Source organism: Citrobacter sp. wls711 (assembly GCF_005281055.1).
In the GTDB taxonomy this organism is placed as follows: domain Bacteria; phylum Pseudomonadota; class Gammaproteobacteria; order Enterobacterales; family Enterobacteriaceae; genus Citrobacter; species Citrobacter gillenii.
In genome coordinates, this window is sequence record NZ_SZXC01000007.1 from 114,904 (window position 1) to 345,589 (window position 230,686).

Here is a 230,686-nt window from a genome sequence, read left to right on the forward strand (position 1 = left end):
TCCCAGTACAACAACGACATGCGCTACTGGCTGGAGACCCCAACGCTCCCCACCCCACCGATTGAACTGGTGGAAATTGAGCGGCTGTGCTTCCAGGAGATGCCGATTTCCGCCTCCTGGGTACGCAAGCTGCTGGTTAAAAAAGATCTCACGGCTATCGCCCCTCTGGTTCCTGAAGCCACGTTGCACTACTTGCAAAACATGCTTGAGAGAACCTCGCCAGGCGCGGTAGTCCGCCAAAATACCCCCGCATTAGCAACAGGTGAAAAATGAAAATAAAGCAGGCAGCCGTCGCAGGCACTCTCGAGTCTGGTGATGTGATGATTCGCATCGCCCCGCTCGATACGCAGGATATCGACCTGCAGGTTAACAGTAGCGTTGAAAAACAATTTGGTGATGCCATTCGCACCACCATCCTCGACGTTCTGTCCCGCTACAACGTACGCGGCGTGCAATTAAATGTTGATGATAAAGGCGCACTGGACTGCATTTTACGTGCGCGACTGGAAGCATTACTGGCCCGCGCCAGCGGCATTCCGGCACTGCCTTGGGAGGATTGCCAGTGATTTCTGAATCTTTGCAACAACGTAAATCCCGCACACGCCGTAGCATGTTGTTCGTACCGGGCGCCAATGCCGCAATGATCAGCAACTCGTTTATCTACCCGGCAGATGCGCTGATGTTCGACCTGGAAGACTCCGTCGCACTGCGCGAGAAAGATACCGCGCGTCGTCTGGTGTACCACGCGCTGCAGCACCCGCTGTATCACGACGTTGAAACCATTGTTCGCGTAAATGCCCTCGATTCTGAATGGGGTATCAATGACCTCGAAGCGGTCGTTCGCGGTGGCGCTGACATCGTGCGTTTACCTAAAACCGATACTGCGCAGGATGTTATCGACATCGAAAGCGAAATTCTGCGTATCGAAAACGCCTGCGGTCGCGAACCCGGCAGCACCGGTCTGCTCGCGGCTATTGAATCACCGCTGGGCATCACCCGCGCCGTTGAAATCGCTCACGCCTCTGAACGTCTAATCGGTATTGCACTGGGTGCAGAAGATTACGTGCGTAATCTGCGCACCGAACGTTCGCCGGAAGGCACCGAACTGCTGTTTGCCCGCTGCTCTATTTTGCAGGCGGCACGCTCTGCGGGCATTCAGGCATTTGACACCGTGTATTCCGATGCCAATAACGAAGCCGGTTTCCTGCATGAAGCCGCACACATCAAGCAGTTGGGTTTTGACGGTAAATCGCTCATCAACCCGCGCCAGATCGAACTCCTGCACAACCTGTATGCGCCAACGCGCAAAGAACTGGCGCACGCCCGTCTGGTTGTAGAAGCCGCTGAAGCCGCCGCTCGCGAAGGCCGTGGCGTTGTCTCCCTGAACGGCAAGATGGTCGACAGCCCGGTTATCGAGCGCGCCCTTCTGGTTATCTCCCGTGCAGAACTTTCCGGCATTCGCGAAGAATAAGGCAAAAAAATGACGCAGAAAATCGAACAGTCTCAACGACAGGATCGCGTGGCGACCTGGAGCCGTCATGCTGAAAGCGACCTTTCCGCTTTCCACAGCAGCGCAAAAGTCGCGTTACAGGCGCAAAAACCCCGCGACAAAAAACTGTGCGCTAACCTGGAAGACGCTATTCGCCGTTCAGGTTTACAGGATGGAATGACCATCTCTTTCCACCACGCTTTCCGCGGTGGCGACCTGACCATTAACCTGGTGATGGATACCATTGCCGCCATGGGCTTTAAAAACCTGACGCTGGCGTCCAGCTCCCTGAGCGACTGTCACGCTCCGCTGGTGGAACACATTCGTCAGGGCGTCGTCAGCCGCATTTATACTTCCGGTCTGCGTGGTCCGCTGGCGGAAGAGATCTCCCGCGGTTTACTGGCTGAACCTGTGCAGGTCCACTCTCACGGCGGTCGCGTACACCTGGTACAAAGCGGTGAGTTAAGCATTGACGTAGCCTTCCTCGGCGTACCGTCCTGCGACCAATTTGGTAATGCTAACGGCTACACCGGTAAAGCCTGCTGTGGCTCACTCGGCTACGCCCGCGTTGATGCTGAAAACGCTAAACAAGTGGTCCTGCTGACTGAACAACTGCTGAGCTACCCGCATAATCCGGCCAGTATCACCCAGGATCAGGTGGATCTGATCGTGCAGATCGAGCAGGTCGGTGATGCGGACAAAATTGGCGCCGATGCAACCCGCATGACGACCAACCCGCGTGAGCTGCTGATCGCCCGCAGCGCGGCAGAGGTGATTGCCAACTCCGGCTACTTCAATGAGGGCTTCTCTTTGCAGACCGGTACCGGTGGCGCCTCGCTGGCCGTAACCCGCTTCCTGGAAGACAAAATGCGCAGCCGCGACATCCGCGCCGACTTCGCACTGGGCGGCATCACTGCCACCATCGTTGACCTGCATGAAAAAGGGTTAATCCGCAAACTGCTGGATGTACAGAGCTTCGACAGTGCCGCCGCAAAATCCCTGGCCCGCAATCCAAACCATATTGAGATCAGCGCTAACCAGTACGCTAACTGGGGTTCGAAAGGCGCATCGGTTGACCGTCTGGATGTCGTAGTGCTGAGCGCACTGGAAGTGGATACAAACTTCAACGTCAACGTGCTGACCGGCTCCGACGGTGTGCTGCGCGGCGCATCCGGTGGCCACTGCGATACCGCTGTCGGTGCTGCGCTGTCGATTATCGTCGCCCCATTGGTTCGCGGTCGCATCCCGACGCTGGTTGATAACGTGCTGACCTGCGTCACCCCTGGCTCCAGCATTGACATCCTGGTCACTGACCACGGTATCGCCGTCAACCCTGCACGTCCTGAACTGGCTGAACGTTTGCAGGAAGCGGGGATGAAAGTGGTCTCCATCGACTGGCTGCGCGAGCGTGCACAGCAGCTTACCGGTCAGCCACGCGCCATCGAATTCACCGACCGGGTAATTGCCGTTGTGCGTTACCGCGACGGTTCAGTGATTGACGTTGTGCATCAGGTGAAGGAATAAGCCATGCACCTGCTCCCTGAACATGCCACCTGCCACGCGGTTTCTATTCCCGAGCTGCTCGCCAGCCGCGATGAGAGACAAGCACGGCAGCATGCCTGGCTCACCCGCCACTGCGCGCCACTGGTCTCTTTTACCGTGGTCGCGCCGGGTCCGATTAAAGACAGCGAACTCACTCGTCGCATTTTTAATCACGGTATCACTGCCTTGCTCACGCTGGCGGAAAAATCGGGCTGGATAGTCAGGGAGCAATCTGCACGGGTTTCTGCCAGCGGGCCGGAAGGTCTGTTGTCTATAGAGGCCCCGGCACACGACCTCAAGCTCACCACCATAGAGCTTGAGCATTCACACCCGCTGGGACGGTTATGGGACCTCGATGTCCTGACTCCGGAAGGGGAAATCCTGTCTCGCCGTCATTTCGCGCTCCCTGCCCGCCGCTGTCTGCTGTGCGAGCAAAGCGCTGCCGACTGCGCGCGGGGTAAAACCCACACGCTTTCCGAGTTACTTATTCGCATGGAGGAACTGCTGCATGATGCCGATTCCCGCAACATCGACTAAATCCGCCGTTCTTCCTCAGGATTTACCAGAAGCGTACGCGACGCTCGCGTGGCGTGCCATGCTGACGGAAGTCAACCTGTCTCCCAAACCCGGTCTGGTAGATCGCATTAACAACGGCGCGCACAAAGACATGGCGCTGGATGACTTTCACCGCAGCGCCGAGGCGATTCACGCCTGGCTGCCGCGTTTCGTCGAATACGGGGCCTTCAGCGCGCAACTGGTGCCTGAAGATGTGCTGATAGGACTGCGTCCGGTGGGAATGGCCTGCGAGGCCGGGATGTTTCACGCCACCGCCGGGGTGAACACCCATAAAGGCAGTATCTTTTCGCTGGGGTTGTTGTGTGCCGCCATTGGTCGCCTGCACCAGCTCCGCCAGACCGTTACACCTGAAACCATTTGCTCTACGGCGGCAACCTTTTGCCGCGGCCTGACCGAGCGCGAACTGCGCCAGAACAATCAACAACTCACGGCTGGCCAACGTCTGTATCAACAACTGGGATTAACCGGGGCTCGCGGTGAAGCTGAAGCGGGCTATCCATTAGTGATCCACCACGCTTTACCGCACTACCGCGCGTTGCTGTCTCAGGGTCGCGATCCTGAACTGGCGTTACTCGACACATTATTGCTGCTGATGTCTATCAATGGCGACACCAACGTAGCTTCCCGCGGTGGCGCTGAGGGTCTGCGCTGGTTACAGCAGCAATCTGCCACATTATTGCAGCAAGGGGGAATTCGCACCCCCGCCGATCTCCATTACCTGCACCAGTTCGACCAACAGTGCATTGAACGCAACCTCAGTCCTGGGGGCTGTGCCGATCTGCTGATTGTCACCTGGTTCTTAGCTCAGATTTCACAAGTTCATCATTATCACCATTAAAGATCCTTTCCGGAGAATCATTCATGTCTTTATCAAAAGATAGTATATGGAAGTTACTGGCCCCGCTGGTCGTCATGGGTGTCATGTTTCTCATCCCCGTCCCTGATGGAATGCCCCCGCAGGCCTGGCACTACTTTGCCGTGTTTGTGGCCATGATTGTCGGTATGATCCTCGAGCCTATCCCGGCAACAGCGATCAGCTTTATCGCCGTGACAATTTGCGTTATCGGCAGTAACTACCTGCTGTTTGATGCCACAGAACTGGCAGACCCCACCTTTCACGCCGGTAAACAGGCGCTGAAGTGGGGTCTGGCAGGCTTCTCCAGCACCACCGTGTGGTTAGTGTTCGGTGCGTTTATTTTCGCGCTGGGTTATGAAGTTACCGGTCTGGGTCGTCGTATCGCGCTGTTCCTGGTGAAGTTCATGGGGAAACGTACTCTGACGCTGGGCTATGCGATTGTTATTATCGACATCCTGCTGGCGCCATTTACGCCGTCGAACACCGCGCGTACCGGTGGTACCGTTTTCCCGGTTATCAAGAACCTGCCGCCGCTGTTTAAATCATTCCCGAACGATCCGTCAGCTCGCCGTATCGGCGGTTATCTGATGTGGATGATGGTGATCAGTACCAGCCTGAGCTCCTCCATGTTCGTTACCGGCGCTGCGCCTAACGTGCTGGGTCTGGAATTCGTTAACAAAATTGCCGGCATTCAAATCAGCTGGTTGCAGTGGTTCCTCAGCTTCCTGCCGGTCGGTATTATTTTGCTGATCGTTGCGCCGTGGCTGTCTTACGTGCTGTACAAACCGGAAGTCACCCACAGTGCTGAAGTTGCCGCATGGGCCGGCGATGAACTGAAAACTATGGGTAAACTGACCCGTAAAGAGATGACGCTGATCGGTCTGGTACTGCTCAGCCTGGGCCTGTGGGTATTTGGCGGCAAGCTGATTGACGCTACCGCAGTGGGTCTGCTGGCGGTTTCTCTGATGTTGGCTCTGCACGTAGTACCGTGGAAAGACATTACCCGCTATAACAGCGCATGGAACACCCTGGTCAACCTGGCCACCCTGGTGGTGATGGCCAACGGCTTAACCCGTTCCGGCTTTATCGACTGGTTCGCTAACACCATGAGCTCACACCTGGAAGGCTTCTCGCCTAACGCGACCGTGATCGTGCTGGTGCTGGTGTTCTACTTTGCTCACTACCTGTTTGCCAGCCTGTCTGCGCACACCGCGACCATGCTGCCGGTGATTCTGGCGGTCGGTAAAGGCATACCGGGCGTGCCAATGGAGCATCTGTGTATTCTGCTGGTGCTGTCCATCGGTATCATGGGCTGTCTGACTCCGTATGCCACCGGCCCTGGCGTGATCATCTACGGCTGTGGTTATGTGAAATCCAAAGACTACTGGCGTTTGGGTGCTATCTTCGGTGTCATCTACATCTCAATGCTTCTGCTGGTCGGCTGGCCGATTCTGGCAATGTGGAGCTAATCCGCGCGCTTTACGCATAGTCAAAACGCATAGCTAAAATGATGCCGCTCAGCTAAACCTGAGCGGCATTTTTTATGATTTAATAGATGACATTCAGAAATTATATAAGTATCCGAATTCATCATGACATCGACATGGCGTTATTGCTCTTTGCTGGTGGCACTTCTGCTGCCGGTTTCTGCCGCCCAGGCCGAACAACTTCAGGCAAAACAGTACGGCGACTTTGATCGCTATGTGCTGGCGCTCTCCTGGCAAACCGGTTTTTGTCAGAGCCAACACGAACGTAATCGTCAGGAACCCGACGAATGCCGCCTGCAAAAAGAAACCGCAAATAAAGCGGATTTCCTGACCGTCCACGGTCTGTGGCCTGGCCTGCCAAAATCGATTGCTGCCCGCGGCGTAGATAATCGTCGGTGGATGCGCTTTGGCTGCGCCACACGCCCTATACCAAACCTGCCGGAGGCTCGTGCCAGTCGCAAATGCGCCGCGCCAGAAACAGGGCTTTCGCTGGAAAGCGCCGCAAAACTGAGCGCTGTGATGCCCGGCGCTGGCGGAACATCGTGTCTCGAACGTTACGAATATGCCAAGCACGGCGCCTGTTTTGGTTTCGATCCTGACGCGTACTTTGGCACTATGGTGCGAATGAATAGCGAGATAAAAAATACCGAACTCGGCAAATTTATTGCCGACAATTATGGAAAAACCGTCAGCCGCAACGCATTTGACGCCGCCGTCGCGAAAACCTGGGGTAAAGAAAGCGTGAAGGCAGTGAAGTTAAGCTGTCACGGTAATCCGGCCTACCTGACTGAAATCCAGTTTACGCTCAAGGCAGCCACCATTAATGCCCCGCTTTCTGCAGCATCGTTCCTACCGCAAGCGCATCCTGGAAACTGCGGCAAGCAGTTTATCCTCGACAAAGTCGGTTATTGATCGCCTGAATGTGAACTAAATCACTTCAAACCTGGGGTAAGTCTCAGTATCATCGTAAAAGCTAAACCCTTGCCGCCTGACGGTGAGGGTTTTCTTTTGGGATTATTTACCTGCGCACCCGCAGTATCGACGACATGGAGTAATAAATGTCCAGACCAACTATCATCATTAACGACCTCGATGCTGAGCGCATTGACCGCCTGTTGGAGCAACCTGCGTTTGCGGGTTTACCGATTGCTGACGCCTTAAACGCCGAGCTGGATCGCGCCCAAATGTGTTCTCCAGAAACCATGCCGCACGATGTCGTCACCATGAACAGCCGCGTGAAATTCCGCAATCTGAGCGATGGTGAAGTCCGAGTGCGTACCCTGGTGTATCCAGCCACGATGACCGACAGCAGTACTCAACTGTCGGTGATGGCCCCGGTAGGTGCTGCCCTTCTGGGTCTGCGCGTTGGCGACACGATCCACTGGGAACTGCCAGGTGGTACCTCAACCCATCTCGAAGTCATCGAACTTGAGTACCAGCCTGAAGCTGCGGGCGACTACCTGCGCTAACTCTGTTATAGCAAAGCCACTCGCTTTATCTTACAGGGGATGCTTACGCATCCTCTTTCCGATGATATCCCCGCCCCTCATTGACATTATTGCTGCTTTCCCTTTCCTGCTCGCAAAACATAAATCTGTGTCGTGACTGACAGAATCATTTTTAATACTATGCTGTTATGTGTTCATGTAATGACAAGGAGAATGTTTATGTACAACACAATCATAATGCCTGTTGATGTATTCGAAATGGAACTGAGCGACAAGGCTGTTCGCCATGCAGAATTTCTGGCACAGGAAAATGGGATTATCCATCTTCTGCATGTGCTTCCTGGCTCCGCCAGCCTGAGCCTGCATCGTTTTGCTGCTGACGTTCGCCGTTTTGAGGAACATCTGCAGCACGAAGCGGAAACCCGCCTGCAAACGATGGTCGGTCACTTCAGTATTGATCCTTCTCGCATCAAACAGCACGTTCGCTTTGGTAGCGTACGTGATGTAGTCAACGAGTTGGGCGAGGAACTGAACGCCGATGTGGTGGTCATTGGATCGCGCAACCCATCAATCAGCACCCATCTGCTGGGTTCTAACGCCTCCAGCGTAGTCCGCCACGCCACCCTGCCGGTGCTGGTCGTTCGTTAAAAAAAGGGGCTACCTTTCGGTAGCCCCTTTTTATTCCGCATCGATGTTATTTCATCGAATCGGTAAGCCTGAAACGCGTTTGCGACCTCAGGCATTTTCCTTCTTTTGCAGGTGAGTCTTACTTTCTTATTGTACGGTAGAGCGAATCAGGTAATCAAAGGCGCTCAGTGAGGCTTTTGCACCTTCGCCGGTAGCTATGATTATCTGTTTGTACGGCACGGTGGTGCAGTCACCCGCAGCGAAAACCCCTTTCACGCTGGTTTCACATTTGGCATCAATAATGATTTCGCCCATGCGATTACGCTCAACGGCACCTTCCAGCCAGTTGGTGTTTGGCAGCAGGCCAATCTGCACAAAAATACCCGCCAGTTCCACATTGTGGACGTCGCCGCTGACGCGATCGCGGTATTCCAGACCGGTCACCTTGCTACCGTCACCCTTCACTTCAGTAGTTTGCGCATTCAGAATAATGTCGACGTTTTTCAGGCTACGCACTTTATTTTGCAGAACCTGATCAGCCTTCATTTCCGGCGCAAACTCAAGCAACGTCACATGTTCAACGATACCGGCCAGATCGATAGCCGCTTCAACGCCCGAGTTACCGCCGCCAATCACCGCCACGCGTTTGCCTTTAAACAGTGGGCCATCACAGTGCGGGCAATAGGTTACGCCTTTGGTCCGATACTTATCTTCGCCCGGTACGTTCATGTTGCGCCATTTGGCACCGGTGGCAATAATAATGCTGCGTGCCTTTAGCAACGCGCCGGAGGCCGTTTCAATCTGGTGCAAGCCGCCTTCCTGCGCAGCAGGAACCAGCTTGCTGGCGCTCTGGCTATCAATCACATCAACATCATAGTCATCAACGTGTGCTTTCAGTGCGCCTGCCAGTTTTTGACCTTCGGTTTTCGGCACCGAAATATAGTTTTCGATATCAACGGTATCCAGCACCTGACCGCCAAAGCGTTCACCCATCAGGCCGGTACGAATACCTTTACGCGCGGAATACACTGCCGCCGCCGCCCCTGCAGGCCCCGAACCGACGATCAGCACATCATAGGCATCACGTTTATTCAGCTCTTCTGCCGCGCGCTTCTCAGCGCCGGTATCGACTTTAGCGACGATTTCCGTCAGCGTCATTCGCCCCTGACCAAACTCTTTGCCGTTCATATACACGGCCGGAACACCCATCACGTTGCGATCGGTAATCTCATTTTGGAAAGTACCGCCATCAATCGCCGTATGCTTGATACGCGGATTCAGCACCGACATCAGGTTCAGCGCCTGTACCACGTCCGGACAGTTGTGGCAGGACAGTGAATAATAGGTTTCAAACTCAAAATCGCCATCGAGATCGCGGATCTGTTCCAGCAGAGACTGCGCTTCTTTTGACGGATGACCGCCGGTCCACAGCAGCGCCAGAACCAGAGACGTAAACTCGTGGCCCAGCGGGGACCCGGCAAAACGCGGCCCCTGATGAGAACCTGGATTGGTGATCAAAAACGATGGTTTACGTACCGCCAGCGTGTTGTCCTCTTTAAAGGTCACTTTCTCTGACAGTTCAGCAATTTCAGCCAGCAGTTCCTTGATTTCTGCCGATTTCGCGCTGTCATCCAGCGTAGCAATCAGCTCAACAGGTTTGGTCAGTTTCTCAAGGTAAGCCCTGAGCTGGGTTTTCATATTTGTGTCGAGCATTGTTCTTCCCTCTCTGAAAACATCATCATGCAAGCCGATTTCACGGGACTGCATCAATGCAACTTGCGTCATGATGCTGGAATAAAATGGGCGCGCCTGCGCCCATGACTGACGTCATTTCCTAAGTATTTCGCGTCAGAGCAAGGCGGCTAGCCTGATAATCCCCGGGAGCTTACAGAAGTAAGTGACCGGGGTAAGCAGGTGACGCCAACACGGCTATGACGTGAAAGACGACGGAAATTTAGATTTTACCGACCAGGTCCAGGGATGGCGCTAATGTAGCTTCACCCTCTTTCCACTTCGCCGGGCACACTTCGCCAGGGTGAGAAGCGACATACTGCGCGGCTTTAATTTTACGCAGCAGGTCAGACGCATCGCGGCCGATACCTTCAGCGGTAACTTCGATCGCCTGGATGATACCCTGCGGGTCAACAACGAACGTTGCGCGGTCAGCCAGACCTTCATCTTCACGCATGTTGTCGAAGTTACGGGTCAGGGAGCCAGTCGGGTCACCGATCATCGCGTATTTGATTTTGGCGATGGTGTCAGAGCTGCTGTGCCAGGCTTTATGCGTAAAGTGGGTATCGGTAGAGACAGAGTAAACGTCTACGCCCAGCTTCTGCAGTTCTTCGTAATGGTCTGCCACGTCGCCGAGTTCAGTCGGGCATACGAACGTAAAATCAGCCGGGTAGAAGAAGAAAACACTCCAACGACCTTCGATATCTTTCTCGGTAACTTCGATGAACTCACCGTTTTTGAACGCCTGGTTTTTGAAAGGTTTAATTTTGGTATTAATCAAAGACATCTGTACTTCCTCCGTGTTTTCGTTGAGGGATAAGTTAACGAAAATCTTTCATCAGGGCTAATGCGTTTCCTTTATCAAATCAATAAGCGTTAACTAACAACCGACTCAACAAAATGTTGTGAAACCGTAGCAAAAAGTAAAAAGGCCCCCTTTGCAGGGAGCCCATTACCCGAGTTACCCGCAGATAACTTCAGTGCCAGCGGACTGGCTAAGTGTTGCGCTCTACATTACCTTAACAAAGGTTGTAACAGCGATTGGGATTACATCACCCCACTCAAGAAAGGGCAATCGACAGACCGTCGGTCTTACCTATGGCTGTGATAGGTTTTGCAATTCAGCCCCCTTTCCTTTTGATTTTATAAGGAAAATCAATGTTTAAACGTACATTACTCTTCGCTTTGCTCCCTGCCGTCGTGCACGCCGAAGAACTCCCTGCCCCGGTAAAAGCCATCGAAAAACAGGGCATTACCATCCTCAAGCCGTTTGACGCGCCAGCGGGAATGAAAGGTTACCTGGGAAAATACCAGGATATGGGAGTGACTATCTATGTCACGCCTGACGGGAAACACGCCATTTCCGGCTACATGTATAATGAAAAAGGCGAAAACCTCAGTAATACATTGATAGAAAAAGAAATCTATGCACCTGCAGGCCGTGAAATGTGGCAGCGCATGGAAAAAGCGTCGTGGATTCTGGACGGAAAAAAAGACGCGCCGATAATTGTCTATGTTTTCGCCGATCCCTTCTGCCCGTATTGCAAACAATTTTGGCAACAGGCACGTCCATGGGTTGATTCAGGAAAAGTACAACTCCGGACATTGTTGGTCGGCGTAATCAAGCCCGAGAGTCCGGCAACCGCCGCAGCAATTCTGGCCAGCAAAGATCCGGCTAAAACATGGCATGACTATGAGGCCTCTGGCGGTAAACTCACGCTGAAAATGCCAGAGACGCCCCCTTCCGAGCAGCTGAAGGTATTGAATATCAACCAAAAATTGATGGATGACTTGGGCGCTAACGTCACGCCGGCAATCTACTACATGAACAAAGACAACACATTACAACAGGCCGTCGGGCTGCCAGATAAGGAAAAACTGGACATGATAATGGGTAATAACTAAAACTAATATTATGAGTGATTGTTATCGTTCTCATTTCAATCACTCATGATGCATTTTCTACTCGTCAAATTAATACTGACTGTGATACTTTAGTTTAAGTTAACTATTCATTAAGCGTATAAAAGATTCTTAAAAGAAATAATTTGCAATTCAAATATATAAAAATGAAATATTTCCACATAAAATAACAATGAGAATATACATATGGCTAACCTCTATGACCTTAAAAAATTCGATCTCAACCTATTGGTTATTTTTGAGTGCATTTATCAACATTTGAGTATCAGTAAGGCTGCCGAAACACTGTATATCACTCCCTCAGCCGTAAGTCAGTCATTGCAGCGATTACGCACCCAGTTTAATGACCCTCTTTTTATTCGTTCTGGTAAGGGGATCACCCCAACCGTAACCGGGGTTAATCTGCACCATCATCTTGAGCAGAATTTAAATAATCTGGAACAAACGATAAACATCATGCATAGTTCCAGCCTGAAAAAGAAGTTTGTTATTTATAGTCCACAACTTGCAACCAGCTTAAATATAAAAGAACTGATTCATCTCCTCAGAGAAGACTCTGATATCGAAATTGAACATCATGATATATTAATGACTGCAGAAACGGCTGAAAGTATATTAGCCTATCGGAAAGCCGATTTGGTCGCCACGATCGCACCTGTGCATAATCGTTCCATAATCTGTACTCCGTTCAAAACCATTGAAAATATATTGGTTTGCAGTGGTGATCACCCTAGAGTAAATAATTCAAGCACACTTAAGCAAATACTGGAAGAACAGTTTACGCTTTTTATATCTGAAGAACAGGGTATAAAAGAACATCGGTCAAAAATCAGCGAGATCTTGGTCAACCGCAATATAGGTTTTAGTAGCAACTCTCTGGTATCAATCATCAACGTCATTGCCAGTACAGATATTATTGGCGCCATCCCCAAGGTAATTTTTGAGTCCTATGCTCATATTTTCAACCTAAAAGAGATCGACATTGGTATTAAACTGCCATCTGCTGAACTCTTTTTAATGTATAATCGAGCTTCTCTTAACAACAGCAGCTTTGCCGAATATATAAAAAGGATAACATCAGATAACGTATGACTTGATATTATTTAATGGCAACAAAACACATTCACAATATGAATGAAAAACAATAAATAAGCACGTGCGTAAATAATTAAAGATCACTTACATGTAAACTGGTATATCTTATTACAACCATCTATTATGCATATAAATAATAAAAATCTGGCCTAACCTAAATATGTCTATTTATAAAATACCGCTAAGTCAAGATGTGCTTGAAGCCGCTCAGCAACGCATCGCGTGGACGCTGGAAACGCTACCGCGCATTTGTGTTTCATTATCAGGTGGCAAGGATTCAGGGGTGATGTTGCATCTGACGGCCACACTGGCTCGTCAGATGAATAAAAAAATTCACGTATTATTTATCGACTGGGAGGCCCAGTTTTCCTGCACTATCGACTATGTGCAGGCATTGCGCGAACATTACTCCGACGTTATTGAACGGTTTTATTGGGTCGCCTTGCCGTTAACCACGCAAAATTCACTCTCTCAATTTCAGCCGGAATGGCAGTGCTGGGAGCCGAATACGCAATGGGTTCGCCAACCGCCAGCAGATGCCATTACCGATCCCGAGTTCTTCCATTTCTATCGGACCGGAATGACCTTTGAACAATTCGTTCGCGAGTTCGCTGACTGGTTTTCAGAAAAGCGGCCGGCCGCAATGCTGGTCGGGATCCGTGCCGACGAGTCCTATAACCGTTTTGTCGCGATTGCCAATTCGCATAAACAGCGATTTGGCGATGATAAACCCTGGACCACCGCCGCGCCTGGGGGACATACCTGGTACATTTATCCCATCTATGATTGGAAAACGGCCGATATCTGGACCTGGTTTGCTAAAACCAATATGGCATGCAACCCCTTGTATAACCTGATGTACCAGGCCGGTGTCCCGACGCGATACATGCGCATTTGCGAGCCCTTTGGCCCGGAACAACGCCAGGGCCTTTGGCTCTATCACGTTATTGAACCGCAGCGATGGGCAGCCATGTGCGCCCGCGTGAGCGGCGTTAAAAGTGGGGGTATTTATGCCGGTCATGACAACCATTTTTACGGACACCGGAAAATATTAAAACCGGAACATTTAAGCTGGCAAGAATACGCCATGCTGCTACTAAACAGCATGCCAGAACAGACAGCTGAGCACTATCGCAACAAAATCGCCGTCTATATTCAGTGGTATAAGAAAAAAGGTATGACCGATATCCCGCAAAATCAAGACGCTGATATTGGGTCCAAAGATATCCCCTCATGGCGACGAATCTGCAAAGTCCTGCTGAATAATGATTACTGGTGTCGGGCGCTTTCTTTTAGTCCAACAAAGTCAAAAAGCTACCAACGCTATAGCGAACGCATGAAAACAAAACGTCAGGAATGGGGGATTTTATGCAACAACGATTAACACAAGAGCTCCTCGGTTTTCTTTCTGAACTCCCCGAAAAAGAGCGAATTGAGGCCATAAATGAATTCAGAATAGCCATCCACAGCGTCAGTCCTTTTCGCGAAGAGCCGGTAGATTGTGTGTTATGGGTCGAAGGCAATCATATTACGCCTAACGACTACAACCCTAATAACGTGGCACCGCCGGAGAAAAGACTGCTGCTGAAATCCATCGAGGCAGATGGATTTACCCAACCCATCGTTGTGGTTCACTCAACGGAAGAAGAATATGAAATCATTGATGGTTTTCATCGACATGAATTAGGCAAAAGCAAACCCTCGCTGAGATCCCGACTAAAAGGTTATTTACCCATCACCTGCTTGCAGCGTGAACGCCATGAACGCATGGCGGCAACGATTCGTCACAACCGTGCTCGCGGACGGCATCAAATCCATGCCATGTCTGAAATTGTCCGTGAATTATCACTCCTCGGCTGGAGTGAAGAAAAAATCGGTAAAGACCTCGGGATGGACAGTGATGAGGTATTACGTCTCAAGCAAATCAACGGTCTGCAAGAATTGTTCGCCGACCGCCGATTCTCCAAAGCCTGGACGGTGAAGTAATTACAGCGCGGCCAGGCGTTCTGCTGCCGCCAACAGCGTCGATTCCTGCTTGGCAAAACACAGGCGAATCAACTTGTGTGGGAAAGGATCGGCGCAAAAAACTGACAGAGGGATCGCTGCTACCCCCACCTCTTTGGTCAGCCACTGGCAAAACGCCACATCATCGAGATCCGAGACAGCACTGTAATCGATCAGCAAAAAATACGTCCCTTCGCAGGGCAAAATGTCCAAACGACTGTCACGGAGCGCGTTCACCAGCACATCACGTTTTCGCTGATAAAACGCGGGCAGGTCGCGGTAATGCGTTGGGTCGGCCCGCAGCATATCCGCCAGTGCCAACTGCGCTGGCGTATTTACCGAGAAGGTCAAATACTGGTGTACTTTACGTAATTCGACGCTGATGTTTTTTGGCGCCACACAATACCCAACCTTCCATCCGGTCATATGGTAGGTTTTGCCGAATGATGAGACCGCAACCGCACGCTCGCGCAGCTGCGGATGTGCCAGCACGCTGGCATGCCCTTGCGCGGCAAAGCAGATGTGTTCATAGACTTCATCGCTTACCACAAAAATATCGCGTGCTTTAATGGCCTGCCACAGCGCATCAAAGTCTGCTTTTTGCCAGACGGTGGCAGAGGGGTTATGCGGTGTGTTGAGGATCACCAGTCGGGTCCTGTCGCTCAACAACGCGGTAAATGCCTGCCAGTCCACGCGAAAAGATGGCGGCTGCAGCGCGATACGTTTAACCACGCCGCCAGATAGCGCCACCGCGGGCGCATAGCTGTCATAGCTCGGGTCAAAACAAATCACCTCATCGCCGGGTCGCACTAAGGCCGTAATCGCCGAGTACAGTGCTTCCGTCGCTCCCGCCGTCACCGTAACCTCACTGCCAGCATCCGGTTTGTAGCCATATAACTCGGCGGTTTTATCGGCGATAGCTTCACGCAGCGGCTGCACACCCGTCATGGGGGCATATTGGTTCGCCCCTTGCGCTACATGGTACGCCAGGCGTTCTTGCAGATAGTGCGGGCCGTCAAAATCCGGGAATCCCTGCGACAGGTTAATCGCCTGATGTTCCTGTGCCAGGGCGCTCATTTGCGAGAATATGGTAGTGCCTAAATTGGGGAGTTTGCTTTGCACAATCAGCGAGTTATTACTCATTATTGTTATCCTGACGTGTGATGTTGTGGTTGAAGCCACTATAACACGATGTTAGTATTTGGCAATCAAGACGTTTAGACGTCTATATAAAAATAACCTGCGTGGACAGGACAGCCAAAAGGACAACACAACATGAGTCAGAGCGAAATTCGCGTCGTCGTCGGCCCGGCCAATTACTTTTCCCATACTGGCAGCCTGTCCAGACTGCATGATTTCTTCACCGCCGACATACTGTCGCGCGCCGTCTGGGTGTATGGCGAGCGTGCTATCGCCGCTGCCCGTCCCTATCTGCCTGGCGCATTTAATTGTGACGGGGCAAAGCACCTGCTGTTTACCGGTCATTGCAGCGAAACAGACGTTCAGCAACTGGCAGAAGATGCCGGTGATCACCGCAGCGTGGTGATTGGTGTGGGCGGCGGCACATTACTCGACACCGCCAAAGCGCTGGCCCGTCGTCTCGGTTTGCCTTTCGTGGCGATCCCAACCATTGCCGCGACCTGTGCGGCCTGGACGCCGCTCTCCGTGTGGTACAACGATGCCGGTCAGGCGCTGCACTTCGACATTTTCGATGACGCCAACTTTCTGGTGCTGGTGGAGCCGCAGATAATCCTCAATGCACCAGAGGAATACTTACTGGCGGGCATCGGCGACACGCTGGCGAAGTGGTACGAAGCAGTCGTGCTGGCACCGCAGCCCGAAACGTTGCCGCTGACCGTGCGCCTGGGGATTAACGGCGCGCTGGCTATTCGCGACGTGCTGCTGCAATACAGCGAGCAGGCGCTGGCTGATAAAAAGCAGGGGAAACTGAGTCAGGCGTTTTGTGATGTGGTGGATGCCATCATTGCCGGCGGCGGCATGGTGGGCGGTCTGGGCGAGCGTTACACCCGCGTGGCGGCGGCACATTCAGTGCATAACGGTCTGACGGTGCTCCCGCAGACGGAGGCGTTTTTACACGGTACCAAAGTGGCCTACGGCATCCTGGTACAGAGTGCGCTGCTGGGGCAAGACGATGTACTGGCTCAACTCACTTCAGCCTACCAGCGTTTCAATTTACCCACCCGGTTGGCCCAGTTAGACGTGGATATCAATAACCGTGCTGAGATCGATAAGGTGATTGCGCACACGCTGCGCCCGGTGGAATCCATTCACGCACTGCCGGTCACGTTAACGCCAGAAACCCTGCGCGCGGCGTTTGAGAAGGTGGAGTCGTTTACGGTGTGAGTGCGATGTGGGTTACCTGATAGTGGGTTGCCTGATGGCGGCTTCGCCTTATCAGGCCTACGCAATGCGGTGTTGTAGGCCGGATAAGCGCCAGCGCCATCCGGCAAAAAATCAACAGCACTTCGCCCCGCCTTTGCCCCCATAGCGCGCATCCTGACGCTCACGGAAGAATTCTTCGTAGGTCATCGGCGCCTGCTCTGGATGCGTGACGCGCATATGCTCAACATAGTTGTCATAATCCGGCACGCCAATCATCAGGCGGGCGGTTTGACCTAAATATTTCCCGGCTTTTGCGAGTGTTTCAAACATAGTCATTCCCTGTCATACAAACGCCCTCCCCGCTGCGGAGAGGGCTTGTGGGTTATGAGAATATTAGTGCGCGCCTTTCGCCTGCGCCACGATCTCTTCGACATTCTCTGGCATCGGTTCGTACGGCGTTTCTTTTGACGTCGGTTTGTCCTCTTTCAGCGCGGCCCTCGCCGTTTTAATGGCGAACAGACCCAGAACCACCACCACCACCATGAAGAAGATGGTCAGTCCAGCATCCAGACGGTTGTTAAACACCAATTGTGAAAGCTGCGACTGGGTGTATTGCGCCGGAATGTTACCGCTGTCGATCATCGCCTGGAACTTGTTGGCGATCGCCAGGAAGCCAATTTTGGTATCCGGGCTAAACGCTTTCTGCCAGCCGGCGGTCAGAGTACAAATCAGCAGCCAGGCGGTTGGCACCAGCGCCACCCATGCGTAGCGCTGACGTTTCATCTTGAACAGTACCACCGCACACAGCATCAGCGCCATGCCAGCCAGCATCTGGTTGGCGATACCAAACAGCGGCCACAGGGTGTTGATACCGCCTAATGGATCCACCACGCCCTGGTGCAGGAAGTAACCCCAGGCCAGCACGCACAGCGCCGTTGCCAACAGGTTCGCAGGCAGTGAATCAGTACGCTTCAGGCCTGGTGACACCACGCCCAACAGGTCCTGCAACATAAAGCGTGCAGCACGCGTACCGGCATCGACCGCGGTCAGAATAAACAGGGCTTCGAACAGAATAGCGAAGTGATACCAGAACGACACATCCATCATGCCACCCAGCGCACCGTGCAGAATGTACGCCATCCCTACCGCCAGCGTAGGCGCACCGCCCGCACGAGAAATAATGGATTGCTCGCCCACTTCGTTAGCGATTTGATGCAGGGTATCCGGGGTAATGGCAAAGCCCCAGCTACTGACCACCTGCGCCGCAGAAGCGACCACATCCACCGTGCCTGCAGGTGCCAGCACCGCCATCGGGCTGTTCATCGCAAAGTACACGCCCGGATCGATGATACACGCAGAGACCAGCGCCATGATGGCGACAAAGGACTCCATCAGCATCCCGCCGTAGCCGATAAAACAAGCCTGCCCTTCATTTGCCAGCATCTTCGGCGTGGTGCCGGACGCAATCAGCGCATGGAAGCCAGAAACTGCCCCGCAGGCAATGGTAATAAACAGGAATGGGAACAGGTTGCCCGTCCACACCGGACCGGTACCGTCAACGAATTTGGTCAGCGCAGGCATGGTCAGCGTTGGACGCATGATCAGAATGCCCACCGCCAGGCCGACAATGGTACCAATTTTCAGGAAGGTAGACAGGTAGTCACGCGGTGCCAGCAGCAGCCACACCGGCAGCACGGCGGCCACGAAGCCGTAACCCACCAGCATCCAGGTCAGCTGTACACCGGTAAAGTCAAAGTACGGTGCCCAGGTTGGGCTTTCAGCCACCCAGCCGCCGGAAATAATGGCAAACACCAGGAATACCAGGCCGATAATCGACACCTCACCAATGCGACCCGGACGCAGATAGCGCAGGTAAATGCCCATAAAGATCGCCAGCGGGATGGTAAACGCTACGGTGTAGGTTCCCCACGGGCTGTGGGTCAGCGCTTTCACGACGATCATCGCCAACACCGCGAGTATAATCACCATGATCATAAAACAGGCCACCAGCGCAATCACGCCCGCCGTTGGGCCCATCTCTTCTTTCACCAGTTCGCCCAGGGAACGGCCATCGCGACGGGTGGAGACAAACAGCACCATAAAGTCCTGCACCGCGCCCGCCAGCACCACCCCGGCCAAAAGCCAGATCATGCCCGGCAGATAGCCCATTTGCGCTGCCAGCACCGGTCCGACTAACGGACCCGCTCCGGCAATCGCCGCAAAATGGTGGCCAAACAACACTTTTTTATCGGTAGGAACGTAATCCAGACCGTCGTTATGCCGCACGGCTGGCGTCATACGCGTCGGGTCCAGTGCCAGCACATTTTTCGCAATGTACAGGCCATAAAAACGGTAGGCAATAAGATAAACACAGACCGACGCCACCACAATCCACAGCGCGTTGATCTGTTCACCACGGTTTAACGCAATATATCCCAGGGCAAATGCTCCGATAACGGAGAGCAATGTCCAGAGAAGGTATTTCCCTGATTTATTCATGGTTGTTGTCCGTTTGCGTGATCCAGAAAGATGTTACATTTTGTTTCTATAACACCTTTCCTGAATTTAACAACCTGACAACCACATAAACCCGAGACTCTACTGACTATTTACATTGCATTGTTAACTAGATCACTCCATTTACCTGTTAAGCCTGCAATTTCATTTTACGTTGTCGGCAATGTCACCCCATCACCGCCGTGCCTAAACGACAGGTACAGCAGCGCCGTCCCTGCTCATCAAAAATCACAATTTCCCAGCTTTGGCTCTGTCGCCCAAGATGCAGCGGTTGGCAGACACCGCGTACTTTTCCCTGCGATACCGCACGATGGTGGGTAGCATTGAGTTCCGTACCGACCACGCACTGTCCGTCACGGGTCATCAGGTAACCCGCCATCGATCCCAGCGTTTCCGCCAGTGCCGCCGACGCGCCGCCGTGCAGCAAACCAAACGGCTGATGGGTACGATGGTCCACCGGCATTTCAGCTTCCAACGCGTCATCGCCCAGCCGGGTATAGACCACGCCTAAATGCGCCACCAACGTGTTCTGGCTGGTGGCATTGAGTTCATCGAGCGTGAGGTGTCGTTTCCAGATCATCATTACGCTCCCAGCGTCGAGCCGCCGTCCACCACGATATCCTGCAAGGTGATATGGCTGGCCAGATCGGAGGCGAGAAATAAGACAGTGTTGGCGATTTCCTGCGGACGAGCAATCTTACCCAACGGAATGCCAAGCTTAAACTGCTCGCCAAACCCGCGAATACGCTGCTGTTCGGCGTCGTCACTGACCCACAACGTACGTTGCATATCGGTGTCGGTAGACCCCGGCGAAACCACATTACAGCGCACGCCACTCGTAGCCAGTTCCAGACCGACGGTCAATGCCAGGCTTTTCAGCGCGGCTTTTGACGCGCCGTAAGCGCTCATACCGATGCGTGGCGTATGTGCCGCATCCGATGCAACGGTGACTATCGCCCCGCCCTGCTGGCGGCGAAACTGCGCCATGGTGTGCTGAAACAGATTGAACGCGCCGCCCACATTGACGGCGAAAGTCTGCTGCCAGTCCTCAACGCTCAGCGCGTCGGTTGGCCCCATACGTAAAATCCCGGCGGCGTTGACCAGCACGTCCAGCCGCTCGGTATTCGCCAGCAAGCGCTCGCACACCTGCGCCACCTGCCGGGCATCCGCCACGTTCATCACCTCGGTGGCAAACGGATAGGCTTCACCATCAAACGCCAGATCAAAGCCGGTCACCCGCGCGCCCGCGTCGACAAACGCCAGCGCCGTGGTGTAACCAATGCCTTTTCCTGCACCAGTGATCCAGACGGTTTTGCCTGTGAAATCAAACCCAACCATTACTTCACCTCGCGGGAAAGCAGTTTCCACCAGGCGTTAATGGTCGGATTTTTTGCCAGCATCACGAAGTCGATATCGCCATGCACTTTACGCCAGCGGGCGGCCAGCGCCATCATACGTACCGAATCCAGACCGTAGTCGATCAGATTTTCGTCATCCTGCGGCTCATCGGATTCATCCAGCAATGGCAAAATTACGCTGCGTAGCGCCTCTTTACTGGCAGGCACCGGCGTTGGCAAGAGTTCCTGCGTCATCACCACCCGACCTGAGCGTCCGGCAACATATTTCAGCGACATCAGGTGTTCGTCGCGGCTAAAGTCAGCCAACGCATCGGCCACCATAAACGGCTTAATGTCGCGCATGAACGCGTCGGTTGCGGTGGTCATACAGCCAATATGCGCGTAGACACCGGTAATAATCAGCTGATTACGCCCGGTTTCTTTCAACATCTGTTCCAGCGGGGAGCGATGAAACGCGCTGTAGCGCCATTTCACCAGGAGGGTATCCGCTTCGTCCGGGGCCAGCGCGTCGACAATCTTCTGCTGTTCCGGCGAGCGCGTCAGCCCCGGTCCCCACATATCGTTCAACAGGGCACGGTCTTCATCGCTTTGATCTTTCGGCTGGGCGGTGTAATAGACCGGAATGTTATGCGCTTTGCAGTACTGGCGCAGCGCGGCGATATTGGCCACTACCTGCTCCATCATCGGGCAGTTATCGCCCCAAAAACCGATAAAATAGTCCTGCATGTCGTGGATCAGCAGCGCAGCACGCTCGGGTTCAAACGCCCAGTCAACTTTATTGGCGGGAACATCAAGCGCGGTGGGCAGCGCATAAGCCTGCAGTTTAGGAATTGCCATCTCTTTTCTCCTTCAGGCCAGTGAACGTGATGCCAGCCACTGACGTAATTGTTTTTTATCCACTTTCCCGACCGGGGTCAGCGGCAGCGACGCCACGCACTCGACGCGGTCCGGTAATTTGAACTCCGCCACGCCCTGCTCACGCAGGAAACGACGCACCTGAACTGCGCGCAGCGGTTCTTTCACCACCAGACAGGCACAGCTTTTCTCGCCCATCAACTCATCGTCCACGCTGACCAGCGCCGCATGAACCACCGCAGGGTGGCGCAGTAACAGGTTTTCTATCTCTTCGGCGGCGATCTTCTCCCCGCCCCGGTTGATCTGATCCTTCTCGCGCCCTTGTACGGTGATGTAACCATCATGATCGATGGCGATCAGGTCGCCTGAGCAGTAGAACCCGTTGGCATCAAAGGCGCTGGCGTTGTGTTCAGGGCTGTTGAAATAGCCGCGGAAGGTATACGGCCCGCGTGTCATCAGGCGTCCGGTCTCACCCTGCGGCAAAGGATTACCATCTGCATCGGCCACCCAGACCTCGTCATCCGGGCACATCGGGCGTCCCTGGGTATTGATGATTCGCTCAGGACTGTCGTCCAGACGGGTGTAGTTCACCAGCCCTTCCGCCATGCCGAAGACCTGCTGTAACTGACAGCCGATCTCTGCCGGAATACGGGCGGCAAGCGAAGCAGAAAGCCTCGCCCCACCGACCTGCAACAGTTTCAGCGATGCCAGTTGCGCATAACTGCCCCATTCTGCAATCGCCTGCAGCCACAGGCTTACCGCCGGGGGAACCAGCGCCGTGACGTTAACCTGATGCTTCTCAATCAGCGGGAAGCACAGTGTGGCGCTCGGGTCCGTCGCCAGCACCACGGTTCCACCGGCGAGGAACACGCCCAGCGCGCCCGGTGAGCTCATGGCGTAGTTATGCGCGGCCGGGATCGCACACAGATAGCGCGTTTCTTCGGTAAAATGGCAAATTTCGTTGCTGCGCCGCACGCTGTAGTAATAATCGTTATGGGTACGCGGGATCAGCTTCGGCGTCCCGGTGGTGCCACCGGAAAGTTGGAAATACGCTACTTCATCGGCAGGCGATGGCGTGGCGGTAAAATCGTGAGCAGGCTGGCTTATCGCATTTTGCAGGTTGTGTTCACCCTCGTCATTGAGCAGCAGCACCACGCGTAGCGAGCTGTGATCACTCACAAATGCGTTCAGGAAATCATCCGCAGCAAACAGCGCATGTGCGCGGTCAGCAATCAGCAACACCGGTTTGATTTGCGTCGCGTAGGCGTTGAGCTCAGTGCGTTGATGGCTGTACAACCCAAAAACCGGAGCCACGCCCAGCTTGAGCAGCGCAAAGAAGGTGATATACAGCTCCGCCACATTGCCCAACTGCACCAGCGCGGTTTCACCGGGTTTAATGCCCTGACGACGCAGGCTGCTGGCAAGATTGTCCGCTGCCTGGTTAAGCTGGCGGTAGCTCAGATGCCGCGCTCCATCAATCACCGCCGTATGGTCACTGTCGGCATGACGGGTCAGAATGTCGGTCAGCGGCAGATCCTGCCAGTAGCCTTTTTCACGGTAACGGCGGGCAAATTCTTCCGGCCAACGGGTGAAAGGAATACTCATTATCGCTCCTTAGAGGTCTGGTCAATAAGGCTCTTAATGCAGTCCAAAAACATTCAACATGGTCGAAAGCTTGGCACCCGTTTCACGCCATTCGGCAACCGGGGAAGAGGCAGGCACAATGCCGGCACCGGCGAAGAAACGCACCTGATTACGCAACAGCTTCGCGCAGCGGATCGTCACCACCCACTCGCCGTTGCCCTGTGCGTCACACCAGCCGACAATGCCGCCAAACAGTTCGCGATCGAACGGCTCCAGCTCGGCAATCAGTTTCTGCGCAACGTGATGTGGAAAACCGCTCAGCGCTGGCGTCGGATGCAGCAGGCAGGCCAGCGTCAGGGCGTTTTCCTGCGCGTTAGCTTGACCTTCAAATGGCGTACCGAGATGCCAGAGCGTGGGCGTGGTGACCAGTTGAGGAGAAGACGGCAGTTGCAGTTCACGGCTGCGATCGCGCAGTACCGTTTTCATAGCCTGCGTCACGAGATCGTGTTCATGGCGGTCTTTCTCAGAGGCCAGCAGGCGGATCCCGGCTTCTCTGTCCAACACGTCATCCGGCTGACGCCGCGCCGAACCCGCCAGTGGCAATGAACTGAAATGGTCACCGTCTTTACGTAACAGCAACTCCGGACTGGCGCCGATCAATACGCCGCCATCTTCGATCGGCACATGGAAGTTGTAACTTGCCGGATTTTGCGCCACCAGACGCTCCAGCAGCGCACCGCTGTCAATGTTGGCGTCGGCAGTGATATCGATCAGCCGCGACAGCACCACTTTGTCCACTTCCGGGGTGGCGGTCCGGGCCGCCGCCTGGGCGACCATGTGTTCAAATACGTCCTGTTCGGGAATCGCTTTACGTTCCACGACGCTCAGCGACTGATGCGCGGTAAAGTAGCGCGACGATTGTTGCTTCGCCGTGCGGGAGAAGCTCTGCCAGGACCGGGGGATAAACAGCGACGATGGCTGGCGGGTATCAAAGGGGATGGCCCCAACCATGATGGGATTAGCGATACCCTGCGATTTGGCATCGGCAAACAAGGCGTGCATTTTTTGCTGGAACGGGCTGTCCAGTGAATCCCCATCAACTGCCGGTTCCGCATAGCGGGCAAAGCATCCTGACGTCGTAAAGCTACGGTACGGCGACATAAAGAAAAAACTGTCGGGAGCAAGTGTTGCCATAGTCTGCGGTATTTCCTCGGCCAGTGACGTATCCATATCATCCTCCAAAAATGATAAAGGCTTTAATAATGATTATCATTTATATTTTCGGTCGCTAACCTAAAAGCAAAGCGCCGGTATGTCAACTCTTGCCGTCACACAATGTGCGACTTAGGCTTGCATCCCTGCCCACTAACAATGAAAATGAGAAGCATTAACCACATTGATAACAGGAAACTTATTCGTGCGACTCCCCGCGTTTTACCGAACGGCGCTCTTATTGGTTGGGCTGTCTCTTTCAGGAATTTCTTTAAGCCATGCGGCTGACTGGCCGCGTCAGGTCACCGACAGCCGTGGGACTCATACGCTGGAACAGAAGCCACAGCGCATTGTCTCCACCAGCGTGACGCTGACCGGATCGCTGCTGGCCATTGATGCGCCGATTATCGCCAGCGGGGCCACCACGCCGAATAACCGTATCGGCGACGCACAGGGTTTTTTACGCCAGTGGAGCGAGGTGGCAAAAGCCCGCAAGCTGAGCCGTCTGTATATTGGCGAACCGAGCGCCGAGGCCGTTGCCGCACAAATGCCGGACCTGATTCTGATCAGCGCCACCGGCGGTGATTCTGCCCTCGCCCTGTACGATCAGCTGTCCACCATTGCCCCCACGCTTATTATTAATTACGACGACAAAAGCTGGCAGTCGCTGCTGACGCAGTTAGGTGAGATCACCGGGCATGAACAACAGGCGGCGGCGCGCATTGCCGAGTTTGATAAGCAGTTGCAGGCGGTTAAGCAGCGCATTACCCTGCCGCCACAGCCGGTCAGCGCGCTGGTGTACACCGCCGCCGCGCACAGCGCCAACCTGTGGACGCCAGAGTCTGCACAGGGCCAACTGATGGAGCAGCTCGGTTTCACGCTGGCACCGCTGCCTGCCGGACTGCATACCAGCCAGAGTCAGGGTAAACGTCACGACATTGTGCAACTTGGCGGTGAGAATCTGGCAACCGGACTGAACGGCGAGGCGCTGTTCCTGTTTGCGGGCGACAGCAAAGATGCCGACGCCATTTACGCTAACCCGCTGCTGGCACACCTGCCTGCCGTGCAGAATAAACGCATCTACGCGCTGGGCACTGAAACCTTCCGTCTGGATTACTACAGCGCCACGCTGCTGCTGCAACGCCTCTCCGCACTGTTTTAATCTTTAGTGCCGGTGAGGTTTACGCCTTATCCGGCATTCACCGGCATCTGCCGAAAACGACGGACCTCACTCAACAGCAACAGCAGCAACAGTCCAACGATTGCCAGGCCGAATCCACTGACGCTTGCCGACGCGACAGGCGTCATCATCGCCCCCAAACCGCCTAACAGCGCAGCGCCGATGGCATCACCGGTGACGTTCTGTGCGGTCCACAAACCGTTAATGCGCCCGAGCATCGCTTCCGGCGTCTGCGTCTGTAACAGGGTGTACTGCAACAGAGAACTCACCGCGCTCAGCCAGCCGAACAGCGCCAGGCAGACCACGCCCAATTGCCAGACCGGCATCAGTCCAAACAGACCAATTGCGAGGAAGGACGCCACGGTCGACGTCAGCATAATCAAACCAGGACGCACGCTGTGCGCCAGTTGCCCACTGGTCAATGCGCCGATGGCGGCACCCAGCGGGATCGCCGCATACAGCAGACCAATCTGGGCGCTCGACATCTGCCAGCTCATCGCCAGCGCCGGGTAAAGTACGCGCACAGCGCTGGCCATGGTCAGCAGGCCGCCCAACAGCGCAATGCCGCCAATCAGCGGACTGGCAAGCAGGAAACGAAATGCTGCCAGCAGGGATTTCAATGGGTGTTCACGTGGCTGGGGCGGCGGCGGTAATGCAGGAAGGCTCAACAACGGCAGTAAGGTAATAAAAGTGCCTGCCGCCGCCAGACCATAGTTCCAGGCCACGCCGCCGGTGGCGAGCAGTACCCCACCGACCATCGGCGATATCACCGATCCCAGGCGCACCGTCAGCATGGTGATGGCCCCCGCCTGCATCAGGTTTTCACGCCCAACCAGCGCCGGTGTTGCCGCCAGCAGCGCCGTAACGCCCAATGAAGCAAAAAAGCCGTCCCATAAACCGAGGATATAAATTGCCAGCAGCGAGGGTTCCGGGAGCAGCGCGTTCAGACACAGACCAATAAAGCCAATGCCGCAGGTGCCACGCGCCAGCAGGATCACTTTTTTACGCTCATAGCGGTCGGCCAGCACGCCGCCGATCATCAAGCCAATAAACATCGCGCTGCCGGTGAGCGTTACCGACAAACCAACCTGCCAGGTCGACTGGGTCATCATCTGGATCTGTACCGGCACCGCCACGCCGAGTAGTCCCAGAGAGACGATGGAAATAAAACGGGCAAGGAAAACGGCGCGAAATGCAGGGTGGGTCTTTAGCAGGCTGAGATTGAGCAGCCAGGATTGTCGATTCATTACAGAGCCTTACCAGGTACTTTTTCAATATCCATTCAATGGCTGCACATGCTAACATACCTAAATAAGATCGATAACGATAATTACTATCATTATCAAGGATAGTTGATATGTCATGCTCTGTTTCCGCGACACGCGCCTTTGCCGTGCCCGGACTGTTGTTATTACTTGTTGTCACCACGGTATTAAGTCTGGTTATTGGCGCCAGGTCGCTCCCTGCCTCCGTGGTGCTGGATGCGCTCACCGGCAGTTGTCATAGCGCTGATTGCACCATTGTGCTGGACGCGCGACTCCCGCGTACGCTGGCAGGATTGCTCGCAGGCGGCGCGCTGGGACTGGCGGGTGCCTTGATGCAAACGCTGACCCGGAATCCGCTGGCCGACCCCGGTATTCTTGGCGTCAATTCTGGTGCCAGCTTCGCCATTGTGCTGGGGGCCTCGCTGTTCGGTTTCTCCTCCCCGCAAGAGCAACTGCTGATGGCCTTTTCCGGGGCGCTAGCCGCGTCGCTGATTGTCGCCTTTACCGGCAGCCAGGGGGGGGGTCAGCTCAGCCCGGTTCGCCTGACGCTGGCTGGCGTGGCGCTGGGGGCAGTACTGGAGGGATTATCCAGCGGCATCGCCCTGCTCAACCCTGACGTCTACGATCAACTGCGTTTCTGGCAGGCCGGTTCGCTGGACATTCGCAGTCTGCAAACCCTGAAAGTGGTCCTGATCCCGGTACTGATCGCCGGAGCCGTAGCCCTGTTCCTCAGCCGTGGTCTGAACAGTCTGAGCCTGGGCACGGATACCGCCACCGCGCTGGGCAGTAAAGTCGCCCGTACGCAGTTTATCGGTCTGCTGGTAATCACCGTCCTGTGCGGAAGCGCGACCGCGATTGTCGGCCCTATCGCCTTTATCGGCCTGATGATGCCGCATATGGCGCGCTGGCTGGTGGGAGCCGATCACCGCTGGTCGCTGCCTGTCACCTTACTGGCAACGCCTTCCCTGCTGTTAATTGCCGATATTATCGGTCGCCTGATTGTGCCCGGTGAGCTGCGCGTATCGGTGGTCAGTGCGTTTATCGGCGCGCCGGTGCTTATTTTTCTGGTCCGCCGTAAACAGCGTGGAGGTGGCGCATGATGCACCTTTCTCGTCGACTGATGATCAGTTGCCTGCTGCTGGTTGTGGGCTGTATCGCCGTCGGATTATGGAGCCTGCGTAGCGGCGTTGTGACGCTGGAAACGCAGCAGATCATTGCCGCCCTGCTGGGCGATGCACCGCGCAACATTACGCTGGTGGTGACGGAATGGCGTTTACCGCGCGTGCTGATGGCGCTGCTGATTGGCGCGGCGCTGGGCGTCAGTGGCGCAATATTCCAGTCACTGATGCGTAACCCGCTGGGTAGCCCGGACGTGATGGGCTTCAATACCGGCGCCTGGAGCGGCGTGCTGGTGGCGATGGTGCTGTTTGGCCAGCATCTTACCGCCATTGCGCTGGCGGCCATGCTCGGCGGGGTCCTGACCTCGCTGGTCGTCTGGGCGCTGGCCTGGCGCAACGGTATAGAAACGTTCCGCCTGATTATCATCGGCATCGGCATTCGCGCCATGCTGGTGGCGTTTAACACCTGGCTGCTGCTGAAAGCCTCCTTAGAAACCGCGCTGACGGCCGGACTGTGGAACGCCGGATCGCTCAACGGTCTGACCTGGGCGAAAACCTGGCCATCCGCGCCGCTGATTATTCTGATGCTGGTGTGCGCCACGCTGCTGGTGCGCCGCCTGCGCTTGCTGGAAATGGGTGATGACAGCGCCTGTGCGCTGGGCGTCAGCGTCGAACGATCGCGTTTAATGATGATGCTGGTGGCGGTAGTACTGACCGCCGCCGCCACCGCGCTGGCGGGGCCTATCTCGTTTATTGCCCTTGTCGCACCGCATATTGCCCGTCGCCTTAGCGGCACTGCACGCTGGGGATTAACCCAGTCAGCGCTGTGCGGCGCACTGTTACTGCTGATGGCCGATTTATGCGCCCAGCAGCTATTTTTGCCTTATCAGCTTCCGGTCGGCGTTGTCACCGTAAGCCTCGGCGGTATTTATCTTATCGTCTTGTTAATTCAGGAGTCCCGCAAAAAATGACCGAATCAGTAGCCCGTTTGCGTGGCGACCAGTTAACGCTGGGGTATGGCAAATTTACCGTGGCAGAAAACCTCGACGTGTCGATCCCCGACGGCCACTTCACCGCCATTATTGGCCCCAACGGCTGCGGGAAATCAACGCTGCTGCGCACATTGAGCCGTCTGATGACGCCGGCGCACGGCAAGGTGTGGCTGGATGGCGAACATATTCAACATTACGCCAGTAAAGAGGTGGCGCGCCGCATTGGCCTGCTGGCGCAAAACGCCACTACGCCAGGCGATATTACCGTGCAAGAGCTTGTCGCCAGAGGCCGTTATCCGCATCAGCCGCTGTTCACCCGCTGGCGTAAAGAAGATGAAGACGCGGTGATGAACGCCATGAAAGCTACCGGGATCACCCACCTGGCAGCACAAAGCGTAGATACGCTTTCCGGCGGACAGCGCCAGCGAGCGTGGATCGCCATGGTGCTGGCGCAGGAAACGTCGATCATGCTGCTTGACGAGCCGACTACCTGGCTGGATATCAGTCATCAAATTGATCTGCTGGAACTGCTCAGCGAGTTAAACCGCGAGAAGGGCTATACGCTGGCCGCCGTGCTGCACGATCTGAACCAGGCCTGCCGTTATGCCACGCATTTAATCGCGCTTCGTGAAGGGAAGATTATTGCCGAGGGTGCACCGAAGGAAATTGTTACGCCGCAGCTTATCGAAAAGATCTACGGACTGCGCTGCATGATTATTGACGATCCGGTGGCCGGAACACCACTGGTGGTGCCTCTCGGGCGTACAAAGTAAAATGCAGGGTAAGCCACCCATGGCGGCGTGGCTTACCCGATTAAGGTTTAACGTCCTTGCTTGCTAATATCTAGCGAATATTGTTAAGCAATTCACACATGATCGGCCCAATCTTCTCAAACGCCGACGGCGAAATAATATCAACGTGCGCGCAGTCCTGACGGTAGATATCCAGACGGGCTATCCACGGCGACCAGCTATGTTCAGGGCTGACACCCGGCGGTAGGGTACGTTCAGCGACAAACAGCGTGGCGTGACCGTCAAATGGCACGCTGTGCGCGGTGGTTAACAGACGCACCGCATCGGCATAGTTACCTTCAATGGTGCTAAACAGCGTGTCGGACGCATTGCCCTGCTGGGCCGCCAGAAACGCCTCGCGTTCGCGATCGATTTCCGCCAATACGGCAGGATCCAACCCATTGGCCTCTTTTTCCTGCCAGTTTTGCGTTTCCGGCGGCCAGGTATCCAGCAACCCCAGGAATGCAACCTTCTCTCCCCTGGCCTGCAAGCGTGCCGCAATACCCTGCGCCAGCGTGCCGCCCAGCGAATACCCCAGTAAATAGTAGGGGCCGTGAGGCTGCTGCTCCAGCAACGTTTTGAGATGGTATTCACAGACCTCATCGAGATTTGCTGCCGTCTGCATCGGCCCACCGGGCCGTGGCGACTGAATGCCAGTAATTGACCACTCAGGGTTCAAATAGCGCGATAACACGCTAAACTGCCAGGCAAAGCCGGACGCTGGATGGAAACAGAACAGCGTTGGGCCGTGGCTGGTGCGCAGCGGTAGCAGCGCTTCAAACCCCAATTGCTGTGACTGTGCGTCATCGTTGCTGTCCAACAGCGTACTGAGTTGTTCAACGGTGGAAGCAACCATCACCTGCCCTGGCGTCACCTGACGTTCAAATATGCGACTCAACTGCGCCGCCAGCTTCATCGCCAGCAACGAATGACCGCCGAGCGCGAAGAAGTCTGCTGCTACATCATTAACTTCACAGCCCAGCAGCGCGGAAAAGGCCTTGGCAATGGTGGTCTCCGTGCCCGGGCATGGCGCGCGTCCTGCCGTGCGCGGCGTCAACTGCGGCATCGGTAAGGCTTTACGATCCAGCTTACCGTTGGCGCTGAGCGGTAACTCCGCCAGTTGCAATAACACGGTCGGCACCATATGCGCAGGCAGCGTTTCACGCAGTCTCGCCTGCAGTGCGGGAATATCCAGCGGTAACCCCGAATGCGACACCAGATACCCTACCAGCTGGCGCGCATCGCCGCCGGTAGCTACCGCCTGATTGAATACGCAGGCATGGGCCACGGCATGCTCGACATCCGGTAGCGTCTGCATTACCCGATCAATCTCACCCAGTTCAATGCGCTGCCCGCGGATTTTTAGCTGGTCATCGCTGCGCCCGAGATATTCCACCGCACCACTGTCCAGCCAGCGCGCCACGTCCCCGGTACGGTACATGCGTTCACCGGGCGCAAACGGATCGGCAATAAAACGGCTTGCCGTCAGGTCCGGGCGACCCAGATACCCCTGCGCCAGTTGGATCCCTGTCAGGTACAGATCGCCCGCCACGCCGACGGGCACCGGGCGCATCATGGCATCAAGGATCCGCAGGCCGGTATTCCAGACCGGATAGCCAATCGGCACGCTGTTACCGGTCACGGCGGCAAGCGCATCTCCGCATGCCGGATACCAGCTGACATCCACCGCCGCTTCGGTCGGGCCGTACAAATTGTGCAGCGGTGCGTGGGTCAGCTGTTCCCACTCGCGGCACAGTTCTGCTGGCAGGGCTTCGCCGCTGCAAAACACCTGCTTCAGCGTAGTGCAGCTTTCCCGCGCCGTCTCCGGCGTCAGCGAGGCAACAAACGCCGCCAGCATCGACGGCACAAAGTGTGTGGTGGTCACGCCATATTGTGCAAAGAACTGCTGCATCGCCAGCGGGTCACGATGCGCCTCAGGCTCCGCCATCACCAGCTTTGCGCCCGCAATAAACGGCCAGAAAAACTCCCACACCGAGACATCAAAACTGCACGGTGTTTTTTGCGCCACCACATCATCGGCGGTCAGCGGATAGTGATTTTGCATCCACAACAGGCGGTTAACGATGGCGGTTTGCCCCACCATCACCCCCTTTGGTCTGCCGGTCGAACCCGAGGTAAAGATGATGTAGGCAGTATGCTCCGGACGCGATAACGCCAGCGGGACGCTATTTTCCGTTGGCAGCGGCGTGTTATAGCACAGACTGTCCAGCCCAGGAATATCGCGAAAGCGGGACAGCTGCTCTTCGGTAGTGATCAACAACGTAGGACGTGCATCTTCCAGCATCATCCGCAGACGATCGTCCGGGTAGCCGGTATCCAGCGGCAGCCAGGCGGCACCCGCTTCCACAATGCCGTGCAATGCGAGCGTCAGGAACACAGAGCGCGGTAAGGCCACAGCAACGCTGTCGCCTGGTCGCACGCCGCGTTCACGCAGCACCTGCGCCAGTGCAACAACCTGCTCACGCATTTCGCGGTAGCTGAACTGATAGCGAGCGTCGGCCAGCGCCGGCGCACCCGGTGTTTTCGCAGCCTGTTCCGCCACCAGCGCGCTGAGCGTGGTGAACGGAATATCAATTGCCGTCTCGTTTATTTGCGCCAGCTGTTCTTGCTCTGACGGCAATAGCATATCGGCATCGCCGCAGCGCAGCGCCGGGTTTTCGGCGAACTGGTCCATCAGCGCAGTTAAACGCGACGCATGTTGCGCCAGCGTCGCCTCATCATAACGCTGTTTATTGGCGAGAATCTCAATGCTCAGACCGCCGTTTTCATCCGGGAACAGCGCCAGTTCCAGATCGTTAACCGGCCCGGTCGCCAGCGTATGGGTTTGCGCCTGGATGCCGGGAAGATCCAGCTGGTAGTCAAAGATTTTCACGTTCAGTACCGGACCAAACAGCGCCTCTTCACCGGCCGCCCGGCCGCCGTCGCGCACAATTTGCTCCGCATCATAACGCTGATGACGACGCATCTTCTTGAGCTGCCCGGCCAGTCGTTTCGCCAATTCAGGTAGGCTTTCCGCGGCATCAAGATGCACACCGAATGGCAGCACATTCAACACCGGCCCGGTTGCCGTTAGCGCCGCCGATCCCATGCGGCGCATGAAAATAAACCCGGCGGCATAATCCATCCGGCTGCATAAACGCCCCAACCATAGTGCCACCAGCGCCAGCGCTAAATCCGCACGCTGAATGTCAGGCATGCGCGCGGCAAGTTGGCGGAATACGCCGTCGGGGGCGGTCAACTGCATGCGAATAATATCCGCGCTGGTCGCCCGGCCCGGCAGGGGTTTGCCCGACAGCGAAGCCGGTGGCGGCAACTGCTCTCGCTGTCCGGCCCAGAATGCGCCGTCACGTTGATACGCCTCGCTTTGGCGATACTGCTGATACTCTTCCACCACCTCGGCAAAGGGGGTAAAAGGTGATTCCGGCGTCGGTTCGCCGCGCTGCCATGCGCGGTAAATGGCGGCTATCTGGCGGGTGATGGCAGGAAAACTGAAGCCATCCACCAGCAAATGATGATAGCGCTGATACCAGTACCAACGGTTATCTGCCACTTGAATAAGTTGATGGCAGACCAGGGGTTTTGCGCCATCGGCACGAATGTCTTGTTGCAAGTCAGCCTGCATCAACGCCCGTGCGGCGTCGTGCGGACTGGTCATGTCACGGACATCGATAATCTCGGGTTGCGTAAAAGTGAACGTTGGATCAACCCACTGCCAAACCTCGCCATTGTCTTCGCAAAACCGCATACGCAGGGTATCAGCATGCCCCAGACCGACGACAACCGCTTTCGCCAGCAGCGGTGCGTTCAGTTCCCCGGTTAATTCCACGTAGTGCGCGACGCTCCATGCTGAAGGCAACGTGGAGAGTTTTTCCGCCATCCAGATCCCCGGCTGGGCCGCGACTAACGGTAAGCGCTGAGTCATTCTGCCTCCTGTACATCGGCATAATTTGCAGGTGTTAGCGTGGTCCAGTTTTCCGCTAGCCATTGCTGGCAGGCTTCCTGGGATTGCGGTTCGCATGCGATGGCCCAGCCAGCAGGAAGCGAGCACTGCTGCGGCCAAAGGCTAAACTGACGTTGGGGATTTTGCAGAATGTAAAACTGCCCCTGCGGGTTATCGAAAGGGTTACTGAATTCCATACTCAACTCCTGTCGTGGAACATCGTCCGGTTAAATCGTGTCGGTGAGCGGCTGCCAGAGCGTCATCAGCCCGTGCATTAAGCCGCCGCGCCAGCAAAGCGCGTCGTGTCCACCTTCAACCTGACGCCAGAAAATAGAACGTGGTGCATACGGTAACTGTGCGAAGAGCGCCTGATTGGCGCGAAAAATAATCGGTTCACGAATTCCGGCTTCCAGAACAATACGCAGCCCCTGCGCGCTCAACGTTCCTGCCCTCAGTTGTTCAATCACCACCCCATCCTGATGCCCTGCGCGATGCGGCCACCAGTAAGATCCGGACTGACTGAGCACGCAGCCAAAACGTTCCGGCCAGTTCAGACCGGCATACAGCGAGGACAAGCCCCCAAAGCTTTGCCCGGCGACGACCGTGCGCTGCGGATCGTCACTGAACGCGGCAGTCGCGTTCACCAGCGGCAATAACTCCTGCTGTACCGCCAGCCAGAAATCGGCATTGCACGGCAGCTCGCGACTGCGATGAGGCGTATCGATGGCATCAATCAGGAGATAAACGGCAGGAGGGAGCAGATGTTGTCGCGTCAGTGAGGTCAGCGCGGGCCAGACCGGCATGCTGTGCGCCCAAAACTGTCCGTCCAGCAGGACTGCCAGCGGACGTTCCCCGGGATTTGCCTCGCCGGTGGTAAACACCCACACGCGGCGCGTATTGCCCAACCTCTCGCTGTGCCATTGCAAGCAAAGCGCTGGTGAATCCGGAGGTTGGGGACTGTCCCAGCCAGGCTGAACAGGGGCGTCGGGCATTTCCAGCGCTGAGACCGCATGCCCGCGCCCGCCTTGCCAGCTTTGAGGATTGAGGGGATCTGCGATGGCCTGCGGCAGCAACTGTCGCCAGCCTTCGCGTAATAACGTTCTGTCCGGGGGGTCGCCAGCGTTCAACGTGGCAAAAATGTCGTCTCGTGTCGAAGGGATGAAACAGTAACTGCCGCGCCAGCGGGCGTTCAGGCTAATGCTCCAGCACCAAACATCTGTACCGTCAATACGTTGCATCGACTGGGGAACGGCGTTTTGATGGTGATCGGTCACGCCGGTAATGTAGACCCACACGCGACGAATTGTGGAGTGTTTTTCCGTTCCCTGCGGGTCACGCCACCAAAACGTGACGCGGTAATCGCCGCTGTCCTCACGCACCCATTCCGGGCCATTTTTTGACTGCCACCACGCCTCGCTTCCCATCATTAACGCCGCCACCGTCATAACCCCATGTTTATTGTGCAATTTTAAATCTAACTATGAAATATATTGATAATATTATTGATAACTATTTGCATTTGCAATAGCGTATTGTCGCGCTGTGGGAAGCGCGTACAGTTTTTCACCACTCATAAACCGACCTGACGCTGCGAACTTTTTCTGGAACGGATGGTTTTCGCAGGAGCGGGCGACATCAGGCCAAATGCCCCACAACGGCACATTGGTTCACGTGGCTAAAAGAAAGCAGGACATACAATGAACAACAAGATTCATTCACTGGCCTTATTGGTCAATTTAGGGATTTACGGGATAGCGCTGCCAGCGATGGCAGAAGATAAAACCGATAGCACCGCCGTCTCGCATGAAGATACCATCGTCGTTACCGCCGCCCAGCAGAACCTGCAGGCGCCTGGTGTTTCCACCATCACCGCTGATGAAATCCGTAAGAATCCTCCTGCGCGCGATGTGGCGGAAATCATCCGTACCATGCCAGGCGTTAACCTGACCGGTAACTCAACCAGCGGCCAGCGCGGCAACAACCGTCAGATTGATATTCGCGGCATGGGGCCAGAAAACACCCTGATTCTGATCGACGGCAAGCCGGTCACCAGCCGCAACTCCGTACGTCAGGGCTGGCGCGGCGAGCGTGATACCCGTGGCGATACCGCCTGGGTTGCACCGGAAATGATTGAGCGCATTGAAGTGCTGCGTGGTCCTGCTGCGGCGCGTTACGGCAACGGCGCTGCAGGTGGTGTGGTGAATATCATCACCAAAAAAGGCAGCAACGAGTGGCATGGGTCCTGGAATACCTATTTCAACGCCCCGGAACACAAAGAAGAAGGCGCCACCAAACGCACCAACTTTAGTCTGAATGGCCCACTGGGCGGGGATTTCAGCTTCCGTCTGAACGGTAATCTTGATAAAACGCAGGCCGATGCCTGGGACATCAACGAGGGTCACCAATCTGCACGTACGGGGTCATACGCCGATACCATGCCCGCAGGTCGTGAAGGGGTAAAAAACAAAGACATCAACGGTCTGCTGCGTTGGGATTTTGCGCCAATGCAATCGTTGGAATTTGAAGCGGGTTACAGCCGTCAGGGCAATCTGTACGCGGGCGATACCCAGAATACTAACAACGATAACAAAACCAGTGGGCTGGTAAAAAAATACTACGGTAAAGAAACCAACCGTATGTACCGCCAGAACTATGCGCTGACATGGAACGGCGGCTGGGACAACGGCATTACCACCAGCAACTGGGCGCAATACGAACACACCCGTAACTCTCGTTTGGGTGAAGGCCTGGCAGGCGGTCTTGAGGGGCTGTTTAACAGTAATCAATTTACCGACACTGACCTGGCAGATGTCACCCTGCACAGCGAAATCAGCATTCCATTCGATCTGTGGGTTAATCAGAACCTGACGCTTGGTACCGAGTGGAACCAGCAGCGTATGAAGGATATGACGTCCAATACCCAGACCTTTATGGGCGGAAACATACCCGGCGCCAGCAGCACCGATCGCAGCCCCTATTCAGACGCAGAGATCTTCTCCCTGTTTGCTGAAAACAACATGGAGCTGACCGACAGCACCATGCTGACGCCGGGCCTGCGTTTCGATCACCACAGTATCGTGGGTGATAACTGGAGTCCGTCGCTGAACCTGTCTCAGGGTCTGGGCGACGACTTTACCCTGAAAATGGGCATCGCGCGGGCCTATAAAGCGCCGAGCCTGTACCAGACTAACCCGAATTATATTTTGTACAGCAAAGGCCAGGGGTGCTATGCCACCGGTTCTGCCAGCGGTATTGGCTGCTACATGATGGGTAACGATGACCTGAAAGCCGAAACCAGTATCAACAAAGAGATTGGTCTGGAGTTCAAACGTGACGGCTGGCTGGCGGGCGTTACCTGGTTCCGCAACGATTACCGTAACAAGATCGAGGCAGGAACTGTACCGCAAAGCAGAACATCAATTACCCAGAAAAACCCGACTACGGGTAAAGCAACAACAACCTACACCGATATTTATCAGTGGGAAAACGTGCCTAAAGCGGTGGTAGAAGGCCTGGAAGGGACGTTGAACGTGCCGGTGAGCGAGACCGTCAACTGGACCAACAACATCACCTACATGCTGCAGAGTAAGAATAAAGAGACCGGCGAGCGCCTGTCGATTATTCCTGAGTATACACTGAACTCCACGCTGAGCTGGCAGGCACGCGAGGATCTGTCCTTGCAGTCCACCTTCACCTGGTATGGCAAACAGCAGCCGAAGAAATACGATTATCAGGGTAAACCAGTCACCGGCAGTTCAGCTCAGGAAGTCAGCCCGTACAGCATTGTCGGTCTGAGCGCGACCTGGGATGTGACCAAAACCGTCAGCCTGACCGGCGGTGTGGATAACGTCTTTGACAAACGTCTGTGGCGCGAAGGGAATGCCCAAACCACCAGCGATATCAAAACTGGCGACTATATGGCGGGCGCAGGCGCGTACACCTATAACGAACCGGGCCGTACGTGGTATATGAGCGTTAACACGCACTTCTGATAACGTTTTTCCCTCTCCTCCATTGAGGAGAGGGAATTCGTGAGCCATCATGCACACAATCCACACCCCACAGTCCTTCGCCAGCCATACGCTGCATCTCGTCGAATTTGCCCCCGACAGCCTGCATGAACACGATCTGCTGTGGCTTCCTCATTACGCCCAGCTCGCAGCCTGCGGGCGTAAACGACAAGCTGAGCATTTAGCGGGGCGTATTGCCGCCGTCCATGCGCTGCGCGAATATGGCAGTAAAGCCGTACCCGGCATCGGCGAGCGCCGCCAACCGCTGTGGCCACCAGGTCTGTTTGGCAGTATCAGCCATAGCGCTTCGACCGCGTTGGCGGTTGTCTCGCCGCATCCCATTGGGCTAGACATTGATGCTATTTTCACACCTCACAGCGCTGCCGAACTGGCTGACAGCATTATCGACCACCATGAACAACAGGTTTTGCAAGGTTGCCCGGTCCCCTTTCCGCTCGCCTTAACCCTGGCGTTCTCCGCCAAAGAGAGCGTATATAAAGCGTTCAGTGCGCAAACTCGCGGACTGCCGGGCTTTGCCAGCGCCAAAATCATCGCCCTCACCGCCACGCACTTAATGGTGCGAATAATGCCGTCATTTTCGGCAAACCTCGGCGGATTGAACGTCAACGTGCGCTGGGCCTCGCGCGATAACAGCGTCATTACCCTGTGTGACGCTACTTTTTAACAAACTCACCAATCGCCTGATACGTGGCCTGCGCTTCCTGCGGGACTTTATCTTCCAGCATCAGATAGGCATGAATCATCCCCGGAAAGTGAACGTGCTGTACGGGAATGCCCTCAGCTTGCAGTTTGGCAACAAAGGCAAAATCCTCATCGCGCAACGGATCCAGCCCGCCGCTAAAGAGTAGTGTGGCCGGAAAATCTTTACGCAATGGAAAATAGAGCGGTGATGCCAGTTTACGATCTTCATCATTCTGGAAATACTGCTGGAAGTACCAGCGTATTTTGCTTTCATCGAGCAGTTTCCCTGTGCCATTTTCCTTCACGGACGGCCAGCCTGGCGTGTAATCCAGACTCGGGTAGATCAGCACCAGCCGATTAATCAACCCCGGCTGATGACGGGAAAGCGACGCGGCGAGCGTTGCGCTGAAAGCACCGCCACCGCTGTCACCGACCAGGGTCAGTTGACGCTGATAGGGTATGTGCAGACGCTCGAGCAATGAATAGACATTTTCGACCACGGCTTTAGCATCGGAGAGACCTGCCGGATACGGGTTTTCCGGTGACCGCCGATAGTCGACCGACACCACCGTATTGCCGGTTGCCGTCGCCAGATGCCGGGCCACGGGATCGTAGACCTCCACTGACCCACTCAGGTGTCCGCCGCCGTGAATAAACACCAGCACCGCAGGCGAACCGGCTAATGACGGACGATAAATACGTACCGGGATGCGACGCTCCCCGGTATCTACTTCATCATTGATAACCGCCGCCATGGGGTCGGAAGTGGTGACGTTGGCTTTGGTCAGCGCCGCTAATCCTGCTCGCGAACTAAGCGTGTCGTAAACCGGTTTATCCGTCGCGGGTTGGGCGGCGAGAAATGCCGCCAGAGGCGCTGGCGGCGTTTGCGTCAGCGGGCCATGTTCCTGTTGCCAGCGTTGCTGATAGCGCTGTTGCTGCTCCTGCAACGCGTCGGCGCTGACCGCTGCGCTGAAAAGACTCGCCGCCATGGCGACTGCGGCGGGTTGAACTAAGGCCTTGCCGGATAACCCAAATCGGCTACCTGATTTCATGGTACGTTCTCCGTTGAACCGTTTCGCGAAAGAGTATAGCCGTTGCTAATAATCTGTCTGAACGGTTATGGCGGATGACGGCGTTATCCCTGCCGACACGCAGCCAGCGACTGACGCTGCTGACCCTGCGCATCAAAGTTTTCCGCGGCCAGCCAGCGTTGTAAAACGGCATCACGTTGTGGCCACTCGCCGTCAATCATCGATAGCCAGTCGCTGTCGCGGTTACGGCCCTTGCGCACAATTTTCTGGCGGAAACGCCCTTCAAAGACAAAACCTAAGCGTTCTGCCGCCCGTCGCGACGCATCGTTCAGCGAGTCACATTTCCACTCCACACGACGATACCCGAGGGCAAATGCCTGACGCAGCAGCAGCCAGACGGTTTCCGTCCCCAGCACCGTATTTTTCATCCGCGGCGACCAGGTTACATGACCAATTTCGACCGAGCCGTTCTCGCGGTCCATCGCCATAAAGCACACCAGCCCGACGGCGCGCCCCGAGCGCAAATCGATAACCGCGTAGGGAACCAGCCCGGCGTCAGTAGATTTTCCCTTCACCCAGTGGGCCGCTACCGCAACGCTCGTTGGCCGCTCGCTGGCAAGCCAGGTCCAGTCACGTTCGTCCGGCGCTTGCGCATAGGCGTCAAATAAATCGGCGGCATGGCTGTCTGCATCCAGCACCTCAAGACGGCAATAACGACCTTCCAGTACAACCCGAGGTAGCACTGACGCCCCATTCCAGTCCGGCAGGACATCGCCTACCGTCTGTCCATACAGATTAATTTCCGGCACTGCTCACCCCCGTTGTGAAAGCAAAAAACAGTTATAGCACCTGTCATTTTGCGTTCAAAGCGCAGGATGTGGATTTTCCTTATCGTACGGAAAACCGCCAGTCCTTCTATACTCTAAGGATTTCGAGTTGCAGGAAGGCGACAAGACTGCAAATTCCTGGGAGCTTACTAAAGTAAGTGACCAGGATGAGCAGGCGCTGTCAACGCACCTGCGGCTCGAAAGACGACGAGTAAATACTGATTAAAAATCAACGCTCAAGGGAACGCTATGTCACTACCCGACTTTCACGTCTCCGAACCGTTTACATTGGGCATTGAGCTGGAAATGCAGGTGGTCAATCCGCCAGGCTACGACCTGAGCCAGGACTCTTCCCGTCTGATTGACGCCGTAAAACCGCAGCTCACCGCCGGAGAAGTGAAGCACGATATCACCGAAAGCATGCTGGAGATGGCAACCGGCGTCTGTCGCAATATTGATCAAGCGGCAGCAGAGTTTTCCGCCATGCAGCAGATAATCCTGCAGACCGCGGCAGAGTATCACCTCGACATCTGCGGCGGCGGCACGCACCCGTTTCAGACATGGCGGCGTCAGGAGGTGTGCGATGACGAGCGCTACCGGCGCAACCTGGAGAACTTTGGTTATCTCATCCAGCAGGCAACGGTGTTTGGCCAGCATGTCCACATAGGCTGTACCCACGGCGACGACGCCATTTACCTGCTGCACGGCCTGTCACGCTTTGTACCGCATTTTATTGCGCTCTCTGCCGCCTCACCGTATATGCAAGAAGCCGATACGCGATTTGCCTGCGCTCGACTCAATATCTTCTCAGGATTTCCCGATAACGGTCCGATGCCGTGGGTTAACAACTGGCAGGAATTTGAGGGATTATTTCGCCGACTGGCCTACACCAGCCTCGTTGACAGCATTAAGGATTTGCACTGGGACATCCGCCCCAGTCCGCACTTTGGCACGATAGAAGTTCGCGTAATGGACACCCCGCTCACCCTCGAGCATGCGATCAACATGGCCGGACTCATTCAGGCTACGGCCCATTGGTTGTTGAAAGAGCGTCCCTTCAAACATCAGGAGCGTGATTACCTGCTGTATAAATTTAACCGTTTTCAGGCCTGCCGCTTTGGGCTGGAGGGGATCGTTACCGACGTGCATACCGGCACTCATCACCGCCTGGCGGATGACACGCTTCGATTGCTGGAGCGTGTCGCCCCCTCGGCGGATAAAGTGGGTGCCGCCAGCGCCATTGACGCCTTACGCCAGCAGGTAAAAAATGGGCGCAACGAAGCACAGCGCATGCGTGATTTCGTGGCCGATGGCGGATCGCTCAGCGGACTGGTGAAAAAACATTGTGAGATCTGGGCGGGGCGTTAAGCGAGGGGTTTGCGTTAGCACAGGAGATCCCGGACAATGGTCTTTTAACTCAAGTTTAACAATGTTATGAAACACCCGCTTGAATCACTGATGACCGCCGCCGGGATCCTGCTGTTGGCCTTTCTGTCCTGCCTGCTGCTGCCCGCGCCTTCGCTTGGCCTGGTGCTGGCGCAAAAACTCGTCGCCACGTTACATTTGATGGATCTTAGCCAGTTTTATACGTTGCTATTTTGTTTGTGGTTTTTACTGCTTGGGGTGATTGAGTATTTTATTCTGCGCTTTATCTGGCGACGCTGGTTCTCGCTGGCGGAATAGCCCCGCGATGGACTGCCGCAAAAAGTTGGACAGATTAACCGAGGCATCAGAGAAAGAGTCCATTTAAAACATGGACTCTTTTTGTTTCCAGTTAAAGCTAAATAACATTTTCCGCAGCCGTATTATCCATTTCGTTGCTTTCTTACATCATGCGGATTCCTGTCTCATCAATATTTTTTCGTCGTATTCTTTTGAAGGATTTCTACTTAATTAACCTTAGACGTACTATCAAATTATCGCTTATAGCGCTTTGAACGTAATAGTCTTTGCATTCTACTGAGGGAGCTTAAGGAACAATGTCCGCTGCTGAGTTTGTGACGGTTTGAAACCATGGTGAATGTAGAAATTTTTGGCTTCTTCGGTAAGTGCATGAACCATGATTGCACGTACACCAATATTCTCGGCAACCCGATAGCAACGAAGCACTGCATCATGAAGTAAATCAGCGCCAAGCCCTTTTCCGCGGAATGAGAGTTCGACAGCAAGACGGGCAAGTATAATGACAGGGATGGGATCTGGCATGTTACGCCGAAGATTACCGGTTGCTTCAGTATGATTGACGCTCCCGGTGGCCAGAGAGTAAAAGCCGGCTATTTGCTTCGTGTCTTTCTTACACACCACAAACGTTCTGGCCGCTCCGAGTGCCTGGTTTTTGAGGCCTTTCTGCTTTAACCAGTCATCGAGCACAGCCTCACCGCTGACGAACTCAGCCACCTGATGAAAAGCGGACAAAGGTTCGGGTGCTGTTACACGTCCCACTGAGGTTTCCTTGCCAGCAGTTTTTCGATAGCGGGATCATCTGCGACCGGTGCATCAAGCATATCGATGAACTCCGCATATTGCTCATCGTTAAAGTTAAATACACGGCGCTCGAGGATCACATTCTCGGCAGCCTGACAGGCCATTTCCAGAATGAAATCTGTACGTGACTTGTGAAGGATTTCCGCAGCCGCATCAATGAGCGCCCGCTGCGATTCCTTAGCTCTAAGATTAAGTTGAACATCTGATTTCATGAGACACCCCTGTATAGCGTTTGCTTTACAAGCATAGCACAAATTCATGTATAGCAAACGCTATACATGAATTTGTCGTTTTAAATATTTTGACATGGGACTCTCCAGTATAAGAGTCCCACAAAATGGATGCAGTTCACGAGAACCCTACGTCTTTAATGCGTACGGCTGTGATTTTCTTTGCGGTACGCGCCGGGTGGCTGGCTGAACGTACGGGTGAAGATACGCGTAAAGGTCTGCTGCGAATCGAAGCCGTACTTCAGGCAGATATCGTACACTTTCTGGTCAGTATCACGTAAATCACGCGCCGCCAGCAGCAGTTTACGCTCGCGAATGTAGCGCCCGATACTCTCACCTTTATACTGCATAAACAGACGTTGCAGATGCCATTTTGAATACCCCGCGTGGCGGGCAATATCATCAATGCGCAATGGTTGATTCAAATTATCATCAATCCATTCGACAATCGTCTCGATAACTTGTGCAGAAATCGTCATCGTTATCTCCCTTTTTTCATTGAGCCGCTGGCTGCCACCAGGCCGTGAACGGTTGGTCCGGTTCGGACAGTACTACCGGCTCACCCAGCATCGGCGTCAGCAGACGGTAATCTTTGAGACGGCTGGCCAGCGCCAGACGCTTGTAGGGATCGTCCCAGCTATGTTTCGCCAGTACAAAACGACCGGCATGACCGGGCACAACAGCTTTGGCATGGAGATCGGCGGATGCCTGCGCGGTCTCTTCCGGCATCATATGAATGAACTTCCAGTCCTGGTCATATTGACCGTTTTCCATAATCGCCACATCGACCGTGCCGAACTGTTCGCCAATCGCTTTAAAATGCGGCCCGTAACCAGAGTCTCCGCTGTAATAAACGTTCTGCTCTGGCGTTTCCAACATAAAACTGGCCCACAGGGTCTGGTTACGCTTGATGCCGCGCCCTGAAAAATGCCGTGCCGGCAGGACATGCACAATCAGTGAGTCCGTCACTCTGACGGACTGATTCCAGTCCCGCTCTTCAATTATCTCGCTGTTCATTCCCCAGTACCGCAGATGCGACCCGACGCCAAGCGGCGTAATCACCCGCTTAATCTTCGGCATCAACGCCTTAATGGTGGCAAGATCCAGGTGATCATAGTGGTCGTGCGAGATGATGAGCAAATCGATTTCCGGCATGTTTTGTGCCGTCCACGGATACTCCCCGGCAAAGGCTTTATTCAGAAATGAAAACGGCGCAGCGTAGTTGCTCAATACCGGGTCGATGAGAATGCGTTGCCCCGCCAGCTGCAAATACCACGAGGAATGCCCCAGCCAGACGAGAGTATCCTGCTGCGGTGACAGGCGCGCGAGTTCGGTTGCCACCAGCGGCAATGGTTGCGCAGGGCGGGCATTTTCGCGCTTTGCGACCAGAAATTCCCACCAGGCTGCCAGCATGCTTTTGTTGCCGGTGTAACCCAGCGTGGGCACCTGATTATGAAACTGTCCGTCACGATAGTGTGGTGACTGTTCAACCTCACTCAGTTGTGCCCCTTGCGGCGCCTGACCGAATCCGGCATTGAGTACAAACGGTAAACTTGCAGCTGCAGCAATGAGCATAATAACAACCACACAAACGGTGAGACGCCTCATATCCTGACCTTAAACGCGCCCCTTTCCGCTGGTTTGCGCGACTGACTCTTGATTATGAGTGAGTAAGCACTCATTATAGAAATCGCAAGTTCGCCGTCAAGATGATTTTCAATCTTTGACATTCACCGTTGCGGTGCTGCGAAGGCCGTGATTCAATCGTGTTTTTAACAGGCTTAAGGGTAAAGTGTAGTGGCTCGTCCGAAGAGTGAAGATAAAAAATTGGCATTACTGGAAGCAGCAACCACAGCATTTGCGCAGTCCGGCATTGCGGCCTCTACCGCCGTCATTGCCCGCAATGCAGGCGTTGCTGAGGGAACTTTGTTTCGCTATTTCGCAACAAAAGATGACCTCATCAACGAACTTTACCTCCATTTAAAGCACGATATGTGCCAGTCAATGATGGTCAATCTGGACCGTTCAGTGACCGATGCCAAAACCATGATTCACTTCATCTGGAATAGCTACATTAGCTGGGGCCTGCATCACACCGCCGGACATCGCGCCATCCGTCAGCTTGCCGTCAGCGAGAAAATCACCAAAGAAACCGAGCAACGGGCTGAGGATATGTTCCCCGAACTGCGTGATTTTTGTCATCGCTCGGTGCGCCCGGAGTTTATGTCCGACGAGTATCGCGCCTTTGGTGACGCGTTTTTTCTGTCACTGGCTGAAACCACAATGGAATTTGCCACCCGCACCCCTGCCCGCGCCGATGAATACATTGCCATGGGGTTTGAAACCATGTGGCGCGCCCTCACCCGCGAGGAAAAATAATGGACGGTCAGACATTACATGCGTGCGCAAAACGCCTTGCGCTTGAACTGCCATTTACCGAACACTGCTGGCCGTTTGGCCCGGAATACGACGTCTTTAAGGTCGGCGGCAAGATTTTTATGCTGGTCTCAGAGCATCACGGACGCCCGCTGGTCAACCTGAAGTCAGATCCGCAAAAGTCACTGCTCAATCAGCAGATCTACCCCAGTATCGAACCCGGTTATCACATGAATAAAAAGCACTGGATTTCAGTTTATCCCGGTGACGATATTACCGAGTCTTTACTGGCAGACCTGGTGAACGACTCGTGGCATCGGGTGGTGGACGGCCTGCCTAAGCGGGAACAAAAACGCCTGCGTCCCGTCTGATTTATCGCTAACCCCGATAAGTGTTTATGCCTTTTTCTGTCTTATCTTTTTGCCGCTTTCCCTGTACCCTGCTGAAACAAAACGCACCCGCAGGGTAAGAAAAACGACCAGGAGTTTTTATGGATATTGTTTCTGTCGCCTTAAAACGCTACTCCACCAAGGCATTCGATCCGACCAAAAAACTGACCGCTGAGCAGGCAGAAAAATTAAAAACGCTGCTGCAGTTCAGTCCGTCCAGCACCAACTCGCAGCCGTGGCATTTTATCGTGGCCAGCACTGACGAAGGCAAAGCGCGCGTAGCCAAAGCCGCCGCCGGCGGTTTTGTGTTCAACGAACGTAAAATCCTCGATGCGTCCCACGTCGTGGTGTTCTGCGCCAAAACAGCGATGGACGATGCATGGCTGGAACGTGTCGTGGATCAAGAAGAAGTCGACGGTCGTTTCGCCACGCCGGAAGCCAAAGCCGCCAACCACAAAGGCCGTACCTTCTTTGCCGATCTGCACCGCAAAGAGCTCAAAGATGATGCGCACTGGATGGCAAAACAGGTGTACCTGAACGTCGGTAACTTCCTGTTAGGCGTGGCGGCAATGGGACTGGATGCGGTACCCATCGAAGGCTTTGATGCCGCGGTTCTCGATGCAGAATTTGGTCTGCAAGATAAAGGATTCACCAGCGTGGTTATCGTCCCGGTGGGGCATCACAGCGTAGAAGACTTCAACGCCGCGCTGCCAAAATCACGTCTGCCGCAGGAAACCACCCTGACGGAAGTCTGATACTCACATTTGCATAACCTCCACACAGCGGTCATCATAGACCGCTGTTTATTAAGGAGACGTTATGCAGGAATTGATATCTCAGGTAGAAGACCTCGGCATTGAAATGAATCACACCACTTCGCTGGTGATGATTTTTGGCATTATTTTTATCACCGCCATTATTGTTCACGTTATTTTGCACTGGGTGGTACTTCGCGCATTTGAAAAACGCGCCAACGCCAGCTCCCGCCTGTGGCTGCAAATCATCACGCAGAACAAGTTATTTCACCGCCTGGCGTTTACGCTGCAAGGTATCATCGTCAATATACAGGCCGCACTCTGGCTACAAAAAGGCAGCGAAGCCGCAGAGATATTAGTCACCTGCGCCCAGCTGTGGATCATGATGTACGCCCTGCTGTCGGTCTTTTCTCTGCTCGACGTTATTCTTAATCTGTCGCAAAAACTCCCCGCCGCCTCGCAGTTGCCGCTGAAAGGCATCTTTCAGGGCATCAAGTTAATCGGCGCGATCCTCGTCGGCATTCTGATGATTTCGCTGCTGATTGGTCAGTCACCCGCCATCCTGATAAGCGGTCTGGGTGCCATGGCAGCGGTCTTAATGCTGGTGTTTAAAGACCCGATCCTCGGTCTGGTGGCCGGAATACAGCTTTCGGCCAACGATATGCTCAAACTGGGTGACTGGCTGGAAATGCCGAAATACGGCGCGGATGGTGCGGTGATCGATATTGGTTTAACCACCGTCAAAGTGCGCAACTGGGATAATACCATCACCACCATTCCTACGTGGTCGCTGGTCTCTGACTCGTTTAAAAACTGGAGCGGCATGTCAGCGTCCGGCGGTCGGCGAATTAAGCGCAGTATCAGCATCGATGCCACCAGCATTCGTTTTCTCGATGAAGATGAGCGCCAGCGATTGCATAAAGCGCATCTGCTGAAACCGTATTTGACCACGCGCCTTCAGGAAATTAACGAGTGGAACCAGCAAGTAGATGCGCCTGAATCCGTCTTGAATCATCGCCGGATGACCAATATCGGGACGTTTCGCGCCTACCTGAACGAATATTTACGTCACCATCCGCGCATTCGCAAAGATATGACGTTAATGGTGCGCCAGTTAGCTCCGGACGACCACGGGTTGCCGATTGAGATTTATGCTTTTACTAATACGGTGGTGTGGCTGGAATATGAAAGTATTCAGGCTGACATCTTCGACCATATTTTTGCTGTGGTCGAAGAGTTCGGATTACGTATTCATCAGTCGCCGACCGGGAATGATATTCGCGCCCTGTCAGGGGCGTTTCAGCGTTAATCTTTAGCTACTGGCGCGCGCAATATAGCGCCAGTCCATCATCACCCTTTCTGTTGGGGCATCGGGGTTATCGATTTTATTCAGTAATAACCCCACCGCCTTGCGGCCAATATCACGCGAAGGTTGCTCAATAGTTGAAAGCTGTGGCGAGACCATTTCAGCCAATTCCGTACCGTCAAAGCCCACCACGGCGATATCCTGCGGGATCTGTAACCCGGCGTTGCTAATAGCACGCATCGCACCGGCTGCCAGCGTGTCCGATACCGCAAACACCGCGTCGGGTTTCACCTCGGCCGCCAGCAGGTTTTCCATCGCCGCGATCCCGGCGCTGGAACTTAACTCACGGGCGTACTCCACTGCCTGATACTCCAGCGATAACGCATGCAGCGCCGCCTTGTAGCCGCGTTCACGCAAACGGGCGTATTTGTAGCTCAGATCATGGTTGATCAGCGCAATACGGCGATAGCCCTTGTCTACCAGATGCGATATCACCGACTGCGCGGCGTCTACATCGTTAATGCCCACGCAGGAAACCGCGCCTTTATCGGCATATTCCGCACACTGCACCCACGGAGCATCGCCAATCAGGGAGGTCAGTTCCGGTAATTTTGAGAAGGCATCCATGGTGATGATGCCATCAACAATTTTACCTGACAGCAGCTTCAGCGCTGACTTCGAACGCGCTGTATCCGAACCGGAATTACACAGCAGAATGCGATAGCCATTTTTCTCCGCCTCCTCCTCAATACCTTTCACCACCTCGGCACAAAACGGGTTGGCAATGTTGGAGACCATTACGAGGATCATCGAGCTTCGCGCCGTACGCAGTTGACGAGCCAGCAGGTTGGGCTGGTAATTACTTTCCTTAATAGCCTGCAGCACACGTTCACGGTTTTTGACCTTGACGGACTCACTGTTATTCAGCACACGTGATACCGTCGCTACCGACACACCGGCAAGCTGGGCGATTTTTTGAATAGACATAACGACGACACATCCTGCGTTTTACGCTTTGTGCTGAGGCTACCATAAAATCACCGCCCGGCGAACCGGACCGGCTTAACGCTGTACCGACACCCAGCGCTGCTGTTGATGGCTTTTTATAATCGCATCAATGATGTACATTACGTCTGCGCCATCCTTGAACGAGGCAAAACGTCGGGCCTGTGGCGCGGGCATTTGGCCTGTCTGTACGGCCTGATAGAACTGCAGCATCATATTTTTAAACGCATCCGGCCAGCCCTCAATATGCCCACCGGGGAAATGCGCGCTGGCGGCGACATCGGCATTCATTAGCCCCGGATCGTCCGTCAGGATCTGGTTCGCCTGCTGGCGGTGGCCCACCCACAGTTGCTGCGGCGTTTCCTGATCCCAACTCAACGCGCACTGGCTGCCACTAATCTCAAAGCTCAGATGGTTTTTGCGCCCGGCGCTAACCTGCGAGACGCTAAAGCAGCCTTTGCTGCCGTCGTCAAACCGCACCAGCACCGACCCGCGGTCTTCGGTGGTCACCGGTTTATCCTCCAACTGCCGACCAACCGTCTGCGAATTAAACGTCGCACCACCGGCCGCGTCCGCTTTCCGCGTGGGCCAGACGATCGCCAGATCGGCCATCACTTCAACAATGCGTTTCCCGGTGACAAACTGCACCGTGTCGCACCAGTGCGAGCCGATATCGGCCACCGCCCGCGAACCGCCGCCCAACGCCGCATCAACCCGCCAGTTGTAGTCGGTCTCCAGCAGCATCCAGTCCTGTAAATAGCTGCCCTGCACGGCAAACAGACGTCCAACGCTGCCATTGCGTACCATGCTGGCCGCCTGCTGCACCATCGCAAACTGGCGATAGACAAAACTCACGCCGTGCACGACCCCCGCCTGCTCCGCCAGCGTCACCAGTTCATGGGCCTCTTCGGCGGTCATGCACAGCGGTTTTTCAGAAAATACGTGCAGCCCGGCACGCAGTATCTGCCGGTTGATGTCGGCATGCAGATGATTCGGCGTACAGTTGTGGACCACCTGTAGCCCAGGGTGCGCCAACAGCGCTTCCACACTGCCATAGGCATGAGGCACCTGTAGCAGGCTGGCCCGCGCCTGAGCCACCGCCAGCGAACTGTCGCAGAGTGCCACCACCTGCACATTCCCCAGTCGACGCAGCGCCTCAATATGCGCAGGCCCAATAAACCCGCTGCCAATAATGCCAACCTGGATCATTTGCGTACCTCATCGCCTGCGGCGAAATCATCAAATGCGTGGGATGAAACCGGAATAATATGCCGCTGAATAAACTCACGGCCTTCGCGGGCACCGGTTTCTGCGTCTTTCAGGCAGCATTCCCACTCCAGTACCGCCCAGCCGGGATAATCATATTGAGTGAGCTTGCTGAAAATCGTTTTGAAATCAACCTGCCCGTCGCCTAATGAGCGGAAGCGTCCAGCGCGGTCGATCCACGGCTGGTAACCGCCGTAGACGCCGCTGCGGCTGCTGGCTCGATACTCCGCATCCTTGACATGAAACGCTTTTATGCGCGAGTGATAGGCGTCGATGAATCCGAGATAGTCCATCTGCTGCAACAGCAGATGGCTGGGATCGTAGAGCATATTGCAGCGCGGATGATTATCCACCAGCGCAAGAAAACGCTCAAACGTGATGCCATCATGCAGATCTTCGCCGGGATGAATTTCAAAACAGACATCAACCCCCTGCTCATCAAAACCGTCGAGAATCGGCCGCCAACGGTCAGCCAGTTCCTGAAATGCCTCGGCAAAACGCTGCGCATTATGCGGCGGCCAGGGGTAAAAATAGGGCCACGCCAGCGATCCGGAAAACGTGGCGTGCGCCGTCAACCCCAGTTTTTGCGAGGCTGCCGCAGCCTGGTGTAACGTCCGCGTCGCCCACGCCTGTTGGGCCTGTGAATTGCCGCGTACCGCCTGCGGCGCAAAACCATCAAAAGCGTCATCGTAGGTGGGATGAACGGCAACCAGTTGGCCTTCGAGATGGGTGGACAATTCGCTGATCGTCAGTCCGTGCTGCGCCAGCATTCCACGAATATCATCGCAGTAAGTCTGGCTAACAGCGGCCTGTTCAACATCAAACAGCGACGCATGATTACACGGCATCTGTATGGCTTTGTAGCCCAGCCCCGCTGCCCACTGCGCCAGCCCGTCCAGGGTATTGAACGGGGATTGCCCGCCGATAAACTGCGCCAGAAAAATCCCCGGTCCCTTAATGGTTCTCATAACCCCTCCTGAATATTACGCCTGCTCTTTCTCGTCATACTTGAAAGAGAAAAGGAAAATCACGGCAATCACCGCCGCTGCAACCGCCGGGATCCACCAGAACGGGATCCATGACTCAGGTACTGCCTGCCCCGCCACCAGATGGTTATACAGCGCACCGGAAATTTGCGAGCCCAGCAGCATGCCGATCCCGTAGGTAAACATTACGATCATGCTTTGCGCCTGGCCTTTCACCTTTTCCCCGGCAATACGGTCGGTGTAGATAAAGCCGACCACAAAGAAGAAGTCGTAACACACCCCGTGCAGCAAAATACCGAGATACAGCAGGATGCGCCCTTCTTCGCTGATGCCCAGCGCAAAGAAGGCGTAACGCACAAACCAGGCACACATACCGATCAGCAGCATGTATTTCACGCCCAGCCGTCTGAACAGGAATGGGATCACCAGCATGAAGAAGATTTCGGACATCTGACCGAACGACATCGCGGTACTGACATCCCCAACGCCCGCATCCGCCAGAAACGATGCGGTGTACGCGTAGTAGGTCCCCAGTGGTACAGAGATTAACGTAGCGCAGAGTGAGAAGACGAAGAAATGACGGGTTTTGAGTAAGGCGAAAGCATCGGCGCAAAACAGATCGCGGACTTTTACCGGCAACCCTTTCGCGGGCGCAGGCGTGTTTGGCAGCGTCAGGCTGTAGAGCGCCAGAATCACAGAGATAACCGCCGGCAGCGTAAAGATGCCGGTGGTATCCGAAATGCCGGTCACGCCGATAAAGATCCCCGCAACAATCCAGCCTATGGTGCCAAACACCCGTACTACCGGGAAGGTTTTGTCTTTATCCGACAGGCTGTGAAACGCGATATTATTGGTCAGCGCCAGCGTCGGCATGTAGCACAGCGTGTAGCCAAACAGCAGGCCAATCAGCAGCGCACCGTTTTGCGCTACCAGCGCCTGCGGCACAAACCACAGGATCGCCGCCCCGGCGAGGTGCATCACCGCCATCACTTTTTGCGAGGCAAAAAAGCGATCCACCAGCATACCTAAGACAAACGGCGACAAGATTGAGGCTATCGGTCCGGCGGAAAACGCATCGCCAATCAGCAGCGACATGTTGTGCTGGCTCATCACCAGCCCCAGCGTGACGGACCAACTTCCCCAGATAAAGAACTGTAAGAACATCATCAGCGACAGCCGCGGCACCAGCAGCCGGTACTGTACGCTCTGTTTTCCACTACTCTCGGTTGTCGACACCATTTTTTGCCCCACCCTTAAAAAAGTAATCGATTACAAATAGGTTCAAATGAAAAGTAATCGATTACAAAATAAAGATCCTGTCAGTAAGAACAGAACTGGGAGATCAATCACGATAAAGTTCAGGGAGTGACCGATCTCATCGCAAAGGATGAGATCGGTAAGGGATTAGCGGGCTTTACGGCGCAGCAGTTTGAAGGCCACAAACAGGAACAGGATCCATGCCGGTAGCAGCATCGCCGACAGACGCATCTCATCCATGGTGCACATCAGCACCAGAATCATGCCGAGGAACGCAATACACAGGTAGTTTCCGGCCGGGTACAGCAACGCTTTAAACTGAGTGTCACGCCCTTTGCGACGCATTGCCGCGCGAAAGCGCAGGTGCGCCAGGCAAATCATGATCCAGTTCAACAGCAGCGTCGCCACGACCAGCGCCATCAGCAGGCTGAAGGCCTTTTGCGGCAGCGCGTAGTTGATCAGCACCACCAGCGAGGTGATCGCCCCGGAAAGCACCAGAGAATTAACCGGTACACCGCGACGGCTGACGCGGGTCAAGAACTTCGGCGCATTGCCCTGCACGGAGAGGCCAAACAGCATGCGGCTGTTGGAGTACACGCCGCTGTTATACACCGACAGAGAAGCCACCAGAATAACGAAGTTCAGCGCGGAAGCCACCACGTTGCTGTCAAGATTATGGAAAATCATCACAAACGGGCTGCTGTTTGATTTCACTTCAACCCACGGGTATAGCGCCAGCAGCACCACCAGTGAACCGATGTAAAACAGCAGAATACGATACACCACCTGGTTTACCGCTTTCGGAATACTTTTTTGCGGATCCTGCGCTTCTGCCGCAGTAATACCGATCAGTTCCAGCCCACCAAAGGAGAACATGATCACCGCCAGCGAGAGGATCAGCCCGTTCCAGCCGGTGGCAAAAAAGCCGTTATAGCGCCAGAGGTTATCGATACTTGCCTGTTCGCCACCGTGACCAGAAAACAACATCCAGACGCCGAAGCCAATCATGCCAATAATCGCCAGCACTTTGATCAGTGCAAACCAAAACTCGGTTTCGCCATACAGTCGCACGTTGACCAGGTTGATGGCATTGATGATCACGAAGAATACGGCGGCCCAAATCCAGGTAGGCACATCGGGAAGCCAGTATTGCATGTAGATCCCAGCCGCCGTCAGTTCAGCCATGCCGACCAACACAAACATCACCCAGTAGTTCCAGCCAGACAGAAAACCGGCAAACGGTCCCCAGTATTTATAGGCAAAGTGGGCAAACGATCCGGAAACGGGTTCTTCAACCACCATTTCGCCCAGTTGGCGCATGATCAGAAACGCGATGATCCCGGCTACGCCATAGCCCAACAGCACCGCCGGTCCTGCCATTTGAATCGCCGGGCCAATGCCCAGAAACAGACCCGTACCAATTGCGCCGCCCAGCGCAATTAACTGAATATGGCGGTTTTGCAACCCCCGCTGAAGCGTCGGCTCACTCGTTGACGCGGCATCGGACACGCTGGTGTCGGATGCAGATGACGCGTTTTTCACGCCCTACCCCTGTGTCGTTTATATTGAAGGGGCTTCTTTTAACATTTCAACCTGGTTGTCGCAAGGCGCAATCGTTTGGATACGTCGGGCATCCTTGCCCAACGCACCGAGGCGCAGGAAAAAAGTCACAAATCAACGGACGTTAGCGGAAGCCAACACGTTGTTGTTATTTATTCAGATCAATACGCACCACGCTATCGGGCGCATCCGTCGAGTGGTCCTTATTAAATTTCTGCTTCACGGTGACAAACAGCGTTTGCCCATCCGCAGAGAGTTGCAGGCTGTTCGGGTTCGGCGGCAGATCCCAGCTTTTCTTCACGCTGTAGTCGGTTGCATTCAGGCTAAGTAGTTTCCCGGCATCGCGCTGGGTAATATAGATTTCGTTGCGCTTTGCATTGAATTTCACCGCTAACGAATCGCCAACAGCGAGTTGTTTGAGCAGTTTGCCGGTGTGGATATCCAGCACCAGAGTGGTTTTCGCTTGCGAGTTATCGGTGACAAACAAACGGCCCGTTTGCGCGTCTTCCGCCATATTCAGCAGCAGCGCCGGTTTCTCTCCCAGCGGCTTCCAGCGTTTCTCAATACGCTGATTACGCGGGTTGATCACCAGGATTTCGCCGCCGCCGTTGGCGGCATAAATACGCTGAGTGGCATCAGAATAATGCAGTCCTGTCATCCATTTCCCGGTATTTTTAATACGGGTTTTCAGCTTCAGGGTTTCGGCATCCACCACCCAAATTACCGCCGGGTCAGCCACCGCGCCAATATAGAGCAGGCCATTATGCAGCAGCACCTGACGCGCACCGTACGGGAAACCTTCGGCATTACGTTCCGGGAACAGTACACGATTTTTCACTTTACCATCGGCGGTATTCAGGGCGCTCAGGCCGCCGTCCAGTGAGTTAGTAACGTACACCGTTTTACCGTCTGGCGAGAGCGCCATACCAAAGTTTTTCATATCGGTATGACTAAGGCCGAGAGTCTTGAGCGTTTTCGGGTCCAGTTTGTAAACCACCCCGCCCTGGACATCTTTAAATCCTTCCGCACTGGCAACATACAGTGCATCGCCCGCCGGACTCAGCGCCATTTCATACAGACCATCAGCCAACGCACGCTGCTGGACATCAGTAGCAGCTGGCGTCACAGCTTTTTCCTGTACCGCCGTACGACTGGCTGGCGTTGAATGTGCGGCACAGCCACTTAGCGCTGCGGCAATCAGCAATGCCAGAGCGGATGTTGTTTTTTTCATTGCGGGGATCCTTACCAGAGTGTACGGAAATGGTTAATAACAAAAGAGAATGAGAACTATACGCATTATCTTTATTGAATCAAGAATAATTAGATCGTGAATAAAAAAGATGAAACGAAGGTTTGAAGAGTGCGACTGACGCGCGCTACCTCCGCTTTCTTATAATTACCGTGAATTATTCTGGACGAAAAGGCACCGCAGGCCACAAAATGCACCTTACTGTTTTTTCAACATTTTTAAACGCGTTCCCCAGGTCAGGTTCCTGTCACGCGCTTTAAGCCACGCCGGGCAGCGACCGTCATGAATAAGATCATTAAACGTCTTGAAATCATCAAAAGTGCCATCGAACTGGAAGATGACGAGATCATTTTCCAGCAACTGGTGCATTTGAAAAATGATGCGTTGACGGACGTACCCAAAACGATCGTTCAGGCACTTGAAGCACGACGCTTCAGCGATGCACTGCATGAAATCACCGGCTGGCTGCAATCACAGCGAGCGGTATCAACGTGGCAAGATCCCGGCATCGCTGCCAGCAAACTTGAGCTAAAAGCACTTGAAACACAGTTGCGCGACTTAATTGATAAACGCAATGCACGCATTCAAATCCTTGATGACTTCAACGACTTGTATCATCAGCACCTTGGGCCACTGATGAGTCGTATTCTCGAGTTGCGTAAACATCTGGCCGCCAGTGCGCAACGTAAGCAGGAAGCTGAGCGCAAACGCCGGGAAAAAGATTATCAGTCCTGTCAGCACTTTATTTCTCAGGCGGTCGATCAACTGGCGCAGCTCAAACAGCAGTGGATGAGCCAGCGTTCAGACTCGCGCGAATCAGTGGAAACCCGGCAGCGCATTCAGCAGCAAACGGAGCTTATCACCGCCCTGCTGGCGGAAATTCGCGAACTGGAAAACGACTTTTCCCGCCAGGATGACAGCGCCACCCGCCAGGCGCAGGAAGAAGCCCGTCACGAATATGATGAATATCAGGAGCAACAGCAGGACGCGCAGCATCGTTATAACCGCGAACGGACACTTTCTCATGATGAGCGCAATGAACTAAAACGCCTGTGGCGGCAGGCCAGTCGCCTGTGCCACCCGGACGTGGTTGCGGATGACCTGAAAGAGAAAGCGCACCAGATGATGGTGCAGTTGAATCAGGCGCGACAAAATGCCGATCTGGCCGCCGTTCGTACGCTGCTTACCCAGTTGCAAAACGGTCTCGAACCGATGATGGCAAGCGACCGCCTTAACGATCTGCAACATTTACGCCGCAAGATACAGCAGCTCAGAGAGCAAATTAGCAGCTTGCTCAATGAAATTAGCGAACTGGAAGCTGAGAACGCCTGGCGTCTCGCCGCCTCTGTGACAGATAAGGATGCCTACTTTGCCGACCAACAACGGGCGTTAACCGAGATCCGCAATACGCTGGAAGATCAGGTACGCCAGGTCGAGCAAGAACTGCTGGCCGGATAAGCCGGCGACGTACAAAAAACAAGCTAATCGCTATTCTTTCGTGTGATTTTCAAATTAAGCACAAAAAGACAATTTTAGAATTAAACCCTTGAAATCTATAAAATCAAAGCACATAACACCATAAAACAAAATGAAGACGTAAATAAATTTGAATATGACAATATTTTCATCCTTCCTCTATAGACCCTCCGCGTCAACCCGGTTTAAGTTAAGAATTATCTTACAGCGTTCTCACTGTGCTAAAAATGAGCCCTATCCAACTGAATTACGCTCTTTTTTGGCGACCTTCTTAGCCACACCTATCAGAATCCCCTGTGCCTTTAGGGTTATCCAGTCCGCAATTTTCTCGATTCATAAGCGAAATCTATCAATCATCTGCCCAGAGGTGATTTAAACGATTTATCTTAAATTTTAACAAAGTGTAATATCAACATTAAGAATAGTTAAAGATTTTAATAAATACAGAAAGTATCTGTTGAAACCGAAATAAATAAGGATACGTTCAAAACACAGAACGGGATATTCGTTTTAATTAACATTTCACGCATCGCGAGGAACTCTTTTTAATAAAAAAAAGAGGCGATTGCTTGCATCAAAATTTCAAGGAGATCGTTATGTCTAAAGCTGTATTTTTGGGTGACTCACTTTACCCGTGGCTTGGCATGCGAGAAATTTTACGTGGTTCAGCATTATTTACGGATATCACGTACCACTCCTCTCAGACGCTTTCTGCCGTCAACATACATTCTCATAAATTGGATTGCATCATTATTAATCCTGGCAATTCTGATTTTTTAAAATATGCCAGAATTATCCGCAACATGGCCTTACGCCCTGCGACGATGATTATCGTTCTGGCCGATGAAGCCACTTTTTCACTTTTTCAAACCGTTTGCGGGATGAACATGCATTTTCTCGATCAAGACGACTCTCTTGATCAACTTTTGCACGCGTTCACCTCTATCACTCAAATAAAAAAATCAATAACTATCAAATCAGTACATAACAAAATAACCGCAAACGAATTTAACGTCATAATGATGTTGGCCCGCGGTTGGACGCTGACTCAAATCGCCGGCGCATCGCAAAAAAGTGAAAAAACCATTGGGGCGTACAAAAGCAACATTGCCAGAAAGCTTGGCAAAACCAATACCCGGCTCAAGTACACCATCTCGCACTATAGCCAGCCGTAACTGACTTATTTAAGGACGACCATAACGATTATTTTTTAAAAGGGACTCACTTTCAGTTCGTCTTTTATTCCGCGAAACCCGGAAGGTATCCCCATTTTTAAAAATCGACCTGCCAGGTAGCACTCCCGCGTGCCAACCATAGCCAACAACTCAACGTAATAACGCATGCAATATAAAATGCAGACAAGGGTTATATATGAATAAAGTTTACAGCATTATTTGGAACGCGGTACTCGGTATCTGGGTTGTCGTTTCCGAATTAACCAAAGGCAAGAAAAAAAGCAGTTCGCGTAAAACTGTCGCGGTATTGGCGGCCAGTGCATTAAGCGGTGCTTCAATGCTGGCATCTGCGGCACCGATTATCGATACAGGTGAGCACAATATTTATACTGACTACCAGAGAGGTATTTCAGCTGAGGTAAGTGAAGGAATTCATAATTATGGCTTCTTATATGAAGATAACTCTACCGGTCAGGCGCTCAACATCAGCGGCGCAATCCCAACGATTGCCCCAGGCCAAAGCGGCGTTGTGGAGTCAACCACCATCAGAGAGCTGCTGCAAAACGGAAAAATCACCCTAAAAGCCACCAGCCCCGATCAGAACGTCAAAACGATCTCCACCGTGGAGCAACTGGCAGAATACCTGACTCATACTCAATCGGCGAAACCTTCGCAGAGCACGGATTTTGATGTTTTTGATCCGGCGCTTCCGGGAGAACCCGAGCCAATTAAAGTCTTCGATACCAGCGCATTAGCCGGGTTTATCACCGAATCACAAATCGGTGATGCGGTGTTGAACACTTATGATCCACAGCAAACGCAAATCTATAAGCAATTTGGTATCGCGCTGGCGACAAACGGAGGCATCGCCAATCTGAATATTGGCAACGACACGCTTAACGTACGTGACAAGGCCAATACCATCGAATTGCTGGCCAAAGATTCCTCACTGCTGCAAGCGCAGGGCGCCAACAGTCAGGTGAACTGGCAGTCCGATAACTACATTAAATTCAACGCTGCCCCGGTTGTACCAACGGAAACATTTCACGGCTCACGGACCACCTCCGTATTTGGCACTGATGTAACGCTAATGGCTTACGGTTATAACGATGCCGGTGAGGTTATCGAAGAAGGTACCAAAACGTTCTCGATTACGACGGCCGCGAAGCTGGCTGAGTTCAATAGCTGGCTATTAGGCGAAAGTGATGACGCCGCACAAAAACCAGATGGACAAAAAGTCAGCCAGATCCAGCTGTGGCTGGATGTCGAAAATAGCCAAATAACGACGGTATCCGCTGCGCAAGCGAAGTATGCCGAGTTGATTGAAAACGTGCTTAGTTCCGGTAAAAAATCTGACGTTATCTCCTGGGATTATGACGTCTGGACCGACGGCCTGTCGCATACGAATAACACTACCGCCGGGCGTGGTGAGCTGCACGCCATCTATGCCAACGGCGCTGGGACTACCGGCACCCTAAACCAAGGTGCGATGATCGCCGTTGACGGCAGCATTAATGGCGTAATGAAAGCCATTGACGGTGGGGTTATCACTAACCTCGGCGAACTGAACGCATTGCGTTCCTCCGGCGGGCAAAGTCTGGCCATCGGCATGTTGGCGAAAGACGCCACTGCTACCAACCACGGCACCATCAACTCCGGGTTGTTTATTGATAAAGACGGTAATCAAAAGGTCAACAGCTATGGCGCATTTGGTATGCAGGGACAAGGCGCCAGCACCATTACCAACAACGGCACCATCAACCAGGCCATCACCACCGATAACTTCGGTACCGCCTCTGCCGCCGACCCCTGGAGCAAGGATAATCCCGATACCTCGCTGACGCTGGCCATTGGCATGCAACTGTCCAACGATGCGCAGGGCGTGAATAACGGCGTTATCAATATCGTCGACGGGAGCAAAAACGGTGCATCCTATGGTAAAGGCACTGCCTTTGGCGTAGAAGTCGCCGACAACGCGACCTTTACCAACGCGCAGAATGCCTCTATTTATCTTGGTCGCAACGCCAATGATCTGTCCCTGGATGCCACCCTGCCAGGCGGTTCCAGCCCAAGCGCCGGGATCATGACCAAAAGTGCCAGCGAGGTCATCAATAAGGGGCTCATCACGCTGGGCGTCGGCATACGCAACGCTGCGGGGATCTTGATCGGCAACGCGACTGGCAACGTGCTGAATACCGGCAATATTGTGGTCAATGGCGATGGTCGCGGAGGGAATATCAAGAACTACGGCATCACTGTTCGTGACAGTGGCGCTGAGAATGGTCAGATCATTCGCAATGACGGCAAGATCAACGTCAATGGCACCAACAACGTCGGCATTCACGTCAGCGCGACGAAAAAAAATGCCCTGGTGACCACCAGCGATTCAGGCTCTATTGTGGTAGACGGTACCGGCGGTGTGGGCAACCGTAACTACGCTATCTGGGCTGAGGGTGGCGTTAATGGTCAGGCGACGGTCAACGTCGATTCCGCTATCACACTTAACAAAGCCGGGAACATCGGCGTGCACGTGCGTGATAACGCCATCGCGAATGTCGACACCCTGAGCAGTCCACTATTCAACAGCACCAACCAGATTGGTTATTACCTGTATGGCAAAGGGGCTACCGCCAACATTGGTCAGGCGGTGATGAATGACAACGGTCAGGCTAACACCACTATTTTTCGTCTCGCTAATGGTGCAAAACTTGCGGGTAATACGACCAACCCGAAAGATAATTCGAGTTCCAATCTCGACCTGACCTTAAGCGGCAAAAACTCCGTCGGCGTCCTCGCCACCGGCGCAGGCAGTAGTGTAGACACCGGCGAAGCCACGTTTAGCGTGAAAGGCTCCGATTCCGCAGCCCTGCTGATTGAAGGCGGCGCGAAAGGGACCATCAGCGATAAAACCACCATCAATTTAACCGGCGAAAGAACCATTGCCGGGATTGTTGACGGTCAGGCGCATCAGTTGAATGGCGAGGTGCAAGGTAACCCGACAGAAACTACCCTCACCTCAAACGCGAAGATCACCTCTGAAACTGGCGGTAACGAGGTTATTGCCTATGTGGCAAGAAACCAAGGCAATCTGACCCTTGGTGCCAACGCCATTATCGATCTAGCCAGCACCGACAGCATCGGTGTTGATGTGCAGCAAGGCGGGCGTTTCACCAACAATTCCGACAATGCCCTGCATGTCAGTAACGGTATCGGTGTTCGGGCTTCAGGAGGCAATGCGCAGATTAATAAACTGGGCAAAATCCTGGTCGATGATGGTACCGCCGGGGTTCTGCTGACTGAGGATGCCAGTTTGCTGATTAACGGCATTTCCGGTGACAGCATTACTACCAACGGCACTGCTGACGGTATTCGCCTCGCCGATAAAGCCGGTGCGCTGTCCGCGCAAAGCGTGATGATCCGCGCCGATGGAACTGGCGCAGGCATTCAAAACGATGCCAACAACAACAATATCCTGCTGCGCAACGTGACCATTGATTCCAACGATGGCGCAGGGATCCGCACCAGCGTGGCGCTCACCATGACAGATCGTGACAGCGAGGGAAATATCCTCAACGTTCACGGGAAAGGTACCGGCTTCGCCTTTGAACAACGTAATGGCGGCGAAACATCGGGCGACCTGAGCATAGGCAAAGGCTATACCATTGAGGTCCTTAAGGCTGAAGGCAGCGGTATTCGCGCGAATACTGATGGCGCGCTCACCACCAATGCCGATATCAATGTGCGTGACGGCGCCGGCGGCTCGGCGATCATCGCGAAGAACGTCAGCACCGTCAGCAATAGCGGCAAAATTACCTCTGCCAGCACCAGTGCACCGGTGATTGATGCCAGCGGTGACAGCAATAAAACAATCACCAACACCGGCACCCTGCAGGCCATCAACGACACTGCCGTAGCCATTCAGTCTGGTAAAGGCAATGACGCCATTGATATCAGCGGCGGTGTGACCAGCGGCGTGATCAACACCGGTGAAGGTAAGGACACCTTTAACTGGCAAAACGGCACCTTTGCGGGCGAGGTGAATTTCGCCGGCACCGGCGGCAACAATACAGCCAGCATCGGCAATGTGATGCTGGATAAAACGCGCCACATCATTACCGCTGCGGGTACGGGCAACGCCCTCACCTTCACCAACACCCACGGCGACAGTGCAAAAATTGGCAGCCTGAACAGCGATAACCAGACCACCGGCACCAACATTGGCACCGGCTGGGACTCGCTGACCATTACCGGGTCAAACGCGGATGTCCGCGTCGTTGAAAATCTGAGTCTGGCGAGCAAAACCATTGCCGTAAACGATGGTGCAACGCTGCGTACTGGCGATCACGGTGAGTCCACCAGCACCGCCGCGACCATTGGCAATTATGACGTGAAAACCCAGGGCACCAGCAGCAGGGTTATCTTTGATACCCAGGGCGATACGTCAGCCGCGCAAATTTACAACGGTGTCATTAGCGGTGACGGGAAATTTGAACGTAAGGCAGGCGGGACCACGGTCTTTACCAACAACAACAGCTACACCGGTTCTACCACCATTGATCAAACGGGGACACTGCAGTTAGGTTCCGGCGGCGATACCGGCGAAGTCAGCGCCGTATCAAACATCCTCGACAACGGCGTACTGGCGATTAATCGCGCCAATAATGTGCTGCTCGGCGGCGTGATTTCGGGTATCGGCGCGCTGCAGCAAATCGGCGGTGGTATTACGCGCCTGGCGGGCAATAACACCTATACCGGTGACACCACCGTCACCCACGGTACGCTGCTGGTAAACGGTAATCAGAGTGCGGCTACGGGCGCAACCACCGTCAGCGGCATGTCCACGCTTGGCGGTAACGGCACTATCGGCGGCAACGTGCTGATGAACGACGCCTCGACCCTCAGCGCAGGTGACGGCGGTGCGGGAACATTAACCATTAACGGCGGCCTGCAACTGGGCAGCAAAACCACCTCCGCCTTCGAGCTGGGTCAGGCTTATACGCCGGGTGGCGCGCTGAATGACCTGATTACTGTCACCGGCAACCTGCAACTGGACGGGACGCTGGACGTCACCACGTCTCAGGGCGGTAATTTTGGACCGGGTGTGTACCGTATTTATAACTACGGCGGCACGCTGGATAACCGGACGCTGGAGCTGGGCGCGGTGCCAGACAGTCAGGATAAGAACAACATTTTTGTCCAGACCTCTATCGACAAACAGGTCAACCTGGTCAACGCCAACGGCGTCACGCTGCAATTCTGGGACGGCGCAACCGTCAACCAAAGTCACGGTAAATCGGGCATTGAAGGCGACAGCAAGATTGACGGCGGCGATGGCAAATGGATGGCGATTGGCGATCAGGGCGACAACAACTGGACAACGGCCACCGGCGAGGGCAATGCGCCGTGGGCGCAGAAATCCTTCGCCGTGTTTACCACCAAAGGCGGTACCGTCACCGTGGATGACGCCAAAGGTGACGTCAATTTCTCCGGAGCACAGTTTGACGCCGACGGCTATGTCGTGAAAGGCGATGCGCTCAACGCTTATGCCACCACCGAAACGGCCACACATGCGGGTCAAACGCCGGGCACCGGTGAACTGCTGCTGCGCGTCGGGGCCGGTGGCGCGGGACAAAACTATACCGCGACCATTGAATCTATCCTTCGCGAGGCCAGCGCCCGCGATCGGCTGACGCTGGTGAAAACCGACCTCGGCCGTCTGATCCTCAGCGGTGATAACGACTATCGCGGCGGCACGCGCATTGACGGCGGCACCTTGCAAATCTCCGCCGACAGCAACCTCGGTCAGAGTGGCACGGATTTGGTCATCAATAACGCCTCCACGCTGCAACTGGGCGCTGATTTGACCAGCAACCGTACCATCGAGCTGGGCGCCAATGCTAACGCGGCGGTGTTTGATCTCAATTCGCACCATTTCACCCCAACCGGCGATATTACCGGTGATGGCAAGCTGAAAGTGACCAGTAGCTCAAGCGATGCAGGCAGCATCTTAACGCTTGACCGCGCCAACAGCTATCAAGGGGAAACCGAAATTGCCGGGACCGGGAATAGCCATAATGTGACGGTTAACGTCAGCAAAACCGGGGCGTTCGGCAGCAATGAAAGCAGCACTGTTAACGTCAATAACGGCGCAACGCTGAATATCAATGGTGCAGACACCAGCCTGACATCGCTGACCATGAACATCGCCGACAGTCTGTTAACGCTGGCCGATACCGTCACTGCCGCCAGCGCCAACCTGAATCTGACAGGTAAAGCGAAAGCAGTATTACGCGATAATGCCACCGCCGCTAACGCGACGATCAACGTAGCGAAAGACAGCACCCTGGCACTGGAAGACAACGCCAGCGGCGGCAATGCCACGGTAAACAACAGCGGCCTGATGACCGCGGCTGATAACGCGATGGCGGAAAATACGGTGGTCAAAAACCTGGCGGACGGACTGGTGGATGTCAGCGCAGTCAACAGCGCCACCTCCATCGGTTCACTGTCCGGTGCGGGTAATGTCGAGCTGGGTAACAAGCAACTGTCGCTGGGTAATCTAAATCTGGCTGACACCATCAGCGGCGTTATCAGCGGCAACGACGGCAGCCTGGTGAAAATCGGCAACGGTACGCTGACCCTGACCGGCGACAACACCTGGACCGGCATCACGGATGTTGACCAGGGCGTGCTGCTGGTCAACGGTAATCAGTCTGCCGCAACCGGCCAGGTCACGGTGAAAACCGGCGCTACGCTCGGCGGTAACGGCATTATCGGCGGCGCGGTGGATGTGCAGGATAACGGTCACATTACCGCCGGTGCGGCCATCAACAGCGTCGGTAAACTGACCACCGGTTCGCTGACGCTAAGCGATAACGCACAGCTGGATTATCAGTTTGGTCAGGCCTATACCCCAGGCGGAGCTTTCAACGATCTGATTGATGTCAACGGCGATCTGACGCTTGACGGCAAGCTCAACATCGAGACCTCACCGAACGGCAGTTTTGACGTTGGGGTTTATCGCGTGATCAACTATACCGGCACGTTGACTAATAACGTGATGGATATTGCTAACGCACCGGAAGCCGCGGACAGCCTGTATGTACAAACCTCGGTTAAAAATCAGGTAAACCTGGTCAACCATGCCGGGCTAACGCTGCGCTTCTGGGACGGCACCGGCGGTGAGAACGGCAACCTGAAAAACAACGGCGTGATTAACGGTGGCGACGGGATCTGGCAATCAAGCCTGGGGAATGACAACTGGACCACCGATGAATCCACGCCAGAAGGCGCGCTGAACGCGCCATTTACCGATGCCGCGTTTGCCGTCTTCCAGGGCGAGGCGGGCAATGTGACGGTCGATAACAGCAAAGGCGACGTCATCATCAGCGGTGCACAGTTCGCCACCGACGGCTATCGCGTCGGCGGAGAGGCTATCACCACCGATACCGCCAATACGCTGATCCGCGTTGGCGATGGTACGGTAGACGGCGTTAACTACACCGCCACCATTGACAGCGCGATCCGCGGCACCGGCGGTCTGAATAAAGGCGATCTTGGTACGCTGATCCTCACGGGCGACAATACCTACAGCGGTGGCACCACTATCACTTCAGGTACGCTTCAGGTAGCCGGTGATACCCACCTCGGCGCAGCAGATACTGGCATCACCTTTAATGGTGGTACGCTGAAATATGGCGACGCGTTCGATACTGCACGTCAGGTAACGCTGGAATCCGGTGGCGGGACATTCGACACCAACGGGCACGATGTATCCCTGCTGACCGAAGTCGAAGGTCATGGTCAGTTGATTAAAACCGGCAAAGGTTCACTGACCCTGACGCTGGATAACACCTACACCGGCGGTACCACCATCAACCAGGGCGTATTACAACTCGGCACCGGCGGCGATATCGGCAGCATTCAGGGTGATATCGTTGATAATGGCGTGCTCAGCGTCAATCGCGCTGATACCCTGGCATTAACCGGTGATATCAGCGGCAAAGGTCAACTGCACCAGACCGGCAACGGCACCACCGAGTTGCAGGGTAAAAACAGCTACAGCGGCGCAACGCTGATTACCCACGGCGTGCTGCAAGCGGGTGATACCAACACCCTGAGCGCGGCGTCGCACCACTATGTGGTTGCGGACACTACGCTTAACACCCAAGGCTACAACCAGACGGTAGCCGGGCTGAGTAACGGCGGCGATGTGTCGCTTGTCGGTCAGCAAATTGGTACAACCTTAACCGTCAAAGGAGACTACACCGGCGAGAAAGGCACCATCAACATGGCAGCCACGCAGAATGGCCGCGGCGCGGGTATTGCCGATCGCCTGATTATCGATGGCGGTAAAGCCAGCGGGAAAACGTTGCTTGATGTTGACGGCTCCGGCCTCGGCGCGCCTACCGTGGGTGACGGCATCGAAGTGGTCACCGCGCTGAATGGCGCCACCACCACCGCTCAGACCTCGCGAGACGCCTTCCATCTCGCCGCTGAACGCATGGCTGCGGGTGCATTTGAGTACCAACTGCACGCCGGTAACGCGCAAGGTCAGGGTGAAAACTGGTATCTGAGAAGCGAATACCGTCCGGAAACCATGCTGTACTCCGGCCTCGCCAGCATCGTTCGCCAGGGTGACATCAGCCTGCTGGGTAACATGCACCAGCGTATGGGTGACGAGGTGAAACCGGGTATTGATGAAGATAACCGCGCGTGGGCCAGAATGATTGGTTACTCCGGCAAAACCAAGCTGGACGATGCGACAGGGACACAAACCAGCTCACATACCATGGGCATCCAGGTCGGCGTCGATATGTACGCCAATGAAAGCTGGAAAGCCGGGATGTATGCCAGCGTGCTCGACATCGACAGCAATGTTAAAGGCACCAAAACCGGCAGCGATGGCAAAGGCGGTAATATCGATGACAACGCGTTTTACGTTGGCGGTTATGCCACCTGGTTCTCGGATGACGGAATGTATGTCGACAACGTCCTGCAGTACGGTAACCATAAATCCCGTCTGTCGGCATCCGGGAATAACGGCTCGTACACGGTGAAAGGCAATACGCTGACAGCCTCAACGGAAGTGGGCAAGTCATTCCGTTTAGGCGCCAGCGCCTGGAGTCTGGAGCCGCAGGCTCAGTTGATCTACCAATACAGCGATTTTGATAACGGTCGGCTTGATGGCGTGACCCAAACGAAAGTGAAAATGGATACCGCTGATTCGTTTACCGCGCGTCTGGGTGTGCGTCTGGTTGCAGACTATGATACCAACCACGGCAAATTCCAGCCTTATGGCCGGGTGAACGTCTGGCAGGGTCTGGGTTCAAAAGACAAGACGCAGTTTAGCAATGCGGTTGCCACCACTACGCTGGAATCGTCACAGCAGTACTCCAGCACCGAAGTCGCCGCCGGTCTGAGCTGGTCTATTGACCGGAATGTGCAGGTCTACGGTGAATTGGGTACGCAATTTAGCAACGGCAGCAGTAAGTCGCAGGTTGAAGCCCCGGTCAATGCGTCGATTGGCTTTAAAAGATCGTTTTAATCTGACCTAAACATAGCCCGCCCCCTGTTTTTGCAGGGGGCTTTTTTATGCGCGAGGGAATCAACATCGGTTGTCCGGCGGTTGTCCAGATAACGCGCGTGCACCGCCATCAGGAAAAAGGCGTTATAGCCCAGGGAGAGAGTGATTAACGGCTAAATTGGGTTAACAGTGTGGGAATGTCTTCGGCCATCACCGGAGGAGAGATAAAAAAACCCTGAATTTTATCGCAGCCAATCAGCGTCAAACGTTCTAACTGGGCATGGGTTTCTACCCCTTCCGCCAGCACTTCAATGCCAAAATTGTGCGCTAATGAAATAATACCCTCAACGATCTTTGCCGATCGAGTATCGGGCTCGATGCCTGCAACAAATTCTTTATCAATCTTTAAGGTATCAAACGGATACTTCAGCAGATAATTAAGGTTAGCGTGCCCGGTACCAAAATCATCAAGCGCCAGCTTCACCCCAATCGCCTTCAGTTCTGTCATGTTTTTAGCGGCTATCTGGCTGTCGCACAGCGGCGACGTTTCCGTGATCTCTATTTGGCATCGATGAGCAGGTAGTCCACTGGCGGCGAGATTTTGTCTGACACGTTGTGGGAGCAGTGGATCGCAGAATTCAAGGGCAGAAATATTAACAGAGAGAGAAAGAGGGTCTGGCCAGGAGGCGGCAATATCCCATGGAGGGTTGCTTACCATCTCCTCTATGGAAAATATATTGCCGCTATTTTCCAGCACCGTAATAAAAACATCAGGGGAGATCATGCCCATCTGTGGGCTATTCCAACGCATTAACGCTTCAAACCCACTAATAGTGTGGGCTTGTAAGTTAAAAATAGGTTGATAAACCATATAAAGCTGACTGGTATTGAATGCTTTTTCAAGCGCCGTTAGCACATCACTGGAATCTAACACACCCCTTCCCCCCCATCACCACAACAAAAACCAGTCGAAATCACTCCCAAATTGTATCTACTTTTACGTATTTCACATCAGAAAAGAATATTCAGATCAGGGTAAAAAAGACAAGCTATGGGTAAACCTAATAATTAATTTATTTAAATCAGAGGTATTGGCCAGTCCCAGTTTCGTAACGACCCGCATCTTGTGCGCTTGAATCGTTTTATAATTCAAACTGACTAATTCAGAAATTTCTCTGGCAGTATAACCACTTACCAATAGATTGAGGATCTGCTGTTCTCTTTCAGTGAGCCTTTTCTGCGACCGATACAGTCGGGGATTCCATTTCCCAACCGCCAGCGTAGCCAGTTGTCCAAAATCACGCAGTGATGACTTTTCCGTCAGGACAATGGTCTTTTCCACATATAATAACTCAACACATAATTTCGCCACCAAACTGTCAGCGACAATGACAATAACGTTATTATAAAATTTAAATCGGTTTTTATTCAAAAACTGCACAATTGCAGAACACGGTTGTTCATTGTTAATGATATTAAAAACCATTGTTTGATGTTGGCACAATGATGATTGCTGCAACATATCCTCAAACGGGAATGTTTTGATAGGGATATGTTTACTTGTCAGATAGGCGAACATACCGCTGCCCACAAAATTATCAGTGCCGCACATCAACATCCTGTTCACCGTTCCTTATAAACTTCGAATCTTATTACTCATTAAAAATTTGATGATTAATTTCTCGACTTCCGCCTCTTCACGACGGTTCTTATAGTCAAACTCGCACGATATCTGGTAGCAGGAGTACAACTGATTATCATCATCAAACTCATTGATCATGACGACATCAATCACTTTGAGATCAAGCAGTAAACTGCCAAACACATCAAAATCCAGAGCGGCACCTTTAATAACCGCATCTTTATAAAGGAATCGTGCATTCACATCCTTAACAATTAATGCACAGCCCCCCTGAGAAATATTTTTAATCTTCAGTGAGTAATTTTCGCCGTTTTTGTAACGACCAGAACAGAAAAAATCATAGCCCTTGAGGAAGGAGAAACGCTGATTTTGTCGCTGTTGCGCAAAGAAAATCAAATCCGGGATAAGGTACGACAACCCTGCTTGCGCATCACCTGAGGACGCCTGTTCATATCTGGCACTAAATTTAACAATCCCGCTATCACTGTGCAGGATGAAGTATTGGACCTTTTCAGGAACGATGTCTTTGTGCGGGGAAAGCACAAAGCGCTCGAAATCAATCTTTTCTAACTGTGTGATAACGCTGTTGTTTTCACATAAGACTTCCAGTTTAGTCTTCTTGTGCAACTCTTCACGCAGGATCGCTATGATTTCAAACTTGTTGTCCTTTGCTAATCCAAAGCTCATTCTCAAATCCTTACTTCCATATTTAAGATATGTTTCGGTCTTGTTTGTAGACAAAAACACGAAATCAGCATCCACTCCTGGCGCTTAATTACCTTAGTGGATTCCATGTCAAACTGTTGATAAAAACTTAAGTTTTTAACTATCTTTAATCTTTTATTGATATGTAAAAACGTTTGATAAGGGTTAATTCTAGCTGAAGCGATGTCTAAAACCACGCTAAGTTGCGCAACAAGCATAACAAAAAAGAATAACAAGACGTTTTAAGCAGTAGTTTGGGGATAACGAATTTAGCTTACGGCAAAAAAAAGCCAGCATCATGCTGGCTCCGGTAAATACCGTATAAAACTCTAGTGGCATACTCTCTTACAGGGGGTAAAACGTGAGAAAATCAGTACTGCTGCTTAACGAGGGCCCGGGCTGAATCCGCAATTATCATTACCGCCCCTGCCAGCATTAACGTATCTTTTAACACGAGCCGCCCGGCCCCCGATAAATACGGGAAACCGTGGTGCAGATCGCCTAGCGGCATAACCCATGCTTCCGGCGTGGTGATTAAAAAAGACAGGGTGACAATCGGTGTGGCGAATGCCAGAATCCCGCCGATTAATCCCAACCTGCGGCTGAGCGGATTTGCCAGCACCAACAAGGCAATAATTATCTCAACCACGCCCAGTCCATTAGAGAAGCTGTACGTATTATTCGCTGCTTGCCATTCCCGCTCCTGCGGTTTAAATTCCCCTTCATGCGTCAAATGCTGCTGATACTCTTGCGGATGTTCATAAAAAAATGACATTAGCGGACTGTTGGCCACGAATGGCGTAATACTGTCGGCTTCGTATGGAACGAATTTTAATAATCCGATCCAGATAAACACAATGGCGATGCTCAGGCGAATCAGGGTTAATCCGATGCGATCGGCCTTGCCCAGTAAGCGAAGATATTTTTCCATACCAACCGCCCTTACTTGTACAAAATCGCCGTGGCGTAAGTGCTGCTGTCAATACGCATTGAGGTGATTTTCCACGATGATGCCTGTTTCTCCTGCGCCAGCTTTGCAATGGCCTCCTCAATCACAGAAGGCGCGGCTGAGACGGCTGACACGCTAACGTGGGCAATTTCGGTTGGCGACTGCGCCAGCGCGGAAAACGTGGCAGGTGCAGTCAGTAAAGAGGTCATCAGTAAAGTTGCTTTCAACATATTCATTTCTATTTCCATTAACCAGTCAATTCAGTGTTAATAGAATAAACTCACACATCCTATTTATTGCCATCCGTAACGCCAGAATAACTGTTCATACGTATTATTTAGGTAATGTGCTACACGCATAAAAAAAGCCCCACACGGGTGGGGCAAAAAGGCAGACACAGCGTTTTATTATTTAACTAATGCGAATAGATCGTTTAATGATTCGCTCATGCTCGGGTGGGTAAATATTTGGTCACGTAAAACGGTATAAGGTAATCCGGCATCCATAACGGTTTTAACGATATTAATTATTTCATGTGAATCTACACACAATAGCGAGACACCTAATATCCGTTGGGTATTCACATCAACCACGGCTTTGAGCATACCGCGCGTATCATCCATCACCCGAGCCCGCGGGATCGCCGTAACGGATAACGTCACGACCTGGACCTCTGCCCCGCTGGCTCTGGCCTGCTCTTCGCTCATCCCCACGCGAGAAAGCGGCGGTGTCATAAACACGGAATACGGCACATTCTGGCGGTCGCCGGTGTTGCGCAACCCATCGCCCAATAAACTGTCGCGCACAATGCGGAAATCATCCAGCGAGATATAGGTAAATTGCAACCCGCCAGTCACGTCGCCCATAGCCCAGATATTATCTGCCGAGGTGCGCAGATATCTATTCACGATAATTCCGCCCCGATCGTTGACGTCCACGCCAGCATTTTTCAGTTGCAGTGCTTCCGTTGCCGGTTTACGCCCCGAGGCGATCAGTAGCGCGTCCACCGAATGCGTCTCTTCTGGCATCTGTATCTGTACCGCACCGTCCTGGGACGATACAGAGTGTACATTGGCGTTCAGAATCAGCTCGACACCTTTGTCGCGCAAAATGTGGGCAATGGCATCAGCGACATCCCGGTCTTCACGCGGTAAAAATAGCGGCGCGGCTTCAAAGATAGTGACCTTGCTTCCAAAACTGGCAAACATGGACGCGAATTCCACGCCAATGTACCCGCCGCCCAAAATCCCCAACCGCTGAGGACGCTGCGCCAGATTCAGCAACCCAGTGCTGTCGAATACGCCAGGTGTGCTGGATAATCCTTTAATATCAGGCATCGTCGACTGCGCACCGGTATTAATGAAAATCTTCTCGCCGCGGAGTTCACGCGTGCCGGTCGCCTGGATGACCCGCACAGTATGGTTGTCAACAAACTCAGCGCGCCCTTCAATCACATCGACATTGTCCTGATCGGCCAGGTTATGGAAGTTTTTATCACGCAGAAAGCGAACAACGTCTGTTTTGCGTTGCATTGCGGCGGCAAAGTCATGCTGCATTTCGGCATCATGCACCAGCGTTTTAGTGGGTATACAGCCGATATTGATACATGTCCCGCCATACATGGTGTTGGACTGCTCAATAATCGCCACCTTCCAGTCTGCTTTTGCCAGCGTCGCCGCCAGCGTTTTACCTGCTTTGCCAAAACCAATAATGATCGCCTGATACTGATTCATACTGCCTCTTTGCAAAATCACTGTTCATTTGTTAACCCGAAGTATAAGGACTGACGGACATGAACAGCGTATCCATAACGCGCCTATTTATGTCTAATCGTCTAAAGACAACCATGCAAAGCCGTGAAAGCACAAACCATATTACCAACTAACCATTTGATGGTATTAATTTAATATAAAATTATAGCGATAATGGCGATATCTCCCTAAGGGTATAAAATTGTTCAGGAGTCTTTATGGACGCGCTTAGCCGATTATTAACGCTTAATGACCCGCAGGGGTCTATTGATAAAAACTGCTTGTTGAGCAGAGACTGGCAGTTGCCACATGCTGCGGGAGAGCTGTCGGTTATTCGCTGGCATACGGTAACTCAGGGTGCGGCTCAGCTTGATCTCCCGGACGGCTCGTCCTACACGCTGCATCCTGGCGCAGTGGTTATGCTGGCACAAAACTCCGCCCACCGGCTGTGCCAGTCAGGCGAGGAACAAACGCATCTCGTCTGCGGAAGTCTACGGTTGCAGGCATCTTCACGCTATTTTTTAACCGCGCTGCCGGAATTGCTCATTCTGGCCCCCGAGGAAAATAGCCCTGTTGGTCAGTGGCTGAGAACCATGATTGAACTGCTGCAACGGGAATCAATGAGCACGCTGCCAGGTTCTGAGGTGGTATGCAGCCAGCAATGCGCCACGTTGTTTACCCTGGCCGTACGCGAGTGGCTGACACGGGCTGCGCCGGGCAAAAACATGTTGAATCTGCTGCTGCATCCCAAACTGGGGGTTATCGCTAACCTGATGCTGGAGTTGCCCGCTCATCCGTGGACTGTCGAAGAGCTGGCGCAGCGCGCGCATATGTCGCGGGCCAGCTTCGCGCAACTGTTTCGTGAAGTATCAAACTCCACACCGCTCGCGGTCTTAACCACATTGCGTCTGCAATTTGCCGCCCAGATATTAGCGCGTGATTCACGGCCGTTGATCGTGATTGCCGAGGCGGTGGGCTATGCCAGCGAATCGTCATTTCACAAAGTCTTTCTGCGTGAATACGGCTGCACGCCGGGTGAGTACAGAAAGCGGGTCAAGGCGCTGGAAAAATAGCGCTGCGCCTTGTTGGGTTCTCAGGCACAACGCTATTCAGACGTTATTTCTGCGGACGATGGCGGTGCAGCCACATCAGCTTATACGCCGCCGGAATGATAAACAGCGACAGCAGCGGCGCGGTGATCATACCGCCAATCATCGGGGCGGCGATCCGACTCATCACCTCCGACCCGGCCCCGGTGCCCCATAAAATCGGCAGCAGGCCGGCAATAATCACCGCCACGGTCATCGCTTTGGGGCGCACGCGAAGCACCGCCCCGTGATACAGCGTCTCATCCAGCTTAGCCACCGTAAAGGTCTGCGGATTTTCCAGCGCGGGCTCCGCCTCAATGGCGTGGCGCAAATACATCAACATCACCACGCCAAACTCGGCGGCAACACCTGCCAGCGCAATGAATCCGGTGCCGGTCGCCACCGACATATGGAACCCCATCCAGTAGAGGAACCAGATCCCACCCACCAGTGCGAACGGCACGCTGGTGATAATCAGCAACGCTTCACCAAAACGACGGAACGCCAGATACAGCAGCACGAAGATGATCATCAGCGTCATCGGCACCATCAGTTTGAGCTTATGGCTGGCGCGTTCAAGCAGCTCAAACTGGCCCGAAAACGCCACGCTGGTCCCCGGTTTTAGCTGGACGTTTTCGGCAATCGCTTTTTTCAGATCGTTTACCACCGAGACCATGTCACGATCGCGGGCATCGATGTAAATCCAGCTGGTCGGGCGTGCGTTCTCGGTTTTCAACATCGACGGGCCTGAAACAACCTTCACATCCGCCACATCCGCCAGCGTGATTTGTTGCTTCATGGGCGTCAGGACCGGCAATTGTCGTAACGCTTCCGGACTGTCGCGATAGCTTTGCGGGTAGCGAAGATTGATCGGATAGCGGGCAATCCCTTCCACCGTTTCGCCCACCATCGCGCCGCCGACCGCCGAGGTAATAAACAGCTGTACATCACCTACGGTCATGCCATAACGCGCGGCCTTTTCACGTTGAATATCGACGCTGAGATAGCGCCCGCCTTCCAGACGCTCCGCCAACGCGGACGCGACGCCCGGCACGGTCCTCGCCACCTCTTCGATTTGCTCCGCCGTGGCGTCAATGTCCGCCAGCACGGTGCCCGAGACCTTAATCCCGATTGGACTTTTGATCCCGGTAGACAGCATGTCGATGCGGTTACGAATCGGCGGTACCCACAGGTTCGCCAGGCCCGGCAGCCGGACCGTTTTATCCAGTTCCTCGATGATTTTGTCCATCGTCATCCCCGGACGCCACCGATCCTGCGGTTTCAACTGGATGGTGGTTTCAACCATTTCCAGCGGCGCGGAATCGGTAGCGGTTTCGGCCTTACCGGTTTTACCAAATACCCGCGCCACTTCCGGCACGGTCATGATCAGCTTGTCGGTTTTTTGCAGCATATCCGCCGCCTGCGCCGCCGAGATCCCCGGCAGGGTCGACGGCATATACAGCAGGTCACCTTCGTTGATCTGCGGTAAGAACTCGCCGCCGACTTTATTGAGCGGGAAAATAACCGTCAGGATCGACAACACCGCCACCAGCAGGGTGGCCTTCGGCCAGTGCAGCACCTTCAGCAACAGCGGATGATAAATGCGGATCAGAAAACGGTTAAGCGGGTTACTGCTTTCCGCCGGGATCGTGCCGCGGATCCAGAATCCCATCAGGATTGGGATCACCACAATCGCCAGCAATGCGGCCCCAGCCATGGCATAGGTTTTGGTGAACGCCAGCGGGCCAAACAGTCGCCCTTCCTGCCCCTCAAGGGTGAAAATAGGGATAAACGACAGGGTAATAATCAGCAAACTGATGAATAGCGCCGGTCCCACTTCCACCGAGGCGTTGGTGATCACCTGCCAGCGCGTGGCGTTATCCAGCTTTTCTCCCGGATGCTGATGCGCCCACTCTTCCAGCCGCTTATGCGCGTTCTCAATCATCACAATCGCGGCATCAACCATCGCCCCTACAGCAATGGCGATACCGCCAAGCGACATAATGTTGGCGTTCAGTCCCTGGAAATGCATCACGATAAACGCAATACACAGCCCTAGCGGCAGGGAAATAATGGCGACCAGCGCCGAGCGGATATGCCACAGGAACAGCGCACACACCAGCGCCACAACGATAAACTCTTCCAGCAACTTGTAGCTCAAGTTATCAATCGCGCGGTCGATAAGCTGACTGCGATCGTATGTTGTAACTACCTCAACGCCTTCCGGCAGGCTGCTTTTCAGCGTCTCAAGTTTTGCTTTGACGGCGGAGATTACGTCACGTGCATTTTTACCCGAGCGCAGGATCACCACGCCGCCCGCCACTTCACCTTCACCATTCAGTTCGGCGATGCCACGGCGCATTTCCGGTCCAATTTGCACGCGGGCAACATCGCGCAGGTAAACCGGCACACCGTCAGCCCCAGATTTCAGCACAATAGTATTGAAGTCATCGAGGGTTTGCAGATACCCGCTGGCACGCACCATGTATTCCGCTTCCGCCATCTCCACGGATGAGCCACCCGCCTCCTGGTTAGACGCATCCAGCGCCGATTTCACCTCAGCCAGGCTGATACCGTATTGCGTCAGCTTCATCGGGTCGATAACCACCTGGTACTCTTTGACCACGCCGCCTACCGACGCCACTTCTGCGACATTGGGAATCGTTTTCAACTCATACTTTAAAAACCAGTCCTGCAGAGAACGCAGTTCGGCCAAATCGTGTTTGCCGCTGCGGTCCACCAGCGCATATTCAAAGATCCAGCCGACGCCGGTGGCATCCGGCCCCATTTCAGCGCTGACGCCTGCGGGCAGTTTTCCCTGCACCTGGTTGAGATATTCCAGTACGCGGGAGCGTGCCCAGTAAGGGTCGGTGCCGTCTTCAAAAATGACATACACGTAAGAGTCACCAAACTGCGAGAAACCGCGCACCGTTTTCGCGCCAGGCACCGACAGCATGGTGGTGGTCAGAGGATAAGTGACCTGATTCTCAACGATTTGTGGCGCCTGTCCCGGATAGCTGGTTTTAATAATCACCTGCACATCTGAGAGATCCGGCAGTGCATCTACTGGGGTGTTGATAATGGTCCATGTTCCCCAAATACTGAGGAACAACGCCCCCATCATCACCAGAAAACGGTTAGCCACTGAGCGGCGAATAATCCATTCAATCATGTGTTATATCCTCAGTGTGAATGGGTCGCCGGGGTCGGCATTGCGGGCATAGCCGCGGCGTCTGGCGTCCCACTCTTCCGGGCGCGCATGCGGTCCAACGCCCCGGCGATATTCGCCTCGGAATCAATCAGGAACAGGCCGCTGGAGACCACCTTCTCACCTTCCGCCAGACCGGAGCGGATAGCCGTTAGCCCCTGAGATTCATGGAATACGGCAACCTGCTTCGGCACAAAGCGTCCGTCGTTATCCACGGTGATCACCCGCTGCTCGCTGCCCGTATCAATCAGCGCTTTGGACGGGATCAGCAGCATCGGCTCACTTTGTGTTTTCAGCTTGAGGTAAGCATTCATCCCCGGCTTGAGTGCCTCATCAGGGTTTTCGACCTGCAAACGTAACTGGAGGGTACGCGTCGTGGCATCCACGCTCGGCAAAATACTCCACTTGCTGATGGTGAATGTTTTATCCGGCCAGGCGGGTACGGTAATCGCGAACTGCGAGGCGTCTTTAATCAGCCAGGCGATAGACTCCGGGACCGATGCGCTGACCCACACCGGATCCATGCCCTGAATTTTTGCTACCACGTTATCTTTCGAAATGTTCATGCCGGCGCGCAAATCAAAGGCGGTTATCACCCCATCGATGGGCGCGCGCAGGGTGAAGCGGGTTTGAATTTTCCGCGTCGATTTTAAGCGCTGGATGTCCTGTTCGGGCATCCCGGCCAGACGCAATCTTTCGAGAATACCGTCGACTTGAGTGGCGGTACCGCCGGTCTCGCGCAGCAGCAGATATTCGCTCTGCGCTTCAACCCAGTCGGGGATGGTCAGATCAATCAGCGGCGCGCCTTGCTTAATTTTATCGCCGACAGTCAGCGGATACACTTTTTCGATAAATCCCGCTGAGCGGGCTTGCACAATCACAAACTGATATTCGTTATAGCTAACGTTGGCCGGGAACATTTGTGCATACTGCAGCGGTCCACGACGTACGGCCTCGGTTTTTAGCCCCAGATTTTGGGTTTGCGTCGGATCGATTCGCACCCCTGCGGCGGCGTCGCTCGCGGTCTCTTCATCGGCATATTTTGGGATCAGATCCATATCCATAAACGGCGATTTACCCGGCTTATCAAAACGGGTATTCGGATACATCGGGTCATACCAGAACAGGACTTTACGCGCTTCTTTTTGCGCATCGGGGCCACTGTCGGTCGGGACGTTTGCTGATGACAAATAAGGATAGATACCGACGGCAATAACCCCACCGACAATCATGCTGGCAAGAATAAGCGCGGTATTTTTAATATTTAAAGACGCCATAGTGATTTCCATTGCGCGAGTGTCTCACCCGCGTTCAGAGAAAACGGGTGAGAATAAAAGAGACCTGCGACTGCGTTATTGACTGACGTGAATATCACGTAATACAGAGAGATTTCCCTGTTGAACAAAGGTAAAGGCGACCTTATCGCCGGGCTTAATATCATCAGCCTTCGTTTCCGGGACCCGCGTAAATCGCATGGTCATCGCAGGCCAGTTCACCGCCGGAATAGGTTCGTGCTTGATGGTGATTTTTTTGCTCGCCGGATCAATAGATTCAATCACGCCCGTGGCGCTGATGACTTGCTCCTGCTGGGTAGCGTGCTGCATATTCATCATCTCGCCATGCTGATGCTCATTGGCCTGAGCGTTAAACATGACCACAGACAACACAGTAAACAAAGCGGCTTTAGCGGTACTTTTCATGTCATATACTCCTGAGAATTTATAATTAAATATCATTCAACCCAGCCGCCGCCTAAGGCAGCAAACAGCTTAATTTCATTAACCTGCTGGGCGTAATTAAGATCGAGCAGTGATTGCCGGGTAGCGAATAAAGAACGCTCTGCGTCCAGTACTTCGATATAACTCACCGCACCATGTTGATAGAGCGCTCTGGCACGTTGCAGCGTGATTTGCAAAGAGTCCAGATAGCGCTGCTGAGCGGTAATTTGATCTGCCAGGCTTTGGCGCAACACCAGCGCATCCGCCACTTCTTTAAACGCGTTCTGGATTTTTTGTTCGTAATTCACTACCGACTGCTGCTGACGAATTTCGGCCAAATCGAGGTTTGACTGATTACGTCCGGCGTTAAAAATCGGAATATCGATTTTGGGTACGAAATTCCACATGCCGCTGGCGGCATTAAATAAGCTGGAGAGGTCACTGCTGCTACCCGATAGCGAACTGGTGAGGGTAATGGACGGGAAAAAGGCCGCCCGTGCAGCACCGATGTTGGCATTTGCCGCCATTAATGCATGCTCGGCTTCTAAAATATCCGGTCGCTGAAGCAGTATTTGCGATGGCAGTGACGGCGGCAGCGTCACCGCGTTGATATCACCGTGGCTGCGTGCCCGGTCATCCGGTAATTTCCCGTAGGTGCCAAGCAACAGTTGCAGCGCATTATTCGCCTGCGCCAGTTCGCCTTTACGTTTGGCAATATCGGCGCGCGTGCTTTCAATTACGCCCCGCGCCTGTTCCAGCGCCAGCACGTTGGTGCTACCGGTTAACAGTTGTTTCTCAACAAAAGCGTATGAACGCTGATAGTTTTGTAGCGTCTCTTCGGCAATTTTCAGCTGCGCGTAAACCAGTCGCTGGTTGAAATAACTTTGCGAGACGTTGGAAATTAATAAGATATGCACCGCCCGACGCGCTTCTTCACTGGCAAAGAAATTCTGTCGTTCGGCTTCACTCATATTTTTCAGGCGACCGAAGAAATCCAAATCGAAACTGAGATTCAGCCCGGCCTCAAATTCTTTCTGCGTGCTGGTTTCGCCTTTAAATTTGCCGCTATAGGTACCGCTAGAGCCAGCATTAAGCTGCGGATAGCGGTCTGCGTCCGTCACCCCATATTGTGCTCGCGCTTCCTGAACCTTGAGGGTAGCCATGCGCAGATCACGGTTATTCAGCAATGCCTCGCCAATCAGCGCTTTCACCTGATCATCAACGAAAAAGGTGCGCCAGCCCGTATCCTGGTATCCCTGTGGTGCCGGTACCAGCACATTCTGGCTCAACGAAAATTGCTGCGGTATCGGCATTGCCGGACGCTGATACTCCGGCGCCAGCGAACAACCGGCCAGAATAAAAACAACGCTGAGGGTAAGAAGCTTAAATTTGCACATAGTTCTTTTCGTCCAAACCGGACTGGAATGTGAATTTATTACCGTGCACCTTACCGAATCGACTCTGTTTAAGCGGTGACAGGAAAATGACAAAGCTGTCATTTTCCCAATAACTCATTGCTATCCGATCCCGCTTCTCTAGAATTGAAACCCGCACAGCCAGTGGGTGAAGGAGAATGTGATGAAGATTTTGGTCGTCGAAGATGAGAAAAAAACCGGCGAATACCTGACGAAGGGCCTGACGGAAGCCGGTTTTGTTGTCGATTTGGCGGATAACGGCCTGAACGGGTATCACCTGGCCATGACCGGCGATTATGACCTGATCATCCTCGACATCATGCTGCCTGACGTGAACGGTTGGGATATCGTGCGTATGTTGCGCAGCGCTAACAAAGGCATGCCGATTCTTCTCCTCACCGCGCTGGGCACGATTGAACACCGGGTCAAAGGCCTGGAACTGGGGGCGGATGATTATCTGGTGAAACCCTTCGCCTTTGCCGAACTGCTGGCTCGGGTCAGAACGCTGCTGCGCCGTGGCGCGGCAGTGATTGTCGAAAGTCAGTTTCAGGTTGCGGATTTAATGGTCGATCTGGTCAGCCGAAAAGTCACCCGCAGTGGCACCCGCATTACCCTTACCAGCAAAGAATTTACGCTGCTCGAGTTTTTCCTGCGCCATCAAGGGGAAGTATTACCCCGCTCGCTGATTGCCTCACAGGTCTGGGACATGAATTTTGACAGCGACACCAATGCGATTGACGTCGCCGTAAAGCGCCTGCGTGCCAAAATTGATAATGACTTTGAACCGAAGCTGATTCAGACCGTACGCGGTGTGGGGTATATGCTTGAGGTACCGGATGGCTATTAAACGCCTGCAGCGCCCTTTTTCGCTGGCCACGCGACTGACCTTTTTTATCAGCCTGGCAACCATCGCTTCGTTTTTCGCCTTCGCCTGGATAATGATCCACTCGGTGAAAGTCCATTTTGCCGAGCAGGATATCAACGATTTAAGAGAGATCAGCACCACGCTGGAACGGATCCTTAATCAACCCAACGAACCGGAATCCCGGCGGCTGGAAATCTTAAAAAACGTGGTTTCCGGTTACTCTAACGTTATTATTTCACTGGAAGATGCTAACCAAAAAGCCATTTTTCATTCACCTGGTGCGCCGGATCTGCGTCAGTTTATTGCCCATGCGAAACCGGATAAAAACGCCGGTAATAATAATGTCTTTTTAATCTCCGGCCCCATGCTACGTACGCAAAATCACGAGCACGGGGAAAACACGCCCTCCAACTGGCGTATGATTCGTTTGCCGGTAGGTCAGTTAGCAGATGGCAAACCGGCCTGGACGCTGTATATGGCGTTATCGATAGACTTTCATCTGCACTATATTAACGATCTGAAAAACAAGCTGATTATGACGGCATCGCTGATCAGCATGATGATTATTTTCATCGTATTGTTCGCCGTCTATAAAGGTCATGAACCGATCCGTAACGTCAGTCGCCGTATCCAGAACATTACCTCCAAGAATCTCGATGTCCGCCTCGATCCCCAGGCCGTACCGATAGAGCTGGAGCAGCTGGTCGGGTCGTTTAACCATATGATCGAACGCATCGAGGATGTGTTTAAACGCCAGTCTAATTTCTCAGCGGATATTGCCCATGAGATCCGCACCCCCATCACCAATCTGGTCACCCAAACGGAAATCGCACTTAGCCAGCCCCGTAGCCAGAAAGAGCTGGAAGATGTGCTCTATTCCAATCTCGAAGAGTTTGGCCGAATGTCGAAGATGGTGAGCGACATGCTGTTCCTGGCACAGGCGGACAATAATCAATTGATCCCGGAAAAGACGGTACTCAACCTGGCGGATGAGGTCGGTAAGGTGTTTGACTTTTTCGAGGCGTGGGCAGAAGAGCGCGAGGTGAGTTTACGCTTTGAGGGCCGCGCATGCTGGGTGTCTGGCGATCCGTTAATGCTGCGCAGAGCCCTGAGCAATTTGCTGTCGAACGCCATGCGTTACACTCCCAAGGGTCAGTCGGTGACCGTACGGGTAAAAGAGGCGGACGAACAGGTACACATCATTGTCGAGAATCCCGGCACGCCCATCGCCGCGGAGCATCTGCCGCGACTGTTCGACCGTTTCTATCGCGTGGACCCGTCACGACAGCGTAAAGGTGAAGGGAGCGGTATTGGCCTGGCGATTGTGAAATCAATTGTCGCGGCCCATCAGGGAAAGGTGGCGGTCACCTCTGACATCCGCGCCACCCGCTTTATTCTGACGCTGCCAAAACACGCAAATTAGCCCTGCAGGGTGGCACGAATGTGCCATCCGCTGACCTGCTGGCATCTTTATTGATTCTCTGACGTAACCGTCATAATTCTGTCACCTCGCTGAGCGCGCCTGCTTATTATCATTTCTTCCGTAAACCCATACTGGAGAAATATGATGAACAAGATGTCTTCTTTTTTTGCTATTGCATTTTTTATCTCAGCTGGCGTGAATGCCGCAGAAAGTGTTGATACCCATCAACAGGCGGCGATGGCCCATGACATGATGAATAATAGCGATGCCCCTGCCCATCAGAAAATGGTGCAGGCACATCAGATGCAAGCACGTAATAGTCAGTCCACTAAGGCCGTTGCGCCGTCATTTTCACAAATGGATGAGCATGAAAAAACAATGGTTGTACATGAGTCAATGAATAACGGTCATGCGTTTTCACATCAGCAACAGGCAGAAAAACATCGCCAACAGATCCCCGCGCAGGGATAACTCATGTACTATTCTGGATGAATAACGTTACTCTCCCATTACGGATGGAAATTCCATGAATAAGCTATTCAGGCACTAAAAAAACTGGAAAATCTTGTAGAACAAAGTATTGCCAGCATTGACTGAGTCACACACGCAGGCTTATTGTTCAATAAGTCTGCATTTCTCATTACCTCCTTCATTCTTTCTCTCCACGATTAATGTCAATATTAATATTCCATTAAATCGCACATCAAAAATTAAACAACCTCCAGAATAATAAATGAATTGTATACAATACGTAAAATACCTACGTATTATGTTGTATACCCCCATGATTTAACGCCCTCAGAAAATATAAATTAGGAATCCCCCTGGTATTCACCGTTAATATTTAATGGGAAACTTTCTTCGTCATAAACATGACAGCAATAAAATCAATATTCCTATAAATAAATTTAATGATGATAGTGAGTAACAGAATGAATAAACGTCTGCTGGCCATCTTTGTTCTGGGTCTGACAACCGCGACAACTGCATGCGCCATTACCCCGGCGATGCAGAAAAAATATGAACGCTCAGGCTGTACACAAATGAGTGAACTCAACGGTTGCGATGTGAATAAATCCTATGAGTGGAACCGCGATCACGGGTTTATCGACAATGCGGAAAACCATCATCAGCGCCATCATCGTCATGATGAAGACCGCCAGAACAGCGGTAATCAGGATAATCATGACCAGGCCGGTATCGACGGTAAGTTCACCGGTAATTACGTGGCTAAATTTGAAAACGGTCAACGCAGCGTTGATATTCACGTAGAAGATTCCGGCGTTTACATCAACGGCAATGAAGTACGCGATGTGAATACCTATAAAGATACGATGACCTTCCGCATGGGGTATGCCACTTACACCCTGAAAGCGAACGGCCGCGGTAGCTGGAACGATAGCGACGCCGGTAACGCTGGCAAGATTGTGCGTGAATAACGGATGATACCACAATGAAAAAACTGATATCTGCACTGGTAATCATGGCCAGCCTGGCAGGCTGTGCTGAGCATCCGTATCTGTCTGCCGCAGCCGCAGGTGTAGGCGCTGCGGCGGTTGCCACGGCGATTGCTAACCACAAGAATCGTGAATCCAAACGCGATAAAGAGCATAAACGCCAGGAGCAGGAAGACAGAGAAAACCAGCACGCCTGGCGTCATCACCACCGCCATGACGACGACAACGACCAGTACTATCGCCGCTGAGTAGCCCCGAAGAGCGCTGAGATCACAGCGCTCTTACCTTCCGTGCGTTACAGTATGATGCTTTAACGCAGGAGTCCGGTATGGCTTTAACCCTTACGGTATTGCTTGAAAACACGCGCGCTGCAGGTGCTGACAAATCATTGCAGGCAGCACCTGGGTTAAGCCTGCTCGTCCAGGATGAAACAACCTCTGTTTTGTTTGATACCGGGCCGGATGACAGCTTTAAGCTGAATGCCGCGAGAATGGGCGTTGACCTGTCTCAACTTACCGCCGTGGTACTCTCGCACGGGCATTACGATCACTGTGGCGGCGTGCCGTGGCTGGCGGATAACACGCGCATCATCTGCCATCCGCACATTGCCTGCGAGCGTTATTCTGCAATCACCGTTGCCGGATATAGCCAAAAAATCAAAAAATTATCACGCGAGAATGATTACTCTCGCCTGCATATGACCTATACCCGAGAGCCATTCCCGATTAGCGAGCGCTTTCTGTGGTCCGGGGAAATAAACGTGCCGACGCCACAGGCTTACGGCGTTATTCAGGAGCAAACACCCCAACCGGATTACATCACCGACGAAGGCGTATTGATTTATCAGTCTGAGCGTGGACTGATCATTATTACCGGCTGCGGGCATCGAGGAATAGAGAACATCGTCCGCCATTGTCAAAACATTACGGGTACCACCAGGATCTACGCCCTGATCGGCGGCTTTCATTTACGCGCGGCGTCGCCGAAAAAATTGTGGAAAACGCGTCGGTTTCTCCGTCAACAAAAGCCCGAAAAGTTGCTCGGCTGTCATTGCACCGGTTCGTGGGGACGTTTTTGGCTGCCCGGAACAGACGCGCCAGCAACGGGAGATGTGATTGTTCTGGCTGAGTAAAAACGGCATACCCAATAAGGAAAACGGAAGCCTCGCGGCTCCCGTTTTATCTTCGTAACAGGAGTGAGTTAACTATCACTACATCGTAACGATAGCGGGCTCATCAAATACGGTCAGTTTTGGCGCTTCGCCGGTATATTTTTCTGCATACACCAGACTGGTATTGCCTGCACAGCCATTCGCCAGTCTTGAGGTTGGAATATCTGCCGTCAATACGTTGGCGCCGCCGTTTTTACAGATACCGTTTTCAATATCTGGCCAGGCTCCTTCATGAATACAGATGATCCCTGGTTTGATTCCATCGCTGACGTGCGCCCCAACCAGCACCTGTCCACGACCATTCCAGACGCGTACCAAATCCCCTTCGACAATACCTCTGGCTTTTGCATCGTCCGGGTGAATAGTCACCGGTTCGCGATTAGCAATCGCGTACTCTTTACGCAGCGCAGCGTAGTTCAGCTGGCTATGCAGACGATGCGCCGGATGCGCCGTCAGCAACTGTAGTTGATCCTTATCCGCAGAACCTTTCCACTCATCCGGTTCAATCCATGATGCATGCGGCGGACAGTCTTTGTATTTATAGCCCTCAATCGTTTTCGAGTAGATTTCAATCTTACCGCTCGGCGTACCGAGCGCGTTCATCACCGGATCGCTGCGGAAATCGGCGTAGCGCACATATTTGTTGTTCTTCTCATTTTCCCGCATTTCTATCAGTTTATTCTGCTGCCAGAATGCGTTGAACTGCGGCATAGCCACACGCTGGGCGCGGGCGGCTTTTTGCGCAACGTCGTAGAATTGCTTCAGCCACGCCATTTCGTCTTTGCCTTCGCTATAGACTGCTTTTCCACCAGGCTTGAGCATTTCGGCCAGATCGGCAAATACGTCAAAGTCATTCCGCGCTTCAAATTGCGGCTCAATGACCTGCTTCATCGGCACCAGGTGCTGATTACTGTAATCGCCGGTCATGGTCAGATCGTTACGCTCAAACGAGGTGGTGATCGGCAGGACAATATCGGCATGTTTGGCTGCGGCCGTCCAGTAGCACTCCGAGATAACAACCAGTTCAGGCTTCTGCCAGGCTTTAATTAAGCGGTTGGTATCCTGATGATGGGTAAAGTTAGCGCCACCCGCCCACCAAATCATTTTGATCTCCGGGAAGGTCTGCTCTTTACCATTATGCTGATATTTTCCGCCCGGATTCTCCAGCGCTTCGACGATGCGCGCTACAGGCAGGTTCGTCACGGCATCAGAAACCGCCCAGTCATTTCCTGCTGACGAGCCGCCCTCAATTTTGGCCGAAATCGCCGGTAATACCCCGCCAGTGCGCGTCGGGTTTCCACCGTTGGAGTAGTGATAAGAGAAACCAAAACCACCGCCTTCGGTACCAATTTGCCCGAGCATTGCCGCCAGCGTCACCAGCATCCAGTGTTTTTGCTCACCGTATTGCTGACGTTGGATCCCCCACCCTGCCATCAGCATGGTTTTGTTGCTGGAGAAAATGTCTGCCAGTTTCTCCAGCTGTTCCGCAGGTACGCCACACACACCTGATGCCCATGCAGCAGTTTTCTCAATACTGTCACTCTTGCCCAGCAGGTACTCTTCAAACTGCGGATATCCGGTGGTGTATTTTTCCAGGAACGCTTTGTCGTGGAGATTTTTCTTCACCAGCGTATGGGCAATGCCGAGCATCATCGCAACGTCAGTGCCCATGTTAGGCGCGATCCAGGTGGCATTATCCCCAAAGAATTCAATAGTTTCAGAACGCATCGGATCGATTGCGATGACGCTTTTCCCTGATTTCTTCAGCAGATTAAAATATTCGATACCTTGTTCGTCCGTACTGCTCCAGGCAATTTTTAATGTATTCAGCGGGTTCATACCCCACAGCACTACGACCTGGCTGTGTTCCAGCACCATAGGCCAGGTGGTTTGCTGTTCGTAGACTTCAACCGATCCCACAACGTAGGGCATGATGACCTGCGCGGCCCCGGTAGAATAATCTCCGGTATGCCCGGCATATCCACCCGCCATGCTCATATAACGTTGCAGCAACGTTTGTGCTTTATGCAAAACCCCGCTGGAGCGCCAACCGTAAGAGCCAGCAAACACCGCGGCTGGACCGTAACTGCTGCGGATCCGGCTATGCTGTTCATGAATCAGTTTTAGCGCCTGCTCCCAACTCACCCGCACAAAAGGATCGCTGCCGCGTTTGCCGTCCGCTTTACCCGGATTTTCCAGATAGCTTTTGCGCACCATCGGATATTTTACGCGGATATTGGTGTGCACCTGGTCCGGCGCAGTTTGTTGTAATGAATTCGGTACTGTTTTCGGTAATGCACCTTTTGAGGAAACAACCTTGCCGTCTTTTACTTCCACATACACAGCTCCCCAACGTGCGGCCGTCAGGATTGCCCCGCCATTTTGGCCTTCCGCCCAGGCTGGCATCGGGATCACCGAAGAAATCGCCATAGTCCCGGTTGCCGCGCCAGCCGTCTTGATAAAGTCACGTCTTGTGAGTTTCATGATTTCTCCTGGTGTTATCGCTTATTTGTTCATGTCTTTCGCGTTGTACTGGAAGTAACGGCTCAGTATATCCAGTTCGTTTTCACTGATATTGGTGCGCGCACCCATCCCTTTTGCCACTGAAGGCCAGGCGTTGAGCGTAAAGTGATTAGCAGGAATCGGTGCATGGCAACCTGCGCAATACACATTGTCGAGCTTGCGGGCGTAATCCCACATCGGTTCACGACTGGCGAGCGCGGAGCCACTCCATTCTACTTGCAGAGCCACGTCCCGCCACGTATTGCCGTAGTCATCCTTTTTCCAGTCGGAGAGAACCTTGAGCGACTGCTGTCCTTTTTCACTGAGGCTTGCAAGGATCAAACGCTGCCCAGCCGCGTAGTAAATAACCTGTTCACTTCCCTGCATCTGGCTGCCGCGGATCTCCACCAGCCGCGAGTTGTCCATCGATTTCAGTACCTGCATTTGGGTCGCCGGATAAACCGTTCCCAGATCACCGAGCGAGGTATTACTGACGGCATAAAGTTTTTCTGCCGTTGCAGGCGTGGAGGCAGACTGTGCTTCGAGCCCTTTTAGGGCACTGTCATCCATTTTTATTTCAGGAGGGAAATGAGCGACGCCTTTGTGGCAATCAATACAGGTTTGTTTTTCCGCAATCCCCATTTTGTGCATTTTCTGCGCATCGGCGCTTTGTGCAGCAAGATCCATCGCATCCATACTGTGGCAACTGCGACAAGTCGCCGAGTCGCTGGCTTTCAGTTGCGCCCACACGGTTTGCGCCATTTCCAGGCGATGTTCTTCAAACTTTTCTGGGGTATCAATTTTCTTAGTAACGAACTGATGATAAACATCTTTTGTTGCCCGAAGTTTGGCAACCAGGAAATCAAGACCACCTTGTGGAATATGACAATCCGCACATTCAGCGCGAATACCTTTCTTATTTTGAAAATGGACCGAACCGGTATATTCCTCATAAGGCGCTTGCATCGTATGGCATGACAGACAAAATTCAGTACTCGACGTTTTATGTAATGTCCATTGCCCAGCCAAAACGATCACAGCCCCCAGAACAATGCACAGCAGCATTGTCCATAGAATAGTTTTATTTATTTTTCTCATTTTTCATTCCCACAGGCAATCTACCCTTTAATAGGTAGACAGTAATTACACTGGCTTGGTTACTTATTGATATTCATCAAGGCCAGAAGGAAATGAGAATCAGCTGATAGGCAAGTTTGAAGGCGATCGCATATTTATTACAACAGAGGTTTTTCTTTAAAATTCAACATAAAAACAGAACAATAAACCTGGTGATAAGTTTAATAACCCATTATTAAATAAAATATCAGTGTAAAAAGTGGAAGACCCACTCCAGGGGCATCTATCCCCCCCCAAAAAACACTACGTTATATAAATAAATACATAATGGAAAGGAAAAAAATGAATCTCTTTCACCTGGTATGAGATCGGGAGATAAGCACCTATTCTTGATCTGGCTGCTTATTATACAGGTTATCAATTCGCTACACTCAGGATGGCGGTATAACAAACAAGAGGTGGTGAATATGTATCGTTCTATTCTGGTGCCGATTGATATCTCTGAAACCGATGTAACGCGTCAGGTGATCCCACAGGTCGAGGCGCACGCAAAAACCGCAAAGGTCCATTTTTTAGCCGTTATCCCTACTGTCCCATTCTACGCATCACTGGGACTGGCCTACTCCAATGAATTCCCAGACAGAAGTGGCATTCAAGCTAAGGCCACCGAAAAGCTGCAAGAGATTGTTAAACAATTCAACATTCCTGCCGGCAGGACGGAACTGCACGTCGTTTACGGCCCGCCTAAAGATCAGATCTTAAAGTTAGCGGAAGCGGTAGATGCAGAACTCGTCATCATCGGTTCGCATAAGCCGGGTTTTAGCACTTATCTGCTGGGTTCAACGGCCTCCGCCGTGGTGCGCCACGCAAAATGCCCGGTGCTTGTAGTGCGGTGACATGCCGACAAAAGACCATACATACGGGAGCGAATCAGCTCCCGTTCTTATTGGTTTAAAATTTCATGAAGCTCGCAAATACTATTCACTTAGATTTTAGTGAGAAGCCCTGAACAAAGATAAGTCAATCTCGTCATGGATACGTGTTGCAATACTGATTACTGATTGCGCAAAGCTACCTTCGCCACGTTCAAGTAGCAATGTCCAGGCATCTGACTCCATTGTCCAGTTACGTGGAACATTCATTCCTTCATCGACATAACACCACCAGGGCCACCACCCTTCACTTTCAGCTTCAGCATCGACTTCAGCGTCGACTTCAGGGTAAATTTGGCACATGGCTTTAGCGATTGCAGGAAAGACATCGTGATGAAACTTTTCGTTTGTCTCGTTGGTTAAGCAGATCCCATAGGCCAGATTTCGATAATCGCTTGTCTCAAATTCCCAGCATAATTTAAAATCATCACCTTCTTTAAATAACATCGAAAATGATGCGTATTTACTGCCCGAGCGCAACGCATCATTCATATCGACATTGATGCCAAATGGTGACAATTGCTGACGCAGATACAAGATAAAATCTTTCCACAGGCGTTCTTTAACCTGACGCATATTCTGAGCAATTAAAAATGCTGCGCTTAGGTTTTGGGGGGACGCGACCAGTTTTTCTGTTAATTCACTTTGCAATTCCATAGCGGTTTCTCCATTAATATCTTCACGAATAAATTTTAGTAAAGCATCGACAAAACAGCGCACCGCAGGTGCCTCTACGCGTAACGCACAATCTGAAAGCCACCTTTCCAATTGGAAGAAAGTGATGGGTTTTACATATTTTTTTATCTCGTCTGATGACTGAGAGTGAAAAGTAAACTCACTCATCTCATTATTGCAGAGATATATCAAAGACCAGCCAATTCCTCGCCGCTGCGCTTCCGCAGCTAACCAGTGAGCATAATCGTGAAGTTGATCTTTTTGATCGATCGCCCAAGGCTTATTTTCAATACCTGTTAACTCGTTTTGATCCACAATCAATATGTCAATTCTTCTGCTGCCAGAAATAGTATATTCGGTAAATACCTGAGCTTTCTTGTCAGGTACAAAATTTTCTGGCTTCTCTATTAATTGATAGAAACCACTGAGAAATAGATCACCCTGAGCATGACTTTCATCGGGCCTCAGAAGAAATGCCAGGCATTTAGAAAGCGTATTTTCATTTATATGAAAGAATCGAAATAAATTAAAGTCAGGGGCAATTCTACTTGAATATCGTTTCTTTGCTTGCTGATAACCTTCCTGGAGAAGCACAGTACTACGCAATAACTCTTGTATATGTTCCCACTCATCAATTGTTTCCATGATTCATTCCTTTGTAGCGTAAATTGTCCTGCTGAAATTTCTCTGGCGGCGTTATTCAGCTATTGTTGATTAAGATCGCATTTGTCTAAGGCCAAACGTATTGTAATCCTACGCTATCTTTCAGCCAACATCTTTGGAAAAGGGCCCGACCAGATTTTGAGGCATCATGAATGGGTGTTCGTGCATACGAAAGTAGGGATTCCGGCGGATCGATCACGGTAAGGAAGATGCGTGTACGCCGATATGCTCAACTGGTGCCGACCCCCTTTAAATGAACACGCACGGAAAATTGATGCCATTTTGGTAAAAATGCGGCAACTACGATACAAAGAGAAAATCAGGATGGTTTGAAACTGGCGTAAACGACTGAAATATAATGGTACGCCCTGTAGGATTCGAACCTACGACCTACGGCTTAGAAGGCCGTTGCTCTATCCAACTGAGCTAAGGGCGCATTGCGAAGTGAAGACTTCATGCGGATGAAACGCGTGAATTATACGGTCAGCGCCTGCTTAGTCAATGCCTTTTGTTCTGGTTGCTTGCGAAGTGTACGAATGGTGGTTTTTTCTGCTCGTCCACGGGTATCCAGGAAATCACCTGGTAACAACTGAGGCGCCGTAAAGCCCGGTTTAAGGTTAAATGTATTTAGAAAATTAATGATTTTGCTTAACATTCTCCTACTCCCTTCCCTGCGGTTTAGGATCCCTTCAATGTTAAGTATCGCCATCAAAGACGAAAATAGTCACTTCGAACATGGTCTGAAAATCATCATTACTCGTCTGACGAATCAGTGGCGTCAGGAGATTTGCTTCTTGCCTGTCGACGATATCGATCGTGCAGACATCGCCTTTTTATCGCTGGATGAAGAGTGGCTCAGCGCGGGCTGTTACGAAATTCCCCGCCACACCCGTCACCAGCATCGGGTCATTATTTGCAGCAAATGCGATAAAGATAAGCTGATGTTCAGGCCCTGCCTGTACATGCTACCGCTGATTTATCGCGAAGATGATGTCGAAGAGATCGGCAAAAAAATGGTACTCATTTTGCAAAAACGCGCACTCCGTTCCAGCGTCCCTGCCACCATCTGTCACTACTGCACCACCCGCAACTTTTCCATTGCAGAGCGCCAGTTTTTAATGTTCCTCGCCAGCGGATATACCTTCGCCGAAACCGCACAGCGTCTTGCACTCAGTGAGGTAGAAGCGAAGGTAACGCGTCGGAGTATTATGAGAAAACTGCAGGTGAAAAATGAACAACAATTCTTAAGATACATCAGGGTTAACCTGAGTTTTCTACAAAATTGAACCGTTTCTTATGCGCTGGAAACTTTATGAGAAATGTCTCATGTGCAATTAAGTATATGCGCCTACTGCCCCCATTTCTATGCTGCCACAATAATGCCTATGTGTTATTTCCGGGGTAAAAATAAAACACTCTCGGTAATATTTGCTCCGCGTGGGAGGATATCATGATACCGAGCCTGCTATTGTGCAACGATAAATATGAGTACGCACATCCTTCAATAAAAAATGATGCTAACGTTCTACTTTCAACACTGAAATTAGAACCCATTGTCGAGTTATCGACTTCGCACCGATACGGCTTTGAAGTCCTGACTCACCTCCCGCGAAAAATGAATAGCGAGAACTATTTTCGCCAGCTTTCTTTCGCACAACAACAAAGCCTGTTTTATCGCCAAATAGCCAACATCGTACATTATCAGCCCGGCTACGTTTATTCACTGAACCTGCCGATGAAGGCCTTTCTGAACTGGACGTCATTTCATTGGCGTGATGTTACGTATCCACCTAACCTTGTCATCGAAATACAGGACCCTGCTACATTCCTTTTGCTCAATGTTGCTCAACGCCATGTGGCGTATAACGCTATGCAGCATGTTGAAGCGTCAGGCACCCCTATCTGGATGGATGACGTCAATGAAGAATTACTCATCGCATTCATTGAGGCTAATTGGCACCTGTCAGGCATTAAACTGGATAAAAATACCTTTTGGACACTGAGTAAAAAACCCAGCAGGCTCCAGCAGATCATTAAGAAAGGACAAGCAATCGCAAATCAGGTGATTGTCGAAGGGATTGAAACCCAAACGCACAAGGAAATTGCCCAGCGAGCCGGCGCGAAATTGGGTCAGGGGTATTTATGGCCCGCCATTTATCCAGGGCAGGAGAAATAAAACGGAAAGGAAAACAGGAAGGATGCGCAGCGTACTACGTCGGGAACGACATCGCCGTTTACAAAACACTCACTGTACCCATCAATATCATCACTGTGCGCCGCAGGTATTTGACCGGCTTGAATATCTGGCACAAAAAATCAATTATACATTACCGGGAGACACTGTATCTCAGGCAATTATCACCACCGATTACTATCTCGCATTTACACTGAACCGCTATTTATTTTCAGGTACCCGTACGGCTGTTTTCCAGAATTTTGAGTCGGCGCTCGACAGTCTACAATCCCCTGAATCCAGTCAGTTAGTGATTGATATGGAAGGATTGCCATTCTCGTACTTCGAGACGCTCCAACAGTTACGTCTGCTGGTTAAACAGCGTAATGACATACAGATTTTTTTATTACTCAACGATAATGACGAAAGTCTGGGTAAATTTATTGCCATGACCGGTCCTTTTTATGTTCTCCCCCGCCGTCAGCGCCTTGCAGACATACGTCACGCTTTATTATCTCCAAATCTAAATAATATTCATTCTTCGCGTTTAAACCTGGCTGACTGGGAGATGGTTTCATTACTGTTGCAAGGTGAATCCTTAAAAAAGATTGCCCAGTTACAGAACCGGCCTTACCACCGCATTATCTATCGTCTGAATCAACTGATTACGTACCTCGGATTGCCACACCGTCAACGTTTTTTGCATCTGATACACCGTCTCAACGTTACCTCTCATCATTTAATTTAACACCATAACTCTATGTGAAATAAGATTTTTTAAGAATTTACTTATTTACCACTGAGAAACTCCATGTATTTTTTACATAATTTTAATATTTACAACTCGTCCTGGTATTATGCCTACCGCGTGGACCGTACTTAACCCTACGAATACTGTGTATTACGTCATAATGGCCGCCGACGACCGCCTTAACAAAACCTAAACAATCAGCCTGTTGTATTGTTTTTAGTATTTTAAAAAAACTTTCAATCTGCCATAATTAAAACAACAGGAAAATAATACTAGCAATCGCAAACATACCGGGATCTTTCAGGATATCGTAACAGCCATTAAGAAGTTACTTACCGCAAGACTTTTCCGCATGAGTAGAGTAGGTATAATCCCTACTGTTTAATGATTAATTGTTAGTTTTTTCTGGTGTGAAATGGATATTCCACACACTCATTGTTCTTACCAAGAACGACTGAATAAACAAGGATGAAGTCTTATTTATTCGGTTCTTCTCGCAGAACAACCCTTGGCTATTTGACAATATTAATAACGCCTGATGTTTTATCAAAATCGCAAGATACACGAACAGTTTGAGGCATACAACAATGAAACCAGCATCCGTTATTATTATGGACGAACACCCTATTGTCAGAATGTCGATAGAAGTGCTGCTCGAAAAAAATAGTAATATCGAAGTGGTACTGAAAACTGACGACAGTCGTACGGCAATAGATCACCTGCGCACCTATCCTGTCGATCTCGTCATTCTGGACATTGAACTGCCTGGTGCCGATGGATTTACCCTACTCAAGAGAATTAAATCACTGCAGGAAAAGACGCGGGTTCTGTTTCTGTCCTCAAAATCAGAATCTTTTTACGCCGGACGCGCTATCCGGGCAGGTGCAAATGGTTTTGTCAGTAAACGCAAAGATCTGAATGATATCTACAATGCGGTGAAAATGATCTTATCCGGTTATTCTTTTTTCCCGTCAGATACGCTTAACTTTATTAATAACATTAATATACGTAAAGGAGAGCTGAATGACATGCCGCTCTCCAATCGCGAGGTCACGGTGCTACGTTATCTGGCAAATGGGTTATCCAATAAAGAAATTGCAGAGCAGCTATTACTCAGCAATAAAACGATCAGTGCGCACAAAGCCAATATCTACGCCAAACTTGGTTTGCATACCATTGTCGAGCTGATCGATTATGCGAAAATGCATGAATTAATGTAATCCCACTCCCGACCAGATGACGTTCGGGAGTGAGTGGTCAGTTATAGTTGATCATAAACGTCGCATCAGCCCTGGCAAGTCCGGGCTGGACCCCATCAGCTAAGGCAATATAGTTGGCGAAAAAGGTCAGTGTGGCATTGCCATTTTCGTCAATACTCACCGTCTGGCTCGCCTGTTCGAGCGGCAACCGTGTACGATCGCTGTCATGCAGTTCAATCGCCACCTTTTGCGCCATCGCCGTATTATCCAGCGCCAGTAGCGTGGTACCCGCTGCCGGCGTACCGGAAAAGGTAATTGACGCCGACCCAGGCGGGCAGCCTTCCAGCTTTAGCGAAAAAGGAACCGGTTGGGTGGTATCACCACTGGTTTTTAACTGCTTTGTCGGCCAGGTACCGAGGTCCACGTATTTATTGCTGTCGCTGGCAATCACGGCACAGGTAAAGTCCACTACATTACCGCGCAACTCAATATTGATCTCGCCCAACGACGTATCCGCCCGACTTAGCGAGGTAAACGACAGCGCGGCAGCAACCACCAACAGTATGCGAATGACCATTGCGCGCCTCTTAGTCATAATCTACTCGCAGATATCCACGGGCAGTAAATGGCCCTTCCGCCGGTTTATTGCCCGTCACGCTAACCGGCCACGCCCGTATACTGACGCTCGCCGCGGCGTTATCATCCAGGCGAAACGGAATCGTACTGGACAGGTTGTTAGGTGTTAGCGGTACACCGCTGCTGTCGGCAACAATAAAGCCTAAATCGGCGTTGTCCGATACCATCATTTGCCCGGAGGACTTTTCGGCTTCTACGCGCATAGTCAGGTAGGCCTGCGCGGCAACATTGGTACATTTTATGGCCATCGTTTTGGTCTGCGGATTGACGCCTTCTGGCCGATTTCCCGCCCCAGCCTTGCTAAACAACGACGCGCCGATATCACCAAAATCAAATTCGACAACCTGCCCGGCATTCACTTCGCAGTTTTGCGGCACCTCAACCTTACCGCTGTAGCTGATGGTGTATACCGGCACACTCAGGGCATCGCCGATGCTGGTCGTGACATAGACCCTGAACATCGTTTGGCGGGGGATTGGTACCATGTTAATAAATGAGCGGATCACTTTTAATTTGAATACCAGCTTTGAATCCATGACGCCAAAGGGTTTCTGCTTAGGTACGTTTGGGTGAGTCCCCATACGAATATCGTTACGTGGAGGATAAAACAGTCCGGCATAGCTGTCGGTGATACTCATAGCCCCCAACAGGTAATCATTCAGCTTCAAATACTGAAAGCCCCCTTCCGTACTTTGCACCGGGAGTTCCGTCACGTAGCTGCGGTAGGTGTAATTTACCGTCGTCCCCGCAGGACAGGTCGCATTAACCCCAACCCAACCGGACTTTTCCGGCAACGTCACGACCTGACCGGGGCGGTTATTACTGCTGTTAAAGACGTTCGACAGATCGTAAAACACATCCGTCGGCGTGCCGTTCGAATTCTGGCAGACCGTGGCCCATGACGAATTTGCCAGCAGCAGTAAAGCGCTCCCGAGTAACCAACCAGTTTGTCGTTTCATCGTATTATTCCTTTCATGCCGACGGGCGTTCGCAGGTCACATTGGTGAGCGTTACCGCCTGTTTCAGGCTCTCCTCAGGCAAGGCATAGTGCGCCGTACAGCGCGCGTTCGCGCCTTCGCCCCACTGGATCAGCAACTCGCCTTTTAGCGGCAAACCGCTCAGGTAGATTTGTCCATCGTCTCCCACCATGCTGGTTACGCCGCTGGCGGTTTCACGCACAATGGAGCCAAACGGTACCGGTTTACCCGCCTGTTGCGCCGTAATTAACGCGCGCACGCCGATACGCGTATCAAACGCCGCTCTTACCAGCGCCCCCTGTGTCGGTACCACGCTGCTGACGTTATTTTCCACATCGGTATGGTTGTTCATTGAATTGGTATCCAGCGCCACACGGTTATAGCGATAGACGGTGGCGTACGGCATGACCGCGTAGCCACGCCAGTCGGTCTGCACCCCGGTCTGGTTCTCTATCCTTACTCCCTGGGCGCCTGGTGCTTTGATCAGCACATTGGTATCGCCCAGCGGCTGGCTCAGGGTGATTCCGTCCGCATGCCCAATCACGCCGCCGGAGAGCTGCCAGTTATAGTCATGCTGGTCGCGGTCGTAGTTGTATCCTATGCCCAGCGTGCCATAGGTCGCCTGCCAGTTTGCGCTGGCGCTACCGCTGTAACCGTTGGTGCTGCTGTGCCCCTGGTTTACGCTGTAGCTCAGGTTGCGCCCGTCAAGCAACGTCCCGCCAATCCCGCTCTGCCAGCTGTTTTGTCCGTTGCTATTGCGGTTAGCGTTGAAGGTGGCATAGGTGCGATCGAGCGCGTTATCGCGCGTGTAGCGTCGCCCGGTCAGCAAGCTAAACGGCACCGACATATTGAAGGCCAGAATCCTGTCGGTGTCGGCAATCCCTACCGATTCGTTCCACGACCAGGAGAGCGAATAGCTAATCCCCTGCCAGCCGCTGGCGTAGCCGAGCTGATACCAGGTGTTGGTATCGGACGTATTCCAGTAAGTTTGCTGACTGCCTGAGACATACAGCGATCCGTAATCTCCGAGATTCTGCGAGATGTTGATCTGAAAACGGCCTTTTTTGCTGTAGCTCAGATTGTGATAGCTCTGGACCACCGGCACTTTATGGCGATTGCCTTCGCTGTCGTATTCGTACTCGTAACCTTCCATATTGCGATACGCCACGTCGTCGAGGGTATAAAACCCCCGGGTCGAATAGCGATATCCCAGTAACTGGAAGTTGGTGCCGACATTATTCAGTGATTTTGCGTACAGAAAACGCAGCGATTGCCCCTGGTGGGTGCTGTCATCCGCCAGTTGGCTGCGCGCATGGGTTAAATCGACGGAGACCGCGCCCCAGTCGCCGAGGTTGCGCCCGGTACCGAACACCAGCGCGCGGTAACGTGAGGCCAACTGCGTGCCGCCATAGGCCGTATAGCCTTCAGGTAGCCCGGCGATTAACGTGCCCTGGACGAAAAACGGTGATGACTGCTGGCTGTTACCGCTGCGGAAATCCCCGGCCACCAGGTCGTATTTCAGTCGCCCTTCGCGCTGTAACAGTGGAACCGTGGAGTACGGGACGGTATAGCGCTGCTGGCTGCCATCTTTTTCATCTACCGTCACCTCCAGGTCACCGCTGGACGACGTCGGGTTGAGATCGGTAATCGAGAACGCCCCAGGCGACACATAGCTTTGGTAGATAACATAACCGTTCTGGCGAATGGTCAGTTTCGCCGCCGTACGGGCAATGCCGCGAACCGTTGGCGCGTATCCCTGCAAGCTATCCGGATACATGCTGTCTGACGAGTAGAGCCGCGCCCCGCGAAACCCGACGCTGTCAAAGACGTCGTTACCGGTGTTGCTGTCGCCCATCACCAGCTCACCTTTCAGCGGGATAATGGCACGCTGAAGCCAGGTACCGATGTTTTTCCAGCTCTGCGAGTGATATCCGTCGCCTTTGGAATAGCTCCAGGCGCCGTTGTTTCTCAGCCGCCAGGGGCCATAGTTCAGGCCGCTCAACATGCTTAAGAAATAGCTGTCAGAATCGCTGCCACGACTGCCGGTAAAGCTGTAGTTCACCAGCGCAGCCGGGATCCCTTCATCCCATTCATCAGGCGGAATATATCCCCGCGCGCTGTTCAGCATACTGGCCTGTGGCAAGCTGATGTTCAGGCGTAGCGTAGAGAAATCGAAGGCGATTTCGCTGCCGGGGATAGCCTCGGGCAAATTAATACAGGTATTGTTCGGGTCCTGACTGAGCGCCGGAAACGCCGCCGTATTGACCCCCAGACGCTTAACCCAATCGAGACCAAAACATGGCGTCAGCCCACCAGATTTCTCGCCGGTACTCGCCTGACTGGTGGCGAAATGAACATCCTGGGTGGCAATAAATTCATCATTACGCCAGATATCCACGCGGTAGACGCCCTCAGGCTGGTGATTCCCTTTTTCAAAACGCGACAAATCCGCCACGGACGCCGTATCCGCAGATAAAAATGCCGGGTTAAAATAGCTTTCCCCGTGGCCTGACAGCGGAAATAAGGCAGCCAGCGTGGACAACGCCACGCTCGCCAGCGGTGGCGTAATCCCCGGTAACCGGCCAGGTAAGTACGTTGTCTTATTCATCGTTTATCAACGCACGCTAACCGTTTTGGCAGGTGTCACTGCGCCGTAGTCATTAACCGTCTGGAACGTCACGCTGCCCTGAACGCCCGCAGGCAGCGGGATCTGCGCCGCGTTCTTCGGTGCCACCATGACGTTATCAACCTTCGTTTTTCCCACATTGAGGTTAACCAGCGTGACGTAATACGCTGACGGATTCGTAATTTTCAGCTGCGTGCCGGTACGGGAAAATTGCAACATGCCGGGCGCGTCTTCCGGTACCTGTGGCAGGTTATTTGGCCGGACAAAGAGTTTAATACGCGACAAAATCGCCAGTTGCAGAACGTTTTTACCCTCAAGGCTGTCTTTATTGACTGACGGGATCGCCTTCACGTTCATCCAGAACAGCGATTCGCGGTCTGTAGGCAGTGGTTGACCGGCATAGATAATGCGCAGCGTATTTTCACTTTTGGGCTCGCTGACAAACAGTGGAGGCGTCACCACAAAGGCTTTTTCTTTAACGCCTGCGCTATTCTCAATCCATGAATTAACCAGGAAACGTTCTTTAGTATCGCTATTGCTAATAGCCAGCGATGTTTGTTTAGCCTCGGCGGGATAAATAACGCGGGTAGCACCTAATGCAATTCCCCCAGCAGCCTGAGCACTGCAGGAAACAAATAAGGTGAGGAAAATAATAAAACCTGATTTAAGATAATTAAACATGGCTACAAATACCTTTGGTGTGATTATCGTTGGTAAATAAATCAGGGATAGACCAACGTAAACCACACGTCTGAACGAAGCGTTCCTGGCGTTATCTTTTCCGAGACAGCCCGATAGCGCGCGGTGAAGTGAAACGTCATTTCCTGCGTTAAAATTGGGGCGTAATGACGCGGCAGCGCATTCGGAATAATTTGTCGTTGCCCCTCATCAAATAATGCCAGGCCAATACCCGAGGCCGCAGACGCCTCACCGCTGGCCAGAAAGACCTGCGGATCTTCTGCAGGCGTGACGCCGGCAAACGCAATCCCAACATGGTCATAAACGTCGGCACTGCAGGACGTTAAGCGCAGTGAAAACGGTACGCTGGTCGAGGCAAAGCTTCCCGGTTCGCCAAATGCGTTGGTGCGATACTGCCCCATCTGTACCCGCAAGTTCTGGCTATCGGTGGCCACCGTACAGGCCCCATTGACCAGTTGCCCACGCAGGTGAAGGCGACCGCTTTCCAGTATTACCGTGTGTGCAAGCGCAGGCATTACGCACAGCATTCCCGCCAGCGTCATGCCTTTAAAAATCAGTTGCCACATCCTTCGTCATCCCCGGATATTGCCTCATCCATTGAGGCTGTCGTCTTCCTTGCGCCAATCAGAACGGCTTATTCGTACTTCATGATGAAGGTGGCGTCGGCGTTTGCCTGGCCTGGCGTGGCGCTTGCAGCGGTCGCTTTATAACGTGCGGAGAAACGCAGGGTGTTGGTGCCTTCTACCAGCGCCTGGGCAGTAGAGAAGGTGGCACCATCTGGCTTCAGCGCGGTAGACGCGTTGTCCAGAATTTCGATGCCTACACCGCCAGCCGTGGTGGTGTTATCCCCTGAAGATACCGCCAGCAGAGCTGAGTTGGAGGCATCCGCCTGACCCGAAAACGCCACAGCTGCCGTCGCGGCAACCGCAGGATCGCAGTCGTTCAGCACGATGGAGAACGGAATCTGTGCCGTGGTATCGCCGATGGCTGCAAAGCTGGCGGTACGATATTGCCCTAATGTCACCACCTGATCGGCTGACTGTGTGCTTACCGCACAGGCTGCATTGACCAGTTCACCTTCAAAATGAACGGTACCGCCGCTCACGCTGACCGGATCGGCTGCGACGGCGGCCCCTGCAACTAACATCAGGCTGGCAATAACAGAAGTATTTATTAATTTACGTTTCATGGATTTCCCTTGAATTACACACATCCGGTTCCGGTATCCTGCCGGCTCCGTTTGAATCATTATCGACATAAAATGTCAGGCAAATTATCTCTGCATCCTGTAAAGATATATATCGAAAGAGAATTAATGATGCTTGACCCCAACTCTCCTGAGCGCGAGATTCACTAATTAATCTTTACGAATATGACAATTCGTCACAGGGATAAATTAAACATTTCAATTAATGAAAAATACCTGCAAATCCTTGTAATGGCCCTGGCTAATTCTTATTGGGATCTAAGAAATGTCTGGGTAAATATTACTTAAACACCACCACAATGGTACGTAACAGACTGGTTTATGACGCATTACCCATGAAAACAGAAGGGTGATGAGTTGTTTCACTAACGTTAAAATTAATTAGCGTGCTCAGTAATTATTCCTGTCTTTACGATATTGACACCTCACCCGTTCGCACAGCGAGACGTTCCTAATCTCACCTAAAAATGCAAACGAAAACTGACAGCACGCCGCGCTTCTGACAAAATAGTGACATCCCCTTCGATTTAACGTAACAGACGGAATCCTCTCTCTGATGGCAGCAAAGATTATTGACGGTAAAACGATTGCGCAGCAGGTACGCTCTGAGGTGGCTCAAAAAGTTCAGGCGCGTTTAGCGGCTGGATTACGCGCCCCAGGCCTGGCTGTTGTGCTGGTAGGTAGCAACCCGGCTTCGCAAATTTACGTAGCAAGTAAACGCAAAGCCTGCGACGAAGTGGGGTTCGTCTCCCGCTCCTATGACCTGCCTGAAACCACCAGCGAGGCGGAACTTCTTGAGCTCATTGATACGCTCAATGCGGATGCCGCCATCGACGGTATTCTGGTCCAGCTGCCGTTACCGGCGGGGATCGACAACGTTAAGGTGCTGGAACGCATTGCACCGGATAAAGACGTCGACGGCTTCCACCCGTATAACGTCGGTCGCCTGTGCCAGCGTGCACCGCGCCTGCGTCCGTGTACGCCTCGCGGCATCGTGACCCTGCTTGAGCGTTACAACATCGATACCTACGGCCTGAATGCCGTGGTGATTGGCGCCTCAAACATTGTCGGTCGTCCTATGAGCATGGAGTTGCTGCTGGCGGGCTGTACCACCACGGTAACCCACCGCTTTACCAAAGATCTGCGTCGCCACGTAGAGCATGCTGACCTGCTGATTGTCGCCGTCGGCAAACCGGGTTTTATTCCCGGTGAATGGATCAAAGAAGGTGCGATTGTGATTGATGTCGGCATCAACCGTCTGGAGAATGGCAAGGTTGTTGGCGATGTGGTCTTTGAAGATGCCGCTGCGCGCGCCGGGTATATTACACCGGTGCCGGGTGGCGTTGGCCCGATGACGGTCGCCACACTTATCGAAAACACGCTTCAGGCGTGCGTTGAATACCATGATGTAAAGGACGTTTAAGATGGCCACATTTTCACTGGGTAAACACCCACACGTTGAACTCTGCGATCTGCTAAAGCTGGAAGGCTGGAGCGAAAGCGGCGCCCAGGCAAAAATTGCCATTGGCGAAGGGTTAGTGAAGGTCGATGGAGTAGTAGAAACACGTAAACGCTGCAAAATCGTTGCCGGACAGACCGTGAGCTTTGAAGGTCAAAGCATTAACGTCGTGGCATGATCCCAGGGCCGGATGGCGGTTCACACCACATCCGGTCCGTTCCCCCTGATTTTCAGATAATTAACTTCACCTTCACTTCACACCAGGCTGTTAGCCTATCGTTTTCTTATACGAAGCGACTATCATGCCAACCATCGTTACCCACGCAGCTGTACCTCTTTGTTTAGGATTGGGTCTGGGGCTCAAAGTCATTCCCCCACGCTTGTTGTTTGCCGGGGTTGTACTGGCAATGCTGCCTGACGCCGACGTCCTGTCGTTTAAGTTCGGTATTGCCTACGGCAACGTGTTCGGTCACCGCGGATTTACCCACTCGCTACTGTTCGCCTTCGCGGTGCCGTTACTGTGCATCATGATAGGTCGACGATGGTTTAAAGCCGGGCTGGTTCGCTGCTGGTTATTTTTGACGGTGTCGTTGCTGTCACACAGCCTGCTGGATTCGGTGACCACCGGAGGAAAAGGCGTTGGCTGGCTGTGGCCATGGTCAGATGAGCGCTTCTTTGCGCCGTGGCAGGTGATTAAGGTTGCGCCGTTCGCGCTGTCACGCTACGCCACGCCGTATGGGCATCAGGTGATTATCTCGGAATTAATGTGGGTGTGGCTGCCGGGAGCCGTCATGATGGGTGTGCTGTGGTGGTACAGACGTCACTAATAGTGCCTGATGGCGCTACGCTTATCAGGCCTACCGATCATTCCATCGTAGGCCGGATAAGGCGTTAGCCGCCATCAGGCAATTGAGAGAATTACTTACGACGCCAGGTGGTGCCTTGTGGACCATCTTCCAGCACAATACCCATCTCGTTCAGACGGTCACGTGCCGCGTCGGCTGCCGCCCAGTCTTTCGCTTTACGGGCATCTAAACGCTGTTGGATAAGCGCTTCAATCTCAGCGACCTCACCGTCATCCGCCTGCGCACCGCTTTGCAGGAACGCTTCCGGATCCTGCTCCAGCAGGCCCAGCACGCCGGACAGCTTGCGCAGATGCGCGGCCATGGCGTTAGCCGCCGCCCTATCTTCACCCTTCAGACGGTTGACCTCACGCGCCATATCAAACAGTACCGAGTAGGCTTCCGGCGTATTGAAATCATCGTTCATTGCTTCAATGAAACGCGCTTCAAAGGCATCACCACCGGCTGGCGCCACGGATTTGTCAGTACCGCGCAGCGCGGTGTACAGACGCTCCAGTGCAGAACGTGCCTGCTTCAGGTTCTCTTCGCTGTAGTTCAGCTGGCTACGATAGTGGCCGGACATCAGGAAGTAGCGAATGGTTTCGGCGTCGTAGTATTTCAGCACGTCGCGCACGGTAAAGAAGTTGCCCAGTGATTTGGACATTTTCTCACGATCAACCATCACCATCCCGGAGTGCATCCAGTAGTTGACATATTCGCCGTCGTGCGCACAGGTGGACTGGGCAATTTCGTTTTCATGATGCGGGAACATCAGGTCAGAACCGCCGCCGTGAATATCGAAATGGTTGCCCAGCTGTTTGCAGTTCATCGCAGAACATTCGATGTGCCAGCCCGGACGGCCTGCTCCCCACGGGGACGGCCAGCTCGGCTCGCCCTCTTTGGACATCTTCCACAGCACGAAGTCCATCGGGTTACGTTTCACATCCACCACATCCACGCGGGCACCCGCCTGCAGCTGATCCAGATCCTGGCGCGACAGCTGACCGTAGTGCGGATCGGTCGGCACGTCAAACATCACGTCGCCGTTATCAGCCACGTAAGCGTGACCTTTGGCGATCAGCTGTTCGGTGATTTCAATAATTTCCGCAATATGATGCGTCGCACGCGGTTCGAGATCCGGGCGCAGGATATTCAGCGCGTCGAAGTCGTTGTGCATTTCCGCGATCATCCTGTCGACCAACGCCACAAAGCTTTCACCATTTTCATTAGCGCGCTTAATGATTTTATCGTCGATATCGGTAATGTTACGCACGTACTTCAGCTTATAGCCGAGGAAGCGCAGATAGCGCGCAACCACGTCAAAAGAGACGAAGGTACGTCCGTGACCAATATGACAGAGATCGTAAACGGTGATACCACACACGTACATGCCGACTTCTCCGGCATGAATAGGTTTGAATTCCTCTTTTTGGCGCGTCAGTGTATTAAAGATTTTTAACATCGAAGATTCCGTGTAGACGTGTGTGGATAACAAAGCCCTATAATACCTATAAATTGGCCCCGAAGCAGCACACTTTGCAAGGTGATCGAATCTTACGGTTATGCTATAACACACCCCTAACTCTGACCCTGACCAGGGTCGAAGCACCACTCTATCGGAACAGGATGCAAAAATGGTTACTTTCCACACTAATCACGGCGATATCGTAATCAAAACATTTGATGATAAAGCGCCTGAAACAGTTAAAAACTTCCTGGACTACTGCCGCGAAGGTTTCTATAACAACACCATTTTCCACCGTGTGATTAATGGTTTCATGATTCAGGGCGGCGGTTTTGAGCCTGGCATGAAACAAAAAGAAACCAAAGAGGCTATCAAAAACGAAGCCAACAACGGTCTGAAAAACACCCGCGGTACGCTGGCGATGGCCCGTACTCAGGCTCCGCACTCCGCAACGGCGCAGTTCTTCATCAACGTTGCCGACAACGACTTCCTGAACTTCTCCGGCGAAAACATGCAGGGCTGGGGTTACTGTGTATTTGCTGAAGTGGTTGAAGGTATGGACGTGGTTGATAAAATCAAAAACGTTTCTACCGGTCGCAGCGGCATGCACCAGGACGTACCGAAAGAAGACGTTATTATCGAAAACGTGACCGTCAGCGAGTAATCGTGGCGACACTGTTTATTGCAGATCTTCACCTCTGCACGGAAGAACCGGCGATTACCGCCGGTTTTCTGCGTTTTTTAGCCGGTGATGCCCGAACAGCCGATGCGCTGTATATTCTTGGCGATCTGTTCGAAGCCTGGATTGGCGACGATGACCCCACTCCGCTGCACCATGAAATCGCCGTCGCAATAAAATCGCTGGCTGATTCCGGCGTCCCCTGCTTCTTCATTCACGGCAACCGTGATTTTCTGCTCGGCAAGCGTTTTGCCCGCGAGAGCGGCATGACCTTGTTACCCGAGGAAAAAGTGCTCGACCTGTATGGCCGCAAGGTGCTGATCATGCATGGCGACACGCTGTGTACCGATGATGCCGGTTATCAGGCATTTCGCGCCAAAGTGCATCAGCCCTGGCTACAAACACTGTTTCTTGCTCTGCCGTTGTTTGTTCGCCAACGCATTGCCGCAAAGATGCGCGCCAACAGCAAAGCCGCCAACAGCAGCAAATCGCTGGAAATTATGGATGTGAATCCGCAGGCCGTGGCTACCGAGATGGAAAAACACCAGGTCCAGTGGTTAATTCACGGGCATACCCATCGCCCGGCGGTGCATGAACTGACAGCCAATAGACAACCTGCGTTCCGCGTAGTATTAGGTGCGTGGCACAGCGAAGGTTCGATGGTTAAGGTCACGCCCGACGACGTTGAGCTAATTGCGTTTCCATTTTAATTCTGCAGATATTTACACAAAACTATTCGAGATGCATCGAGGCGGCAAATCTGTGAGTCCCCTGGAGCTTACATAAGTAAGTGACTGGGGTGAACAGATGCAGCCAACAAAGAGGCAGCTTGAAGAGTGAAGTGTAAAGTGCGCAATCGTTTTCCTTGTTTTTAAAACATGCTATTCTCTGTGGCCTCTAACGCAGTGTGAAGCACACCCACAGGAGTTTTCAGACGCATGTCTTCCCGCAATAATCCGGCGCGTGTCGCCATCGTGATGGGGTCCAAAAGCGACTGGGCTACCATGCAGTTCGCCGCCGAAATCTTCGAAATCCTGAATGTCCCGCACCACGTTGAAGTGGTCTCTGCCCACCGCACCCCCGACAGACTGTTTAGCTTCGCCGAAAGTGCTGAAGAGAACGGCTATCAGGTGATTATTGCAGGCGCAGGCGGTGCAGCACATCTGCCCGGTATGATTGCCGCCAAAACGCTGGTACCGGTATTAGGTGTTCCGGTGCAAAGCGCAGCGCTGAGCGGCGTAGACAGCCTGTACTCCATCGTGCAGATGCCGCGCGGTATTCCGGTGGGCACGCTGGCGATTGGTAAAGCGGGCGCGGCGAATGCGGCCCTGCTGGCGGCACAAATTCTGGCGACACACGATAAAGAACTGCATCAGCGTCTGCATGACTGGCGTAAAGCACAGACCGACGAAGTACTGGAGAACCCGGACCCGCGAGGTGCGGCATGAAGCAGGTTTGCGTACTCGGCAACGGTCAGCTAGGACGCATGTTGCGCCAGGCCGGTGAGCCGTTGGGGATTGCGGTCTGGCCCGTCGGGCTGGATGCCGAACCCGCTGCCGTTCCCTTTCAGCAAAGCGTGATTACCGCCGAGATTGAACGCTGGCCGGAAACTGCACTAACCCGCGAACTGGCGCGCCATCCGGCGTTCGTCAACCGTGATATTTTCCCGATTATTGCCGACCGTCTGACGCAAAAGCAGCTGTTTGACAAACTGAAGCTGGCTACCGCGCCGTGGCAGCTGTTGGCAGACAAAAGCGAATGGTCTGCGGTATTTGAAACGCTGGGAGAGCTGGCGATCGTCAAACGCCGCGTCGGCGGCTACGACGGTCGCGGGCAGTGGCGTTTACGCGCCCACGAAACAGAACAACTGCCGGACGACTGCTACGGCGAGTGTATCGTCGAGCAGGGTATTAACTTCTCCGGCGAAGTATCGCTGGTTGGCGCCCGCGCCCACGACGGCAGCACCGTTTTCTATCCACTGACTCATAACCTGCATCAGGACGGCATTCTGCGCACCAGCGTCGCGTTCCCGCAGGCCAATGCCAAACAGCAGGATCAGGCCGAGGCGATGCTGTCTGCCATCATGCACGAGCTGGGCTATGTTGGCGTAATGGCGATGGAGTGTTTTATCACCCCGGAAGGCTTGCTGATCAACGAACTGGCCCCACGCGTACACAACAGCGGACACTGGACCCAGAACGGCGCCAGCATCAGCCAATTTGAACTGCACCTGCGCGCCATTACCGACCTGCCGTTACCTGTGCCGGTGGTAAACAGTCCGTCAGTGATGGTGAATTTAATTGGCAGCGACCTGAATTATGACTGGCTGAAACTGCCGCTGGTGCATCTGCACTGGTATGACAAAGAGGTGCGCGCAGGTCGTAAGGTCGGTCACCTGAACCTGACCGACAGCGATACCGCTCGCCTGAGCGCCACGCTGGAAGCGCTGATTCCCCTGCTGCCGCCGGAATATGCCAGCGGCATTATCTGGGCACAGTCCAAACTGAAATAAGCCATTAATGCCGGGGAATGGAATTTGTCCTTCCCCGGCCCCTCCTCTGGCGCGTAAAATCCCCTCCATTGCTGTTTTGTATTTTCAGGATTGAACATGAACGATGGAACGGACTACCGCGCGATTCTGCTCGCCGGTACGCCCTTAATCGATGTACGCGCCCCCGTTGAGTTTCAACAAGGTGCGATGCCGGGTGCAATCAACCTTCCCCTGATGAACGATGACGAACGTGCCGCGGTCGGGACCTGTTACAAACGTCAGGGACCGGACGCTGCGCTGGCACTGGGACATCAGCTTGTGAGCGGTGACATCCGCCAGCAGCGAATGAATGCCTGGCAAGCGGCCTGTCGCCAACACCCTGAGGGAATTTTATGCTGCGCCCGCGGCGGTCAACGGTCACACATTGTGCAGCAATGGCTGCGTGAATCCGGCATTGACTACCCGCTGGTCAGCGGCGGTTATAAAGCCCTGCGTCAGGCCGCGATACAAATAACCGAAGAGTTGGTGCAAAAACCAATAGTCTTAATTGGCGGCTGTACCGGCAGCGGTAAAACGCAGTTGGTGCAATTGCAGCCAAACGGCGTGGATCTCGAAGGTCTGGCGCACCATCGCGGCTCTTCTTTTGGTCGCACGGTTGAGCCCCAACTGAGCCAGGCCAGTTTTGAAAACCTGCTGGCGGTCGAGATGCTGAAAACCGACAGCCGTCAGGACCTGCATCGCTGGGTGCTGGAAGATGAAGGTCGCATGATTGGCGCCAATCATTTGCCCGAGTGCTTGCGCGAGCGCATGACTCAGGCCTCTATTGCGGTGGTTGACGATCCCTTTGAACTGCGCCTTGAGCGGCTGCGTGAAGAGTATTTCGTGCGCATGCACCACGATTTCACCCAGGCATACGGGGAAACCCAGGGCTGGCAGGAATACAGCGAATACCTGCACCACGGTCTGTTCGCCATCCGCCGTCGTTTAGGGTTACAACGTTTTGCGGAACTGACCGAGCTGCTCGACATCGCGTTGAACGAGCAACAGGCCAGCGGCAGCACCGACGGTCACATGGGCTGGCTGGTGCCGTTACTCAACGAATATTACGATCCGATGTATCGTTACCAGTTAGAGAAGAAAGCCGCGAAAATCGTCTTTCGCGGCACATGGCAGGAGGTGAATGACTGGGTTCAGACGCATTAATGCCGGTCGCGCTTATCCGCGCGTTTCGCCAGCCAGTCGCCCAGCACCTGAACAACCTGTACCAGAATAATCAGCGCCACCACGGTGACGATCATGACCTGGGTTTCGTAGCGGTAATAACCGAAGCGAATCGCCAGGTCACCAACGCCGCCGCCACCAACAATCCCGGCCATCGCGGAATAGCCGATCAGGCTGACCAGCGTTATCGTCAACCCACGCAGCAGGCCGGCACTGGCTTCCGGTAACAGCACCGTACAAATGATGCGCATCGGGCTGGCGCCAAAGGCCTCCGCCGCTTCAATAATGCCTTTATCGACCTCGCGCAGGGCGCTGTCCACCAGTCGGGCATAAAATGCAATCGCCGCTACCGACAGCGGTACCGACGCCGCAATCGGCCCGATGGTATTGCCGAGCAGAAACTGAGTTAACGGCAGCAGCAGCACCAGCAGGATCACAAACGGTACCGAACGGATAATATTCACCAGTACGGAACTGAGCAGATACACAAAACGGTTCTGCCAGAATAAATGACGGTCGGTTACGAAGATTAAAAAACCCAGCGGCAGGCCGCCAACAATTGCCAGCACCGTTGAGATGCTCAGCATCTGGAAGGTTTCATTGAACGCCAGCGTCAAATCCGGCAATAAATCATCCACGAATCACCTCCACCTGTGCGGTACGTTGACGAATGTGCTCCACGGCGACATCGACCGCCGCAGGATTATGCGGCGCAGTCAGTTGCACCACCAAAATCCCCAGCGCCCGCTCGCCAATATATTCAATTTTGCCGTGCAGAATATTCACCGCCACGCCAAATTTAACCGCCACCTCGGACAGCACCGGCTGTTCTGCCGAATCGCCAATAAACAGAATTTTTAACAGCTGCCCCGGCAAATGTTGCCGCAGGCGATCCGGTAGCGTCAGGTTGAGCGTGTGCGATACCAGCTGTTGAGTAAACGCGTGCTGCGGATGGGCAAAAACATCAAACACCTCGCCGGATTCCACCACCTTGCCGCCGGACATCACCGCCACGCGATCGCAGATAGATTTGATCACGTTCATCTCGTGGGTGATCAGCACGATCGTGATCCCCAGTTGGGCGTTGATCTGCTTGAGCAGTGCCAGAATGGTGGCGGAGGTTTCCAGATCCAGCGCCGAAGTCGGTTCATCGCAGAGCAGCACATCCGGGTGGTTGGCAATCGCACGGGCAATACCCACACGCTGCTTTTGCCCGCCGCTGAGCTGCACCGGATAACGGTTGGCCTTATCAGACAGTCCCACCAGGGCCAGGATCTCCGTCACGCGTGGGGCAATTTTACTGCCCTCCCAGCCTGCAGCCTTCAGGCTGAAGGCCACATTTTGCGCCACGGTGCGGGTATGCATCAGGTTAAAGTGCTGGAAGATCATGCCGATACGCTGACGCGCCTTGCGTAAATGACGTCCCTCAAGCGCGGAGATTTCCACGCCATTCACTTTTACGCTTCCCTCGCTCGGGCGCGTTAAGGCGTTCAGGGTACGCAGCAGGGTACTTTTTCCCGCGCCGCTGGTCCCAACAATACCGAATATCTCGCCTGCGCCGATCCGCAGGCTGACGTCATCAACCGCGCGGGTTGACGGCCCACGGCCTGCGGTGAAGTCCACGCAAACCTTCTCTATCTCAATCATTGCCACCTCAGAAATGCGAAAAGGGCAGTCATCGCTGCCCTGTTAACCCATTGGCGCAGCGATTACTGGGCTGCCGACATCCATTCCGGTTTCTGGAAGGCGCTGTAAATATTTTTCGGGTCGTCAATCACCGCGCGATAAGCCGGTGATTTCACCGCCTCAACAATGTCTTTGGCGAACGGTTTATCCGCATCTTCACTGCGTACCGCGATGATATTTTTCAGGTTTTCATCCAGATGCTCTTGCTTCAACGCACTGGCGAGATCCAGTTTTGCGGCAACGGCGAAGTTACCGTTGACCAGCGCGCCGGTCACGCCGTCGAGCGTGCGCGGCAACTGGGCGGCTTCCAGCGGTTTGAAAATCAGCCCTTTCGGGTTGCTGGCGATATCACGCTCGGAAGCTTTAGTGGGATCGATATTATCTTTAATGGTGATCAAATCGATGGATTGCAGGAAGCGCAGCCCGCGAGCCAGGTTGGTGGGATCGTTGGAAAGCGTAATCACGTCCCCTTTTTTCAGCTCATCCAGGCTTTTGATTTTATGTGAGTAGAACCCCATACCGGCCGTCGGGACCACAATCAGCTTGCTCAGCTTCAGGCCTTTGTCGGCAGTGAATTTGTCAAAGTACAGCGAGTGCTGGAACAGGTTAGCGTCAATGCTACCGTTGGAAAGCGCCATATTGGGCTGGACGTAGTCGCTGAATTCGCGCACCACCACCTTGTAGCCCTTTTCTTTCAGCGTCGGGGCAATAGCCTGTTTTACCATGTCACCATACGGACCCGGCGCGACGCCGAAAACGATAGTCTGTGGATCGCTATTGGCGTGAGCAAACTGTAAGCCGCAGGCCAGTAATAATGCTCCGGTCGCGATGCGTAAATTGTGGCGCAATCCCATAATCTCTCCATTTTAACGTTGTGATGTGGTGTCTCACGCCGTTCATGCGGCGTTGTTGTTGTTGACCTGCCTAACAGGCTGATTGTTAACATGACACAGATCACAACCTGCTGTCCTTGAAATTATTTCATGATGTTGCAGAGTGTGTAATTGAAGAGAAACGGGAGAGGAGTCCTGCCAGATTTCACCGGCAGGACCAATACAACTTAGAAATCGTAACGCAGACGCACCAGGTTCATGTCGCCCAGGTTGTCGGTACTGGAGGTAAAGACGTGTTCGTAATCTACACGGAAGCCGTAGTCCAGCTGGAAGCTGATCCCCACACCGTTGTCGGTGCGCAGGTAGTTACGGCCATTCACGTATTCAATACGATCGCCCATAAAGTAAGGCTGAACGGATTTCAGCGCATACTGACCCACCGGGAAGGTATAACCCGCGAAGTATTCCAGACCCCAGGCATCACCGGCAAAATAGTCGTTAACCGACACTTTCTTGGTGGTCATGAAGTTTTGATACCAGCCGCCACCCAGCGAGAAGGTCCAGTTGTCCGGTTTCCAGCTCAGCGCAGTACCCACGATGTTCTGATCGTACGTTTTGCTGCCGTTGCCGCGCATTTCCGCACGGGTGTAGTTCCACGCCGTACCCCAGGTTAAGTCGTCGGTAATGTGGTAATCGGCACCCAGCGAGCCGCCGCCTTTACGTTTGTAGCGCAGACCGTTGTTCGGGTTGTAGTCATCGCTGAAAAGATAAGAGGCATAGAGATCTACATCGCCCACGGTTTTCTTATACTTCAGTGATTTACGCGTACGATATGAACCATCGTAGTCGCCATTAATCCCGTTACCTGGTGCCTGACCGATCATGTCGTAGTCCCAGATATCTGTTTTCGCACCGACCACATCATAGTAAATGCTGTTCTGTTGACCAAAGGTCAGCGTACCCCAGGTCGCACTCTTCAGCCCGGTGTACAGCATACGACGCGTGGTGTCGTTGGCACCGTCGGCATGGTGATTATCCCAGTCGAACATCGCCGGGAAGTTAACACCCAGCTCGTAGTAGCTCACCCAACTGATGTCATCAAAGAGATAGTAGTCTGCGGCGAAGCGGAAACGGGTACCGCCATCGAAACCGTTACGCTTGTAGCCATTCTTGCCATCGTCGCCCGCCATGTTCTGGAACTGGGGACGGATACTGCCACCGACTGTGAAGTTAAGACGGCTCAGCGGATTACCCGCCTGCGGATCTTGTTTCAGGACGGTGATTTCCGCCTGGGAGGCGAACGTCGTTAATGCCACTGCTGCGCCGATCGATACCGCCAGCGCTGTTTTTTTTATAGTCATGGATTGTTTTACCTTGATAGATAGCCTGCCAATTATTCAGCACGCAAATATTAACGTTTATTAATACTCGCGTGTTGGCGGGTTTTTATTGTTCCGTGCGGTTAAATATCAAGGAGTTATCAATTTGTGCGGGATAAACGAAAAATACGCACCGGTGTAAAAACCGGTGCGTAATCATCACTAAAATGAATTAATTGTTAAACTGACGAAACAGGGCCTTGCCTTTTAGCAGACGTGCGCCGAGCCACCCACCGCATAATGAGAGCAGCAACGCCCCGCAAACCGGTAAGATGACCCACAGCCGCCAGTCAGGCTCCCACGGGAAATCAAACACGCGGATTTGCAGAACCGCCAGCGCGGTTTCTGCGCCAATGGCCGCAACCAGCCCGGAGACCATCCCCAGCATGGCGAACTCGCACCAAAGCGTGGTGCGCAGCAATTTTTTGCCCGCCCCCAGCGTCCGCCAGACCACCAGTTCCTGATGCCGCTGACGCATGCCGACCTGCACCTGTGCCAGCAGCAGCAGCATGCCACAAGCGGTAACCAGCACCACCATCACCTCCAGCGCCCGGCTGACCTGTTCAAGCACCTGGCCAACCTGTTTGAGGATCGCGCCGATATCCAGCAGGCTGATGGTCGGAAACTCGCGGTTAAGCTGCGTCAGCATGCCGTTGCCATTTTCCCAACGGAAGCTGGTCAGCCAACTTTGCGGCTGCCCGTCCAACGCGCCCTGCGGGAAGATAAAGAAGAAGTTAGGCCGCAGGCTTTCCCAGTCCACCTTACGCAGGCTACTGACCGTAGCGCTGAAATCCTGGGTGTCACCCATAAAGGTCACGCGATCGCCAAGTTTGACGTTCAGTCGCTTCGCCAGCCCTTCTTCCATCGACACTTCACCTGCTTTTGGCGGCCAACTTCCGGCGGTTAACGGGTTATGATCCGGACGGGTATCCTGCCAGGTCAGGTTCAGTTCGCGGTTTAGCGACTCATCCTGATTGCCTTCGGTTGCCTTGTCATTGATGGCGGTCAGACGTGCCCGCACAATCGGGTAAAACGACTCAGGGCTCACCTGATGCTCGGACAGGAACGCCTTCAGCGGCCCCACTTGTTCAGTGGCAATATTGATGAGGAAGTAGTTCGGGCTTTCCGGCGGCATTTGCTGCTGCCAGCGGTCGAGCAGATCGCCCCGTAACACCAGCAACAGCGCCAGTAGCATAAAAGAGAGCGAAAAGGCCGACAGCTGACTCAGCGTTGACCACGGCTGGCGCAGTAAGCGACTGACCGCCAGACGCAGCGGCAGCGAGGTGAGCGTCAGGCCGCGCAGCAGGTTGAGCAGCATCCAGCCCAGCACGCCGCACAGCAGCGCCAGCACCACCGCACCGGCCAGCACCGCCCACAGCAGCATGCTTCCGCCCATCAGCCCGGCCAGCAGCGCAACCACCACGATCGTCGCCACGGGCAAATAGATCTTCAGCGGCCAGACGTTGGCCACCACGTCGCGGCGCAGCACCCGCAGGGGCTGCGTGGCCAGCAGCAGACGATAGGGACGCAGCCCGACCAGCAGTGAAATGACGGTCATGGTGCCGAACGCCCACAGCCACGGCCACAGGCTGGCAGGCGGCAATTCACCCGGTAAAACCGGCCTGAGCAGCAGCACCAGCACGCGTTCAAACAGCAGACCGCACGCCCCGCCGGTGATGCCGGACAGCGCCAACACCATCAACCACTGGCCGACAATCAGCTTGCGTAGCTGCGCCCTGCCCGCGCCGAGCGTTTTTAGTATCGCCACCAGATCGTAGCGGCTGCGGCAGTAATGATTCATCGCCATGGCAACGGCGGCAACCGCCAGCAGCAACGTTAACAGTGCCGACAGCAGCAGGAACTGTTGCGAGCGTTCGAGAGATTTCCCCAACGCGCCTTCATCCTGCTCCAGCCCGTACCAACGCTGCTCCGGTTTTAACTGCGGCAACAGCCACTTTTCATAATCTTCCAACTGCTGCGGCGTGCCGCCAAATTTATAACGCCAGGTCACACGGCTTCCAGGCTGGACGGCCCCCGTTTTTTCGACATCGGCAAGATTCATCATCAGACGCGGTGCTATCTGAAACGGGTTAAACCCGGAATCCGGCTCCTGTACCACCTCGCCAGCAATACGCAGCGTGGCGTCCCCGACATCAATGGCATCACCGATTTTCAAATTGAGCAGCGCCATCAGGCGCGGGGCCAGCAGCACCGAACCGGGCTGCGGTTTCAGCCCTGGCGGGTTGGTTTGCAGCGCGCCATACAGGGGGTACACGTCATCCACCGCTTTGACGTTCGCCAGTTGCGGAGTATCGGCGGCAAAGGTCATGGTGGCGAAGGTCAGCTGTTCGCCCACCTTCAGGCCGCGCTGTCGCGCCTCGTCAATCCAGGCTTTCGGCACGTCCCGCGAGCTTTGCAGCGCCCGGTCGCCCGCCATAAATTCGCGGCTTTGCTGGCTCAGCCCTTTTTCCATGCGGTCGCTGATATTCCCCAGCGCCAGCACGCAGGCCACCGCCAGGCTGAGCGCCAGCCAGACAATTAATAATGAGGGCGAGCGCCATTCGCGCCAGAACCAGCGTGCAATCATGCCTCCTCCTGTAGCTGCCCGTTAACCAGACGTAAACGCCGGTCGCAGCGCGCCGCCAGCTGCGGGTCATGCGTGACCAGAATCAGGGTGGTGCCGTGTTCACGGTTGAGAGAGAACAGCAGATCGGCAATTTTGTCTCCAGTTTGCCGGTCGAGGTTGCCCGTCGGCTCATCGGCAAACAGCACGTCCGGGCGTCCATTAAACGCCCGCGCCAGCGCCACGCGCTGCTGCTCCCCGCCGGACAGCTGGGCCGGAAGGTGGTCAAGGCGTTTGCCTAACCCCAATTGCTCCAGCAAAGCTTTGGCTCCAGCCTGACTGCTGCCACTATTTTCCCCGCGCAGTAACGCCGGTAGTTCGACGTTCTCGAGTGCGTTGAGGGTCGGAATGAGCATGAAGGACTGAAAGACAAAGCCGACATGCTGCGCGCGCAACTGCGCCCGGGCTTCTTCGTCCATACTGTGCAACGGTTGCCCGACCAGGCTGACTTCGCCGCTTGTGCCATCGTCCAGCCCGGCGAGGATCGCCAGCAGCGTGGATTTCCCCGAACCCGACTCACCAATCAGCGCAATGGTCTCGGCGCGTTTGACAACCAGTTCAACTCCGGTAAGGATGGATAGCTCCTGATCACCCTGACCGACGGATTTCTTAAGATGATGAACTTCAACAATGTTTTCCGCTGGCATTTGCCCTTCCTGTTCCTGGTTCTGTTAACTTTCCGCGCCGCCGCGGCGGACACGTTATTAATTCTGGGTGACAGCCTGAGTGCCGGATACCGAATGTCGGCCAGCGCAGCGTGGCCAGCGCTGCTGCATGATAAATGGCAAAACAAAACATCGGTGGTGAATGCCAGCATTAGTGGCGACACCTCACAGCAGGGCCTGGCGCGTCTGCCCGCATTACTGCAACAACACCAGCCGCGCTGGGTGCTGGTCGAACTGGGCGGCAATGACGGCCTGCGCGGGTTTTCACCTGCGCAAACTGAACAAACCTTGCGTAAAATTTTACACGACGTCAAAGCGGCAAAGGCCGAACCGCTGCTGATGCAAATTCGTCTGCCAGCCAACTACGGTCGCCGTTATAATGAAACCTTTAGCGCAATTTATCCAAAGCTCGCCAGCGAGTTTGATATTCCTCTGCTGCCCTTTTTTATGGAAGAGGTCTATCTGAAACCCCAATGGATGCAGGATGATGGTATCCACCCTAATCGTGACGCCCAGCCGTTTATCGCCGACTGGATGGTGAAACAACTCACACCTTTTCTATCCTAAATAATTCGAGTTGTATGAAGGCGGCAAGTGAGAGAGTTCCCAGGGGCATAGATAACTATGTGACTGGGGTGAGCGAGCGTAGCCAACGCACAGACAACTTGAAGTATGACGGATATAGTAAATCACGACTCGTAAAACAACGGAGATCCTGACAGGTAAAGTTATGCAAAAATCGGTCTTAATAACAGGATGTTCCAGTGGAATCGGCCTGGAAAGCGCGCTTGAGCTAAAGCGCCAGGGTTTTCAAATTCTGGCAGGCTGCCGCAAACCCGACGATGTCGCACGCATGAACGGTATGGGATTCACCGGCATCTTGCTGGATCTGGACTCTACAGAAAGCGTGGATCGCGCAGCCGATGAGGTGATCGCCCTGACCGATAATCGTTTGTATGGGATCTTTAATAACGCCGGATTCGGCGTGTATGGCCCGCTGCCGACCATCAGCCGTGAGCAGATGGAACAGCAGTTTTCCGCCAACTTCTTTGGTGCGCATCAGTTGACCATGCGCCTGCTGCCCGCCATGTTGCCCCACGGCGAAGGGCGTATTGTGATGACGTCATCGGTGATGGGCCTGATCTCCACGCCGGGGCGTGGGGCCTATGCCGCCAGCAAATACGCGCTGGAAGCCTGGTCCGATGCACTGCGTATGGAGTTACGCCACAGCGGCATCAAAGTCAGCTTGATTGAACCCGGCCCTATCCGCACCCGTTTCACTGAGAACGTTAACCAGACACAGAGCGATTCCCCGGTAGAAAACCCCGGTATTGCCGCACGGTTTACGTTAGGGCCTGAGGCCGTGGTCGCCAAAGTGCGCCATGCTTTTGAGAGCGATAAACCGAAACTGCGCTACCCCGTTACCCTGGTGACCTGGGCGGTCATGCTGTTGAAGCGCCTGTTGCCAGGTCGCGTAATGGACAAAATTTTACAGGGCTGAGTTGAAGCCAGCGCGTCTGCCCCCATGTAAAAACAAATCGACGAATAGAGAGTGACTCCATGTCCGTACAAAATATTGTCAATATTAACGAATCTAACCTGCAGCAGACCCTTGAACTGTCGATGACCACGCCGGTCCTGTTCTATTTCTGGTCTGAACGCAGCCAGCACTGTCAGCAATTGACGCCGGTGCTGGAAAGCCTGGTCGCGCAGTACAACGGTCAGTTTATTCTCGCCAAGCTGGACTGCGACGCCGAGCAGATGATCGCCTCGCAGTTTGGCCTGCGCGCCATCCCAACGGTGTATCTGTTCCAGAACGGTCAGCCGGTGGACGGCTTCCAGGGACCGCAGCCGGAAGAGGTGATCCGTGCGCTGCTCGAGAAAGTCCTGCCAAGCGAAGAAGAGCTGAAAGCACGCCAGGCCATCGAATTCATTGAAGCAGGCAATCACGCTGACGCGCTGCCGCTGCTGAAAGAAGCCTGGCAGATCTCCAATCAGAGCAGCGAAATTGGCCTGCTGCTGGCAGAAACGCAAATCGCCCTGAACCGCTCCGACGATGCCGAAGCGGTGCTGAAAACCATTCCGTTACAGGATCAGGACACCCGCTATCAGGGTCTGGTCGCCCAAATTGAACTGCTGAAGCAGGCGGCGGACACGCCGGAAATCCAACTGTTGCAGCAGCAGGTCGCAGACAACCCGCAGGATGCCGCACTGGCCACCCAACTGGCGATCCAACTGCATCAGGTCGGACGTAACGAAGAAGCACTGGAGCTGCTGTTCAGCCACCTGAGAAAAGATCTTGCTGCCGCTGACGGCCAGGCGCGTAAGACCTTCCAGGAGATCCTCGCCGCATTGGGCACCGGCGATGCGCTGGCGTCGAAGTATCGTCGTCAGCTGTACGCGTTGCTGTACTAATCCGCATGATGTTGCCCGATGGCGCTTGCGCTTATCGGGCCTACAAATTCTACAAATACCGATCCCGTAGGCCGGATAAGGCGGTAGCCGCCATCCGGTTTCACATTACGTTTTCTTCAGATGCGTTACGACTAATTGGTGACGCGAATTATAGAACTTCCGATAGGTTAAATAGCAGGCGATAATGGTCGACAGGCTGGCGGTAGAAAGCAGCATAAAGGTCACCATAATCTGATATTTGATCGCTTTTACTGGATCGATACCAGCAAAGATTAACCCCGACATCATCCCCGGCAAGCTCACCAGACCGACGGTTTTCGCGGAATCAATGGTTGGGATCAACGACGCACGAATACTGTCGCGAATTAACGGCGCGGAGGCAATCTTCGGCGTGGCCCCGAGACTCAACTTTTCCTGAATTTGCTGCTGTTCGCTGTTAAATCGCTGGCCCAGATTGTTATAACACAGCCCGACCGCCACCATCGCGTTGCCCGCAATCATGCCGGAAATCGGGATCACCTGCATCGGTGTGAACGCAATGGAGCCTGACAGCACCAGTACCGCCAGCGTCAGTCCGGCCCCTGCCGTTATTGCAATAAACGACGAGATAAAGGCGTTGCCGATATATTTACTGCGTTTTTGCGCGTTATAGGCGGCGTTAAGACAGATAAACAGCACCATCAATAAGGTCAGAATACGGTGATTCACGCCAAAGATATATTTCAGCACGTAGCCGACGATAATAAGCTGGATAACCGCCCGACATACGCTCCAGAGAATATCTTTTTCCAGCGCCAGTTTTTCTTTATGGCTAATCAGAATAGCCACCACCACCAGCATCATCGCTAATGCCAGCGACTCATTGGTAATATTATGCTCGTTCATTGCGTGTTTCCTGCATTTCTCCGGCATGCGGTTGAAGGGTTATGACATTATCCGCATGATTAATTTCATCTTTGTCGTGCGTTACCCACAACACCGCCATATTTTTCTCGCGAACGTAGCGATGTATAAGCTCATTTACATTCCGCTTATTGGTTTCATCCAGCGCGCTGGTGATTTCATCGAGCAGCAGAATTTTGGGCAAAAACTGCAAATTACGAATGAGCGAGACGCGTTGCTTTTCACCGCCGGACAGTTCATTGATGCCTTTTTTGAGGATCGTCTCGGGCAGATCAAAGCGCGCCAGATCGGCGAGAAACGCCTCTTCTTGTGGGTGTTTATGCCGAATTTGCCACGGAAAAATGAGATTGTCGTAAACGGTGTCGCCAAACAATGCGGGGGTTTGCGCACAATACGAGACCTGCTGTCGATACGCTTCGGGTTTGAGCGTGGATATCTCCTTTCCCTCAAAGAGGATCTCACCGTTGCTTGGGCTAATTAACGAGGCCACTATCTTCAGCAATGTGCTTTTACCGCAGCCGGATGGGCCTGTTATGAGCTTAAATTCCCCGGCGTGGAGATTAAAACAGATATTATTGAGAATCTTCGTGTTACCCGCCTGCCAGCCGACATCGTTGAGCTGGAGCAAAATACTGCTTTCTTCCATTATCGTTCCCTTTTTACCGCTTTCGTGCAGACAGTCTATACCCAAAATAATTCGAGTTGCATGAAGGCAGCAAGTGAGTGAATCTCCAGGAGCATAGCTAACTATGTGACTGGAGTGAACGAATGCAGCAAACGCACATGCAGCTTGAAGTATGACGGGTATATCCCTGTAATTTATTATTGGGGAGCCACCTTGATAAATCGGGTATAATTTGACTTATCAGGCAGTAAAGGGCAGCGTAACAGGAGGTTTTATCAATGCTCATTTTCATCCCCATTCTCATTTTTGTCGCGCTGGTGATTGTTGGCGCAGGCGTCAAAATCGTCCCTCAGGGATACCAGTGGACGGTGGAACGCTTTGGCCGTTACACCAAAACCCTGCAGCCAGGCTTAAGCCTCGTGGTACCGTTCATGGACCGGATTGGTCGTAAGATCAATATGATGGAGCAGGTTCTCGATATTCCGTCGCAGGAAGTTATCTCCAAAGATAACGCCAACGTATCCATCGATGCGGTGTGCTTTATTCAAGTGATCGATGCGCCAAAAGCGGCGTATGAAGTCAGTAATCTGGAACTGGCGATCATCAACCTGACGATGACCAACATCCGTACCGTTCTCGGCTCGATGGAGCTGGACGAAATGCTTTCCCAGCGCGACAACATCAATACGCGTTTGCTGCATATCGTTGATGAAGCCACCAACCCGTGGGGCATCAAAATTACCCGTATTGAAATCCGTGATGTGCGCCCACCGGCCGAGCTTATCGACGCCATGAACGCCCAGATGAAAGCCGAACGAACCAAGCGCGCCTATATTCTTGAGGCCGAAGGGATCCGCCAGGCCGAAATCGTCAAGGCCGAAGGTGAGAAGCAGTCGAAAATCCTGAAAGCGGAAGGTGAACGCCAGTCCGCGTTCTTGCAGGCCGAAGCGCGCGAACGTTCCGCCGAAGCTGAAGCCCGTGCAACGCAGATGGTGTCTGAGGCCATTGCCGCCGGGGATATTCAAGCCGTGAACTACTTCGTGGCACAGAAATACACCGAAGCGCTGCAACAAATCGGTTCGTCCAATAACAGCAAAGTGGTGATGATGCCGCTGGATGCCAGCAGCCTGATGGGCTCCATTGCCGGTATTAGCGAACTGATTAAGGACAGCGCCAGCGAGCGGAACAAATCATGATTGCGATGATTCTGGTTCATCCACACCTCTTCTGGCTCAGCCTCGGCGGTCTGTTACTGGCCGCTGAGATGTTGGGCGGCAACGGCTATCTGCTGTGGAGCGGTGTGGCGGCAGTCATCACCGGTCTGGTCGTCTGGCTATTGCCGCTCGACTGGGCGTGGCAGGGCGTGATGTTCGCCGTCTTAACGCTGCTGGCAGCCTGGCTCTGGTGGAAGTGGTTGGCAAAGCGTGTGCAGGAACAAAAACCGGCAGACAGCCATCTCAACCAGCGCGGACAGCAACTGGTCGGCCGCCGGTTTGTGCTGGAAACGGCGCTGGTGAACGGGCGCGGACATATGCGCGTGGGCGACAGCTCCTGGCCGGTCAGCGCGCGTGACGATTTAAGTGCAGGAACACAGGTTGAGGTGATTGCCGTTGAAGGCATTACCCTGATTATCAGAGCCTTATAACCCACATAATGACAGGAATAAAGATAATGGTCAGGAAGACACCCCTCGCCTTTGCCGTGTGTACCTTGCTGGCGGGTGCCCCACAGGCATTCGCCTCTTTTGATATGGAAGATTGCAAATGGAGCGATGCGAGCTGTCTGCTGAAAGGCGTCCCGGTCCTCAGCCCGGAAAATGACTCCCGTGATAACCTGCTGCGTCTGTTGAGCCAGGAAAAATCATTCACCCTGCCAGTGCAGTCACTGCCTGCGGATGTTACCCGCTCCCGCGATTACTATTTTGCATATCATCCACAGTGGGATGAAATAGCTCCGCCGCCAGCCGACGCCCCAGTGCAAAGCAAAGATGATGCGCTTGCCCGCCAGATGGCCGAACTGCAGATTACCGCCGGAGAGACAAACGCCGACGACGCAGAGCACGAGAACCGCCATGTGTCGAATACGACAGCCAGCGTCAGCCAGTTCTTTGCCGCACTGCTGGCGGATACTACGTTAACAGCTGAACAACGCCAGGCGTTAGCCCGGGCACGCCTGGGACTACTGTCCGGCGCGAGCGCTGAGCAAATTACATCCTCGCTTGCCACCATCCCTGCCGACGCCTCTGCGCAACAATACAAAACCTATCTGATCGCCGCCGCCCGTTTTTATGAAGGCGACTACGTCGCTGCCGAACGGGATTTCACTCAACTTGCTACAATCAACCGTCCCTGGTTGGCAGAAACCGCGCAATATATGCTGATGCGCACCGCGCTGAACAAAAGCAGCCAGAACAGCGTCGGTGAATACGGCGATTTTGATAGTGCAAAAATTAACCGCGAAGACGCTACTCAGGCTCAAACGCTGGCGCAGGCTTATCTGCAACGCTTCCCGCTGGGGCTGTACGCCGACTCCGCACGCGGCATGCTGCGCCGGATTAACTGGTATTTGCAGGCATGGCCGCCGTTGGCTGGGCTGTATGAACAAGCCTTCCAGCAGACAACCGACGCACAGCAGCTGCGCGATACGGTCATCGAATACGATAATGTTTTCGGTATGCAATTCTTTGAAGGCCCCGTGGTGGAGGCCTTCCCCGACGCGCCGCTGGTCAGCTATATCGAGGTGCTGCGCGCGCTGCGTCTGAACAACGAGAACAAACCGACGCTGACGCAGGCCCAGCTTGATGCCAGCAAACCGGTGTTTGAAAAGGGGGGCAAACTCGCCCTGTGGCAGGATCTGCAGCTGAATCTGTGGATGGCAACGGGCAATTACGCGGCCATTGTGCAGGCGGTGACCCCGGCGCAAAAACTCCCCGCACACGACATTCTCGCCTTCAGTGAGCAGGTGATGTACGGCGAAGCGCTGATGGGGCAACATCAGTGGCCCGCCGCCCGCGCGTTCTGGCAGCAGCTACTGAAAATCAGTCAGGACCCCGAACAGCAGCAGTATGTACAGGCCAAGCTGGCGGCAACGCTGGTTTACAGCGGCGACATTGCGTCTATTTTCGTCCCGGACAGCGCGGTGACGAACCTGCGTTTTCGTTCGCAGGTGTTAAAAGCCCAGGCAACACCAGAGCTGCTGCGCCAGCAGGCCACTCGCGGCCCCAACAACGAAGAACGCACCATCGCCCTGCATACATTGTTGGTACGCGATCTCACCGAGAATCGTTTTAGCGACTGGTTGAATGACAAAAAGCTGGCTGGCGCGATTACGCCACCGGTGATTGGCGAGTCGTTTGCTGATGTGAATCTGAGTACCTTTGACTGGAACGGCGACGCCGCCCAGGCCGGTTACACCTGCCGTAGCCTCGATGAAACGGTCACTGTGCTAAGCAAAAAAGCGGATGATGCCCACGCGCTGAACTGCCTGGGGGAATTCTTCCGCACTTCGCAAACCCATGTTGCTCTGCAGGCAGACAGTGCCGGTAACGACGTGCTGGTCACGGCCATCTCACGCAAAGAGCCGTTCGGACAGTTTGACCGCCAGCGTTATTATCAGCAGGTGATCGCTTCCCCCAACGCAGAAGTCGAAGACAAGAGTTTTGCGCTGTACCGGGCCATCATGTGCTATGCGCCATCGGGTTATAACGAATGCGGCGGTGAAGAGGTGGACAAGTCGCAGCGTAAAGACTGGTACACACAGTTGAAGACGCAGTATCCAGGAAGCCCGTGGGCGCAAAAACTCAAATACTACTGGTAATTGCGCTGTTGAGCGGACAGGCTCAGGCCGCAGAAACGGTAGCTGCCCGTGAACATCAGGCCTTTTGGTTATGGTCCGGGGTAAAAGCCAGCGACGAGCTGCGGGACGCGCAAACGGTGTATCTGCACCAGGGGGAAGTGCTGACCCGCTCGGGCCAGGTGGTCTTTCAGCGTCTGGGTCTGCCGGTCAGCCGCCTGACCTTTCCGTCAATTTGGCTGACCGTGCGTTTTACTACCCTCGACGTGCCGGATGCGATCCCGGCACGTATCGTGCGGCTGTTGCAGCGCTGGCAGGCCGCAGGCAACCACGTGGTCGGTCTACAGGTTGATTTTGACGCGGCAACCCATCAGCTCGCCGATTACGCCCGATTTCTGCAACAGCTGCGCCAACAGCTGCCGCCGGAGTTCGCTCTTGGGGTAACCGGACTGCTGGACTGGGCCAGGACCGGCGATGTCGCCACGCTGAATGCGCTACCGGTTGATGAACTGGTGGTGCAAAGCTATCAGGGACGTCACACGGTAGCCAATTATCAGGCGTATCTGCCCGCACTCACCCGGTTACGCATTCCGTTTAAGCTCGGGCTGGTACAACACGGTAGTCGGGATGTGCAGGCGGAAGCGCAGTTGGAGACATCACCGTGGTATCGCGGCACGGTGGTCTTTATGCTGCAACCGCCTCGCCTTTAGGCCTTCGCTTTGTGGTGGCAGCAGCCGGAGAGATTATCAATGATCGGGCATTCGGCGCTGTCATCGCCGGGACAGCTGTCCGCCAGCGCCAGCAAATGCGTGCGCATCGCCTGGAGTTCGTTAATGTGCCGCTCAATGTCCGCCACTTTTTCCAGGGTGCGCTTTTTCACATCCGCGCTGTGGCGTGCCGGATCGTTAAACAGGTTTACCAGCTCACCGCACTCTTCAAGGTTAAAGCCAACCTGCCGCGCCTGACGCAGCAACGTCAGTTCGTTCAGATGTTGCTGCGTATAGGTGCGGTATCCGTTTTCGCTGCGCAGCGGCGGCGTCACCAGCCCTTTCTCTTCATAAAAGCGGATAGCTTTACTGGTTAAACCGGTTTTTTTAGCAACATCGGATATATTCACATCTTCCCCCTTGACCTTCCCCTTGATGGAAGGTTTAACCTTTATAACAGTTAGTCAAAACGATTGCCAAGGTCAATAAACCACCGACCAATCATAGAGGATTATTGTTATGTCTCAAACCATCGACCTGACCCTGGACGGATTGTCCTGTGGTCACTGCGTTAAACGCGTCAAAGAAAGTCTCGAACAACGTCCGGACGTTGAGCAAGCGGATGTTACTGTTACCGAAGCACACGTTACCAGTAGCGCCAGCGCCGAAGCGTTAATTGAAACCATCAAACAAGCCGGCTATGGCGCAGAGTTAAGCCACCCAAAGGCTAAACCGCTGGCGGAGTCATCAATCCCGTCGGAAGCGCTGACAGCGGTCTCTTCTGAGCTTCCGGTAGCGACGGCTGAAGATGACAGCCAACAGTTGTTGTTGAGCGGCATGAGCTGCGCCAGCTGTGTTTCCCGGGTACAAAATGCGTTGCAAAACGTACCGGGCGTCACGCAGGCACGGGTAAATCTGGCGGAGCGTACTGCGCTGGTAATGGGTAGCGCTTCCGCCGAAGAATTAGTCCAGGCCGTAGAGAAAGCTGGCTACGGCGCTGAAGCCATCGAAGACGATGTTAAACGTCGTGAACGCCAGCAGGAAACGGCCGTTGCCACCATGAAACGCTTTCGCTGGCAGGCAGCCGTTGCGCTGCTGCTGGGTGTACCGGTGATGGTGTGGGGCATGATGGGCGATAACATGATGGTCACCGCCGATAACCGTAGCCTGTGGCTGGTCATCGGTCTGGCGACGCTCGCCGTGATGGTCTTCGCAGGCGGTCACTTTTACCGCAGCGCATGGAAAAGCCTGATGAACGGCACCGCCACCATGGATACCCTGGTGGCGCTCGGAACCGGGGTGGCCTGGCTCTATTCAATGAGCGTTAACCTCTGGCCGCAGTGGTTCCCAATGGAAGCACGCCACCTCTATTATGAAGCCAGTGCGATGATTATCGGTCTGATTAACCTCGGACATATGCTGGAGGCGCGCGCCCGTCAACGCTCGTCCAAAGCACTGGAAAAACTGCTCGACCTCACGCCACCGACCGCGCGCGTGGTGACAGAAGAAGGCGAAAGAAACGTCCCGCTGGCCGATGTTCAGGCGGGCATGTTACTGCGCCTGACCACCGGAGACCGTGTCCCGGTGGACGGTGAAATAACCCAGGGCGAAGCCTGGCTGGATGAAGCCATGCTCACCGGCGAACCGATCCCGCAACAAAAAGGCGAAGGCGACAGCGTCCACGCCGGTACGGTGGTTCAGGATGGCAGCGTGCTGTTCCGCGCCAGCGCTGTCGGCAGCCATACCACCCTGTCGCGCATTATTCGCATGGTCCGTCAGGCGCAAAGCAGCAAGCCAGAGATTGGCAAACTGGCTGACCGCATCTCCTCGGTGTTCGTTCCGGTGGTGGTAGTGATTGCGCTGGTCAGCGCCGCAATCTGGTATTTCTTCGGCCCGGCACCACAAATTGTCTATACGCTGGTGATTGCCACCACCGTACTGATTATCGCCTGCCCGTGTGCGCTGGGTCTGGCAACACCGATGTCGATTATTTCCGGGGTCGGTCGTGCCGCAGAGTTTGGTGTTCTGGTCCGCGATGCCGATGCGCTGCAGCGTGCCAGTACGCTTGATACCGTGGTGTTTGATAAAACCGGGACGCTGACCGAAGGGAAACCGCAGGTTGTCGCCATCAAAACTTTCGGTGATATCGATGAAGCGCAGGCCATCCGTCTGGCCGCAGCCCTTGAACAGGGTTCCAGCCACCCGCTGGCCCGCGCGATTCTGGATAAAGCCGGCGATGCGGCCCTGCCGCAGGTCAATGGGTTCCGTACGCTGCGCGGCTTAGGCGTTAGCGGTGAAGCGGAAGGTCATAGGCTGCTGCTGGGCAACCAGACGCTGCTCCATGAACAGCAGGTGGTCACCACGGAGATGGAAGCTGAAATCACCGCGCAGGCCACTCAGGGGTCGACTCCAGTGCTGCTGGCGATTGACGGCAAAGCGGCCGCACTGCTCGCGGTACGTGACCCGCTGCGCAGCGACAGCGTGGCGGCACTGCAGCGTTTGCACCGCGCTGGGTATCGTCTGGTGATGCTCACCGGTGACAACCCAACCACCGCTAACGCTATTGCCAAAGAAGCAGGCATCGACGAGGTGATCGCAGGCGTTCTGCCGGACGGAAAAGCAGAGGCGATTAAACGCCTGCAAAGCCAGGGACATCAGGTGGCGATGGTAGGTGATGGGATCAACGATGCGCCAGCACTTGCCCAGGCCGACGTAGGGATTGCCATGGGCGGCGGCAGCGATGTCGCCATTGAAACCGCGGCGATTACGCTGATGCGCCATAGCCTGATGGGCGTGGCGGATGCGCTGTCTATTTCGCGGGCCACCCTGCGGAACATGAAGCAAAATCTTCTCGGCGCATTTATCTATAACAGCATTGGTATTCCCGTTGCCGCCGGGATCCTGTGGCCGTTTACCGGTACCCTGCTTAACCCAGTGGTGGCTGGGGCAGCGATGGCGCTCTCCTCCATCACCGTGGTAAGCAACGCGAACCGACTGCTGCGCTTTAAACCCAAAGAGTAACCCTGTGCCGGATGACGCTAACGCTCATCCGGTCTACAAAATGCAGGTGATATCGTAGGCCGGATAAGACGCTTTCGCGTCGCCATCCGGCGATTCACGCATTGCACCTTCCCGGACCACGCGCTAGCATGGGATTTTTCAACGGGAGGTCGTATGGATCTGTTATACCGGGTAAAAGCATTATGGTCTGCACTACGCGGTCACCATTATACCTGGCCTGCTATCGACATCTCGTTGCCCGGCGATCGCCATTTTCATCTGATTGGCAGTATTCATATGGGCAGCCGTGAAATGGCCCCTCTGCCCGCCAAACTCCTGAAAAAGCTCTACCGCGCCGATGCGCTGATCGTCGAAGCCGATGTTTCCGGTGACGATGCGCCGTTTGCTAACCTGCCCACGTTTGCCGCTCTGGAAGACCGCATCAGCGACGAGCAGCTCCGCCACGTGCAAAAAGTCAGCGCTGAGTTGGGCATTTCCCCTTCCCTGTTTTCCACCCAACCTTTGTGGCAAATTGCCATGATATTGCAGGCAACCCAGGCGCAGCAGTTGGGGTTACGTGCGGAATACGGAATTGATTACCAACTGCTGAAACAGGCGAAGCAGGCGCAAAAGCCGGTTATCGAGCTGGAAGGTGCTGCCAGCCAAATCGATCTTTTATGTCAGCTACCGGATAACGGTCTGGCGTTGCTGGACGATACCCTGACACACTGGCATACCAATGCCCGTCTGCTGCAACAGATGATGGGTTGGTGGTTAAAAACACCGCCGCAGAATAACGATCTCACGTTACCCAATACGTTCAGTCAGTCGTTATATGACGTCCTGATGCACCAGCGAAATGAGGCATGGCGGGACAAGCTTAACGCGTTGCCCGCAGGCCATTATGTGGTGGCAGTAGGCGCACTGCATCTTTATGGAGAAGGGAATTTGCCGGAGATGTTGCGATAAAAAAATGGCCAATATTTCTATTGGCCCGTCAAAGAGGAATTTCATCATTATTATTATGCCGACGCTTAAAGCATCGGTGTAGGTCGATTGTCGCTCAAAGTCAGCATCCTGCCAATACTATTGCGCAAGATGGTACTATTTTTTCGACCGCCATCAGGCGTATGCTTAAGTCGTATTTTGTCTGAGCCAGGAAAAATTGCTATGACACCCGCCGTTAACTTACTCGAAAAAAACAACATTTCGTTCCAGATCCACACCTATGACCACGATCCGTCAGAGACTAATTTTGGTGATGAAGTGGTGCGTAAACTGGGTCTGAATGCGGATCAGGTCTATAAAACGCTGCTGGTTGCGGTGAATGGCGATATGAAACATCTGGCCGTCGCCGTCACGCCGGTAGCCGGACAGTTGGATCTGAAAAAGGTCGCCAGGGCGCTGGGCGCGAAAAAGGTCGACATGGCCGACCCGATGGTGGCGCAGCGTACCACCGGCTATCTGGTGGGCGGCATCAGCCCATTAGGGCAGAAAAAAAGATTGCCGACGCTTATCGACGCCCCCGCCCGGACGTTTGACACCATTTATGTTTCCGGCGGCAAACGCGGGCTGGATATTGAACTGGCGGCGGACGATTTGGCCAAAATTCTGGATGCGAAATTCGCCGATATCGCACGCCGCGATTAACCTGTTTTGGAATGATTGCCTGATGGCGCTACGCTAATCAGGCCTACAACTGAATACTCTACAGGGCGTTATTGGTGAAGGCAGTTTGGACTCGGCCAGCGCGCAGGAACCGGAGCGTACATGTAGTACGTGAGGATTATTCGCTACGCTCCCCCTCCGGGCCGCCCTGATGGGCGTTCAAAACTCTGTGAGTTTTGTCCGAGCACTGCCCGCGTTCAAAATGGCGAACAAAATAGCCCTGTTATTGCCAGCTAACTTCACCCTTCGGCTCAAACGCACTGGCATCCAACGGTGAATTCTTCTGCACATACTCTTTCAATACTTCCGCATCGATAAACCCGGTATTCACATAACCCGGTTTGTTATCAATTCGCGGATAGCCATCACCGCCGGTGGCGTTGAAACTCAGCGTCGCCATGCGATAGGTTTTGGCCGGGTCGACGGGCTCACCGTTGATTTTCAAATCGTTAAGCTTGCCGTCTTTCGCCACAAAGCTAACGTTGGCAAATTGCGGATAGGCCCCCGAGTCCGGCTTCATTTGCGCGACGGCTGTCAGATAGTCAACCACCTCTTTACCACTCATATCGGCATAGACCACAATGTTGCCAAACGGCTGAACCTTGAGCACGCTTTTATAGGTAATATCGCCGCCTTCAATGGAGTCACGGACGCCACCACCGCTCATCACGCCAAAATCAGCCCCGGTGCGCGCCATTTGCGCCGCCAGTAGCAGACGCCCCATATTGGTCTGAACAAAACGGACTTTGCTGCGGTCTCCTTCCAGACGCCCATTAACGCTACCAATTTTGACCTCCAGCTGCGCTTTGCCTTTATTCTGGAACGGCGTTAGCAGGGAAAGCATTTGCGGGTTTTCAGCGATTTCCGGGGTGAAAAGTACGCGCTCACTTTTGCCGTTATCCCAGGTCACTTTCTTCTTCAGGTTTACTGGAATGAGCTGGTAGTTGACCATTTTCATTTCGCCGTTGCGGAATTCAAAGTCCGCGCGGCCTACGTATTTTCCCCACTCGTGCGCTTGGACGATCCAGATACCATTTTGTTTATCTGGCGCACACGGGGTACCTGGTACGTAATCCACCTGCTTTTTGTTTTCCGATGCCATGCACACCGGATCCTGTGAGTGACCACCCACAATCATCGCCAGCGCGCCTGCGGGCAGGCTACGCGCCATTTCCACATCGCCTGGAGCGTTGGAGCCGTGGTTGCCGTTGTCGTAATGCCCCATATGCGTGGTGGCAATAATGACATCGGGCTTTTCACCCATATTGAGTTCCTGAATCACCAGTTTGGCTTCATCCGCAGGTTTACGGAACTCGATGTCGGTGAAGAACTCCGGGTTGCCAATTTTCGCCGTGTCGTCGGTGGTTAAACCGATAACGGCAATTTTTAAATCCTGGCGCTTAAAGATGGCCCAGGGTTTGAATAAACGCTCACCGGTGCTTTTCTGGTAGATGTTGGCGGAGATGAGTGGGAATTTGGCCCATTTCTCCTGCTGTCGCAACACGGTCAGTGGATTATCAAATTCGTGGTTACCCACCGCCATCGCGTCATAGCCAATCAGGTTCATGCCGCGAAAATCCGGTTCAGCATCCTGAAGATCGGACTCCGGTACACCGGTATTAATGTCGCCGCCGGAAAGCAACAGGACACTTCCGCCCTCGGCTGCCACCTCATGACGAATACCGTCCACCAGCGTTTTTTGCGCCGCCAGCCCGTATTCGCCGTATTCGCTGCGCCAGAAGTGGCCGTGATGATCGTTGGTATGCAGAATGGTTATTTTATAGGTTTTATCTTTTTCGTAAGCCTGAGCAGGCTGACCTGCCAGCGCCAAGGCGGCAAATAATGCCAGCGCCACGCCCCGTTTCAAAAATTTCATGCTTCTCTCCCTGACCCAATATCAACCGCTGAAATTACAATGATATGAAATAATAGCCGAAAATGTTTTCAGAAATGAGACTTCCTTCAAACACCTTCCGCAGGTATGTTAGTCGGATAATAATTACACCTGTTCCTGTCTCATCATTACTGAAGTGGACCTATGGCTACCAATCAAACCGCTCAACCGCTCCCCGGCTCTGCTGCGCCGTCGCAAAAAGCACGCACCTCGTTTGGCATTTTAGGGGCAATCAGCCTTTCTCACCTGCTCAACGATATGATCCAGTCGCTGATCCTGGCGATTTATCCGCTGTTGCAGTCAGAGTTCTCGCTGAGCTTTATGCAGATCGGGATGATTACCCTGACTTTCCAGCTTACCTCCTCGTTGCTTCAACCGGTGGTAGGTTACTGGACAGACAAATATCCGATGCCATGGTCGCTGCCTATTGGCATGTGCTTCACGCTGAGTGGACTGGTATTGCTGGCAATGGCCGGTAATTTCCATATGGTGTTGTTCGCCGCTGCGCTGGTCGGCACAGGTTCATCGGTGTTTCACCCGGAATCGTCCCGCGTGGCACGGATGGCTTCCGGCGGTCGCCATGGTCTGGCCCAGTCTATTTTCCAGGTGGGCGGTAACTTCGGCAGTTCTCTGGGGCCGTTGCTGGCGGCTGTCATCATCGCGCCATACGGTAAGGGTAATGTAGCGTGGTTCGTGCTGGCCGCGTTGTTAGCGATTGTGGTACTGGCGCAAATCAGCCGCTGGTATTCGGCCCAACATCGGATGAGTAAAGGTAAGCCGAAAGTCGCCATCGTTAACCCGCTACCGCGCAACAAGGTGGTGCTGGCGATTAGCATCCTGCTGGTGCTGATTTTCTCCAAATACTTCTATATGGCGAGCATCAGCAGCTATTACACCTTTTATCTGATGCAAAAATTCGGATTATCGGTACAAAATGCGCAGTTCCACCTGTTTGCGTTCCTGTTTGCCGTTGCGGCAGGGACGGTTATTGGCGGACCGCTAGGTGATAAAATCGGTAGAAAATATGTCATTTGGGGCTCTATCCTCGGCGTAGCGCCGTTTACCCTCGTTTTACCCTATGCAACGCTGGAATGGACCGGGATTTTAACCGTGATCATTGGTTTTATCCTGGCATCGGCCTTTTCTGCCATTCTGGTGTACGCTCAGGAGCTGCTTCCGGGGCGTATCGGCATGGTTTCTGGGCTGTTTTTCGGTTTTGCCTTTGGCATGGGCGGCTTAGGAGCCGCGGTGTTAGGGCTGGTTGCCGACCATACCAGTATTGATTTGGTCTATAAAATATGTGCTTTCCTGCCTCTTCTGGGGATACTGACCATATTCTTACCCGATAACCGACATAAAGCCTGATTTTATGGCGGCCAAAAGTAAACTTTGGCCGCCATCACTTACAGGGACCATCAGCGTTTGCTCTCTGCTTCCCCCCGCAGTTATCCGATCCGTGCTTTTTTACGCCTAAATTCCTGTTTTCATCAAATTTCAATAATTATTCATAAACATAAACATTAAAATTGTCATAAACTATTACTCGGAATTAGGGTTTTCAGGATCACCACAGCAATCAAAGGAGACGGAATGCATCACGCCACCCCGCTTATCACCACCATTGTTGGCGGCCTTGTGCTCGCTTTTATATTTGGCATGCTTGCCAATAAACTGCGTATTTCTCCTCTGGTGGGATATCTGTTAGCGGGCGTTCTGGCCGGTCCATTTACACCTGGTTTTGTTGCGGATACCAAGCTTGCGCCGGAACTGGCAGAACTTGGCGTGATCCTGCTGATGTTCGGCGTGGGGCTACACTTTTCGTTGAAGGATTTAATGGCGGTAAAGTCCATCGCTATTCCCGGTGCGATAGCCCAGATAGCCGTAGCAACGGTGCTGGGTATGGCGCTTTCAGCTGTGCTGGGCTGGTCGCTGATGGTCGGTATCGTCTTTGGATTATGTCTGTCAACCGCCAGTACCGTGGTGCTACTGCGCGCGCTTGAAGAACGACAGTTGATTGACAGCCAGCGCGGGCAGATCGCCATTGGCTGGCTGATTGTTGAAGACCTGATGATGGTGCTAACGCTGGTTCTCCTGCCAGCCATCGCCGGTATGCTGGAAAAAGACAACGTTGGTTTTGCGTCACTGGCCGTTGATATGGGCATCACCATCGGTAAAGTAGTCGCGTTTATCGCCATTATGATGCTGGTCGGTCGTCGCCTGGTGCCGTGGATCATGGCCCGTAGCGCCGCCACGGGCTCGCGTGAACTGTTTACCCTGTCGGTACTGGCACTCGCATTAGGTATCGCGTTTGGTGCCGTAGAAGTATTCGATGTTTCCTTTGCACTGGGCGCGTTCTTCGCCGGTATGGTGCTGAACGAATCTGAACTGAGCCACCGTGCGGCGCATGACACCCTGCCGCTGCGTGATGCATTTGCGGTGCTGTTCTTTGTTTCCGTCGGCATGCTGTTCGACCCATTGGTCCTGATCCAGCAACCGCTGGCTGTGCTGGGCACGCTGGCAATTATCATCTTTGGTAAATCCCTCGCCGCCTATTTCCTGGTACGCCTGTTCGGTCACTCTCAGCGCACAGCGCTCACCATTGCCACCAGCCTGGCGCAGATTGGCGAATTTGCTTTTATCCTCGCCGGCCTTGGCATGGCGCTTAACCTGTTACCGCAGGCGGGACAAAACCTGGTGCTGGCCGGGGCCATCCTGTCCATCATGCTGAATCCAGTGCTGTTCGCCGTGCTGGAAAAATACCTCGCAAAAACCGAAACGCTGGAAGAGCAGACGCTGGAAGAAGCTATCGAAGAAGAGAAGCAAATCCCGGTCGATATCTGTAATCATGCCCTGCTGGTCGGTTTTGGCCGCGTCGGTAGCTTGTTAGGTGAAAAACTGATGGCTGCGGGTATCCCACTGGTGGTTATCGAAACGTCGCGGACTCGCGTGGACGAGCTACGTGAACGTGGGATCCGCGCGGTACTGGGCAATGCAGCCAACGAAGAGATCATGAACCTGGCGCATCTGGACTGTGCGCGCTGGCTGCTGCTGACCATCCCGAATGGTTATGAAGCCGGTGAGATTGTGGCTTCCGCGCGTGAGAAGTGCCCGACGATTGAGATTATCGCCCGCGCGCATTATGACGATGAAGTGGAATACATTACCGAGCGCGGCGCTAATCAGGTGGTGATGGGTGAACGTGAAATCGCGCGCACCATGCTGGAATTGATTGAAACGCCACCAGCGGGTAACGTTGCTACCGCCAGTTAATGTTATGTGCCCGATGGCGCTATCGCCATCGGGCAAGAACTTAACGCTCCCAGTAAGCCTCTTCGAGGCTGTCTTCCTTCTCCGGCAATCCGCGCGTCAGGCGCGGTGAATGCTGGTTCAGCACCTGATAACTCACGCGATTGGCATATTTACACACCTGCGCTAACGAGGAATAGGTCAGCCAGGTGTACTTGTGCTTGCTGGAGTTCGGCACATTGCCGCGATGGTAGCTGTTTGCCGTAATATCATGCAGCAGAGCCGCCAGCGCACCGTCACCCGCGCCGTTGGTGTTCATGATTTTCTCCGGGCCGCCCATGTACGGGGCAATGTGCGAATAAATGCGCAACGGGTTGATACAGTCTTTATGGCGCATCGCGCGGCTGAACTCGTACTGGTTGAATTCGGCAATGGCGCCCGGCAGCAGCGGATGCTGCGTTTTGCGTTTGACCTCATCTTCCGTAAAACCAGCCATATACAGGCCCACCGGACCGGCGGTACACAGCACCAAATCCACCCAATCCAGCGCTTTGTCAGATGCCAGCAGCGGGTCATTCAGGCCGGTCAGCGCTTCGGCTTCTTCTTCGTTCATCGCCAGAATGGAGACATTCTCTTTCAAGAATTCCTGCCACCACTGCGGGTTATCCGCAATAACGAATTTGGTTCCTAAGGTCAGCACCACCGGGACATTGTGCTTTTTGGCGAACTCAATGGCCTTCATGGTCGCTTCCGGCATCGGCTCGCCCGGTTCGCAGCGCACCAGATATGAGGTCAGCACCAGCGCAGAGGCACCGGCAATCACCGACTCGGGAATGCTGTCCGCCCGCAGTTTGTTCATGTGACCGGGGCTGATGGCGAAGGTACGCTCGCCGGATTCGCCAATCAGCGTGAAGCAGCGACCAATCGGCCCGTCAACGCCCTGCAGGTAGTTCAGATCGGTACGGCTGGAGGTATTGCATAAATAGCGATACGCGTAGCTGCCAATCTCAATGTTGCTACACATGACGCCCAGCAATACAGAGCGGTCATCCGCCAGTACCGAATAGTTGTGCATGGTGTTACCGATGGTTCCGCCCGCAAACTGATGGGTGATTAAATTTTCACGCACCAGTTCCTGATAGAGCGCCTCAGCAACATCATCAGCAATCACCAGAGAATGCCCGGCGCTTAATCCATAACGCTTCACAAAGTCGTCATCGACTTTGGCTTCTATATCCACCAGAGTCTGGTCGATACCGACGACCCAGGCGGCGCTGGTCTCGTTTTCAGGCTGAATTTGTTGCAGCAACGGATCGCGCGCGCTGACGGGAAAATAGTGTTTGGATTTGCGTTTGCCGGGAAATTTCATGGTCGATTTTACGGGTGGTTAACTGAGCGATGCATGGTAGCACATTCCCTCCTGCGCGCGCGACGCGGTGCTAATTTTCAATATCGGGCGGTGAGATCGCAGTTTATCTGCCGTTAATTTCTACAATACATCACCTTTTACAAGGAGCGTTTTATGCAGCCGGAAAACAAGATCCCCGTCCTCGACCTTATTTCAGACGAAATGAAAAGCGTGGTGAACTTTCATCGCGATGACCTGCCGCCGTGGCCCGCCGCGGATGATTTCGTTGCCCAACGCCAACACTACGTGCATGAGCGTCAGTTCTGGAATGCCGATGCTCCGCAAATGAGTACCCGGGAGTGCGTCATTTCTACCGCGTGCGGCCCGGTGGCGACGCGAATTTACTCCCCCCAACCCCATAGCCAGGCCACGCTGTACTATTTGCACGGCGGCGGTTTTATTCTCGGAAATCTGGATACGCACGATCGCATTATGCGCTTGCTGGCGAGCTACACGCGCTGCACGGTAATTGGCATCGACTATTCACTTTCGCCGGAAGCGCGCTTTCCACAGGCCATCGAAGAAATTGTCGCGACCTGCCAGTACTTTCATCACCATGCCGCTGACTATGCGCTGAACGTAGAGAATATCGGTTTTGCCGGTGATTCCGCGGGTGCCATGCTGGCGCTTGCCAGCGCACTGTGGCTACGCGATAAGCAAATTGCCTGCGGTAAGGTCACGGGCGTGCTGTTGTGGTACGGGCTGTACGGTTTACGGGATTCGCTCAGCCGACGGCTGATGGGCGGAGAATGGGATGGCTTAACGCGAGACGAGCTGCAGATGTACGAAAACGCGTACCTGCGTAGCGCCGACGATCGCGAGTCACCGTATTATTGCTTATTCAATAATGACCTGACGCGCGACGTGCCGCCGTGTTTTATCGCTGGCGCGGAGTTCGATCCGCTGATTGACGACAGCCGCTTACTGTTCCAGACGCTCCAGGCGCATCGGCAGCCCTGTCAGTACAAAATGTACCTCGGCACGCTGCACGCCTTCCTGCATTACTCGCGGATGATGAAAACCGCCGACGATGCCTTGCGGGATGGCGCACGTTTCTTCAGAGCGCAGCTTTAGCGATAGGCAGCGGTCAGTTTCAGCATCATTTCGATGTGTTCCGGTGCGTCATTCAGCGCCGGAATATATTCGTATTTCTGCCCGCCCGCTTCGAGGAAAATTTCTCGGTTTTGCTCGGCGATTTCCTCCAGCGTTTCAAGGCAATCAGCAGCAAATCCCGGACACATGACCTGGATATGCCGGGTTCCTTTTTCCGCCAGCATTTTGAGCGTTTCGTCGGTATACGGCGTCAGCCATGGTTCCCGACCGAAGCGTGACTGGAAGGTCATCATCACCTTTTCCGGCGGCAGCCCTAACGCCGACACCAGCTCCCGCGTGGTATCGCGACAGCGTTGCGGGTAATCATCGCCTTCATCAGCGTAGCGCTGTGGAATACCGTGGTAAGAAAGCAGCAGTAAATCGGGTTCGCCGTGCCGGGCAAACGCATCTCGGGCGCTTTTGGCCAGCGCATCAATATACGCGCTGTCGTCTGCGTAATCGCGAATAAAGGAGACGCCGGGGATCGCACGCTTCCGCGCTAAAATGCGCGCCAGTTCATCCCACACCGCGGCCACCGTTGAACAAGAGTATTGCGGATACAACGTTAACACCACAATGTGCTCAACGCCGCTCGCTAGCAGTTCGTCGACCGCGCTTTCCAGCGAGGGTGAACCGTAGCTCATCCCCAGCGCAACCGGCGTATCCGGCAGACGTTCCGCCAGCGCTCGCTGTTGACGACGGCTGTAGACCATCAGCGGCGAACCTTCATCCATCCAGACTGACTTGTACAACTTCGCCACGCGCGGCGCACGCAGCGGCAGGATCACCCCGCGCAGCAGCGGCCACCACAGCAGACGGGGAGTATCGACCACGCGTGTGTCGCTTAAAAACTGGCGCAGATAACGTTTAACTGCTTCGGGTGTGGGGGCATCGGGGGTGCCGAGATTTGCCAGCAGGATACCGGTTTTCGTCTGACGCATTACCGCCTCGTATTGATTCAAATTGTTGATAATTGTAGCGGAAAAGCGAGGAAGAAGAACTAATTGCTGCGAGAGGTAAGAATATGCCTGATGGCGCTAACGATACCGGTAGGCCGGATAAGGCGTTTACGCCGCCATCCGGCACCGATTGCCTGATGGCGCTGCGCTTATCAGGCCTACGAGATAATGGCAGGCCTGATAAGAGGTTCACAACGCTAAAACTTAACCGAGAATTTTTTCCAGGTCAGCGCGAACAGCGGCAACGGCCTGCGTACCGTCAACTTTCGCGTATTTGGTTTGACCCGCTTCCGCTTCTTTCTGGTAGTAACCAATCAGCGGGGCAGTCATCTGATGGTATTCAACCAGACGCTTACGCACGGTCTCTTCCTGGTCATCTTTACGGGTGGTCAGTTCATCGCCGGTCACATCGTCTTTGCCTTCAACCTTAGGTGGATTGAATTTGATGTGATAAACACGGCCAGATGCCGCATGAACGCGACGACCAACAATACGGTCAACGATCAGTTCGTCCGGTACCGCGAATTCCAGAACGTAATCCACCACAATACCCGCTTCTTTCATGGCGTCAGCCTGCGGAATAGTACGTGGGAAGCCGTCCAGCAGGAAACCATTACGGCAGTCTTCTTGTGCAATACGCTCTTTGACCAGCGCGATCACCAGCTCATCGGTCACCAGTTTACCGGCGTCCATGATGTCTTTCGCTTGTTTGCCCAGCTCGGAGCCAGATTTCACGGCAGCACGCAGCATATCACCGGTGGAGATTTGCGGAATACCATACTTCTCCATGATGAACTGAGCCTGAGTTCCTTTACCCGCGCCCGGAGCGCCAAGCAGAATGATACGCATTACGAAAATCCCCTTAAAGGTTGTCGATATTTTTAAAAAGCGCTAAACGATACCACCATCACGCAATTGGCTCAAGAAAGGTGCTTGACGCTGAAACGTTTAACGGTGGGAAAATTGAAAATAAGAAGAGAAAATGCCGGATAGCGGTGTAAACACCTTATCCGGCCTACGGTACACGAGATTTTGTAGGCCGGATAAGCGTTAGCGCCATCCGGCATCACATTACGCAACCGTTATCAGGATACCAGCAACTGGTTCATACGACGGATGAACTGGTTAGGATCTTCCAGCGTGCCGCGTTCTGCGAACAGCGCCTGATCCAGCAGCAGTTCAACCCACTCTTTAAACTGCTCATCATCCTGGGTATCCGCCGTGCGTTTAACCAGCACGTGGTCCGGGTTGAGTTCAAAGATGTATTTCACTTCCGGTACGGCCTGGCCCGCAGCGGCAAACAGCTTCGCCATTTGCGTGCTCATTTCGTCCGCATCGGTGGTTACGATAGCCGGCGTGTCGGTCAGACGGTGCGTCAGGCGCACTTCTTTCACGCGATCGCCCAGCAGGGTTTTCACGCGCTCAACGAACGGGGTCAGCGCTTTTTCAGCTTCTTTTGCCGATTCGTCGACTTCATCCGCCAGTTTGTCGATAGACTCGTCAGCTTTAGCAACGGACTGGAACGGCTTGCCGTCGAACTCGGTCAGGTAGTTCATCATCCACTCGTCGATGCGATCGGACAGCAACAGAACTTCGATGCCTTTCTTACGCAGCAGTTCCAGGTGCGGGCTGCTCTTCGCCGCCGCATAGCTGTCAGCGGTGATGTAGTAAATCTTCTCCTGTCCTTCTTTCATCCGCGACACGTAGTCTTCCAGCGACACGGTCTGTGCAGAAGAGTCGGTGTGCGTGGAGGCAAAGCGCATCAGCCTGGCGATGGTTTCCTGGTTAGCGTGGTCTTCCGCCGGACCTTCTTTCAGGACCAGGCCAAACTGTTTCCAGAAGGTCTGATATTTTTCTGCATCGTCTTTCGCCAATTTTTCCAGCATCTGCAGTACACGTTTGGTCAGCGCGCTGCGCAGGTTACGGGTGACGGTGCTGTCCTGCAGGATCTCACGGGACACGTTCAGCGGCAGATCGTTGGAATCTATCAGACCGCGCACAAAACGCAGGTAGTTCGGCATGAACTGCTCGGCGTCGTCCATGATGAACACGCGCTGGACGTACAGCTTCAGACCGTGCTTGTGATCGCGGTTCCACATATCCCACGGGGCCTGCGACGGGATGTACAGCAGGCTGGTGTACTCCTGCTTACCTTCCACACGGTTGTGGCTCCAGGTCAGCGGGTCGGTGAAGTCATGGGCGATGTGCTTGTAGAATTCGTTGTACTCGTCGTCTTTGATTTCCGACTTGTTACGCGTCCACAGCGCCTGTGCCTTGTTGATTTTCTCCCAGGAAACCACGGTTTCACCGTCTTTCTCTTCCTGTTTTTCAATCTCTACCGGCAGGGCGATATGGTCAGAATATTTGCTGATGATGGAGCGTACACGCCAGTCATCGAGGAACTCATCTTCCCCTTCACGCAGGTGCAGGGTGATTTCGGTGCCGCGATCGTCTTTGGTAATGTCGGCCACGGTGTATTCACCTTCGCCCGCAGACTCCCAGAACACGCCGTTCTCCGGCTTGTCGCCCGCTGCACGGGTGCGCACGGTGACTTTGTCAGCCACGATAAATGCAGAATAGAAACCAACCCCGAACTGGCCGATCAACTGGCTGTCTTTCGCCTGATCGGAACCCATAGATTCGAGGAAAGATTTGGTACCGGATTTAGCAATGGTCCCCAGATGATCGATAACGTCATCGCGGTTCATCCCCACGCCGTTGTCGGCGATGGTCAACGTACGCTTATCTTTATCGAAGGAGACACGCACGCGCAGTTCACCGTCACCTTCATACAGGTCCGGGTTAGACAGCGCACGGAAACGCAGCTTGTCTGCCGCATCGGAGGCGTTAGAGATAAGCTCACGCAGGAAGATTTCTTTATTGGAATACAGAGAATGGATCATCAGGTGCAGAAGCTGTTTTACTTCTGACTGAAAACCACGAGTTTCTTGTCCTTTCATGTAGATCTACCTCAACAATGCCATTTTTAATGGTAAAAACACGTTGAGAGTGAAATGGGGACAGGGAATGATAATTTCAAGCGGAAACCGCCGTCGCGGCTTCCGTTTGTTCAGAATTTAATCTTATGACGCCCGGCAAGAGAGTGCGACAGCGTGGTGCCATCGACCATTTCCAGCTCACCGCCAACCGGTACGCCGTGGGCGATACGGCTGGCTTCAACGTCATATTGCATGCACAGCTCGGCAATGTAGTTGGCGGTAGCCTCGCCTTCGACCGTCGGGTTGGTCGCCAGGATCACTTCATTGATGTGCTCAGACGCCAGTCGCTGCTCCAGACGATCAAGCCCGATATCATCAGGCCCGATGCCATCCAGCGGCGACAGGTGTCCCATCAGCACGAAATAACGGCCGGAAAACTGCCCCGTTTGCTCAATGGCGTAGATGTCCGCAGGACTCTCTACCACGCAAATTTGGCCGTTTTCCCGGCGACGCGGATTCGCACAGATGTTGCATACTTCTTGTTCTGTGAAGGTGCGGCAATCAGCACAGTGGCCGATTTCCGACATCGCCTTCGTTAACGACTGCGCCAGACGCATCCCGCCGCTGCGATCGCGCTGAAGTAGCGCGAACGCCATGCGCTGCGCTGACTTCGGGCCAACGCCCGGTAGGCAGCGCAGTGCTTCCATAAGCTGAGTTAACAGCGGGCTGGTTTGCATCAGAACGGCATCTTAAAGCCAGGCGGCAGCTGCATACCAGAGGAAACGGAGGCCATTTTCTCTTTCTGGGTCTCTTCAATGCGACGAGCCGCATCGTTGAATGCCGCAGCAACCAGATCTTCCAGCATGTCTTTGTCGTCTTCCAACAGGCTTGGGTCGATTTCCACACGACGGCAGTTATGCGCGCCGTTGATGGTCACTTTCACCAGACCCGCACCCGATTCGCCGGTCACTTCCAGCTTGGCCACTTCTTCCTGCATCTGCTGCATTTTTTCTTGCATCTGCTGGGCCTGTTTCATCAGGTTACCCAGACCGCCTTTACCAAACATAGGCTTCTCTCTCAATCACGTTAAGGGATGACAACCATAAAACCATGGAAAATGGCTTACGATCAAATGGGGCGAATACTCTCTTCGTCCAGCTCCGCATCGAAGAAACGACGCAGCGTCTGAATGTTATTATCCGCAATAATTGACTCACGCGCCTGCGCAAGTTTTTCTTCATAAATGGCCTGACGCCACTCCAGCGGCGTGCGCACCGCAGGATTATCATCTTCAACGATGGTCAATTCAACCGCTGAGCCCGTTAAGCTGCTCAATGCTTCAGCAAGTCGTTGCTGCGCACCGCTGGAATTGAGGTGCCGCTGCGTGGAACGCAGGTGCAGGCGAACCTCGTTGCCATTCTCTTCTTTCCAGGCATTGAGCGCCACCTGCTCCACCAGCTTAGGCAATGAAAGCTGACTGACCTGCGCGGCCCACGGGTCGCGTTCAATGGCTTCCGCCGCCAGTTTTGCCGCCAGTTCCGGTGTTTTTTCATGTTCCAGCGCTTTTTTCAGCGCCTTTGGCGTGGCAACAACTTCTTTGACTTCTGCAACCGGATTGGTCGTCTTCCAGCGATAGGCTTCTTTTTTCGCCGGTGCCTTCTCCAGCGTAGAGGCCGCCGGGCGCGCCTGAACGCGTTCCGTCACCGACGCCAGTCTTTCCAGCGCAGCATTATTCACCGGCCGCGCGCGGGATGCGGCTGCCGGTTCACTCTTTTTTGCTTTGGTCGCTCCCTGAGCACGCTGCAGCTGACTACGCGCAGCCAGCACCTGGCTGGTTGCCTCAGACAACGGCACGTCCTGATGCGCAGGCGCAGGTTGTTGCTCCGGGGCCGGTGTCGGTGCCATGACCACGGTAGGAGCCGCGGGTGCAAACGACTGGCGAGGGACTTCGGGTTCCGGTAGCGGGACGCGCGGGTGAAAAGCCAGCGCCCGCAGCAGCGTCATTTCTACGCCCATACGCCTGTCCGGCGCATACGGCAGCTCTTTACGTCCAATTAACAGAGTCTGGTAATACAGCTGAATATCGGTCGGCGGCACGGTTCGCGCCAGTTCGCGCATACGTTGTTCAATGGCGGCCATATCGCTACCGAGCGCGGAAGGCGTGAGCTGAACCATCGCAATCCGGTGCAGCAACGCCAGCATCTCAACCAGCAGCGCTTCCCATTCAATACCACGCGCGGCAGCGTCATTAACCAATGTCATGGCGCGTTCGCCATTCCCGGCAACCACCGCCTCAACCAGAGACAGCGCTTGATCGTCGTCAAGCGTACCGAGCATGGTACTCACCGCCTGAGTTGAGACCTGACCGTCACCGCTGGCAATCGCCTGATCGGTCAGGCTTAGCGCATCGCGCAGGCTCCCGTCCGCCGCGCGCGACAGCAGCTGCAGTGCACGCGGTTCGTGGGCGATGTGTTCCTCATTGAGGATATGCTCAAGCTGATGGCGGATCTGCTCAACGTCCAGCGCTTTAAGATGAAATTGCAGACAGCGCGACAGGATAGTGACCGGCAGCTTCTGCGGATCGGTAGTCGCCAGCAGGAACTTAACGTGCGCTGGCGGCTCTTCGAGCGTTTTCAGTAAGGCGTTAAAACTGTGGCGCGACAGCATGTGCACTTCGTCGATCAGATAGACCTTGAAGCGTCCACGTGCGGGCGCGTACTGGACGTTATCCAGCAGGTCACGGGTATCTTCAACCTTGGTGCGCGACGCGGCGTCAATTTCAATCAGATCGACAAAACGTCCCTGCTCGATTTCACGGCAGTTGTCACACACCCCGCAAGGCGTGGCGGTAATGCCGGTTTCACAGTTGAGTCCCTTCGCCAGCAGACGGGCGATAGAGGTTTTACCGACACCACGGGTGCCGGAAAAAAGATAAGCATGATGAATACGCCCTAACGACAAGCCGTTAGCCAGTGCCGTCAGCACATGTTCCTGGCCGACGACGTCAGCAAAGGTTTGTGGGCGCCATTTTCGGGCTAAGACCTGATAACTCATTGGCAGGCTCTGAAAGGCTGGAGGGTGGATTCACAGGGGAGTAATGCTAACACAACCTCGCAGCGACGGCGAGGTTGACACGTTATATTCGGGCGTTATCGTTGCAGTCAGTTTGGTTTCGGGCAGCGCACAGAAACCGGAGCGTACACGTAGTACGTGAGGATTTTGAGCACTGACCGGAGCCAAAATGGCAAAAAAGATAGCCCGACTTAGTGGCCCGGGAAAGGGACCAGGCTGTAGCAGGTCAGCCCTTGTTTTTCCAGGCGCTGTTCGCCACCCAGATCGAACAAATTGATGATAAACGCCGCATCGGTCACTTCACCACCCAGACGGCGGATCAGCTTCACGGTCGCTTCGATGGTTCCGCCGGTCGCCAGCAGATCGTCTACAACCAGAACTTTGTCGCCCGGTTTGATAGCATCAACATGGATTTCCAGCTGATCGGTGCCGTATTCCAGCTCATAGCTTTCAGCAATTACTTCGCGTGGCAGTTTATGGGGTTTACGCACCGGAACAAACCCGACGCCCAACCCCAGGGCGACTGGTGCGCCAAACAGGAAGCCGCGCGCTTCGGTGCCGACAACTTTCGTGATACCCGTATTTTTGTAACGCTCAACCAGCAGTTCAATGCTGAGTGCGTAAGCTTTCGGGTCTTCCAGCAAGCTGGTGACATCGCGGAAAAGAATGCCCGGTTTTGGGTAGTCGTTGATGCTTTTGATGCTATCTTTGAGAAACTCAAGCTGCTGTGCAGTTGCGGTCATAAGTTTGTGCCTGATTGATACGGTATTACTTCACGGCGCACTATATACTCCATCCTCGACGCGTCTTGAATGATTTTTTGTATATATAAAGAGCAAAGGTTACATCTGTTTAACCTTTGACCGCCTGCGCCTGTGCTCGAAAACGGTCAAATTTACTGGCTGCGGGAGACAATTGCAACAGCGATTATTATGCTTCAGTGCTTTTGTTGCTCTTCATCAATCACCGGGATCCGCCACATAAAAATCAACAAGCAGGCGAGAATAACCAACAGCAGTCCGCGTACCCACATCATCTCAACCAGCCACAGCGAAACGCCAAACGTCAGCAAAATAAACACAATGGCGCGCGGCTTTGCCCCTGACGGCATCGCGCGGTGTTTCTGCCAGTGGCGCAGATAACCGCCGAACCATGAACGGTACAGCAGCCAGTCGTGAAAACGCGGCGATGAGCGGGCAAAGCACCAGGCGGCCAGCAGCATAAACGGTGTGGTGGGCAACAGGGGCAAAACCACACCCAGCGTGCCTAACACTACCGCTATCCAGCCAATGATGATTAGAATAATGCGTCGCATAATATCAATACTTAACACAGAGAATCGCTACTTTAGCATAACGGTTCTCATTTTCATCGGAGTGTTATCGTGAAAACCGCCCTGCTGCTTCAGACGCTCGAAAGCCAGCTCAACAGCCTGCGGCAGCGTTGCGCCCCTCTTGCGCATCACGCAACGCTTAGCGCCCGCTTCGATCGCCAGCTTTTTCGCACCCGCAGCACACGGTTACAGGCCTGCCTGGATGAAGCCGATGCTAACCTGAGCGCGTTACGCCATGCCGTTGAACACCAGCAGCGTCCCCAGGTAGCCTGGCTGGCTGAACATTTAGCGTCTCAACTGGAAGCCATTTCCCGTGAGACCGCCACCTGGTCGCTTAGAGAATGGGACAGCGCGTCGCCAGGGCTTGCCCGCTGGCAGCGCAAACGCGTTCAACATCAGGAATATGAGCGCCGACTGGTCGAGATGACGCGCGAACGTAAGGCTCAACTGGCTCGGGCAACTAATTTTGAGGAGCAGCAGCGCCTGCTACGAGAAGTGGAAGCCTTCGAGGCGCGTCTGGCACGCTGTCGCCATGCGCTGGAAAGAATAGAAAACGTGCTCGCACGTATCACCCGTTAATCGTCGGAGAATGTATGTCACTTGAAAACGCCCCGGACGAGGTCAAACTGGCCGTCGATTTGATTGTCCTGCTTGAAGAAAACCAGCTGCCAGCCCGAACGGTGCTACGCGCGCTGGAGATCGTTATGCGTGATTATGAAAACAAGCTAAAAACTGCGGAAGACGCCTCGCAAACGGATTAATTGCCCTCTGGTCTGCCATTGTCGTCAGTGCCAGAGTCACCAGCACAGTACGACAATCACGGACAGATCATGGAACGACTCCCCACCACACCGCACGACGCGGTCTTTCGGCAAATGTTGATGCAAAAAGAGATTGCCCGAGACTTTTTGCAGATCCATTTGCCAAAAAAGTTTCTCAATATATGCAATATGGATTCACTAACGCTGGAATCCGGAAGTTTTATTGAGGACGATTTACGCACCAGTTATTCAGACATTCTCTACTCTCTGCAAACAAAACACGGCACCAGTTACGTTTACACACTGATCGAACATCAAAGTAAACCCGATAAATTCATGGCCTTTCGCCTGATGCGTTACGCCATTGCCGCCATGCAGCATCACCTTGACGCCGGGCATAAGACGTTACCGCTGGTGGTGCCAATCCTGTTTTACCATGGCATGGAAAGCCCCTGGCCCTTCAGTCTCAACTGGCACCACTTGTTTAGCGAACCAGAACTGGCAAAAATACTTTATAGCCACGAATTTACGCTGGTAGACCTGACCACAATGCCAGATAATCACATCCTGCAGCATCAACGGGTAGCGATGCTGGAACTCCTGCAAAAACATATTCGTCGACGCGATCTGAGCGAATTACTGGACCAACTCGTTACGCTCTTAACACAGAATTATCTGACCGAACCCCAGATCGATGTATTAATTAATTATATGCTGAAGGCAGGTCAAACCACGGAACCCGGCGTTCTTATCCGCCAACTGGCGCGGAGCGCGCCACAGTACAAGGAACAGCTGATGACAATTGCCGAATGGTTGGAAGAAAAAGGCAGAGCGGAAGGACTTGAGAAAGGACTTGAGAAAGGGCTTCAAGAAGGTCGACAGGTCGAAGCGCGCAGCATCGCGCGCAAAATGCTGGCCAGCGGACTGGAACCCAGCCTGATAACAGATATTACTGGCCTGACGCCGGAAGAACTCGTCGCGCTGGCACACTAAATGCCATCAGGGCGGCATCATCGCCGCCCTGTACAAAACTTAACTCAGCGCTAGCGTCGGATCGTCACCTTTGATGTCGCGCTTAACTTCAGTCACAGTATCCCCTTTGGCGTTGTGCAGGTGCACTTCGAGTTGGTTAAAGGCGATATCAATGTTGTTTTCACGGCACAAGCGGTCAACCGCGCGGTTAAGTTCATCAACCGTGTGGCTGCGGTCGCGCAGTTCACGGACATACAGACGCAGTTCGTGATCCAGCGTGCTGGCACCGAAGGCGGTGAAGAACACGGCGGGCTCAGGATCGTGCATCACTTTCGGGTGTTCCATTGCCGCCTGCAGCAGCACTTTCTTCACTTTATCGAGATCTGAACCGTAAGCGACCCCAATGCGGATCACCAGACGCGTGGTGGTATCTGAAAGCGACCAGTTGATCAGTCGCTCGGTCACAAACGCTTTGTTCGGGATGATCACTTCTTTGCGATCAAAGTCGGTAATGGTGGTCGCACGAATACGAATCTTACTGACTGTCCCGGAATAAGTGCCAATCGTGACGGTATCACCGATACGCACCGGGCGTTCGAACAGAATGATCAGACCCGAGACAAAGTTACCGAAGATTTCCTGTAAGCCAAAACCGAGACCGACCGACAGAGCCGCGGCCAGCCACTGCAATTTATCCCACGATACGCCGAGCGACCCGAAGACCGTCATCGCGCCGATAGCAATGATCGCGTAGTTGAGGATTGTGGTGATCGCATACGATGCGCCCTGGCGCATTTTCAGGCGCGACAGCACCAACACTTCCAGCAGACCCGGTAAGTTGCGGATCAGCGCCCAGGCCACCATTGAGGCAATAATCGCAAACAGCAGGCTGCCCATAGTGACATCTTTCACCACCGCGGCACCGGCTTCTGTGCCGTTGTAATGCCAGAGCGTGATACTGTCGAGATAGCTGAACACGGTGATCAGATCGGACCATATAGCCCAGAACAGCACGCCAAACAGGGCCACCATCAGCAGCATGGTAATACGCAGCGTTTGCTGGTTGACCTGCTCCAGCGCAATGGTAGGTTCTTCCTGCGGCTCAGCGCCTTCGGCCCCTTCTTTCACCAGATTCTCACGACGGGCAAGTGCACGACGCCAGGCAATTCGGCGCGCCGCAACGCTCAATCCGCGCAGCACCGTCTGGTACAGCAGGTTCCAGATGATCACCAGATACACGGTCTCAATCCAGCGACCGGATAAACGCAACGTGGTATAGAAATAACCGGTCGCCGTCAGCACCATTAGCGCGATCGGAATAATCGACAATACGGTTATCGTCACCAGGCGCAGACCGTGCGATTCCTTATCACGCCAGCTCTCACGACACATTGGCCATACCAGGAAGGCAATAAGTAGCAAGTTAAAGAAAATAACAATCTGCCCAAGCACATCATCCATCAGATTGAGAGGCGAAAGCTCAGCGACCACCGACCAGAAATTCAGCGGCAGCAGTGCCAGGCTAATACGCACGATCTGGCGACGCCAGTGGCTGGTCTGTTTCGCGGGCATGCCGAAGTGGCGGATCGCCACGCCGTCTTTTTCCAGCACCTTCCAGCACAGGCCAAACACCAACCAGAAGACGGCCATTTTCTTGCTAAATGCCCATAGCAGATCGCTGACGTTCAGTTGCATAGTCAGCAGAATCAAGCCCACGGCAAGGATAATCAGGCATGCCGGCAAGGCGCGAATCAGATCGATCAGTATCGCTTTAGGTGTGTTGAGCTGGCTGTCATTGCGCAAGTTACCCACCGCGGCGGCGAGTTTCGCCTGGTACGCTTTCAGCCACGTCAGGCGCCAGCGGATAAGCCCGGCTACCAGCAGCAGCGGCAAACCGGCCAGGAATGCGATAAACACCGCCGGCCAGGCTTTTTCCCAGTTCACGGTGATTTTCATCGACTTAAACTGGTCTTTGAGCGTTTGCGGGAAGGCTTTAACCCAATCCCAGTCCATTGGGCGGTTGCTGTTAACCCAGAAAATTTGCTGAGTGAGGATGCTCTTGAGGTTCTTCGACACGCTCATTAACTGCTGCTGGTTGATCTGCAGGTTAATGGCCATCATCAGCTGATTTCCCAACTGCTTATTCAGCTGGTCCAGCAGTTCACGGCGCATATCCACAACCTGCAGCAGCGCATCATGAACTTCGCCGTTCACTTCATTGCTGTGCCCTTCTTCCAGTTTGGCAACGAAGGCATCATTCTGGAACAGCGCATCACGCTGCTGGTTGACGTCAAATTGCTCCAGACGCAGATCGGCAGTGCGGTTAGTCATATCAGCAAGCTCGTCTGCCGACGGCAGCGTTTGCTGCTGCTGATACAGAATGCGCGATAGCAGCAGACTGCCCTTCAGCACAGCGATTTGTTCTTTAATATTACGTTCCGATTGCAGCGCACGATCAAGCCAGTTTTTGACTTTAATGTTTTGCTGCATCAGTGAGTTGCCGTTTTCCGTGGCGGAAATCAGGCGCTGGCTAAGCTGATGGTTAATATCCAGTTCCTGTTTTACCAACGGATTGGTCTGGATACGATCCGCTTCATCTGGCGTCACTGCTTCCTGCGCGGTTTTTTCGGTTAACGTCAGACGTTTGCTGTTCACCGCTTCCTGCAGCAACTGGAGCTGATGTTCGAGCCTGTTAGTGTTGGACGTCACGTAATCCCGTTGTTTTTGCAGGGTATCCTGCAAAACCGTATTGCCCTCCAGGCTTTTACGCTGCTGGTCGATTTGCGCATTCAGCAATGCCTGCTGCGCCTGAAGCAGCACCTGCTGGCTGGGGCGTAATGCCGCCTCGCCAACGCTGGTTCCATCCAGGCGATTGCGGATTTGCTGCATTTGCTGCGAGGCGGTGTACATCGCGTTTTGCACGCGCTCAGGCTGCGTCTGCAACGAGACCAGTTGACTGTTATAAGCAGCCAGATCGTTTTGCGCGCTTTGCAGGTCATCCAGCACCTGGGCGACGCGCGACTCGAGTTGTCGCAGAGAGAGCGCGCTCAGTGTTTTTCGCGTTTCATCGTCATTATCGACATCGCTGAGCGAATTTAACGCCGCCGTCGCCTCGCGCATTTTTTCCGGCGCCTGGGCCACTTTCTGGCGTAGTTGAACGGTCTCGTCCTTCACGCGTTCAATTTTATCAAGCGTGGCGAGGGTATCGATGAGATCCTGCTGAACCAATTTATCCTGCGCAGAAAGGTCTTTTTGTTTATTCAGCGTGTCTAGCTGGCTCTGAATATCCGCTTTCGTCGGCAGTTCGCCATTCTGTTGCGCTCGCGCAAATGCTGATGACTGGCAAGACAGCAATAGAATGAAGAAAATAATGGTAATAGCAATGAGATGCTGTGAACGTTTATAAAGCTGCAACATAGTCATGAGGATGAATGTTTCTAACCAGAAAAGTGACCGAAAATAGTCAAGCGGCTAGAATATCACGGCTGTGATAGACAAAATAGCGGGGGTGAAAATGTCCAGGAAAATTCCTGGAGTGAAACCCACTGCTCAGCAGGTCTCAGGCACGCGAAGCGTTGGGCACAGCAGACACATTTCCAGCAGCACCGCGACATATTCACGCGCGTCTTTTTTCAGATCAAAAGACTCTGGTGCAAATAACCAGTTTTCTAAAATACCGGAAAGATAGCTACGCAGTAACACCGCCACGCGACGCGTGTTCAGGTTCTCCGGCAACATTTTAGCGTTCATACAGTTGCGAAGGGTTTGCTCGATGCGATCATAGTTTTCAAGACACAGGCTGCGTTGTGCCAACTGAACAGAGGCTATTTCCCCGACAAACTCGCATTTGTGGAATATAATCTCCATCAGCAAACGCCGGCGTTCTTCTGTCACGGTAGCTTCAAGAACGTAAACTAAAATTTCTCTTAATACTGATAGTGGATCGTCAGGGAATTTTGCCTGATACTCAGACTCTAGTTCATCAATATTGGGTTTTGCCAGCTCCCAGATTTCACTGAATAAATCCGACTTGTTTTTGAAATGCCAATAGATTGCACCACGCGTGACGCCAGCGGCTTTTGCGATCTCTGCAAGCGAGGTGGAAGAGACCCCTTGTTGCGAGAACAAACGCAGCGCAACATCGAGAATGTGTTGACGCGTTTCCTGCGCTTGTTGTTTGGTTTTTCGTGCCATATGTTAGTGAATTTACAGGCGTTAGATTTACATACATTTGTGAATGTATGTACCATAGCACGACGATAATATAAACGCAGCAATGGGTTTATGGGCTTTAAGCCATTGATCAATTTGAAATCGGACACTCGAGGTTTACATATGAACAAAAACAGAGGGTTAACGCCTCTGGCAGTCGTTCTGATGCTCTCAGGCAGCTTAGCGCTAACAGGATGTGACGACAAACAGGCCCAACAAGGGGGCCAGCAGATGCCAGAGGTTGGAGTTGTGACGCTCAAAGCTGAACCTCTACAGATAACAACTGAACTCCCGGGTCGCACCAGTGCTTTCCGCATTGCAGAAGTTCGCCCTCAGGTTAGCGGCATCATCCTGAAGCGTAATTTCACAGAAGGCGGTGACATTGAAGCGGGTGTGTCTCTCTATCAGATTGATCCTGCTACTTACCAGGCCGCATATGAAAGTGCAAAAGGCGATCTGGCTAAAGCGCAGGCGGCGGCTAATATCGCTCAGTTGACGGTGAATCGTTATCAGAAACTGTTGGGTACCAAGTACATCAGTCAACAGGAATACGATACCGCCAAGGCCGATGCGCAACAGGCAAATGCTGCCGTTATTGCCGCGAAAGCCGCAGTAGAAACGGCGCGTATTAACCTGGCGTATACCAAAGTCACGTCGCCAATTAGCGGCCGTATTGGTAAGTCTGCCGTTACGGAAGGTGCTCTGGTGCAAAACGGTCAGGCGACCGCGCTGGCAACCGTACAGCAGTTGGATCCGATCTATGTCGACGTCACACAATCAAGCAACGATTTCCTGCGACTGAAACAAGAGCTGGCGAACGGCAAACTGAAGCAAGAGAACGGTAAAGCGAAAGTGGAACTGGTGACCAGCGACGGCATTAAATTCCCGCAGTCCGGTACGCTGGAGTTTTCTGACGTGACGGTTGATCAGACCACCGGTTCTATCACACTGCGCGCCATCTTCCCTAACCCGGATCACACCTTACTGCCGGGTATGTTCGTCCGTGCTCGTCTGGAAGAAGGGATCAACCCAACGGCAATACTGGTTCCGCAGCAAGGCGTAACCCGTACACCGCGCGGTGAAGCCAGCGCGTTAGTTATCGGTGCAGATGACAAAGTGGAAACCCGCCAGATTGTGGCAGCACAAGCAATTGGCGATAAATGGTTGGTCACAGAAGGACTTAAGCCAGGCGACCGCGTGATTGTCACGGGGCTGCAAAAAGTACGTCCAGGCGCGCAGGTAAAAGCGCAGGAAGTCACCGCGGATAACAACCAGCAAGCCGCAAGCGGTAGCCAGCCTGAACAGTCCAAGTCTTAACTTAAACAGGAGCCGTTAAGACATGCCTAATTTCTTTATCGATCGCCCCATATTTGCGTGGGTGATCGCCATTATCATCATGTTGGCAGGGGGGCTCGCGATCCTCAAATTGCCGGTAGCGCAATATCCAACTATTGCACCGCCTGCAGTGACGATCTCCGCGACTTACCCTGGCGCTGATGCGAAAACAGTACAGGATACTGTTACGCAGGTTATCGAACAGAATATGAACGGTATCGATAACCTGATGTACATGTCCTCCAACAGTGACTCCACGGGTACCGTGCAGATCACCCTTACCTTCCAGTCAGGTACGGATGCGGATATCGCACAGGTGCAGGTACAGAACAAACTGCAGCTGGCGATGCCGTTACTGCCTCAGGAAGTTCAACAACAAGGGGTTAGCGTAGAGAAGTCTTCAAGTAGCTTCCTGATGGTTGTCGGTGTTATCAACACCAACGGCACCATGACCCAGGAAGATATTTCAGACTACGTGGGCGCTAACATGAAGGACGCCATCAGCCGTACTTCAGGTGTGGGTGACGTTCAGCTGTTCGGTTCCCAGTACGCAATGCGTATCTGGATGGATCCGAACAAACTGAACAACTTCCAGCTGACGCCGGTTGATGTGATCAACGCCATTAAAGCGCAGAACGCCCAGGTTGCAGCCGGTCAGTTAGGTGGTACGCCACCGGTGAAAGGCCAGCAGCTTAACGCGTCAATCATCGCGCAAACCCGTCTGACCTCTGCCGATGAATTCAGCAAAATTCTGCTGAAAGTGAATCAGGACGGTTCTCAGGTTCGTCTGCGTGACGTGGCGAAAGTGGAGTTGGGTGGCGAAAACTACGACATCATTGCGAAGTTTAACGGCAAACCGGCTTCCGGTCTGGGTATCAAACTGGCGACAGGTGCTAACGCCCTGGATACCGCTAGCGCCATCCGCGCTGAACTGGCGAAGATGGAGCCGTTCTTCCCATCCGGCCTGAAAATTGTTTACCCGTATGACACCACGCCGTTCGTGAAAATCTCAATTCACGAAGTGGTGAAAACGCTGGTGGAAGCAATCATCCTCGTGTTCCTGGTTATGTATCTGTTCCTGCAGAACTTCCGCGCGACGCTGATTCCGACCATTGCCGTACCGGTGGTTTTGCTGGGTACCTTTGCAGTGCTGGCCATTTTCGGCTTCTCGATAAACACCCTGACGATGTTCGGGATGGTGCTCGCCATCGGCCTGTTGGTGGATGACGCCATCGTGGTGGTCGAGAACGTTGAGCGCGTTATGGCGGAGGAAGGTCTGCCGCCGAAAGAAGCGACGCGTAAATCAATGGGCCAGATTCAGGGCGCACTGGTGGGCATCGCGATGGTGCTGTCAGCGGTATTTATCCCGATGGCCTTCTTCGGCGGATCTACCGGGGCAATCTACCGTCAGTTCTCCATCACCATTGTTTCTGCAATGGCGTTGTCAGTACTGGTGGCGTTGATTCTGACGCCGGCTCTTTGTGCCACCATGCTCAAACCGATCGCTAAGGGCGATCACGGAGAAGGCAAAAAAGGCTTCTTCGGCTGGTTTAACCGCATGTTCGATAAGAGCACCAACCACTATACCGACAGCGTTGGCGGCATTCTGCGCAGTACGGGTCGTTATCTGGCGCTGTATCTGATCATTGTCGTCGGTATGGCTTATCTGTTCGTTCGCCTGCCAAGCTCCTTCTTGCCGGATGAAGACCAGGGGGTATTCCTGTCCATGGCTCAGCTACCTGCAGGTGCTACGCAAGAGCGTACCCAGAAGGTGCTGGACGAAATGACGGATTACTATCTGACCAAAGAAAAAAATAACGTTGAATCGGTATTTGCCGTTAACGGCTTCGGTTTTGCGGGACGCGGTCAGAACACCGGTATTGCCTTCGTGTCGTTAAAAGACTGGAGCGAACGTCCGGGTGATGAGAACAAGGTCGAGGCAATCACCGCTCGCGCGATGGGGGCGTTCTCGAAGATTAAAGATGCGATGGTCTTCGCCTTTAACCTACCCGCGATTGTCGAACTGGGTACCGCAACTGGTTTTGACTTCCAGTTGATTGACCAGGGTGGTTTGGGCCATGACAAACTAACACAGGCGCGTAACCAGCTGTTTGGTGAAGTGGCCAAGCATCCGGATCTGTTGGTCGGTGTTCGTCCTAATGGCCTGGAAGATACGCCGCAGTTCAAGATCGATATCGATCAGGAAAAAGCGCAGGCGCTGGGCGTTTCCATTAGTGATATTAATACAACGCTGGGTGCAGCATGGGGCGGAAGCTACGTGAACGACTTCATCGACCGCGGTCGTGTGAAGAAAGTTTACGTCATGTCTGAAGCGGAATACCGTATGTTGCCGGAAGATATTGGAAACTGGTACGTTCGCGGTAGCGATGGACAAATGGTACCGTTCTCCGCCTTCTCTACCTCACGTTGGGAATATGGTTCACCGCGACTGGAACGCTATAACGGTCTGCCTTCCATGGAAATCTTAGGCCAGGCCGCACCGGGTAAAAGTACCGGTGAAGCCATGGCAATGATGGAGCAACTGGCAAGCAAACTGCCGTCCGGTATCGGCTATGACTGGACCGGGATGTCCTATCAGGAACGACTGTCTGGCAACCAGGCTCCGGCCCTGTATGCCATTTCACTGATCGTCGTCTTCCTGTGTCTGGCAGCACTGTACGAGAGCTGGTCAATTCCGTTCTCCGTTATGCTGGTGGTTCCGCTGGGGGTTATCGGTGCGTTGCTGGCCGCGACGTTCCGCGGATTAACTAACGACGTTTACTTCCAGGTAGGTCTGCTCACAACCATTGGGTTGTCGGCGAAGAACGCGATATTGATCGTCGAATTCGCCAAAGACTTGATGGATAAAGAGGGTAAAGGGTTGATCGAGGCGACGCTGGATGCCGTTCGTATGCGTTTACGTCCGATCCTGATGACCTCGCTGGCCTTTATTCTTGGCGTTATGCCGTTGGTTATCAGCTCCGGCGCAGGGAGTGGCGCGCAGAACGCCGTTGGTACTGGCGTAATGGGCGGGATGGTTACAGCAACCGTACTGGCTATCTTCTTCGTTCCGGTGTTCTTTGTGGTGGTTCGCCGCCGCTTTAGCCGCAAGAATGAAGATGTTGAACACAGCCACCCGGTTGATCACCATTGATTCATCGCTAATGAAAAGGCCGCGCAAGCGGCCTTTTTTCTGGAAAAATCATAAAAATCACTTATTGTGATTACGTTTATTTTCTGCCGAGTGAATAAGCGATATAATCCCCGTAGATTTAGAGGCTATTCTTAAGAATTCTTGAGGTTTCTTATTTTACCTAAATAGATATTAAGATTATTCCTAACCTTCAACCTACATTGTTAGAGGTTACCTTTGATTGCTAAAGCTAACTCCGTTAACCTGATGATTGCCCGAACAATAAAGAAGTTGTTCCATTCCGAATACCTTCATTTTTCAGGTAAAATGTAAAAACGGTGCCACATCATAATTTTACGCAATTGTAATTTTTCATGATATGACGATGAAATCTTTTTTAGAGTAGATTATAGTTAAATCATCAGGCGTCATGGGCAAGTTTCAGGTAGTTTGTTGTATCCACCCCGAAGGTGTTCGGTTAGTTTAAACCACTAAGAAGGGGATGCGCTATGGACGAGTACTCACCCAAACGGCATGATATCGCGCAGCTTAAATTTCTCTGCGAAACCTTGTATCATGACTGTCTTGCAAACCTTGAACAAAGCAACCATGGCTGGGTTAATGACCCGACTTCAGCAACCAGCCTGCAGCTCAACGAACTGATAGAGCATATTGCAACCTTCGCACTTAATTATAAAATTAAGTACAATGAGGACAATAAGCTGATTGCGCAGATTGATGAATACCTGGATGACACTTTTATGTTGTTCAGCAATTATGGTATTAATACGCAGGATTTGCAGAAATGGCGAAAGTCCGGAAGTCGACTGTTTCGCTGTTTTGTCAACGCCACCAGGGCTAATCCTGTTAGTTTGTCTTGTTAAAAAATATTACAATCATAGGTAAGAGTTATGTCTGATAAACCATTAACTAAAACAGATTATTTGATGCGCCTGCGACGCTGCCAGACAATTGACACGCTTGAGCGTGTTATTGAGAAAAATAAATATGAATTGTCCGACAATGAACTGGCTGTATTTTACTCAGCAGCAGATCATCGCCTTGCTGAATTGACGATGAATAAGCTGTACGACAAGATTCCAACTTCCGTTTGGAAATTTATTCGCTAATTGTTCACGAGGTTAAGTCAGGTATCGCGTTAGATTTGTTTGTCTGGCTGACCACCTCCTCATATTTGCAATAGTTATTTAATTCAAATCAGGTGACTGCGGTCACAACGAGACAAAGGGAACGTTTCCTCTGAGCGCCTCATCAAAACGCTATACGTTCAAATGTAACTGTTATGCTAAATTGTGGTTAATCTGTTACTTTTTTCAGGCACTATCCCCTCTTAAAATGGGTCGATCCCACCTGAATATTGAAGACATCACGAAGGCAAGAGATGACAGAAATACAGCGCCTGCTCACCGAAACAATTGACGACTTAAATGTGCGCGAAAAGCGCGATAACAGACCGCGCTTTAGCATCAGCTTCATTCGCAAGTATCCGGGACTGTTTATTGGCATGTATGTCGCCTGGTTCGCCACGCTGGCGGTTATGCTGCAATCAGAAACGCTGGTCGATTCGGTGTGGCTGCTGGTGGTATTGTTTGTCATCCTCAATGGTTTTTTCTTTTTTGACGTCGCGCCGCGTTACCGTTTCGAAGACATCGACGTGCTGGACTTCAGAGTCTGCTATAACGGCGAATGGTATAACACCCGTTTTGTTCCGCCAGCGCTTATCGAGACCATTCTGCATTCACCGCGGGTGGATGGTGAACGTAAAGCCCAATTGCAAAAAATGATGGCGCGGAAAGGCGAGCTCTCTTTCTACGACGTCTTCACGCTAACTCGCGCAGAAGCTGCCGGTCAGTAGCTTGCCTAACAGCCAATAAAAAAGTGCGTACCCGCAGGCACGCACTGGTTTCCCTGAAATGTTGGCAAAATGTCTAACGTCTTTTCTTCCTGCCCTGCACCGCTTTAAATCGCGGATTCGTTTTGCAGATAACATACAAACGCCCTTTGCGTTTGACTATCTGACAGTCAGGATGGCGCTGTTTGGCACTTCGAAGTGAATTAAGAACCTGCATGTTAACCTCGCTTAGTGCCAATAAAATGGCCAAAACGTTTCTGGAAGCGCGCCGCACTGCCTTCGTTGTCGAACGTCTTCTGCTTCCCGGTGTAGTACGGGTGTGATTTAGACGAAATATCAAGGGTCACGTAGGGATACGTTTTCCCCTCAAACTCAATCTCACGTTCCGTTTTGATGGTCGAACCGACCTTAAAGTACTCATTGGCACTGGTGTCGTGGAATACCACAGTACGATAAAAAGGATGGATATCCGGTTTCATTGCAACCTCTAATTGTTACATTATAACATAACAACAAAGTACACTACTCTCGTCCCTGGCTCAACCTCATTTACACAGTGGGTAATTAATCTGGAAATACCCCTCTTAAATCTATTAGGTCATTCGAATAGATTTTTCACTTTCGGATATACTTTCCCTACGCTGTGTAAATAAGGATATCACTGTGACAACACGACATTTGATCGGCCTGGTGACCGGAATACTGATTCTGTCCATCCTTGCGCCAGTGGGTTTGAGTCTGTGGCTGGCGTATCGTCAGGTTGAAACTAAATTTATGGACGAGCTTGATTCTTACACCAGCCGGGTTGCTTTGCGCACAGAAAGGGTCGGCGAGCAGGCGAAAAAAGCATTACGCCAGATTGAGACCTTCAAGGGAGAACCTTGCGGAACGGAACATTTACTGGAAATGCGTCGTTTGTCATACAGCTATCGTTACATTCAGGAAGTGGTGTACCTTAAGGACAACGTCCCGCAATGCTCTTCCCTCGAGAATAAAAGCCGTGCTGTCGCCTTCCCTGCGGCGATGAAAGTCACCGAGGATGGCTACCGTGCCTGGTTAACCACGGAGAACGACTTAGGTATCCAGCGTTTTATGGCTGCATTAGGCAGCGAAAACTATGTGGTGATGGTCGATCCCGCCACGTTCATTGACGTTGTTCCGTTTGGTTCGTGGCCGATTGATGTCGCCATTATTGGCGCCGATAAAAGCAGGATTGTCACCAGTAGCGGAACGCTACCCGAAGATATTTTGCAAAATTTTCAACAAGATAATGCCACTACGCATTTGCAAAAAGAGGGCGTTATTTACAACGCTCGTCCCTTCCCTGCATTAGGTATTACCGTCGTCAGTTGGGCATCTACGCTGCCGCTAAAAAAAATATGGCACCGACAGGCGCTTATCTGGCTCCCGGCGGGAATTCTTATCGGTCTGCTGACCGCCGCCTTTGTTCTGCGTATGTTACGTCGTTTGCAGTCTCCCCATCATCAGTTGCAGGAGGCTATCCAGCGCCGTGAAATTAAGGTGTACTATCAGCCGATCATTTCTCTTCGTACCGGGAAAGTGGTAGGTGCCGAAGCGCTGGCCCGTTGGCCGCAGCCCGATGGCAGTTTTCTCTCACCAGAGATTTTCGTCGCGCTGGCACAGCAGACCGGCCTGACAACCCCTCTCACTCGCCTGATTATCGAAAGCGTGTTTGACGATCTGGGCAAATGGCTTCATCACCATCCGGAGCAGCATATCTCCATCAATCTTGAAGCCGATAATCTGACATCAGAAACGCTGCCAGGTCTGCTCAGCCGGAAGGTGAATCACTATCAGATAAACCCGTCGCAAATTGCACTCGAACTCACAGAACGCGCCTTTGCCGATCCGAAAACCAGCGCTCCGTTCATCGCCAAGTACCGCCAGGCCGGCCATTCGATTTACATTGATGATTTTGGCACCGGTTATTCCAGTCTCAGTTACTTGCAGGATCTGGATGTCGATATTCTGAAGATCGACAAATCGTTCGTGGATGCGTTGGGATACAACAACGTGACGCCGCATATTATCGAGATCGCAAAAACGCTGAAGCTGGAAATGGTGGCAGAAGGTATTGAGACGAAAAATCAGGAAGAGTGGCTACGACAGCATGGCGTGCAGTACGGCCAAGGCTGGCTATACAGTAAGGCATTGCCAAAGGCAGAGTTTATCCTGTGGGCGGAGACACGACTGTAGCCGACATGCGAAAAGATTGAGATGGCTGGCGGCACGCCGCACAGCCAGTCACGTCAGTCATCCATAATGGGCGAGAATCCACCGTAGATCATGCGCTTGCCATCAAAGGGCATCGATTCGCCAAATTCCTTCATTCGGGGATCGGACATCATCTTCTGATTCGCCGCGTCACGGACTTCTTTTGAAGGATACTCAATCCAGCTGAATACCACTTCTTCATGATCCTGCGCTTTTACCGCCATGTGAAAATCGGTCAATTTGCCGTCAGGGACATCGTCTGCCCAGCATTCCACCACGCGCAATGCACCGAACTCCTTGAAAAGCGGAGCCGCTTTTGCCGCCATCGCGATATACGCCTCCTTGTTTTCAGCGGGTACGGCAACCACAAAACCATCAACATACTTCATGAGAAAAGCCTCCGAAGTTTACTGCGCGGCAAGCCAATTCTGGCCGCGTCAGTCGAGATTAAGTTTAGTCGTCAGCCCGCGATCATGCCGTAGGTTCATTCCGAACCCGAACACGTGACTGCGGCTGATGCCGAAACCACGGCAGACAAAGCTGAATGAGCGGACCAATCGCCAGTGCATACAGCACCGTACCAACGCCCAGGGTTCCCCCGAGTAGCCAACCAATAAGCAACACCGACACTTCGATGGCCGTTCGAATTCGCCTCACCGGCCAACCAGTACGCGCGTGAATGCCGGTCATCAGACCATCACGTGGGCCAGCACCGAACCCCGCACCGATATACAGACTGGTCGCTAAGGCGTTCAGTATCACCGCAGATACCAACAGACCGCTGCAGGCAAACAGGGATTCAAATCCCGGGATTACCATCAGCGCCACATCAGCCGCCAGCCCAATCATAATGACATTACTCAATGTGCCAAACCCCGGACGCTGGCGTAGTGGGATCCATGCCAACAGGACCAATACGCCCACGACAATAATCACCAAGCCGATGTTCATCGACAACAGATTTGCCACACCCAGATGAAAAACGTTCCAGGGATCAGCGCCTAAATCCGCACGCACAAACATCGCCGTCGACACGCCGTAAAGCGTCAGCCCGATAAACAATTGCAGTAAACGACGCAACATGCTTTTCTCCTCTCCCCGCGCAGACAGTCTTCATCTTCAACGCAATTGGCACTATGATTAATGACCAGTTTCCAAAAAGTGGACTGCAATGTCATCTCGCCGTTATGGAAGTCAGTCTCTCCAGCGCCTGCTCGGGCACTGGCAGGAGAGTCCCTCACGTACCCCAATCTGGCGACAGCTGGCCGAAGCCTTGCGTCTGCTGATACTGGATGGCCGGCTGGCGCTGGATAGCCGGCTTCCCGGCGAGCGCGAACTTGCTACGGTGCTGGAAGTCAGCCGAACAACTATCGCCAGCGCAATGGCACAGCTGCGGGAAGAAGGATATCTGGAAAGCCGCCAGGGTAGCGGCTCACGGGTGATCCTGCCGGAACATATTCGCCATGTACCGACGCGTACCGTCACCGGTACCGCACTCGATCTGTCCACCGCCGCGCTCAGCGCGGGTCCCGAAATTCATCAGGCTTACCAGCAGGCGCTGTTTGCCATACCGCAGCATCTGTTAAGTTCCGGGTATCTGCCCCAGGGGCTACCGTCTTTGCGCGAATCCATTGCCCGGCATTACTGCGAACGCGGATTACCCACGCAGCCGGATGAGGTTATGGTGGTCAATGGTGCAGTCAGCGGGCTGGCGCTGATCCTGCGGTTGCTTACCGGTCCAGGCGATCGCGTAGTGGTTGATCATCCCACTTACCCGCTCGCTATTGCGGCGATTCAGGGGGCCTCCTGCCGACCGGTGGGGGTGTCGCTGCCCGAACAGGGGTGGGATACCGCGGGTCTTGTCGCCACCATCGCACAAACCGCCCCACGCATGGCCTACCTGATGCCGGATTTTCACAATCCTACCGGACGTTGCATGGACGCCGCCACACGCCAGGTGGTGGCCGATATCGCCGCCAAAACGCACACCACGCTGGTGGTGGACGAAACAATGGTCAATCTGTGGTATGACGCCCCGCCACCACCACCGCTCGCCGCCTTCAATCGCGATGCACCCATCATTATGTTGGGGTCTGCCGGTAAAAGTTTCTGGGGAGGATTACGTCTTGGCTGGGTGCGGGCGTCATCACGGACTATTGCCGCACTGGTGCAAACCCGCGACACGTTCGATTTAGGCTCACCGGTGCTGGAACAGCTCGCTACCGGCTGGCTGCTGGATAACGCCGCGCAGTTTCTCCCGGACAGAAGACAACTGCTCACCGCCAGACGCGACCAGTGCCATACCCTGATGCGATCGCATTTCCCGGAATGGCAATTTACCCAACCGCAGGGCGGGTTATCTTTCTGGGTAGAATTGCCCGATACGCTGGCGACGCTGTTTGCCACTCGCGCCGACAGCGCCGGTATTCAGTTAGGTACCGGAACGCGCTTTGGGTTAGCGGGTGCATTCGATCGTTTCTTACGCATGCCCTTCGCGCTGCCGGATGACACGATGCGCGCTGCCTTCAACACATTGCAGCCGATCTGGGACACTCTGCGTTCACAGGCAAGTCATGGGAAAATACGTAAAATAATTTAAGTGATGAGAAAAGGAGGAAGAGATTGCCGGACGGCAGAATTGGGTGGGGGCCCTGCCAGCTAAGCTTTTCCTAACAAAACCTATGTATTTCAATGCACTAAAAAGCGGTGGGGCCATGATTTTGTATCACCAAAAGTATACACTGGTAAGCCGTTTTCTCATGCGACAGACACAAAAAAACCGGGGCTGACCCGGCTTTGTATGGCTTTTGACCAAACTCCATCTAAGCTACATTTTCCACTACCATGTAGGATCGCCCAACCTCTTCAATCAGTGGTTGGAGGTTCGTATTGCTGCCTTTGACTGTAAATAGGTCTTCTGGCTGTTCATCTTTTACGGCTTTTTTAACATAACCATAATACGGACGACTAACCGCAGTCCTTAAAGATACCTCCGTACAAGAAGATAAAGCGACCACATTTTCCCCTATGTACTTGAACACTGGCGGCTCATAGTTTTTGATCACGCTCCTGCAAGAGTTCACAAATTGTGTGAACGCTTCAATTTTACCTGCCAGAGCCAAACGACGGGCATGTTCGATCTCATCTACCGTGAGATCGGGAGCGGAAATCTGGACCACCTCGTCTTCACGCGACAATCCGTTACACAATTTCAAATGATGATACAGTGCCCTGGAAGCACATCTTAGAACCCTTGTCATGCGTTCCGTGTTCCGTTTGGATGGCTCAGTATTTTTACCTTGAGAAATATTATAATCCCACATCTGCCGATGTACTGTTGGCGTATCGATATGATCCAGTTGTTCTAAGATTGCAAGAATTCGCTCTCCCTTGAACCTTCTTGTCTCTTCTTCCTGCCCCAATGCACCGCAGATACAATCTTCCACAATGCGTGGCAACTCCCCCAAAGAGCCATACCCTCGTAAGAAAATGCGTACAGCTGTATTATCAACCCCTTTTGCTACAGCACCCTTAGTTCTCGCCATATTGTTCTCCTTTTTAAATAGACATAAGTAATCCTCCGCTATCGCTGGTAGCGATCAGGATATGTGGCCTTCCTTTGTGGATGGCATTTGGTTTTAAAGTACCGTGTTTACGGTAGCTTGATATGTCTCGCTGTGCGCCAGACGACGTTAACGCTTATACGATAAGAATGACCAACATACGATTGCAGTCGCGCTGACCACCATTCGATTTTTCGGTCTCGTACAGAGCGATCTAAATCGCTTTTCCACACACATGCTGGCACAGCCAATGATGTAAACATCAGCAAGGAATTTCAGTACCATGATGTAAACACACAGCGGGGTATCAGCTAGGTTACCTGAGTCCACGATTGGAACAGACCACACAGAGACAGGCTATCAGCCTGTTGATGTTGTGGGATGTAACAGAGTGGTAAATGAAGGTTATGGTATGGACAGACAAGTCTGTTCACGTCTGGGCAGACCATTACCATTAGATCTTCTAAAGTGGCGTAGCCGAGTTGTCACGGAGTGACGTAAGTAAATAACTAAACAACCATCCAGATGACACCAGTCATCCTGCTGTTGGTTTTCACTCTTTTGCTTTTGTTTCGACGAGATTATGAGTGTTAGTGTGTATAAATGTCGAAACGAGATACAAGGAGACCGAAGCCCGTATGGGTGATGTTACGTGAGTTTTCATTCCTGGAGAAGGAAGGAAAAGACAGAGTAACGAAGTCTCTTATATTATTGTGGCGTTTTATTCCTATCACCCAGTATGGGCGAAAAGGAATGAAGGAATACTATATTGTGGCGTTTTATGGCACATCTTCGCTATCTGATGTGAGCGAACGCTCCTCAAGCCACCCCGAACTTTAACCCGCCATTATCCACTTTCTGAAATCATTGTCAAGCAAAATGCATGCCACTAGTATATCTTTTTACGTTTATATGATAAAATACTTATGTGATGAATGACTTACAGAGAGGTTATTTTGTGCTTTCCCTTTAGACCACCAGCATTTTTTCTGCCATCGGTAGAAGAACGTAAGGAGCTGGTCAGAACCCTGAAGGATTTCGGGCTAACGCTGACAACTTCAAGAATCCATCTTCTTCACCACATGAAGCAAACCCAGATCCCGCTTACGGCTTCAGACTTGTCAAAACAGATAGAACTCCCGCTATCAACAACACACAGGAATCTTTCGATGTTCGCTGACTGCGGACTAGTCGATTTCATTGTTGATCGCGCAAGCGTCTGTCGTTGGTATTTTCTTTTCGCAGACCGCCCTAACTTCTGCCCAACTTGCAATCAGACTTACAACGCCGCTTGCTGATACAACCAAATGACCGCATAAAGCGGCTGAGACTGACGCATACAAACAGCGCCAGCGAGCAACCACGCCCCTTTACTACCGATACGGAGTTTCAACATGACTACAAAAAAGAAATCACAGGCCCAGATTTCGCCGGAATTGAAAACTTATCTCGACAACATCGCAGCGAAGTACAAACCAGATCCGGGGGCCCTAAAGCGTCAAATTGATAATGCGGAAGCTCGCTACAGCCGAACACAACAGTTTTCTGACATTCCAGCGCGGCTGGTGGTTAAACTCCAGAGCCTGATCCTAGACGGCTGGCGGTTTTGCCCTTCAGCTAATTCTTCAGTGCTTTCCAATGCTGCGATGATTTCTGTTAAGTTGCAGAAACCGGAGGCCTTGATCGAAGAGGAGTTGAAGACGCTACGCTCCAGAGTCTCCAACGCTTACCACGATCAACTTTTTAAAGCGATGGAGCGTGAGATTGACGAACTGATACATGAAGCAGCACAGGACGCACAACAGAAAGCAGTTCAGCAAGCAGCTGCCGAAGAAGCTGCAATGCGTGACCAGTTGAGGGCTGCCCTCGGTATGGTGAAAGCATGACAGCGCAATCCAGCCAGACCAAGGGGCAAGAGAGCCCCGTTACCGTCATCGACGAAGATGCATTGAAACGAGCCATTCAGAAAGCAAAGGAGATTGCAGACGCTAACCCGGAAAAATACCGTCGGGTACATCCAACTTTACAATAACGTTACAAAAGCTATGATCGCGAAATCCTTCATATAACACTCTCTACGCCCTCGAAAATAATAGGCAGATAAGTATTATCTACACCACAAAACGCGCTCACAATGGCGCTCATTGCGTTTAACAGGGCTTTACCTTCACACTCACGGTTTAACTTTTAAATATAGCGTATCATTCTCATCTCTGCGAGAAAATATTCAATCCATTCAGTCCACGGCCTCTGAGGCTGGTTTTCGATTTTCCCGGATCAAATGGCTGAAATGCAGACAAAAAAGCCCCACACATCGCGAAGCTCACGTTCTCACATATTGAGAGAACTTTTCCCGCAAGCATCACAAGCCATGATTTATTAAATTCATTCACTTGGTGCAAGGCGATACTATCGGGTCGGTGGGTATACTCCGATCCGAAGAAGTAGCCCGTAAAAGAACATATCGTCTACTTGAAGTTGTTACTCAGGAGGTTTTATGGCACTTTTAAACAGAAGCGACCTTCAATTTCAATACGCATGGTCAGCGTTATCTCCCGATGACCCGCGTATAACGGGAAAACCGGATAGTACATTGCTTAACCGCCATGAAGGGTATGAGGTTCTTTCGTTCCTTAACCGCTTAGCTCATGCAAGTAAGTGGGATACCAAATCGCCAGCACTCAAAGCAGAAAGGCTGATCAAGAACCATCTGCCCGGTGACGTGCGTAGTCACAAGAATGTCTGGCAATGGCTCGTGGATAACTGGAACAGATATCAGTAATTGGCCCCCATGTGACAATTATACAACCGACGCAGCAATGCTGCGTTCGGTTTTTCGTCGAAGAAAATATCACAACGGCGCTTCAGCTAGTTCCTTTTTGATGCGGAAAAACGTAGCCCGCCCACATCCCACCAGCTTATAAATCTCTTCGTTAGAGTATGTCCCCTTAGCCAAATACTCAGCGACCTTCCTGCGGGTCTCGTCGTCTTTTTGTCGCCCTTTGAATACTCCTTTCGCCTGCGCGATCTTGATGCCTTCATTCTGGCGCTGACGAATAAAAGAGCGCTCCAGTTCACCGACGGCTCCGAGCATTGTGATCATAAATTTGCTGGTGGGCGAATCATCAAACACCATGTGATTATCGATAAACTCAACTCTCACACCATTTGTGGTCAGTTCCTCCAGAATTTCCAGCAGATCGCGGGTATTACGCGCCAGACGGTCAACGCTTTTAACTCGAACTGTGTCGCCAGGGCGAACTTTACTCATTAGCTCTTTTAGAGCTGGCCTGTCTGCATCCTTACCGCTAGCTTTATCGATCAAAATTTCGTCAGCCTTCGTCGCCAGCACTTCAACTTGACGCGCCTCATTCTGATCTTTGCTACTTACCCGCACATACCCGAAAGTTTTCATGTCCACCGCCCAGTCTCTTATTAATGGCTTTAACGATACAGTATCATATGAGTTATAACAACGGTGTTTAGATACTAACATTGAGCATGGAGAGTAAGTATCAATTGTGTCTACTCAAACGAGACAGTAACCACCAGCAATAACCCCTATGGATATTTACCAAATATCTAACGTGTCTATTACGAGCGGAGAAAATCCGTTAGGCCGTGCTGAGAATGCAACTGTGATATTTTTCTTCTGTGTGCAATTTCGGGAGGGGGTACTTCTGGAATCTTCGCGGCGCGGGAGTGGGTAGGATTTGGGGGAATTTCTTCCCCCAGGTCTGTCAATCAAGCAGGTTACTCAATGGTGCCAGCGTGACATAAATATAATCGTCGTCACGTTCCTCGATGGTGATCGGCATGTCCACCCCGTTCGATAACACCGCTTTTGCCCGGTAATGCTTATCTGAAACTTTCTTTACGTCCTCTACGGCAAGGCATTGAACATCACTATTTTTGTCTTTGAATATCGAAGTGGTGATCTCGCAGGCCGATGTCTTCAGGGCTTCGTTATCATCGATGGTTGTGCTGATAAAAATACAGCCCAGCGTAATCGCGATGAAAGCTAACAGCCAGCGCCATTTTTTCATCCCTGCGTCTCTGGCGCGAGCGTATACATAGATGGGGGGCAAAATAACAATCCTCAGCACAGATCCCACGATATGAGTTTCGGACTCAACTCCAGAGCGCACCAACGCCCGTTGGTCAAAAACAGCACAGAACAACAAAACCGCATACAACGCAGCATAGGCCACCTTTTCATGCATCGTGAAGTAAAAGGTTATAGGGAACACCACCGGCGCTGCCATGTAGAGATAGAAGTACAGATTATTGTCTTTCAGTTGGTTAGTGGTCAAAGCCGTCATCCTTTCATGCTGTGAAGTGAAAATTTCAGGCACCCACTTTAACCAGTTTTATGAATTATTTCGATCTTATCGATCATTTTTATCGATCGATAAGACTAGATTATTTTCATGGGGACACTCAACAATGAGTCGGCAGTGAGAACAACGAGGAGATGTGTGTAGGAGCATAATGTGGTGTTCACATTTTTCTCTTGCGTCCGTAGGTAGCTCTTTACATTGATGAATTTTTATTCTCAGTATGGTATATGTGGGTATTGAGTTAAAAAATGCCACCATGTTCCATTTTTGGGAACAGTGGTTGACAGTATCGATGATGAACATTATTATGTTCCCAGATTAGGAACAAAGTGTATGGCTATGCGGCTACTCGGAAGAGATAAGTTGGAAGAACTTAAGCGCTATGAGCCTTCCAGTAAAAACTGGATTGATGCGTGGTCAACAGAGCTAAGCTTAAGCAATTGGAAATCAAAGGAAGAAGTGAAAAAGCACTTTCCCAAAGTAGAAAATATTGGTGATCAAATCTTTGTTTTTAAGGTGGATTGCTGTGCTTCTTATGTTGAAACGATCATTGATTTCAATCGGTTGTTGGTTTTTGTTACCTCTGTGAAGGGTAATGATAATGGATATTAGAGTAATTAGAACAGATAGGCAGCATCAGGAGTATTTGGAACGTATACATTCGTTATTGGTTATGATGCCGTCTCCTGGAACTGATGAAAATGAGGAGTTAGAGTTACTTATCACACTTGTAGAAGCATACGAGAACTCTAAATATCCTATAGAGCCACCAGACCCAATCGATGCTATTACGTTCCGTATGCACGAGAAAGGGTTAAAGCAAGTTGATCTTGTACCCTATTTGGGAACAAGAAGTAGAGTTTCTGAAATTTTGTCAAGGAAAAGACCTTTGACCGTTCCGATGATAAAAGCTCTTTCAATCGGACTTGGCATTTCTACTGATACGTTGATAGGTATAAATGCTGATCAGAACAAAACAGGTGATGATAATGTTGACTGGTCTAAGTTTCCGATAAAAGAGATGATCGGCAGGGGATGGATTTCTGAAGCTAGTGATACGATTAAAAAATCCACAGAAGAACTCATTAAAGGATTTATTAATCAAATTGGCTGGCAAACAGGTAATGTCGCATTTAAGAGAACCCTTTCTGGGGATGCGTATTCTCCTTCAACAAAATATGCTCTTTATGCATGGGTTAGTAGAGTCGTTCAGAGAGCACGTGAACGTAAAAATCTGCTTGGGAACTTTGACCCAGCAATTTTCTCTACAAGCTTCTTGAGGGATTTGGCACAACTAAGCTGGTTTGAAACAGGTCCCTTACTTGCTCTTGAATTTCTTGAAAAACATGGAATAGCCGTTGTTATTGAACCAAGCTTAAAAGGCACTCGCATAGACGGAGCGGCATTAAAGGATATTGACGGCATGCCGATTGTTGGTTTGACATTGAGACATGACCGTCTCGATAATTTTTGGTTCACACTACTCCATGAAGTTGCTCATATATGGAAACACGTTCATTCTGAAGAGACATTTTTAGATGATATTGATGCTACTTCTGACGATAGGCAGGAATCTGAAGCAAATCGGCTTGCTAGGGAAGCATTTATACCTAGGGCAGTCTGGAAGAGAAGTGATGCATACTCTTCTCCGTCTAAAGAAACCATCGATTGTCTTTCTAGGGAACTGAAGATTAATCCGGCAATCATTGCTGGAAGAATAAGACGTGAAAGTGGTAACTACCGCCTGTTTGCTGATCTCATAGGGCAAGGCGAAGTAAGTAGAATATTAGACGCTTCAAACGTGAATTGAAACCTCAGGAGAACTGAACCATGTACCCTACATACGTGCCGATCCTAAGAGCAAAAGCTGGTGAGTTTGAAGCATTGAAAAGACTGAAACCTGCTTACTCGCAAAAAATTTGGCCATTTTTTGAAATTCCCCAATTAACTGAGAACGATAAGAAATCTAAGGCCTTAAGCGGCTCATCTCAGATGAAAAAGGATTTTCTTACTAAGATTGCGGATGGAATCAATAACGCGAATTCATCATCATCAATATTTTTCGACTTTTTTGATTGGAAAGCTGATAGTTACATTGAAACAGGTGAGCATGTTTTGAGCTACATGTACAGAGCCTTAGCCTCAAGTGGATCACTTGTACATCCAGTTATAGGATTCGACCGTTGGGATATCCTAGACTATCAAAATGCATTGAAAGGATTAGTTGTACCCGAAGGGACAATGTACTGTTTACGTATTGATTCTACATCTATAGATGATGCGTACGACGTAGATTATTTTACAGATACGATTCATGAGATTCTGGATTCGCTTGGGCTTTCCGGTGCTGAAGTGATGGTAATGTTTGATTTTGGTGATGTTACTCATAAGTCTATTGTATCAATGCATGCCGATATGCAGCATCTCATTACCGCCGTTGATGAGTTTGGCTTTGCTAGTATCATGATAGCGGGTTGCTCGTTCCCAATAATCATAAATGATGCAGTAAAGGAAGTGGATTCAACAGACCTCGTTGAACGTAAGGAAATGCATGTTTGGAAGGCAATTTATTCTGATATGAAATCACCATTTCTTTTTGCTGATTATGGTATTCGGAATCCCAAAGGTGCTGATGGTGTAAAAGCAATTCATGCTAACGGGAAAATTAGGTATACCATTGAAAATAAATATTTTGTTGCAAGGGGTCACTCTAAGCAAAAAGGTAATAAAGGGGCGCAAATGTATGACTTGGCAAGAGTCATTGTCAAATCTCCTTACTATTTAGGGGCTGGCTTTAGTTGGGGGGATGAGAGAATTGAGGCTTGCAGCAGAGAAGAAATTAAGGGTGGCCCGACCCAGTGGATTAGCTACGATACCAACCATCATATGAGTTTTGTTGTTGAGGAAGTCTCAGAGTTTCAACGCAGTCGTATTACGCCAAGAATTGTTACCGCATAAATCATCTTAAAATTATGGTAGCGTACTGTAAATAGAATGGCTGGGCTTTGTCCCGGCCTTTCTTTTGTCTGTTAACCTGCTTTATCTGTCACACAAAGTGAGATACAGTCTGCGACACAAGACAACTCCAGCGCCGCAGATGCCTGACGTATGGTTGAACGAAGCCGCCTTATCGGTCAACTTTACACATAAAAAAACCCTGCTTCAGCAGGGCTTATAATCTTGTCGATTTCATCACAACCAATCGAAAATTAATGATTGTCCTTACGAGATGACGCATAATCACTGATTAAAAAATCATCATATTTTGCAGGCAAAAGTGCCACCTCCCCCCACCCTAACTGGGGTGTCATATACCCCATGCCGACCTCATCTACTCGACTATAAAAAACAGTTATCCTCCCACGATTTTTATCATTAAAAAATCCTCTCCCTTCAGCTGTATCATTAGTGATACGTACTCTGAAATCCCTAAATGATGTTCCTTGGTTGATCTTTAACCAGACATTACTATGGCCTGTAAACTTCTCAATCTTCCAAAACGTACCAAAAAAGAATGCTGGATCAGAAGAACCCTCAGTTATGTCATTGATTTCTTTTAGTGAGTCACAAAATCTGTAGCGCTTTGCTTTACCATCTGCGCCAACAAGGTAAATCTCACGATAATAATTATGATCGAAATTAACGCATAAAGACTGGACACTAGTTACTTGGCTCGGAACCTTGAAAGACTCACCATGATGGCGGGAAATAGGCAATGAAACCTCTTTGCCATTTTTTCTCTCAAAATGAGAATCGACAGGTACCTCACTGCCCTCAGAATCGATCCTTGGATTGTTATCAGGACGAGACTCGAGAAAACCGCTTATGACTATAAGCTCTTCATCTTCAACGGCTTTTTTTGCATCTTCTTGAGATGAATATTTTTTGTACTGAATGGGGCCACATCTCAAACTACAGAAAGGCGCATTATCATCTTTAAGGTGTTTGTAATAGGCCGGAACTTCATTCGTAGTCATGCCCTTGTCAGGATCGGCAGGCACTCGAGTTATATGTTCATAGCAAGAAGGACAAAAAATATATCCTTTCATAGACAGTGAATAAGCAAGCGGCTCGACAGTATTCCTTTTGAGGGCGAGAAGCGTATGCTCGCCTTTAATCCAATCAGGATCGTAGTATGCGTAAGCGATTCTACGACTTGGCATAATTATCCTACCCCATCAATAGTGCATTAGCATGATTTCCAGACTATCACTTTTGGAAACCTCGCTAAAACAACACGGATCACAAAACCTCTATATTTAAAGGGGTTATAATTTGCACTCAAGATTTTCGAAGCGTATTTATCCCCTTTGGAACCATCGTGAATTTGCTTATCCGGATAACTTTTAGAGTACCTCAATTAACTCGACGAGCGTCCTAACAGCAATCCCCTTCCCGTATCGGTTGTACGTGATCGTTGCGTTCGAGTGTCCGAGCACCTGCGAAGCGAACTGTTCAGGGAAGCCATTCTGTTTAAATATTGTGGCGGCATAGTGGCGCAGTGAATGATATTCAGGCAGGCTATGCTTGCCTCTGAACCTCGTAAACCAACGGCTGAAATAGTGTCCATAACTGCCGAGATGCAAGGTAAGCTCAGGGAACAAATGCCCTTTTCTGTCAGTGATGAAATCAAGCAGGCCAAGCGTAAGAAGCTGCGAATGTATCGGAATGAACCGCCGCGAGCTGTCCGTTTTTATCGTCTGATTTGGATTCAAGTTATCAACGCGGAAACACCAAACCCCGTCAACTTTCATCACGTCATTGTGGTAAAGCTGGCAAATCTCATTCTGCCTCATACCAGAATAACGACCGATTAAGATGATCCACCGCTTCCAATCCTTCACGCCATGTAAAGCAATGTACAATCGTTTCAGATCGTTGAGCGTGTATGCTGGACGGCGATCCATTGGTGCGGTTGTTTCCTTAACACCCATCCCCTCAAATGGGTTTCGAATGTCATCATCCGTGCGAGTTGCAAGCCATTTGAAAAACGCCGAGTTCTTTTTGATGTAACGGTTTCTGGTGGATGCTGAACCTTCAAGGCCATCAACAAACGCCGCCGCGCTTCTTTTGCTGAAAGGCTCTTTTGTAGAATTCAGATATGCATTTACGCATCTGTTGATCGTCAATATTTCCCGTTCACCAACCTCTCCTGTTTTAGCGCTGGTGTACTTATCAAGCTCACTCTTCAGGCTCTTGAAAGGCTTTTTCTGTTGTGGTTGTTGGAAGGAAGCAGACGGGGTTGCAGTGTGTGCCGGGATGGACTGCGGAACGCAGTGGAAAGGTCGTGAGGTGAGATATTTCTCCACACGGAGCAAAGCTTCACGCTTGGAACGTGTGCGAAGAGAAATACGAATTTCACGGCGTTTCCGAGGTGTCAGGTAGACCCTACGGTAGTACCAGATCCCGTGACGGGAAAGCATCAGATGCGACATTGATTAGCGTCCTAAGTGATACACAAAAGTTGTATCACCGCCGTTTCAATGCACGAAAATAGAGGATTACATGATGGATATCATGCACTTAGCAGAAATGGGTGGGGGCCCTGCCAGCTACATCCCGGCACACACGTCATCTGCCTTGGCTGCTTCCTTCCGGACCTGACCTGGTAAACAGAGTAGTGTTGCGGGAGAACCAACAGAGCCCCCATTGAGAGCGTTGTTAACCAACGCGCAGGCGCATTATCACTGCTGCACCGTGTAATTGCAACCCATCCAGCACCGGATGCTGTTTTCTTGTGCAATGCGGCTTCACTCCCCCGCCATTCCAGATTATGCTGGGGAATTAGCGCAGGAATAAATGATGGATATACAAGACTCTTTCCCCCAACGCGTCTGGCAAATTGTCGCCGCAATCCCCGAAGGATTCGTCACTACCTATGGTGATGTCGCCAGACTTGCCGGATCGCCGCGTGCAGCGCGTCAGGTCGGCGGCGTCCTCAAACGGCTTCCCGAAGGCAGCACCCTGCCGTGGTATCGTGTCGTCAATCGCCATGGTGCTATATCGCTGACCGGGCCGGATCTACAGCGCCAGCGTCAGGCATTGCTAGCTGAAGGGGTGGTGGTTTCAGGAAGTGGGCACATCGATTTACAACGTTATCGCTGGGTGTATTAACCCTCCCCTGCGGAGAGGGTCATGCCAGACTTAGTACTGCGTAGGTGCAGGGACGGCTGAAGACGGATTCACCTGCGTGGGAGACGTTGACGGCACCGTAGTTGCCGCGCCACCGCTGGCCTGAACCGGAACTTCCGTATGCTGAACAGGAACCAGCGTCAGATCGGCCTTGGTACCGCCCTGGTTGATAACCGGCTGCACGGTATCGGTAATAAACACCAGTTTATCGTTCACCATAATGGCTGCACTCAACAAAATACGGGCGTTCGGCTGAATATCTGCTGGGTTAAACGGCAGCACAAAGCTAAATGGCGCCTGCTTCCCTTCAGTACGCACCGCTTTTTGCGACAGGACTTTTGACGGGGCATCCGCCAGCGAAGCGTCCGACAGTGTGACGGTCAGTACGGCATCCGGTGGCAGCGCAACTTTCTGGCGGATCCACACCGTACCAGAAACATTCGGCTGTTGAATTTTTGACTGTGTGTCAGCAATTGACGTAGTAGGGCTTGGCGCAGGTGTCTGAATATCTGCACTTTTATCAGCACAGGCCGCCAGCGCGACCGCAACGGCTAAACCACTTACCATGTGCACGAGTTTCATTAAATTCTCCTTATCGTCAATGCACCAGCGAGAACTTTCCTCGCCAGAAGAGTGGTTAACAAAAACATAACGTGACTAAGTGTGGCACAAAGTAGCTATTTTTGCCTGCAATCGACCGGTAATTCAGACAATTGCACCCATCGGACCACTTTCAAAATTGCGTTATACTCTGCCTACTTCGCTGCGACATCGACATGACCTGGAGAGCACCTATGAGTCTGGCACTAAAAAGTTTGCTGACATTGTTGAATTTGGAAAAAATTGAAGAAGGACTCTTTCGCGGCCAAAGTGAAGACTTAGGATTACGCCAGGTTTTTGGCGGGCAGGTCGTCGGACAGGCGCTGTATGCCGCTAAAGAAACCGTGCCGGAAGAGCGGCTGGTGCACTCCTTTCACAGCTACTTTTTACGTCCTGGCGATAGCCAAAAACCGATAATTTACGATGTCGAAGTGCTGCGCGATGGTAACAGTTTCAGCGCTCGCCGCATTGCCGCCATCCAGAACGGAAAGCCCATTTTCTACATGACCGCCTCTTTTCAGGCGCCGGAAGAGGGCTTTGAACATCAAAAAACCATGCCGCACGCACCTGGGCCCGACGCGCTGAAATCCGAAACCGAAATTGCCCGTTCAGTGGCGCATCTGCTGCCGCCGCTGTTGAAAGAGAAATTTATCAATGACCGCCCACTGGAAGTGCGTCCGGTGGAGTTTCATAACCCGCTCAAAGGCCATGTCGCCGAACCGGCACGCCAGGTGTGGATCCGCGCCAACGGTACGGTGCAGGACGATCTGCGCGTGCATCAGTATCTGCTGGGTTACGCCTCCGACCTGAACTTCCTGCCTGTGGCGCTACAGCCGTACGGAATTGGTTTTTTGGAGAAAGGGATTCAGATAGCCACTATCGACCATTCGATGTGGTTCCATCGTCCTTTCAATATCAATGAGTGGTTGCTGTATAACGTCGAGAGCACCTCTGCCTCCGGTGCCCGGGGCTTTGTGCGCGGGGAATTTTATACACAGGACGGCGTGCTGGTGGCCTCTACCGTACAGGAAGGGGTGATGCGCAATCGCAACTGATGTCTTATCCGGCCTACAGACTACATCTGTCGTAGGCCGGATAAGCGTTTAGCGCCATCCGGCAGAGTGAAATATCAGGCGTTATAGGCGTTTTCACCGTGGCTGTTCACATCCAGCCCTTCGCGCTCCTGCTCTTCCGGTACGCGCAGCCCGACCGTCATGTCCGCCAGCTTATAGCCGATGAAGGCCACCACGCCGGACCAGACAATGGTAATCGCCACGCTTTCGAGCTGCACCAGCACCTGATGCCCCATGGTCACGCCCTCAGCAAAGCCTACGCCACCCAGAGAACTGGCGGCGAACACCCCGGTCAGAAGACAGCCGACAATGCCGCAAACGCCGTGCACACCGAACACGTCGCACGGGTCATCAACGCGCAGAAAACGCTTCAGCATCGTCACGCCCCACAGCCCCGCCAGACCGGCAATTGCCCCGATGATCAACGCGCCGCCGACGCCAATGTAACCACAAGCAGGGGTCACGCCAACCAGGCCCGCAATGGCGCCAGAGCATGCGCCCAGCAGCGACGGTTTACCGCGCAGCGCCCACTCACCGAAGATCCAGCCGAGAATGGCAGCAGCGGTCGCCACCACGGTATTCACAAAGGCCAGCGCAGCGATTTCATTTGCCGTCCCCGCAGAACCTGCGTTAAAACCAAACCAGCCGATGTAGAGAATCGCGGTCCCGGTAAAGACCATCGGCAGATTATGCGGTTTGAAAGCCTCTTTGCCAAAACCCACACGTTTACCAATCAGATAAGCACCCACCAGCCCGGCGATCGCGGCGTTGATATGCACCACCGTCCCGCCCGCAAAATCCAGCGCGCCATGGGAGGCCAACAGACCACCACCCCAGACCATATGCGCAATCGGAATGTAGGACAGCGTCAGCCATACCACCACAAAAATCAGTACCGCAGAGAAGCGAATGCGTTCAGCCAGCGCCCCAACGATAAGTCCAACGGTGATGCAAGCAAATGAGCCCTGGAACGCAACGTGAATGTACTGGTAGAAACTCCCCGTTACCGCCGTCAGGGCAATGTTTTTCAGCATCACCCAGTTGAAGTTGCCGAAGAAACTATTCCCCTCGCCAAAGGCCAGCGAGTAGCCATACACCACCCATAAAATGCAGACCAGTGCAAACGTCACCGTCACCTGCGTCAGCATCGACAGAACGTTCTTGCCACGAATCAAACCGCCATAAAACAGCGCGATGCCCGGAATGGTCATAAACAACACCAGCGCGGTACATATCATCATAAAGGCGTTATCAGCTTTGTCCGCGACGGCTGGCGCTGCCATCGCCAGTCCCGGCAGCAGTGCCAGTGAAGCGATACCCGTTTTCATCGTTGCTATCTTCATTTTTTGGTTTCCTATCACTGTGTGCCAGAAGTTACAGTGCGGCTTCGTCGGCTTCGCCGGTACGAATACGAATCACACGTTGCAGCTCGGCGACAAAAATTTTGCCGTCGCCAATTTTTCCGGTGTAGGCCGACTTGCTGATGACGTCGATCACCTCATCAAGCTGATCGTCGGCAATCGCCACATCAATCTTCACCTTCGGTAAAAAATTGACGCTGTATTCGGCTCCCCGATACAACTCGGCATGGCCTTTCTGTCGACCAAAGCCCTTCACTTCGGTGACGGTCAGCCCCTGAATACCAATAGAAGACAGTGCTTCACGGACGTCTTCCAGTTTGAACGGTTTGATTACCACGGTAACCAGCTTCATAGATCCCCTCCAGTCAGAATTCAGTAGTGGCTGCAGATACACAGGATGAATACTGCAAGGGGTGTGCCAGAAATGAAAAACGCGGGGTGATTCAGGCTCGCAGGGCGCGGCCGGGGTGGAAAAAGAAAAAACGCACTATAACGGTGCATAGTGCGTTACATTTTTGCACCAGATTGTTGATGCTTCTCGAACCAATTTAGCCGTAGGCCTGATACGCACTGCGCCATCAGGCAATAATGGAATCCTCATGCGCACTGGCCGCCAGCTCTTCACCGGCCAGTTGCAGCTGATACATTTGCCAGTAGCGGCCTTGCGCCGCCAGTAATTGCTGATGTGTGCCGCGCTCGACGGCCTGCCCCCGGTGCAGCACCAGAATGGTGTCTGCTTCCACGATCGTGGAGAGTCGATGGGCAATCACCACCAGCGTAGTGTGTTCGCGCACAGCAGCCAGCGCCTGCTGAATGGCCTGCTCCGTGCCGGAGTCAATACTGGCGGTGGCTTCATCCAGAATCAGTACCTGCGGCGTTTCGACCAGAACCCGGGCCAATGCCAGCAGCTGTTTCTGCCCCACGGACAAATTATTGCCCTGTTCGCCCAATCGGGTGTGAATACCGTCACTCAGACCGCGTGCCAGCTCAGCCAGCTGTACGGTCTCCAGCGCCTGCCACACTCGATCTTCAGAAATATCGCGGCCCAGCGTGACGTTTGCCAGGAAGGTGTCCGCCATCACCACCGGGTCCTGCTGCACCATCGCGACGCCCTGACGTAAGACGCCGTGACTCAACGAGGAGAGGGGGCGCCCGTCCAGACGGATCTCCCCTTGCGTCAGCGGATAGTAGCCCATCATCAGGCTGGCGAGCGTACTCTTGCCACTACCGGTATGCCCAACCAACGCCACAAAACTGCGTGAAGGCACGGACAGGCTAATATTTTTCAGCACCAGATTGTCATCGCGATAAGCAAATGACACGTTATCAACCTCAATGTTGCCACTCTTCAGCGGCTGATCATCATCGCCATAATGCTGACGCGGTCTGTCCATCAGTTCGAAGACGCGCTCACCGGCGACAACCGCTTGCTGCAGCATAGATTGTTGGGTCGTCAGCTCAATCAGCGGCTCGTTCAGACGCCCGAGATAGCTGATAAACGCATACAGCACGCCAACCTCGATGGACGTGCCAGAGGTCACGCTGAACAACATCAGTAAACCACAGAGGATCAGGGCGGAAAACAGGCTCAGCAACGGACGCAGTAAAAAACCGTCCAGCCGCAAGGTCTGCATGCGTGCCATATAGTGCGAACGGCTGGCCTCGCCCATGCGCTCCCCAAAGCGCGCCTGCTGGCGAAACTGTTGGATCACGCTCATACCGTTAATGACTTCATTGAAGCCATCGTTGATATCGGCCAGATAGGCACGAACGCGGCGCACAATCGGCGTGCTGTAGCGCTGATAAATCACCATCACCACCATCACCGCCGGGAATATAGCCATCGCCACCAGTGCCATACGCCATTCGAGGCTAAACATCGCCACCAGCATGGCACCAATCAGAGCCGCACTGCGCAGTACCGTCGCCACGACCGTCACGTACAGGTCGCGGATCACTTCGGTATCGTTGGTTACACGAGAGATAAGCTGTCCGACGGGCTGGATGTCAAATTCACTCAACGGTTGGCGCAGCGCAGCATCCATTACATCCGTGCGTAGCTGTTGCACCACACCGACGGCAGCCTGGTTAAACAACAGTGACTGCGCATAGTGCAGTCCCGCCGCCAGCAGTTGCAGACCGACATAAGCCGCAACCAGACCAGCCACCATCGCCAACGGCAAATTGTTTTTCGCCACCATGTTATCAATAAAGTAGCTTATCAGCAGCGGACCGCTGACTTCTGCCGCCGCCGCCACCCACAGCATCACCACCGCAATGCCCAGCGGTTTTCGCCACGGTGAACCATAGCGCAGCAGCCGTTTCAGCGTCGGCCATAATTGCCCAAAGCTACGCATTCGCCGCCTCCTCATTTATCGCAGGGGCATCAGACAGCGCCGCTTCCAGCTGCTGATAGCGATACATATCGCGGTACCAACCGGGTTGCTGGACCAGCGTGTCATGGTCGCCACGCTGGGCAATATGTCCGTGCTGCATCACGATAATCTCGCTGGCTTCCGTCAGCGCCGACAAGCGGTGGGCGCTGATAATAACCGTTCTTCCCTCGCCCCACTGGCGCAGGTTATGCAGGATCTGATGTTCGGTACGGCCGTCTACCGCCGACAGCGCATCGTCAAGAATCAGAATTTCCGCATTAAGCAGCAGCGCGCGGGCAATAGAAATTCGCTGTTTTTGCCCGCCCGAGAGCATCACGCCCCGCTCGCCCACTTCGGTGTCATATCCCTGCGGCAGACGTAAAATATCCTCATGCACGCTGGCGAGGCGCGCCACATGTTCGATTTCGGCCTGCGTCGCCTGCGGGCGTCCAAGTGCAATGTTATTACCGACGGTGTCCGAAAACAGGAACGGCGTCTGGCTAACAACTGCCAGCCGACTGCGCCAGCTATCAAGCTGTAAGCGCGTCAGCGGAATGTCATGAAAGCGCACGTCGCCCTGGGTAATATCAAAGTGGCGCTGGATCAGCGACAGAATGGTACTTTTTCCCGCACCGGTCGGCCCACAAATACCCAGCATCTGCCCAGGCTTAAGCTGGAAATTAACGTTTTCCAACGTCGGGCGCGCCATCAGCGGGTAGCTGAATTCACGAATCGCAACCGCCAGTTCCCCGCGCCCTTCCGGCACGGGTTCCGTGCCATCATTAACCACGGGAGCTTCCGCCAACATGGCGCGAATACGGCTGTAGGCGGCGCTACCGCGCTCGACGATATTAAACATCCACGCCAACGCCAGCATCGGCCAAATCATCAGACCGAGATACATCATAAAGCTGGTCAGCTGACCGAGCGTCAGCGAACCGTGAACCACCATCCAGCTTCCACCGCCAATTGCCAGCAGGTTCGCCATACCAATAGCGATATAAATGGTGGGATCGAAGCGGGCGTCGATGCGCGCGACGCGCATATTTTTCTTACCGGTATCCTGCGCATCTGCGGCAAATAAGGCCGACTGCCGGTCCTCCAGACCAAAGGCTTTAATCATGCGAATGCTGGTCAGGCTCTCCTGAGTACGATCGTTGAGACTGGAGAATGCCGCCTGCGCCTGCTTAAAGCGGTTATGAAGCCGATCGCCGTAACGCTTAATCATCAGCGCCATCACCGGCATAGGTAGCAAGGCAAATAGCGTCAACTCCCAGCTTATTTGCGTAGACATGACGATAAGCACCGCACAGCCCATCACCAGCGAGTCGACCAACGTCAGCACACCTTCTCCGGCGGCGAACACCACCCGGTCAACATCGTTGGTGGCGCGCGCCATCAGATCGCCCGTGCGATGGCGCAGATAAAATTCAGGATGTTGACGGCTCAACTGACGGTAATAATCTTCGCGCAGTTCAACTGCCAGCTGGTAGGATGCCCCAAACAGCAGCACGCGCCAGACGTAGCGCAGCAAATAGACCACCACCGCAATCAGCGCAATTGTGCCAACCCACATTAGCAGGCGTTCGGTCGTGAAGCGTTGAGCCGTCACGCCATCAACAATAATTCCGACCACTTTAGGCGGAATAAGTTGAAGGATAGCGATGATGATAAGCAGGGCCACTGCCCCGAGGTAGCGACGCCACTCCCGGCGAAAGTACCAGCTTAATTGAGCAAATAATCGCACGCGTTATGTCCTGACATGATTTCCGACAATGAGCGCCGGGAGAATTATTCAATAGGTAGAGCAGTTGTGTATTTAATCTGTTCCATCGCAAAGCTTGAGGTAACGTCCGACAACCCCGGCACGCTGTTCACCAGCCGTTTGTAGAAGTCATCATAGCGTTTCATGTCGGCGACCTGCACACGCATCAGGTAGTCATACTCCCCGGCCATGCGCCAGAATCCCAGTACCTCTGGCATCCCGGTCACTTCGGTCACAAAGCGACAGTACCATTCACTGCTGTGATGCTGCGTTTTGATCAACACAAAGGCCGTTAACCCAAGTCCCAGCTTTTCGGGATCCAGCAGCGCGACTTTGCCAAGCAGAACGCCGTCATCCTCAAGTCGCTTGAGTCGTTTCCAGCAGGGGGTGGTTGTCAGATTAACGGCATCTGCGAGTGCCTGCAAAGAAAGGGTGCAATCCTGTTGCAGCAAGCTGAGCAGCTTGCGGTCAATTTTGTCTAACATATCCACCCCACAGAGAAGAATTTTCTCCCTACATTCTATTTTAAAGGCTAAATGGCAACAATTTTTTCCGTGCTTTTCGTTACTCTAGGCACAAAATGACAAATGGATATTAATGATGAATAGCTCCTGGGTTAAAAACGCCATCAATGAAATCAATGCGGATTATCAACGCTCCGCAGATACTCATCTTATCCGCCTGTCACTTCCGGCGTTCCCGGGGATTCAGCTGTACCTGAAAGATGAAAGTACCCATCCGACCGGTAGCCTGAAACATCGACTGGCGCGTTCACTGTTCCTGTACGGACTGTGCAATGGTTGGATCAAAGAAGGCACCACCATTATTGAGTCGTCTTCCGGCTCCACGGCGGTTTCTGAAGCCTATTTCGCCCGCCTGCTGGGGCTACCGTTTATCGCCGTCATGCCGTCCTGCACGGCAAAACGCAAAGTTGAGCAGATTGAGTTTTACGGCGGTCGCTGCCATTTCGTGGAAAGCGCCTGCGAAATTTATGCCGCGTCTGAACAGCTGGCCCGTGAACTCAACGGCCATTATATGGATCAGTTCACCTACGCCGAGCGCGCTACCGACTGGCGCGGCAATAACAATATTGCCGACAGTATCTTCCGCCAGATGTCATGCGAGCCACATCCCGTTCCCCGCCACATTGTGATGAGCGCCGGAACCGGCGGCACGTCAGCAACCATTGGGCGCTACATTCGCTGCCAGGGTTACGACACCAGGCTGATGGTGGTCGATCCGGAAAACTCTGTTTTTCTGCCATACTGGCAGGCGCGTGACGCCACATTACGCAGCCCGGTGGGCAGTAAAATCGAAGGTATCGGTCGCCCGCGCGTCGAGCCCTCTTTCATTCCGGACGTGGTTGATGAAATGCTGCGCGTGCCGGATGCCGCCAGCGTCGCTACCGCGCACTGGCTGGAAACGCAGTTGGGCCGCAAAGTCGGTGCTTCAACCGGGACCAATATGTGGGGTACGCTGCAACTTGCCGCCCGCATGCGTGAGGCTGGAGAAACAGGTTCACTGGTAACGTTACTGTGCGACAGCGGCGAACGTTATCTTGAGACCTACTACAACCCAGAGTGGGTTAATGCGCATATTGGCGATTTGACACCATGGAAAGCGGAAATCGCCCAACTGCTGAATACCCAGTAAACCGGCAAAAAAAAGCCAGACCTAATGGTCTGGCTTGCTGGAAGGGATCTCTCATTCGGGGGAATAAGGTAGATGCGGATTATCCAGCCAATGTGTTAAAAAGTGCGATACCGCCTGATTGCGACAATGTCCAATCACCGGTAAATCAGGAAGCTCAGCAATTAATTGCGGCATGGCGTTGCCCATAATCAAACCTCGCCCTACGCTGCCCAGCATCTCGCGATCGTTCATCGCGTCACCAAATGCTATGCACTCGGCCATAGAAAAACCTAAATGGTCGCTCAGTACCGCCAGCGCGGAGCCTTTGTTACAGCCCAGCGGCAGCACTTCAAGACAGTCTACGGCGGAAAAACAGAGATTTGCCTGCTCACCCAGCGCCTCATTCAATTGAATGCGCAGGCGTATCAGGTCGTCATGATCGCCGCAGAAGCAAATCTTCGTCACCTGATGCGCGGGGATACGTTTCACATCCACGATCTGATAACGGAATCCGCTGTACACATGCGCCTTGAGGATCGACGGGATCTCCTGCCCGGTGAACCAGCCATTGTCATTGAAGACATGCATGCTGGCCTGGGTATCCCACTTCTGGTGCAGGACGATATCTGCTGCCTCGGGTGCCAGATCCTGACGATGCAGTACGTCCCCTTCCAGCGAATGAATACGCGTCCCGTTACCCGTTATCAAAAATGCGTCCAGTGAGAGGGTCCCTAAGATATGACGCATCTCCAGCACATGGCGGCCAGTGGCAAACGTCAGGGTGATGTCGCGTTCACGCAGGCGCGCCAGCGTCGAGAGTGTTTCGTCACCTAAATGGTGATTCGGCATCAGCAGGGTGCCATCCATATCAAATGCAGCCAGACGAGCCATTTCTTTCTCCACACTGTGACGCGGTTAACTTGTGGTTCAGTATCACCTGAGATATACGGAAGTAATAGTGAATAGATAAAACGAATTGTTCCGGGTTTATGTTGCCCGAAGGATGAAGTGCAAATGCGACTTTTGAATCGATTGAATCAGTACCAACGCCTCTGGCAGCCCTCAAACGGAGAGCCGCAGTCGGTCACCGTCGGCGAACTGGCTGAACGCTGTTTTTGCAGCGAGCGCCATGTCCGTACGCTGCTACGCCAGGCACAGGAGGCGGGCTGGCTGGCATGGGAAGCACGCTCAGGACGCGGAAAACGGGGACAATTGCGCTTTTTGGTCACGCCCGACTCGCTGCGCAATACGATGATGGAGCAGGCGTTGCAAAAGGGAGAACAGCGTAGCGTGCTGGAGCTGGCGCAGCTGGCTCCCGGAGAATTAAGAACGCTGCTGCAGCCGTTTATGGGCGGCCAGTGGCATAACGATACGCCAACCCTGCGTATTCCCTACTATCGCCCACTTGATCCCCTCCGCCCCGGCTTTCTCCCCGGTCGTGCCGAACAACATCTTGCCGGGCAAGTCTTCTCCGGACTGACCCGTTTTGACAGTACGACCCAGCGCCCCTGCGGTGATTTGGCCCACCACTGGGATATCTCCGCCGACGGCCTGCGCTGGGATTTCTATATTCGCTCCACGCTGCACTGGCATAACGGTGACGTGCTCAGCACCTCGCAGCTACATCAACGCCTGCAACAGCTGCTGGAGCTGCCCGCGCTCAATAAATTATTTATCAGCGTGAAGTGTATTGAGGTGACTCACCCTCAATGCCTGACGTTTATTTTACATCGCCCCGACTTCTGGCTGGCACACCGTCTGGCCAGCTACAGCAGTCATCTGGCGCACCCGGAACAGCCGCTCGTCGGCACCGGTCCGTTTAGGCTGACGCTGTTTACACCGGAACTGGTCCGTATCGAGAGCCATGACCACTATCACCTCAGCCACCCGTTGCTGAAAGCCATTGAATTTTGGATAACACCGCAGCTTTTCGACCAGGATCTGGGTACCAGCTGCCGCCATCCGGTGCAAATTGCCATTGGCAAGCCTGAGGAACTGCCGATGCTTAGCCAGGTTAGTAGCGGGATCAGCCTCGGATTTTGTTATTTAACCCTCAGGAAAAGCGCACGGCTGAACGTGCTTCAGGCGCGTCGGCTGGTCAATATCATCCACCACTCTTCCCTGTTGCAGACGCTTGAGGTGGAAGAGAATCTGATTACCCCAAGCAACGCGCTGCTGCCAGGGTGGACCATTCCGCAATGGGATCAGTTGGATGAAGTGGCCCTGCCGGAAAAACTGACACTGGTATATCACCTGCCAGTAGAGTTGCACGCCATGGCCGAACAGCTTCGCCAGGTACTGGCAACGCTGGGCTGCGAGTTAACGCTGATTTTTCACAATGCCAAGAACTGGGACGGTGACCATCCTCTGGCCCAGGCCGACCTGATGATGGGCGACCGGCTGATTGGCGAAGCGCCAGAATATACACTTGAACAGTGGCTACGCTGCGATCAGCTCTGGCCGCATGTTCTGGATGCCCCGGCATTCTCTCATCTACAGGCCACGCTGGATGCGCTGCAAACCCAGGCTAATGAGGATCATCGTCACGCGGCGTTACAGCAGGTTTTCACTAACCTGATGAATGACGCCACGCTAACGCCGCTGTTTAATTACCATTACCGCATTAGCGCCCCACCGGGCGTCAACGGCGTGCGGCTCAACCCCAGAGGCTGGTTTGAATTCACCGAGGCTTGGCTGCCGCCGCCTTCATCGTGAAGAAGCTGGTCGACGCCGCGCCCAGGCGCTACCATAGGGTTTTCGTTATTTGTCAGGAAAAACCATGAAACGTGCCGTTGTCGTATTTAGTGGAGGTCAGGACTCCACCACCTGTCTGGCGCAGGCGCTGCATCAGTATGATGAAGTGCACTGTGTGACCTTTGATTATGGTCAGCGCCATCGCGCTGAGATTGATGTCGCACGTGACCTGGCCTTAAAACTCGGCGCTCGCGCACACAAAGTTCTCGACGTCACGCTGCTTAGCGAACTGGCGGTCAGTAGCTTGACCCGCGATAACATTCCGGTACCGGATTACGAACCTGAAGCCAACGGCATTCCCAACACCTTTGTGCCCGGACGTAATATTTTGTTCTTAACGCTGACGGCGATTTATGCATATCAAGTGCAAGCGGAAGCGGTCATTACTGGCGTTTGCGAGACCGATTTCTCCGGCTATCCTGATTGTCGCGATGAGTTTGTCAAAGCACTGAATCATGCCGTAAGTCTGGGCATGGCAAAAGATATCCGCTTTGAAACCCCGTTGATGTGGCTTGATAAAGCCGAAACCTGGGCACTGGCCGACTACTGGAGCAAGCTGGATCTGGTGCGTGAAGAGACGCTGACTTGCTATAACGGCGTTAAGGGCGACGGTTGCGGCCAGTGTGCCGCCTGTAACCTGCGTGCCAACGGCCTGAACCATTATCTGGCGGATAAACCGGCAGTGATGGCGGCCATGAAGCAGAAAACCGGGTTAAAGTAATTTATCGCGATGATAATGCCGGATGGCGACGCTAATGCGTCTTATCCGGCCTACAAATCGGTATCATTTGCAGGCCTGATGTTTGCAGGCCCGGCAATCTTCCCTTACTTCACCATCTGCTCCAGCTTTTCGCGCAACTCCCCTTCCAGCGGCAGCGCTTTCTGCGTTTTTAAATCGATACAGACGAAGGTAATCAACGCATCGGCCACTACCTGCCCTTCCGGCTCTAACGTGATGGTCTGGTTTAACACACCGCTTTTGCCATTTAACTGTTGTACCTGACTGGTGACGGTCAGCAGATCGCTCAGCACGGCGGGGCGCCGGTAGTTGATATTAATGTTAACCACCACAAAAGCGATATTGTGCGCGGTCATCCACTGAAAGCTGTCACTGTTTTCCAGACCGTCCCAGCGGGCTTCTTCCAGAAACTCAAGGTAGCGGGCATTGTTAACATGTTGATAGACATCGAGATGAAAACCACGAACTTTGATTTGTGTTTGCATAGCGCAGGAACCCTAATTTGTTTTTATAGGAATAGACTTGAGGATAAGGAGGCCATAACTGGTATGACCTCTACAGTCTGGCAAATTTTCAGCGCTCTGCAAGTTATTAAAGTGTTAAAACAGCCAGGTTACGCTCCACCAGTGAACTGCCCATCCCCGGCACCTGTTTTAAGTCATCAACCGTTTTAAACGGCCCGTACTCCTCCCGATAGCTGACAATCGCCTGCGCTTTCTTTAGCCCGACACCATTCATGACCCGCGCTAAATCCTCCGCCGACGCGGTATTGATGCTTACCCTGGTGCCTTCATCATCGCTCGCTTTCGTCGGTACCGTCGCTTTGCTATGCGCCGCACCCGCCCCCTCTGCTTTGGTCTGGACTGCCTGGCTTTTAGCGACCGGTTCCGCGGCCAGGGTACTTTGGCTCACGCCAGCACAGGTTAATGAAAGGGTGATAAGCAGTGCTTTGATTCCATGTTTCATACTGTTTTCTCCTTGTTTGTTAACAGTGGAATCACGATAGCGAGGTGGAGAACGGCAGACAAATGGCAAAATTCAGAAATGGAAAAGGCCGCGAAAGCGGCCTTTGGTGTATACAACTTTTTGCAATTTTTTGCGAAGCGTCTCGATTATTGCTGCTGTTCCAGCGCGTCACCGACTTTAATTTTTGCCGCTTTACGCAGGTTACTCATCAGCGCTTCGAAGACAATCTGCGCGTTGTTCTGAGTAATCCCCTGAACCATTGCTTTCTTCTGCTCTTCTGGCATTGAACCCGCTTTCACCGCGTCGAGCGCCAGCAGAACAACGTTGCCCTGCATATCGTTCGCTACGCCGTAGCTCGGCTTGTCATTCGCTGGCAGCGCCAGACCAAACGCCGCCTGGCTCAGAGGATCCTGACCTGTACGGCTCAGGGTTTTCGCTTCACCAAAACTCAGACCTGCCGCTTTCATTGCTTCATCGCCTTTACCGGCTTTCAGCGCAGCCAGCAGTTTGTCGGCATCCAGCTTCGCTTGCTGCTCTGCTTTGTTATGCTTAACAAGCGCGGTTACCTGATCTTTCACTTCAGCCAGCGGCTTAACAGCTTCCGCTTTGTGCTCTGCAATACGCAGCACAAACGCGCGATCGCCATCCACGGTGATGATGTCAGAGTTGCTGCCCGGAGTGCCATTCTCACCCACCAGACCACCATTGAAAATGATGTCTGAAACCGGTTTGAAATTCAGCTCTTCAGGCAGGCTGTCACGGCTAAACCAGCCCGTTTCAACGGCTTTCATACCCGCTGCCTGCTCAGCCCCCGCGAGGGATTCGTTATCGTTGCTTGCCGCATCGCTGACTTTCTGCTGCAGCGCATAGTAGGCATCCAGCGCTTTTTCCTGCTTCACTTTCGCCGCAATCTCGTCACGTGCTTCGCTCAGCGGTTTAACCTGCGCTGGCTGGACATCATCAAGACGAGCAACCAGGAAACCCACAGAAGACTTGATCACGCCTGACAGCTGGCCTTTTTCTTTCAGACCCGCATTCTTCAGCTCTTCTGGCGTGGTGGATTCTTCCAGCCATCCCATATCACCGCCGTTACGGGCAGAGATAATGTCGGCGGATTTTTCCTTCGCCAGGGCGGCAAAATCACCACCTTTGTTCAACGCATCCAGTACCGCTTTGGCTTCATCTTCCGTTTTGGTCTGGATGATGCTGTAGCGATTACGCTGCGGTTGAGTGAACTGATCCTGATGCTGGTCATAATAAGACTGAATATCCGCATCGCTGGCTGTTTCCTGCATAGCTGCAGCATCCAGCTTGATGTAGCTCACACGGAACTGCTCCGGCATCATAAAGTGGTTTTTATTCTGCTCGTAGTAGCTGGCAACCTCCTGCTCGGTCACCGACTGTTTCGCTGCAAGTGCGTTGACGTCAATAGTCGCTTCACGCACGATACGCTGCTGTGCAACCAGCGCCGCCAGTTCGTCCGTTTCACCCTTCAGCATGAACTCTGTCCCGGCTACGCCGTTGATCAACTGCTGGGTGGTGAGCTGATTACGCAGCGCCTGAGCATACTGGTCTGCGGTCATCCCCATCTGATTTACAATTGCGTTATAGCGGTTGTTATCAAATTTACCGTCAACCTGGAAAGCAGGCGTTGAGAGGATAGCCTGTTTAACCTGCTCATCGCTGATGCTGAGCTTCAGTTCGCGAGAGTATTGGTCCAGCAGCGCTTCGTCTACCAGACGATTCAGCACCTGCTGACGCAGCGTTTTCATGTAGCCTTCATTCGCCGCCAGCTCAGAGAACTGATCGCCCAGCTGCTGCTGCATGCGATTACGTTCACTGTTAAACGCATTCTCAAACTGCCCGCGGCTAATTTCCTGGCCATTCACTTTTGCGGCGTAGTTGTTGCTTCCGCCAATCAGGTAACCACTCACGCCGGTCAAAATGAACGACACGATAATGATACCGAAAATAATCTTGAGCACGAGACTGTTAGCAGCCGTGCGTAAGCTGTCCATCATGGTGTAACCACACTCCGCTGTAGGTGACTGTATACCTCACGCAGCATAGCGTTTTCTGAACGCTGCGTGGAAAGGTCTATTGTGACAAGAAACAGGGGCGATTGTCAGCCCACAACACGTAGAAAGTCCCGGAATCACAAATAAAAAAGGCACATCTGTTGATGCGCCCTTGTACTTAGTCACATCCCCAAAGGGGGAATCACTTAGTTTACCGCGTCTTTCAGTGCTTTACCTGCACGGAAACCCGGTACTTTAGCCGCGGCGATAGTGATCTCTTTACCAGTTTGCGGGTTGCGACCAGTACGGGCAGCACGCTCTTTAACGGCAAAAGTACCAAAACCTACCAGCGCTACGTCATCACCTTCTTTCAGGGATTCGGTAACAGAAGCAATAATTGCATCTAACGCACGTCCAGCCGCAGCTTTAGAGATATCAGCCCCTGCAGCAATTTTGTCGATCAGTTGAGATTTATTCACTCTTCTCTTCCTCTTTATAATTTATATCGCACCTGAATCCTTCAAAGTGCGAACGCGCAGCAGTTATATCAGGCCTGCCATGCCCTTACAACACCCGTTAATGATGGCAAGCCTAATCCGTCATCTAAATTAGCTATACAAAAAAAGGCTGGCAAGCCCGAAATGACCTGCCAGCCCTGTTTTTATTGACGCTCTTTGCGCGAGGTCACTATTTTGCCGTCACAACCTGCATACCTGAAGGTTCGTTTTGCAGTGCCAGAGTCAGAACTTCCTCAATGCGCTTCACCGGATGGATGTCCAGATCGGCGAGAACGTTGTCCGGAATCTCTTCCAGGTCACGTTTGTTTTCATCAGGAATTAAGACCGTTTTGATACCACCACGGTGTGCTGCCAGCAGTTTTTCTTTCAAACCACCGATCGGCAAAACCTGACCACGCAGGGTGATCTCGCCGGTCATGGCAACATCCGCACGAACCGGGTTACCGGTCAGGCACGATACCAGTGCGGTACACATAGCAATACCTGCGCTTGGACCGTCTTTCGGCGTTGCCCCTTCAGGGACGTGAACGTGAATATCACGCTTTTCGTAGAAGTCCGGGTTAATACCCAGTTTCTCCGCACGTGCGCGTACCACGGTCAGCGCTGCCTGAATGGATTCCTGCATCACTTCGCCCAGAGAACCGGTGTAGGTCAGCTTGCCTTTACCCGGCACACAGGCGGTTTCGATGGTCAGCAGATCGCCACCCACTTCAGTCCACGCCAGACCAGTGACCTGACCTACGCGGTTTTCGTTGTCCGCACGACCGTAATCAAAGCGCTGCACACCCAGGTAGTCGTGCAGGTTATCGCCATTGATCTCGATATGTTTCAGTGACTTATCAAGCAATAGTTGTTTCACCGCTTTGCGGCACAGTTTGGAGATTTCACGCTCCAGACTACGCACGCCCGCTTCACGGGTGTAGTAACGAATAATGCCCACAATGGCGCTATCGTCGACCGTCAGTTCACCTTTTTTCAGCGCGTTACGCTCAATCTGCTTCGGCAGCAGGTGGCGTTTAGCAATATTCAGCTTCTCGTCTTCGGTATAACCGGACAGACGGATCACTTCCATACGATCCAGCAACGGTGCCGGAATGTTCATGGAGTTAGAGGTCGCAACAAACATCACGTCGCTGAGATCGTAGTCCACTTCCAGGTAGTGATCGCTGAACGCCACGTTCTGTTCGGGATCCAGCACTTCAAGCAGTGCGGAAGCCGGATCGCCACGCATGTCGGAAGACATTTTGTCGATCTCATCGAGCAGGAACAGCGGGTTTTTAACGCCCACCTTGGCCATTTTCTGGATCAGTTTGCCCGGCATTGAACCGATATAGGTCCGGCGGTGACCGCGGATTTCCGCTTCGTCACGCACGCCACCCAGCGCCATACGGATGTATTTACGCCCGGTCGCTTTAGCAATGGACTGCCCCAGAGAGGTTTTACCCACCCCCGGCGGCCCTACCAGGCACAGGATCGGCCCCTTGATTTTGTTGACTCGGCTTTGAACCGCAAGATACTCAAGGATGCGGTCTTTCACGCGCTCCAGACCATAATGATCGGTATCGAGGATCTCCTGCGCCTGACGCAGGTCTTTTTTGACCTTGCTACGCGCGTTCCACGGTACCTGCACCATCCAGTCGATGTAGCCGCGAACCACGGTCGCTTCTGCCGACATCGGAGACATCATTTTCAGCTTCTGCAGTTCTGCTTCCGCTTTCTCTTTTGCCTCTTTCGGCATTTTCGCCGCGTCGATTTTACGTTTCAGCGCTTCGTTTTCATCCGGCGCGTCGTCCATCTCGCCGAGTTCTTTCTGAATGGCTTTCATTTGCTCGTTCAGATAGTACTCACGCTGGGACTTCTCCATCTGCTTTTTCACGCGGTTGCGAATACGCTTCTCAACTTGCAGCAGATCGATTTCAGATTCCATCATTGCCATCAGATATTCCAGACGTTCGTTAACGTCTGACATCTCCAGCACGGACTGCTTATCCGCCAGTTTTAGTGGCATGTGCGCAGCGATGGTGTCCGCCAGACGTGCAGGATCGTCAATGCTATTAAGCGACGTCAGCACTTCTGGTGGGATTTTCTTGTTCAGCTTGATATAGCCTTCGAACTGGCTGATTGCGGTACGCACCAGCACTTCCTGTTCGCGCTCATCAATGGCCGGCGAATCAAGGTACTCCGCTTTCGCAGAGAAATGCTCGCCGTTATCAGACAGCGCAGAAATACGCGCGCGCTGTAACCCCTCGACCAGCACCTTTACGGTGCCGTCAGGCAGTTTCAGCATCTGCAAAATAGAGGCCACGGTCCCGACGGTGAAAAGATCGTTTACACCCGGCTCATCCGTTGATGCTTCTTTCTGTGCGACCAGCATGATTTTTTTATCATGGTCCATGGCCGCTTCCAGACAACGGATAGATTTTTCCCGCCCTACAAATAAGGGTATGACCATGTGCGGATAAACCACCACATCGCGCAACGGCAATACGGGGATTTCAATGCGTTCAGAACGCTCAGGATTCATAGAGCTCTCTCTTAGTTTAGTGTCCGCCAGGTAATCAGGTGGCATTGCTGTGCTTCTTATTACCACCTTTAACATGTATGTCAGTATATGGGGATGTTTCCCACACATTCAACGCCATGTTTACGGAAAAATAAAAGGGGAGATAAAATCCCCCCTTTTTGATTAACCGATTGTATAAAATGGTTAATTATTCGCCAGATGCCTGCTGCGCTTCCGGCTTACCGTAAATCAGTAATGGCTTGCTCTGACCACCGATAACGGACTCGTCGATAACCACTTTTTCGACGTCTTCCATAGAAGGCAGATCGTACATGGTGTCGAGCAGTGCAGCTTCAACGATAGAACGCAGACCACGAGCACCGGTTTTACGCGCCATCGCTTTCTTGGCGATAGCATCCAGCGCTTCGTCACGGAATTCCAGATCCACGCCTTCAAGATTGAACAACGCCTGATACTGCTTGGTCAGGGCGTTTTTCGGCTCTTTCAGGATTTGGATCAGCGCATCTTCGCTCAGCTCGGTCAACGTTGCCACCACCGGCAGACGTCCGATGAACTCAGGGATCAGACCAAATTTGATCAGATCTTCCGGCTCAACCTGCGACAGCAGTTCACCTTCGCTGGCTTTATCAGACTGGGCTTTTACCGTCGCGCCAAAACCAATGCCGGAGCCGGTTTCAACACGGTTAGCAATCACCTTATCCAGACCGGCAAATGCGCCGCCACAGATAAACAGGATCTTAGAGGTATCAACCTGCAAGAACTCCTGCTGCGGATGTTTACGTCCGCCCTGCGGAGGCACAGCAGCAACCGTACCTTCGATCAGTTTCAACAGCGCTTGCTGTACGCCTTCGCCGGAAACATCACGCGTGATGGACGGGTTGTCTGATTTACGCGAAATCTTGTCGATCTCATCGATATAGACAATACCGCGCTGCGCTTTCTGCACGTCGTAATCGCACTTCTGCAACAATTTCTGAATGATATTTTCAACGTCCTCACCCACATAACCTGCTTCGGTCAGGGTGGTGGCGTCGGCCATAGTGAACGGAACGTCCAGCAAGCGCGCCAGCGTTTCAGCCAGCAGCGTTTTACCGGAACCCGTCGGGCCGATCAGCAGGATGTTACTTTTGCCCAACTCGACGCCATTGCTGGTGTCGCCGTTGCGCAGACGTTTGTAATGGTTGTATACCGCGACCGCCAGCACTTTCTTCGCCTGCTCCTGACCGATAACGTAATCGTCCAGGTGGTTGCGAATTTCATGCGGCGTCGGCAGCGCACTGCGTTCACGATGCGGTGCGACTTCCTTAATCTCTTCGCGAATGATGTCATTACATAAATCAACACATTCGTCGCAGATATACACGGATGGTCCGGCAATCAGCTTGCGCACTTCATGCTGGCTTTTGCCGCAAAAAGAGCAGTACAACAATTTGCCCGAGCCATCTTTGCGTTTATCTGTCATGAGTCAAAACCTCTTCTTTGTTCTTTGTGCCGCACACGACGACGCAAATGCCATTCTCAGGCGCAAGCCGCTTGTCAGCGTTGTGCCGCCCTTCATTAGTATATACACAAAATCATTCGAGCTACATCGAGGCGGCAACTAAGCGACTCCCCAGGCGCTTACATAAGTAAGTAACTGGGGGGAGCGCTGGCAGCCAACAAAGAGGTAGCGTGAAGGATGAAGTGTATAGCGACACACTTGCGTCCTGGGCATCAATTACGATGGGTCAAAATCGAGTCGACCAGACCGTACTCTACTGCTTCAGAAGCAGAGAGGAAGCGATCGCGCTCGGTGTCACGTTCAATCTGCTCAAGCGATTGACCCGTATGATGCGCCATAAGTTCATTCATGCGCCCTTTCACTTTAAGGATTTCACGGGCATGAATTTCAATATCCGTTGCCTGGCCCTGGTAACCGCCCAGAGGCTGGTGGATCATGACGCGAGAGTTAGGCAGGCAGAAGCGTTTATCTTTTGCCCCTGCAGTCAACAGGAACGCGCCCATTGAGCACGCCTGGCCCATACAAATGGTGCTAACGTCCGGCTTAATAAACTGCATGGTGTCATAGATAGACATCCCTGCGGTAATTACCCCACCCGGGGAGTTGATGTACAGGTAGATATCTTTTTCTGGGTTTTCCGCTTCCAGGAACAGCATCTGCGCCACGATCAGGTTAGCCATATGGTCTTCGACCTGGCCGGTCAGAAAAATGACGCGTTCCTTAAGTAGACGAGAATAGATATCAAAAGAGCGCTCGCCACGTGAGGTCTGTTCAATGACCATCGGCACCAGCGCCATATGGGGTGCAAAGTTATCTCGTTCGCCGCTGTATGACATTTCCGTCTCCTGGATAAAATTTGAAAAAACCTGCTGTGCTGATTGTAACCTTATGGACGGATTATCAGCTAGTCCCTCAGTAATGGGTACGACATCGCCATAATTCAAGCATAACAATCTTTTGTTGTTACGCTAACACTGAAACGCTGCTTTCGCACCCTTCCCATGCAAAATGCGTGACAAAAAAAAACCCGCCACCGGAAGGTGACGGGCTTATGTGCGAATTTCGTGCTAAAAACGCGACGAATTACGCCTGCTGGTTCATCAGTTCGTTGAAGGTAGTGGCCTTTTCAGTCACTTTTGCCTTCGCCAGAACCGCTTCAACAGCCTGCTCTTCCAGAGCGACGTTACGCATGTTTTCCATCAGCTCTTTGTTCTTGCTGTAGAATTCAACCACTTCTTTCGGATCTTCGTAAGCAGAAGCCATCTCTTCGATCAGGCCTTTTACGCGTTCTTCGTCAGCTTTCAGCTCGTTGGTACGAATAACTTCGCCCAGCAGCAGGCCAACAACAACGCGACGCTTAGCCTGTTCTTCGAACAGTTCACGCGGCAGTTCCAGAGCTTGTTTCTCGTTGCCACCGAAACGCTGCGCAGCCTGACGACGCAGAACGTCGATTTCGTTGTCAATCATGGCAACAGGAACGTCGATGTCATTCGCTTTTACCAGACCTTCGATCGCCTGAGACTTAACGCGGTTACGCACGGCGCCTTTCAGCTCGCGTTCCATGTTTTTACGCACTTCAGCACGCAGACCGGCAACAGAACCATCTTCCACGCCGAAACGCTTGATGAATTCTTCAGTCAGTTCCGGCAGTTCACGTTCTTCAACTTTCTTCAGGTTGATAACGAATTTAGCCGCTTTACCTTTCAGGTTTTCAGCGTGGTAGTCTTCCGGGAAGGTCACTTCGATAGTGAACTCTTCGCCAGCTTTGTGACCTTTAACGCCTTCTTCGAAGCCTGGGATCATACGACCCTGACCCATTGCCAGTACGAAGTCTGACGCTTTGCCGCCTTCGAACTCTTCGCCGTCTACAGAACCGGTGAAGTCGATGGTGACACGGTCTTCTGCATCAGCAGCGCCGTCTTTGTCTTTCCAGGTCGCCTGCTGCTTACGCAGGGTGTCCAGCATGACGTCAACGTCAGCGTCGGTGACTTCAACAACCGGTTTTTCAACTTCGATTGCGTCCAGACCCTTCAGCTCAACTTCCGGGTAAACTTCAAACTCTACCGCGTAAGTAAAATCTTCACCCAGTTTGTATTCGCCCGGAACGTAGTTCGGAGAGCCAGCCGGATTAATTTTTTCTTTGATGATTGCATCAACGAAGTGACGGCTCATCAGGTCGCCCAGAACGTCCTGGCGAACAGAAGCGCCATAACGCTGAGCAACAACATTCATCGGTACTTTTCCCTTGCGAAAGCCGTCAATACGCACTTTCTTCGCTACGTTGACCAGCTCGCTTTTCACAGCGTTTTCGATGCTGTCAGCAGCGATAGTAATCGTTACACGGCGGCCAAGGCCTTGAGTGGTTTCAACTGAAACTTGCATCTTGTTACCTCAAAAAATCACAGTGCTCGGTCAACTCTTCTCCGCAAGCACAGGTTGTTGGCTTCGCGGAACCGGGATGTTCTCAAAATCAATCACATTCCCTGTCGTCAGAATCATCCCGAAGACATTCCGAAAAATAAGACGCGCATTATAGCGGCATCACTTTTATGAGTCGAGAACGGTTATCGCGCGTTGCTGCGGCTTTTTTCACAATTCCCGGCTAATTTTTGTCTGAATACTGTACGACTGACTCAGAATTCAGACAAAACAAAACGGCCCGTAGGCCGTTTTCACATAATCTGTAGCAACATACTGGAAAAGCGCCGGTTGTTGCAAATCCGTTTTTCTACGCGATGCTTCCCGCTCCACGACAGGGAGGCGATGCAAAAATCGTGTCCTGCAACGCTTCCCACTCCTTGGTGGTGTAGGTATGCAGGGCTAACGCATGTACGGTTGTGGAGAGTTCCGCCGTTAACGTACTGTAAATCATCCGATGACGATTAAGAAAACGTTCACCTGTAAAGCGATCGCTGACCAGCACAACCTTAAAGTGGCTTTCAGAACCTGCCGGAACATTGTGACGATAGCTTTCATCCACAACTTCGAGGAACACGGGTTGGAACGCTGCCCTTAATTTTTCTTCTATTTGCTCACGAATCATCATGAAATTTTTCCTCCGACAACGCTGAGATGTCACCCATCCCTTTAAATACTAGCCGCTTTTACCGTTTCCATTACACCTTAGCAACAAAAAATTAGCGTTTATCTGATTTTCTCAGCCAAACGAATGAAGTTCACTGATTCAACTGTTCGGTTTATTGCAAAAAGTCCATTTATGGTCTCATCAAAGTAGATAAACGGACAACGCAATGAATTTACATGCGTTACCCACTTCCCCTCGTCTCTGGCAATGTTATGATGGCGGGAATTTTCTCTAACCATAAAATGTAGATCCACTGAGAACCCCTGGCATGTTTAAAAAAATCCTCTTTCCGTTAGTCGCGCTGTTTATGTTAGCTGGATGCGCAACGCCACCGACCACCATTGACGTTTCGCCAAAAATTACCCTGCCGCAGCAGGACCCTAGCCTGATGGGTGTGACCCTCAGCATTAATGGGGCCGATCAGCGTCAGGATCAGGCTCTGGCCAAAGTCACCCGCGACAATCAACTGGTAACGCTGACTGCATCCCGCGATCTGCGTTTCCTGCTGCAAGAAGTGCTGGAAAAACAGATGACCGCGCGCGGTTATATGATTGGTCCAAACGGTGCAGTTAACCTGCAAATCATCGTGAGCCAGCTGTACGCCGACGTGTCTCAGGGTAGCGTGCGTTATAACATCGCCACCAAGGCAGACATCGCCATTATTGCGACCGCAGCCAACGGCAACAAGATGACCAAAAACTACCGCGCAAGCTATTCTGTTGAAGGCGCGTTGCAGGCCTCTAACAAAAATATTGCTGATGCCGTTAACAGCGTCCTGACCGATACCATCGCTGATATGTCTCAGGACACCAGCGTTCACGATTTCATCAAGCAGAACGCACGTTAATTTCTGCCCTTATGGCCCGGCGCACGTCGGGCCTAAAGACGCCATGTCCAGTCACTACTTACGTATTTTTCAGCAACCTAAGTCAGCAATTCTGCTGATGCTGGGTTTTGCTTCCGGTTTACCGCTCGCGCTGACCTCCGGTACGCTTCAGGCGTGGATGACGGTCGAGAACATCGATCTTAAAACTATCGGCTTCTTTTCTCTGGTCGGTCAGGCCTACGTCTTTAAGTTTCTCTGGTCCCCTGTGATGGACCGCTACACGCCGCCGTTTTTGGGTCGACGTCGCGGCTGGCTGCTGACCACACAGATTTTGCTGCTGATATCTATTGCTGCAATGGGTTTTCTGGAGCCCGGCACGCAGTTGCGATGGATGGCAGCACTGGCGGTAGTCATCGCCTTTTGCTCAGCGTCGCAGGATATCGTCTTTGATGCCTGGAAAACGGATGTTTTACCCGCCGAAGAACGCGGCACCGGCGCTGCCATCAGCGTGCTCGGCTACCGCTTAGGGATGCTGGTTTCCGGTGGCCTGGCGCTGTGGATGGCCGATCGCTGGCTTGGCTGGCAGGGCATGTACTGGCTGATGGCGGTCCTGCTGATACCGTGTATTATCGCCACCCTGTTAGCCCCCGAACCCACAGATGCGATTCCGGTCCCTAAAACTCTGGAACAAGCTGTTGCCGCGCCGCTGCGCGATTTCTTTGGCCGTAACAACGCCTGGTTAATCCTGCTGCTGATTGTGCTGTATAAGCTTGGCGATGCCTTCGCCATGAGCCTGACCACCACCTTTTTAATCCGCGGCGTCGGATTTGACGCCGGTGAAGTTGGGGTGGTCAATAAAACGCTGGGGCTGCTGGCGACAATTGTTGGCGCACTGTACGGCGGGATCCTGATGCAACGCCTGTCGCTGTTTCGCGCATTGCTGATTTTTGGCATTTTGCAGGGCGCATCGAACGCGGGTTACTGGTTGCTCTCCATTACCGACAAACATATGTTTAGCATGGGTGCGGCAGTATTCTTCGAAAACCTGTGCGGTGGGATGGGAACAGCAGCCTTTGTCGCTCTGCTGATGACGTTGTGCAATAAATCCTTCTCCGCAACGCAGTTTGCCCTGCTCTCCGCGCTTTCCGCTGTGGGGCGCGTTTATGTCGGCCCGGTCGCAGGTTGGTTTGTCGAAGCACACGGTTGGCCCACGTTTTATCTGTTCTCCGTCTTTGCCGCGATCCCAGGCCTTATTCTGTTGCTGGTCTGTCGCCAGACGCTGGAACATAGCTGGCAAAACGAAAGTTTTATCCCGCGCACGGAGTTTCGTAGCGCGTACAACCTGGCATTGATGACGCTGGTGGCGGGCTGTTGTTTGCTGGTGGTCTGGCTGTTACTGCTGACAATGAACGCCCTGGACTACACTAACTTCTCCTTCCTGCCGGAACTGCTTGAAGTTGCGGTCGTGGTCGCAGTCTGCGGTGTGGTATTCGGTGGATTGCTGGATTATCTGGCGCTGCGTAAAACGCGTCTGGCGTGATGTTGCATATTTATGCTCTAAATAATTCGAGTTACGGGACAAAAGGCGTGAGCGTTTTGAACAGCGCTTGCGCTGGCCCCGTAGGGGAGAGGCCGAAAGGCCGAATCACGCGGCGACGCAGCAAATCCCCAGGAGCTTACATAAGTAAGTGACTGGGGTGAGCGAGGACAAATTCGTCGGGAACGAATTTGAACGCTGTTCACAGCGCCCGTAAGGGTGAGGCCCAGGATGGGCCGAGTTATTGCCAACACACCCGTAGCTTGAAGTATGACGAGCATATTTGGCCGTTGTAATAACCCTGCGTAATTATAACGGCTAAATAAACAACACTTAATAAAAATATTATTTGTTGTTTTGTGCGCCATAGATTTTGGAAATTATTGACGCCTTTTATAAATTCTATTTTCCTTACTCGATTCAGCCAACGCCATTCTATTTTTTGTTCTCTAATTGTCCTTTTATTGATAATCGATTGTTAATTAATTGTTTTATTTTTGCATTGGTTATACCAATTGCCCTTCGCACTGCCCCCGCGTGCCTGCTTTCGTTATAACGTGATGTTGCAACAGGTTCTTAAAGTCAACGCGGTATATATTGCAACATATGTGACATGCACGGCAGAACCCGGTAACACAGATCCAATGATGTTTACAGTAATGTAACCTTCCCGTAAAATGCCCTCACACTTTAAACGCCACCCGGTCCCGTGGAATTGAGGTCGTTAAATGAGACTCAGGAAATACAATAAAAGTTTGGGATGGTTGTCATTAATTGCAGGCACTGCATTACTCAGTGGCTGTAATTCTGCGCTGCTTGACCCTAAAGGACAGATTGGTCTGGAACAACGTTCACTGATACTGACGGCATTTGGCCTGATGTTGATCGTCGTTATTCCTGCCATCTTGATGGCTGTTGGTTTTGCCTGGAAGTACCGTGCAAGCAATAAAGATGCGAAGTACAGCCCGAACTGGTCACACTCCAATAAAGTGGAAGCTGTGGTCTGGACGGTGCCTATCTTAATCATCATTTTCCTTGCCGTACTGACCTGGAAAACCACGCACGCGCTTGAGCCAAGCAAACCGCTGGCGCATGACGAGAAGCCCATTACCATCGAAGTGGTTTCCATGGACTGGAAATGGTTCTTCATCTATCCGGAACAGGGTATCGCTACCGTGAATGAAATCGCTTTCCCGGCGAACACTCCGGTTGAATTCAAAGTGACATCCAACTCCGTGATGAACTCCTTCTTCATCCCGCGTCTGGGTAGCCAGATTTATGCCATGGCCGGTATGCAGACTCGACTGCATCTGATCGCCAACGAAGCCGGTACTTATGATGGTATCTCCGCAAGCTACAGCGGACCAGGCTTCTCCGGTATGAAGTTCAAGGCTATCGCAACAAAGGACCGCGCCGAATTCGACCAATGGGTTGCTAAAGCTAAACAGTCCACGAACACCATGAGTGACATGGCAGCGTTCGAGAAAGTGGCTGTACCAAGCGAATACAACCAGGTGGAATATTTCTCCAACGTGAAACCGGATTTGTTTAAAGACGTTATTAACAAATTTATGGCTCACGGTAAGAGCATGGACATGGCCAAACCAGAAGGTGAGCACAGCGCACACGAAGGAATGGAAGGCATGGACATGAGCCACGCGGAATCCGCGAACTCAAGGGGCTGAGGAAGAATACGATGTTCGGAAAATTGACACTGGATGCAGTCCCGTTCCATGAACCAATCGTCATGGTTACGATCGCTGCCATTATCATCGGTGGGGCGGCCTTACTGGGCCTCATTACTTACTTCGGTAAGTGGACCTACCTGTGGAAAGAGTGGCTGACTTCGGTTGACCACAAACGCCTTGGCATCATGTATGTCATCGTCGCCATCGTCATGTTGATTCGTGGCTTTGCTGACGCCATCATGATGCGTAGTCAGCAGGCGCTGGCGTCTGCAGGTGAAGCGGGCTTCCTGCCACCTCACCACTACGACCAGATCTTCACGGCTCACGGCGTGATCATGATCTTCTTCGTCGCCATGCCATTTGTTATCGGTCTGATGAACCTGGTGGTTCCGCTGCAGATCGGCGCACGTGACGTTGCCTTCCCCTTCCTGAACAACCTGAGCTTCTGGTTCACCGTTGTCGGCGTTATCCTGGTTAACCTGTCTCTGGGCGTAGGTGAATTCGCACAGACCGGCTGGCTGGCCTATCCGCCGCTCTCGGGAATAGAGTACAGTCCAAGCGTCGGGGTTGATTATTGGATATGGGCGGTGCAGTTGTCCGGTATCGGTACAACCTTAACCGGTATCAACTTCTTTGTGACCATCATCAAGATGCGTGCACCGGGTATGACGATGTTCAAGATGCCGGTATTTACCTGGGCATCTCTGTGCGCCAACATCCTGATTATCGCCTCCTTCCCAATCTTGACGGTCACCGTCGCGTTGCTAACCCTGGATCGCTATCTGGGCACCCATTTCTTTACCAACGATATGGGCGGCAACATGATGATGTACATCAACCTGATTTGGGCCTGGGGCCATCCGGAAGTGTACATTCTGATTCTGCCGGTCTTCGGGGTGTTCTCCGAAATCGCAGCGACCTTCTCGCGTAAACGCCTGTTTGGCTACACCTCGCTGGTGTGGGCAACCGTGTGTATCACCGTTCTGTCGTTCGTTGTTTGGCTGCACCACTTCTTCACCATGGGTGCAGGCGCTAACGTTAACGCCTTCTTCGGTATTACCACCATGATTATCGCCATCCCGACCGGGGTGAAGATCTTCAACTGGCTGTTCACCATGTATCAAGGCCGTATCGTATTCCACTCAGCGATGCTGTGGACGATTGGCTTCATCGTGACCTTCTCAGTCGGCGGTATGACCGGCGTACTGCTGGCGGTTCCGGGTGCGGACTTCGTACTGCACAACAGCCTGTTCCTGATTGCGCACTTCCACAACGTTATCATCGGCGGCGTGGTATTTGGTTGCTTCGCCGGTATGACCTACTGGTGGCCAAAAGCGTTTGGCTACACGCTGAACGAAACCTGGGGCAAACGCGCATTCTGGTTGTGGATCATCGGCTTCTTCGTGGCATTTATGCCGCTGTATGTGCTGGGCTTTATGGGTATGACCCGTCGTCTCAGCCAGCAGATTGACCCGCAGTTCCATCCGATGCTGGTCGTTGCCGCCTGCGGTGCCGCGCTGATTGCACTGGGTATCCTGTGCCAGCTGATTCAGATCTACGTGTCTATTCGCGACCGCGAGCAGAACCGTGACCTGACCGGTGACCCGTGGGGTGGTCGTACGCTGGAGTGGGCAACCTCTTCCCCGCCTCCGTTCTACAACTTTGCCGTTGTGCCACACGTTCACGAGCGTGATGCCTTCTGGGAAATGAAAGAAAAAGGCGAAGCGTATAAGCAACCTACGCACTATGAAGAGATTCATATGCCGAAGAACAGCGGCGCCGGTATCGTCATTACCGCCTTCGCAACACTGTTTGGTTTCGCCATGATCTGGCATATCTGGTGGCTGGCAATTGCAAGCTTCGCAGGCATGATTATCAGCTGGATCGTGAAAAGCTTTGATGAAGACGTGGATTACTACGTGCCGGTCCCGGAAGTCGAAAAACTGGAAAATCAGCATTTCGATGAGATTACTAAGGCAGGGCTGAAAAATGGCAACTGATACTTTAGCGCACGCGAATGCCCACGCGCACGAACACGGGCACCACGATGCAGGTCAGAACAAAATCTTCGGATTTTGGGTCTACCTGATGAGCGACTGCATTCTGTTCTCTATTCTGTTTGCAACCTATGCCGTTCTGGTGAACGGCACCGCAGGTGGCCCAACAGGTAAGGACATTTTTGAGCTGCCGTTCGTCCTGGTAGAGACCTTCCTGCTGTTATTCAGCTCCATTACTTACGGCATGGCGGCGATCGCCATGTACAAGAACAACAAGAGCCAGGTGATTTCCTGGCTGGCGTTGACCTTCTTGTTCGGTGCCGGATTCATCGGGATGGAAATCTATGAATTCCACCACCTGATTGTTAACGATATGGGCCCGGATCGTAGCGGTTTCCTGTCGGCGTTCTTCGCGCTGGTTGGTACGCACGGTTTGCACGTCACTTCCGGTCTTATCTGGATGGCGGTGCTGATGGTGCAAGTTGCCCGTCGCGGCCTGACCAGCACTAACCGTACCCGCATCATGTGCCTGAGCCTGTTCTGGCACTTCCTGGATGTGGTGTGGATCTGCGTGTTCACTGTTGTTTATCTGATGGGGGCGATGTAATGAGTCATTCAAACGTGAGCGGCGGCGCATCCCATGGCAGCGTAAAAACCTACATGACAGGTTTTATCCTGTCTATCATCCTGACGGTCATTCCGTTCTGGATGGTGATGACAGGTTCTGCCTCTCCTGCCGTTATTCTGGGGACTATCCTCATTATGGCAGTGGTACAGATACTGGTTCACCTGGTGTGCTTCCTGCACATGAATAGCAAATCTGATGAAGGTTGGAACATGACGGCCTTTGTCTTTACTGTGCTAATCATCGCCATTCTGGTTGTGGGCTCCATCTGGATTATGTGGAACCTGAACTACAACATGATGATGCACTAAGAGCGGCGATTATGATGTTTAAGCAATACCTGCAAGTAACGAAACCAGGCATCATCTTTGGCAACCTGATCTCGGTGATTGGTGGATTCCTGCTGGCCTCTAAAGGCAGCATTGATTATCCCCTGTTTATCTACACGTTGGTTGGGGTGTCACTGGTTGTGGCGTCGGGTTGTGTATTTAACAACTACATCGACAGGGATATCGACAGGAAGATGGAGAGGACCAAAAACCGTGTGCTGGTTAAAGGTCTGATTTCTCCTGCGGTCTCGCTGGTATACGCCACCTTGCTGGGTATTGCTGGCTTTATGCTGCTGTGGTTTGGCGCGAACCCTCTGGCCTGCTGGCTGGGGGTGATGGGCTTCGTGGTCTATGTTGGCGTGTACAGCCTGTACATGAAACGCCACTCGGTCTACGGTACGCTGATTGGCTCACTCTCCGGCGCTGCGCCGCCGGTGATTGGCTACTGCGCCGTGACGGGGAGCTTTGACAGCGGTGCACTGATTCTGCTGGCGATTTTCAGCCTGTGGCAGATGCCGCACTCTTACGCAATCGCGATTTTCCGCTTTAAGGATTATCAGGCTGCCAACATTCCGGTACTGCCGGTGGTGAAAGGCATTTCGGTGGCGAAGAACCATATCACGCTGTATATCATCGCCTTTGCTATCGCCACGCTGATGCTGTCTCTGGGCGGTTACGCCGGCTACAAATATCTGGTTGTGGCGGCTGCGGTCAGCGTCTGGTGGTTAGGCATGGCGCTGCGTGGGTACAAAGTGGAAGATGACAGAGTCTGGGCGCGCAAGCTGTTCGGTTTCTCCATCATTGCCATCACCGCGCTTTCCGTGATGATGTCCGTCGACTTTATGGTGCCAAACTCGCAGAACCTGCTGACTTACGTCTGGTAAGCTAATCGTCACATCTTCTATGCCGGATGGCGGCTAACGCCTTATCCGGCCTACAAAAAGCACATTGCTTGTAGGCCGGATAAACGTAACCCCATCAGGCATCTTCCAGTTTATTATTCGTCCAGATTTCAAACAGCCATTTCCCCGCTTCAGCCGACTCAGCAAACATCCTTACAGTTAACGGTAAACGTGTTGCTTCCACTTCTTCCCGCTTAGCTTTGAACCATCTCGTGAATAGTGGCAGATTGTGCCATGGATAATAAGGTTTCCAGTTCACACATGATAAATCGACTTTGAACTCTTTCTCATATCTATCCAGAGCACTGTGGAGATCATCACCGGGGGCGTCAAACAATTCTGAGTCGAGTTCTAAGGGAACCTCCTTCCAGTTTTCATCCAAAAACCCAGGTATTTCTTCCCTGAACATCAAAAGCACATCATTAGCAATAGTCATTAGTATGATGAACCCCCTTAAATTCAATACTGTTTTCTCGTCCCTTCACGTCGCACCCGCCTTTGATCAGCGCGCCGCCATCGTCATACATCCACATATTGCCCGGAATCGCCATTTTCCCTGTTCCTTATTCCGTAAAAAAAGACCACAAAAAATGTACACTTGAAATTATTGCATGTAAATTAGTTGCTATCGTAACAACGCTTTTTACACCTCTTCACGGCTCCACATATTGTAGTGGTTTACCCCATCCTCTCCCCGCTTTACACTAGGCGCGAAATTAAAACAGAGGTGGGAATGAACGATTATAAAATGACGCCCGGTGAGTTGCGCGCCACCTGGGGTTTAGGGACCGTATTCTCGTTGCGCATGCTTGGCATGTTTATGGTCCTGCCGGTTCTGACCACCTATGGTATGGCGCTGCAGGGCGCCAGCGAAGCGCTGATCGGGCTTGCCATCGGCATATATGGTCTGGCGCAAGCCATTTTCCAGATCCCCTTCGGCTTGCTTTCCGACCGCATCGGTCGTAAACCGCTTATCGTCGGTGGGCTGGCGATATTCGTTTTCGGTAGCGTGATTGCCGCGCTCTCGGACTCTATCTGGGGAATTATACTCGGACGTGCACTGCAGGGTTCCGGGGCGATTGCCGCCGCGGTGATGGCGCTGCTGTCTGACTTAACCCGCGAACAGAACCGCACAAAAGCGATGGCGTTTATTGGCGTTAGCTTTGGTATCACCTTCGCCATTGCAATGGTGCTTGGGCCGATCGTTACCCACGCGCTGGGATTACACGCGCTGTTCTGGATGATTGCCGCACTGGCAACCACCGGCATCGTGCTGACCATTTGGGTGGTTCCCAATAGCACCACCCACGTGCTGAACCGCGAATCGGGTATGGTCAAAGGCAGCTTCAGTAAAGTCCTGGCGGAGCCTAAACTGCTGAAGCTCAATTTTGGCATCATGTGCCTGCATATTTTACTGATGTCCACTTTCGTCGCCCTGCCAGGCCAGCTGGCAAAAGCGGGCTTTCCCGCCGCCGAACACTGGAAGATTTATCTGGTGACGATGCTGCTGTCCTTTGTTTCCGTGGTGCCGTTCATCATCTATGCCGAAGTAAAACGCCGGATGAAGCGGGTATTCCTGTCGTGTGTGGTGCTGATCCTGGCTGCTGAGATTGTCCTGTGGAGCGCTAACATTCGTTTCTGGGGGCTGATTGCAGGTGTTCAGCTCTTCTTCCTCGCCTTTAACCTGATGGAAGCACTTCTCCCCTCGCTCATCAGCAAAGAATCACCGGCGGGTTATAAAGGAACGGCGATGGGCGTTTACTCCACCAGCCAGTTCCTCGGCGTGGCGATTGGCGGTTCGCTCGGCGGTTGGGTAGTCGAAATGTTTGATGGTCAGGCGGTATTTCTGGCCGGTGCGCTTCTGGCGGCAGTGTGGTTATTGGTGGCAAGTACAATGAAAGAGCCGCCGTATGTCAGCAGCCTGCGCGTGGAGATCCCCCCTGAGATCGCCGCAGATGACACCCTAAAACAGCGACTGCAGGCAAAAGAAGGCGTGAGTGAGGTGTTAATTGTGGCAAAAGAGCATTCTGCCTATGTGAAAATCGACAGCAAAGTGACCAATCGATTTGAAATTGAGCAGGCGATAAGCCAGGCGTGAGGATTGCCGGATGGCGACTATCGCCTTATCCGGCCTACAAATAGCGTGTGCGATCGGTAGGCCTGATAAGCGTAGCGCCATCAGGCAGAACGGCTTAGTCGCGGAAGTTCTTGAACTGGAACGGCTGGCCGAGATCGCCGCCACGCACCAACGCCATGACGGATTGCAGATCGTCACGCGCTTTGCCGGTCACACGAATTTCTTCGCCCTGAATCTGCGCCTGCACCTTCAGTTTGCTGTCTTTAATCAGCTTGACGATTTTCTTCTGTACCGCGCTTTCAATGCCCTGCTTCAGCTTCGCTTCCACAAACCAGGTTTTTCCGCTGTGGGTAAAGGTTTCCGGTACGTCCAGTGACGTCCCTTCAATCCCGCGCTTCAGCAGCTTGGCGCGCAAAATATCCAGCAACTGATTAACCTGGAAATCAGACTCGCTCAGCACCTTAATGGTCTTATTGGCTTCGTTCAGCTCAAAAGTGGCTTCAACGCCACGAAAATCGAAGCGTGACTCCACTTCGCGGCTCGCGTTATCGACCGCGTTACGCGCTTCCTGAAGATCAACTTCAGAGACAATATCGAAAGATGGCATCTTTTCCTCTCCCTTCGTTTTTGATGCGAAGCATAATACCTGCAAAGTTACTCAACAGACAGCGCTATACTAGGCTGTATCCCCTAATTGTACGTGCCAATGGTAGCGGCGAACAATAATGGGATGCAGACGATATGGATTAGCACCTGGTGCTGTTGCAGGTGAGGAGGATGAATGAGAATTACCGTACTGGGATGCGGAGCCTTAGGGCAGCTTTGGCTTACCGCGCTATGCAAACATGGACATGAGGTTCAAGGGTGGCTACGCGTGCCACAACCTTATTGCAGCGTGAATTTGATTGACACGGATGGGTCAGTTTTTAATGAATCCCTGACGGCAAACGATCCCGACTTTTTGGCAAAAAGCGATCTGTTACTGGTGACGCTGAAAGCCTGGCAGGTTTCTGATGCGGTAAAAAGCCTGGCAACTATTCTGCCAAAGACCACCCCAATTCTGTTGATTCACAACGGAATGGGCACCATTGATGAGCTGCAAAGCATTACGCAACCACTGTTGATAGGCACCACCACGCAGGCCGCTCGCCGTGATGGCAACGTCATAATCCATGTGGCGAAAGGAACAACGCGCATCGGCCCGGCGCGTGAACAGGATGGCGATTTCAGTTATCTGGCTGAGATCCTGCAAGAGGTGCTGCCTGACGTTGCCTGGCACGACAACATCCGCGCGGAACTGTGGCGCAAGCTGGCAGTGAATTGCGTCATTAACCCACTCACCGCGCTGTGGAACTGCCAAAACGGTGAGTTACGCCAGCATCCTGAAAAAATAGCGCAGATATGCGAGGAAGTGGCGGCGGTTATCGAACGCGAAGGCCACCATACATCCGTGGATGATTTACGCTATTATGTTGAGCAAGTAATTGACAGTACGGCAGAAAATATCTCATCCATGCTGCAGGACATTCGTGCTCTGCGCCATACGGAGATTGACTACATTACCGGTTATTTGTTGAAACGCGCGCGTGCGCACGGCATCGCCGTCCCGGAAAATGCCCACCTGTTTGAAATGGTAAAGCGAAAGGAAAGTGAATATGAGCGCTCAAGCACTGGTATGTCTCGCCCCTGGTAGTGAAGAGACCGAAGCGGTCACCACTATCGATCTGCTGGTTCGAGGCGGGATCCAGGTGACAACCGCCAGCGTAGCCAGCGATGGCGACCTGACGATTGTCTGCTCGCGCGGCGTCAAGTTGCTGGCGGATGCACCGCTGGTTGAAGTCGCCGACGGCGATTACGACATTATCGTGCTGCCCGGCGGCATTAAAGGCGCAGAATGTTTTCGCGACAGCCCGCTGCTGATTGAAACCGTTAAACAGTTTCATCGCTCCGGGCGTATTGTGGCAGCGATATGTGCCGCAGCCGCCACCGTGCTGGTTCCGCATGACATTTTCCCCATCGGCAATATGACCGGCTTCCCGGCGCTGAAAGACAAAATCCCCGCTGAACAATGGCAGGACAAACGCGTCGTCTGGGATCCGCGCGTCAACCTGCTGACCAGCCAGGGGCCAGGAACATCGATTGATTTTGGCTTAAAAATCATTGATCTGCTGGTCAGTCGCGAAAAGGCTCATGAAGTGGCGTCACAACTGGTGATGCCCGCAGGCATTTATAACTACTACGAGTAACACTTAGGCCACTCCCTCTAAAAGGAACCGTTATGAAAGGATATCTGAGCGGAGTGGTTTTACTGCTCCTTTCCAGCACCACCGCCGCAACCCAGCTTGAAATTAAGAGCCTTGAGTACCGTTATCCCAATAGCACTGAAATGCAGTATCGCGTGCCATGGTTTTCCTCAACGGATAACCCGCAGGTTGCAAAACGCATTAACGATTATATTTTCGCAAGCTTCATTAATCAGTTACCGGGTAATAATCCGCAGGCGACAGTGAATAAGTTTGCGAAATCAGAGATGAATGCCACCGCAAACCTTGACTATACGGTTGAGTATCGCGATGCCAAGGTTCTGACCCTTAACATGTTTATCGAAGGCTGCGGGGCCTATTGCGAGTCGTACAATGTGCCAATAAGCTTCGATTTAGCCAACGGCGCAGCAATTACCCTCAACGATCTCTTTTCCCGCGCCACGATGGCTGAATTAAACACGCGTATCAGAAAAGATATCCGCAGCCAAATCGATGTCTTTGTTGCCGCACAGAAATCACAAAAGTCGGAGCCAATAAAAGAGGAAGACGGTGAAGATTTGGGCTATGACGACTTCTACGCCTCATGCGCCACCTACACCGACGGGTTGTACTACATCGACAAATTCTCCCTGCAAAAAGATCATCTGGCTTTCCTGAACGGACGCTGTAGCAACCACGCCAACCGCGCGGGTGATGAACTGGGCGATTTCACAACAAAAATCCCGACCGCAGATCTGCATAATCAGTTCACGCCATACGGCCAGTATCTGACTGGCGCAAAGGGTACAACACCGGTTGAGCCCGCGCCCGGCATCGACGGCAAGGTGATGTACGGCACGCTGGGAAAAAGCCTGCGTATTGTGTTGAAGGTGGACTGCAAATACGGTGATTATTTTGAAGGGGCTTACTTCTACCAGAAATTTGGCGCACCGATTGAATTAACCGGCAAGTGCGACACCGCCAACAATCAATATTATGAACTGAAGACCTCTGACGCAGAACAGGCGCAAGAGAAGATGACGCTGGAATTGAAAGACGGTGTCTATCAGGGTATCTGGGAATCGAACAGGAAGACGCTTCCCGTGCGTTTTGAATAATATCGTGATATTGCCGGATGGCGGTGTAAACACCTTATCAGGCCTACAAAGACGTACAGTTTGTAGGCCTGATAAGCGCAGCGCCATCAGGCAGAAGTCACTACGGGCGATACACCTTCACGTTTGCAAAACCCTGCTCGCGCAGATACAGCGCCTGCAGGCGGCTCATCACACCGCGTTCACACCACAGCAGCCAGGTTTTATTCTGGTCCAAATCGCCAAAGTGGGTACTCAGCTTGTAGAACGGCAGCGAAACCACGTCCACGCCTTCCACTTTCAGCGGCTTATCATCCTGTTCATCCACAGAGCGGATATCCAGAATCACGTCGTTGGGGCCAAAACCGCTCACGGTTTCAACTTCCACCACGGCCTGCTCGGTCTGCTGGGCGATATCGCGGATATCGATATTATTGGCTTCTTCCACTACTTTATCGAGGATGGCAAAATCGAAGTTTTCTTCTTCGGCTTCAATCTTCGCTTTAATGGCTTTTACCGTCGGGCTTTTTGAGATCACACCGCAGTATTCCGGCATGGTACGAGCAAAGTCTTCGGTACCAATTTCACGCGCCAGATTAATGATGTGTTCTTTATCGTGCGAGATCAGCGGACGCAGGATCAGCGTGTCGGAGACGTTGTCGATCAAACGCAGGTTAGTCAGCGTCTGGCTGGATACCTGCCCAAGCGCTTCACCGGTCACCAGCGCCTGGACGCCGTAGCGCTCGGCCACTTTAGACGCCGCGCGAACCATCATACGCTTGAGGACCACGCCCATCTGGCCATCGTCAACTTTCTCGAGGATCTCACCCACCACCGGTTCAAAGTTGATGGCGACAAAACGTACGCGATGCGAACTCCCGAAGCGGTTCCACAGGTAATGCGCCACCTGACGAACGCCGATTTCGTGCGCCGCACCACCGAGGTTAAAGAAGCAGTAGTGCACGCGACAGCCGCGACGCATCAGCATATAGCTGGAAACGCCAGAGTCAAAACCGCCGGAAATCAGCGACAGTACGTCTTCCTGGGTGCCAATCGGATAGCCGCCAATACCTTCGTAGCGACCTTTCACCAGCAGCAGTCGGTCGTTTTCGATTTCAAGATTGACGGTCACATCAGGCTTGGTCAGCTTCACGCGCGCGGATTCAATATGTTGATTCAGCCCACCGCCAACATAACGTTCCACTTCAATGGAGCTAAACTCATGCTTACCACGGCGCTTCACGCGCACGCAGAAGGTTTTGCCTTCCAGTTGATCACGGTACTGCACCAGCGCTTTCTCGAAGATATCGTGCATATCGGTAAACGGCACGTCTTCCACTTCGAGAATATGGTGGATACCCGGAATGCGGGTCAGCGCGTCACGAATATCCAGACGCTGGGTTTCATCTTTGGCGCGAACCTCAACATGGTCCCAGTGGCGGACGACAGCAAGGTCTTCATCATAGTGTTTTAAAACGTTACGGATGTTCCCTGTCAGAATTTTTATAAAGCGCAAACGCACAGATTGGCTTTTGATGGTGATTTCTGGGAACAATTTAATGATAAACTTCATGGCGGCAATGGTTCTTTGGCAAGCATCAAAGGCTTGTATTGGGGAATAATACAGCAGCCCATACCTGCGGCTGCATCCAGGCGCGGAAGTATACCACTACGCGAGCTTCCTGTGCACATTGCGCATTATTTGATAATTGCCCGAAGTCCGTTACCATGGCTTGGGCTGAAAATATTGAGAGTCAGACATTCATTATGCCGAAGAAAAATGAAGCGCCCGCCAGCTTTGAAACAGCGCTGAGCGAGCTGGAACAGATTGTTACCCGTCTGGAAAGCGGCGACCTGCCGCTGGAAGAGGCGCTGAACGAATTCGAACGTGGCGTACAGCTGGCGCGTCAGGGACAGGTTAAGTTGCAACAGGCTGAACAGCGCGTGCAAATCCTGCTGTCTGAGACGGAAGATGCCGCCCTCACGCCTTTTACACCGGATAATGAGTAAATGGATTTTACGCAGCAGCTACAGGCTTGCGTTGAGCAGGCCAACCAGGCACTGAGCCGTTTTATCGCGCCATTGCCCTTTCAGAACACTCCCGTGGTCGAGACCATGCAGTATGGCGCATTATTAGGCGGTAAACGTCTGCGCCCGTTCCTGGTATACGCAACCGGTCAGATGTTTGGCGTCAGCCTGAGTACGCTCGACGCTCCCGCCGCGGCGGTTGAGTGCATCCATGCTTATTCTCTGATGCACGATGATTTACCCGCGATGGACGACGACGATCTGCGACGCGGCCTGCCAACCTGCCACGTTAAGTTTGGCGAGGCGAATGCGATTTTAGCGGGTGATGCGCTGCAAACGCTGGCGTTTTCCATTATCAGCGACGCCCCCATGCCGGAGGTCGCCGACCGTGACCGCATCGCCATGATCTCTGAACTGGCTCAGGCCAGCGGTATTGCCGGCATGTGCGGCGGTCAGGCGCTGGATCTGGCGGCTGAAGGCCTCCAGGTTGAGCTGGAGGCGCTGGAGAAAATCCATCGCCATAAAACCGGGGCCTTGATTCGCGCCGCCGTGCGTCTGGGGGCATTAAGTGCCGGAGACCAGGGCCGAAAGGTCCTGCCGATACTCGACAAGTACGCCGAAAGCATCGGTCTGGCGTTCCAGGTTCAGGATGACATACTGGATGTGGTAGGCGATACTGCAACATTGGGTAAACGTCAGGGTGCCGACCAGCAGCTTGGCAAAAGTACCTATCCTGCTCTTCTGGGTCTTGAGCAAGCCCGGAATAAAGCCCGGGATTTAATCGAGGATGCCCGCCAGTCGCTCAGTCTGCTGGCCGCACAGTCACTCGATACCTCGGCACTGGAAGCGCTAGCGGACTACATAATCCAGCGTGATAAATAAACCAACATATCCGATGAGCTTGCGATGAGTTTTGATATAGCCAAATACCCGACCCTGGCGCTGGTCGACTCCACCCAGGAGTTACGCCTGCTGCCAAAAGAGAGCCTGCCCAAGCTTTGCGACGAACTGCGCCGCTATTTGCTCGACAGCGTGAGCCGTTCCAGCGGGCATTTTGCCTCCGGTCTGGGCACGGTGGAGCTGACCGTCGCGCTGCACTACGTCTACAACACCCCGTTTGACCAGTTAATCTGGGATGTGGGACATCAGGCGTACCCGCACAAAATTCTGACGGGGCGCCGCGATAAAATCGGCACTATCCGCCAAAAAGGTGGCCTGCATCCGTTCCCCTGGCGTGGCGAGAGCGAGTATGACGTTTTAAGCGTCGGACACTCCTCCACCTCCATCAGCGCCGGTATTGGCATTGCGGTTGCCGCCGAGAAAGAAGGCAAAGAGCGCCGTACCGTTTGCGTGATTGGCGACGGTGCCATCACTGCCGGCATGGCGTTTGAAGCCATGAACCACGCGGGCGATATTAAGCCCGACATGCTGGTTATCCTGAACGACAACGAAATGTCGATTTCAGAAAACGTCGGCGCGCTGAACAACCACCTGGCACAACTGCTCTCCGGCAAACTGTATTCCTCATTGCGTGAAGGCGGGAAGAAAGTCTTCTCCGGCGTGCCGCCGATAAAAGAGCTACTTAAACGTACCGAAGAACACATTAAAGGCATGGTGGTGCCGGGTACGCTGTTTGAAGAATTGGGCTTTAACTACATCGGCCCGGTAGACGGTCACGACGTGCTGGGACTGATCACCACGCTGAAGAACATGCGCGACCTGAAAGGCCCGCAGTTCCTGCACATCATGACCAAAAAAGGTCGTGGCTATGAGCCTGCAGAAAAAGACCCAATCACGTTCCATGCGGTACCCAAATTCGATCCGTCCAGCGGATGTCTGCCGAAAAGCAGCGGCGGCCTGCCGAGCTACTCCAAAATCTTCGGCGACTGGTTATGTGAAACGGCGGCCAAAGACAACAAGCTGATGGCGATCACCCCGGCCATGCGCGAAGGCTCCGGTATGGTGGAGTTTTCACGTAAATTCCCGGACCGCTACTTCGACGTGGCGATTGCCGAGCAGCACGCGGTCACCTTTGCTGCCGGACTGGCAATTGGCGGCTATAAGCCGGTGGTCGCGATTTATTCCACCTTCCTGCAACGCGCTTACGATCAGGTGCTGCATGATGTCGCCATTCAGAAACTGCCGGTCCTGTTCGCCGTGGATCGCGCGGGGATCGTGGGCGCAGATGGACAAACCCACCAGGGCGCGTTCGATCTTTCTTTCCTGCGCTGCATCCCGGAGATGGTCATTATGACCCCGAGCGATGAAAACGAATGCCGCCAGATGCTGTTTACCGGTTATCACTACACTAACGGCCCGGCCGTGGTGCGCTACCCGCGCGGTAATGCGGTTGGTGTTGAGCTGACCCCGCTGGAAAAATTATCTATTGGTAAAGGCATCGTGAAGCGTCACGGGACAAAAGTGGCAATCCTTAACTTCGGCACCCTGATGCCAGAAGCCGCTCAGGTTGCGGAATCGCTGAACGCCACGTTGGTCGATATGCGCTTTGTCAAACCGCTGGACGAAACGTTGATTCTGGAGATGGCAGCCCGCCACGAGGTGCTGGTTACGCTGGAAGAAAACGCCATTATGGGCGGCGCGGGCAGCGGCGTAAACGAAGTGCTGATGGCGCATCGTAAGCCGGTTCCAGTGCTTAACATTGGTCTGCCTGACTTCTTCATCCCACAGGGGACACAGGACGAAGCGCGCGCCGATCTCGGTCTTGATGCCGCCGGCATTGAGGCCAAAATCAAGGCCTGGCTGGCATAATCCCCTCCCCGCTCCTGCTATGCTTAATGATTAACACGCTAAGCAGGAGCGGAATATGCAATACAACCTCTTAGGAAAAACTGACCTTCGGGTTTCTCGCCTTTGTCTGGGCTGCATGACGTTTGGCGAGCCCAATCGCGGCAACCACGCCTGGACGCTGCCGGAAGAAAGCAGTCGCCCAATTATCAAATATGCTCTTGAAGGCGGTATTAACTTTTTTGATACTGCCAATAGTTACTCCGCTGGCAGCAGCGAAGAAATTGTCGGTCGCGCCCTGCGTGACTTCGCCCGCCGCGACGAGGTGGTGGTCGCCACAAAAGTATTTCACCAGGTAGATGATTTAGCGGAAGGGTTATCCCGGGCGCAAATCCTGCGTTCTATCGACGACAGCCTGACTCGCCTTGGCATGGACTATGTCGATATCCTGCAAATTCACCGCTGGGATTACAACACGCCTATCGAAGAAACCCTGGAAGCGCTCAACGACGTGGTGAAGTCCGGCAAAGCACGCTATATCGGCGCCTCTTCGATGCACGCCTCCCAGTTTGCGCAAGCGCTGGCCTTGCAGAAACAACACGCCTGGGCGCAATTTATCAGCATGCAGGATCACTACAACCTTATCTACCGTGAAGAAGAACGCGACATGCTGCCCCTGTGCTACCAGGAAGGTGTGGCGGTGATCCCGTGGAGCCCACTGGCACGGGGACGTCTGACGCGCCCCTGGGGAGAAACGACCGCGCGTGTCGTGTCGGATGAAGTCGGAAAAAATCTGTACCGCGAGAGTGATGAAAACGACGCGAGAATAGCGGAACGGTTAACCGGGGTGAGTGAGGAAATCGGCGCTTCGCGCGCGCAGGTAGCGCTGGCGTGGCTGCTGAGCAAACCTGGCGTCGCTGCGCCCATAATTGGCGCCTCGCGCGAAGAACAGCTGGATGAGTTGCTCAACGCGGTCGATTTAACGCTAAAACCGGAACAGATTGCCGAGCTGGAAATGCCGTACAAACAGCATCCAGTGGTGGGATTTAAATAATCTGGTATTGCCCGATGGCGCTGCGCTTATCGGGCCTACAACATAACCCAGGGAAGGGTTAAATAATGCCAAGCGGCCAGTGATGCCCGATAAAATAGAGGATCCCTGCGGAAAGTATCCCCGCCACAATATCGTCGATCATAATCCCCGTACCGCCATGCACGTTACGATCGAACCAGCGGATCGGCCAGGGCTTCCACATATCCAGAATGCGGAAAATCACAAATCCGGCGGCGACCCACTGCCAGTCGAGTGTCGGCAGAGCCATCAGGGTTATCCACATCCCGACAAACTCATCCCAGACGATACTGCCGTGATCGTGTACACCCATATCTTTCGCCGTTTGATGGCACAGATAGACACCGATACAAATAGCCAGCATGACGACCAGTGAATACAGCTGCCACGGCAGAAACGTCATCAAATACCAAAATGGGATCGCCGCCAGCGATCCCATGGTACCGGGTATAATTGGACTTAATCCGCTGCCGAATCCGGTGGCCAACAGGTGCCACGGATTACGCATACTCAAACGGCTTTTTGCGACATCTTTTTTAAGGCGCAGCAAAATGGTCATATCCTTTCCAGTCAAACGTGACAGGCTTACCGTCACGCGTAAAGTGCATCCCTTCCACGTCCGCACTCATCTGCCCAATGCAGGTAAATGATACGCCAAGATGCCCCAGCGCGACGTCCAGTGCACCACGGTTTATTTCCGGTACGGTAAAGCATAACTCATAATCTTCACCACCTGAGAGCGCCCAGCGCAGCGCCTGCTCCGGCTCAACGTGCTGGGAAAATGCCGTGGAATACGGTAACGCATCGACATTAACGCGTGCGCCGCAGCCGCTGGCATTAACGATATGTCCGAGATCGGAAATCAGACCGTCGGAAAGATCGATAGCCGCACTGGCCAGGTCGCGCAGGGCCTGCCCCTGTAAAATTCTCGGCGTGGGACGCAGGTGACGTTTAAGCAGATACTCCGCGTCTTTGGCATCTGTTACCTGCAATCGGTTTTGCAGAATAGCCAAACCGGCAGCGCTGTCGCCCGGCGTACCGGTAACGTAAATCCAGTCACCCGGCTTCGCACCCGAGCGTTTTAAGGCTCGCCCGACCGGGACGTAGCCATGGATACCCAACGTCATCGACAGTGGCCCACGCGTGGTATCACCGCCAATCAGCTGCATATCATAGTAATTAAGGAGTTCAAACAGGCTGTCACTGAAGGCTTCGAGCCAGGATTCATCAACGTCAGGTAACGTGAGCGCCAGCGTCAGCCATGCCGGGTCAGCTCCCATCGCCGCCAGATCGCTTAAATTAACCGCCAGCGCTTTCCAGGCCAGGTCCGTTGGATCAATATCGGGAAGGAAGTGATTGCCTGCCACCAGCGTGTCGGTGCTGATCGCCAGCGTTTGTTTTTCAGGGATGTTCAGGAGTGCGCAATCGTCACCAATGCCGGTTTCGACGTCAAGACGAGAGCTTCTAACACGGTCAAAATAACGGGCAATCAGGGAGAATTCGCCACATGCCATACGTTATGCCTCAGCAGGAAAAAAGAAAAGGCCGGCGACAGCGGAAATCGATTCCACCATCCTGCCGGCCTGGCGATCACTTTTTGTTGGGGCGAATCGCAGGTGCTGCTTTATCCAGTACGCCGTTGACGAACTTGTGGCTATCTTCGGCACCGAAGGTTTTCGCCAGTTCAATCGCTTCGTTGATGGCCACTTTATACGGCACATCACTACGTTTAGACAGTTCAAACAGTGCAATACGCAGTACGGCTTTCTCTACCTGACCCAGCTCTTCCAGCAGACGAGACAGGTAAGGCTTCATCAGGCCATCCAGGTACGCGCTGTTAGTCGCCACCCCGGACAGCAGTTCACGAAAATACAGGACGTCGACATCTTTCACGTCCTGTTCCGCCAGGAACTGGTATTCAACATCAGAGATGTCGTTCTGGGACAACTGCCAGGAGTAGAGCGCCTGGACGGCACACTCACGGGCGCGGCGACGAGCAGCAGGTTTCACGGATTTCCCCTTACAAAAATCAGGCCTTAATGGCTTTCAATACATTAATCATTTCAAGCGCGGTCAGTGCAGCTTCTGCGCCTTTATTACCGGCTTTCGTGCCAGCACGTTCGATGGCTTGTTCAATACTTTCGGTGGTCAGAACACCGAAGGCTACCGGAATACCGCTGTCCTGAGCGACGTGCGCCAGGCCATTGCTTGCACCGCCAGCCACATATTCGAAGTGTGCGGTACCGCCACGGATAACTGTACCCAGCGCAATCACCGCGTCATATTTACCGGTTTTCGCCAGTGCATCAGCTGCCAGCGGCAGCTCATACGCGCCTGGAACCCAAACGACGGTAATGTTTTCATCTTTAACCTGGCCAATACGCTTCAGGGCGTCGATAGCACCTTCCAGCAGGCTGTCATTGATAAAGTTGTTGAAACGCGCAATGGTGATGGCGACGCGAGCGTCCGGAGTAGCAACGTTAGCTTCAATAATGTTCATATTCTTCCTTCGGATTCACTAGACCCCGCAGGGGGGCGGATTTTATCATAATAATCTGTGCGCTGCTTCCCTTTCGAACCGGGAGATCATGCGCTCACTAAATGCAGGCAAACGTCCGGACCTACATGGCGTATCTCGTTGAATTTGAAATGGGGGGCATCGGCCAGTTTCTCAAGGCCTGGCAGCACACATAATCCTCGCGCGTCACTGCCTAACAGTTTAGGCGCAACATAGACGATTAGCTCATCCACCACTCCAGCCTGCAATAATGCGCCTGCAAGCGTTGGGCCAGCCTCAACCCAAATGCTGTTAATTTGCTGCTTGCCCAGTTGCATCATCAACACCACCAGATCCAGATTCCCGTTATGCTCCGGCACATTCAGCGTGCGAACACTCTCCGGCCAGATACGCGAATCGTCGCTGCTGCGCGCAATCCAGGTTTCTCCCGGCTGCTGCACAATACGATGTTCAGGTGTGACCTGGTTTTGACGATCGAGAACAATGCGGATTGGCTGACGCAGGTTTTCCTGCGGATACAGCGCCTGGGTCGATTCATCAAGCTCCGACCAACGGACGGTAAGCTGTGGGTCGTCAGCCAGCACCGTAGCGCTGCTGGTTAAAATAGCATGGCTTTGCGCACGCAGGCGCTGAACGTCGCGACGTGCCTGTGGTGATGTTATCCACTGGCTTTCGCCGCTGGCCATCGCCGTACGGCCGTCAAGCGATGCGCCGAGCTTAAGCTGAACATACGGAAATCCGGTGCGCATCCGCTTGAGAAAACCTTTATTCAGCTGTTCGACGTCGTTCATCATCATGCCGTGGCTGACATCAATACCGGCCTGCTGCAAGCGGTAAAGTCCACGCCCCGCCACCTGCGGGTTAGGATCCTGCATCGCGGCAACAACACGCGTCACGCCCGCAGCAATCAGCGCATCGCAGCACGGCGGCGTACGCCCGTGATGACTGCACGGTTCGAGCGTGACGTAGGCGGTTGCCCCCTGCGCTTTAACACCGGCCATACGCAGCGCATGGACCTCGGCATGGGGTTCGCCCGCGCGATGATGATATCCTTCACCGACGATTTCCCCGTCTTTAACAATGACACAGCCCACGTTGGGATTAGGGTGGGTCGTGAAACGTCCACGCGCGGCCAGCTTCAGCGCTCGCGCCATGTACAACTCATCCTGCATGGCTTAATCCTGTAGGCGAGCAATCTCTTCGCCAAATTCTTTGATATCTTCAAAGCTCCGGTAAACCGAAGCAAAACGGATGTAGGCCACTTTATCGAGCTTTTTCAGTTGCTCCATCACCAGATTACCGATCATTTTACTCGGCACCTCGCGCTCGCCCGTCCCACGCAACTGTGATTTTATATGGTTTAACGCCATTTCGACGTCATCTGCGCTGACCGGCCGTTTCTCAAGCGCTCTCAGCATGCCGCTGCGCAGCTTCTCTTCATTAAAAGGCTCGCGCACGTCGTTACTTTTTACAACGCGTGGCATAACCAGTTCTGCCACTTCAAAAGTGGTAAAACGTTCGTTACAGACCAGACACTGCCGACGGCGGCGTACTGAAGAGCCCTCGCCGACAAGACGAGAGTCAATTACCTTAGTGTCTACGGCGAAACAGAATGGGCAATGCATACGGCGTCCTGTACCTCAGTGGTTCATAGAGATCTATTTTACCCTGAACTGGCGCGACAACAAAGGCAGAGCGCTTTTGAGACAAAGGATCGATGCCTTCGTGCTCTGAGCACACTACCATTATGCTATCGCGACAATGTAGGAAGTAATCATAATGACAAGACGTTACCTAAGAATTCTCCTGGTGGGAAGCCTCTTTAGTCTTAATGCCTGCGCACAGCAAGCCGAAGTACGACAGATGCATCAAAGCGTAAGTACCTTGAGCAAAGAGATGACCCAGCTCAATCAGGAAACGGTAAAAATAACGCAACAAAACAGGTTGAATGCGAAATCCACCCGCGGCGTCTATTTATTACCGGGTTCGAAAACCCCCGCCCGCCTGAACAGCCAGATTGGTACGCTCCGCATGTCACTGGTCAATATTGCACCGAATGCGGACGGTACGCACCTGACGCTGCGCATTCAGGGAGAATCCAACACACCGTTACCGGCATTTAGCGCCACCGTAGAGTACGGGCAAATCCAGGGCACCACGGACAACTATCAGGAAGTGAACGTTAAGAATGAATTGATCAACGCTCCGGCAAGCCTTCTTGCCCCCAGTGACGTAGACATTCCGCTACAGCTCAATGGCCTGTCGCTTGACCAACTCGGCTTTGTACGCATCCATGACATCCAGCCTGTGACCCAATAAACTTTTTTGCGGAGCGTTTTGTGCGTTCCGCAACACCCATCCCAGTCATTTTGTTACTCCGCTGACATCACCGATATTTTTAGTAAAACTTGGCAACATTCATGGGAGTCAGTACAATTCGCCGCCTAAAGTACGCAAACGTGAACGCAATCGATTACGTAAATGATAGAACTGTGAAACAAGACATATTTTTGTGAACAATGATTTTTATAATAGGCTCCGAAGAATTACGAAATATTTAGAAACGCAAATTGCGCCTTTTTCACTCCCGAAAGGGATTTCAAACAGTGGCATACATATGAAAAAAACATTACTTGCAGCCGGTGCAGTGCTGGCGCTCTCCTCGTCTTTCACTGCTAATGCAGCAGAAAACAACAAACCGGAATACCTGTCCGACTGGTGGCACCAGAGCGTTAACGTTGTCGGCAGCTACCACACCCGTTTCTCTCCGAAACTGAACAACGACGTTTACCTGGAATACGAAGCGTTTGCCAAAAAAGACTGGTTTGATTTCTATGGCTACATCGATATTCCTAAGACCTTTGATTGGGGTAACGGCAACGATAAAGGTATCTGGTCTGACGGTTCCCCGCTGTTTATGGAAATCGAACCGCGTTTCTCCATCGACAAACTGACCGGTGCTGACCTGAGCTTTGGTCCGTTCAAAGAGTGGTACTTCGCCAACAACTACATCTACGACATGGGTGATAACAAAGCCAGCCGCCAGAGCACCTGGTACATGGGTCTGGGTACCGATATCGACACCGGTCTGCCGATGGGCCTGTCTCTGAACGTCTATGCCAAATACCAGTGGCAGAACTATGGCGCATCCAACGAAAACGAATGGGATGGCTACCGTTTTAAAGTGAAATATTTTGTGCCGATCACCCAGGTTTGGGGCGGTCAGTTGACCTACATCGGCTTCACCAACTTCGACTGGGGCTCAGATCTGGGCGATGACCCGAACCGCACCAGCAACTCTATCGCCTCCAGCCACGTTCTGGCGCTGAACTACGATCACTGGCACTACTCCGTAGTGGCTCGTTACTTCCATAACGGCGGCCAGTGGAAAGGTGGAGATACTCTGAACTGGGGCGAAGGCGACTTCAGTGCGAAATCTACCGGTTGGGGTGGTTACTTTGTTGTAGGTTACAACTTCTAAATTGAGGTTGGTTGTCGCCGGATGGCGCCATGCTTATCCGGCCCAGGTATACAAAAGCCAGCTTAATTGCTGGTTTTTTTTGTCTAAAGAAAACCCATAGCCAATTTGTAGGCTTTCTTCAGACAAAAAAATCCCGACCTTGCGATCGGGATTCCAGTGTAACGCTCTGCGTCGGTTACGGCAGAATAGACGGCTGATCCGCCCCTTCTTTCTCAACCTTCTGCTGCAGCATGTGCTCACGCTTCATACCCAGCTTCAGCGCCAGCGCCGATGCCACGTAGATAGACGACGCGGTACCGATGGACACACCGATAAGCATAGTCAGCGAGAAGCCTTCCAGTACCGGACCACCAAAGAGGTACAGCATCAGAATAACCACTAACGTTGTACCGGAGGTAATCAACGTACGGTGCAGCGTCTGGGTCAACGACACGTTAAAGATTTCATAAGGCGTCCCGCGACGGATTTTGCGGAAGTTCTCACGAATACGGTCAGAAACCACGATGCTGTCGTTTAGCGAGTAACCGATAACCGACATCAACGATGCGACGATAGTCAGGTCAATCTCGATATGGAACAACGACAGGATCCCAAGCGTGATGATCACGTCGTGCGCCAGCGAGATAACCACGCCCGCCGCCAGTCGCCACTCAAAGCGGAAACCGACGTACACGAGGATGGAGATCAGCGCCACGATCAGCGCCATCGCACCGTTTTGTGCCAGATCGGCACCGACGCTAGGCCCGACGAATTCGATACGCTTCACCGCTGCATGCTGGTTGGTGGCTTCATTAATGACGCTCAGCACCTTGCTACCCAGCACTTGCCCACCGTTTTCACCTTCGGTTGGCGGCATACGTACCATAATGTCGTGGCTGCTACCGAAGTTCTGCAGCAGCGGCTCAACGAAGCCCGCTTTCTCCAGCGCATCGCGCATCACGTCCATTTCCGCCGGTTTTTCCAGCGTGATTTCAATTACCGTACCACCGGTGAAATCGAGCCCCCAGTTAAAGCCACGTACGCCCATCACCACGATGGCCGCAATCAGCAGGAAACCAGAGATGCCGAAAGCCCAGTAGTCCCAGCGCATAAAGTCGATGACTTTACGGCCGTGGTTCAATTGTTCAACAGTATATTCCTGTGCCACTTCGCACTCCTCAGATTGACAGCTTTTTGACGCGCTTGCCGCCATACAACAGGTTTACGATGGCACGTGTCCCGACGATCGCGGTAAACATCGACGTCGCCACACCAATACCGGTAGTAATCGCGAACCCTTTAATTGCCCCGGTACCGACTGCATACAGGATCAGAACTTTAATCAGCGTCGTGATGTTCGCATCGAAGATGGAACTGAATGCGCCCGCATAACCTTCGTTGATCGCCTGCTGAATCGAACGTCCGTTACTCAACTCTTCTTTGATACGTTCGTTGATCAGTACGTTCGCATCGACCGCTACGGCAAGGGTTAAGACGATCCCCGCGATACCCGGCATACTTAGCGTAGCGCCCGGCAGCAGCGACATGATACCGACAATCAGTACCAGGTTCGCAATCAGCGCGCTGGTCGCAATCAGACCAAACTTCTTGTAGAAGAAGATCATAAACAGAATAGAAACAGCCAGACCAGCCAGACACGCTTCCAGACCCTGCTTGATGTTCTGCATACCCAGAGTCGGGCCGATAGTGCGCTCTTCAACAATCTGAATCGGCGCAATCAACGCACCGGCACGTAGCAGCAGCGAAAGCTGACGCGCTTCATTCGGGTTGTTGATACCGGTGATACGGAAGCTGTTGCCCAAGCGAGACTGGATGTTGGCGATGTTAATCACCTCTTCCTGTTTCACCAGCACTGAACGACCATTCGCATCTTTTTTACCGCTGTCTTTGTACTCCACGAACAGGGTCGCCATCGGCTTACCGATATTATCCTTGGTGAAGTTAGACATGATGTTACCACCCGCGCTATCCAGCGAGATGTTAACCTGCGGCTGATTGTATTCGTCCTGGCTGGAAGTGGAATCGGTGATATGGTCACCGGTCAGGATCACGCGTTTATACAGCACAACCGGCTGTCCTTCACGAGACTGTTTCACTTCCGAGTCACCCGGTACGCGCCCGGATGCCGCAGCAGACTGGTCCACGTTGGTGTTTACCAGACGGAACTCCAGCGTCGCCGTTGCGCCCAGAATCTCTTTCGCACGCGCGGTGTCCTGAATACCCGGCAGTTCGACCACGATGCGGTCGGCGCCCTGGCGTTGAACAACCGGCTCAGCAACACCCAGTTGGTTAACACGATTACGCAGAATATTGATGTTCTGCTGTACCGCGTACTCACGGGCTTCACTCAAACGTGCATCGGTCATCACTGCACGCAGCGCATTGCTGCCCTGGCTGGAAATAACCAGATCCTGATGACGCTTGCTCAGATAAGAGATCGCGTCGTCACGCGCCTTGCCATCACGGAAGGTGATGCTCAGACCGTAGTTATCTTCTTTACGAACGGTAGTATAAGGAATGCCTTTTTCACGCAGATCGCTGCGCAGGCTATCGATATTTTGTTCCTGCAGTTTACCCAGCGCGGTGTCCATATCCACTTCCATCAGGAAGTGAACGCCACCACGCAGATCAAGACCGAGTTTCATCGGTTCCGCGTGAATAGCAGCCAGCCAGCGAGGGGTTGCCGGAGCAAGGTTAAGCGCCACGACGTATTGATCACCCAGCACGCCCAGCAGCACTTCACGTGCGCGCAATTGGGTATCGGTGGAGTCGAAGCGCGCAAGAATAGCGCCCTCTTCCAGAGCCACAGACTTAGGTGTGATTTTTTCTTCTTGTAACGTTTTCTGGACCTGGATCAGCGTTTGCTCACTGGCGGCGGCACCGCGCACGCCAGTGATTTGAACAGCCGGATCCTCACCATACAGGTTGGGAAGTGCGTAAAGCAGGCCGACGATAATCACGACGACCAGCATGATGTACTTCCACAAAGGATAACGGTTTAACACGGCAGTTCCCTTTGGGAAAACGGAATATTACAGCGCCTTCATGGTGCCTTTCGGCAGAACGGCAGCTACGAAGTCACGTTTGATAACCACTTCAGTGGTGTCGTTCAGTGCGATAGAGATGTAGCCAGTTTCCGCTACTTTGGTCACACGACCGACCAGGCCACCGTTCGTCAGGACTTCATCACCTTTGGCAATGGAGCTCATCAGATTTTTATGCTCTTTGGTACGCTTTTGCTGTGGACGCAGGATCATGAAGTAGAAAATCAGACCAAACACCACCAGCATCAGAATCAGAGACATCGGGCTGCCCTGCGCCGGAGCACCTGTTGCCGCTACCGCATCAGAAATAAAAAAGCTCATTCAAATTCCCTCATTATTAAAATTAATCAACGTTCACAGGTGGAACAGGTCGACCCTGACGTTGGTAAAAATCGGTTACGAAGCTCTCTAATTTACCCTCTTCAATAGCCTTGCGTAAACCCGCCATCAAGCGCTGGTAGTAGCGAAGGTTATGAATGGTATTGAGTCGCGCGCCCAATATTTCGTTGCAACGGTCAAGATGATGCAAGTAAGCGCGTGAATAATTGCGACAGGTGTAACAATCGCACTCAGCGTCGAGTGGACTGGTGTCGCTTTTATGTTTCGCGTTACGAATTTTTACCACGCCGTCAGTCACAAACAAATGGCCATTACGGGCATTTCGCGTTGGCATCACACAGTCAAACATATCGATACCACGACGCACGCCTTCAACCAGATCTTCTGGTTTGCCGACGCCCATCAGGTAACGAGGTTTATCTGCCGGAATTTGTGGGCAAACATGTTCCAGAATACGGTGCATGTCTTCTTTCGGTTCACCCACAGCCAAACCGCCGACAGCGTAGCCATCAAAGCCTATATCTACCAGACCTTTAACAGAGATATCACGTAAATCTTCGTAAACGCTGCCCTGAATGATGCCAAAAAGCGCATTTTTGTTGCCGAGGCTATCAAAACGGTCACGGCTACGCTGTGCCCAACGCAATGACATCTCCATCGAGCGTTTAGCATAGTCCCAGTCAGCCGGGTACGGTGTACATTCGTCGAAAATCATCACGATATCGGAACCGAGATCGTATTGAATCTCCATCGATTTCTCAGGATCGAGGAAAATCGGATCGCCGTTGATCGGGTTGCGGAAATGTACACCCTGCTCGGTAATCTTACGAATATCGCCCAGGCTGAATACCTGGAAACCGCCGGAATCGGTGAGGATCGGTCCTTTCCACTGCATGAAGTCATGCAAATCGCCATGCAGCTTCATGATTTCCTGCCCTGGGCGCAGCCACAGGTGGAACGTGTTGCCGAGAATAATTTGTGCGCCGGTCGCTTCAACTTCTTCCGGCGTCATACCTTTCACCGTACCGTAGGTACCGACAGGCATAAAAGCAGGCGTTTCCACTACGCCACGATCAAAAACAAGGCGTCCGCGGCGAGCGCGACCGTCTGTGGTATCCAGTTCAAATTTCATCTTAACTCCTGCGTCAGAAAAACAGTCCGACGTAAAATACTCATGCCGGGAACTTACTCCCCGACACGCTCAGAAATAGCCTGCGGATTGTACGTGATAAACATCGCATCACCGTAACTAAAAAAGCGATATTCCGCTTTAACCGCTTCATGATAGGCGTTCATGGTGTTTTTATAACCTGCAAACGCCGAAACCAACATAATCAATGTCGATTCAGGGAGATGGAAGTTGGTTACCAGCGCATCGATGACGTTGTACTGATAGCCCGGGTAGATAAAGATTTGCGTATCCCCGAAGAACGGTTCAATCAGATCATTTTTCGCCGCCTGAGCCGCGCTTTCCAGCGAACGAACTGAGGTCGTCCCTACCGCGATCACGCGATTACCGCGCGCTTTCGCCGCCAGTACCGCGTCGACCACGTCCTGCGGAACTTCCGCATATTCGGAATGCATGATGTGATCTTCAATGGTGTCTACGCGCACCGGCTGGAACGTCCCCGCCCCAACGTGCAGCGTCACAAACGCCATCTCGATGCCCTTTTCACGCAGTTTTGCCAGTAACGGATCGTCAAAGTGCAGACCCGCTGTCGGTGCCGCCACGGCGCCAGGTTTTTCGCTGTATACGGTCTGGTACAGTTCGCGGTCGGCGTCTTCATCCGGGCGGTCGATATACGGCGGCAGCGGCATATGGCCGATGGCGTTGAGGATATCCAGTACGCTGCGTTCGTCGTCAAACGCCACTTCAAACAGCGCATCATGGCGCGCAACCATCGTCGCTTTAATGCTTTCATCATCACCCAGCAACAGCTCAGCACCCGGCTTCGGCGCTTTGGATGCGCGAATATGAGCCAGAATACGTTTGTCATCGAGCATGCGCTCAACCAGCACTTCAATCTTGCCGCCGCTGGCTTTACGCCCAAACAGGCGGGCCGGGATCACGCGGGTATTGTTAAAGACCAGAAGATCTCCGGGGTTGAGCTTGTCGAGCAAATCGGTGAAAGTACCGTGCGTCAGCGCGCCCGTTGGCCCATCCAGTGACAGCAAGCGGCAGCTACTGCGCTCTGCTTGCGGATAGTGGGCAATCAGGGATTCAGGAAGTTCAAAGGTGAAATCGGTAACGCGCATGACACTGACTCAGACTAAAATAAGAGGCGGGTAGTCTAGTGCCGGGGCGCTTTCCCTGCAACCTTTACCCCGCTTTTGGACAGATAATCGATAATGAATTTTCTTGCACATTTACATCTGGCGCATTTAGCCGACAGTTCACTCTCCGGCAACCTGCTGGCGGATTTTGTTCGCGGAAACCCGGCATCCAGTTTTGCGCCTGAGGTGGTGGACGGCATTTTCATGCATCGTCGAATCGACGTCATGACCGACAACCTGCCGGAAGTCCGTGAGGCTAAAGAGTGGTTTCGCAGCGAAACGCGCCGCGTCGCCCCGATTACGCTCGACGTGATGTGGGATCACTTTTTATCGCGCCACTGGGCAGAAATCTCGCCCGACTTCCCATTAGCAGCCTTTGTCCGCTACGCCCATACTCAGGTTGCCACAATCTTGCCTGAATCGCCGCCGCGCTTTGTCAATCTGAACAATTATATGTGGTCAGAGAAATGGCTGGAGCGCTATCAGGATATGGATTTTATCCAGGATGTGCTCAATGGCATGGCCAGCCGCCGCCCGCGTCTCGATGCCCTGCGCGACTCGTGGTATGACCTGGACAGACATTACGACGCGCTGGAAGAACGCTTCTGGCGTTTTTATCCGCAGATGATGGAACAGGCCCGCCGTAAAGCACTTTGATCGCCCGACAGCACTGGGCCGGATAAGGTGACGCCACCATCCGGCAAAACATTGATAGCCAAAACCTGTCTCATTGATTGTCAGCGCCTCTTTGTCTTATTCCCGAACACTCTCTATACTGGCCCGCGTTGCGTTCCAAAAAACCCTTAACTTTGCAGGAGAATTATATGGTACTGGTAACTCGTCAGGCTCCGGATTTCACAGCAGCTGCGGTACTGGGTAGCGGTGAGATTGTTGATAACTTCAACTTCAAACAGCATACCAACGGTAAAACCACCGTTCTGTTCTTCTGGCCGATGGACTTCACCTTCGTTTGCCCGTCTGAACTGATCGCGTTCGACAAACGTTACGAAGAATTCCAGAAGCGCGGCGTTGAAGTGGTTGGCGTTTCTTTTGACTCTGAATTTGTCCATAACGCATGGCGTAACACCCCTGTCGACAAAGGCGGCATCGGTGCAGTGAAATACGCAATGGTTGCTGACATCAAGCGCGAAATCCAGAAAGCTTACGGCATCGAGCACCCGGAAGCGGGCGTTGCTCTGCGCGGCTCTTTCCTGATCGACGCGAACGGCGTTGTTCGCCACCAGGTGGTTAACGATCTGCCGCTGGGTCGTAACATCGACGAAATGCTGCGTATGGTTGACGCGCTGCAGTTCCACGAAGAGCACGGCGACGTTTGCCCTGCACAGTGGGAAAAAGGTAAAGAAGGTATGAACGCGTCTCCGGACGGCGTGGCAAAATACCTGACCGAAAACGTCTCCAGCCTGTAATTGGCATGAATTGAACAAGGCCCGCAAATGCGGGCCTTTTTTATCTCAATGACCCGACCACACCGACGCTGAGATTGCAGGCAACGTCAGTACATCGCCCATGACCTGCCCTTTGCCCTCTTCGTGCCGCCACTGCGCGACATTGAGCAACGGCGACGACGGCAGCACCACTTCACAGGCGTGTCCCCGGTTAATCGCCACCAGTACGCGCTGCTGGTTAAGTACCCGGACAAAAACCACCACGTTATCTTCGGCGTAAATTACCTGACAGCCGCCGTGGCGTAGCGCCTTGCTACGATGACGTAATTTCGCCAACCGCTGGTACAGCGCCAACAGTTCGCCGTCCTGTTGATCCTTCTGCCACGGGAACGGTTTACGACAGAACGGATCGTTATTTCCATCCAACCCCACTTCATCACCGTAGTAAATACACGGCACGCCAGGCCACGTAAACAGCCACACCACCGCCAGAGGCAGGCGCGCAACATCTTTGCCCAGTAAAGATTTAAAACGAGCGGTATCGTGGCTGTCGAGCTGGTTGAACATACGCAACTGCTGCTGATGCGATAATCCCGCACGGTAGTTATCCATCCACGCCATGCACGTTTGAGCATCAATAGATTGCGGATCGTAAGAGATGTCGGTGTTGGCGAGAAATCCCCAGAGCGGGAAGGTAAAACCACGGTAGTTCATGGCAGCATCTTCGGCATCGGCCTGCAGCCACTGGCGCGCATCGCCAAAGTGTTCACCGACCACATAGGCTTCTGGCTGCGTTTCTTTCGCCGCCTGGGTGATCCCGGCCACATGCTGCAGGTTATTGCGCGCTCCACCGGCTTCTCCCAGCATGTGCACAACATCAAGCCGCCAGCCGTCCATGCTCCACGGCGCTTTTAACCAGTGACGGACAATGCTGTCCTCGCCGCGATAAATTTCATTCACCAGACTTTCCGAGGCAAAGTCCAGCTTCGGCAGGCTGGCGTAACCCAGCCAGTCCAATGCGACGCCGTCGTCAGAGAAATGGTACCAGTCGCGCCAGGGCGAGTCCGGGTTATGGCACGCCCCGTCTGTTCCCTGATGATGCCTGTCGAACCAAGCGTGCGAATCGCCACTGTGATTGAATACGCCGTCCAACACCAGGCGCATTCCCTGTTGCTGCGTGTTATGCCGCAGGCGTAATAGCGCCCTGTCGCCACCAAACCGGGGGTCAACATGGCGATAATCTTCGGTATCGTATTTATGCACGCTCGGTGCGGTAAACACCGGGTTCAGATACAGTGCTGTTACCCCTAAGCTTTTCAGGTACGGCAGCTTCTCGCTGATCCCGTCCAAATCACCACCATAGAACGTCGAGCCTCCGGCCTGTGCGTTCAGCGGTTCGTCCCAGTCGCGCTGCACAATATCGTGCCCGGCCGCGTGGTGGTAATAGACGTTATCCTGTTCTGTATCGCGCGACTGACCGCGGGCAAAGCGGTCCGGGAAAATCTGATAGAAAACCTGGTCGGCC

General features: G+C 52.9%; 212 protein-coding genes, 1 tRNA gene, 1 other RNA gene, 1 pseudogene and 1 other annotated feature (2 of these 216 running past the window's edge). Of the genes and pseudogenes, 104 read left to right on the plus strand and 111 right to left on the minus strand.

Annotation, left to right across the window (positions count from 1 at the left end; genetic code table 11):
• The 10 genes from citC to uspG form a co-directional block, all read left to right on the plus strand.
• Positions 1-273: the 3' end of a [citrate (pro-3S)-lyase] ligase gene (gene citC, locus FDW98_RS02520; RefSeq protein WP_137398732.1), read on the plus strand. Its footprint begins 804 nt before the window's first position; only the last 273 of its 1,077 coding nucleotides appear in the window; its start codon lies beyond the left edge, outside the window; the stop codon is at positions 271-273.
• Positions 270-566 carry a citrate lyase acyl carrier protein gene (gene citD / locus FDW98_RS02525; protein WP_096757911.1) on the plus strand — a complete coding sequence of 99 codons (297 nt, stop codon included), beginning with the start codon at positions 270-272 and terminating at the stop codon, positions 564-566. The genes citC and citD overlap by 4 nt, the downstream gene beginning before the upstream one ends.
• The gene (locus tag FDW98_RS02530) at positions 563-1,471 is read left to right on the plus strand and encodes an aldolase/citrate lyase family protein (RefSeq protein ID WP_096757912.1); all 909 of its coding nucleotides are present in this window, start codon (positions 563-565) and stop codon (positions 1,469-1,471) included. Before citD ends, FDW98_RS02530 begins: the two co-directional genes overlap by 4 nt.
• Positions 1,472-1,480: 9 nt before the next feature.
• Positions 1,481-3,013 (plus strand): citrate lyase subunit alpha, encoded by a 1,533-nt coding sequence (citF, locus tag FDW98_RS02535; RefSeq protein ID WP_096757913.1) that lies wholly within the window; start codon positions 1,481-1,483, stop codon positions 3,011-3,013.
• Between the two features lie 3 nt (positions 3,014-3,016).
• Positions 3,017-3,568 carry a citrate lyase holo-[acyl-carrier protein] synthase gene (citX, locus tag FDW98_RS02540; protein ID WP_096757914.1) on the plus strand — a complete coding sequence of 184 codons (552 nt, stop codon included), beginning with the start codon at positions 3,017-3,019 and terminating at the stop codon, positions 3,566-3,568.
• A complete protein-coding gene (gene citG, locus FDW98_RS02545; RefSeq protein ID WP_096757915.1) occupies positions 3,540-4,445 on the plus strand; it encodes a triphosphoribosyl-dephospho-CoA synthase CitG in 906 nt (301 codons plus the stop codon). Before citX ends, citG begins: the two co-directional genes overlap by 29 nt.
• Positions 4,446-4,468: 23 nt before the next feature.
• Positions 4,469-5,932, plus strand: a complete 1,464-nt coding sequence (gene citT / locus FDW98_RS02550) for a citrate/succinate antiporter CitT (protein ID WP_096757916.1) — start codon at positions 4,469-4,471, stop codon at positions 5,930-5,932.
• A 123-nt stretch (positions 5,933-6,055) separates the two neighbouring features.
• Entirely contained in the window at positions 6,056-6,862 is an 807-nt protein-coding gene (gene rna, locus FDW98_RS02555) for a ribonuclease I (RefSeq protein WP_096757917.1), read from the plus strand.
• Positions 6,863-7,008: 146 nt separating this feature from the next.
• Entirely contained in the window at positions 7,009-7,419 is a 411-nt protein-coding gene (gene rnk, locus FDW98_RS02560; RefSeq protein ID WP_003022104.1) for a nucleoside diphosphate kinase regulator, read from the plus strand.
• Between the two features lie 198 nt (positions 7,420-7,617).
• On the plus strand, positions 7,618-8,046 hold the full coding sequence (gene uspG, locus FDW98_RS02565) for a universal stress protein UspG (protein ID WP_096757918.1): 429 nt from the start codon (positions 7,618-7,620) through the stop codon (positions 8,044-8,046).
• A 126-nt stretch (positions 8,047-8,172) separates the two neighbouring features.
• On the opposite strand, the gene ahpF is transcribed toward uspG, so the two are convergent.
• Both ahpF and ahpC read right to left on the minus strand, forming a co-directional pair.
• Positions 8,173-9,738 carry an alkyl hydroperoxide reductase subunit F gene (gene ahpF, locus FDW98_RS02570; RefSeq protein ID WP_096757919.1) on the minus strand — a complete coding sequence of 522 codons (1,566 nt, stop codon included), beginning with the start codon at positions 9,736-9,738 and terminating at the stop codon, positions 8,173-8,175.
• A gap of 241 nt (positions 9,739-9,979) precedes the next feature.
• The gene (gene ahpC / locus FDW98_RS02575; protein WP_096757920.1) at positions 9,980-10,543 is read right to left on the minus strand and encodes an alkyl hydroperoxide reductase subunit C; all 564 of its coding nucleotides are present in this window, start codon (positions 10,541-10,543) and stop codon (positions 9,980-9,982) included.
• Between the two features lie 371 nt (positions 10,544-10,914).
• On the opposite strand from ahpC, the gene dsbG reads away from it, so the two are divergent.
• From dsbG to FDW98_RS02595, 4 genes are all read left to right on the plus strand, one after another.
• Positions 10,915-11,661, plus strand: a complete 747-nt coding sequence (gene dsbG, locus FDW98_RS02580) for a thiol:disulfide interchange protein DsbG (protein WP_096757921.1) — start codon at positions 10,915-10,917, stop codon at positions 11,659-11,661.
• A gap of 204 nt (positions 11,662-11,865) precedes the next feature.
• On the plus strand, positions 11,866-12,771 hold the full coding sequence (locus tag FDW98_RS02585) for a LysR family transcriptional regulator (protein ID WP_096757922.1): 906 nt from the start codon (positions 11,866-11,868) through the stop codon (positions 12,769-12,771).
• Between the two features lie 163 nt (positions 12,772-12,934).
• Complete coding sequence (locus FDW98_RS02590; protein WP_096757923.1) at positions 12,935-14,158, plus strand: phosphoadenosine phosphosulfate reductase; 1,224 nt, start codon at positions 12,935-12,937, stop codon at positions 14,156-14,158.
• Positions 14,143-14,760 carry a ParB/RepB/Spo0J family partition protein gene (locus FDW98_RS02595; protein WP_096757924.1) on the plus strand — a complete coding sequence of 206 codons (618 nt, stop codon included), beginning with the start codon at positions 14,143-14,145 and terminating at the stop codon, positions 14,758-14,760. The genes FDW98_RS02590 and FDW98_RS02595 overlap by 16 nt, the downstream gene beginning before the upstream one ends.
• On the opposite strand, the gene FDW98_RS02600 is transcribed toward FDW98_RS02595, so the two are convergent.
• Positions 14,761-15,921, minus strand: a complete 1,161-nt coding sequence (locus FDW98_RS02600; RefSeq protein WP_096757925.1) for a pyridoxal phosphate-dependent aminotransferase — start codon at positions 15,919-15,921, stop codon at positions 14,761-14,763.
• 132 nt (positions 15,922-16,053) lie between these two features.
• Here FDW98_RS02600 and FDW98_RS02605 point away from each other — a divergent pair, with 132 nt between their 5' ends.
• The gene (locus tag FDW98_RS02605) at positions 16,054-17,142 is read left to right on the plus strand and encodes an oxidoreductase (protein WP_096757926.1); all 1,089 of its coding nucleotides are present in this window, start codon (positions 16,054-16,056) and stop codon (positions 17,140-17,142) included.
• A gap of 111 nt (positions 17,143-17,253) precedes the next feature.
• On the opposite strand, the gene FDW98_RS02610 is transcribed toward FDW98_RS02605, so the two are convergent.
• The 7 genes from FDW98_RS02610 to entC all read right to left on the minus strand — a co-directional run bounded on the left by FDW98_RS02610 (position 17,254) and on the right by entC (position 24,665).
• Entirely contained in the window at positions 17,254-17,451 is a 198-nt protein-coding gene (locus tag FDW98_RS02610) for a YbdD/YjiX family protein (protein WP_096757928.1), read from the minus strand.
• A 63-nt stretch (positions 17,452-17,514) separates the two neighbouring features.
• Positions 17,515-19,620 carry a pyruvate/proton symporter CstA gene (cstA, locus tag FDW98_RS02615; RefSeq protein WP_096757929.1) on the minus strand — a complete coding sequence of 702 codons (2,106 nt, stop codon included), beginning with the start codon at positions 19,618-19,620 and terminating at the stop codon, positions 17,515-17,517.
• Positions 19,621-19,804: 184 nt separating this feature from the next.
• Positions 19,805-20,218, minus strand: coding sequence for a proofreading thioesterase EntH (gene entH, locus FDW98_RS02620; protein WP_096759451.1), 414 nt, complete (start codon positions 20,216-20,218; stop codon positions 19,805-19,807).
• Positions 20,219-20,220: 2 nt separating this feature from the next.
• Positions 20,221-20,976, minus strand: coding sequence for a 2,3-dihydro-2,3-dihydroxybenzoate dehydrogenase EntA (gene entA, locus FDW98_RS02625; protein WP_096757930.1), 756 nt, complete (start codon positions 20,974-20,976; stop codon positions 20,221-20,223).
• Complete coding sequence (locus tag FDW98_RS02630; RefSeq protein ID WP_096757931.1) at positions 20,976-21,833, minus strand: isochorismatase; 858 nt, start codon at positions 21,831-21,833, stop codon at positions 20,976-20,978. The genes entA and FDW98_RS02630 overlap by 1 nt, the downstream gene beginning before the upstream one ends.
• Before the next feature lie 12 nt (positions 21,834-21,845).
• Positions 21,846-23,456 (minus strand): (2,3-dihydroxybenzoyl)adenylate synthase EntE, encoded by a 1,611-nt coding sequence (gene entE, locus FDW98_RS02635; RefSeq protein WP_096757932.1) that lies wholly within the window; start codon positions 23,454-23,456, stop codon positions 21,846-21,848.
• A gap of 33 nt (positions 23,457-23,489) precedes the next feature.
• Positions 23,490-24,665, minus strand: a complete 1,176-nt coding sequence (gene entC / locus FDW98_RS02640; protein WP_096757933.1) for an isochorismate synthase EntC — start codon at positions 24,663-24,665, stop codon at positions 23,490-23,492.
• A 187-nt stretch (positions 24,666-24,852) separates the two neighbouring features.
• On the opposite strand from entC, the gene fepB reads away from it, so the two are divergent.
• A complete protein-coding gene (gene fepB / locus FDW98_RS02645) occupies positions 24,853-25,809 on the plus strand; it encodes a Fe2+-enterobactin ABC transporter substrate-binding protein (RefSeq protein ID WP_096757934.1) in 957 nt (318 codons plus the stop codon).
• Between the two features lie 26 nt (positions 25,810-25,835).
• Here fepB and entS read toward each other — a convergent pair whose 3' ends face one another.
• A complete protein-coding gene (entS, locus tag FDW98_RS02650; protein WP_096757935.1) occupies positions 25,836-27,074 on the minus strand; it encodes an enterobactin transporter EntS in 1,239 nt (412 codons plus the stop codon).
• 110 nt (positions 27,075-27,184) lie between these two features.
• Between entS and fepD the strand changes: the two genes are divergently transcribed.
• Genes fepD through fepC form a run of 3 tightly spaced genes read left to right on the plus strand, consistent with a single transcriptional unit; the run spans position 27,185 to position 29,975 of the window.
• Complete coding sequence (fepD, locus tag FDW98_RS02655; protein WP_096757936.1) at positions 27,185-28,192, plus strand: Fe(3+)-siderophore ABC transporter permease; 1,008 nt, start codon at positions 27,185-27,187, stop codon at positions 28,190-28,192.
• Positions 28,189-29,181, plus strand: a complete 993-nt coding sequence (fepG, locus tag FDW98_RS02660; RefSeq protein WP_161959009.1) for an iron-enterobactin ABC transporter permease — start codon at positions 28,189-28,191, stop codon at positions 29,179-29,181. The genes fepD and fepG overlap by 4 nt, the downstream gene beginning before the upstream one ends.
• Positions 29,178-29,975, plus strand: a complete 798-nt coding sequence (gene fepC / locus FDW98_RS02665) for an iron-enterobactin ABC transporter ATP-binding protein (protein WP_096757937.1) — start codon at positions 29,178-29,180, stop codon at positions 29,973-29,975. Before fepG ends, fepC begins: the two co-directional genes overlap by 4 nt.
• Positions 29,976-30,045: 70 nt before the next feature.
• Here the strand turns inward: fepC and entF are convergent, their stop codons facing one another.
• Genes entF through fes form a run of 3 tightly spaced genes read right to left on the minus strand, consistent with a single transcriptional unit; the run spans position 30,046 to position 35,399 of the window.
• On the minus strand, positions 30,046-33,936 hold the full coding sequence (gene entF / locus FDW98_RS02670) for an enterobactin non-ribosomal peptide synthetase EntF (RefSeq protein WP_096757938.1): 3,891 nt from the start codon (positions 33,934-33,936) through the stop codon (positions 30,046-30,048).
• Positions 33,933-34,151, minus strand: coding sequence for an MbtH family protein (locus FDW98_RS02675; protein WP_096757939.1), 219 nt, complete (start codon positions 34,149-34,151; stop codon positions 33,933-33,935). The genes entF and FDW98_RS02675 overlap by 4 nt, the downstream gene beginning before the upstream one ends.
• A gap of 30 nt (positions 34,152-34,181) precedes the next feature.
• Positions 34,182-35,399, minus strand: coding sequence for an enterochelin esterase (fes, locus tag FDW98_RS02680; RefSeq protein ID WP_096757940.1), 1,218 nt, complete (start codon positions 35,397-35,399; stop codon positions 34,182-34,184).
• A 252-nt stretch (positions 35,400-35,651) separates the two neighbouring features.
• Here fes and FDW98_RS02685 point away from each other — a divergent pair, with 252 nt between their 5' ends.
• Both FDW98_RS02685 and entD read left to right on the plus strand, forming a co-directional pair.
• Entirely contained in the window at positions 35,652-37,946 is a 2,295-nt protein-coding gene (locus FDW98_RS02685) for a TonB-dependent siderophore receptor (RefSeq protein WP_096757941.1), read from the plus strand.
• Between the two features lie 49 nt (positions 37,947-37,995).
• Positions 37,996-38,649, plus strand: a complete 654-nt coding sequence (gene entD, locus FDW98_RS02690; protein WP_096757942.1) for an enterobactin synthase subunit EntD — start codon at positions 37,996-37,998, stop codon at positions 38,647-38,649.
• Here entD and FDW98_RS02695 read toward each other — a convergent pair.
• On the minus strand, positions 38,639-39,718 hold the full coding sequence (locus tag FDW98_RS02695; RefSeq protein ID WP_096757943.1) for an alpha/beta hydrolase: 1,080 nt from the start codon (positions 39,716-39,718) through the stop codon (positions 38,639-38,641). The genes entD and FDW98_RS02695 overlap by 11 nt on opposite strands.
• An 83-nt stretch (positions 39,719-39,801) precedes the next feature.
• Positions 39,802-40,506 (minus strand): GNAT family N-acetyltransferase, encoded by a 705-nt coding sequence (locus FDW98_RS02700; RefSeq protein ID WP_096757944.1) that lies wholly within the window; start codon positions 40,504-40,506, stop codon positions 39,802-39,804.
• A 267-nt stretch (positions 40,507-40,773) separates the two neighbouring features.
• Here FDW98_RS02700 and FDW98_RS02705 point away from each other — a divergent pair, with 267 nt between their 5' ends.
• Complete coding sequence (locus tag FDW98_RS02705; RefSeq protein ID WP_096757946.1) at positions 40,774-41,892, plus strand: YbdK family carboxylate-amine ligase; 1,119 nt, start codon at positions 40,774-40,776, stop codon at positions 41,890-41,892.
• 66 nt (positions 41,893-41,958) lie between these two features.
• Positions 41,959-42,207 carry a DUF1158 family protein gene (locus tag FDW98_RS02710; RefSeq protein WP_096757947.1) on the plus strand — a complete coding sequence of 83 codons (249 nt, stop codon included), beginning with the start codon at positions 41,959-41,961 and terminating at the stop codon, positions 42,205-42,207.
• Positions 42,208-42,480: 273 nt separating this feature from the next.
• On the opposite strand, the gene FDW98_RS02715 is transcribed toward FDW98_RS02710, so the two are convergent.
• The 4 genes from FDW98_RS02715 to FDW98_RS02730 form a co-directional block, all read right to left on the minus strand.
• A complete protein-coding gene (locus tag FDW98_RS02715; RefSeq protein WP_096757948.1) occupies positions 42,481-42,966 on the minus strand; it encodes a GNAT family N-acetyltransferase in 486 nt (161 codons plus the stop codon).
• On the minus strand, positions 42,954-43,220 hold the full coding sequence (locus FDW98_RS02720; RefSeq protein ID WP_096757949.1) for a DUF1778 domain-containing protein: 267 nt from the start codon (positions 43,218-43,220) through the stop codon (positions 42,954-42,956). The genes FDW98_RS02715 and FDW98_RS02720 overlap by 13 nt, the downstream gene beginning before the upstream one ends.
• Positions 43,221-43,375: 155 nt before the next feature.
• Positions 43,376-43,717 carry a RamA family antibiotic efflux transcriptional regulator gene (locus tag FDW98_RS02725; RefSeq protein ID WP_096757950.1) on the minus strand — a complete coding sequence of 114 codons (342 nt, stop codon included), beginning with the start codon at positions 43,715-43,717 and terminating at the stop codon, positions 43,376-43,378.
• A gap of 16 nt (positions 43,718-43,733) precedes the next feature.
• Complete coding sequence (locus FDW98_RS02730) at positions 43,734-44,846, minus strand: MBL fold metallo-hydrolase (protein ID WP_096757951.1); 1,113 nt, start codon at positions 44,844-44,846, stop codon at positions 43,734-43,736.
• Between the two features lie 189 nt (positions 44,847-45,035).
• Between FDW98_RS02730 and FDW98_RS02735 the strand changes: the two genes are divergently transcribed.
• From FDW98_RS02735 to FDW98_RS02750, 4 genes are all read left to right on the plus strand, one after another.
• Positions 45,036-45,617, plus strand: a complete 582-nt coding sequence (locus FDW98_RS02735) for a TetR/AcrR family transcriptional regulator (RefSeq protein ID WP_096757952.1) — start codon at positions 45,036-45,038, stop codon at positions 45,615-45,617.
• Positions 45,617-45,985 (plus strand): MmcQ/YjbR family DNA-binding protein, encoded by a 369-nt coding sequence (locus FDW98_RS02740; RefSeq protein WP_096757953.1) that lies wholly within the window; start codon positions 45,617-45,619, stop codon positions 45,983-45,985. The genes FDW98_RS02735 and FDW98_RS02740 overlap by 1 nt, the downstream gene beginning before the upstream one ends.
• A gap of 119 nt (positions 45,986-46,104) precedes the next feature.
• On the plus strand, positions 46,105-46,758 hold the full coding sequence (nfsB, locus tag FDW98_RS02745) for an oxygen-insensitive NAD(P)H nitroreductase (protein ID WP_096757954.1): 654 nt from the start codon (positions 46,105-46,107) through the stop codon (positions 46,756-46,758).
• A gap of 64 nt (positions 46,759-46,822) precedes the next feature.
• Positions 46,823-48,067 (plus strand): mechanosensitive ion channel family protein, encoded by a 1,245-nt coding sequence (locus FDW98_RS02750; protein WP_096757955.1) that lies wholly within the window; start codon positions 46,823-46,825, stop codon positions 48,065-48,067.
• A gap of 3 nt (positions 48,068-48,070) precedes the next feature.
• Here FDW98_RS02750 and FDW98_RS02755 read toward each other — a convergent pair whose 3' ends face one another.
• The 6 genes from FDW98_RS02755 to FDW98_RS02780 all read right to left on the minus strand — a co-directional run bounded on the left by FDW98_RS02755 (position 48,071) and on the right by FDW98_RS02780 (position 55,369).
• Positions 48,071-49,051, minus strand: coding sequence for a LacI family DNA-binding transcriptional regulator (locus tag FDW98_RS02755; RefSeq protein ID WP_096757956.1), 981 nt, complete (start codon positions 49,049-49,051; stop codon positions 48,071-48,073).
• Positions 49,052-49,126: 75 nt separating this feature from the next.
• On the minus strand, positions 49,127-50,278 hold the full coding sequence (locus FDW98_RS02760) for a Gfo/Idh/MocA family protein (RefSeq protein ID WP_096757957.1): 1,152 nt from the start codon (positions 50,276-50,278) through the stop codon (positions 49,127-49,129).
• Positions 50,275-51,303 carry a sugar phosphate isomerase/epimerase gene (locus FDW98_RS02765; RefSeq protein WP_096757958.1) on the minus strand — a complete coding sequence of 343 codons (1,029 nt, stop codon included), beginning with the start codon at positions 51,301-51,303 and terminating at the stop codon, positions 50,275-50,277. Before FDW98_RS02765 ends, FDW98_RS02760 begins: the two co-directional genes overlap by 4 nt.
• 15 nt (positions 51,304-51,318) lie before the next feature.
• Entirely contained in the window at positions 51,319-52,560 is a 1,242-nt protein-coding gene (locus FDW98_RS02770; protein WP_096757959.1) for an MFS transporter, read from the minus strand.
• A 165-nt stretch (positions 52,561-52,725) separates the two neighbouring features.
• A complete protein-coding gene (gene pheP, locus FDW98_RS02775; protein ID WP_096757960.1) occupies positions 52,726-54,120 on the minus strand; it encodes a phenylalanine transporter in 1,395 nt (464 codons plus the stop codon).
• A 166-nt stretch (positions 54,121-54,286) separates the two neighbouring features.
• Complete coding sequence (locus tag FDW98_RS02780) at positions 54,287-55,369, minus strand: YncE family protein (protein WP_096757961.1); 1,083 nt, start codon at positions 55,367-55,369, stop codon at positions 54,287-54,289.
• A gap of 300 nt (positions 55,370-55,669) precedes the next feature.
• On the opposite strand from FDW98_RS02780, the gene FDW98_RS02785 reads away from it, so the two are divergent.
• The 3 genes from FDW98_RS02785 to FDW98_RS02795 all read left to right on the plus strand — a co-directional run bounded on the left by FDW98_RS02785 (position 55,670) and on the right by FDW98_RS02795 (position 67,585).
• Positions 55,670-56,845: a DnaJ family molecular chaperone gene (locus FDW98_RS02785; protein ID WP_096757962.1), complete on the plus strand. Its 1,176-nt coding sequence runs from the start codon at positions 55,670-55,672 to the stop codon at positions 56,843-56,845.
• Between the two features lie 614 nt (positions 56,846-57,459).
• Positions 57,460-58,038, plus strand: coding sequence for a LuxR C-terminal-related transcriptional regulator (locus FDW98_RS02790; RefSeq protein ID WP_096757963.1), 579 nt, complete (start codon positions 57,460-57,462; stop codon positions 58,036-58,038).
• A 196-nt stretch (positions 58,039-58,234) separates the two neighbouring features.
• Positions 58,235-67,585, plus strand: a complete 9,351-nt coding sequence (locus FDW98_RS02795; RefSeq protein WP_096757964.1) for an autotransporter outer membrane beta-barrel domain-containing protein — start codon at positions 58,235-58,237, stop codon at positions 67,583-67,585.
• Between the two features lie 145 nt (positions 67,586-67,730).
• On the opposite strand, the gene FDW98_RS02800 is transcribed toward FDW98_RS02795, so the two are convergent.
• From FDW98_RS02800 to rclA, 6 genes are all read right to left on the minus strand, one after another.
• On the minus strand, positions 67,731-68,498 hold the full coding sequence (locus FDW98_RS02800; protein ID WP_096757965.1) for a bifunctional diguanylate cyclase/phosphodiesterase: 768 nt from the start codon (positions 68,496-68,498) through the stop codon (positions 67,731-67,733).
• Between the two features lie 96 nt (positions 68,499-68,594).
• The gene (locus FDW98_RS02805; RefSeq protein ID WP_170973020.1) at positions 68,595-69,176 is read right to left on the minus strand and encodes a LuxR family transcriptional regulator; all 582 of its coding nucleotides are present in this window, start codon (positions 69,174-69,176) and stop codon (positions 68,595-68,597) included.
• A gap of 21 nt (positions 69,177-69,197) precedes the next feature.
• The gene (locus tag FDW98_RS02810) at positions 69,198-69,893 is read right to left on the minus strand and encodes a pilus assembly protein PilZ (protein WP_096757967.1); all 696 of its coding nucleotides are present in this window, start codon (positions 69,891-69,893) and stop codon (positions 69,198-69,200) included.
• A 388-nt stretch (positions 69,894-70,281) separates the two neighbouring features.
• Complete coding sequence (gene rclC, locus FDW98_RS02815) at positions 70,282-70,842, minus strand: reactive chlorine resistance membrane protein RclC (protein ID WP_096757968.1); 561 nt, start codon at positions 70,840-70,842, stop codon at positions 70,282-70,284.
• Positions 70,843-70,853: 11 nt separating this feature from the next.
• A complete protein-coding gene (gene rclB / locus FDW98_RS02820; RefSeq protein ID WP_170975193.1) occupies positions 70,854-71,090 on the minus strand; it encodes a reactive chlorine resistance periplasmic protein RclB in 237 nt (78 codons plus the stop codon).
• A 177-nt stretch (positions 71,091-71,267) separates the two neighbouring features.
• A complete protein-coding gene (gene rclA / locus FDW98_RS02825; protein WP_096757970.1) occupies positions 71,268-72,593 on the minus strand; it encodes a reactive chlorine resistance oxidoreductase RclA in 1,326 nt (441 codons plus the stop codon).
• 236 nt (positions 72,594-72,829) lie between these two features.
• On the opposite strand from rclA, the gene rclR reads away from it, so the two are divergent.
• On the plus strand, positions 72,830-73,684 hold the full coding sequence (gene rclR / locus FDW98_RS02830) for a reactive chlorine-specific transcriptional regulator RclR (protein ID WP_096757971.1): 855 nt from the start codon (positions 72,830-72,832) through the stop codon (positions 73,682-73,684).
• 43 nt (positions 73,685-73,727) lie between these two features.
• Here rclR and FDW98_RS02835 read toward each other — a convergent pair whose 3' ends face one another.
• The 4 genes from FDW98_RS02835 to FDW98_RS02850 all read right to left on the minus strand — a co-directional run bounded on the left by FDW98_RS02835 (position 73,728) and on the right by FDW98_RS02850 (position 80,022).
• The gene (locus tag FDW98_RS02835) at positions 73,728-76,871 is read right to left on the minus strand and encodes a CusA/CzcA family heavy metal efflux RND transporter (RefSeq protein ID WP_096757972.1); all 3,144 of its coding nucleotides are present in this window, start codon (positions 76,869-76,871) and stop codon (positions 73,728-73,730) included.
• Between the two features lie 11 nt (positions 76,872-76,882).
• Positions 76,883-78,184, minus strand: coding sequence for an efflux RND transporter periplasmic adaptor subunit (locus tag FDW98_RS02840; RefSeq protein WP_096757973.1), 1,302 nt, complete (start codon positions 78,182-78,184; stop codon positions 76,883-76,885).
• 75 nt (positions 78,185-78,259) lie between these two features.
• Positions 78,260-78,607 carry a cation efflux system protein CusF gene (gene cusF / locus FDW98_RS02845; protein ID WP_096757974.1) on the minus strand — a complete coding sequence of 116 codons (348 nt, stop codon included), beginning with the start codon at positions 78,605-78,607 and terminating at the stop codon, positions 78,260-78,262.
• A gap of 32 nt (positions 78,608-78,639) precedes the next feature.
• Complete coding sequence (locus FDW98_RS02850; protein WP_096757975.1) at positions 78,640-80,022, minus strand: efflux transporter outer membrane subunit; 1,383 nt, start codon at positions 80,020-80,022, stop codon at positions 78,640-78,642.
• A 181-nt stretch (positions 80,023-80,203) separates the two neighbouring features.
• Here FDW98_RS02850 and cusR point away from each other — a divergent pair, with 181 nt between their 5' ends.
• From cusR to FDW98_RS02880, 6 genes are all read left to right on the plus strand, one after another.
• On the plus strand, positions 80,204-80,887 hold the full coding sequence (gene cusR, locus FDW98_RS02855) for a copper response regulator transcription factor CusR (protein WP_096757976.1): 684 nt from the start codon (positions 80,204-80,206) through the stop codon (positions 80,885-80,887).
• Positions 80,877-82,328 (plus strand): Cu(+)/Ag(+) sensor histidine kinase, encoded by a 1,452-nt coding sequence (locus FDW98_RS02860; protein WP_096757977.1) that lies wholly within the window; start codon positions 80,877-80,879, stop codon positions 82,326-82,328. The genes cusR and FDW98_RS02860 overlap by 11 nt, the downstream gene beginning before the upstream one ends.
• Before the next feature lie 144 nt (positions 82,329-82,472).
• Positions 82,473-82,799 (plus strand): copper-binding protein, encoded by a 327-nt coding sequence (locus tag FDW98_RS02865; protein WP_096757978.1) that lies wholly within the window; start codon positions 82,473-82,475, stop codon positions 82,797-82,799.
• A gap of 461 nt (positions 82,800-83,260) precedes the next feature.
• The gene (locus FDW98_RS02870) at positions 83,261-83,767 is read left to right on the plus strand and encodes a hypothetical protein (RefSeq protein ID WP_096757979.1); all 507 of its coding nucleotides are present in this window, start codon (positions 83,261-83,263) and stop codon (positions 83,765-83,767) included.
• 14 nt (positions 83,768-83,781) lie between these two features.
• Entirely contained in the window at positions 83,782-84,033 is a 252-nt protein-coding gene (locus FDW98_RS02875) for a membrane lipoprotein lipid attachment site-containing protein (RefSeq protein ID WP_096757980.1), read from the plus strand.
• 80 nt (positions 84,034-84,113) lie between these two features.
• On the plus strand, positions 84,114-84,917 hold the full coding sequence (locus FDW98_RS02880) for an MBL fold metallo-hydrolase (protein ID WP_137398733.1): 804 nt from the start codon (positions 84,114-84,116) through the stop codon (positions 84,915-84,917).
• Between the two features lie 78 nt (positions 84,918-84,995).
• Here FDW98_RS02880 and FDW98_RS02885 read toward each other — a convergent pair whose 3' ends face one another.
• Together FDW98_RS02885 and FDW98_RS02890 are read right to left on the minus strand one after the other, a co-directional pair.
• A complete protein-coding gene (locus FDW98_RS02885) occupies positions 84,996-87,440 on the minus strand; it encodes a trimethylamine-N-oxide reductase 2 (RefSeq protein ID WP_096757982.1) in 2,445 nt (814 codons plus the stop codon).
• Between the two features lie 21 nt (positions 87,441-87,461).
• Entirely contained in the window at positions 87,462-88,556 is a 1,095-nt protein-coding gene (locus FDW98_RS02890; RefSeq protein WP_096757983.1) for a NapC/NirT family cytochrome c, read from the minus strand.
• Positions 88,557-89,002: 446 nt separating this feature from the next.
• On the opposite strand from FDW98_RS02890, the gene uspF reads away from it, so the two are divergent.
• The gene (uspF, locus tag FDW98_RS02895) at positions 89,003-89,431 is read left to right on the plus strand and encodes a universal stress protein UspF (protein ID WP_096757984.1); all 429 of its coding nucleotides are present in this window, start codon (positions 89,003-89,005) and stop codon (positions 89,429-89,431) included.
• Between the two features lie 96 nt (positions 89,432-89,527).
• Here uspF and FDW98_RS02900 read toward each other — a convergent pair whose 3' ends face one another.
• From FDW98_RS02900 to FDW98_RS02910, 3 genes are all read right to left on the minus strand, one after another.
• A complete protein-coding gene (locus FDW98_RS02900) occupies positions 89,528-90,787 on the minus strand; it encodes a PD-(D/E)XK nuclease family protein (protein WP_096757985.1) in 1,260 nt (419 codons plus the stop codon).
• A gap of 377 nt (positions 90,788-91,164) precedes the next feature.
• Positions 91,165-91,241, minus strand: a tRNA-Arg gene (locus tag FDW98_RS02905).
• Positions 91,242-91,280: 39 nt separating this feature from the next.
• The gene (locus FDW98_RS02910; protein WP_096757986.1) at positions 91,281-91,460 is read right to left on the minus strand and encodes a hypothetical protein; all 180 of its coding nucleotides are present in this window, start codon (positions 91,458-91,460) and stop codon (positions 91,281-91,283) included.
• 37 nt (positions 91,461-91,497) lie between these two features.
• On the opposite strand from FDW98_RS02910, the gene fimW reads away from it, so the two are divergent.
• From fimW to fimZ, 4 genes are all read left to right on the plus strand, one after another.
• On the plus strand, positions 91,498-92,091 hold the full coding sequence (fimW, locus tag FDW98_RS02915; protein ID WP_096757987.1) for a fimbria biosynthesis transcriptional regulator FimW: 594 nt from the start codon (positions 91,498-91,500) through the stop codon (positions 92,089-92,091).
• A gap of 164 nt (positions 92,092-92,255) precedes the next feature.
• Positions 92,256-92,981 (plus strand): EAL domain-containing protein, encoded by a 726-nt coding sequence (locus FDW98_RS02920; RefSeq protein WP_096757988.1) that lies wholly within the window; start codon positions 92,256-92,258, stop codon positions 92,979-92,981.
• A 22-nt stretch (positions 92,982-93,003) separates the two neighbouring features.
• Positions 93,004-93,726, plus strand: a complete 723-nt coding sequence (locus FDW98_RS02925) for a fimbriae Y protein (protein ID WP_096757989.1) — start codon at positions 93,004-93,006, stop codon at positions 93,724-93,726.
• A 590-nt stretch (positions 93,727-94,316) separates the two neighbouring features.
• Positions 94,317-94,949: a fimbria biosynthesis transcriptional regulator FimZ gene (gene fimZ, locus FDW98_RS02930; RefSeq protein WP_096757990.1), complete on the plus strand. Its 633-nt coding sequence runs from the start codon at positions 94,317-94,319 to the stop codon at positions 94,947-94,949.
• 37 nt (positions 94,950-94,986) lie between these two features.
• Here the strand turns inward: fimZ and sfmF are convergent, their stop codons facing one another.
• The 6 genes from sfmF to fimA all read right to left on the minus strand — a co-directional run bounded on the left by sfmF (position 94,987) and on the right by fimA (position 101,055).
• Complete coding sequence (gene sfmF, locus FDW98_RS02935; protein WP_096757991.1) at positions 94,987-95,505, minus strand: fimbria assembly protein; 519 nt, start codon at positions 95,503-95,505, stop codon at positions 94,987-94,989.
• Positions 95,506-95,515: 10 nt separating this feature from the next.
• The gene (gene fimH / locus FDW98_RS02940; RefSeq protein WP_096757992.1) at positions 95,516-96,523 is read right to left on the minus strand and encodes a type 1 fimbria D-mannose specific adhesin FimH; all 1,008 of its coding nucleotides are present in this window, start codon (positions 96,521-96,523) and stop codon (positions 95,516-95,518) included.
• Between the two features lie 13 nt (positions 96,524-96,536).
• Positions 96,537-99,149, minus strand: coding sequence for a fimbrial biogenesis usher protein (locus FDW98_RS02945; protein ID WP_096757993.1), 2,613 nt, complete (start codon positions 99,147-99,149; stop codon positions 96,537-96,539).
• 6 nt (positions 99,150-99,155) lie between these two features.
• On the minus strand, positions 99,156-99,848 hold the full coding sequence (gene fimC, locus FDW98_RS02950) for a type 1 fimbria chaperone FimC (RefSeq protein ID WP_096757994.1): 693 nt from the start codon (positions 99,846-99,848) through the stop codon (positions 99,156-99,158).
• A gap of 41 nt (positions 99,849-99,889) precedes the next feature.
• On the minus strand, positions 99,890-100,423 hold the full coding sequence (gene fimI, locus FDW98_RS02955) for a type 1 fimbrial protein subunit FimI (protein WP_096759453.1): 534 nt from the start codon (positions 100,421-100,423) through the stop codon (positions 99,890-99,892).
• A gap of 77 nt (positions 100,424-100,500) precedes the next feature.
• Complete coding sequence (fimA, locus tag FDW98_RS02960; RefSeq protein ID WP_096757995.1) at positions 100,501-101,055, minus strand: type 1 fimbrial major subunit FimA; 555 nt, start codon at positions 101,053-101,055, stop codon at positions 100,501-100,503.
• Between the two features lie 574 nt (positions 101,056-101,629).
• On the opposite strand from fimA, the gene folD reads away from it, so the two are divergent.
• From folD to FDW98_RS02975, 3 genes are all read left to right on the plus strand, one after another.
• Positions 101,630-102,496 (plus strand): bifunctional methylenetetrahydrofolate dehydrogenase/methenyltetrahydrofolate cyclohydrolase FolD, encoded by an 867-nt coding sequence (gene folD / locus FDW98_RS02965; protein ID WP_096757996.1) that lies wholly within the window; start codon positions 101,630-101,632, stop codon positions 102,494-102,496.
• Between the two features lies 1 nt (position 102,497).
• Positions 102,498-102,710, plus strand: a complete 213-nt coding sequence (ybcJ, locus tag FDW98_RS02970; protein ID WP_096757997.1) for a ribosome-associated protein YbcJ — start codon at positions 102,498-102,500, stop codon at positions 102,708-102,710.
• A 124-nt stretch (positions 102,711-102,834) separates the two neighbouring features.
• Positions 102,835-103,359 carry a metal-dependent hydrolase gene (locus tag FDW98_RS02975; RefSeq protein WP_096757998.1) on the plus strand — a complete coding sequence of 175 codons (525 nt, stop codon included), beginning with the start codon at positions 102,835-102,837 and terminating at the stop codon, positions 103,357-103,359.
• 91 nt (positions 103,360-103,450) lie between these two features.
• Here the strand turns inward: FDW98_RS02975 and cysS are convergent, their stop codons facing one another.
• Positions 103,451-104,836: a cysteine--tRNA ligase gene (cysS, locus tag FDW98_RS02980; protein WP_096757999.1), complete on the minus strand. Its 1,386-nt coding sequence runs from the start codon at positions 104,834-104,836 to the stop codon at positions 103,451-103,453.
• A gap of 172 nt (positions 104,837-105,008) precedes the next feature.
• Between cysS and ppiB the strand changes: the two genes are divergently transcribed.
• From ppiB to mnmH, 5 genes are all read left to right on the plus strand, one after another.
• Positions 105,009-105,503: a peptidylprolyl isomerase B gene (gene ppiB, locus FDW98_RS02985; RefSeq protein ID WP_096758000.1), complete on the plus strand. Its 495-nt coding sequence runs from the start codon at positions 105,009-105,011 to the stop codon at positions 105,501-105,503.
• Between the two features lie 2 nt (positions 105,504-105,505).
• Positions 105,506-106,228 (plus strand): UDP-2,3-diacylglucosamine diphosphatase, encoded by a 723-nt coding sequence (gene lpxH / locus FDW98_RS02990; RefSeq protein ID WP_096758001.1) that lies wholly within the window; start codon positions 105,506-105,508, stop codon positions 106,226-106,228.
• Between the two features lie 228 nt (positions 106,229-106,456).
• A complete protein-coding gene (gene purE, locus FDW98_RS02995) occupies positions 106,457-106,966 on the plus strand; it encodes a 5-(carboxyamino)imidazole ribonucleotide mutase (protein WP_096758002.1) in 510 nt (169 codons plus the stop codon).
• Positions 106,963-108,030 carry a 5-(carboxyamino)imidazole ribonucleotide synthase gene (purK, locus tag FDW98_RS03000; protein WP_096758003.1) on the plus strand — a complete coding sequence of 356 codons (1,068 nt, stop codon included), beginning with the start codon at positions 106,963-106,965 and terminating at the stop codon, positions 108,028-108,030. Before purE ends, purK begins: the two co-directional genes overlap by 4 nt.
• Positions 108,031-108,126: 96 nt before the next feature.
• A complete protein-coding gene (gene mnmH / locus FDW98_RS03005; RefSeq protein WP_096758004.1) occupies positions 108,127-109,212 on the plus strand; it encodes a tRNA 2-selenouridine(34) synthase MnmH in 1,086 nt (361 codons plus the stop codon).
• On the opposite strand, the gene FDW98_RS03010 is transcribed toward mnmH, so the two are convergent.
• The 6 genes from FDW98_RS03010 to ybbA form a co-directional block, all read right to left on the minus strand.
• Positions 109,209-109,868 (minus strand): methionine ABC transporter permease, encoded by a 660-nt coding sequence (locus tag FDW98_RS03010; protein ID WP_005125237.1) that lies wholly within the window; start codon positions 109,866-109,868, stop codon positions 109,209-109,211. The two genes, mnmH and FDW98_RS03010, sit on opposite strands and share 4 nt — an antisense overlap.
• Positions 109,861-110,877: a virulence-associated ABC transporter ATP-binding protein SfbB gene (gene sfbB / locus FDW98_RS03015; protein ID WP_096758005.1), complete on the minus strand. Its 1,017-nt coding sequence runs from the start codon at positions 110,875-110,877 to the stop codon at positions 109,861-109,863. The genes FDW98_RS03010 and sfbB overlap by 8 nt, the downstream gene beginning before the upstream one ends.
• 62 nt (positions 110,878-110,939) lie before the next feature.
• A complete protein-coding gene (locus tag FDW98_RS03020) occupies positions 110,940-111,770 on the minus strand; it encodes a MetQ/NlpA family ABC transporter substrate-binding protein (protein ID WP_096758006.1) in 831 nt (276 codons plus the stop codon).
• A 206-nt stretch (positions 111,771-111,976) separates the two neighbouring features.
• Positions 111,977-113,110 carry a porin gene (locus FDW98_RS03025; RefSeq protein ID WP_096758007.1) on the minus strand — a complete coding sequence of 378 codons (1,134 nt, stop codon included), beginning with the start codon at positions 113,108-113,110 and terminating at the stop codon, positions 111,977-111,979.
• Between the two features lie 190 nt (positions 113,111-113,300).
• Positions 113,301-115,715, minus strand: a complete 2,415-nt coding sequence (ybbP, locus tag FDW98_RS03030) for a putative ABC transporter permease subunit YbbP (protein WP_096758008.1) — start codon at positions 115,713-115,715, stop codon at positions 113,301-113,303.
• A complete protein-coding gene (ybbA, locus tag FDW98_RS03035) occupies positions 115,712-116,398 on the minus strand; it encodes a putative ABC transporter ATP-binding protein YbbA (RefSeq protein WP_096758009.1) in 687 nt (228 codons plus the stop codon). The genes ybbP and ybbA overlap by 4 nt, the downstream gene beginning before the upstream one ends.
• On the opposite strand from ybbA, the gene tesA reads away from it, so the two are divergent.
• The 3 genes from tesA (at position 116,369) to FDW98_RS03050 (ending at position 118,831) form a co-directional block, all read left to right on the plus strand.
• Positions 116,369-116,983 (plus strand): multifunctional acyl-CoA thioesterase I/protease I/lysophospholipase L1, encoded by a 615-nt coding sequence (gene tesA / locus FDW98_RS03040; protein WP_137398740.1) that lies wholly within the window; start codon positions 116,369-116,371, stop codon positions 116,981-116,983. The genes ybbA and tesA overlap by 30 nt on opposite strands.
• Positions 116,984-117,146: 163 nt before the next feature.
• Entirely contained in the window at positions 117,147-117,917 is a 771-nt protein-coding gene (locus FDW98_RS03045; protein ID WP_096758010.1) for an SDR family oxidoreductase, read from the plus strand.
• A 59-nt stretch (positions 117,918-117,976) separates the two neighbouring features.
• Entirely contained in the window at positions 117,977-118,831 is an 855-nt protein-coding gene (locus FDW98_RS03050) for a co-chaperone YbbN (RefSeq protein ID WP_096758011.1), read from the plus strand.
• 105 nt (positions 118,832-118,936) lie between these two features.
• On the opposite strand, the gene fetB is transcribed toward FDW98_RS03050, so the two are convergent.
• Both fetB and fetA read right to left on the minus strand, forming a co-directional pair.
• Positions 118,937-119,716 carry an iron export ABC transporter permease subunit FetB gene (gene fetB / locus FDW98_RS03055; RefSeq protein ID WP_096758012.1) on the minus strand — a complete coding sequence of 260 codons (780 nt, stop codon included), beginning with the start codon at positions 119,714-119,716 and terminating at the stop codon, positions 118,937-118,939.
• The gene (gene fetA / locus FDW98_RS03060) at positions 119,703-120,380 is read right to left on the minus strand and encodes an iron ABC transporter ATP-binding protein FetA (protein WP_096758013.1); all 678 of its coding nucleotides are present in this window, start codon (positions 120,378-120,380) and stop codon (positions 119,703-119,705) included. The genes fetB and fetA overlap by 14 nt, the downstream gene beginning before the upstream one ends.
• Before the next feature lie 257 nt (positions 120,381-120,637).
• Between fetA and FDW98_RS03065 the strand changes: the two genes are divergently transcribed.
• From FDW98_RS03065 to FDW98_RS03080, 4 genes are read left to right on the plus strand one after another with little or no spacing between them, the layout of a single operon-like run.
• Positions 120,638-121,555, plus strand: a complete 918-nt coding sequence (locus tag FDW98_RS03065) for an SPFH domain-containing protein (RefSeq protein ID WP_096758014.1) — start codon at positions 120,638-120,640, stop codon at positions 121,553-121,555.
• Positions 121,552-122,004 (plus strand): NfeD family protein, encoded by a 453-nt coding sequence (locus tag FDW98_RS03070; protein WP_096758015.1) that lies wholly within the window; start codon positions 121,552-121,554, stop codon positions 122,002-122,004. Before FDW98_RS03065 ends, FDW98_RS03070 begins: the two co-directional genes overlap by 4 nt.
• A 26-nt stretch (positions 122,005-122,030) precedes the next feature.
• Positions 122,031-124,175, plus strand: a complete 2,145-nt coding sequence (locus tag FDW98_RS03075) for a hypothetical protein (protein WP_096758016.1) — start codon at positions 122,031-122,033, stop codon at positions 124,173-124,175.
• The gene (locus FDW98_RS03080; protein ID WP_096758017.1) at positions 124,145-124,861 is read left to right on the plus strand and encodes a DUF3142 domain-containing protein; all 717 of its coding nucleotides are present in this window, start codon (positions 124,145-124,147) and stop codon (positions 124,859-124,861) included. Before FDW98_RS03075 ends, FDW98_RS03080 begins: the two co-directional genes overlap by 31 nt.
• On the opposite strand, the gene cueR is transcribed toward FDW98_RS03080, so the two are convergent.
• Positions 124,858-125,268 (minus strand): Cu(I)-responsive transcriptional regulator, encoded by a 411-nt coding sequence (gene cueR, locus FDW98_RS03085; RefSeq protein ID WP_096758018.1) that lies wholly within the window; start codon positions 125,266-125,268, stop codon positions 124,858-124,860. The genes FDW98_RS03080 and cueR overlap by 4 nt on opposite strands.
• Positions 125,269-125,377: 109 nt before the next feature.
• On the opposite strand from cueR, the gene copA reads away from it, so the two are divergent.
• The 3 genes from copA to ybaK all read left to right on the plus strand — a co-directional run bounded on the left by copA (position 125,378) and on the right by ybaK (position 129,508).
• Positions 125,378-127,879, plus strand: coding sequence for a copper-exporting P-type ATPase CopA (gene copA, locus FDW98_RS03090; RefSeq protein ID WP_096758019.1), 2,502 nt, complete (start codon positions 125,378-125,380; stop codon positions 127,877-127,879).
• Between the two features lie 153 nt (positions 127,880-128,032).
• Entirely contained in the window at positions 128,033-128,827 is a 795-nt protein-coding gene (locus tag FDW98_RS03095) for a TraB/GumN family protein (RefSeq protein ID WP_096758020.1), read from the plus strand.
• Positions 128,828-129,028: 201 nt separating this feature from the next.
• Complete coding sequence (ybaK, locus tag FDW98_RS03100) at positions 129,029-129,508, plus strand: Cys-tRNA(Pro)/Cys-tRNA(Cys) deacylase YbaK (RefSeq protein ID WP_096759455.1); 480 nt, start codon at positions 129,029-129,031, stop codon at positions 129,506-129,508.
• Positions 129,509-129,749: 241 nt separating this feature from the next.
• Here the strand turns inward: ybaK and ushA are convergent, their stop codons facing one another.
• Entirely contained in the window at positions 129,750-131,402 is a 1,653-nt protein-coding gene (ushA, locus tag FDW98_RS03105; protein WP_096758021.1) for a bifunctional UDP-sugar hydrolase/5'-nucleotidase UshA, read from the minus strand.
• 162 nt (positions 131,403-131,564) lie between these two features.
• On the opposite strand from ushA, the gene FDW98_RS03110 reads away from it, so the two are divergent.
• The gene (locus tag FDW98_RS03110) at positions 131,565-132,785 is read left to right on the plus strand and encodes an MFS transporter (RefSeq protein ID WP_096758022.1); all 1,221 of its coding nucleotides are present in this window, start codon (positions 131,565-131,567) and stop codon (positions 132,783-132,785) included.
• Positions 132,786-133,010: 225 nt separating this feature from the next.
• Complete coding sequence (gene ybaL, locus FDW98_RS03115) at positions 133,011-134,690, plus strand: YbaL family putative K(+) efflux transporter (protein ID WP_096758023.1); 1,680 nt, start codon at positions 133,011-133,013, stop codon at positions 134,688-134,690.
• A 40-nt stretch (positions 134,691-134,730) separates the two neighbouring features.
• On the opposite strand, the gene FDW98_RS03120 is transcribed toward ybaL, so the two are convergent.
• Positions 134,731-136,035: an inosine/guanosine kinase gene (locus FDW98_RS03120; protein WP_096758024.1), complete on the minus strand. Its 1,305-nt coding sequence runs from the start codon at positions 136,033-136,035 to the stop codon at positions 134,731-134,733.
• A gap of 153 nt (positions 136,036-136,188) precedes the next feature.
• Between FDW98_RS03120 and aes the strand changes: the two genes are divergently transcribed.
• Positions 136,189-137,148 (plus strand): acetyl esterase, encoded by a 960-nt coding sequence (gene aes / locus FDW98_RS03125; protein WP_096758025.1) that lies wholly within the window; start codon positions 136,189-136,191, stop codon positions 137,146-137,148.
• On the opposite strand, the gene hemH is transcribed toward aes, so the two are convergent.
• From hemH to FDW98_RS03165, 8 genes are all read right to left on the minus strand, one after another.
• Positions 137,145-138,107 (minus strand): ferrochelatase, encoded by a 963-nt coding sequence (gene hemH / locus FDW98_RS03130; RefSeq protein ID WP_096758026.1) that lies wholly within the window; start codon positions 138,105-138,107, stop codon positions 137,145-137,147. The two genes, aes and hemH, sit on opposite strands and share 4 nt — an antisense overlap.
• 222 nt (positions 138,108-138,329) lie before the next feature.
• Positions 138,330-138,974, minus strand: coding sequence for an adenylate kinase (adk, locus tag FDW98_RS03135; protein WP_096758027.1), 645 nt, complete (start codon positions 138,972-138,974; stop codon positions 138,330-138,332).
• 236 nt (positions 138,975-139,210) lie between these two features.
• Positions 139,211-141,085 carry a molecular chaperone HtpG gene (htpG, locus tag FDW98_RS03140; protein ID WP_096758028.1) on the minus strand — a complete coding sequence of 625 codons (1,875 nt, stop codon included), beginning with the start codon at positions 141,083-141,085 and terminating at the stop codon, positions 139,211-139,213.
• A gap of 110 nt (positions 141,086-141,195) precedes the next feature.
• Complete coding sequence (gene recR / locus FDW98_RS03145) at positions 141,196-141,801, minus strand: recombination mediator RecR (RefSeq protein ID WP_096758029.1); 606 nt, start codon at positions 141,799-141,801, stop codon at positions 141,196-141,198.
• The gene (locus tag FDW98_RS03150) at positions 141,801-142,130 is read right to left on the minus strand and encodes a YbaB/EbfC family nucleoid-associated protein (protein WP_046276079.1); all 330 of its coding nucleotides are present in this window, start codon (positions 142,128-142,130) and stop codon (positions 141,801-141,803) included. The genes recR and FDW98_RS03150 overlap by 1 nt, the downstream gene beginning before the upstream one ends.
• A gap of 62 nt (positions 142,131-142,192) precedes the next feature.
• Positions 142,193-144,118, minus strand: coding sequence for a DNA polymerase III subunit gamma/tau (gene dnaX / locus FDW98_RS03155; protein WP_096758030.1), 1,926 nt, complete (start codon positions 144,116-144,118; stop codon positions 142,193-142,195).
• Positions 142,796-142,860: a sequence feature (DnaX frameshifting element), on the minus strand. It overlaps the preceding gene by 65 nt.
• A 209-nt stretch (positions 144,119-144,327) precedes the next feature.
• A complete protein-coding gene (gene apt / locus FDW98_RS03160; RefSeq protein ID WP_096758032.1) occupies positions 144,328-144,879 on the minus strand; it encodes an adenine phosphoribosyltransferase in 552 nt (183 codons plus the stop codon).
• A gap of 194 nt (positions 144,880-145,073) precedes the next feature.
• On the minus strand, positions 145,074-145,451 hold the full coding sequence (locus FDW98_RS03165; protein ID WP_096759456.1) for a DUF454 family protein: 378 nt from the start codon (positions 145,449-145,451) through the stop codon (positions 145,074-145,076).
• Positions 145,452-145,520: 69 nt separating this feature from the next.
• On the opposite strand from FDW98_RS03165, the gene priC reads away from it, so the two are divergent.
• The 3 genes from priC (at position 145,521) to FDW98_RS03180 (ending at position 147,223) form a co-directional block, all read left to right on the plus strand.
• On the plus strand, positions 145,521-146,048 hold the full coding sequence (gene priC, locus FDW98_RS03170) for a primosomal replication protein N'' (protein ID WP_096758033.1): 528 nt from the start codon (positions 145,521-145,523) through the stop codon (positions 146,046-146,048).
• A gap of 14 nt (positions 146,049-146,062) precedes the next feature.
• Positions 146,063-146,230: a pleiotropic regulatory protein RsmS gene (gene rsmS, locus FDW98_RS03175; RefSeq protein WP_096758034.1), complete on the plus strand. Its 168-nt coding sequence runs from the start codon at positions 146,063-146,065 to the stop codon at positions 146,228-146,230.
• A 69-nt stretch (positions 146,231-146,299) separates the two neighbouring features.
• Positions 146,300-147,223, plus strand: coding sequence for an Rpn family recombination-promoting nuclease/putative transposase (locus FDW98_RS03180; protein WP_096758035.1), 924 nt, complete (start codon positions 146,300-146,302; stop codon positions 147,221-147,223).
• A gap of 39 nt (positions 147,224-147,262) precedes the next feature.
• Here FDW98_RS03180 and mscK read toward each other — a convergent pair whose 3' ends face one another.
• Both mscK and acrR read right to left on the minus strand, forming a co-directional pair.
• Positions 147,263-150,625 (minus strand): mechanosensitive channel MscK, encoded by a 3,363-nt coding sequence (gene mscK, locus FDW98_RS03185; protein ID WP_096758036.1) that lies wholly within the window; start codon positions 150,623-150,625, stop codon positions 147,263-147,265.
• 126 nt (positions 150,626-150,751) lie between these two features.
• Entirely contained in the window at positions 150,752-151,396 is a 645-nt protein-coding gene (gene acrR / locus FDW98_RS03190) for a multidrug efflux transporter transcriptional repressor AcrR (RefSeq protein WP_096758037.1), read from the minus strand.
• 141 nt (positions 151,397-151,537) lie between these two features.
• Here acrR and acrA point away from each other — a divergent pair, with 141 nt between their 5' ends.
• The 5 genes from acrA to FDW98_RS03215 all read left to right on the plus strand — a co-directional run bounded on the left by acrA (position 151,538) and on the right by FDW98_RS03215 (position 157,758).
• Complete coding sequence (gene acrA / locus FDW98_RS03195; RefSeq protein WP_096758038.1) at positions 151,538-152,731, plus strand: multidrug efflux RND transporter periplasmic adaptor subunit AcrA; 1,194 nt, start codon at positions 151,538-151,540, stop codon at positions 152,729-152,731.
• A gap of 22 nt (positions 152,732-152,753) precedes the next feature.
• Complete coding sequence (gene acrB / locus FDW98_RS03200; RefSeq protein ID WP_096758039.1) at positions 152,754-155,903, plus strand: efflux RND transporter permease AcrB; 3,150 nt, start codon at positions 152,754-152,756, stop codon at positions 155,901-155,903.
• A gap of 488 nt (positions 155,904-156,391) precedes the next feature.
• On the plus strand, positions 156,392-156,766 hold the full coding sequence (gene tomB / locus FDW98_RS03205) for an Hha toxicity modulator TomB (protein WP_096758040.1): 375 nt from the start codon (positions 156,392-156,394) through the stop codon (positions 156,764-156,766).
• 27 nt (positions 156,767-156,793) lie between these two features.
• The gene (locus FDW98_RS03210) at positions 156,794-157,012 is read left to right on the plus strand and encodes an HHA domain-containing protein (protein WP_002892050.1); all 219 of its coding nucleotides are present in this window, start codon (positions 156,794-156,796) and stop codon (positions 157,010-157,012) included.
• A 272-nt stretch (positions 157,013-157,284) separates the two neighbouring features.
• Positions 157,285-157,758 (plus strand): YlaC family protein, encoded by a 474-nt coding sequence (locus FDW98_RS03215; protein ID WP_096758041.1) that lies wholly within the window; start codon positions 157,285-157,287, stop codon positions 157,756-157,758.
• A gap of 73 nt (positions 157,759-157,831) precedes the next feature.
• On the opposite strand, the gene ykgO is transcribed toward FDW98_RS03215, so the two are convergent.
• Both ykgO and FDW98_RS03225 read right to left on the minus strand, forming a co-directional pair.
• Positions 157,832-157,972 (minus strand): type B 50S ribosomal protein L36, encoded by a 141-nt coding sequence (gene ykgO, locus FDW98_RS03220; RefSeq protein ID WP_005125190.1) that lies wholly within the window; start codon positions 157,970-157,972, stop codon positions 157,832-157,834.
• A 1-nt stretch (position 157,973) separates the two neighbouring features.
• Positions 157,974-158,234 (minus strand): type B 50S ribosomal protein L31, encoded by a 261-nt coding sequence (locus FDW98_RS03225; RefSeq protein ID WP_096758042.1) that lies wholly within the window; start codon positions 158,232-158,234, stop codon positions 157,974-157,976.
• A gap of 184 nt (positions 158,235-158,418) precedes the next feature.
• Between FDW98_RS03225 and FDW98_RS03230 the strand changes: the two genes are divergently transcribed.
• A complete protein-coding gene (locus FDW98_RS03230) occupies positions 158,419-159,972 on the plus strand; it encodes an EAL domain-containing protein (RefSeq protein WP_096758043.1) in 1,554 nt (517 codons plus the stop codon).
• A 53-nt stretch (positions 159,973-160,025) separates the two neighbouring features.
• Here the strand turns inward: FDW98_RS03230 and FDW98_RS03235 are convergent, their stop codons facing one another.
• Positions 160,026-160,379, minus strand: coding sequence for a DUF1428 domain-containing protein (locus FDW98_RS03235; RefSeq protein ID WP_096758044.1), 354 nt, complete (start codon positions 160,377-160,379; stop codon positions 160,026-160,028).
• 82 nt (positions 160,380-160,461) lie between these two features.
• On the minus strand, positions 160,462-161,073 hold the full coding sequence (locus FDW98_RS03240; RefSeq protein WP_096758045.1) for a YitT family protein: 612 nt from the start codon (positions 161,071-161,073) through the stop codon (positions 160,462-160,464).
• Between the two features lie 88 nt (positions 161,074-161,161).
• Here FDW98_RS03240 and FDW98_RS03245 point away from each other — a divergent pair, with 88 nt between their 5' ends.
• Positions 161,162-162,589 carry a PLP-dependent aminotransferase family protein gene (locus tag FDW98_RS03245; protein ID WP_096758046.1) on the plus strand — a complete coding sequence of 476 codons (1,428 nt, stop codon included), beginning with the start codon at positions 161,162-161,164 and terminating at the stop codon, positions 162,587-162,589.
• A gap of 223 nt (positions 162,590-162,812) precedes the next feature.
• On the opposite strand, the gene FDW98_RS03250 is transcribed toward FDW98_RS03245, so the two are convergent.
• Positions 162,813-163,535: a hypothetical protein gene (locus tag FDW98_RS03250; protein WP_003847543.1), complete on the minus strand. Its 723-nt coding sequence runs from the start codon at positions 163,533-163,535 to the stop codon at positions 162,813-162,815.
• A gap of 953 nt (positions 163,536-164,488) precedes the next feature.
• Between FDW98_RS03250 and FDW98_RS23770 the strand changes: the two genes are divergently transcribed.
• From FDW98_RS23770 to FDW98_RS03270, 4 genes are all read left to right on the plus strand, one after another.
• Positions 164,489-164,851 carry a helix-turn-helix domain-containing protein gene (locus FDW98_RS23770; protein ID WP_080627610.1) on the plus strand — a complete coding sequence of 121 codons (363 nt, stop codon included), beginning with the start codon at positions 164,489-164,491 and terminating at the stop codon, positions 164,849-164,851.
• Positions 164,852-164,947: 96 nt separating this feature from the next.
• A complete protein-coding gene (locus FDW98_RS03265; RefSeq protein ID WP_003847546.1) occupies positions 164,948-165,439 on the plus strand; it encodes a hypothetical protein in 492 nt (163 codons plus the stop codon).
• Positions 165,436-165,585 carry a hypothetical protein gene (locus FDW98_RS23360; protein WP_170975191.1) on the plus strand — a complete coding sequence of 50 codons (150 nt, stop codon included), beginning with the start codon at positions 165,436-165,438 and terminating at the stop codon, positions 165,583-165,585. Before FDW98_RS03265 ends, FDW98_RS23360 begins: the two co-directional genes overlap by 4 nt.
• 465 nt (positions 165,586-166,050) lie before the next feature.
• The gene (locus FDW98_RS03270; protein WP_003847548.1) at positions 166,051-166,335 is read left to right on the plus strand and encodes a hypothetical protein; all 285 of its coding nucleotides are present in this window, start codon (positions 166,051-166,053) and stop codon (positions 166,333-166,335) included.
• 69 nt (positions 166,336-166,404) lie between these two features.
• Here the strand turns inward: FDW98_RS03270 and FDW98_RS03275 are convergent, their stop codons facing one another.
• Positions 166,405-166,968 (minus strand): recombinase family protein, encoded by a 564-nt coding sequence (locus tag FDW98_RS03275; protein WP_003847550.1) that lies wholly within the window; start codon positions 166,966-166,968, stop codon positions 166,405-166,407.
• 325 nt (positions 166,969-167,293) lie between these two features.
• Entirely contained in the window at positions 167,294-167,875 is a 582-nt protein-coding gene (locus FDW98_RS03280) for a hypothetical protein (protein ID WP_003847551.1), read from the minus strand.
• 351 nt (positions 167,876-168,226) lie between these two features.
• Here FDW98_RS03280 and FDW98_RS03285 point away from each other — a divergent pair, with 351 nt between their 5' ends.
• Genes FDW98_RS03285 through FDW98_RS03295 form a run of 3 tightly spaced genes read left to right on the plus strand, consistent with a single transcriptional unit; the run spans position 168,227 to position 170,851 of the window.
• Positions 168,227-168,505 (plus strand): type II toxin-antitoxin system HigB family toxin, encoded by a 279-nt coding sequence (locus tag FDW98_RS03285; protein WP_003847553.1) that lies wholly within the window; start codon positions 168,227-168,229, stop codon positions 168,503-168,505.
• The gene (locus FDW98_RS03290; RefSeq protein WP_003847555.1) at positions 168,495-169,703 is read left to right on the plus strand and encodes an ImmA/IrrE family metallo-endopeptidase; all 1,209 of its coding nucleotides are present in this window, start codon (positions 168,495-168,497) and stop codon (positions 169,701-169,703) included. Before FDW98_RS03285 ends, FDW98_RS03290 begins: the two co-directional genes overlap by 11 nt.
• A gap of 20 nt (positions 169,704-169,723) precedes the next feature.
• Positions 169,724-170,851 carry a beta family protein gene (locus FDW98_RS03295; RefSeq protein WP_003847557.1) on the plus strand — a complete coding sequence of 376 codons (1,128 nt, stop codon included), beginning with the start codon at positions 169,724-169,726 and terminating at the stop codon, positions 170,849-170,851.
• 251 nt (positions 170,852-171,102) lie between these two features.
• Here FDW98_RS03295 and FDW98_RS03300 read toward each other — a convergent pair whose 3' ends face one another.
• The 3 genes from FDW98_RS03300 to ffs all read right to left on the minus strand — a co-directional run bounded on the left by FDW98_RS03300 (position 171,103) and on the right by ffs (position 173,533).
• A complete protein-coding gene (locus tag FDW98_RS03300) occupies positions 171,103-172,056 on the minus strand; it encodes a hypothetical protein (protein ID WP_003847560.1) in 954 nt (317 codons plus the stop codon).
• 183 nt (positions 172,057-172,239) lie between these two features.
• The gene (locus FDW98_RS03305; protein WP_003847563.1) at positions 172,240-173,328 is read right to left on the minus strand and encodes a site-specific integrase; all 1,089 of its coding nucleotides are present in this window, start codon (positions 173,326-173,328) and stop codon (positions 172,240-172,242) included.
• Between the two features lie 108 nt (positions 173,329-173,436).
• An RNA gene (gene ffs, locus FDW98_RS03310) (signal recognition particle sRNA small type) lies at positions 173,437-173,533 on the minus strand.
• Between the two features lie 162 nt (positions 173,534-173,695).
• Between ffs and FDW98_RS03315 the strand changes: the two genes are divergently transcribed.
• On the plus strand, positions 173,696-174,007 hold the full coding sequence (locus FDW98_RS03315) for an MGMT family protein (protein WP_096758047.1): 312 nt from the start codon (positions 173,696-173,698) through the stop codon (positions 174,005-174,007).
• A gap of 30 nt (positions 174,008-174,037) precedes the next feature.
• On the opposite strand, the gene FDW98_RS03320 is transcribed toward FDW98_RS03315, so the two are convergent.
• Entirely contained in the window at positions 174,038-174,607 is a 570-nt protein-coding gene (locus FDW98_RS03320) for a YbaY family lipoprotein (protein ID WP_096758048.1), read from the minus strand.
• Positions 174,608-174,819: 212 nt separating this feature from the next.
• Between FDW98_RS03320 and tesB the strand changes: the two genes are divergently transcribed.
• Complete coding sequence (gene tesB, locus FDW98_RS03325; RefSeq protein WP_096758049.1) at positions 174,820-175,680, plus strand: acyl-CoA thioesterase II; 861 nt, start codon at positions 174,820-174,822, stop codon at positions 175,678-175,680.
• Positions 175,681-175,754: 74 nt separating this feature from the next.
• Here the strand turns inward: tesB and amtB are convergent, their stop codons facing one another.
• From amtB to decR, 5 genes are all read right to left on the minus strand, one after another.
• Positions 175,755-177,041, minus strand: coding sequence for an ammonium transporter AmtB (gene amtB, locus FDW98_RS03330; protein ID WP_096758050.1), 1,287 nt, complete (start codon positions 177,039-177,041; stop codon positions 175,755-175,757).
• A gap of 31 nt (positions 177,042-177,072) precedes the next feature.
• The gene (gene glnK / locus FDW98_RS03335) at positions 177,073-177,411 is read right to left on the minus strand and encodes a P-II family nitrogen regulator (protein ID WP_096758051.1); all 339 of its coding nucleotides are present in this window, start codon (positions 177,409-177,411) and stop codon (positions 177,073-177,075) included.
• Positions 177,412-177,637: 226 nt separating this feature from the next.
• On the minus strand, positions 177,638-179,416 hold the full coding sequence (locus FDW98_RS03340) for a SmdB family multidrug efflux ABC transporter permease/ATP-binding protein (protein WP_096758052.1): 1,779 nt from the start codon (positions 179,414-179,416) through the stop codon (positions 177,638-177,640).
• Positions 179,409-181,181 carry a SmdA family multidrug ABC transporter permease/ATP-binding protein gene (locus tag FDW98_RS03345; RefSeq protein WP_096758053.1) on the minus strand — a complete coding sequence of 591 codons (1,773 nt, stop codon included), beginning with the start codon at positions 181,179-181,181 and terminating at the stop codon, positions 179,409-179,411. Before FDW98_RS03345 ends, FDW98_RS03340 begins: the two co-directional genes overlap by 8 nt.
• Before the next feature lie 44 nt (positions 181,182-181,225).
• The gene (gene decR, locus FDW98_RS03350; protein WP_164496612.1) at positions 181,226-181,684 is read right to left on the minus strand and encodes a DNA-binding transcriptional regulator DecR; all 459 of its coding nucleotides are present in this window, start codon (positions 181,682-181,684) and stop codon (positions 181,226-181,228) included.
• Positions 181,685-181,796: 112 nt separating this feature from the next.
• On the opposite strand from decR, the gene FDW98_RS03355 reads away from it, so the two are divergent.
• On the plus strand, positions 181,797-182,852 hold the full coding sequence (locus FDW98_RS03355; RefSeq protein WP_219921364.1) for a PLP-dependent cysteine synthase family protein: 1,056 nt from the start codon (positions 181,797-181,799) through the stop codon (positions 182,850-182,852).
• A gap of 51 nt (positions 182,853-182,903) precedes the next feature.
• On the opposite strand, the gene cof is transcribed toward FDW98_RS03355, so the two are convergent.
• Positions 182,904-183,722: an HMP-PP phosphatase gene (gene cof / locus FDW98_RS03360; RefSeq protein WP_096758056.1), complete on the minus strand. Its 819-nt coding sequence runs from the start codon at positions 183,720-183,722 to the stop codon at positions 182,904-182,906.
• A gap of 123 nt (positions 183,723-183,845) precedes the next feature.
• Between cof and FDW98_RS03370 the strand changes: the two genes are divergently transcribed.
• Positions 183,846-185,546: an SgrR family transcriptional regulator gene (locus tag FDW98_RS03370; protein WP_096758057.1), complete on the plus strand. Its 1,701-nt coding sequence runs from the start codon at positions 183,846-183,848 to the stop codon at positions 185,544-185,546.
• Between the two features lie 64 nt (positions 185,547-185,610).
• Positions 185,611-186,306, plus strand: coding sequence for a 7-cyano-7-deazaguanine synthase QueC (gene queC, locus FDW98_RS03375; RefSeq protein WP_096758058.1), 696 nt, complete (start codon positions 185,611-185,613; stop codon positions 186,304-186,306).
• 104 nt (positions 186,307-186,410) lie between these two features.
• Here the strand turns inward: queC and fadM are convergent, their stop codons facing one another.
• From fadM to bolA, 9 genes are all read right to left on the minus strand, one after another.
• Positions 186,411-186,809 (minus strand): long-chain acyl-CoA thioesterase FadM, encoded by a 399-nt coding sequence (gene fadM / locus FDW98_RS03380; protein WP_096758059.1) that lies wholly within the window; start codon positions 186,807-186,809, stop codon positions 186,411-186,413.
• Positions 186,810-186,915: 106 nt separating this feature from the next.
• Positions 186,916-187,290: a helix-hairpin-helix domain-containing protein gene (locus FDW98_RS03385; protein WP_096758060.1), complete on the minus strand. Its 375-nt coding sequence runs from the start codon at positions 187,288-187,290 to the stop codon at positions 186,916-186,918.
• A 146-nt stretch (positions 187,291-187,436) separates the two neighbouring features.
• Positions 187,437-189,311, minus strand: a complete 1,875-nt coding sequence (gene ppiD, locus FDW98_RS03395) for a peptidylprolyl isomerase (RefSeq protein WP_096758061.1) — start codon at positions 189,309-189,311, stop codon at positions 187,437-187,439.
• Positions 189,312-189,514: 203 nt separating this feature from the next.
• A complete protein-coding gene (gene hupB, locus FDW98_RS03400; protein ID WP_219352570.1) occupies positions 189,515-189,805 on the minus strand; it encodes a nucleoid-associated protein HU-beta in 291 nt (96 codons plus the stop codon).
• A gap of 190 nt (positions 189,806-189,995) precedes the next feature.
• On the minus strand, positions 189,996-192,350 hold the full coding sequence (gene lon, locus FDW98_RS03405; RefSeq protein ID WP_096758062.1) for an endopeptidase La: 2,355 nt from the start codon (positions 192,348-192,350) through the stop codon (positions 189,996-189,998).
• A gap of 187 nt (positions 192,351-192,537) precedes the next feature.
• The gene (gene clpX, locus FDW98_RS03410) at positions 192,538-193,812 is read right to left on the minus strand and encodes an ATP-dependent protease ATP-binding subunit ClpX (protein WP_096758063.1); all 1,275 of its coding nucleotides are present in this window, start codon (positions 193,810-193,812) and stop codon (positions 192,538-192,540) included.
• A 251-nt stretch (positions 193,813-194,063) separates the two neighbouring features.
• Positions 194,064-194,687 carry an ATP-dependent Clp endopeptidase proteolytic subunit ClpP gene (gene clpP / locus FDW98_RS03415; protein ID WP_096758064.1) on the minus strand — a complete coding sequence of 208 codons (624 nt, stop codon included), beginning with the start codon at positions 194,685-194,687 and terminating at the stop codon, positions 194,064-194,066.
• Positions 194,688-194,934: 247 nt separating this feature from the next.
• Positions 194,935-196,233: a trigger factor gene (gene tig / locus FDW98_RS03420; protein ID WP_096758065.1), complete on the minus strand. Its 1,299-nt coding sequence runs from the start codon at positions 196,231-196,233 to the stop codon at positions 194,935-194,937.
• 346 nt (positions 196,234-196,579) lie between these two features.
• The gene (bolA, locus tag FDW98_RS03425; RefSeq protein WP_096758066.1) at positions 196,580-196,897 is read right to left on the minus strand and encodes a transcriptional regulator BolA; all 318 of its coding nucleotides are present in this window, start codon (positions 196,895-196,897) and stop codon (positions 196,580-196,582) included.
• A 307-nt stretch (positions 196,898-197,204) separates the two neighbouring features.
• Here bolA and FDW98_RS03430 point away from each other — a divergent pair, with 307 nt between their 5' ends.
• From FDW98_RS03430 to cyoE, 7 genes are all read left to right on the plus strand, one after another.
• The gene (locus FDW98_RS03430) at positions 197,205-197,783 is read left to right on the plus strand and encodes a lipoprotein (RefSeq protein ID WP_096758067.1); all 579 of its coding nucleotides are present in this window, start codon (positions 197,205-197,207) and stop codon (positions 197,781-197,783) included.
• A 43-nt stretch (positions 197,784-197,826) separates the two neighbouring features.
• Positions 197,827-199,302 (plus strand): muropeptide MFS transporter AmpG, encoded by a 1,476-nt coding sequence (gene ampG, locus FDW98_RS03435; RefSeq protein ID WP_096758068.1) that lies wholly within the window; start codon positions 197,827-197,829, stop codon positions 199,300-199,302.
• Positions 199,303-200,027: 725 nt separating this feature from the next.
• A complete protein-coding gene (gene cyoA / locus FDW98_RS03445; RefSeq protein ID WP_096758069.1) occupies positions 200,028-200,984 on the plus strand; it encodes a cytochrome o ubiquinol oxidase subunit II in 957 nt (318 codons plus the stop codon).
• An 11-nt stretch (positions 200,985-200,995) separates the two neighbouring features.
• Positions 200,996-202,987, plus strand: coding sequence for a cytochrome o ubiquinol oxidase subunit I (gene cyoB, locus FDW98_RS03450; protein WP_096758070.1), 1,992 nt, complete (start codon positions 200,996-200,998; stop codon positions 202,985-202,987).
• Entirely contained in the window at positions 202,977-203,591 is a 615-nt protein-coding gene (locus FDW98_RS03455; protein ID WP_096758071.1) for a cytochrome o ubiquinol oxidase subunit III, read from the plus strand. Before cyoB ends, FDW98_RS03455 begins: the two co-directional genes overlap by 11 nt.
• Positions 203,591-203,920: a cytochrome o ubiquinol oxidase subunit IV gene (locus FDW98_RS03460; RefSeq protein WP_096758072.1), complete on the plus strand. Its 330-nt coding sequence runs from the start codon at positions 203,591-203,593 to the stop codon at positions 203,918-203,920. The genes FDW98_RS03455 and FDW98_RS03460 overlap by 1 nt, the downstream gene beginning before the upstream one ends.
• An 11-nt stretch (positions 203,921-203,931) precedes the next feature.
• Positions 203,932-204,822 (plus strand): heme o synthase, encoded by an 891-nt coding sequence (gene cyoE, locus FDW98_RS03465; protein WP_096758073.1) that lies wholly within the window; start codon positions 203,932-203,934, stop codon positions 204,820-204,822.
• A 94-nt stretch (positions 204,823-204,916) separates the two neighbouring features.
• On the opposite strand, the gene FDW98_RS03470 is transcribed toward cyoE, so the two are convergent.
• Both FDW98_RS03470 and FDW98_RS03475 read right to left on the minus strand, forming a co-directional pair.
• Complete coding sequence (locus FDW98_RS03470; protein ID WP_096758074.1) at positions 204,917-205,276, minus strand: DUF1493 family protein; 360 nt, start codon at positions 205,274-205,276, stop codon at positions 204,917-204,919.
• Between the two features lie 4 nt (positions 205,277-205,280).
• Positions 205,281-205,391, minus strand: a pseudogene (locus FDW98_RS03475) (type VI secretion system tube protein Hcp); the annotation flags it as partial.
• 182 nt (positions 205,392-205,573) lie between these two features.
• Between FDW98_RS03475 and FDW98_RS03480 the strand changes: the two are divergent.
• Positions 205,574-206,938 carry an MFS transporter gene (locus FDW98_RS03480; RefSeq protein ID WP_096758075.1) on the plus strand — a complete coding sequence of 455 codons (1,365 nt, stop codon included), beginning with the start codon at positions 205,574-205,576 and terminating at the stop codon, positions 206,936-206,938.
• A 94-nt stretch (positions 206,939-207,032) separates the two neighbouring features.
• Here FDW98_RS03480 and FDW98_RS03485 read toward each other — a convergent pair whose 3' ends face one another.
• The gene (locus FDW98_RS03485) at positions 207,033-207,524 is read right to left on the minus strand and encodes a YajQ family cyclic di-GMP-binding protein (RefSeq protein WP_096758076.1); all 492 of its coding nucleotides are present in this window, start codon (positions 207,522-207,524) and stop codon (positions 207,033-207,035) included.
• Between the two features lie 174 nt (positions 207,525-207,698).
• Here FDW98_RS03485 and panE point away from each other — a divergent pair, with 174 nt between their 5' ends.
• The 3 genes from panE to FDW98_RS03500 are packed head-to-tail and all read left to right on the plus strand — an operon-like array spanning position 207,699 to position 210,278.
• Complete coding sequence (gene panE / locus FDW98_RS03490) at positions 207,699-208,610, plus strand: 2-dehydropantoate 2-reductase (RefSeq protein ID WP_096758077.1); 912 nt, start codon at positions 207,699-207,701, stop codon at positions 208,608-208,610.
• A complete protein-coding gene (yajL, locus tag FDW98_RS03495; RefSeq protein WP_096758078.1) occupies positions 208,573-209,163 on the plus strand; it encodes a protein deglycase YajL in 591 nt (196 codons plus the stop codon). The genes panE and yajL overlap by 38 nt, the downstream gene beginning before the upstream one ends.
• 32 nt (positions 209,164-209,195) lie before the next feature.
• Positions 209,196-210,278 (plus strand): hypothetical protein, encoded by a 1,083-nt coding sequence (locus FDW98_RS03500; protein WP_096758079.1) that lies wholly within the window; start codon positions 209,196-209,198, stop codon positions 210,276-210,278.
• Between the two features lie 100 nt (positions 210,279-210,378).
• On the opposite strand, the gene thiI is transcribed toward FDW98_RS03500, so the two are convergent.
• Positions 210,379-211,827, minus strand: coding sequence for a tRNA uracil 4-sulfurtransferase ThiI (gene thiI, locus FDW98_RS03510; RefSeq protein ID WP_096758080.1), 1,449 nt, complete (start codon positions 211,825-211,827; stop codon positions 210,379-210,381).
• 194 nt (positions 211,828-212,021) lie between these two features.
• On the opposite strand from thiI, the gene xseB reads away from it, so the two are divergent.
• From xseB to FDW98_RS03530, 4 genes are read left to right on the plus strand one after another with little or no spacing between them, the layout of a single operon-like run.
• The gene (xseB, locus tag FDW98_RS03515; RefSeq protein ID WP_096759458.1) at positions 212,022-212,264 is read left to right on the plus strand and encodes an exodeoxyribonuclease VII small subunit; all 243 of its coding nucleotides are present in this window, start codon (positions 212,022-212,024) and stop codon (positions 212,262-212,264) included.
• Complete coding sequence (ispA, locus tag FDW98_RS03520) at positions 212,265-213,164, plus strand: (2E,6E)-farnesyl diphosphate synthase (protein WP_096758081.1); 900 nt, start codon at positions 212,265-212,267, stop codon at positions 213,162-213,164.
• Positions 213,165-213,188: 24 nt separating this feature from the next.
• A complete protein-coding gene (gene dxs / locus FDW98_RS03525; RefSeq protein ID WP_096758082.1) occupies positions 213,189-215,051 on the plus strand; it encodes a 1-deoxy-D-xylulose-5-phosphate synthase in 1,863 nt (620 codons plus the stop codon).
• A 55-nt stretch (positions 215,052-215,106) separates the two neighbouring features.
• A complete protein-coding gene (locus FDW98_RS03530; protein WP_096758083.1) occupies positions 215,107-216,081 on the plus strand; it encodes an aldo/keto reductase in 975 nt (324 codons plus the stop codon).
• 58 nt (positions 216,082-216,139) lie between these two features.
• Here FDW98_RS03530 and pgpA read toward each other — a convergent pair whose 3' ends face one another.
• The 6 genes from pgpA to nrdR all read right to left on the minus strand — a co-directional run bounded on the left by pgpA (position 216,140) and on the right by nrdR (position 220,242).
• Positions 216,140-216,658, minus strand: coding sequence for a phosphatidylglycerophosphatase A (gene pgpA, locus FDW98_RS03535; protein WP_096758084.1), 519 nt, complete (start codon positions 216,656-216,658; stop codon positions 216,140-216,142).
• Positions 216,636-217,613, minus strand: a complete 978-nt coding sequence (gene thiL, locus FDW98_RS03540; RefSeq protein WP_096758085.1) for a thiamine-phosphate kinase — start codon at positions 217,611-217,613, stop codon at positions 216,636-216,638. Before thiL ends, pgpA begins: the two co-directional genes overlap by 23 nt.
• Before the next feature lie 76 nt (positions 217,614-217,689).
• A complete protein-coding gene (nusB, locus tag FDW98_RS03545) occupies positions 217,690-218,109 on the minus strand; it encodes a transcription antitermination factor NusB (RefSeq protein WP_096758086.1) in 420 nt (139 codons plus the stop codon).
• Between the two features lie 19 nt (positions 218,110-218,128).
• Positions 218,129-218,599: a 6,7-dimethyl-8-ribityllumazine synthase gene (ribE, locus tag FDW98_RS03550; RefSeq protein WP_003021575.1), complete on the minus strand. Its 471-nt coding sequence runs from the start codon at positions 218,597-218,599 to the stop codon at positions 218,129-218,131.
• Positions 218,600-218,685: 86 nt separating this feature from the next.
• A complete protein-coding gene (gene ribD, locus FDW98_RS03555; RefSeq protein ID WP_096758087.1) occupies positions 218,686-219,789 on the minus strand; it encodes a bifunctional diaminohydroxyphosphoribosylaminopyrimidine deaminase/5-amino-6-(5-phosphoribosylamino)uracil reductase RibD in 1,104 nt (367 codons plus the stop codon).
• Positions 219,790-219,792: 3 nt separating this feature from the next.
• Positions 219,793-220,242 carry a transcriptional regulator NrdR gene (gene nrdR, locus FDW98_RS03560; protein ID WP_096758088.1) on the minus strand — a complete coding sequence of 150 codons (450 nt, stop codon included), beginning with the start codon at positions 220,240-220,242 and terminating at the stop codon, positions 219,793-219,795.
• 154 nt (positions 220,243-220,396) lie between these two features.
• Between nrdR and FDW98_RS03565 the strand changes: the two genes are divergently transcribed.
• Together FDW98_RS03565 and FDW98_RS03570 are read left to right on the plus strand one after the other, a co-directional pair.
• Positions 220,397-220,936, plus strand: a complete 540-nt coding sequence (locus tag FDW98_RS03565; protein WP_096758089.1) for a DUF3251 domain-containing protein — start codon at positions 220,397-220,399, stop codon at positions 220,934-220,936.
• A gap of 298 nt (positions 220,937-221,234) precedes the next feature.
• Complete coding sequence (locus FDW98_RS03570; RefSeq protein WP_096758090.1) at positions 221,235-222,098, plus strand: nucleoside-specific channel-forming protein Tsx; 864 nt, start codon at positions 221,235-221,237, stop codon at positions 222,096-222,098.
• A 175-nt stretch (positions 222,099-222,273) separates the two neighbouring features.
• Here the strand turns inward: FDW98_RS03570 and secF are convergent, their stop codons facing one another.
• The 5 genes from secF to queA are packed head-to-tail and all read right to left on the minus strand — an operon-like array spanning position 222,274 to position 227,737.
• Positions 222,274-223,245 carry a protein translocase subunit SecF gene (gene secF / locus FDW98_RS03575; protein ID WP_096758091.1) on the minus strand — a complete coding sequence of 324 codons (972 nt, stop codon included), beginning with the start codon at positions 223,243-223,245 and terminating at the stop codon, positions 222,274-222,276.
• A gap of 10 nt (positions 223,246-223,255) precedes the next feature.
• Positions 223,256-225,103: a protein translocase subunit SecD gene (secD, locus tag FDW98_RS03580; protein WP_096758092.1), complete on the minus strand. Its 1,848-nt coding sequence runs from the start codon at positions 225,101-225,103 to the stop codon at positions 223,256-223,258.
• Positions 225,104-225,130: 27 nt separating this feature from the next.
• A complete protein-coding gene (yajC, locus tag FDW98_RS03585; RefSeq protein ID WP_052283894.1) occupies positions 225,131-225,463 on the minus strand; it encodes a preprotein translocase subunit YajC in 333 nt (110 codons plus the stop codon).
• 22 nt (positions 225,464-225,485) lie between these two features.
• Positions 225,486-226,613, minus strand: a complete 1,128-nt coding sequence (gene tgt / locus FDW98_RS03590) for a tRNA guanosine(34) transglycosylase Tgt (RefSeq protein WP_096758093.1) — start codon at positions 226,611-226,613, stop codon at positions 225,486-225,488.
• A gap of 53 nt (positions 226,614-226,666) precedes the next feature.
• Positions 226,667-227,737 carry a tRNA preQ1(34) S-adenosylmethionine ribosyltransferase-isomerase QueA gene (gene queA, locus FDW98_RS03595; protein ID WP_096758094.1) on the minus strand — a complete coding sequence of 357 codons (1,071 nt, stop codon included), beginning with the start codon at positions 227,735-227,737 and terminating at the stop codon, positions 226,667-226,669.
• A gap of 93 nt (positions 227,738-227,830) precedes the next feature.
• Between queA and acpH the strand changes: the two genes are divergently transcribed.
• Both acpH and FDW98_RS03605 read left to right on the plus strand, forming a co-directional pair.
• Positions 227,831-228,412 carry an ACP phosphodiesterase gene (gene acpH / locus FDW98_RS03600; protein ID WP_096758095.1) on the plus strand — a complete coding sequence of 194 codons (582 nt, stop codon included), beginning with the start codon at positions 227,831-227,833 and terminating at the stop codon, positions 228,410-228,412.
• 167 nt (positions 228,413-228,579) lie between these two features.
• A complete protein-coding gene (locus FDW98_RS03605) occupies positions 228,580-229,182 on the plus strand; it encodes a peroxiredoxin (protein WP_048212444.1) in 603 nt (200 codons plus the stop codon).
• Positions 229,183-229,227: 45 nt separating this feature from the next.
• Here FDW98_RS03605 and malZ read toward each other — a convergent pair whose 3' ends face one another.
• On the minus strand, positions 229,228-230,686 hold the 3' portion of the coding sequence (gene malZ, locus FDW98_RS03610; protein WP_096758096.1) for a maltodextrin glucosidase. 359 nt of this gene lie beyond the right edge of the window; the window shows 1,459 of its 1,818 coding nt (coding positions 360-1,818); its start codon lies off the right edge, out of view — the gene reads right to left on this strand; its stop codon occupies positions 229,228-229,230.

Bases quoted from the DNA above. Each gene is read 5' to 3' on its own strand.
- entE (WP_096757932.1), bottom strand. From the start codon at position 23,456: ATGAGTATTCCTTTCACCCGTTGGCCGGAAGAATTTGCCCGCCGTTAC.
- FDW98_RS03070 (WP_096758015.1), top strand. From the start codon at position 121,552: ATGATTGCGATGATTCTGGTTCATCCACACCTCTTCTGGCTCAGCCTC.
- entA (WP_096757930.1), bottom strand. From the start codon at position 20,976: ATGGTTGGGTTTGATTTCACAGGCAAAACCGTCTGGATCACTGGTGCA.
- yajL (WP_096758078.1), top strand. From the start codon at position 208,573: ATGAGCGCTCAAGCACTGGTATGTCTCGCCCCTGGTAGTGAAGAGACC.
- FDW98_RS02885 (WP_096757982.1), bottom strand. From the start codon at position 87,440: ATGAAACTCACAAGACGTGACTTTATCAAGACGGCTGGCGCGGCAACC.
- ampG (WP_096758068.1), top strand. From the start codon at position 197,827: ATGTCCAGTCACTACTTACGTATTTTTCAGCAACCTAAGTCAGCAATT.
- FDW98_RS02695 (WP_096757943.1), bottom strand. From the start codon at position 39,718: ATGAAATCAGGTAGCCGATTTGGGTTATCCGGCAAGGCCTTAGTTCAA.
- folD (WP_096757996.1), top strand. From the start codon at position 101,630: ATGGCAGCAAAGATTATTGACGGTAAAACGATTGCGCAGCAGGTACGC.
- cstA (WP_096757929.1), bottom strand. From the start codon at position 19,620: ATGAATAAATCAGGGAAATACCTTCTCTGGACATTGCTCTCCGTTATC.
- FDW98_RS02605 (WP_096757926.1), top strand. From the start codon at position 16,054: ATGAGTCAGAGCGAAATTCGCGTCGTCGTCGGCCCGGCCAATTACTTT.
- FDW98_RS02840 (WP_096757973.1), bottom strand. From the start codon at position 78,184: ATGGCGTCTTTAAATATTAAAAATACCGCGCTTATTCTTGCCAGCATG.
- FDW98_RS02730 (WP_096757951.1), bottom strand. From the start codon at position 44,846: ATGAGGCGTCTCACCGTTTGTGTGGTTGTTATTATGCTCATTGCTGCA.
- FDW98_RS02870 (WP_096757979.1), top strand. From the start codon at position 83,261: ATGAATAAACGTCTGCTGGCCATCTTTGTTCTGGGTCTGACAACCGCG.
- FDW98_RS03320 (WP_096758048.1), bottom strand. From the start codon at position 174,607: ATGAAACTCGTGCACATGGTAAGTGGTTTAGCCGTTGCGGTCGCGCTG.
- purK (WP_096758003.1), top strand. From the start codon at position 106,963: ATGAAGCAGGTTTGCGTACTCGGCAACGGTCAGCTAGGACGCATGTTG.
- tig (WP_096758065.1), bottom strand. From the start codon at position 196,233: ATGCAAGTTTCAGTTGAAACCACTCAAGGCCTTGGCCGCCGTGTAACG.
- dnaX (WP_096758030.1), bottom strand. From the start codon at position 144,118: ATGAGTTATCAGGTCTTAGCCCGAAAATGGCGCCCACAAACCTTTGCT.
- ybcJ (WP_096757997.1), top strand. From the start codon at position 102,498: ATGGCCACATTTTCACTGGGTAAACACCCACACGTTGAACTCTGCGAT.
- pgpA (WP_096758084.1), bottom strand. From the start codon at position 216,658: ATGACCATTTTGCTGCGCCTTAAAAAAGATGTCGCAAAAAGCCGTTTG.
- clpX (WP_096758063.1), bottom strand. From the start codon at position 193,812: ATGACAGATAAACGCAAAGATGGCTCGGGCAAATTGTTGTACTGCTCT.
- rclA (WP_096757970.1), bottom strand. From the start codon at position 72,593: ATGAATCAGTATCAGGCGATCATTATTGGTTTTGGCAAAGCAGGTAAA.
- FDW98_RS02975 (WP_096757998.1), top strand. From the start codon at position 102,835: ATGCCAACCATCGTTACCCACGCAGCTGTACCTCTTTGTTTAGGATTG.
- fepC (WP_096757937.1), top strand. From the start codon at position 29,178: ATGACCGAATCAGTAGCCCGTTTGCGTGGCGACCAGTTAACGCTGGGG.
- FDW98_RS02590 (WP_096757923.1), top strand. From the start codon at position 12,935: ATGTCTATTTATAAAATACCGCTAAGTCAAGATGTGCTTGAAGCCGCT.
- FDW98_RS02925 (WP_096757989.1), top strand. From the start codon at position 93,004: ATGCGCAGCGTACTACGTCGGGAACGACATCGCCGTTTACAAAACACT.
- FDW98_RS02790 (WP_096757963.1), top strand. From the start codon at position 57,460: ATGTCTAAAGCTGTATTTTTGGGTGACTCACTTTACCCGTGGCTTGGC.
- FDW98_RS02610 (WP_096757928.1), bottom strand. From the start codon at position 17,451: ATGTTTGAAACACTCGCAAAAGCCGGGAAATATTTAGGTCAAACCGCC.
- bolA (WP_096758066.1), bottom strand. From the start codon at position 196,897: ATGATGATTCGTGAGCAAATAGAAGAAAAATTAAGGGCAGCGTTCCAA.
- FDW98_RS03480 (WP_096758075.1), top strand. From the start codon at position 205,574: ATGAACGATTATAAAATGACGCCCGGTGAGTTGCGCGCCACCTGGGGT.
- ykgO (WP_005125190.1), bottom strand. From the start codon at position 157,972: ATGCAGGTTCTTAATTCACTTCGAAGTGCCAAACAGCGCCATCCTGAC.
- sfmF (WP_096757991.1), bottom strand. From the start codon at position 95,505: ATGGTCATTCGCATACTGTTGGTGGTTGCTGCCGCGCTGTCGTTTACC.
- thiL (WP_096758085.1), bottom strand. From the start codon at position 217,613: ATGGCATGTGGCGAATTCTCCCTGATTGCCCGTTATTTTGACCGTGTT.
- FDW98_RS03300 (WP_003847560.1), bottom strand. From the start codon at position 172,056: ATGCCAAGTCGTAGAATCGCTTACGCATACTACGATCCTGATTGGATT.
- FDW98_RS02725 (WP_096757950.1), bottom strand. From the start codon at position 43,717: ATGACGATTTCTGCACAAGTTATCGAGACGATTGTCGAATGGATTGAT.
- FDW98_RS03120 (WP_096758024.1), bottom strand. From the start codon at position 136,035: ATGAAATTTCCCGGCAAACGCAAATCCAAACACTATTTTCCCGTCAGC.
- FDW98_RS02600 (WP_096757925.1), bottom strand. From the start codon at position 15,921: ATGAGTAATAACTCGCTGATTGTGCAAAGCAAACTCCCCAATTTAGGC.
- cyoE (WP_096758073.1), top strand. From the start codon at position 203,932: ATGATGTTTAAGCAATACCTGCAAGTAACGAAACCAGGCATCATCTTT.
- FDW98_RS03110 (WP_096758022.1), top strand. From the start codon at position 131,565: ATGGCTACCAATCAAACCGCTCAACCGCTCCCCGGCTCTGCTGCGCCG.
- FDW98_RS03500 (WP_096758079.1), top strand. From the start codon at position 209,196: ATGAAAGGATATCTGAGCGGAGTGGTTTTACTGCTCCTTTCCAGCACC.
- tgt (WP_096758093.1), bottom strand. From the start codon at position 226,613: ATGAAATTTGAACTGGATACCACAGACGGTCGCGCTCGCCGCGGACGC.
- FDW98_RS02595 (WP_096757924.1), top strand. From the start codon at position 14,143: ATGCAACAACGATTAACACAAGAGCTCCTCGGTTTTCTTTCTGAACTC.
- acrB (WP_096758039.1), top strand. From the start codon at position 152,754: ATGCCTAATTTCTTTATCGATCGCCCCATATTTGCGTGGGTGATCGCC.
- mscK (WP_096758036.1), bottom strand. From the start codon at position 150,625: ATGACTATGTTGCAGCTTTATAAACGTTCACAGCATCTCATTGCTATT.
- FDW98_RS03485 (WP_096758076.1), bottom strand. From the start codon at position 207,524: ATGCCATCTTTCGATATTGTCTCTGAAGTTGATCTTCAGGAAGCGCGT.
- ispA (WP_096758081.1), top strand. From the start codon at position 212,265: ATGGATTTTACGCAGCAGCTACAGGCTTGCGTTGAGCAGGCCAACCAG.
- fimH (WP_096757992.1), bottom strand. From the start codon at position 96,523: ATGAAACGACAAACTGGTTGGTTACTCGGGAGCGCTTTACTGCTGCTG.
- FDW98_RS03470 (WP_096758074.1), bottom strand. From the start codon at position 205,276: ATGACTATTGCTAATGATGTGCTTTTGATGTTCAGGGAAGAAATACCT.
- FDW98_RS02740 (WP_096757953.1), top strand. From the start codon at position 45,617: ATGGACGGTCAGACATTACATGCGTGCGCAAAACGCCTTGCGCTTGAA.
- nrdR (WP_096758088.1), bottom strand. From the start codon at position 220,242: ATGCATTGCCCATTCTGTTTCGCCGTAGACACTAAGGTAATTGACTCT.
- acrA (WP_096758038.1), top strand. From the start codon at position 151,538: ATGAACAAAAACAGAGGGTTAACGCCTCTGGCAGTCGTTCTGATGCTC.
- fimA (WP_096757995.1), bottom strand. From the start codon at position 101,055: ATGAAACGTAAATTAATAAATACTTCTGTTATTGCCAGCCTGATGTTA.
- FDW98_RS02945 (WP_096757993.1), bottom strand. From the start codon at position 99,149: ATGAATAAGACAACGTACTTACCTGGCCGGTTACCGGGGATTACGCCA.
- rclC (WP_096757968.1), bottom strand. From the start codon at position 70,842: ATGGAAAAATATCTTCGCTTACTGGGCAAGGCCGATCGCATCGGATTA.
- FDW98_RS03370 (WP_096758057.1), top strand. From the start codon at position 183,846: ATGCGACTTTTGAATCGATTGAATCAGTACCAACGCCTCTGGCAGCCC.
- FDW98_RS02705 (WP_096757946.1), top strand. From the start codon at position 40,774: ATGTCACTACCCGACTTTCACGTCTCCGAACCGTTTACATTGGGCATT.
- entF (WP_096757938.1), bottom strand. From the start codon at position 33,936: ATGACTCAGCGCTTACCGTTAGTCGCGGCCCAGCCGGGGATCTGGATG.
- adk (WP_096758027.1), bottom strand. From the start codon at position 138,974: ATGCGTATCATTCTGCTTGGCGCTCCGGGCGCGGGTAAAGGAACTCAG.
- tesB (WP_096758049.1), top strand. From the start codon at position 174,820: ATGAGTCTGGCACTAAAAAGTTTGCTGACATTGTTGAATTTGGAAAAA.
- FDW98_RS03150 (WP_046276079.1), bottom strand. From the start codon at position 142,130: ATGTTTGGTAAAGGCGGTCTGGGTAACCTGATGAAACAGGCCCAGCAG.
- aes (WP_096758025.1), top strand. From the start codon at position 136,189: ATGCAGCCGGAAAACAAGATCCCCGTCCTCGACCTTATTTCAGACGAA.
- FDW98_RS23360 (WP_170975191.1), top strand. From the start codon at position 165,436: ATGACAGCGCAATCCAGCCAGACCAAGGGGCAAGAGAGCCCCGTTACC.
- rnk (WP_003022104.1), top strand. From the start codon at position 7,009: ATGTCCAGACCAACTATCATCATTAACGACCTCGATGCTGAGCGCATT.
- FDW98_RS03315 (WP_096758047.1), top strand. From the start codon at position 173,696: ATGGATATACAAGACTCTTTCCCCCAACGCGTCTGGCAAATTGTCGCC.
- FDW98_RS03180 (WP_096758035.1), top strand. From the start codon at position 146,300: ATGGAACGACTCCCCACCACACCGCACGACGCGGTCTTTCGGCAAATG.
- citG (WP_096757915.1), top strand. From the start codon at position 3,540: ATGATGCCGATTCCCGCAACATCGACTAAATCCGCCGTTCTTCCTCAG.
- FDW98_RS02760 (WP_096757957.1), bottom strand. From the start codon at position 50,278: ATGATCCAGGTTGGCATTATTGGCAGCGGGTTTATTGGGCCTGCGCAT.
- FDW98_RS03290 (WP_003847555.1), top strand. From the start codon at position 168,495: ATGGATATTAGAGTAATTAGAACAGATAGGCAGCATCAGGAGTATTTG.
- FDW98_RS02765 (WP_096757958.1), bottom strand. From the start codon at position 51,303: ATGAGAACCATTAAGGGACCGGGGATTTTTCTGGCGCAGTTTATCGGC.
- FDW98_RS03305 (WP_003847563.1), bottom strand. From the start codon at position 173,328: ATGTCGCATCTGATGCTTTCCCGTCACGGGATCTGGTACTACCGTAGG.
- FDW98_RS03245 (WP_096758046.1), top strand. From the start codon at position 161,162: ATGTCATCTCGCCGTTATGGAAGTCAGTCTCTCCAGCGCCTGCTCGGG.
- FDW98_RS02910 (WP_096757986.1), bottom strand. From the start codon at position 91,460: ATGTTAAGCAAAATCATTAATTTTCTAAATACATTTAACCTTAAACCG.
- FDW98_RS02785 (WP_096757962.1), top strand. From the start codon at position 55,670: ATGAATAAGATCATTAAACGTCTTGAAATCATCAAAAGTGCCATCGAA.
- ppiD (WP_096758061.1), bottom strand. From the start codon at position 189,311: ATGATGGACAGCTTACGCACGGCTGCTAACAGTCTCGTGCTCAAGATT.
- FDW98_RS03340 (WP_096758052.1), bottom strand. From the start codon at position 179,416: ATGCGTAGCTTTGGGCAATTATGGCCGACGCTGAAACGGCTGCTGCGC.
- FDW98_RS03075 (WP_096758016.1), top strand. From the start codon at position 122,031: ATGGTCAGGAAGACACCCCTCGCCTTTGCCGTGTGTACCTTGCTGGCG.
- FDW98_RS03605 (WP_048212444.1), top strand. From the start codon at position 228,580: ATGGTACTGGTAACTCGTCAGGCTCCGGATTTCACAGCAGCTGCGGTA.
- FDW98_RS03045 (WP_096758010.1), top strand. From the start codon at position 117,147: ATGCAAAAATCGGTCTTAATAACAGGATGTTCCAGTGGAATCGGCCTG.
- FDW98_RS02720 (WP_096757949.1), bottom strand. From the start codon at position 43,220: ATGAAATCAGATGTTCAACTTAATCTTAGAGCTAAGGAATCGCAGCGG.
- tomB (WP_096758040.1), top strand. From the start codon at position 156,392: ATGGACGAGTACTCACCCAAACGGCATGATATCGCGCAGCTTAAATTT.
- uspF (WP_096757984.1), top strand. From the start codon at position 89,003: ATGTATCGTTCTATTCTGGTGCCGATTGATATCTCTGAAACCGATGTA.
- fadM (WP_096758059.1), bottom strand. From the start codon at position 186,809: ATGCAAACACAAATCAAAGTTCGTGGTTTTCATCTCGATGTCTATCAA.
- rsmS (WP_096758034.1), top strand. From the start codon at position 146,063: ATGTCACTTGAAAACGCCCCGGACGAGGTCAAACTGGCCGTCGATTTG.
- panE (WP_096758077.1), top strand. From the start codon at position 207,699: ATGAGAATTACCGTACTGGGATGCGGAGCCTTAGGGCAGCTTTGGCTT.
- FDW98_RS03460 (WP_096758072.1), top strand. From the start codon at position 203,591: ATGAGTCATTCAAACGTGAGCGGCGGCGCATCCCATGGCAGCGTAAAA.
- FDW98_RS02585 (WP_096757922.1), top strand. From the start codon at position 11,866: ATGGCTAACCTCTATGACCTTAAAAAATTCGATCTCAACCTATTGGTT.
- FDW98_RS02710 (WP_096757947.1), top strand. From the start codon at position 41,959: ATGAAACACCCGCTTGAATCACTGATGACCGCCGCCGGGATCCTGCTG.
- queA (WP_096758094.1), bottom strand. From the start codon at position 227,737: ATGCGCGTTACCGATTTCACCTTTGAACTTCCTGAATCCCTGATTGCC.
- FDW98_RS02880 (WP_137398733.1), top strand. From the start codon at position 84,114: ATGGCTTTAACCCTTACGGTATTGCTTGAAAACACGCGCGCTGCAGGT.
- citT (WP_096757916.1), top strand. From the start codon at position 4,469: ATGTCTTTATCAAAAGATAGTATATGGAAGTTACTGGCCCCGCTGGTC.
- cysS (WP_096757999.1), bottom strand. From the start codon at position 104,836: ATGTTAAAAATCTTTAATACACTGACGCGCCAAAAAGAGGAATTCAAA.
- hemH (WP_096758026.1), bottom strand. From the start codon at position 138,107: ATGCGTCAGACGAAAACCGGTATCCTGCTGGCAAATCTCGGCACCCCC.
- ybbA (WP_096758009.1), bottom strand. From the start codon at position 116,398: ATGCCAGCGGAAAACATTGTTGAAGTTCATCATCTTAAGAAATCCGTC.
- FDW98_RS03270 (WP_003847548.1), top strand. From the start codon at position 166,051: ATGGCACTTTTAAACAGAAGCGACCTTCAATTTCAATACGCATGGTCA.
- FDW98_RS02850 (WP_096757975.1), bottom strand. From the start codon at position 80,022: ATGTGCAAATTTAAGCTTCTTACCCTCAGCGTTGTTTTTATTCTGGCC.
- decR (WP_164496612.1), bottom strand. From the start codon at position 181,684: ATGTTAGACAAAATTGACCGCAAGCTGCTCAGCTTGCTGCAACAGGAT.
- FDW98_RS02890 (WP_096757983.1), bottom strand. From the start codon at position 88,556: ATGAGAAAAATAAATAAAACTATTCTATGGACAATGCTGCTGTGCATT.
- FDW98_RS02900 (WP_096757985.1), bottom strand. From the start codon at position 90,787: ATGGAAACAATTGATGAGTGGGAACATATACAAGAGTTATTGCGTAGT.
- queC (WP_096758058.1), top strand. From the start codon at position 185,611: ATGAAACGTGCCGTTGTCGTATTTAGTGGAGGTCAGGACTCCACCACC.
- cusF (WP_096757974.1), bottom strand. From the start codon at position 78,607: ATGAAAAGTACCGCTAAAGCCGCTTTGTTTACTGTGTTGTCTGTGGTC.
- FDW98_RS03215 (WP_096758041.1), top strand. From the start codon at position 157,285: ATGACAGAAATACAGCGCCTGCTCACCGAAACAATTGACGACTTAAAT.
- FDW98_RS03455 (WP_096758071.1), top strand. From the start codon at position 202,977: ATGGCAACTGATACTTTAGCGCACGCGAATGCCCACGCGCACGAACAC.
- FDW98_RS03250 (WP_003847543.1), bottom strand. From the start codon at position 163,535: ATGGCGAGAACTAAGGGTGCTGTAGCAAAAGGGGTTGATAATACAGCT.
- FDW98_RS03165 (WP_096759456.1), bottom strand. From the start codon at position 145,451: ATGCGACGCATTATTCTAATCATCATTGGCTGGATAGCGGTAGTGTTA.
- FDW98_RS03295 (WP_003847557.1), top strand. From the start codon at position 169,724: ATGTACCCTACATACGTGCCGATCCTAAGAGCAAAAGCTGGTGAGTTT.
- FDW98_RS03265 (WP_003847546.1), top strand. From the start codon at position 164,948: ATGACTACAAAAAAGAAATCACAGGCCCAGATTTCGCCGGAATTGAAA.
- FDW98_RS23770 (WP_080627610.1), top strand. From the start codon at position 164,489: ATGACTTACAGAGAGGTTATTTTGTGCTTTCCCTTTAGACCACCAGCA.
- lon (WP_096758062.1), bottom strand. From the start codon at position 192,350: ATGAATCCTGAGCGTTCTGAACGCATTGAAATCCCCGTATTGCCGTTG.
- FDW98_RS03570 (WP_096758090.1), top strand. From the start codon at position 221,235: ATGAAAAAAACATTACTTGCAGCCGGTGCAGTGCTGGCGCTCTCCTCG.
- fimW (WP_096757987.1), top strand. From the start codon at position 91,498: ATGTTAAGTATCGCCATCAAAGACGAAAATAGTCACTTCGAACATGGT.
- thiI (WP_096758080.1), bottom strand. From the start codon at position 211,827: ATGAAGTTTATCATTAAATTGTTCCCAGAAATCACCATCAAAAGCCAA.
- recR (WP_096758029.1), bottom strand. From the start codon at position 141,801: ATGCAAACCAGCCCGCTGTTAACTCAGCTTATGGAAGCACTGCGCTGC.
- FDW98_RS03210 (WP_002892050.1), top strand. From the start codon at position 156,794: ATGTCTGATAAACCATTAACTAAAACAGATTATTTGATGCGCCTGCGA.
- FDW98_RS03240 (WP_096758045.1), bottom strand. From the start codon at position 161,073: ATGTTGCGTCGTTTACTGCAATTGTTTATCGGGCTGACGCTTTACGGC.
- yajC (WP_052283894.1), bottom strand. From the start codon at position 225,463: ATGAGCTTTTTTATTTCTGATGCGGTAGCGGCAACAGGTGCTCCGGCG.
- rclB (WP_170975193.1), bottom strand. From the start codon at position 71,090: ATGTTGAAAGCAACTTTACTGATGACCTCTTTACTGACTGCACCTGCC.
- ybaK (WP_096759455.1), top strand. From the start codon at position 129,029: ATGACACCCGCCGTTAACTTACTCGAAAAAAACAACATTTCGTTCCAG.
- ahpF (WP_096757919.1), bottom strand. From the start codon at position 9,738: ATGCTCGACACAAATATGAAAACCCAGCTCAGGGCTTACCTTGAGAAA.
- FDW98_RS02755 (WP_096757956.1), bottom strand. From the start codon at position 49,051: ATGTCTATTCAAAAAATCGCCCAGCTTGCCGGTGTGTCGGTAGCGACG.
- FDW98_RS03285 (WP_003847553.1), top strand. From the start codon at position 168,227: ATGGCTATGCGGCTACTCGGAAGAGATAAGTTGGAAGAACTTAAGCGC.
- FDW98_RS03275 (WP_003847550.1), bottom strand. From the start codon at position 166,968: ATGAAAACTTTCGGGTATGTGCGGGTAAGTAGCAAAGATCAGAATGAG.
- glnK (WP_096758051.1), bottom strand. From the start codon at position 177,411: ATGAAGCTGGTTACCGTGGTAATCAAACCGTTCAAACTGGAAGACGTC.
- rclR (WP_096757971.1), top strand. From the start codon at position 72,830: ATGGACGCGCTTAGCCGATTATTAACGCTTAATGACCCGCAGGGGTCT.
- fepD (WP_096757936.1), top strand. From the start codon at position 27,185: ATGTCATGCTCTGTTTCCGCGACACGCGCCTTTGCCGTGCCCGGACTG.
- citF (WP_096757913.1), top strand. From the start codon at position 1,481: ATGACGCAGAAAATCGAACAGTCTCAACGACAGGATCGCGTGGCGACC.
- FDW98_RS02810 (WP_096757967.1), bottom strand. From the start codon at position 69,893: ATGAGCTTTGGATTAGCAAAGGACAACAAGTTTGAAATCATAGCGATC.
- FDW98_RS02795 (WP_096757964.1), top strand. From the start codon at position 58,235: ATGAATAAAGTTTACAGCATTATTTGGAACGCGGTACTCGGTATCTGG.
- nfsB (WP_096757954.1), top strand. From the start codon at position 46,105: ATGGATATTGTTTCTGTCGCCTTAAAACGCTACTCCACCAAGGCATTC.
- FDW98_RS03280 (WP_003847551.1), bottom strand. From the start codon at position 167,875: ATGACGGCTTTGACCACTAACCAACTGAAAGACAATAATCTGTACTTC.
- FDW98_RS03020 (WP_096758006.1), bottom strand. From the start codon at position 111,770: ATGGGATTGCGCCACAATTTACGCATCGCGACCGGAGCATTATTACTG.
- FDW98_RS03355 (WP_219921364.1), top strand. From the start codon at position 181,797: ATGATGAATAGCTCCTGGGTTAAAAACGCCATCAATGAAATCAATGCG.
- ahpC (WP_096757920.1), bottom strand. From the start codon at position 10,543: ATGTCTTTGATTAATACCAAAATTAAACCTTTCAAAAACCAGGCGTTC.
- FDW98_RS02835 (WP_096757972.1), bottom strand. From the start codon at position 76,871: ATGATTGAATGGATTATTCGCCGCTCAGTGGCTAACCGTTTTCTGGTG.
- FDW98_RS02770 (WP_096757959.1), bottom strand. From the start codon at position 52,560: ATGGTGTCGACAACCGAGAGTAGTGGAAAACAGAGCGTACAGTACCGG.
- clpP (WP_096758064.1), bottom strand. From the start codon at position 194,687: ATGTCATACAGCGGCGAACGAGATAACTTTGCACCCCATATGGCGCTG.
- FDW98_RS02860 (WP_096757977.1), top strand. From the start codon at position 80,877: ATGGCTATTAAACGCCTGCAGCGCCCTTTTTCGCTGGCCACGCGACTG.
- cof (WP_096758056.1), bottom strand. From the start codon at position 183,722: ATGGCTCGTCTGGCTGCATTTGATATGGATGGCACCCTGCTGATGCCG.
- FDW98_RS03225 (WP_096758042.1), bottom strand. From the start codon at position 158,234: ATGAAACCGGATATCCATCCTTTTTATCGTACTGTGGTATTCCACGAC.
- ribD (WP_096758087.1), bottom strand. From the start codon at position 219,789: ATGCAGGATGAGTTGTACATGGCGCGAGCGCTGAAGCTGGCCGCGCGT.
- FDW98_RS02875 (WP_096757980.1), top strand. From the start codon at position 83,782: ATGAAAAAACTGATATCTGCACTGGTAATCATGGCCAGCCTGGCAGGC.
- FDW98_RS03430 (WP_096758067.1), top strand. From the start codon at position 197,205: ATGTTTAAAAAAATCCTCTTTCCGTTAGTCGCGCTGTTTATGTTAGCT.
- acrR (WP_096758037.1), bottom strand. From the start codon at position 151,396: ATGGCACGAAAAACCAAACAACAAGCGCAGGAAACGCGTCAACACATT.
- ybbP (WP_096758008.1), bottom strand. From the start codon at position 115,715: ATGATTGCACGCTGGTTCTGGCGCGAATGGCGCTCGCCCTCATTATTA.
- copA (WP_096758019.1), top strand. From the start codon at position 125,378: ATGTCTCAAACCATCGACCTGACCCTGGACGGATTGTCCTGTGGTCAC.
- fetA (WP_096758013.1), bottom strand. From the start codon at position 120,380: ATGGAAGAAAGCAGTATTTTGCTCCAGCTCAACGATGTCGGCTGGCAG.
- cyoB (WP_096758070.1), top strand. From the start codon at position 200,996: ATGTTCGGAAAATTGACACTGGATGCAGTCCCGTTCCATGAACCAATC.
- xseB (WP_096759458.1), top strand. From the start codon at position 212,022: ATGCCGAAGAAAAATGAAGCGCCCGCCAGCTTTGAAACAGCGCTGAGC.
- tesA (WP_137398740.1), top strand. From the start codon at position 116,369: ATGAACTTCAACAATGTTTTCCGCTGGCATTTGCCCTTCCTGTTCCTG.
- ppiB (WP_096758000.1), top strand. From the start codon at position 105,009: ATGGTTACTTTCCACACTAATCACGGCGATATCGTAATCAAAACATTT.
- FDW98_RS03235 (WP_096758044.1), bottom strand. From the start codon at position 160,379: ATGAAGTATGTTGATGGTTTTGTGGTTGCCGTACCCGCTGAAAACAAG.
- ybaL (WP_096758023.1), top strand. From the start codon at position 133,011: ATGCATCACGCCACCCCGCTTATCACCACCATTGTTGGCGGCCTTGTG.
- fimC (WP_096757994.1), bottom strand. From the start codon at position 99,848: ATGTTTAATTATCTTAAATCAGGTTTTATTATTTTCCTCACCTTATTT.
- cyoA (WP_096758069.1), top strand. From the start codon at position 200,028: ATGAGACTCAGGAAATACAATAAAAGTTTGGGATGGTTGTCATTAATT.
- FDW98_RS03065 (WP_096758014.1), top strand. From the start codon at position 120,638: ATGCTCATTTTCATCCCCATTCTCATTTTTGTCGCGCTGGTGATTGTT.
- FDW98_RS02865 (WP_096757978.1), top strand. From the start codon at position 82,473: ATGAACAAGATGTCTTCTTTTTTTGCTATTGCATTTTTTATCTCAGCT.
- mnmH (WP_096758004.1), top strand. From the start codon at position 108,127: ATGAACGATGGAACGGACTACCGCGCGATTCTGCTCGCCGGTACGCCC.
- FDW98_RS02675 (WP_096757939.1), bottom strand. From the start codon at position 34,151: ATGGAATTCAGTAACCCTTTCGATAACCCGCAGGGGCAGTTTTACATT.
- citX (WP_096757914.1), top strand. From the start codon at position 3,017: ATGCACCTGCTCCCTGAACATGCCACCTGCCACGCGGTTTCTATTCCC.
- ribE (WP_003021575.1), bottom strand. From the start codon at position 218,599: ATGAACATTATTGAAGCTAACGTTGCTACTCCGGACGCTCGCGTCGCC.
- FDW98_RS02780 (WP_096757961.1), bottom strand. From the start codon at position 55,369: ATGAAAAAAACAACATCCGCTCTGGCATTGCTGATTGCCGCAGCGCTA.
- citD (WP_096757911.1), top strand. From the start codon at position 270: ATGAAAATAAAGCAGGCAGCCGTCGCAGGCACTCTCGAGTCTGGTGAT.
- fimZ (WP_096757990.1), top strand. From the start codon at position 94,317: ATGAAACCAGCATCCGTTATTATTATGGACGAACACCCTATTGTCAGA.
- fepG (WP_161959009.1), top strand. From the start codon at position 28,189: ATGATGCACCTTTCTCGTCGACTGATGATCAGTTGCCTGCTGCTGGTT.
- FDW98_RS02685 (WP_096757941.1), top strand. From the start codon at position 35,652: ATGAACAACAAGATTCATTCACTGGCCTTATTGGTCAATTTAGGGATT.
- entD (WP_096757942.1), top strand. From the start codon at position 37,996: ATGCACACAATCCACACCCCACAGTCCTTCGCCAGCCATACGCTGCAT.
- FDW98_RS02750 (WP_096757955.1), top strand. From the start codon at position 46,823: ATGCAGGAATTGATATCTCAGGTAGAAGACCTCGGCATTGAAATGAAT.
- FDW98_RS02630 (WP_096757931.1), bottom strand. From the start codon at position 21,833: ATGGCAATTCCTAAACTGCAGGCTTATGCGCTGCCCACCGCGCTTGAT.
- FDW98_RS03025 (WP_096758007.1), bottom strand. From the start codon at position 113,110: ATGACTATAAAAAAAACAGCGCTGGCGGTATCGATCGGCGCAGCAGTG.
- uspG (WP_096757918.1), top strand. From the start codon at position 7,618: ATGTACAACACAATCATAATGCCTGTTGATGTATTCGAAATGGAACTG.
- entC (WP_096757933.1), bottom strand. From the start codon at position 24,665: ATGGATACGTCACTGGCCGAGGAAATACCGCAGACTATGGCAACACTT.
- ushA (WP_096758021.1), bottom strand. From the start codon at position 131,402: ATGAAATTTTTGAAACGGGGCGTGGCGCTGGCATTATTTGCCGCCTTG.
- entH (WP_096759451.1), bottom strand. From the start codon at position 20,218: ATGATCTGGAAACGACACCTCACGCTCGATGAACTCAATGCCACCAGC.
- entS (WP_096757935.1), bottom strand. From the start codon at position 27,074: ATGAATCGACAATCCTGGCTGCTCAATCTCAGCCTGCTAAAGACCCAC.
- dxs (WP_096758082.1), top strand. From the start codon at position 213,189: ATGAGTTTTGATATAGCCAAATACCCGACCCTGGCGCTGGTCGACTCC.
- amtB (WP_096758050.1), bottom strand. From the start codon at position 177,041: ATGAAGATAGCAACGATGAAAACGGGTATCGCTTCACTGGCACTGCTG.
- fes (WP_096757940.1), bottom strand. From the start codon at position 35,399: ATGACGGTGGCGGCGTTAATGATGGGAAGCGAGGCGTGGTGGCAGTCA.
- FDW98_RS02920 (WP_096757988.1), top strand. From the start codon at position 92,256: ATGATACCGAGCCTGCTATTGTGCAACGATAAATATGAGTACGCACAT.
- apt (WP_096758032.1), bottom strand. From the start codon at position 144,879: ATGACCGCAACTGCACAGCAGCTTGAGTTTCTCAAAGATAGCATCAAA.
- FDW98_RS03095 (WP_096758020.1), top strand. From the start codon at position 128,033: ATGGATCTGTTATACCGGGTAAAAGCATTATGGTCTGCACTACGCGGT.
- FDW98_RS02805 (WP_170973020.1), bottom strand. From the start codon at position 69,176: ATGTGCGGCACTGATAATTTTGTGGGCAGCGGTATGTTCGCCTATCTG.
- purE (WP_096758002.1), top strand. From the start codon at position 106,457: ATGTCTTCCCGCAATAATCCGGCGCGTGTCGCCATCGTGATGGGGTCC.
- acpH (WP_096758095.1), top strand. From the start codon at position 227,831: ATGAATTTTCTTGCACATTTACATCTGGCGCATTTAGCCGACAGTTCA.
- FDW98_RS03530 (WP_096758083.1), top strand. From the start codon at position 215,107: ATGCAATACAACCTCTTAGGAAAAACTGACCTTCGGGTTTCTCGCCTT.
- FDW98_RS03385 (WP_096758060.1), bottom strand. From the start codon at position 187,290: ATGAAACATGGAATCAAAGCACTGCTTATCACCCTTTCATTAACCTGT.
- fetB (WP_096758012.1), bottom strand. From the start codon at position 119,716: ATGAACGAGCATAATATTACCAATGAGTCGCTGGCATTAGCGATGATG.
- FDW98_RS03050 (WP_096758011.1), top strand. From the start codon at position 117,977: ATGTCCGTACAAAATATTGTCAATATTAACGAATCTAACCTGCAGCAG.
- rna (WP_096757917.1), top strand. From the start codon at position 6,056: ATGACATCGACATGGCGTTATTGCTCTTTGCTGGTGGCACTTCTGCTG.
- FDW98_RS03565 (WP_096758089.1), top strand. From the start codon at position 220,397: ATGACAAGACGTTACCTAAGAATTCTCCTGGTGGGAAGCCTCTTTAGT.
- htpG (WP_096758028.1), bottom strand. From the start codon at position 141,085: ATGAAAGGACAAGAAACTCGTGGTTTTCAGTCAGAAGTAAAACAGCTT.
- dsbG (WP_096757921.1), top strand. From the start codon at position 10,915: ATGTTTAAACGTACATTACTCTTCGCTTTGCTCCCTGCCGTCGTGCAC.
- sfbB (WP_096758005.1), bottom strand. From the start codon at position 110,877: ATGATTGAGATAGAGAAGGTTTGCGTGGACTTCACCGCAGGCCGTGGG.
- cusR (WP_096757976.1), top strand. From the start codon at position 80,204: ATGAAGATTTTGGTCGTCGAAGATGAGAAAAAAACCGGCGAATACCTG.